This window comes from Priestia sp. YIM B13490 (genome assembly GCF_042787735.1).
Lineage (GTDB): Bacteria > Bacillota > Bacilli > Bacillales > Bacillaceae_H > Priestia > Priestia megaterium.
Genome location: NZ_JBHZOT010000001.1, coordinates 512845 through 737469, shown reverse-complemented (window position 1 = coordinate 737469; position 224625 = coordinate 512845). Strand labels below are relative to the sequence as shown.

Here is a 224625-nt window from a genome sequence, read left to right as displayed (position 1 = left end):
TACATACGCGTTATTATTATCGCGAAGCACATATGCATCGTCAACTTCCTTCATATCTTCTACATTTTGTGCTGCTTCAACTGACTTTGTCGGCTGATCAGTGTTATCCATTGGGATATTGTTATTAACTCCATCGTTTGTAGAAGTGTTGCGTAAGTCATTTTGAGTATTGTCCATTGCGTTATTGTCTTTATTTCCTCCACATGCAGCTAAGCCGGAAAGAAAAAGAACTGAAGAAGCAATGATAAGCCCTTTTTTCATTTTTTCCATCTCCTTAAATATAGTTTGCAGTCGTATTATGCTTAATTTTTGCAAAACTATTCAAAGGAGACGGAGAAGTGAAAAAATCTTTTTAAAAAATATACTTAACGCTGCTAGCAATATTATAAGATGCATTTTAATATTACAGCTGTACTTATTCTCCTAATAGCTTTCGAACGGCTATTGAAAGCGTATTGACATGCCGTTCTACGTTTGCCGCCTCAGCAACTTGTTTCTTTTCATCGACGTTGTAAACCGGCGCTGGATTTTGTGTAATTCCGTTGATCGTTGTAGCCATAAAAGCTAGCAGATCATCTGTTGGTACAGCCGGAGAGAAATTCTTTACTTCTATTTGCTGCGTAATAAAGTCGTGAAGCTTTTTTTGAATATATTTAAGGTTAGAGACTTCAACTAGCTGATCTTCAATTTTCATAAAACGCTGAGGGTCTTTTGAATACAACGCTACTAGTTCAAAGTAAATTTCTCCTCCTGCTGTCATCGATTCTTGGATATGCTCTCCAATATACATAATAAAATCATGCAACATTTCAAAGGAATCTTTTTTTGTCTGAAGTAGGGCTTGAATTTTATCTTTTACTTTATAGCTGACGCTTTCTTGATTAAGAAGTCCAACAAATACTTCATCAAGGTTTGAAAAATATTTGTACACGCCTCCCTGACTCATTCCAGCTTCCAAAACGATATCTCGCATGGCTACATCATGCACCGGTTTGCTCTTGCATACTCTTTTGGCTGCTTCTAAAATCTCTTGCTTCTTTTTTTCAGCGTATCCTTCCCTTACTTTTGGCATTTTTTCACGCTCGCTTACTTTTTTATTTATTTTCGAATGTCTCGAGTGCATCAATAATAACCTGAGCTGCTTTTTCAGCTCCTTTTTCAGCTCGGATTTGTTTTCCGATTTCTTGTGCTCTGGATCGAATTTCATTAACTTGCGTACAGGAAATGGCCGCGGATAATTTTTCAGCCGTCAATTCTTTTCTCGGAATGGCTTTTGCTCCAGCTCCTAGCTCGTGAATTTTTCTTCCCCAAGCGAATTGGTCATTTCCATAAGGAACAATAATACTTGGAACACCAGCTCGGAGGCCTTCGGCTGTTGTTCCTGCTCCTCCATGATGAACAACGGCAGACATTTTAGGAAACAGCCACTCATGAGGAATATCTTTTACAAATAAAATGTCTTCTGCTATCTCTTCTGTGTGATTCATTCCGCTTCCTCCTGTATTGATGATACCTCGTTTCCCGGCAAGTTTTAAGGCTTTAATCACTAAAGCAGTCGTTTCGCCTGCGTTTTTTTTATCACCAACACTTCCAAATCCAATATAAACTGGCGGTTCTCCAGCCTTTAAAAACCTTTCCAGCTTCTCTTCCGGCTGATAGCTATGGTCACTGTCCATAAACCAATTTCCGTAGGAATGAACGTGTTCAGGCCAATCTTTAGATACGGAAAATACAGTGGGACTTGACGAAATAATGGTTGGGTTAGCTGCTGTACGCTGCTTTGGATACGGGCATGAAAAATCGTTAGGTCCTGTTCCATGCTGCTGAACCCAATATTTTTTTAAAGGACCATTTACTACTTTCCAAAATCCCCATTCAAAAATACGATGCGTCAGCTTATTATATATTTTTCCAAATCGTGGTCGATCATAAAAAATTAAAGCTGGATAGTCTTTTGTTGGTGTCATTGGAAAAGGGCTGGCTAGAATGCTTGGTATATTCATCTCTTTAGCAGCAAAGTAACCAATTGCCGCACCTGGATGATATACAATTGCATCGGCTCCTTTGCATGCTTTGTGCAAATCTTCTTGTATATTCATCATCATACCCATCATCTTTTCATTTTTTAAGCTTGAAAAAAATTTGAGAGGATTGTCTGCATTAATCGCGTCGTCTGCTGCTCCGCTCTCTATAATTTTAGAAACATCTCCTCGAAGCATGGCATATTCGAATCCATACGATTTTATGAAGTTTTGATAAGCTTCTGAAGCCGCAATTCGTACACGGTATCCTTTCTTTTTTAGCTCTAATCCTAAAGCCATAAAAGGCTGGGTGTCTCCCCGCGTTCCCGTTGTTAACATCGTAATAAGCATCATTTCAGCCTCCTTATATTAAAACGACAATGTTGTCGTTTTAATATAATGTAACCTCCTGGAATTGATTCGTCAATGTAAAAACGACAATTGTGTCGTTTTTATTACTATCCTTTATTTTCCTAAGGTGCTTTTTGTAAGGATTGCTGCTTTTAATTATAGCAAGGGAAAATTTCCTTTTTATAGTATTGTATAAAGAAAGGCTTATTCAGCTAACGGGCAGTCATATTGAATAAGATAGGGTTTATTTATCCTTAAATAAAATATTTTCAAAACATCATAAAAGGAAGTGTGTACTATTGGGCAGTGAAAGTAAACTCATTATTTCTCCATTAAATAATGACTTAATAGAGGATATCAATATGACAAATGATTATTTTAAGCTATATGGCAGAGTTGTCCCCAGTTTACAATCAGGAAGGTGGTCTTATAAAGAAGTTCTTTTTGATGAAGCTAGAGAAACACGTTTTCCAGATGACAAACTTGATTGGAGCCAATATATAAACCGAGAGGATAAAGCTTTGTTTTTAGCTTATATGAATAATACTTGCATAGGACAGATTAGAATAATTAAGGATTGGAATCGCTTCTGTTATATTGAAAACATTGCTACTAAAAAAGACTATAGAGGCAGCGGAGTTGGAAAGTTTCTCTTAAATAAAGCAGAAGAGTGGGCAAAACAAAGAAAACTTATAGGAATGTCCTTGGAAGCACAAGATGATAATCTTGGTGCATGCAGATTTTATGTAAAACAAGGATTCATACTAGGTGGAGTTGACACACTAAAGCAGTCATATAATCCTACTATTGGAACCACTTTATACTGGTATAAGTTATTCAAGTAACGGGGGCTTTAGCGAAATAAGTAATAGAGTCGTTTTAACATAGGAATTTTAAAGAGTTAAATAGTTGAAACTGAAAAAAAGATGCTTCGCGTTTTAAACGAAGCATCTTTTTCAAGTGCAGCTATGAATGCCTACCTACTTTTTTAAGTTAAACTGATCGTGAGGCAGCTAATTTCTCAATCGGGGCTTGTTCAATGTCTGCTGCTGAAATATTCAGCAGCTTTTCTAAAACAGCCGTTATGCTCTCATTTGTCTTATTACTTTTCTTGCAGTCATTAATATGCTGATTTAATTGCTTTTTATAAGCCTCTGTATGAATGAGCCACTGACTTAAAAGCTCTTTTGTCGCCTTTCTTTCTTCTTCGCTTTTAGCTCCAAATAAGCTTTCCATATCAGGTTCTTGAATAATTAGCTTACTAAAATCTTCGCTTACTGCAAGCCAAAAATAGTTTTTTTCGTACTCGTAATATCTGTGTTCTTTTAATAAAAAGTAGCCAATTTCAAATTCAATGCGATAGAGCGGCTGGTTAACTTTCGGCGCATGAAGGCTTTTAAAGTTAATATGTTCTACATCATCTACATAAACCTCTGAACCGTATTGGGTTTTAATCATCTTAGCATCTACTGTATTCATGGTGTTTACCTCTTTAAGGATATTATGAGAGAACGGGTGCATTCTTTTTCTAGAATGCGCACGTTCTTTATCTTTTACTTAATTTTGAACAGCATTTTTCCAATCAGCCGCAAATTTTTCGATTCCTTGTTCGGTTAAAGGATGTTTAACAAGCTGCTCGATTACTGAATATGGAATCGTTGCAATATGAGCTCCGGCAAGGGCTACGCGTGTAACGTGATCCGGATGTCTTACAGAAGCCGCAATGATTTGAGAGTCAATATTTTGAATGCGGAACAACTCGGCAATTTTAGCCACAAGCTGTACGCCGTCTTCTGAAATATCATCAAGGCGACCAAGGAATGGAGATACATATGTTGCACCTGCACGAGCTGCTAAAAGCGCTTGGTTCACAGTGAAAATAAGCGTTACGTTTGTTTTTACACCTTTTTTAGCAAGGTAGCGAGTCGCTTCTAATCCAGCGATTGTCATTGGAAGCTTAATCGTAATATTTTGATCCCCGCCATTAATTTTGATTAGTTCTTCTGCTTGCGCAATCATGTCTTCTGCTGTTTCGGCATCCGGCGTCACTTCTGCTGAAACGGATTCTACTTCTGGAACAGTTTTTAAAATTTCTTCAATACGATCTTCAAACTTTACGCCTTCTTTTGCAACAAGAGAAGGGTTTGTTGTGACGCCAGATAAAACGCCCACTTTGTATGCTTTTTTAATATCGTCAAGGTTTGCAGTATCAATAAAAAATTTCATTTTTTCATTCCTCCATTAGTTTTTTTTACTATACCCACTATTTCACTTGCTATTTCTTTTCCACAGCATGACCGCCAAACTCATTTCGAAGTGCGGAAACTACCTTTCCTGTAAAGGTATCATCTTCAAGCGAGCGATAGCGCATCAGTAAAGACATTGCAATAACCGGCGTAGCTGTTTGAAGGTCTAGAGCGGTTTCTACCGTCCATTTCCCTTCACCAGAAGAGTTCATAACTCCTTTGATGTCATCTAGCTTAGCATCTTTAGAGAATGCATTTTCTGTTAATTCCATTAGCCATGAACGAATAACAGATCCATTGTTCCATACTCTCGCCACTTTTTCGTAATCATAGTCGAACTGGCTTTTTTCAAGAACTTCAAATCCTTCTCCGATTGCAGCCATCATGCCGTATTCAATGCCGTTATGAACCATTTTTAAAAAGTGGCCGCTGCCTGCTTCACCAGCGTATAGATATCCGTTTTCTACTGCTGTATCGCGGAAGATAGGTTCAACAATTTCCCACGCTTCACGATCTCCGCCAATCATATAACAAGCTCCGTTACGAGCGCCTTCCATCCCGCCAGATGTTCCAACGTCCATAAAGCGGATTTTGTTTTCTTTTAACTCGTTATAGCGTCGAATAGACTCTTTGTAATGAGAGTTTCCGGCTTCAATTACGATATCTCCTTCAGCTAAAAGAGGCTTCACTTCACTAATAACAAAATCAACAACCGTATGAGGAACCATCAGCCATACAACTCTTGGTGTTTCTAGTGACTGAACAAGCTCCTGTAAGCTTGATACTCCTGACGCACCGTACCCTTTCATTTGTTCCACTGCGTTTGAATTTACGTCAAATGCTACAACGTCATGACGCTGATCCAATAAGTTTTGTCCTAAGTTAATCCCCATTTTCCCTAAACCAACTAATCCTACTTTCATGTGAACAGCTCCTTCTATTTATCTTCTTATTTAAGCCTTTAGCAATTCTTTTGCTTGTGCCACTACGTTTTCTTCTGTAAATCCAAACAGCTTCATCACATCAGCTCCCGTTCCTGAAGCACCGAATGTGTCAACTGCTATCACTTTTCCTTTTGGTCCTACAAAGCGTTCCCAGCCAAGTGAAATTCCCATTTCTAGAGAGATTCGTTTTGAAACAGATTCAGGCAAGATGCGCTCTTGATACTCTTTTGACTGTTTGTTAAACAGCTCCCAGCTAGGCATTGCTACAACTCGAACAGATGTACCTTCACGTTCTAGCTGAGTTTTAGCACTGATCGCTAGTGCTACTTCAGAACCTGTAGCGATGAAAATCAGCTCCGGCTTATCGTTTGTTTCGGTTAATACGTAAGCTCCTTTAGCTAGGTCGTTGATATTTTGTTTTGTTTCTTCAAACACAAGCAAGTTTTGACGGCTAAGCACTAAGGCTACAGGACCTTCCGCTTGCTGAAGCGCATAAGCCCAAGCGCTAGCTGTTTCGTTTGCATCAGACGGACGGATTACGGTAAGCCCGGGAATTGCACGAAGAGAAGCTAAATGTTCAACGGGCTCATGAGTCGGTCCATCTTCTCCTACTGCTATGGAATCATGAGTAAACACATACGTGACCGGCAGCTTTTGCAGTGCAGCCAAACGAATCGCTGGACGCAAGTAATCATTAAAAACAAAGAATGTGCTGACAAACGGCTTCACACCGCCGTGAAGGGCCATTCCATTTCCGGCCGCTCCCATTGCATGTTCACGTACGCCGAAATAAATATTTCGATTTCCGAAATATCCTGGTGCGTAAGGGCCTTCTTCTTTAATGTCCGTCATCGTGGAATGCGATAAATCAGCGCTGCCTCCAAAAATAGATGGCACAGATTTAGTGAAATAATTAATAGCTTCTCCGCTTGCAACACGAGTCGAAATCGCTTTTTCTGATGAGAATGTTAAAATATCATTCACTTCAATTAACGCTTCGCCTGTGATGGCACGTTCTAATTCATCAGCGAGCATAGGGTATTCTTTTTGGTAAGAAGCAAACAGCTCGTTCCACTCTGCTTCTGCTTTCATCCCTTTTTCTTCTAGCTTTTCAAAATGGGCTTTTACTTCTTCTGGAACATAGAAGTTTTCTTCAGCTTTCCAGCCGTAGGCTTGTTTTGTTGCTTTTGCTTCTTCTTCTCCAAGCGGATTACCGTGTGCTTTATTTGTTCCCGCTACTTTTGGACTTCCGTAGCCAATAATTGTTCTCACTTCAATAAGCGTTGGCTGCTCGGTGTTCTGCTTCGCTTTTTCGATGGCTTTTGTGACTTCATCTACGTTATTTCCATCTTCTACACGCAAATACTGCCAGTTTGCAGATTCCGCTCTTTTCTGGATATTTTCACTAAACGAAAGATTTAATTCCCCGTCTAACGAAATATCGTTGGAGTCATATAAAGCGATAAGTTTACCGAGCTTCATATGGCCAGCCATGGACATTGCTTCATAAGAAATGCCTTCCATCAAGTCACCATCGCCTACTAACGTATACGTATAGTGATCAATGACTGGGAATTTTGACTGGTTAAATTTTGCCGCTAAATGAGCTTCTGCCATTGCCATTCCGACTGCATTTGCAACTCCTTGACCTAAAGGACCTGTTGTGGCTTCCACGCCGTCCGTATGGCCAAATTCAGGATGTCCCGGTGTTTTACTGTTTAGCTTGCGAAAGCTTTTTAAATCTTCTATTGATACATTGTATCCGCTTAAATGAAGCATGCTATACAGCAAGCTTGAGCCATGACCGGCTGATAAGATAAAACGATCTCGGTTAAACCAGCTTGAATTTGCCGGATTATGCTGTAAGTGATTCGCCCATAGCGCATAGGTCATCGGAGCAGCTCCCATTGGAAGCCCGGGGTGGCCTGAATTGGCTGCGTTCACCGCATCGATTGACAGGGTGCGAATCGTATTAACTGCAAGTGTGTCTATGTTGGTACTCATGTGTCATCCTTCTTTCGCTTTGTTTGTATTAAACTGGCTGTACTTCGCGTGATCGGCGCGATGTTTCTTCATCCAGCCACCATTTAAAACCGTCTTTTTCTAAAAGTGCATGTGATGCATCAGGGCCGTGTGAACCAGCTGCATATTTATAAAGCGGCACTGTATTTTCCTCAAACGCTTCAAGAAGCGGCTGAACCCATTCCCAAGCTAGCTCTACTTCTTTCCAATGAGCAAAAAATGTAGAATCTCCGGCACATGCATCTGCAATAAGGCGTTCATATGCTTCAGGTGCTCCTTCTTGCTGACCTGAAAAATTAATTTGTACAGGCTCAATATGACCATGATTAAATGGGTTTTTGCTGTTCAACTGCAGCGTAATATTTTCATGCGGGTTAATTTCAATGATCAACAGGTTTGGAGATGTTGTTTCTCCTTTGTCTAAGTACAACTCTTTTAACGAGTCTTTGAATTCAATAACAATTCGCGTCGCTTTTTCCGCCATTCTTTTCCCTGTACGAATGTAGAAAGGAACGCCTTTCCAAAGCGAATTATCGATATATAGTCTGGCTGCTAAAAACGTGTCCGTCTGAGAAGATGGTGATACGCCCGGCTCATTTACGTAGCTCTCTACTGAAGACCCGTTTATTTTTCCGGCCTCATATTGACCGCGAACAACGTCTAGATCCATATCTTCTTTCACAAGCGGACGAAGCGCTTTTAACACATTTATTTTTTCGTTTCGAATATCATCAGCGCTAATGCGAGCCGGTAGGTGCATAGCCGTCATCATCAGCATTTGCAGCATGTGATTTTGAACCATATCTCGAATGGCTCCTGAATGGTCATAATAGCTTGCTCTTTCCTCTACACCGACCGTTTCACTTGCTGTAATTTGTATATTCGCAATATGTTCGTTATTCCATAATGATTGAAGAATAGGATTAGCGAATTCCAGCGCTTCTAAATTTTGCACCATCGACTTGCCAAGATAGTGGTCAATGCGGTAAATCTCTTCTTCTTTAAACGCTTTGCTTAAGTTTTCGTTTAATTGACGAGCTGACTGTAGATCATGACCAAATGGTTTTTCAATAATTAACCGTTTCCAACTTTTTGTAGCACCTAAGCCACTGTTTTTAATATGCTCGGCGATCGTACCGAAAAATTCTGGTGCAACGGAGAGATAAAACATTCGGTTGCTTGGAATATTTAGTTCTGCTTCTCGTGCTTCTACTAGATTTAACACACTTTTATAGTCTTCAGCATTCGTTGCATCCAATTGGCTGTAGCGAAAAGCTGAAAGAAAATGCTCCATAAGAGATGAATCTTTTTCGATGCGACGTGAAAAAGTATGAATAGATTCTTTTACTTTTTTCTGAAAATCAGCATCGGACATCTCCCTTCTGCCTAATCCCACAACAGAAATTGATTTAGGGATTTTCCCGTCTACAAATAAATTATAGAGTGCAGGATAAATTTTGCGTTTCGCTAAATCACCTGTTGAACCGAATAAAACAAAAGTCATCGCTTCCATATCTCTTCCTCCTGTTAGGAAAAATATAATCTTTTAAAAGTAACTTTTCTTTCACTCGTTACTTTATGTAACATATCTTATTCCTGAAATATTTTTTCGTCAAGATATTAAACTCGTAAAAAATCATTTCAATTTTCTTTTTTGATTTAAACCTTATAGCAGCTTATCTCGTTTAGTTTATGGGAAAATAATGAAAATACTTTTCGGTTGAATTTAAAAAATAAAACTGTTTTAATGGATTTGATAGAGTTGTATGAAAGTAAAAACATACATACTATTTACATGTGTGTCAGGTGAAAAATATCAAAAGGTGGAAGTGCTATGAAAGCTCAACTAATGAAGATGTTTGAAGTTCTATCTGTTTTTCGCATAAAAAAATCGCAAAGCACTTTAAAAGAGAAAGGAAGTTTGACCTCTTTCTTTTAAGCTGCACGCACGCCTTTAATGTGTGGCTACAGCAAGAAGTGCAAGCATCATATAGAGGTTAAAAACAGCCAGTAAAACAAGAACGGTATAGACTAGTTTTTTACCTGTTTTTCCTAAAAAGTAGACGTTTACTAAACTAAAATACACGCTTGCTGCGCATAAAACGAATGCAAGAAACTCTTTACACTCATTCAATGTCATTTGAAAATCTTGATTATAGTAAATTCGGAGATCCTTACTAACGGCAAACGGCACGGTCCACCACCTGATCAAAATTCCAATAAACATAAGTATCCCTATTGTGTTTAACGTGGACTGAAGTGTTCTCGGCTGTTTCTTTTTCATATTCACACCCGCTTGTGCGGACCTTTTGAAGTTTACTCGCATGTATTTCCCCCCCATGATGTTTTTGCATACCACAAAAAAGATCATCAGCCATACGCAGGCCTCTCCCGCGGCTATTTCTTACACCGTCAAAAGATGCGTAATGATCATCACGCAAGGCTTCAATAAAGTTATATTCTTTATCTATATTCACTTTATGCTGCATTTGATGCTTTCACAGCTTCTGATCATACCAGCTTGTTATATACATACACAAAAATAAGCCTTGGCTCATAGAGCTAAGGCTTGCTTCATGTTTTGATTAAGTTATACCCCACACATTGAAGAGCTTGTTGAATATTTTTCACGACTTTTAACTGTAAGTTTTTCAAATCATGATTTTTAATTTGCTCTTTCGCAAATGTGGGCGTTACACCTGTTATAACTGCTTGAGCACCCATGAGCTGAAGTGCTGTAATCATTTTTAAGAAGAAATTCGGAAACTCTTTTTCTCTCAGAAGCAGCTTCGATAAATCAATGATAAAGTAATCTATTTCATTATGAGCTGCATCGTGAAGCACATCTGTCATAATCTGATCCGCACGCTCTTTATCAATAATACCTTGAAGAGAAAGAATCGAAACACCTTCTGTAATCGGAATGATTGGGACACTTAAAAACCCCATCTGATATCGTGTTTCATCCAGATCGATCATATGAGATAAGATACCTGCCATTGATTGTAAAAAAGCAATATCTTCTCCTGAAAATTCTTTTTCTTGCTTGTCCATTACACAGAGTGTTCCAAATACATTTCCTTTTAAATCTTTTAATGTAACACCTAAAAAACCTTTTACCTGCAATTGATCCGTTACTTCTAGCTGTCTGGTAACGGCATCCTTCATCAGATTTGCCGTATGCATAACGTCTCCGTCATTCATAATGATTAAGCGGCAGTATGTACCTCCGTATTCAACGCTGTATCCTTCAGGAATAATTTCTTCCTTCTCGTTATATGAGCTGAGGACCGTCATCGCTGTTTCTCCTTTTCTAGTTACGTACGTTGTGCGGACATTCAGCTGTTTGGTAATAACCTCAAATAATTTTTGCGAAACAGACCGCAGTGAATAAAAATGAGGAACTTTATTTTCTCCATCAACGTTCATCTAGTTACCTCCATCGCAACCATCATTCTCTCTGCCATAAGTGCATTCTTTCATAAAGATACACACAGTTTGTTTCTAACTTTTTTGTAGTAGGAGAGAGTACGGCTATATTGCCTCTTTTCTATCTTATACATGCTAGATTTGACATATGACATGATTTCACATAAGAAAAACTTCTTCCGTTCATGAAAGAAGAAGTTTTAAATTATATAAAAATCTTACACGTCCCCATCTCCCCTCTATTCCCCGTATTAGGATATATCAAACTAAACTGCTTAGTTCAATTATGGATAAAAAACAAACGTTTACAGGAAAACATAGTACACAGGGTATTAGAGCTCCTGCTGCACCTTTTTGTTCCATTCCCTTCGCAGCACTCCCATTTTGATGCTATCAACATATTCACCGTTTACGATACGTGCTTCTCTGACTCTTGCTTCTTCTTTCATACCTATTTTTGCCGCTGTTTTGATCATTCTGATATTGCCTGACCATGTGGACATACCGAGTCTATGTAAATGTGTAGATTCAAATAAAAAATCAACCCACATGCGGTAAGCTTCCGCTCCGTATCCTCCGCTCCAATAGTCTGGGTCGTAAATGACAATTCCGGTTTCCAGCCAGTTTGTATGCTTGTCCACCCAATAGCAGCTCACGGTCCCCACCGTTTTTTCATTAATAATAATCGCAAGTATTCGAGGAACTGACGGAAAAAGCTCATATTCTTTTTTCCATGAGTTTATATACTTTTCTTTCGTGAGTCTTCGTTCTGGTATGTACGGAGCATTCCACTTTTTTGCTTCTTGTTTTTTTTCTTCGTACTTCCAGTAATAAAGTTCATTAACGTCTTCCTGTGTCGCTTCTCTTAACGACACTTTTTCTCCTATTAGTTTTATCATGAGAAGCATCACTCCTTGACTTATAAAATAGCTTATTACGTTCTGTAGAAATAAAACGAATATTAATACACGTGTGTACAAGCACACCTTTGCATAACGAATAAAATATAGTAGTTATGATGAAAGGAGTGAATCCTATAAAAAAATATTATTGCTACTACAATTCAGCAGATGACAAATATTATGTAGCAAGCGATTATTCTTTTAAAAAGCGTCCGCGCAAGAAAAAAACATGCTGTGTAACCATTAATTATTATACAAATATTGCATATGAAGGCGGACAAATTGCTATAAACGGCGGGCAAAATGCATCTCAAGGTGGACAGATTGCCAAAAATGGCGGACAAAATGCTAATCAAGAAGGACAAATCGCAGGAAAGTACGGGCGAAATAAGCTAACTGAATTTAATTTCACTAATGGTAATGAAGAGTAATCCCCCCTGTTTTGCCTGTAAAACACCGAGAAGAATGTATATGCTCCCGGTGTTTTTTGTTTTTCTTCTATTTATTACTTACGGTTTCCATAACTGCAAAATAGTTATCTTCACTGTCTGAAAAGTTAAAGACTTTTCCTGAAGGCATGGATACAATTTCTCCCACTGTTACGCCTTTAGCTGTTAAATCTCCGTATAGTTCATCCACATTCTCTGTAAAAAACAGCAGCGAAGGAGTCCCGACATTTAATTCTGGCTGCATTTTTGCTATTAGCTGTTTGTTATGAAGGATAATAGTTGTTTCAGCACCCACTACCGGCGCTAGCTCAATCCACTTCATGCCTTGTTCATTATTTTGTTCAGACATAACTTGAAATCCCATTTTTTCTGTCCAAAACTTTACCGCTTGATCTTGATCGTTTACATACACCATAATTTGACCGACTTTTTTAATCATTGCTTTCACTCCTTTTTCTCATCGTTTCATCACCTTTTTACTATTTCTTCATTGCCTTTTCATTTCCTGTTTCTTATTTTCTTCCTTCCTAAATAGCGTTGTTTTATTTTGGCTATACGCTTTTTAAAGAAGTGGAATATGAATAACTAACCCATCTACTAATAAAGAAGCAAATGTATGGAAGCTCCAAATTGAGACGACAAATATATGCACAATGCAGAACGCAAAAAAAGCGCTGCTCTTGTCAAGAGCAGCACTTTTTTAAACTTGCACGCTGTTTGATTCTACTAATTTTCCATCTTCCATCCACACAACGCGATCACATAAATCCAGCATTCTTTGGTCATGCGTAACCATTACAGCTGATTTGCCCCTTAGCTTTACTTCATCTGCGAGCATTTGCACGACTGCTCTTCCTCGCTCTGAATCCAAGCTTGCCGTCGGTTCATCTGCAAAGATAATTTCAGGGTTATTCATCCACGCTCTTGCAATCGCTGCCCGCTGGCGTTCTCCGCCCGATAGACTTTCAGGATAGTGATGCTTTCGATGAGCAAGCCCTAGTTTTTCAAGCAAATCATCCGCTCTTTTTTTCGCTTCTTTATTTCGACTTCCTTCTAGTTCCGTGACAAGAAGAAGCTGATCGCGAACCGTTAAATACGGAATTAAATTAGCTGCTTGAAAGATAAAGCCAATTTTCTTCAGGCGAATGCTGTTCATTTGTGATGGAGACATTTTATTAATCTCGTCTCCGTCAATAATCACACGTCCGCTAGACGGCGAAAGCAGCGCGCCTGCAATGGATAAAAAGGTACTTTTCCCGGAACCAGAAGGACCGACAATCGCCACAAGCTCTCCTGCTTTTACACGCAGCGATAGGTCATTTAACACGACTACAGCGTTTTCTCCGTCTCCAAATGACTTGCTAATACTCTCTAAAACTAATTTTTCTTCACTCATTAAACAGCCCTCCCAATCGCTTCAACTGCATCTACTTTTGCTACGCGATACAGCGACAATAATGAACTCAGTACAGAAACAGCTACAAACAGCGCCGAACAGCCGGCGATTAGCGATAAATCCAAGTAAAATGGCATCGAATCAGGCAAAATGGCAGCTACTCCGTACGTCAGTCCAATACTAATAGCGAGACTGCATAAAGTTAACACAACCACTTGAGATAAAATCGTTCGCGCTAAATAACTTGTTTTTGCTCCTATCGCTTTTAACACCCCAAACTGATTCATTTTTTGAAGCGTCATCACGTAGAAAAAAACGGCTAATACAAAAGCGCCAATGATAAACAGAAACGCGACCATCATTAAAAGCGAGCCTTGTTCTTCTTGATAGCCAGGAATTCCTTTTAACGCTTCATCTTTACTAATCACATCAATGTCCGACTTCTTTTTTTGAAGAGCATGTGCTTTTTTATCGTTCATGTTTAACACCACTGCATTAAAGGCACCTGTGCTTTCAATTGTCTTCCACTCTGTAAAATTAATATGAATAACAGGCGCGTGACTAAACGACTGATTTTTTGTAAAACCAACAATTCTAAAGCTTTTTCCTGAAGCCGTATCTTTTATCATATCACCTAGCTTTACTCCTTCTTCTTTTAGCGAAGAGTCCGCCACGGCTTCATGTTTCGCATCGTCCGTAATCATCTTCCCTTCTATTACGTTCGGAGCTAAAAAGCCGCTTGTGCTTATGGCGAAAAACGAGGCGTCTATTTTTTTGGCTTTTCCTTCATTTATAATTGCTGTCATCATCACACCAAGCGGCTCAGCATTTTTCTTGCCGCTTAGCTGTTGAATATCTTCTGTTTTGTTTATAGATAAAACAGAGCGCGTCAGGCGTTGATCCGCTTCTTTTTGAAGCACAACGTAATTTCCTTTCATTTCTTGAACAGCTGAAGCATTGTCAGAGGAAAGCCCCTTTGCTAAGCCTGATACAAAAAGCACAAGCCATACAATTAACACCATAATCACGCCAATGAGTAAGTAGCGCAGCTTCGCATGTTTCAATTCACGTAAAGCCAAAAACATGTTTCTTTCATCTCCTTTTTTAATTCTATTTAAAGTATAAAAATAGAAAATGAATGGAAGATGAACGGCTCATTACATTTTCGGAAGATAAACGTGAAAGGTGCTGCCTTTTCCTTTTTCGCTTTCAACGTGAATGGAACCTCCGTGCATTTCGACAATTTGTTTTACAATCGCTAGGCCAAGACCGCTGCTTCCTTCCGTCCGGCTTCTTGCTTTATCTTCTTTATAAAAACGATTAAAAATATGCGGGAGGCTTTCTTTTGACATACCGATTCCCGTATCTTGAAATTCCAGGTGGCAATGCGTGTCTTCCATGCCAACGCGAAGAGAGAGCGTTCCTCCTTCTTCCGTAAACTTTACGCTGTTTGTAATCAAATTTGTCCACACTTGATGAAGCAGTTTTTGATCGCCTGAAATCATCGTTGAAGGAAGATCCATTTCAATAGCCAGCTCTTTTTCACGCCAGCTCCACTCCGTCATAAACAGCACTTGCTTGATTTGAGCTGCAACATCAAACGTACTTTTTTCGATATGCTCACTTTCTTTATCAAGTGAAGCAAGCGTAAGCAGCTGTTTGCTGAGTGACGACATGCGCCGGCTTTCTTCTTCAATAATAGACAGGTACTCATTTCTCTGTTCATCTGAAAGATTAGCAGAACGGAGCGTTTTCGAAAATCCTTGAATGGACGCCAGCGGAGACTGAATTTCATGTGACACGTTGGATACAAATTCTTGGCGCATCTCTTCAAGCTGCTCTAAACTTTTAGCCATCTCGGAAAAATGTGAAGCAAGCGCGCCGATTTCGTCTCGGCGCTTTACGTACAGCTCGACGTTGTATTTTCCTTTTGCCACTTGTTTTGTCGCTTCCGTTAGCTTGACAATTGGCTTTACTAAATAACGCGTACTAATAAGTACAAATAAAATACTTAATACAATCATCAGCAGTAAAATGACCGAGAAAAAAATGCGCATTTCCCCGAACTGCAGCTGAATATCAGGGCGAATAAACAGCGCTTGCTGCTTGTTACTTTCTCCTTTTAACGGCACGCCGATGCTATTGGCTAACACATTATCAAAAAATCCCGTCACAAACACCTGTGAAGGAAAGTTTGCAATTCCGTGATACATTTTTCCGTCCAGTACTTGTTTGACAGCACTCTTTTCTAAGCGCTGATTTCTAAATTCCCGTCCGTAAAACGTCTCATGTCCGCTCCTGTCCACCACATATATTTGATAGCCCAATTTACTAATATGCTGTAAATAAGCTTGTTGATCCACGCCCCTATTGCTTTCGTAAAAGCTCCCAATGTCTTTTGCCATACGCGTAAGCTTTTGATCGTTATAAGGTTTTAAGCTGTACTGATAATAAACGTTTGCTAAAATAAACGCTAGGAGACTGCTAAATACCATTACAGCAATGGTCGTCAGAACAATCCGCAAATAGAGCGTCTTCATTTTGCCCTCACCTCAAGCTTATAGCCGACGCCTCGAACCGTCGTAATGACAAAATCATCGGTATGTTCAAACCTTTCGCGCAGCCTTTTCACGTGTACATCGATTGTGCGGTTATCTCCGTTAAAATCCGCTCCCCATATCAGGTGAATTAATTCTTCTCTTGTGAAAATTCTTCCTGGATAGCTCGCGAGCTGAGCTAATAATTCAAATTCTTTCATTGGAAGAATTAACAGTCGTCCGCTGCAGTGCACTTCATAGCTTTTTCGGTCGATAGAGGTGCTGTTCAGCACGATCATCTTTTCATTTACCACTTCGTATCGGCGCAGCAGTGCTTTGATTCGGAAAATCAATTCTTTTGGTTCAAACGGCTTTGTAACATAGTCATCCGTTCCTGCTAAAAAGCCTTTTTCTTTGTCTTCGAGCTGATCTTTTGCTGTTAATAAAATAATGGGAAAATCATAATAGCTGCGTATTTCTTCGCAAACTTCATATCCGTCTTTATGAGGCATCATAATATCGACAACCGCTAAATGAATGTGCTGCTTAGCAAGCAGACCCGAAGCTTCCTCGCCGTCTTTTGCTTCATGCACCATATAGCCTTCAAGCTGCAAATAGTGACGAACTAATTGCCGCATATGCTCATCGTCATCCGCCAGTAAAATGTGAATCATTTTTTCTGCCACTCCTTTTATCAACCATTTAAAATGGCGGCCTTTTGGCCGCCATCACTTATTCTTTCAGTATCTATCTGTTTACTAGTGTAACCAAACGCCGTGGTCCTATTGCGTTTTTATTAGGATAAGAACTTATTGTGAACAGCAGATGAACGGCTTGTTACAAAATCCATTCGCCTCTCGCAATCATCTCTACTTTTCCGCCTACTTTAATGTAAAAAGCTTCTCCATCATAACTAGCTTTTACATACAGCCGTGAAGGTCTTCCTATTTCGTATCCTTGTTCTACACGTATGTCAATAGCTTGCTGATTAAAATAACGGTATTTAACTAAATATGCTGCTAAACAGCCGTTGGCGCTGCCGGTTGCTGCATCTTCTGGAACGCCGTAGTAGTCGGCAAAGTCTCGTACGTTTAGCTGATGATCTTGGTGATAGGTTTCCGGCGAAAAGACCATAATCGCTTTCGCTTCTGTATTTTCTATCAGTTTGAAATATTTTTCTTTGTCTACATGTATCTCTTTAGCTGCTTCTAATGATGTTAACGGGACAAGGATGACCGGCAGACCGGTGGATACTTCTTGAACGGGAAAACGCATATCGATATAAGCTTCATCAAGGTTTAACACATCCGCAACTTGCTTTTTATCTAACACTTTCCCAAACGTCGGCTGACCTTGTGTCATCCACAGCACATCTTTTTGTTCATCATATGTAACGAGCGTAGGACCTGCTTTATAATGAAGAATAAGTTCCTCTGTATCTTTTTCTTCTAGTTCTTCTCGGATAACATGAGCGGTTCCGAGCGTCGGATGTCCTGCAAACGGTACTTCTTCATTAGGCGTAAAAATCCGCACGTTATATTCTCCTTTTGCAGAAGAAGACGTGATAAACGTCGTTTCAGAAAAATTAATTTCTTTAGCCATTTGCTGCATCTCTTTATCTGAAAGTCCTCCTGCGTCTTTAAAAACAGCGAGCTGATTTCCCGTATATTTTCTCTGTGCAAATACATCAACAATGGAATACTGAATACTTTTCATTTATGTGTTCCTTTCTAAAGCAAATTTTCATGTATAAAATAGGTCATTACGTTTTTCTTTAAAGCCTCATATTGCTCCTTATTGGTATCCATAAACGCTTCTTCCCGACTGGATAAAATGTCTGCATATTGGAGAGACTCAGGAAATTGTTCTTGTGTAAAGTCATAGCGCTGTTCATCAAGCTGATTATAAAAATGCCATCCTTCTTTACACGGAGTTTTTAAAATATATCCTCCTTTAATATCTTGAACGACAAGAGCTGTCACGCCGCACTGTCCCTTAGAAGGATTGTCAGCCGTCCACTTTGTGCTTGAATGAATTGACCACGATTGGTACAGGGCTTTCTTTAAATGATTCATGTTCAAGGAGCTCCTTTTTCTTCAAATCTACCATATTCTTCTTTTTTATGAAAGTTCCCGTTAAAAAACCAACAGGGCAAATATTCTTACGTTAAAAATAATTTAAGGAAGAATAGAAAAATACTAGAAATAATGTATAATAATAGAGTCATTTTAGATGATAGATTATAACCAATGAAAGGTGTTTTAAATGGAAGAACAAGCAGTAGATGAACTCATGTCTTTTGAAGAAGAGCATAAAGTAGTTCGAACAAATACGTCCTATTATGATTTGAAGTGGGGAAAAACAGCTAATCCAGCTAAAAACAACACGTGGAACTGGGCAGCCTTTTTTCTGACAAGCGCTTGGTTTGCATACCGAAAAATGTATAAGCACTTTTTTATTTTAACGTTTATTGAGGTAATTTGGTTTTCCCTTTTGTGCTTTGTAGACATACCAGAGTGGTCCGATGCAATTGTGTTTGGCGGTGCTTCACTTATTACAGGGCTATGTGCCAACCGCTGGTATTATAAGCACGTTAAAAACGTGTTAGCTCGAGCCGGAGCTCAGCCGGAGCAGCGGAAAGAAGCTTATCTGCAAATAAAAGGCGGCACTCACATCGGAATTGCTATTGGTTTAAGCATCTTAGCGCTTGTGATTACTTTTGGAGTCGGAGCAGGATTATCACTTTTACCAACAAAAACGAATATTAAAGATGTAGTTCGCTACGGCGACGAAGCAATTACGCTTGAAACGTACAACGATCATCCAAAATGGACCTACATCAAGCAAGAAGGCCGTCATCACGTTGTACAATTTACCGGCTACGATTATACAGAAAAAGAGCACATACGCATTGTATTTAACGTTTATTTGGATAAACAAATTTACGAGTGGGACAAAATTTACATCAACGGCAAAAAGTTAAATAAAAAAGATGCGGAAGACTATGAATACTGGATTGAAGACAGTTCAGCATATTAAAAAGGTCAGCAAAAAAGAAAGGATGAGTGCTTGCTCTCCTTTCTTTTTTGTTTTATCTTAAAGCGTCAAAGGCAGCTTAACCGTCACCACTGTCCCGTTCTCATCACTTTCAATCGCAAGCTTACCGTTATGCTCGTTGATGATCGTTTTACAAATAGAAAGCCCTAACCCCATGCCTGTTCCATCTTTTGTTGAGAAAAATGGATTTCCTACTTTATTAATAATGGATAGCGGAATCCCAGAACCGGTATCTTGAATGTCAATAAGAGCCCAATCTTCCCATTCTTTGATAATAAGATTTACTTCCCCGCGTTTCTTTTTCTCCATTGCTTCAATGGCGTTTTTCAAAAGGTTCATAAACACTTGTCTCATTTGAGCAGGATCGATTGATACAAGGGGAATGGCTCCTTCTATTCTTACGTTCATTTCGACATTATATAGCGCAGCTTCACTTTTCAAGAAAGCAACGGTATCATGAATAACTTCTACAATCGATACGATTTCTTTTTTAGGCGCTGTTGGCTGCGTGACAAGCAAGAAGTTGTTAATAAGTTCATTCATGCGGTCCAGTTCATCAAGAACAATTTTTTGAAAAGGCTCTGCCTGTTCATTTTCATTAAATAAAAATTGAATAAAGCCACGCACCGACTGCATCGGGTTTCGAATCTCATGCGCTAATCCTGCTGCTAGCTGCCCTACGAGCGCCAGTTTATCAAGCTGCAGAATTTTCTCTTCAATTTTCGGCAAAACAGCCGCTTGATTTTTATAAATAATATGAGACAAAATACCAGCCAGCCGGTTTAACCCTTGAATTTCACTTTCGCTAAACTGATAAGGATCCGGATCGACCGCACATAAGGTACCAAACATTCTCCCGTCTTCTAGCACAATCGGTGTTCCTAAATAAGAACCTACCCGGGCACCATCAATGATGGCTAAATTAGACGTTCTAACATCGCGTTTTGTATTGGGAATAACAAGGGGTTCATCACACGTAACTAAGTTGCATACCGCAAGCTCTAACGGCAGCGTCAGTCCATCCTCTACAAGGCTTCCCCCTTCTTTATTAAAGGCTTTCATAACTGAAAATTGTTCGTCGAAAATCCCTACAAACAGCGTCCTGCTTCCGACTACTTCGCTAGCCATCTGCAATACATCCCAAACGGCTTTTTCATTGATGTTCCTCTCTTCCATTACCTTAGTCACCTACTATTTAAATATAGACTGTTCTATTCTCTTATTCTCATTATAAATTTTAAATGTAAAAACGTATATCAAAATTTTAAGAACTCGTTTATTTCTTCTATTTCATCATTAGGGTTAAGAATAGCCAAGACTTGATGGTCTTCCCATATGCCATTAATATTTACATTTTTTCTAGCAATTCCTTCCCTATGAAAACCTGCTTTTTCTAATACGCGCTGAGAAGGCAAATTACGTGGCATAACGCCGGCTTCAATGCGGTGAAGATGCAGCTCTTCAAACGCATAGTCAACAAGTGCTTTTACGGCTTCTGTTGCGTACCCTTTTCCATTATGATGCTGATCTAGGAAATAGCCGATAAACGCGCTTTGTAAAGATCCGCGCAGCACTTGAAAAAGACTAATGGTGCCAATCAGCTTATTATTCTCTTTTTGAAAAAGACCAAAATAGTATTCTTCATCGTTTTTTCTATTCTCTTCGTGACGCTGAATTTTTTCTACTTGGCTCTCTAACGTATAAAAAGAATGCTCTCGAATCATAGAAAACTGTTCAAAAAAGCCGCGATTGTCCTTTTGCAATCGAAGGCTGTCGTGCGCATCGCTGACAGTTAACGGGCGTAAATAAATAGTATGACTTTCGATCATGTTATGTCTCTCCCTCTTTTACTTCTCACAGAAAGTTATGTAAAAAGAATGCTTCATTAACATTTCCATTTTCTCACATAGTAAGCGTTTCTTACTGTAATGTAAAGAACAAAAAGCACGATTCTAACATCTTTTCTTTATCTCTTTCTGCCGCTATTTTTTATTTCTTCCCTATGTAAAAATCAAAAACCACCTGGAAACTCACCAGATGGTTTTTTATATTAAGTGGGGTGCACGCTCTGATTAACTGTGGATGGATATAAAGCCTTACGTTCCAAAACAGACTTCTTTATAGAAAAGAATGATGTGAAAAATATTTCTTCTGAGATTTTCCTTTTACTTGCGTTTAACAGCCGCAGCCAAAGCCATAGCCGCCATAGCCGCCGTAGCCTCCATAGCCTCCATACGGGTAACCACCATAACCGTAACCGTAGCCTCCATAGCCATATGGTGATAACAGTGAGCCTGCTACTAGCCCTCCTGCTAATCCTCCTAAAAATGGACCTCCAAAGCCATAGCCGAACGGTCTGCCAAAGCCATAGCCAAACGGGCGTCCGAAACCAAACGGTCTGCCAAAGCCAAACGGTCTGCCAATAAACCTTTCATCTGCTTGTTGAAGTTGATGATGATCTTGAGAATACATAGTAGGTAAAAAATGCATTTCTGAATTCATAAGAGAAACCTCCGTTTTTTTGTTTTTGCTTTCACCCATGAATATGCATTTACCTATCCGCTGTCTTGGGCAAATATCTTGGTTATGCTGAAAATAAGGGAAAAGAATTACGAAAAAAAGAAAATTACTAGGTTTATATGAAAATGAGCTTGATTTCTCTTTAGTACCTAATACATACAAAAAGAAGCGGACCCTGACTTAGAATGGTATAGGGAAAGTACTAACATGTTTATTTCATAGTAAAAAATAAGAAGCCGAAGAAAAAATTCTTCGGCTTCTCCTTCATTATGTACGCAGGCTAAGGAGGAAGTGGTATTAGCCTGCTTTGTTATAACATGGGGGCTCATATATGAGATCTTGGGATGATTCATCCTATGTAGAAAGCGAAAAAAAGTACCGTGTCCATCTTATTTTCTTATCTTTTTTTATTTTCATTGAAATCATTGGATATTTTTGGAGCATTTTTGCATTTCAGGCATATGTTAAAAATGTACTCAGAACTTGGAGGTGAAATATATGGGCTTCTATGGTGGCTGTGGTTATGGCGGTTACGGTTACGGCGGCGGCTGCGGGTTTGGCAGTGGCTTTGCTTTAATCATCGTATTATTCATTTTATTAATCATCATCGGCTGTGCTTGCTGGGGAGGATTTGGCGGTTGCTAATCATTAGAAATAATGATGAACAGCTTCATTTCTGCTAATTTTTTTACCAAAAGCTAGCTTTCCACTTTATTATGAAAAAGCAGTGTCCACATAATGGGCACTGTTTTTAAATGTGCTTATCAACCAGGTCATAATAAGGCTAACTATTATAAAAAAAATAGATCTTTTTAATCTGCCGTTTCTTGTCTGCTTCTTCCCATCACCTTATTTTTCTTGTTCATACTTCCTTTTCTTCTACATATTAATAGATAAAAAGATTAATTAAAAAGAGAGTCACTCTGCAACTCTCTTCCTGCTCTATGTAGGTGCTAAACATTAAACAAACGTTTTTTTCAAGACAACGCGCTGATCATTGACACTATAGCCGTTTCTTTCATAAAAAGCCTGTGCAGCTCCTCCAGTCGCCGTCAAGAGATACAAGCTGTTAATCTCGTGTTTTTGAAGTTCGTTCTCAAACCGGCTTAAGATAGCTGAACCGTACCCTTTTCCCTGCGCGCTTGCGCTGACGCAAAGCTCGGCCACGTAAAAGGTCATACTACTGTATGATTTTTTCGCGTGACCTGCAATCATTCCAATCAACTCTCCTTGGTCATAAAATAAATAGCCCATAAATTTAGGTGTGTTCAGTAAATCAGTCAGCCTTTCTCTAGCAGATTTCTCTGTCCACGGCTCATTCCAAGGTGTTTTTGTAAATACATTCATATACAAGTTAATGCACTGCTGCATATTCTCTGCAGTGAGAGGTACTACTTTTTCGATCATTTTTACGCTTCCTTTTTTGTTTAGTTTGAAGGCTTGTTAACAATTCGCTCGTACATTTCCGGCAGGTGCTTAATTTTATAATCAATCGTCTCAAGCTTGTGATGGATTTCTTCGATTTCTTTTTGTACCGCTTTTTTATGATCCATCAGCATTTGCAGGCTTTTATCAAGCACGGCATTTTCAAGCGTACAGTTTTCAATAAGCGTCCGAATGTCCTTGATTTGCATACCTGTGCTTTTTAAACAGCAGATTAAATCAATCCATTCAATATCTTGTTCTTTAAAAATACGATTCCCTGACGCTGTACGATCTAAAAATGGAAAAAGCCCTTCTTTATCATAATAGCGAATGGTATAAATTGTCACGTTCAATTTTTTTGCCACTTGTGAAATGGTATACGTCATACTGCTTCCTCCTACACCTTAAACTTCTCAGAAAAACATGATGAGTTTGTCTTGACCTCTAGTTATCTCGAGGATTTATTCTTTTATAGTCTTCTTCATTGAGCTCTTTATGCTGGAGACTTTTTGTACAAGCAGCAAGCAACATATATTTAAACCTGAAAGGATGAATACGATGAATACTGCTCACATGATGCTTACCATTGTAATTGGCGGTTTTATTGCCTTTTTGTTAGGTCTTGGCGTCACAAAAATAATTGAGCTGCTGCTAAATCTTTTTCTAGCTTAACCAGTAGTTACTTATCGTAAAACGCAGGTAACTCCGTTCCATATCCGAACGGAGTTACCTGCTTTATTTTAAGAACTGTAGCGCTTAAGGCACCATGTTGCCAACGGCTTTATAAATATCGTACCACTCTTCGCGCGTTAACTTGATTTCTGAACCTTTACTTGCATCTTTCATACGCTGAATATTTGTCGTACCAAGCACCACTTGAATATTTGCAGGATGAGTTGTGATCCACGCAACGGCAATCGCTGTATTCGTCACGCTATACTTACTTGCGATGCGATCAATCACTTCGTTTAGCTTTCCAAATTTCTCTTTGTCGCCTAAGAAAGGTCCTTCGAAAAATCCATTTTGGAATGGCGACCACGCTTGAAGCGTTATATCATTTAAACGGCAATATTCAAGCACGCTGCTGTCGCGGTTCACAGCTTGGTCGATGCCCATATTTAAAGAAATACCGGAGTCTATAATTGGCGTATGTGCAATGCTGAACTGCACTTGGTTTACGACAAGCTTTTGGTTGATATATTTTTCAAGCAGCTGAATTTGCGCTGGGTTGTGGTTCGACACACCGAAGTGACGTACCTTTCCGCTGCTTTGAAGCTCATTAAACGCTTCTGCTACTTCTTCAGGATCCATTAGCGGATCTGGGCGATGAAGTAATAAAAGATCTAAGTAATCTGTTTTTAAGCGCTCTAAGCTGCCGTTAACAGAGTCTATGATATGCTTCTTTGAAAAGTCATAGTAATTTTTCGCTGCGTTAATGCCACATTTACTTTGAATCACCATTTTCTCACGAAGACTTGAATTCATTTGTATAGCGTTTGCAAAATACTCTTCGCATTGTCCCACATAATCAGGACCGTAAATATCAGCATGGTCAAAAAAGTTAATTTCTTCTTCCATCGCTGTGCGGATTAGCTTCTCTGCTTCTTGTAAAGAAAGCTCTGTTAAACGCATATTTCCCATAATCAAATTTGATACGTGTAAGTCAGTATTAGCAATTGTATGATACTTCATATAAAGCCCCTCCTTGAAATGATACTACTACAAGATAAACCATAGAGTTAACTCTAGGTCAAGCAGAAAGAATAAAAGTTTTTATAAGCAGCGACGGTAAAACACCCTATCTTTTTTGGTAAAAAGATGAAATACTAGGTTGTGGTGTGATAAAAGTCACTGCCGCTCTGCATTTCATTTAGTAGTATATGTTACGTTCTTTTATTCCTTTTTATCGAAGCTTATTTCATAGCAATACATCAATTTACCAGGCAAAGGAGCTTATCAATCACTATGCAGAAAACGAAAGCAAAACGATTTGAAATACAGTATTCCGTTCTAAAAGATGAAGCCAAAATCAAAGGAACTTTTGTGATAGAATCTGCTAAAAACCGAGATGACGCATCAAGACTTGCTAAATTAAATGTCTCTACAAAAGAAAGAGTGTTTATTCAATATGTAAAGATTTTAAAAGTCAAACGAGTTTCTACAGATTCAGCGGAAAAGTGACATTGGTTTGCTTCTTCTTTTAGCAAGCCCCTATTTATGCTGAAAGTGTCGTCTTAGAAGATGCTTGTTTCGTTCGTGTGAGTAATAAAACTAATCCAATAATACAAGCTGTGCCTATCCATTGATAAAAACCAAAAGGCTCTTTCAGCCAAACAACGGTTGTAATAACAGCAGCTAAAGGCTCTAAACTTCCAAGCAAACTCGTTTCTTTAGGTAAAAGACTTTGCAGGCTTTCTACATAAAACCAAAAAGCAAGCATCGTGCCAAAAATAATGACAAATAAAATATATCCCCAGGTTATTGGTGATAAGCTTGACGCTTCCCAAGGAGGATGAATAAAGCTCATTACGCTTCCCCCAATTACCATTGACCAGCCAACGATGACAAGCGAACTGTACTTTTTGATCAGCGGCACGGCATACAGCGTATAAAATGCTGCTGCTACACCTGACAGCACTCCCCAAACAACGGCAGATACAGGAACAGACAGCTGAGAAATAGAGCCGTTTGTTAATAAAAAAAAGCAGCCCCCCAGTGCCAGCAAAACAGTGATGACGTCTTGTCGCGTAAATATAGACTGCTTGCGCAAAAGCAAGTAAATGATAATCATCACCGGTGATAAATACTGCAGCAGCGTAGCTACTGCTGCATTTCCATGCTTAATAGAAGCCATATACGTATACTGAACGGCGAGCATACCAAATATGGCAAAAACGACGAGCTGAAGAGCTGCCTTTTGGTTCTTCCATACTCCAAATACGTGAGAATGATTATTTTTTATACATGAAATCATTAGCAGCAAAAAACCCGCAATGAGCAGCCGTACTGAAACAAGCCAGTCTACACTGATTTCAAATTCTTGAAAAAGCTTTTGAGCAACCGTCCCTCCCATCCCCCAACATATAGCTCCAGTTGTTACAAAGAAGAACCCTTTTTTCCGGCTGAGATCGTTCATCTTCCATCCCTCACTTTTATTATAAGAATAGTGTTATAATAAGTGAAAAACGGGGCAGAAAATACGCATATTGCATTAAAAAATATAAATATATTGAGGCGACCATGTATGCCAGCAGCCCATTTTAAAATTGATGAAAACTTAAAAGAGCTAACGACCCATCGCACCGTTGAGCTGCCAGTAGCATGTTATCAAACGACGATCAGTGATCACATAAACGGCTACATCCCTCTTCACTGGCATGATGAGCTTCAATTTGTATTGGTTATAAAAGGTGATGCTTCTTTTCAAATAAATGAAAAAACAGTGACTGTAAAACAAGGCTACGGACTGTTTATTAACAGCGGATGTCTTCATATGACTGAAGATATAAACAAATCCGGCTGCGTGTACATTTGTTTAAATGTTTCTCCTCATTTTCTTGTGCCGCAAGAGCTTTTTACAAATTACGTTTATCCCTACATTCATGCAACGAATCTATCACATTTATTCATCAGTCCAAAGCAAGCCTGGGGAAACAACGTGTTAGAGTCTATACATAAGATACACACATGGATTCATAAGCAGCCGCACCACTATGAAATAGAGATTGCCTCTGAACTCAGCATACTTTGGAAAAATTTAATTCTTAACGGTTTGCAGCTGAAATACAATGAAAAAGAAATGATCAAAAATCAGCGGATGAAGCAAATGCTCAATTGGATTCATTTGCACTTTGCTGAAAAGATTACGCTTGATGATATTGCCAAAGCCGGACAATTGAGCCGTTCTGAATGCTGTCGATATTTTAAGAAAATGTTAAAAAAATCGCCTTTGACCTATGTATTAAACTATCGAATTCAACAAAGCTTAGTTATGCTGCAGCAAGCAGAAGCAAATGTGACGTACGTCGCTTATCAAGTAGGGTTTAATAGTACAAGCTATTTTATTAATCAGTTTCGAAAAGAAATGAAGATGACTCCCCTCATGTATCGAAAAAAGAAGCTGCACATGTCTTCACATCACTAAAAAACGGCAGGGCAATCACCCCGCCGTTTTTTATGAACTCTTTTTACTCGTTGATTTTGCATCAGAAATCTTTCCTAAGAAAAACCCGTCTACTTCTGCTATTTTCCCTCTCCAAAAGATCTTTCCTTTAGAAGGAGTAGATTTACTGTCTCCACAGTAAATCTTTGTATTTTTTAAATGAATAAAATGGGCTTCTGCTTCTCCGTTTGATTCGCTCGCTTCGCTTGCTAAAGAGAATTGTTCGCTTAGCGCCTGAGCCACTTCACTGCCTTCTTCAAACGTTTCGCTTAAGTAATCAAAGTATTCTTTTGCTGAAATCATGGTACCGGAAATCACAGCGCCGTTTACATTTAATGAAATATCAAGTGAAAAGCCGTGTTTATTAGAAGCTTTCACAAAGTATTCAAGCGTACTGTCTTTAGTTGAAAAAGAAGGGCCTGTACTCATGTCTTTCTTTCCTCCTTTACGTCTTAGGCTGTTGTATCGTCTTCACTAGAAAGAGATGTTGCTTCATCATCTTCTTCGTCTGTGTTTTTCTTTGCTTTTGTATTTTTTGATTTTTTAGCTGTTGACTTTTTTGGTTTCGCTTCCTTTTTTTCTTCTTCGCTTTCATCTTCGTCTTCTTCTTCTGATTTTACTTTTTTATTTTTTTTGTTTGAGCGAGAATCTTCCTCTTCTTCCTCGCTGTCTTCGTCACTTTCACTTTCTTCTTCCTCTTCTTGCTCAGCTTCTTTTTTATCCTTTTTACGAGGCTTAGATGTTTCTTCTTCGTTTTCGTCGTCCTGCTCGTTTTCTTCGTTTTCATCGTTCTCTTCTTCGTCGGAATCTGTATCTTCCGCTTCTTCATCTTGATTTTTATTGAGGCTAAGCTCAACAAGCATGTTCATTTTTTCTTCAAGCTGTGATAAGCGATCTTGAAGAGTTTGATTTTCTTCTTTTAACTCGTCGTACTCTTGAACGTTATCGTCTTCTGTTTCGCTACTAGAAGAATTTACGTTTTCTTCATCATCTTTTGATTTATCTTTATCTTTATCTTTATCTTTATCTTTATCTTTTTTAAACAAGCTTCCCGCAGATGTTTTCAGGCTGGCCACACTGCTTTTTGATTTTTCTTTTACCTTTGTTCCTAAATCAGATGCTTTGCTTTTTAATTCGTCTGTATCAATGCGGTCAAGGAGACTTTTTCGATTTTCAGGAGTCGATACATATCCAATCGTTGCACCGATGATGCCTCCTGCTACCGCTCGTTTGATTGGCCCGCTGCTTGTTGTTTTGCTTGCTTTTGAACCGTTCTTTTCTTTTGAACCGTTTTCCGTATTTTTATTTTCCTTGTTTTCTGCCTGTGTGTTATCTAATTTTGTTTCAGTTGCCATTGTAAATCCCTCCATTTTTTAAGTAGCGTACAGTTTTTAACGTTTCGTTTCTATTTTTTCTTCAAGCGTTTTTAACCGCTCATGCAGCATTTTATTTTCTTCTTCGAGCGCTTTGTTATTGGCTCCTTTTGAACTGAGATAGGGATCATTTTCCCACCAGTCCATGCCGATTTCTTTTGCTTTATCAACCGAAGCCACAATCAAGCGGATCTTTATCGTTAATAGCTCGACATCTGCAATTCCTACGGTGATGTCCCCCGCTATGACGACTCCTTTATCCAAAATCTTTTCGAGCACATCTACAATCGTACTTGACTGCATATTATGTTCGACTGCCATACTGTTCCTCCTACTGACCGCTTAAAGCAGGCTGCCTAGCGGTCCAAGATCAATATTTAAATCTTCTGCATCCAGACCGAACACCTCTTTCAACTCGTCCATTTTTTCTTCTAAGTTCATTAGTGCAATTCCTAAGTTTTCAATTTGTTCGTCCGTCAACGTTCCACCCTCCACCCGCCTCATGGCATGACGTTCAACGATTTGCCTCAATAGCTCAATAACTGTCATCACAAGCTGCGCTAAGCCTTGTTCAGCTTGATCAGGATCCAAGTGGATTCGTCCATTTGCTTGGCTGACCGGTTGCATCCATTAATTCCTCCTTTTGTTTATCAAATTGTTCAGAAGTGATTGGTTTGCGATTTCCTTCTTTTGCTTGAACCAGCGTTTCAACCGAAGAAATAAGCACCCGCAAATCCAAATACACTAAATCGACGCCGGCTATGGAAATGATTAAGTCTCCTTTAATGGCGACTCCTTTATCTAAAATGACATCTAAAATATCAATAAGAGCAATATCTTTATTCTCCATGGATTGTTTAAGAGACATAATGTTAATTCCTCACTTTACGCAAAGCTCGAGAAATGATAGGGCGGCCATGGTCCCGTCACTTCAAATTTCCAGCCTTTATTTTCAAGTTTTTGCTGAAGCTCTTCTATTTCGGTTACAAACTTAGTGATCTGCAGAGACGGGAGAAGAAACACGCTGTTCCACGCCATCTGTTCAGCTGCGCCCGTTACGTCCTTGCTCCAATTCTTTTTAACTGAGTCATAAAGCGATAACTCTTTAAGCTTGTCATGTATCTCTTCACACACTTTATTTTTGTGAAGTTCTAATTCTCTTTCAATCAGCTGATCTATTTTTTTCTTTTCAAAAAACTGTCTTCCTGGTGATAAGTGACTAATTTCTTCTTTTTTCGCTTTCACGCTTTCATTCGTTTCGCTGATTTCTTTTTTAAGCTCCGTATCATCACAGTAAATCTTCACGTTCCACTCTTCATTTCCTTGAAGCAGCGTCAGTGAATTCTCTATCTTTTCTTTGTTAATCTCAATAGCTGCCTGCAGACTTTCTTCACCTTTATAAATGGTACAAAATTTTAATGGAATGATCGTAAATTCTTCGTACACAGCGGCTACCGTCTCGTGATGATGAAATGCTTTTTCCTGCAGCCAGCTCATATCCTGCTCCATTTTTTCTTGAATCACTTCTTCTGAATAGGTGTCAGCATCCAGCTTAGAAACTACAGCCGTCACCTGATCAAACGCAATTGGGTACAGTGAATGTTCTCCGTCAAACCCTTTATAAGATGGAAACGGCTCTATGGCTGCTGCTTCTTTTGTTGGAATTAAACCGTATAAATACAGTAATTCTCCCATCTAGTCTTCCTCATTTCTTTTTTTTGTTAGCTCTTCCCATTGTTCAATTTCTCTGCGCTTCGCGATTTCGTACCTAATTAACAATTCATCTTCTTTTTCTTGAAACGCTTCTTCGGGAATTTCACCAAGCTCAAACATCATTTGAAGCTGAATGAGTTTTTGCTGAATCGTCGGAAGGTCATATAGCTGTTTATCAGCTTCTTCCTGTACTTTTTCGCCGATTTTCACTACAAGGTTAATAGGGGCGGTTACTAATTTGTGAAGCACGTTATTTCTCTTCTACTTTTAGGCGAATGTTCACAAAATTATAAGCAGGCCATGGACCGCTGTAATGAAAATCGGCTTTGTCTTTCCAGTTTTCATGCGCTTCATTCACTTTTTCATCAAACTTCGCTTCATCTTCTCGGTTAATTAAGAAAGATGCGTTTAAAAGCATCGTTTCGCCCGTTGGCTCATTTGCTTTTGCTGCTTCCGCTGCTTCTTCAAGCGGTGAAAACACATCTGTCTTGACTTCTTTTTGAAGGGAAGTAAACATCTTTTGAGCCATTCCCCCAAGTTGAATACGCTCATAATAACCGGCTGCTTCTGATTTTCCTTTTACGGAGGCTGATACTTTTTCAAGTTCAGGATTTTCATTTACTTTTTTCTCAAGCCATTCTTTTTTCCCAATTACTTTTAAACCGACTTCAATTTTTCCTTTGATCGCTGGAAACAGCTTTTCAAACTGCGGATAAAGGTTTTCCAAAAGAACTTTTACATCTTCTTTGGATTTGAATACATTCCCAAAGCTGATTGGAATAACCGTATCGTTCTTGTCCATAATCGCTGCTACTGCGTTTTGATGCATTAATAAATTTTGGCGATTAGGATGATAAATTTTCATCGGTACTTCAGCTGCTACCATAGCTGCGTCTTTGTAGCGAATCAAAAATGTTTCAGCTTTTTTTCCTTCTACTTCCACGGCGCCAAATTCTTCGTCTTTATCCGTTTGAATGGCGCTAAAAATATAAATACCTGTTTCGTTTGTTTCACTCATGTTTTCAAGCTCCTTTACTTTTCTTCCGTGTCTATATTCTTACATTCTTCTAAAATGATTTTTTCGGCTTTGCTTTTTGCATTTTCTTCATCCAAACATTTGGTAAGCGGATGATGCAAAATATCGATACATAACGTTTGAAAATCTTCGTCATTTCCATCGATAGCAATGTCTTGCTGCGTGGCGAGAGTAGCGATCATAAGCGAAGCCCGAAGGCTAAGTCCGCTGCTGTTTTCGTCTCCAGAGCGGTTTCGCACGTTTGCTACGAGCGTTACAATTGTGCGCGCTTCGTCTTCTTCTACGTCCGTTTTCTCCGTTAAAATCGCTGTCTCTCTGTCGATGTCTTTATAATCAATAAACATGGTAATTAACCTGTCAAGAAGCGCATCTTGCGTATCATATACGCCGGCATACTCAGCTGGATTGCTTGTGAAGATGACGCGAAAATCGGGATGCACGCGCACAAAAGGATCGGTCATTTTCACTCCATACAGCGGAAGCACGCCTTCTTCTAATATTGATAGAAAGATATTATTCGTTGCAGGCTTAGACCGAGTAAATTCGTCGTAAATCAGCGTATAGCCATTTTTTACAGCTTCAAGCAATCGGCCATCCTGCCAGTTTTCACTCACTTGTTCATCTTTTTTATAGACAGAACGAACATATTGGTCGATTACTTTTTTGCTCGTGTATCCCGTAAAATCCCCAATTAAATCTTTATTGTTGAGCTCGTGATTCCCGTGCATCAGCATTACAGGACGCTTTCTCTTTTTAGCAAGCGCTCGCGCTAAAGAGGTTTTGCCTCCGCCGGCAGGACCTGTAAAATGAATGGAATAGCCGGATTTTAAATAGCTCAGCGCTCTTGAAAGAACCTCTTTTGTCTCGTCATCTTGTATAAAAGCTCCACTGCCTTTTTTCCTTTTGTCTGTTAAGACGGTCATTTTTACGTTCCTCCTGCCATCTTATCGTCTATGCTTCAATGCCAATGGCGCTTCTATATCTGACGTCGAGTCGTTTGAATGAAATGACTTCTTTTTCTTTATTTAAAAAGCACTCGTACGTTCCGAGCATTTCATCTTTGGCGTATTTTTTCATGTATTCTCGTTCTTCAATGACTTCAACAATAACTCTCCAGCCTTCATCTTCAGTAGCTTCCACCGAGGTAATTTTATGAGGAGGAGCTACGTGTTCACCGAAAAAGTCGTTCACGGCTTGCATAATTTTTTTAATTTCCATTTTTAGTAGCCTCCAATAGTTAAATCTAAAAGCTGGAACCACCCTCAAAAAAGGAAGGTTCCATATCACTTCATATTAAATACTAAAACGCGGCTGTCCTTCACTTGAATTTGAACGTTCAGGAAGACCGTTTTCTTCTACGTCGTCACGAAGAAGCCCTACTGCTTCTGCATAGCGTAACCATGTATCAACACTGGCAATAACCACTCGTGCTTCAATCGTTAAAATCTCAATTCCTACAACAGAAACTCTTGCAAAAGCATCAATAACAATTCCTTTATCTAAAATACGGTCAATGACTTCTGCTAAACTTGAACTATTAGTACTTTTTTGAATAGACATATCTCATTTCTCCTTTCGCTTATGATCCCATTGTTTTTAAATCTGTAGATGATTTAATATCATTGGAACTTTTAATCTTAGTAGAGCTTTTAATATCCGTTGCTTTTTTAATCTGATTTGCGCCTTTTATTTTCCGCTTATTTTTTGACTTCTCTTTATCGTCTGAAGAAGAAACTTTTTCTTGAAAGTTTTCTCCAGCTTCTTTCACATCGCTAAGCTTATCTTTTACTGATAGTAAGACGTCTTGGAGCTTTTCTTTTGCGTCTTCCCCTTTGCCGTGTACCTTTTGGGCATTTTTTTCTTTTGTTTCCTGCAGTTTTTCTGACGCTTCATTTGCTTTTTCCTGCAGTTTCCCTTCAGTTTTTTCGACAAATTTTTCTTTCGCTTTTTCTTTAACCTTTTCTTCTACCTTTTCCTTAACAGGTTCAGGCGTATGATCGATGATCTTTTTTCCTGCTTTTAAGGCTGCTTTCTCCACATCTTTTTTATCCATGAAATTCCCCTTAAGGACGGATATCTTACTTCTTCGCGTCCATGAGTTTGTTTAGCATCTCTTCAATGCGCTGCAGCTGGTCGTTCATATTTTTATTTTCTTCTTTTAGCTCTTCGTACTGAGACGTTTCCATTTCTGCGCTTTGGCTGACTTCTTCCTGCGAATTTCCCTGTTCATTTGATGCATCTTCTTTTTTCTTTTTAGGTGCCAGCAGCTTGCTTAAATTGTCTTTTTCAAGATAGCCTGTAGCCGTCTGTCTTAATGCTCCCATCGCTTGCTGCGTTAGAATATCCTGTGCGTTTCTTCTTAACTCTTGTCCTGTCGCACGTACAATTTCTGATTGTCCTAAGCGGCTGAGTACTTTTTTACTCGTTTGAGGACTTGAAAGAAGTCCAATTCCCGCTCCTACTACGCCTCCTAAAATGGCAAGATTTAAAGAGTTTTGCGTTTTTTCTTCCTGCTGCTGATTTTCTTGTTTTTCATTTTGCACATTGCTATCAGTTGTTGACATGTTTCATCCTCTTTTCTCTTATTATTATTTATTTAATGAATTTTCTTACGATTAAAAGACTTAAAAGCTAAGCCCTGCACCTCGCTCTTCTGTTCGGCCAGGCAGCCCTTCTTCCTCTACTTTGTCGGTTAATAACCCGACGGCTTCTGCGTAGCGAAGCCACGTATCGACACTTGCAATAACGACTCGTGCTTCAATCGTTAAGATTTCAATTCCTACGAGTGATACTCGGGCAAAAGCATCGATGACAATTCCTTTGTCGAGAATTCGATCAATCACTTCTGCTAAACTAGAACTATCTGTACTTTTTTGAATACTCATTTTAGCAGCTCCTTTCGAAATTTAACTAAATGAATGATGCTACTAATCAACCTGCTTAACTTTTTAAGTAAACATACTTTTGAAATATACTTTTTAGCCCTCTTTCAAACATGAATAATTTGTTAAAAAGTAATTTCCGAAAATAAATTAGAAAATTATTCTACTACGTATAATAATTAACAGTTAATTATTGGATGGAACTTGCACGTAAATCCTTCTATTAAAGCTTTCATCAAGATTTCGATCCCAAAATAAAACAATAAATACATTATTGTTACAATAATATTACATTATAATTTAAGGCATATTATTATTTTATACGCCATGACATATTTTGATATTTTTAACTATTATGGAATATTATTGTCAATAAAGTTCACTTAAATAAAACCAGCGCATAAAAAAAAACTGCCGCACTGCGACAGATTTCTCCTACGTATCTTACGTTCTATAAAATCATTCCGGTTAAAGGAGCTTTCGGGTTTCCATCATGATCTGAGTCTTCTTTGTCTACTAAAACAAGCAAGCTGCCTTCTTTGACTGAATCATTATATTGTTCGGCCTGCTGTTTTGGAATTCCCATACTTACTAAAATACCAGACAGACCTCCTACGCTCGCACCAGCTGCCGCACCTGTTAATGTAGCTACAATCGGACCAGCCGCCACAATTGGACCTATTCCCGGTATGGCAAGAGCCCCGGCACCTGCTAATATTCCGGTCAAGCTCCCTAGCGTACCTCCGGTAAGTGCTCCAGTTGCTGCCCCTTCTGCTTTTGTATTCGTTTCTTTCTGAACTTTTTTGGTCTTTTTATGTTTGCCGATGATAGATATTTCTTCTGATGTATACCCTTCTTTTTTCAAACTCTCTACAGCTTGAATTGCTTCTTGTTCCGTTTCGTATACCCCCACAACATTCTTTGCTTTTGCTTCCATACTATCTCCTCCTCATTAATGTTGTGTGTACCCGGGAGCATGGCTTTGAAACGTTTTAGAGGATAAGAGGTCTTCTCTATTCTTAAATAAATAGCCCTAAATCACTTTTTATTTAGTGACGTTTTTATTTAAAAATGCATGAACTCGCTCTTTTTTTAACCATATTCCTCCACAAGCAATGAAGCATGCAACCGTACTAAAAGCCAACGTGTAACTCCGAAGCCAATCCACAAGGAGCCCAAACCAAATCGGTGCGAGCACGATGGCAAATTGATTGAGCGTTAACGCAATGCTTACCGTTAAACCAATAAAACGATCATCCGCTTTTTCTGCTATTAGCACGATAAACAAACTAAACCAGCCAATTGCAAAAAAACCGAGGCTAAAACAAACTGCAGTTAGTAGCCAAAAAGGCAAAGTAAATCCAATATAAGAAATAGCTATTATTAATCCTGCAGCCATCCAAACCGTCACTTGCAAAGGAGTTCTTCGATTTCCGTTATACACATAATCACTTACCCAAGCTAAAACAATTCTCCCCACCATTCCGCCTAACAGTGTGATGCTCAGCAGAATGCCAGCTGAAGCAAAATCCATCTTTATGGCTTTCGTTAAATAGCTAATAAAGTGCGCAACGATAATCATTTGAAGAGAAATCATTGAAACACCTACAAAAAACAGCGGATAAAGCGTTTTATCTTGAGAAATGCGCTTGATTTTATGACGAAGCGTAAATGTTTCCTTTTTTTCTGACGATGATGATTGCTCTCGGTAGAATACAAAAAAAAGAATGCCTCCTCCGATAGCTGCCGCTGCCTGTACGAGAACAGCCCCATACCAGCCGTATTGATGAAACAGCAGCGGTAATGCTGCTGAAGCGACAGCGCCTCCAATCGGTATCCCCGTTTGCCGAATCCCCATGGCAAGGCCTCTATGATGAGAAGGAAACCACTTCACCACAGCTTTGCTTCCTCCTGGCTGTGCTGTTCCATACCACACGCCTGCTGCGAGAAGTACGCCTGTTAGATACAAATAATGATCAGCGCTATAGGCAAAAAGCATGCTTACCCCCAGCAAAATAGATCCTCCTCCTACAAGCCACCTTTCTCCATAACAATCCATCCAGTTTCCAAAAAGCAGCATGGAAAAGATCGGACCAATTTGAATAGCTGATACGAGCAGTCCTGTTTGAAACTGCGATAAATCATATAGGCTTTGCCAAAACGCCGCCAATGGCCCCGCTCCGTAGGTAACAAACGTTGCACATGCCTGAGAAAGAGTGGCAATAAATAAAATCATCCACTTATAAGAAGCTTTTTGTCTGCTCATTTTCTCTCCTCCACCTCTACTTTCAGTGTAGAGAAGGAATGGTATCATGTAAAATAAGGAATAAAGATAAAAGTCATCAATAAAAATGATAGCTGAAGGAGGAGATTTTATGGATATAAAAGATTTGCTTGTTTTTACAACGGTAGCAGAAGAAAAAAACATTTCAAAAGCTGCCAAAAGTTTAAGCTATGTGCAGTCGAATGTGACGATGCGCATTCAGCAGCTGGAAGCTGAACTCGGCACACAGCTATTTGAACGCAGCGGTAAAGGCGTAACGTTAACTTCTAGCGGAGAGCTGTTGCATCGTTATGCTGAAGAAATTCTTCGTTTAACCAATGAAGCCACTATAACTGTTCAAAGCAGTGCGCACACGCCGATAGGGCCTTTAAAAATAGGTGCAACTGAATCCACCGCGGCTCTTCGGCTACCGCCTTTGCTTTCTACTTATTGCACTGCCTACCCGGATGTAGACTTCATTTTAGAAACACATACAACCGATGTTCTTATTCAGCTGGTTTTAACCCGAAAACTTGAAGGCGCATTTGTTGCAGGCAGCTGTGAACATCCTGATCTAAACTCTTTATTTACTCAAGATGAAGAGCTTGTACTTGTGAGCCGCCACCCTCTTCCTTCTCTTTACAGCCTAAACGATATGAATTTATTAGCCTTCAGCAGCGGATGCGCATATCGACATACGTTAGAAAGGCTGTTGACAAAAGAAGGCGTGTTTCCAAAACGGATATTAGAATTTGGTACGATTGAAGCGATTATTGGGTGTGTAAAAGCTGGTATGGGCGTAGCTGTAATGATGAAATCCATTGTATCTCATCACGACCATTCATTAACGTTAACTCCGCTGCCGCAGCCATATAGAAAGGTTCCCACTTTTTTTATTACGCGAAAAGATGCCTTTGTATCGGCGGCTTTACGTGAATTTTCTTCTCTTCTTACCAAACAGCTTTGCATAACAAAACCCTAAGAAAATAGGCGTTCTTAGGGTTTTGACTTAAGCAGCTGCAGTATTCTTTTTCACAAATTTCATGAACAATAAACGAACTAAAGGTCCCATAATAAGAAGCTGAAGCGGGTAGGCTACGATAAAGTTTTTCATCACGATAAATGCATAGCTTGAAAGAAGCGGCTCTCCTTGCAGGCCTTTCGTAAGTGACATCGTAATTAATCCGTATACAGACATGGAAAGCACCATTCCGATCACCATACATGATGACAAAATCAACACGACTTTTAACTGTTTAGACTTATCAAACGGCAGTGAAAATGCTACTTTTTTTGCTACGGGACCAACGAAAAAAGTTTCGACAGTCATTGCGACTACAAACGTGATAACCAAGTTCAAAATACCTTCTGCAAGGGTGATATGCCCGATGACGTCATTCATTAACATGTTATACACCGTCATTACAAGCACCATCCCTCCGCACATCATCATTCCAAAATACATACTCTCTTTTTTAGTTGTTGGCACATTCCTCATCCTTTTCATCTTTTTTACTTGGCTTAGTATAGCTTTTTATCTTCCTTCTTCGTAAGTGAACAATTTGTGAACATTCATCTAAAAAATGCCCTGTGACCAAAAAACAGTCACAGGGCATTTTTTTAGACTTAAGCGGCGCGTCCTCTTTTTTTGAGTAGAGCTGAGTATGACAAATTACTCTAGTCTACATCGTTAATAAATATTTAGAGATTTAACAAAAAACCCCCGCTTTATGAGCTAAAGCGGGGGTTGGTTTTATAGAGATTCCGTGTGAGATGCAGGCGGGATCGGCGTTTGGGTGCGGAATACTTTTTCCCATTTTGAGACGACGATACAGGCGATCGCGTGGCCTGGAACGTTGACTCCTGTTCTGGCCATATCCATGATGCGGTCTACTCCTGCAATAATTGCCACTCCTTCAGCCGGCAGACCTACTGCGTTGGCTGTTGCTAAAAGAACAACAAGTGAACCTGACGGGACAGCCGCAATTCCTTTACTTGTCATCACTAGTATAAGCATCATAAATAATTGCTGAGTTAATGGCATATCGATGTTAAAAGCCTGCGCTAAAAAGACGCATGAAACGGATAAATACAGCGTGGAGCCATCACAGTTTAATGACAGGCCCGATGGAATAACGAACGACACAACTCGTTTAGGACATCCGTACTTTTCCATCCGCTCCATCAGCTGCGGCAGCACCGTTTCCGTGCTTGTTGTTGAAAAGGCAATAAGAAACAAGTCCCAAATCATTTTGAATACTTCAAAGTAGTTGAATTTGAACAAAAACCCAACAAGCGGAAATAAAACAAATAAAATAATAAAAAGACCTAAAAAGACGGTTCCAATTAGCTTTAGCATTGGAAGCAGAAGTGCAATGCCGTATTGACCTACAGATGCAGCCATTAGCGCTAGTACACCAAGAGGCGCTGTGACCATAACAATTTGCGTTAATTTAAACATAATTTTAGCCGTAGATTCAAAAAATTTCATTGCAGGTTCGGATGCTTTACCGACTCCTGAAGCGGCAACACCAAATAAAATAGCAAAGAAAATCACGGCCAGCAAATCATTTTTTGCCATCACATCTACGATATTCGTTGGAATGATGTTTAAAATCATTTGTTTAAAGTCTACGACTTTGTCGGTGTACTGAGACAATTCACCGATATCTTTTTTTACAAGATGAGAAAGATCGAGGCCTACTCCGGGCTTTAGCAAATTCACTAACAGCAGACCGATTCCTAATACGATGGTAGTAATGATTTCAAACCAAATAATCGTCTTTAACCCTAGACTCCCCATTTGTTTCATACTGCCGCTTCCCGCAGCACCTATGACGATGGTTGAAAAGACAATCGGCACCACAATCATTTTAATGAGCCGGATAAACCCGTCTCCTACCGGTCTTAAAGCCATCCCAAAGTCCGGAAAAAAGTGCCCGATAACAGCTCCGATTACTAATGCAATTAAAATTTGAAACGCTAAAAACTTTTTCACATTTCTCCCTCCCTTTTGTCTTCATGAAACGGACATCTATTCCATTAATATCCAAATCTTGAGACACTTTAAGTAAGTTCGGGACATTTAGCTAGATTCCTTCTAAAATAGACAAATTGGTCTATATATTTCGCTTTATCAGTTAAAATGCATAGAAAAAAGCCAGAGTGAAGTTGTTCTTCATCCTGGCTTTTTTAATCTTATGCTTTTTTAACAAACTGAGATTTTAAGCTCATCGCTCCAAATCCGTCAATTTTGCAGTCGATGTTATGATCGCCTTCTACTAAACGAATGCTTTTTACTTTTGTTCCGATTTTGACAACCGATGAGCTTCCTTTTACTTTTAAGTCTTTGATGACGGTAACTGAATCTCCGTCTTTTAAAAGGTTCCCGTTTGCATCTTTTACAGTCAGCTGTTCTTCCGTGCTTTCTGTTTTTTCATCTTGTCCCCATTCATGCCCACACTCCGGGCAGACGAACAGGTTTCCATCTTCATATGTATACTGTGATTGACAGCTTGGGCAATTAGGTACATTCATTTTCTTTTCCTCCAGCAGCAGCTCGTAACCAATGGTACGATCACGAGATTACATTTTTTATCTGTTTTATACTGTCACAATTTCATGAGATTAACAAGCTTTTCTATTTCCTTGCTGCTGATGTTTTCTTTTCCAAATAAGTGAGCCGATAAACAGAACAAAACCCGCTCCAAAGACAAGAAGCTGATCTAAATAAAAGTCACCTGTTTTTACATACCCTATAATAAATAATCCTCCAAACATGAGCATCAGCATACATGAAAACCGAATGAGGTATGAATTGATTTCCATCTTTCATTCCTCCTTTTTTTAAGACTTTTTATTACGAAAAAAACACGAACCATATGCCGAATGTAACCGCATATAACGGTAAAATGATGGCCAGTTTTTGCTTCCACCCTTTAAAAAAAGAAGAATTACGAGGCGCAAACCAAAGCTCTAACGTGCCGTATAACAGCAGTGCTCCCGCTGCTAATATCGCAATCACAGTCTCTCCTACCTCCATACATACTCCTCGCTTTCATTCTGCGCACTTGAAGCTAAGCACAGCGTATCGTATATAGTAAATCTCATCATTATAAAAGAGCTTATATCGTGATGCGTGCGGGTTTTGAATACTTTTTTCAACCATACATTTATTACCATTATATCATAATAAAAGCAGTTTTCAGCTTATTTTTGTGATTACACTGCTTATGGAAGCTGGATTAACCTATGCGTGCTCATCCTTTTTGTCTATCCGTTTTATTGAGCTTATGTTTTTTAGCGGACTTTTGTTTTCAGTTTTGACTTTTTGGTTTTCAAGCAGCGGAAGCAACAGCGCTCATTCTCACTATAAAACTCATTCCATGAGGTTAATGTCTGGGGCCAATATCGAACACAATCCGTTTCGTTTGCGCTGGAAGGCTTATTTTCTTGCTTCTTTAAGCTTGACGGGAGTAGGCCTGATTTTTTTCATTCTGCTGCTGACCGACATTATTCCTCCAGTAAGCTAAAAAACCTGCTCTTCACAGAGAGCAGGAACTTACGAGAACAGCTTGAGAAGCAGGCATTTTCGCTTTACTTTATTCGCAACAGCTTGAGTCACATGATCTTTTAAAGGCCGAGTCAATATTCGTTTCAGCGGATGTTTTAACATTCGTTTGCTCACGGGAACTTTAAAGATAACGCTGAGAACCACTGTTGCTAAAACCGAGAGCAGTAAGACCGCAAAAGGCTTTTTTTGAAACCACCTCGAGAAGATAAGCATCATTACATAAATAAGTGCTGACCACCCTAAATGCCAGCCGTGCCTAAATGTAATCCCTTTACACCTGAGCCCAACCCATTCTACAAAGGAAGCTGTACATACCCATTTTGTAATATATTTCACCTGCTTAGCGAGTGTAGACGGATAGGTAGCTAAGAACGACAAAATCATGAGAGGCGTAATGAACATAAGGTGTAAAATACGCAGTACTTTTAATGAAAGATGCAAAGATTTAAAATCCCAAAGCAATTTATCATTACATAAAAAGTAGTAGAGAATATTAAAAAAGCTCACGTATAAAACCCCAGCGTACAGCTCGCGTATTTTGTTCCACGTTTTCTTATGGATATTTTGAAAAATCAGCCATAGAAGGACAGAAATATGCACCTTTGTTCACCTCTCTAACGTCGTTTTTAGAATCTCTGCTATTGTATTTTTGTTTTTTCCTGCTTCTTTTCAATTTTTCGAATCCATCCAATCAGCATTCGGTTAAGATACGATTTTAACGTTACGCTAGTAAAAGTGTGATACCACATCCAGCCTGTTTTCCACTCGATGAGCTTCGTTCGTTTTTCAGCCCATAATTCAATAAAAAACATTGGAATCGTAAAAAGCACAATTTTATATAAAACTTTTAACCCTTTATCGTAATACGTAGCTTGATTAATCATGACGGATATCATAGGATACAGTAAAAAGTCGAACAACACGTTAATTCTAAACTGCTTTTTCAATAAGCGAGTTGGATATCGAAGAAGGCCGTGAGTTACAATAAATTTATCAATAATACCATTCGTTAAGGCGTTAAACACATAGGCCAGCAGCCAGTCTTTAATCGGTGGTTTTCTAAATAAAAAAGGGAGAATTCCCAGGGCGATAAGTAGCATTACACGTAAAAATTTCACTTCAAACTTTTTATTTCTCATCACCTTTTCGCTCCTTTCACCAAGTGTTGTTAGCCTACCCTCATGTCAATTGGCAGCTTGAGACGGCTGTTCTCACCACGCTCAATTATTGCTTATATTAATTTATAAAGATACGCAGCAGCGTCTAATGTAAATTTTCCGTACATAACCCCTAAGTTCACGTTATCCTTACATACGTAAATGTTTGTTTTAGTTTTAAGTTCTTTGAAGAGATTTATACATGTGGTTGAGACATGAAAAAAGCCCAACTTTAATCAGTACGGGCTTCTTCCTCCACCTATTGTGTTTTTTTAAACGTTACCATCCAGCTACAAATCCATCCGTTCGTGATTCACTTCCTCCGCATAGCACGCCGCTTTCAGGATCTCTCCAAATAATCTGTCCGCGCCCAAATGCCATTGAATCCACGGCTACTTCAATTTTATGTCCCTTTCGTTCAAGCGCTTGTGCTACGTGTGAGGGAAAAGCTGGCTCCACAAGCACCGTTTTATCTTTTTTCCACTGCCATCTTGGCGCGTCTAAAGCGGCTTGAGGATGAAGCTGAAAGTCAATCGTATTCATGACAACTTGCATATGTCCCTGCGGCTGCATAAAACCTCCCATCACGCCGAACGGTCCTACGGGCTCCTTATTTTTAGTGAAAAAGCCTGGAATAATGGTATGAAACGTTTTTTTATTAGGAGCAAGGCAGTTATCGTGATTAGGGTCCATTGAAAAATTATGGCCGCGGTTTTGCAAGGCAATTCCCGTTTCTGGCACAACGATTCTAGAACCAAAGCCCATATAATTACTTTGAATAAGCGAAACCATGTTTCCTGCTTCATCAGCCGTTGCTAAATACACCGTTCCGCTTCCGACAGGTTCTCCCGCTTCAGGCTGAAGAGCATGTTCTTTTATAAGACTGCGGCGATAGCCTGCATATGTATCAGACAGCAGCTCACTAACAGACACGCTCATTTTTGCTTCTTCCGTAATGTATTTTTCTCCGTCCGCAAACGCAAGCTTTATCGCTTCTATTTGTTTATGATACGTATTCACGGCATCTTTTTCTTGAAGCTCAAAGCCTTTGACGATATTTAATGCCATTAACGCAATAAGCCCCTGACCGTTCGGAGGAATTTCCCACACATCATATCCACGGTAGTGAGCGGAAATCGGGTTCACCCACTCAGGCTCATAAGCAGCCAAATCTTCCTTGGATAAAAAGCCGCTATATTTTTTGCTGAATGCACCAATACGATCCGCAAGCTCACCTTTATAAAACGCTTCTGCATCTGTTTCGCCAATGAGCTGAAGCGTACGGGCATGATGGATGGATGACCACATTTCTCCTGCTTTTGGTGCTTGTCCATTTGGGGCAAACGTTTGAAACCATGACTCAAATTCTCCGCTTGTATGTAGTCGTTTGAACGTATCGTACGCTTGTTTCCATTGTTTCGCAAGAGTAGGCGCTAGCGGAAATCCTTCTTTGGCGTACTGAATAGCAGGCTGCAGTACTTGAGAAAGAGGCAGTTTGCCAAATCGCTTCGATAAAGCAGCCCAAGATGCCGGAGCCCCAGGAACCGTAACGGGAATCATTCCGTACTTAGGAATATCTCTGTATCCTTTTTCCTTTAGCGCATCAATGGAAATAGACCGCGGAGAAGGTCCGCTGGCGTTTAGTCCATACAGCTGATTATTTGTCCAAACAAGCGCAAATGCGTCTCCTCCGATTCCATTAGATGTGGGCTCTAATACAGTAAGGCTCGCTGCTGTGGCGATTGCTGCATCAATGGCATTGCCTCCTTTTTTTAAAATATCAAGGCCTGCCTGCGCTGCGAGCGGCTGAGATGTAGATACCATTCCTTTTTTTGCATAAACAGGAACTCGGTAAGATGGATATGGATGATAATGCGGATCATAGGTCATAAAAGCGCATCCTTTTTTAGATATTTTAATTTTCAGAATAATACAACTCCTTTATTTTACCATATTCATAACGCATCGGCTTTTTTTATCTTAGAATGACATGACTCCTTTTACCTAAAATTGGTATACTGATAGAGTAGAAGAATCGCCAAGGAGGATGATGTATGAAAAAAGTAAAAGCTGCCCTTCCACTCGCTGTTTCTTTAGCACTCGGGCTTCAAGTACTTCCTATGTCCACTTCACCTGTTCAAGCTGAAGCAGCGGCAAATGCTGCTCATCACTCAGCAAAAGTTGAAGTCAAACGAGCAAACGCATTTTTAACGAATGTCGCCAACGGCAAAACTAAAGAAGCTAAGCGCCATTTTTCCCGCAGCCTGCAGTTAAAAATGAGTGAAGACAACCTAAAAACATGGTGGTCAGCTCTAACGGCTCAGCTTGGTGCTGTAAAAAAGATTGGGACAGCTGTACAAGGTGAAATCAATACGGTTCATCGAAATATAGAAATCCCAATTGAATTTGAACACGTATCAGCTACTTTAACCATTCGATTTAGTCAAAATCGTCAAATTGATGATTGGCGAATCGTACCGGAGGAGCGCCAGTTTTCGTTTTCCACACCGCCTTATGACACCCCTAAGAACTACAGTGAAAAACAGCTTTCAATCGGCAAAGCACCTTACGAACTTCCAGCAACGCTTACTCTTCCAACACGTTCAAAACATCAAAATGTACCCGTTGTCATATTCGTTCACGGATCAGGACCTTCTGATCAAGATGAAACGTTTATGGGCTTAAAGCCGTTTCGAGATCTGGCTTCTGGACTGGCTTCTCAAGGAATCGCCGTTTTACGCTACAACAAGCGTACATACGAACATACAGCTAAAATGTCCGGTGAAAATAAAATAAACGTCGACGATGAAACAACGGATGATGCCATACTCGCAGTGGAAGCAATGGCGAAACAAAAAGGCATCGACAGCCGCAACATTTTCATACTAGGACACAGTCAAGGCGGCATGATGATGCCCAGGATTTTAAATCACACGCCGGATAAAAGCGTGCGCGGCTCTATTTTACTTGCTGCACCGAGCCGCACACTTCCAGAGTTAATGCTTGAACAATTTGCCTATCTTGTATCGCTGAATCAGCTTCCGAAAGAGCAGCTTGCTTTTTTCCAGCAGCAGTTTGCCATTTTACAAGACCCAAGCTTTTCACCAGCTCAGCCGCCAAAAGAATTTCTGCTTGGCACGCCTTATTTTTGGTATGACGTAGCTCACTGGCACCCTGCAGAAGTCGCAAAATCTCAGGACACGCCTCTGCTTCTTTTACAAGGAGCACGTGATTATCAAGTAACGACCGAAGATTTTGAAGGCTGGAAACAAAGCTTATCTCAGCGTTCCAACACTTCTTTTAAGCTTTATCCAAAGCTCAACCACTTTTTCACAGAAGGAACTGGTGAAAAAAGCACGCCCGATGAATATGCTGTTTCAGCCAACATTCCTTCTTATGTCATTGATGATATTGTCAAATGGGTTCGTGAAACACAAAAGTAAAGAAACAAGGCGCTGTTTTATCAGCGCCTTGTTCTCTTATTCATTAAACCTGCCCATTACAACCGTACTATAGTACTTGCCGTCAGACAGCATCTTGTCATTTTTTAATACTCCTTCCATTTCAAACCCGAATTTTGTATATAAATCAATCGCTTGTTTATTGGTCTCTAGCACATTCAGCGTTATTTTCTTCATGCCCGCGCTATCTGCCCACAGTATGGACTGCTGTAAAAGCTCTTTGCCAATTCCGTATCCCCACCATTCTTTTGCGATGCATACGCCAAACTCTACTTTGTGGGCAAATCGTTTCAAGTCATGACCTTCGCATCTTGAAAACCCGACAATTTTATTATGTACACTTGCTACTAAAAATAAGTTTCGTTTACTTTCTGTGTCACGTTGAATAAGTTTTTCAAAATCGCATTCGTCCATATACCCTTCTCCTGGTTCACGATCTAAGTTTTCCGTTTCTCCGTCTAGCTGAACTCTAAGGTGAGACAGTTCGTGTGCATCGCTAATGTCAGCTGAACGAATGATGTACTGAAGTCCTTTTACATAGTAAATTTGCTGGCTGATGACCATCGTATCCCCCTCAAATGTCTTTATTTCATTAAATCTATTAATTGAATTTAATTTCCTTTAATATAAATATTATACATACAGAGATGAAAGAGAGTTGAACAAATTGCTCTGGTTACTGCTTTTGATCCTATACGGCATTTACAAGTTCTATAAATCAAGAAGACCGCTAACGAAGTTTGACCATTTTTATGAGAAAGCGTTTGAGCTAGAAGAAAAAAAGCGCTATGAAGATGCCCTTGATATACGCAACCAAGGGATCGAACTCCATACCCTTACCGATTTAGAGCGAGCTGATTTACATTTAGCAAACGGGCGTATGCTTTTAAAACTAAAGCAATACGAAAAAGCAACAAAACACTACGACGCATCATTTAAACTAGCAAAATATGAAGAATTCCCTTACTCAGAAGGATTTGACGAAGTCATTGAAGCCTACTTGTATGCGGGGCGTAAAGAAGATGCGCTGATAATAACCAACGACATGTTAAAACGGCAAAGCTATGATCAAAAATTTAAAAAGCTAGAGCCTTTAAAAGAAAAGCTTCTTTCATATGAAGACTCATGGTAAAATTAAACAAATGAAAGCGTATTATTAAGAGCGTAAGAGCGACTGAGGTGACTATAGTGATTATAACCGTTATTGTAGGAGTGCTGGGTCTAATTGGTTTAATTGCAGCAGGATTTGCGACGAATTATAAGGATACGAAGTAAAAATACATAAAAAAGAACAAGAACCTATTTGGTTCTTGTTCTTTTTTTAACGAGCCAATAGCTTTTCTGTTATGCGCAAAAACATCTTTACTCCAATTTCAAGCGAGTCTTCATCTACCGTAAACTTCGGATGATGATGAGGGTATACGATGCCTTGTTCTTCATTTCGTGCTCCGATGTTAAAAAATGCTCCTTCCGTTTCCTGCAGATAAGCTGAAAAATCTTCTCCTCCCATTTTAGGAGACAGCGTCTTTACACGTTCTTCTCCATATTCTTCGATAGCTGTTTCTTCAATTAACCTTGTAATTTCTTCAGAATTAATGACGGGATGATAGCCTTTTTTATATGTGAAGGTGTACTCTGCACCGTAGGCCTCTGTTAGTCCTTTTACCATACGGTCAATTTGTGCCGGAACTTTTTCTCGCAGCGCCGCGTCAAAGCTGCGAACGGTACCGTTAAGCTCCACTTTATCAGGAAGTACATTGTGCGTAGTTCCTCCGTGAAATTGTGTAACCGATACGACTAATTTATCAATTGGATTGGTCGTTCTTGAAACAATCGTTTGAAGGTTCGTCACAATTTGCGCTCCTACCACAATGGCATCAACTGCTTCGTGAGGCGCTGCGGCGTGTCCTCCTTTTCCTTTAATCGATATATTAAACGTGTCAGGCGAAGCCATCATAGGACCTGCAAGCACGCCGATTTCTCCGACGGGAAGACCAGAATTCAAATGCGTGCCAATTACATAATCCACCCCTTCCATCGCGCCTTCTTTCACAAGTTCCTGCGCTCCCCCGGGCAGCAGCTCTTCTGCGTGTTGAAAAATCAAGCGGATTTCTCCTTTAAATTCATTTCCTAACTGAGAAAGAACAGAAGCTACTCCTAATAAAATAGCCGTGTGACCGTCATGTCCGCATGCATGCATCACGCCTTTATGAACCGAGGCAAATGCAAATGTGTTTTCTTCTTCAATCGGCAGCGCGTCCATATCCGCTCGAATCGCAACCACTTTCCCCTGCTCTTTTCCTATTAATCTAGCCACCACGCTTGTTGGTGTAGGACGAGTAATAATAAAGCTTCCAAACGAACGAAGCGTATCTTCAACAAACTGAGACGTTCGATGTTCTTGAAACGATAATTCAGGGTAGTGATGAAAATGCCTTCTCCACTCAATTACCTGCTTTTTTAAGCTTTCTATGACGCTGTAGTCACTGATTAATTTGACTGTCATACACATACTCCTCCTTTGTTTGACTATATTGATTGGCTGGAACGGAAAGGTTCAAATTTCCTCGCAGCGTATTGCTTTCATATGAAGTGTCGTAAAGGCCACGCTCTTGTAAAATAGGCACCACTTTTTCCACAAACTGATGAAACGTATCGCTCATAAACGGACGAAGCACAAATCCATCCGCTGCTTCCTGCTCATGCCATTTTTGCATTTCATTCGCTACGTGTTCGGGTGTTCCTGAAAACCGCGAACGCGGCAAAATTGTTTCAAGCGCCACTTGTCTTAACGTTAACTTTCGAGCAGCCGCCGCTTGTTTAATTTTATTTGTCGTACTTTGAAAGGCATTTGCTCCGATATCCCCTAACTCTGGAAACGGTGCGTCTAGGTCAAATTGCTGAAAGTCGTAGTCATCAAAAAAACGAGCTAAATATGTAATGGCGTGATCAATTGGAATTAGCGCAGCAAGCTCTCCATATCTTCTTTCTACATCTTCCTCGCTATCTCCTATAATTAAATCAATACTTGGAAAAATGAGAAGCTCTTCGGGATTTCTCCCGTGATTTCTTGCTCTATTTTTCATATCTTGATAGAATGCCTGCGCTTCTTCTAGTGTATATGCATTTGTATAAATCGCATCGGCATTCTCTGCTCCGAATCCTCTTCCTCTTTCTGACGAACCTGCTTGAAACACAACCGGATGTCCCTGCTTTGAACGAGCAATATTTAACGGCCCTTGAACTTGAAAATGCTTGCCTTTAAATCCAAGCGTATACATTTTCTTTGGATCAAAAAACTGACCGGTTTCTTTTTTGTAGATAAAAGCATCGTCTTCCCATGAATCCCACAGTCCTTTTACTACGTCGAGATGCTCTTTTGCAATTTCGTATCGTTCGCTGTGAAGAGGAAGATACCCTCTCCTGTGATTGCGCGCTGCCCCTTCTTGCGGAGAAGTAACTACGTTCCACCCCGCTCTCCCGCCGCTTATATGATCAAGAGACATCAGCTGACGAGCGATTGTAAAAGGCTCACTGAAACTTGTTGAAACCGTCCCGACCAGTCCGATGTGACTCGTAGAAGCAGCGAGAGCTGACAGCAGCGTAATGGGCTCAAAACAATTTAAAAAGTGAGGAATAGACTTTTCAGATATGGCTAATCCGTCCGCAATAAAGATAAAGCTGAACAGTCCTTTTTCCAATATACGCGCTTGTTTCTTATAAAACTCAATATTAATGCTTGCATCAGGCTCTGCGTCCGAATGTCTCCATCCATCCGTCGTACTTCCAAGGCCTTTAATATTTGCTCCTAGCTTTAGCTTTCTTTTTTCACTCAACGTATACTTCCTCCTTTTTATGACAAATAAAAAGAGATGCTTTGATTGTTCAAAGCATCTCCAGTCGTCTGGTCGATCAGTTTTTAATAGATGTTTAGTTGACTTATCTGCATGTTATACCTACTATCCAGGTAAGTCAAATTAGCTTTTTAAATATGTGCTTTTATTTCTTTAAAACTATAGCTACATTTCCTATTTTACGCACATTGCTTTCATAACAGCTCTCCTTTTTTCACTAGAGTTCAATATATGTTTATAAACTATGCTCGTCGAAAGCTATTCTTTCACATTTTATAAAGAACGCCGGTGAATCTACTATCACATATGGTAAATAAAAGGATATTGCTATAAAATAAGTATAAAAACAGAAAGCGTGGTACGTGTTATTGTTTAAACTTCTTTTAATTGAAGATGATGTAACGCTGTTTAACGAACTGAAAGAACGGTTGGAGCAATGGTCTTATGATGTTTACGGCATTCGTGATTTCAGTAACGTTATGCAGGAGTTTAGCGAGGTAAAACCTGATTTAGTTATTATGGATATTCAGCTGCCGAAGTATGACGGGTTTCACTGGTGCAGAATGATTCGTTCTCATTCAAAAATCCCTATCATTTTTCTATCTTCACGTGATCATCCTTCTGATATGGTAATGTCTATGCAGTTCGGAGCCGACGACTTTGTGCAAAAGCCGTTTCATTTTGATGTGCTTGTAGCAAAAATACAGGCCCTTCTCCGCCGCGTATATAATTACAGCGTTGAACAAGTAAACCTTCTTTCATGGCAAGGAGCTACGATTGATTATGAAAAAAACAAAGTATCAACCGAATCTACAGCTATCGATTTAACCAAAAATGAAATCTTTATTTTAAAATGTTTAATACAAAAAAAGAATATGATTGTAAGCCGAGATGAACTGATTAATAGTTTGTGGGAAGATAAACGGTTTATTAGTGACAATACGCTGACGGTAAACGTCAATCGCCTGCGAAAAAAATTAGATGAAATTGGACTTGGAGCTTTTATTGAAACAAAAGTCGGCCAAGGTTACGTAGCCATTGAAGAGGAACGCTATGATTAAACTCTTTATTCGCGAGCGTTTAAGCTGGATCTTTTTCTTTTTCATCATGCATTTTTTTATGCTTTTTATCGCGTATATTGATGAATCCATTCCTCTGTCTTCGATTCTCTATATCGTGTTTTTATCATCGATTATCTTTCTTATTTTCTGCGTCTTCCGCTATCACAAAGAAACGAAATTTTATCAAAAACTAAAAGATGAAGAAGACTTCTTTGATTCTTCTACTCTTTCTCATCCGCTGCGTCCGTTTGAAAAGATTGTTCAGCGAAACCTGATGCAACAATTAGAACAAGCGAAAAAAGATGGCGTGCAAACTCTGCTGCACGTGACGCAGGAAAAAGATGAACTGTTAGCTTGGATTCACGAAATTAAAACGCCGTTAACTGCGATGCATTTAATAATTGAACGCTTAGAAAATCGAGAAGTTAAAGCAAACTTGAAGTTCGAGTGGCTACGCATTCACTTTTTGCTTGATCAACAGCTGCATCAAAAGCGCATTTTCTTTATCGAAAATGATATGTATATTGAACATCTTGATTTAGAGTCCCTTATTTTCACTGAAATCAAGACGCTGCAAGCTTGGTGCATGCAAAAAAATATTGGGTTTGATGTGGACCTACAGGCAGAACGTGTACTGTGTGACGCAAAGTGGCTTTCGTTTATTATGAGACAGCTGTTAACAAACGCAGTCAAGTACAGTGAAGAATCTGATGTGATGATTAGAAGCTACGAGCACCGCGGTCAAGTATACATCGAGGTAAAAGATAACGGACGGGGCATTTCTCCTCAAGATATGCCGCGCATTTTTGAGAAAGGTTTCACCTCAACTACGCAGCATGAAGACAGCCGCGCTACAGGCATGGGCTTATATCTCGCTCAAAAAGCTGCGCACGCTCTTTCTATTCACATTGGCGTGCAGTCTGCCCTTAATGAAGGCACAACGTTTACGCTTGCCTTTCCTAAATCAAATGATTTTGTGGATATGAAAAGCATGTGACAAAAATGTCACATGCTTTCGTTATTTGTTCGGTGAATCAAAGGAAAAGCTAAAGCCCTTTTTTTATAATAAACGTATCAGATCAAAGGAGTGAGTACATATGAACATATTAGAAGCAACTAATATTCATAAAAGCTACGGAAATAAATTTAATAGACAAGAAGTATTAAAAGGCGTAGACATTACGATTATGAAAGGAGAATTTGTAGGAATTATGGGCGCTTCAGGATCAGGCAAGACGACTCTTCTGAACGTGCTTTCCTCCATTGACAAAATCAACGGAGGAACCATCAAAATCGAAGGAAATGAAATTAGCAGAATGAAAGAAAAGCAGTTAGCAAACTTCCGAAAAACACATTTAGGCTTTATTTTTCAAGACTATAACTTGCTCGATACGCTGACAGTAAAAGAAAATATCCTCTTGCCTCTTTCTGTTGCAAAAACTCCTTCAGCAGTAGCTCACAAAAAATTTGATGCGCTTGCCAAACAGCTCGGCATCTATGAGGTGAAAGACAAATATCCAAGTGAAATTTCCGGGGGACAAAAACAGCGTACTTCCGCTGCAAGAGCCTTTATTCATGAGCCAAGCATGATTTTTGCTGATGAACCCACAGGTGCTCTTGATTCAAAAGCGGCCAGCGATTTGCTAAACAAACTGACCGAGCTTAATGACAAAAGAAGCGCAAGTATTGTGATGGTAACGCATGACCCAGTGGCAGCCAGCTATTGCAGCAAAGTCATTTTTATAAAAGACGGACAAATTTATACGCAGCTGTACAAAGGCGATCAAACGCAAAAAGCCTTTTTTGACGATATTATGAAAACGCAAGGCGTGCTAGGCGGAGTTCAACATGAACATTAATCAGCTGATTTTCCGCAACTTCAAAAAGAATGTAAAAAATTATTATTTATACGTTTTTGCACTAATTTTCAGCGCGGCTTTATATTTTGCTTTTGTAACGCTGCAGTATGACCCCGCTCTTGATGCAACCAAAGGTTCGATTAAAGGAGGCGCAGCGGTTCGGGCCGCTTCTGTTTTACTTGTAGCCATTGTTTCTATCTTTCTATTATATGCAAATACGATTTTTATTAAGCGGCGCAGTAAAGAAATTGGCTTATTTCAGCTAATTGGCATGACAAAAACAAAAATTTTCCGTATTTTGACGGCTGAAAATTTTATGTTGTATTTTGCCTCACTGATTATCGGCATTTTAATCGGTTTTTCGTTTTCAAAAGCGGTCATTATGATTTTGTTTAAAATCACGGATACAAAAGGCATTGCCAAGCTTCATTTTTCCGAAGAAGCCTTGATTCAAACGCTGATTGTGTTCGGCGCTATCTATTTGCTGATTATGACGATGAATTATCTTTTTATTAAAAGACAGACCATTTTGGCTTTATTCCGAGTTACTTCATCGACAGAAGGCAAAACAAAAAAAATCAGTATACTTGAAATTATTATTGGAATTCTTGGCATTATTTTTATCGCTTCAGGCTACTATATTTCTGCTAAATTGTTTGACGGATCTTTTACAAGCATGAATGCTTTGTCTATCGCAATGGTATCCATTTTAGCTTCGGTTATCATCGGAACCTATTTGTTTTATAAAGGCTCAGTTCGCTTTTTATTAAATCTCATGCGAAAAAGCAAAAATGGCTACTTGACGATTAACGACGTATTATCTCTTTCTTCCATTATGTTTCGGATGAAATCAAACGCGTTATTACTAACGGTTATTACAACCGTATCCGCTCTTGCTATCGGTTTTTTATGCTTGAGCTACATTTCCTATTACTCTGCTGAAAAGTCGGCTGGAGACTATGTACCTAACGATTTTGCTATCAATAATTCAAAAGACGCTGCTTCATTTAAAGCCGCACTGGATCGAAAGAAAATAGCCTACACGGAAAAAAAGATCGACGTCATCCAAGTAAAAGCAAACGTAAAAAACATCTTAGAAAATGATTTGGAAAGCCCGATGGTGGATTCGTCCGCTATGATTTTTCCGATGGTTAGTGAAACATCCGTTAGTGGTGTAACCATAGCTCAAAATGAAACTTTATTTACCGGCTCTAATGATATGCTTCAACAAGCAATGGCATTTAAAGACTCCGGACAAATTGAGCTAAAAGGAAAGAAAAAAGTCGTCCCGCAAAAGTTTATAGGTTTAAACCGAAAATTTATCTTATCTACCTATTTTACAAGCGGTATGCCTGCTGCCATTGTAGACGATGCTGTATTTAATGAGCTAAAAAAGGATGCGGATCCTTCTATTCAAAAAGTATCTTCTGTCTACACTGGGATAGACATATTAAATGAAGATAACTTACCAAAAGCAAATGCGCTTTTCGGAGAGATAAAATTTAGCGATAATAGCTTAAATAACTCGCGTATAGAAATGGCAACGAATCAAAAACAAAATATGGGTCTAATCATGTTCATTGTTGCTTTTCTAGGACTGGCATTTCTAATTACATCAGGCTGCATTCTTTACTTTAAGCAAATGGACGAAAGTGAAGATGAAAAGCCAAACTATACGATTCTTAGAAAATTAGGCTTTACCGAAAAAGACTTACTAACTGGCATAATGATTAAGCAGCTTTTTAACTTCGGCATCCCGTTAACCCTAGGCTTGCTTCACAGCTATTTTGCCGTACAGTCCGGCTGGTTCTTATTTGGAACTGAACTTTGGATGCCTATGATTATCGTGATGATTGTCTATACTGCCCTGTACTCTATTTTTGGTATTTTATCTGTTCTTTACTATAAAAAAATTATTAAAGAGGCTCTTTAACGATCAAAAGGCACAAGCTAGAGCTTGTGCTTTTTATCTTTAAATGCCATTAATTGCTGGCATTTTCTTTATTTCCCTGACTGGCTGCATGTAAAAACCCTTCTAGTCGCTTTTTGACAAACGGCCACTCGTCGTCAATTATACTGAAGATAACCGAATCTCGTACGTATCCATCAGGTAAAAGCATATGTTTTCTGCTGATGCCTTCCTGGGTAGCCCCTAACCGTTTAATAGCAGCTCTGGACCTATTGTTTCGTACATCCGTTTTGAATTGAACGCGGTGAAGCTTCAGCTCTTCAAAACAGTATTTTAACAATAAATACTTACACTCCGTATTAACCCGGGTGCGCCACACGGACGGATGGTACCACGTCCAACCTATTTCTACGCTTTTGTTGGGAAGTGATATATCTAAAAATCTCGTGCTTCCTACAATTGAATGTGACTCTATATCAAACACAGCAAAAGGCAGCTCTCTTCCCTCTTGCTTTGCTTTTAAAGCACTTTCAATCAGCCGTTTCATATCACTTAGACTATGAACTTTTACGGGGAGATGCTCCCAAATTCCTTTCGGTTTTGCAGCTTCATAGAGTCCTTGCTCATGCATTTTCCCAAGCGGCACTAGCTTTACCGCTGTTCCTGCAAGCTCAACTGACTGTAACATAACCTCGCTCCTTTTCGATACATTTAAAGTAAATGTTAATACATGTATATGTACTGAAAAAGAGTCAGTTTCTGCTTATTGTAAGGTATCACTTTCAGAATACATAGCTAGTGATCAGCTAATTGTTTTTCGAGAAAATCACTTATTGTTTGCAAGGCTTGGTCTGCTGATTCTTTATTAAAGGTTTGTGAAAAAGGATTCATAAAACCATGAACGCCATAAAACTTTTTGATTTCCAAAAGCGGCTCTCTTTTTTGCTCTAATGAATTTATTAAAGAGTCTACATTAAATGTTTGCTCTTCAGCAGGAAAAATAAGAAGAGTTGGGCAAACAGGACTTCTATTTACATAATCTCTAATGCGTGATCCGTAACAGCCAATCACAAAGTTACACAAATTGCTTTCACTGCATAGCCACGACATTGTCGCTCCTACACTGAAGCCTATAACTCCTACTTCTTCATATTCTTGTTTTAGTTGAATTAACATGTTAGTAATTTGTCTTGAACCCTCATCAATACCAATGTTTTGAACAAAGTTTTGATAAGCCATTCCTTCTTCTTCATAGCTATAAGGAGCGTCTTTAGATAATAAGTTAGGACAGATAATATCTGCCTCTAACTTAGACAATTTCTCTTTCATCCACTTCATATGATCATTCACACCGTATATTTCATGAATTAATAAAATCGCTTTATTTGATTTTTCCATTACTTTTATAAAACAGTCGTTTCCCTTGTCAATTCACGATGCAATACGTCTCCCATGCGCTTCATGCCTTCAACGATTTGTTCAGCAGACATATTAGAATAATTCAAGCGCAGCGCATTGTTTCTTGTGCCGTTTGGAAAGAATGGCGTTCCAGGCACACAGGCTACGTTATTTTTTAGACATTCTGAAAAGATATGTGCTGAATCGATTCCTTGGGGCAGTTCCACCCAAATAAACAATCCGCCTTCTGGCTTACTGTAAGACAAATTCTCCGGGAAAAATTCTTCGATGCACGATAGCATTTGGGTACATCGCTCTTTGTATACGGCTTTAATTTTTTGAATGTGCTCTTCGATATCATAAAGCTCCATGTACTTAGCCGTTACGCGCTGAGCAAAGCTGTCCGTATGCAAGTCAGCCACTTGCTTAAACGCTACGTACTTATCAATGAAAGCTTCGTCTGCACATACCCAGCCGATTCGAAGACCTGGCGCAAAAATTTTAGAGAATGTGCTGATGTAAATCACTCTGTTTTCTGTATCAAAATGCTTAACCGGGGGCAGCGCTTCTCCTGCAAATCGGACTCCTCCGTACGGATTATCTTCTACAATCAGCACGTCGTATGCGTTCGCAAGTTCGATCATTCGCTGACGTCTTTCTCGCGTTAAGGTGCGCCCTGTAGGATTTTGAAAATCAGGAATCGTATAAATAAATTTAGCCTGTGGATTTTCCTGAAGCTTTTTCTCTAGCTCTTCCATAATCATTCCGTCTTCGTCCATGTCTACTTCTACAAACGTCGCATTGTAGGATTTAAATACGTTAATGGCTGCTAGGTACGTTGGGCTTTCACAGATTACCACGTCTCCGTCATTAAGAAACAGTCTTCCGGTCAGATCGATTGCCTGCTGAGATCCGGACGTAATTAAAATGTTCGAAACCGTGGACTCAATGCCGATGTCCTGCATTCGTTTAGAAATTGCTTCTCGTAAAGGGATATACCCCTCTGTTGTACTATATTGAAGCGAAGCGGCTCCGTCTTCATTTAATACGGCGCGGCACGCATCGTTCATTGCTTCAACGGGAAATAGCTCCGGTGCTGGAAGTCCTCCTGCAAACGAAATGACTTCTGGTCGTTCCGTTACTTTTAAGATTTCACGCGTTTCAGAGGATTTTACAAGACTAGCTCGTTGGGCAAATTTATCTTTCATTGATGATCATTCCTTTTCTAGATTTTAAACTTTTAATAATGAGTTAATTATTCGAATAGTCAGAAAAATTAAAACGAAAGCCTTCCCTATGAGCTCAGGCTTCTTTTAAGCCTTGGAAGATGCCTTTTTAATAGACAACTAGCATCTGCTTGCTCTCTGACTCTTCATTTCTTCTTGATGTCACATTCTCCTTTCCGTACATATTTTTCTTATTCACTATTTGTAATACAAATCAAAGGTCGTACGATAAATATGGCCTTGTATTTAATGTATGTTAAAAAGGATAACATAAAAATCAAATAAATAAACAATAAATTCTATAAATTCTTAATTTTTTATGCAAATATATTTATCTTAGTAAATTATTTTGTAAGATCCCTTCCCTTTTCATTGACCTACCGTGCAAAACCCTTTATAATCCTTATTAACTCGATAAGATTTAAAGGTTTTAGTACAGGAGTGATGAAAAGTGAAATGGCTTCATTTGCTGTTTAATGAACGATGTCCTAAATGCAAGCAAGTGTTAAATACATCAAAATCCAATGCGCTTCGCTCTACTGTTGTAAAAGTATGTCCGTCGAACCACTATCAAAAAGAATTTCATCCTGCGCTTGAAACGTTTGTGGAAAGTGATGAAGTACTATAAAAAAAGCTAAAGCTATGGGAACCCATAGCTTTAGCTTTTTTTATAGCAGCCCCCACCAAATCTTAATTGCCGTTGTTAAGATTAAACCGGCAAGGATCCACTGAAGCACTTTTGTATTCATTTTCTGCCCCGCTTTTGCACCGATTGGAGAGGCAATCAGGCTTGCCGCCACTAAAATAAGTGCAGGTATAAATGGGATTTGATGCGTTATCAGCTTGCCAACCGTCGAACCATTGGAAGAAATAAAGGTAACGGCTAGTGAAGTTGCGATGGTAATTCGAGTTGGAATTTTAAGCACCACGAGCATCACAGGAACTAAAATAAAGGCTCCTCCTGCTCCTAACACGCCTGCTACGGCTCCGATAAGCAGTGATAAAATAGAAGCTAACCCTTTATTGAATTGAAGTTCGCCTTCTTTTATCTCATCTAAATTTTTCTTTGGAATAAACATCATAATAACCGCAATAAGAGCTAAAACTCCATATACAACATTTAATCCTTGTTCATTCATATAATGTGAGCTGTAGCTTCCAAGCATGCTTCCGATTAGAATATTGCTGCCCATATATAAAATTAATGATTTGTTTAAAAATCCGCTTTTTCGATACGCCCATACGCCGCCTATTGTCGCAAAGAACACTTGAACAGCTCCTGCACCTGAGACTTGATGAGCCGTTAATGCTCCTACTCCTACTAATGGAGGAATATATAACAGCATCGGATAATTAATAACAGACCCGCCAATACCGACCATACCGGAAATAAACGACCCAATAAATCCAATAAGAAAAAGCGTGATGATAAATGTAAGATCCATCTATAGTCGCTCCGTTTCATATAAGGAAAGGGTACCTTTTACAAGAGATACCCTTTTCGTCCATTATTTCTTATCCTTTTTTAATCCAAAACTTAAAAACGTCGCCTTCTTCTGTATGAAGAAGCTCGTGACCGCCAGATTTTGCCCAGGCTGCAAGATCGTTTTTTGCCCCTTTATCCGTTGCATGAATTTCTAACACTTGACCTGCTTCAAGTTCATTCATTGCTTTTTTTGTTTTAACAATCGGCATTGGACATGCCAGCCCTTTTGCATCTAGTACTTTAGTTGATTCCATTTCTCTCTCTCCTTTGTTTAAGCTGAACTTTTTACTTAGCGAATCGCACAGCGGTTTGGTCCAATTTCCATTTCACGCTGTTTTTCTTCATCTGGACTTACTTTCCCCATATTGGTTTCACGGATTTCTTGATATGCATTTGGCTGCGGCGGTAAATTATCTGTTACTAAGTGTCTGAACTCTGCTTCGTCTTTGATGTTTAATCCATGATTTTTCGCAAACAAAGTACCTAACTTTTCAGCTACGCTGCCGTTATCATTTAGCTCATCAATAATCATAAAATGAGCTGGCAATACGATTAACTCATCTGATAATGCTTTATAGCGTTTATAAAGCGTCTCGCGAAGATCGCCTACCCAGTCTTCAGCCATACCAGCTAAATCAGGACGTCCAATTGAATCGATGAACAAAATATCACCTGAAAGTAAGTATTGATCGTCTACGATAAAAGAAGTTGATCCAATCGTATGACCCGGTGAATAAAGAGGCTGAATCGTAATCATTGTGTTACCAATCACGACATCACTGCCTTCTTCTAACGCCTTGTAGTCAAAAATCACTTCTTCTGCATCTTTTGGAGGCAGCCAGTACGCTGCATTTGTTGCTGCAGCAATAACTCTTCCTCCTGAAATGTGATCTGCATGAAGGTGCGTATCAAACACATGCTTAACAGTGACACCAAGTTCTTTGGCAAAGTTAATATACACATCCGCCATACGCGTCGCATCAGTAATAGCCGCTTCACCGTTTGATACGATCATATAAGATAAACATCCTTTACCGATACGAACAAACTGATAGATCTCTCCGCCATCTTTTAAATCTCCGACTTTAACAGGCTCTAAATATTCACTCCACGCTTTCATACCGCCTTTAAGGTACGATACGGTAAGCCCCTCTTCTGAAAGCATGTCAGCTACCATCACGGATGAACCTTCTTTGGCGCAGACAACTAATACTTCTTTATCAGAAGGGATTTTTTCTAAGATTTCTTCTACTCCGTCTAAAAGATCGAAGTATGGAACATTTAAATGCTGAAATTGATGACCTTCGATTTTCCAATCGCTAAAATCACTTTCGTTACGAACGTCCAAGATAAATAACGCTTCTTTATTGATAATTTTAGATGTAACTTCTTTTGCAGTAAGTACATGTACTGTCATATTAAAATACCTCCTATAGTATTTTTTCAGTTATAGTCATTCGTTAAAATTAAAAGGTTAATGACACATTTGCATCTTTGGCGAAATCTAAAAACGTAACAGCTCCGCCTACTTCAATACCGTCTACAAAATCTTCTTTTGTTAATCCCATTACATCCATTGTCATTTGACAGCCAATGAATTTAACACCCATTTCTTGCGCCATTTCAACAAGCTCCGGAATAGACGGGACATTTGCTTTTTGAAAACCTTCAGCGAAATGCTCTTTCCCTGCAGGCATAGTTAATTGTTTATGTCCCTCTCTATGAATAAGATTTAACCCTTCAAATGTAAAGAAAATCGATACTTCTTGATCGCTTGCTGCCGCCGCAGTGGCAATGTTAAATACTTTATATGCATCAAATAATCCACCGTTTGCTGCGATAATTGCTACTTTTGAACTCAATTTAGTTCCTCCTTTATTTGGTTATTTACTCTGTTTTACCTGTCCAGTCACGCATACCAGGAACCACATTAATTAAGTTTTTAAACCCTTGCTTTTTCATCGTTTGCCCTGCCATTTCACTTCGTCTTCCAGAGTGGCAAATAATGTAAATTTTATTCTCTTTATTTAGCTCATTCGAACGTTTTTCTACTTCACCAAGCGGAATATGAACTACGCCTGGAATATGAGCTTCATCGTATTCTTCTACTTCACGAACGTCTAAAATATGAAGATGTTCATCATTCTCTACTTTTTTCGCAAATTCTTCTAATGAAATTTCAGGAATTGGCGTTACGTTTTCTTCAGCGCCGCCTTTACGAAGAAAGTGGTGAAGAACGTCACCTGCTGCCTCGGTACCTAAATACTCATGACCTGTGCTTTTTGCCCACGCTTGTAAGTCAGCCGTAGAGCCTTTATCCGTTGCTTGAATTTCTAGTACTTGACCTGCTTCTAATTCATTCATTTTCTTCTTTGTTCTTACGATTGGCATTGGGCATGCTAACCCTTTTGCATCTAATACGAAGTTTGCTTGCATCATTTCTTTTTCCTCCTTGGTTTAAATACTAGTAGGGGTATATTTTTATCTAAAAAAATTAGACCGTTTCCCCTTTCCATTCCATCATTCCGCCTGTCATATTCGTTACATTGTAGCCTTGCTGCTCAAGAAAACGAGCTGCCATTCCGCTTCTGCCTCCAGAACGACAGACAACAATGTAGTGGTTTGTTTTGTCTAACTCATGCATACGGAATTCTAATAAAGGAAGCGGGATATTTAACGCGTTTGGAATTTTACCTATTTTTACTTCCTCTACTTCACGCACATCTAAAATGTGAATTTGTTCTTGTTTTTTTACTAATTGTTCTACTTCTTGTGCCGCTATTGTCTTCACGCTACGTCTCCTCCTTCTTGATTTATCTCCACGTATTCATGCCGCCTTTAATGTTGGTGATAGATGTAAAACCTTGCTTTTTCAAAAGCTTACTTGCTTTCATACTTCTCATTCCGCTTTGACAAATAACGACTACTTCTCTGTCTTTTGAAAGCTGGCCTGTTTGCGCAGGCAGTTCTGGTAAAGGAATGTTTCGAAATCCTTTAATGTGTTTAGTCCGAAATTCATGCGGTGTTCGCACATCGATAAACTGTTTATGTTTATTTTTTAACTCTGCTTTTAATTCCATCGTCGATATTTGCTGTATTCCTTTTACTGGTGCAAAACGCTGATACAAAAACCACAAAAGAAAGACGATAATAAGCGCATTGATAATCATATTAACCCTCGCTTCATTGAGTTATCTTTTAGATGAATAAGTTTACGTTTCCGTCTTCTGCGTCGGCTAAATACGCCGCTACGCCCGCATATTCAATATTATCTAACAGTTCTTTTTCCTGTAACCCTAGAAGATCCATCGTCATCGTACAAGCCACTAGCTTCACATCTTGTTCTTGTGCCATTTCGATAAGCTGCGGCAGCGTTAGAGCATTATGCTTTTTCATTACGTTTTTAATCATTTTAGGTCCCATACCTGCAAAATTCATTTTAGATAAGCCCATTTTATCCGCACCGCGCGGCATCATTTTGCCAAACATCTTTTCTAAAAATCCTTTTTTCACCGGCACCATTTCTTCTTTACGAAGCGCATTCAATCCCCAAAACGTATGGAATATCGTCACTTCATGGTCATAAGCAGCCGCTCCGTTGGCAATAATATAAGCTGCCATCGCTTTGTCATAATCACCGCTAAATAATACAATTGTTGTTCGTTTCTTTTGTTCAGTCATGTTGTTCCTCCTATTACCCTATGGGGTATATTTGATTTTTAAAAAAATTAGCCTTTTTGAATGTAAAAGATAAATGTACTGCCTTCTTCTTTAAAATCAATAAGCTCGTGTCCTGTTGATTTTGCCCAAGCTGTTAAATCACTTTTAGCACCTTTATCTGTCGTTTGCACTTCTAATACTTGACCTGTTGTTAAAGTATCCATTGCTTTTTTTGTTTTTACGATTGGCATTGGACAAGCTAATCCTTTTGCATCTAAGACATGATCAATTTTCATCGTTTTTTTCTCTCCTTTTTATATACATATACCTGTAAGGGTATAATATACTAAATAATGATATTCGTCAACCTTAAACAAGGTGACAATGATTAACGACTTTTCACTAACAGCTGTACAGCTTCTTTCACTAAACCTTCCGTTGGCTCTCCTTGCTCCAGGCTTTCTCTGACGCACTGTTCAAGATTGCTGCTCACAATAACTCCCATTGTGCGATCAATGGCACTTCTTACAGCAGATAATTGAGTCACGACGTCTCGGCAGTCTTTTCCTTGCTCCATCATGCTAAGCACGCCTTTTAGCTGCCCTTCAATTCGGCGCAGGCGATTTTTCACCTGTTGGTTATACTCCATAATCAAATACCCCTTTCTTTCCTTTACTTTTACACTTACATGCTGCTAACTCATAGCTGCGTACTTCAAAACCTTTTTTTCGTAAGAACCTTACGCCCAAATTTAACTCCACTCTATCTCCGGCAATCAGATGAACACTGCCCTGTGGAATTTCTGAATAAAAGCGTTTTAGATACGCATACGGAATAACTATACCAATAGAATCGCGAACTTCATGGTAATGACGAATATCTACAACCGTTCGCCCAAGTTCTTTTGCTTCAGATTCACGTATGCACTGTATTCCTTTAACGGGATAATAACGTCTGTATGCAATAAATAAAATAGCAAGCAACAACACTGCTATATAGAGCATAACAATCACCGCCTTGCTATTGAATTAATGTTGTTTACATGCTCTATATTATACCCCTATAGGTATATTGTCAAGCGAGAAAATTATATTTAATTTTGCTCATTTACATAGTTGCTTTACCTCGAACTAGTCCATTTTATACAGCTTAGGCATTATGAATGTTGGTCTTTAACTCGCTTTATATATGTACCCCCTACCCTATTGACCAAACATATTTTTCATCATCGTCGCTCGTATACAGCGCTGAAAATCAAGCTTACTGCATCATTCACGTCTACACACAAAAGATCCAGTTCCCAAGGAGAACCGGACCTTTTATGGTAAAAAGCTGATTAGCTTTGATGATAAATATTATGCCATTGATTCCACGAACTGTGTGGATGCTGCTGGTGCCACTGATTCCATGGCACATATGGATTTTGCTGATGCCATTGATTCCACGTACCGTGCGGATACTGATGATGCCACTGATTCCAAGGTGTGTATGGATGTTGTTGATGCCATTGATTCCATGTGCCGTGCGGATACTGTTTATGCCACTGCTCCCACGGTACATGAGGATGTTGCTGATGCCATTGATTCCACGTGCCTTGAGGATGCTGATGATGCCATTGTTCCCATGGAATATAATGTTGCTGTCCTTGATGCATATTTCGTCAACTCCTTTTCCTTTGCCACATCATATGTTCTTTTTAGAATTTAGAGCTTATCTATTTTAAAATATAGGCGTTTGATTAATTATGAATTAAATTACGTATTTCTTCTCTTTACTTATAGGCATGAGCTCTTGTTTTATAAGTGGAAGCACGTATTTATGTAGAAGTATAGAATGAATATTTCTTATGATTCACCTTATTGCTAATAATATTTCTTTCAGGGGTCTATGTTTTTTGGGATGCATTTGTCTTCCCATGAAAAAAACACCTTCTCATTCGAGAAGGTGTTTAAGAATTAACCTACAATATTGTAACCAGCGTCTACGTGTACGATTTCTCCCGTTACGCCGCGTGAAAGATGGCTCAATAATACAACCGTCATGTCGCCAACTTCTGCTTGCGTTACGTTACGCTTAAGAGGTGCTTTTTCTTCAACTTTGTGAAGAATTTGGTTAAAGTCAGAAATGCCTTTTGCTGCAAGCGTACGAATTGGACCTGCTGAAATAGCATTTACGCGGATATTGTCTTTTCCTAAGTCTAATGCTAAGTATTTTACTGAAGACTCAAGCGCTGCTTTCGCTACGCCCATTACGTTATAGCCTTCAACTGCGCGCTCTGCACCAAGATAGCTCATCGCTACAAGAGAACCGCCTTCTGTCATAAGAGGTTTTGCTGCTTTTGCTACCGCGATAAATGAATAAGCGCTTGTATCTTGAGCAAATGCATATCCGCTTCTTGATGTATTGATGAACTCACCGTTTAAATCCTCTGAGTGAGCAAACGCAACAGAGTGAATCACTCCGTGAACTGTGCCTGCTTCTTCTCCGATTTTCTTGAACGCTGCTTCAATGCTTTCATCGCTGTTCACGTCACATTCAGCAATTAGTGATGCTTGAATTTCATTTTTTTCTAGCAGCTTGTTCAATTTTCCTAGTGAACGTTCTTTACGGTATGTAAAAATTAAGTTTGCTCCTACTTGGTGAAGGGCTTTTGCAACACCCCAAGCAATACTTCTGTCGTTGGCAACTCCCATGATCACAATGTTCTTGTTCTTTAATTGTAATAAATCTTCCATATTATCCTCCAAAAAAAATTAGTCATCAATGATGACTAATAGGTAATTGTATAGCTTTATTATAGCACAAAGATGCGCTTAGTTCCTAAGAGTCTTATGAATTAACCGATTTTGCTCTATAAATAATCTCCTACTTATCCGAATCCTGCAGCCATGCTTGTGTTGTTTCAGCAAATTTTTTGGCTGCAGGTGAAAGATGATAACGAGTAGCTAGACCAATTGAACGGTAGCTGTCTACTTGAAACGGAATCGCACGCAGCTCTTGCGGGATCGAATCCAAAAGCATTTCAGGTAAAATGCTAATTCCTAAGTGATGCGTAACCATCGATAAAATAGCACTTTCATCCATTAATTCAAAACGAATGTCAGGCTGAATGCCACGTTCCTCAAACAGTTGCTTAATATCATGATAACCGCCGTATGTCGGCATAATAAACGGTTCTTTCTCTAGATCTTCAAAAGAAACGGTTTTCTGATGGTATAGAGCACTTTGATTCGATACGACGCACAGCAGCCGGTCTTTTTTTAAAGAAATAATATGAAATTGACTTGAATGCGTAATGTTGATAAAGCCGCAGTCTATTTCTCCGCTCAGCAGCCACTGTTCAATTTCAAGGTAGTCGCCTTCCTTGAGCTGAATTTGAATGTCAGGGTAGTTTTTCTCCATCAGCCGAATAATTTCAGGAAGCCATTTGGTTGACACGCTTTTAAAAATACCGATTTTAATCGTTCCTTTTGCAAGACCCAATAGGCTGGCTGCTTCTTGATGAACTTTTTCATTTTCTTGCAGCACTTTCCGAATAGCAAGCAGCATCGTTTCGCCTTCTGTTGTTAAGGTAATCCCCGCCCTGTTTCGATTTACAAGCGGAAAGCCAAATTCCGATTCAAGATTTGTAATGGCATGACTGACCGCTGACTGCGTGAGCGCCATCGCATCTGCCGCTTTTGTAAAGCTTTGCAATTCCGCTACTTTGTTTAAAATTTCGTATTTTACTAAGCTCATTTTACCCCGCCTCAACATGAATTTAATTCATGTTCATCATTATAAAGATTCATTTTATTAATATCAAATTCCTTTGTATACTGTGAGTACATGATAAACAATGGAGGGTTGAACGTGAGTTACCGCACACGAGCAAATATGATGATGATTGGGGTAAACGTATTTTGGGGTATGTCGTACGTGTTTATGAAAATGGGGCTGAGTTCACTCGGATCATTTACCATTATTGCGCTTAGATGTTTGATTGCTTTTTTCATTGCCGGGCTGTTTTTTCATAAGCCTTTACGGCAAATCACACGCAAAACGATTTTATCATCCGCTATTTTAGGCTTTTTACTGTTTTCCGTTTTTGCATTTGTCACGTTTGGCGTCAGCATGACGTCTGCTTCAAACGCCGGATTTCTTGTCAGTTTAACGGTCATTTTTGTTCCGTTGCTCCACTGCTTGTTAGTGAAGAAGCTTCCTTCTTGGCCGATTGGGCTTGGTGTTATCACTACCCTAACCGGTATAGGTGTTTTAACTTTAAAGCACTCCTTTCATATGAATGCTGGTGATTTACTTTGCATCGGGACCGCACTATGTTATGCCATTCATATTACGTTAACTGGCACGTTTACAAAGAATGAAAATCCAATTGCTCTCGGCATTTTACAGCTGGGCTTTGCTGGATTATTTGCACTGATTTGCAGCTTTTTATTTGAACACCCTAGCATCCCAACTACTTTATCATCATGGATTGCAATATTAGGTCTTGGCGTTTTTTGCAGCGCGATTGGATTCATTTGTCAAGCCATTGCCCAGCGCTACACAACTCCTACTCACACAGGACTTATTTTTGCAACGGAGCCTATTTTTGCTGCGCTGTTTGCCGTTCTTTTTTTGCATGAGCTGTTTACGCTTAAAGAACTGATTGGTTCTGTTATTGTGGTTGCGGGGATTTTAATTGCTCAGTTAGACAATTTGCTACTTAAAAAAAGAGTTCATTATCAAGAGACATTGCCAAAGTAAAAGCCGCTAGATTCCTTAACCTAGCGGCTCACTTTATACCTTATATGTATAAAACTTCTTATCTACGTTCATCACCGGGAAATTCTCAGGCAGCTTTTCTTTCTCTATATGTTGAAACCCATTTTTCTCATAAAATCGATGAGCAGCTCTATATTGTAACGTGGTTCCTAAATATATTCTTTCCACTTCTCTCTCTTTTGCCCACGCGATGGCTGTATGCAATAACCGGTGAGCTGTTTTCAAGGTTGCTCCTCTATAAGACTTTGCTACAAACATTTTCCGCAGCGCTACTTGACGGCTGCCAATGTCTATTAAAGCTACGCTTCCTACTACTCTTTCGTTGCAAACAGCAACCCAGAAGTTTCCGTTTCCCTGTTGATAAAAGCTTTCGATTTCAAACAAATCAGGCTGATCTTTTTCCGTTATTGGAATTTGGTATTCTTGCTGCTGAATATGAAGAATTAAATCCACTACTTGCTGTTGATACTTGCTAGCATATGGCTGAATAATGATACTTTCACTTAAAACCTCCACCACCTCTAATCAGTTTATTCCGTCTTACTTTTGACTATTTTTAATACTGCACAGCTTATGTTCATTATAAAACCAATCACAGCACCTGCAAGAATCGATATCGCACCTACAGCGATAAAATCGCCTTTAGTCGGCTGAAATAAATTCATGGAAAGCAAACCGAACATAAAAAGCATGGGAATAAGATAACTCAGCATCTTTTTCAACTTCGCACCTCATTTCCTTATCTTTATAAACCCTGTAACCATTTTATCGTATAGTAATTTCCTATTTATTACAATCATTATCTTATTTCATATTTTTATCGAAAAAATGAAATAAAGTGCCTGCCTCTCGTTCCTTACTAATTGAGAGACAGACACTTTTTTTATAAAACATGACTAGTTGCTTGTAAAAAGAACTGAGATTGTTCGTAGTTGTACGTTACTTTTGAAAAGTCAAACGGCTGGCCGTTGGCTAAGTGAAAAAGCGTTTCAATAAATAATTTAGGATCCCCTTCTTTTAACCCTAAGTACGTGGCTTCTTCTTTGTTCAGCTTGCCAACGTGAAGATACAGATCAGAAAACCCGATTTTTAAGCCAAGTCCTTCTTTAATGTAATGAAAAATAGACTGAGAAACAATTTCGTTATTCAAGTACGTAACGATGGATTTATTATAAAACGATTCTTCTAGACAAAGCGTCTGGCCGTTGATATACCGTACTCTTTTTACATAATAGACGTCACTATTTTCTTCTATGTTTAAATTTAACGCGGCTTCTTGCGTCGGCTTTCGTACATCTAACTCAATCACTTCCGACGTTAGCTGAAAATCTTCAAGTTCACTCGTAAATCCTTGATTGGAAAGCAAGCCAATATAGCCTGTTCGTTTATGGCGACGGACAAAAATGCCGCTTCCTCTTACTTGAAAAACCACGCCTTTTTTCTCCAGCAGATCTAGAGCTTTTGTTACCGTACTTTTGCTTGCCTTAAACTGCGCCATCAGCGTTTCTAATACCGGCAGCTTATCTCCTTGCTGAAGCTTATGGTCTTCAATATAGGTTTCAATTTCAATTGCAATTTGTTGGTATTTGATCATAGCTATACCTCTTTACTGAATTTGTCTCAAGAATAACACGATTATACCATAATCTAACTCCATACCATAAACTTTAATTATTCATTAATTATTATTTTATTAGGGTATTGATAAATTGTATCGATACAATTATACTAAAAGCGTATAATCAACAAAGAGATTAACAATCACGCCGGTTATTATCACCAATTTAAGCGCTTATCGAGAAGTGATTGTTGAAGATATTGAAAATAGCGGGCTGAATCAAACATTATTTACCGTAGTGAAATAAGGAGGAACTAACAATGACAAAGATGCCAAAGAATTTTTTATGGGGCGGCGCATTAGCAGCTCATCAATTTGAAGGTGGATGGAACCAAGGCGGAAAAGGACCGAGCGTAGTAGACGTTATGACTGCAGGAGCGCACGGTGTAGCGCGACAAATCACTGAAACAGTGGAAGAAGATAAATTTTATCCGAATCACGAAGCGATTGATTTTTACCACCGCTACAAAGAAGATATCGCGCTGTTTGCAGAAATGGGCTTAAAATGTTTGCGTACGTCGATTGGCTGGAGCCGTATTTTCCCTAAAGGCGATGAAGCTGAGCCAAACGAAGAAGGACTAAAATTCTACGACGATGTATTTGATGAACTGTTAAAGCATGGAATTGAACCGGTTATTACGCTGTCTCACTTTGAAATGCCCCTGCATTTAGCTCGAGAATACGGCGGATTTAGAAGTCGAAAAACGGTGGACTGCTTTGTGAAGTTCGCTGAAGTTTGTTTCGACCGCTATAAAGACAAAGTCACGTACTGGATGACGTTTAATGAAATTAACAACAAAATGGACGTACACAACCCGCTATTCTTATGGACGAACTCAGGTGTTTCTGTAAAGCCGGGTGAAAACGCAAAAGAAGTGATGTATCAAGCAGGACATCATGAACTGCTTGCAAGCGCTCTTGCCGTATCAAAAGGAAAAGAAATTAATCCGAATTTCCAAATCGGAGCGATGGTTTCACATGTGCCAATCTATCCTTATTCTTCAAATCCTGAAGATGTGATGTTAGCAGAAGAAACAATGAGACAGCGCTACTTCTTCCCTGACGTTCAAGTTCGCGGCTATTACCCAAGCTATGCGTTAAAAGAATTCGAACGAGAAGGCTATCATATTCCGTTTGAAGAAGGCGACGAAGAAATTTTACGAAACGGAAAAGTTGATTATTTAGGCTTCAGCTATTACATGTCCACAACGGTTAAAAGCGACGTTGAAGCTGATAACACGGGCGATATCGTAAACGGCGGATTGCCAAACGGCGTAGCAAATCCTTATATCAAATCAAGCGATTGGGGCTGGTCAATTGATCCAACGGGCTTGCGCTATACGTTAAACCGCTTCTACGACCGCTATCAAATTCCGCTGTTCATCGTAGAAAACGGATTTGGTGCCATTGATACGGTTGAAGAAGACGGATCCATTCATGACGCATCACGAATTGAATATTTAAAATCGCACATCGAAGCGTTAGAAAAAGCTGTGATGTACGATGGTGTTGATTTAATGGGCTATACGCCATGGGGAATTATTGATATTGTTTCCTTTACAACAGGCGAAATGAAAAAGCGATACGGCATGATTTATGTCGACCGTGACAACGAAGGAAACGGATCAATGAAGCGCTACAAAAAAGATTCCTTTAACTGGTACAAACATGTAATTGAAACAAATGGTGAAGAACTATAAGAAATTAGAAAAAGCCGGACTCCTGCGTAAAAACATAGGAATCCGGCTTTTTTAAAACGTGTAAAAATAAAGGCAAATACGTTATCTCGGTTTATCTACTAACTGTGTTTGCGCAATTTCCGTTTGCTTAATTCCCGCTCGTTGAATTTCATCAGCAAACGATTCATGTTTCAGCGTTTTGATTACCTTTTCGCTTCCATCCCGAAGAGTATACACTCTAAATTCATACATACTCTACCCTCTCCTTTAAGCTATGATTGATGCGATACATTAGATGCGCTCCTGTAAAAGCAACTCACAATAGAGGTAACTTTTTTCTCTTCTTTACTTTACCCACTTTTTAGGAAACTAGACAAAGAGATTTAATCTGACGCGATAAAAGCCTTTGCAGCAAGCAAAGGCTTTTATCGATGGAATGTTAGTATTCAAAGATGGTTCCTTTTTTAAATTTTGAATGTTTAAAAGCAAATTTCGTTAAAAGAATATACGCGACTCCTGCAACTACCACTCCTATAATCCAGCCTAAATCGACTTCGATAAACGCAGCACCTGCGCCAATGAGCATCGCAAGCATGGCGCATGGATTGTAGCCAGAAAACGGCCCTTTTTCTTGATACAATTCTTCTACGTTTACTCTTTGTTTTCGTAAAATATAGTAATCAACCAGTAAAATAGAAACAATTGGACCTAAAAAAGCAGAGTAAATCAAAATGAACAGCCCAAGACCTGCAGCTGACGAATCTTGAACAAGCACCCAAGGGAACGAGCAAAAGGCAAGGAGTCCAGTAATGGTCACTGCCACTTTATAATTTGCTTTTGTCAGCAGCGTAATCACATACGTAGGCGGAATAATGTTCGCCACCATGTTTACGGCAATAACGCCAATCACAATAAAAGCCGATACAGCGACGGTGATATACGAATTATTCACTACAACCGCGAACGCTTTAACTGGATTGGAAATACCCGTAGCAGAAGCAAGCATTGCCCCGATTGTAAGAACGAATCCATAGGCTACTAGAATTGGTGTAAAGTATAAGAACCCACGCTTTGTGTCGCTAATTCCTGGCTTCAGTTCTCTAGAGTAATCGGCTGCGCTTAGAAAAATCGCTGCATAATTCCCCATGAACATCATAATGAAAGAAAAGAACGGAAGTCCCCATGAACCTTTTGTATGTACCCACTTCTCCCCTACTACCTCACTATGAGAAGTTAAAAGAACACCAAATACGTAAACAAGGCCAAGCAATATGATGATTGAAGCAAGCATCTCTACCCATTTAACCGCGTGGAAGCTGTACAGGGAAAGCACGATTTGCAGTAGCTGAATGATAATAAAGCAAAGAACAAGATTGTCAAAAGACCCTTTACTCACAATTTTCCCGATTTCGTTTAAAGCGGTACCGCCTGTCCAGCTTTGGAAACCATACCAAATGATAGCTGGAATACCTCGTAAAAGAGACGATATGACGGATCCTTTTATTCCAAAAGACATTCGAAGCTGCATCACATACGGTATGCCCGTCTTATAGCCAATTCGATCGTTTAACACAAAAAAAGTAGAAATAATACCAATGGCAATAATCGCTGCCACAAACGTTTGAAAAAGATTTAATACCGCAGTACCTGCTACTACTAAGCTTGCGCCAAGCGTCATATTTCCTAAATTAACGCCGTCTCCAATCCACATAAACATATAAGACATCGGAGTTAGCTTTCGATCACTTTCCGCTTTTGGCTTCAGTGACGGATCAAGACCTGCATCTTGATGAGAATGCACCTCTTCTATAACGGAACTTGTTGCATTTGTAGACACTATACACTCAACTCCTTTTGTATGATGTTTCCACCCTAACTTCTAACATCTGATGTAAGTTAACTTAACATGTACATAGTGTATACGAATTCCAGCGCAAGTTCATTATTATTTTTGTGAATTTTCTGATATTATTTTGTGCGGTTTAACTAATTTTTGACCTCAACTCGCAACATACAGGAGTTGATGATAATAAAAAATCCAAGCGCTTACAATAAGCGCTTGGAGGAGTCAGCTAGTATTTATTTTTCACAGGCAATGTAGTCTTTATCTCGATCTAGCTTTGTATTGGCATCATACAGTGATTTTGACACATACGGTTTGTACTTTGTTTTGCCGCCTTTATTTGTTACATTAGCCGCACGAGCTACGCCGCCTTTGTAGTCTTTGTTTAATTCCGTACAGTTTTTGTAAGATTTAGCTGCCGCATCTACGTTTGAAACTGTGCTAAAAGATACGCTCGTTAATAAACCGAAAGATAGAACAATTGGAAAAATCTTTTTCACAAGAGATACTTCCTTCCTATATTTTTTCTAATTAATAATAGAATGTTCTATCGATCTTTTCAATCTTTTTTTTACATTTAAACTACTATTATCCAATTTTATTTACGAGTAACTTTAAGAGTCTTCACCGCTTGTTTAGCCGCTTCTGCAATTAGTTTATCATTATACTCCGCATCTTTTTCCGCACGATTGGAAAGGATCGCAAGAACAATTGGATCTCCTTTTGGCGGCCAAAGGATAGCAATATCATTTCGCGTCGCGTATGAGCCTGCGCCTGTCTTATCGGCTACTTCCCAGCTTTTCGGCACGCCCGCTCGTATTAACGCATCCCCTGTTGTGTTTCGCTTCATCCAATCTGTTAAAAGTGCACGTTTGTCTTCAGGAAGTGCCTGTCCAAGTACATATTTTTGAAGACTTGCAGCGAGTACTCTTGGTGTACTTGTATCGTGGGTTTCTCCTGGATTCACTTCATTTAAATCCGGTTCAAAGCGCTCAGGCAGCGTCACATCGTCTCCTATGTTTTCTAAAGCTTCTTTAAATCCATCCGGTCCGCCCAGCTGCTGCAGAATTAAGTTCCCTGCCGTATTGTCGCTGTAGCGAAGCGATGCATCCGCGAGTTCTCGAAGAGTCATGCCTGTATCCACGTGCTTTTCTGTAATTGGATTATAGTTTACAAGGTCATCGCGCGTATAAAAGATTCGTTCGTTGAGATCTTCAGTTGACTTCTGCTGTAAAAGTGCACCGACAGCGAGAGCTTTATGAGTAGACGCATAAGCAAAACGCTCGTCCGGGTGATACGTTACCGTTTTATTGGTGCCCGTATCTAATGCAAAAACGCCAAGATTCGCATCATATTTTTCTTCAAGCTTAGCAAACTCTCGATCACTCTTCGTTTCTTGCCTTTGACAATTTACCGTTTCAGCATGTACCTCGCTGCTTGAAAAGCTTACAGCCGCCGCGCACGACAGAGCGATTACAGGCATCATTTTTTTAAGCTTTGAAGTACGAAACATCTCTTTCCATGTCTTCATTACCCTTCAACACCTTTCAAAAAAGTATTTAGTATGTATTCTCTTAGGTAGAGATTACCAACAATTCTATTTTATCAATTGTTTATCCTTACAAACATGATAGCTTTATCACATTTGTATAATAAAAGTGTCTCACACTGAAGATGAGCAGTATAAAAATCGTAAGTATTTTAAAAAACAGGCGGTGTGACTGAGAATAAAATCACCGCTTTCTCCTCAAAGGGATTGTCCCATTTGTGCTTCAGATGCGAAGGGATTTTGACGCTGTCTCCTTTTTCTAGCACGTATACTTCCTCTTCCAAAGATACCTTAATTTTTCCTTCTAAGACATATGCCACTTCCTCCCCTTTATGCGCTAAAGGAGATTCTGATGAAGACTTCATCGGCGGTATTTCCATAATCGCCGTAGCTAGATTTCCCGTAAAGTCTGGTGATACTAGCGAATACGTTAACTCTTTTACTTTCATCGTTGTACGCTCGTTCGACCGTACGACTAAATGAGAGGTATTTATTTCTTCAAGTAAAAAACTGAAAGTAGGAACATCGAGGCATTTAGCTAAAATTTTAAGCGTGGAAATGGACGGATTAGCTAATCCTCGCTCAATTTGACTTAACATAGACGGCGTAATCTCCGCTAATTTGGCTAATTCTCGACTGCTTAGCCCCTTTGCTTTTCGAAATTTCTCTACTTTTTTTCCAATATCTATGTTTTCCATGATGATTCCTCCATAAAAAAACGTTTAATTACATTTAATTTTATTAAATTAAACTTAATAAATAGCGTTACTTATGTTAAATTATATTTAATAAATAAAATACAGTTTAATACTATCACAGTAAGGAGGAAGAAAAAAATGAACGACATCTTCACCTTTTTGATTCTCACACTATTTGTTATTATGAGTCCTGGTATTGATACTGCTCTTATTACCAAACGAACGATGTCAGGTGGACAAACGGGCGGCTATAAAATGGCATTAGGATTAGCGAGCGGCTCTTTAGTTCATACACTCGCCGCTACGTTTGGTTTATCAGCTCTTCTTCTTCAGTCAGCTCTGGCATTTGAAATCGTAAAATATGCAGGAGCCCTGCACTTAATGTACTTAGGAATCTCTGCTTTTCTTTCTAAAAAAACCGATACAGTTTCTCCTATAAAAGAGGAGAAGTCAAAAGAAACATCCGCTTTTCGTCAAGGTCTTGTCTCAAACGTCCTTAATCCAAAAGTGGCGGTGTTTTTCTTAACTTTTTTACCTCAATTTGTTCAAAGTGATCAAAACGTAACGCTTCAATTACTTCTGATGGGAATAACCTATACGATCCTTGCTATCACGTGGTTTTTCGTATTCGTCTTTTTTATTAACTATTTACGAAAATGGCTCACAACACCTAGCGTTCAGCGCTTTATGGATAAAGCAACGGGCGTCGTGTTAATTGGGTTTGGATTAAAGCTTGCTTTTGAAAAACATAAATAACAAAAGTATGTTAGTTGAAGAAAGTTCCAAACGAGTTTGATTCTTGATGGAGAATTAAACTCATTTGGATTTTTTTATTGTGATAGTGAACGTAGGTCTAATCAGGTGCTTCTAGCTATTGATTGGAGGGCAAGACGAAGACTCCTGTGGGAAAAGCGGGAATGGTGAGACCCCGCAGGAGCATACGCGACGAGGAGGCTCACCGCCCGCCCGCGGAAAGCGAAGTCTTGCACGGAAATTAATGGCGGTGTCACAAGCGGTTCAGTTCCTCTATCTCGTTTGTTCATCTTTAGCTGGAATTAATTTCGCTATGTCTCAATTTCTTTTATTATTTATACACGTCAGGTTCATAGAGATGGACTTTAAGATCAAGCTTTCCATCCGAAGAAACGAGTATTCCTTCCGCTTCGAGTGAAAGTTTTTGAACAACGTACATTTCTTCGTCTTTAAACCCAATTTCTCCTTTAGAATTAATGACTCTGTGCCAGGGGAGATTATGTTTCTTACTCATCGAATGCAGGACTCGTACAACCTGCCTTGCACCTCGCGGACTACCAGCCAGGCGGGCGATTTGTCCGTATGTCATTACTTTCCCGGATGGTATTTGTTTAATAAGTGCTACTGCTCGTTCTGTAAAACTCAAGTCGCTCCTCCTTTCGTTTCTTCTTTAGTACAACATTACCATATTAAATAAACAGTGAAGGAATCACTCGATTTTTCTTCAGCAACATTATAAGATAATAATAAGAAGTACGCTCATCATTGTTCAACATACTCCAAACAAATGCTTACTGATTATTTCCTATTCTTCAACTAACAAATCTTTGTGCGAGTGGCAGCTTATACCTCATTTATGACACTGTGATTATAAAAACGTTACAGAAACCAACACAGCAAGGTACGTAGAAGCGTTACATGATAAGATAAACAGTAGATACTAGTACAATTTCAAATTGATGCTGACGAATAAGTAATCATTTAAAAAGTGGTGAGAAAATGACAAAATGGCTTAGTGTAAAAGAATTATCTGAAGAAACGAGTATTCCTACTTCAACCATCAGAAGATATATAGATAAATTCCAATATTTCTTTATACAAAAAGAGGATCATCGACCAAAACAATATGAAGCTGCGGCTGCGACCGTTTTACTGAAAATTAAGCAGCTTTATGATGAGGGCTGTCAAGCAGAAGAAATCCATGAAGCGCTGCAAAAAGAATTCTCTTTGACTACAAGCAAGGATCAAGCTGCCGTGTCTCTAGAAGAAGCCGAAGACAAAGAGGGCACAGAGAACACAGCAGAAGCAGCTGACCAGCCCGAGGCCGACGACCAGCAGCCGACACCTCCCGAACAGCCGGTACAGCCTTCACCCCAACAAGAGCCTGATACAAAACAAATTCTTCAGGAAAAAGATAAGCAGCTCATTCAATCTTTGCGTAAAAGCTTGCGTGAACAGCAGGCCATTTCAGAATTAGTAGAAGCTTCAAAAGAAAGCAGCGTAGTAGGTAAAAAGAGATCGATTTTAAAACGATTATTCCAACGAAAAAAGGACTAAGTTTGTAAACAAATCTAGGCTAAGAAACACCTTTATTTGTGGTCATTAAATTTATGTAAAACAAAGTTTCTAAACTGTTTAACAGCCGGTGATAGATATCTTCCTTCAATCCATGCTAGTCCAATTACTCGGTGGCAGTTGGCTTTAGCTAATGGGATTTTCACTATTTTACTTTGATCGATTCCGTGTAAATCTGGAAGGATAGAAATTCCTAAGCCGGCTCCTACAAGTCCCGCTACGGTATCAGCTTCCTCTCCTTCAAACATGATGTGAGGCTTTACCCCTGTCTCTTCAAATAACTGCTCAAACGTAAGACGAAGAGAAAAACCTTCTTTTAAGTGAATAAATGATTCTTCAGCAATTTCTTCTAGTGGGATACTTTCACGATCAGCATACTGATGATTTTTCGGTACGATCACAAACAGCTCTTCATTCCAAAGATGCTGCCACTTAATGACCGATTTCTCTTCCATAGGCGCAATCAAACAAAGATCCAGTTCACCGAGCTGCAGCTGCTCAAGAAGAACGTGAGAAGGACTTTGCCTCAGCTGAAAATTCACCTTAGGATATAAGCTGCGAAACGACGCGATTAAATCTGGAATCAAATCTGTGCTGAGCGTATGTAAAAACCCAAGTGACACCTGCCCTTTTTCAGGATCTAGCAGCGCTTGAATTTCCTCTTGTCCTTTATCAAATTCTTTCATTATGTTATCTACACGCTTTAAAAAAACTTTGCCATATTGGTTTAATTGAATGGAACGTCCTTGCCGGTCAAATAGAGGCGCTCCTACTTCTTCTTCAAAACGAGCAATTGAACGACTGAGCGCAGGCTGCGTAATTAACAGTTCTTCTGCTGCTCGCGTCATATGCTGCGTACGTGCTAGCGTTTGAAAATATTTAAACTGCTGCCACTCCACTCCGTACCATCTCCTTATCAAACCGTTCTATTCATTACACAGATGTATGAAAAATATGATTATAATGAATTATACATTATAAATAGAGGGTGTTACTATAAAAAATGGAAACATACTCGAGGATGTTTTTAGTTCATCTTGACGATTGCTGTATACGGCACTTATTAAAATTTTATACTCATCATTTTCTAGCAGAAAGAAGGATTTGGTATGAAACGTAAGGAAAGTTATTAAAAAGCTAACTAAGATATCATAGTAACTACACATCAAAAAGACCTTTCTCTCACCATAAAAGAAAGGTCTTTTTTGAGAATCTAACACACATTTTTTCTTGTATGTACCTCTTAAAGTAAACTTTTTAAAGTTTAACCCGTTCTACTAACTGCAGCAACTCATCATTAGGTCCGTGAAATAAAATCATACGGCCGCCTTCAAGCGTTGGCTGAGGCTCAGATGATAAAAATTCAATTCCTTTGCTCTTATAATGTTGAATCGCCTTATTTATATCCTCTACCGTAAAGGCAAGGTGGTTAACAATCCCGCTTTTGTTATACTCGCCAATCGGATCAATATCTCGAATGAGCTCAATTTCCATACCCGGCTGTTCTTCAAGATACAAAAAAGCCATCTCTCTTTTCTCGTTAGATCCTTGAAGGCGAACTTTAAAGCCAAACATATCTCCGTAGTAGTGAATCGTCTCATCCATATTTCCAACAATAATTGCTGTATGCTCCATTTTTTTAATCATGAATATTCTCCCTTTCCCCGTATTTAGTAAGTACAAGTAAACTATACCGCAATTTAGACAATATGTATTTCCATATACCTTGAATTCTCATACTATAGTTAGGAAAATTCAAGCACTCTATCAATGAGTCGGCTATGATTTGAAAAATAACAAATAAAAAAACAAACCTCATTGGTTTGTTTTGGTTACGTATTTTATAATCAGTCTCTGTTTCAACAACGTTCGATAAGCCATGTTTTGTACCTTTGTACTGCAAACGATTTTACTCTCGTACTCAGGCGGTAATCATCTATCTACGATTACACATGTAACCGTCCGTCTCTCCGTTTGATTCCTTAGAGACAGTTCCCCTACCATTGTTTGGGTTTCTCGCTCGTGGGGTTTACCGCGTTCCACCTTTGCTGTTTCCAGCAAAGCTTCGTCACTGTGGCACTTTCAGGGATACTCGACCATATCCGAAGACTTAGGTGGTTTTTCCCGCCGTCAGCTAAGCTATAAGCCAAGCTGCCCTAGCTTATTTTTTCACTAGGCACGAACACTACGGACATCTCAGCACCGTGCGAGCATGGACTTTCCTCTACATCAAATGATGCAGCGATTACCTGAACGTTATTTCAGATCGTGTATGAGTAGTATATGCGTTTTAGCTTGCCGAATCAAATGTAACTTTTGGTATGAATTCCATGTCAATTTTTGCAGCAAATTAAATAAAATAACCTCTTTCTGTACAATCTTTTTAGTAGATGACTCACCAGCAAGCCAAGAAATATTCTCTTCATCCATTTCTACGGGGGATACTTTGTTTCTTTGTAGAATATTTTATACACTACATAAAAAGGTAACAGAGGTGATGAAAAATGAACGCTGATTTAAAATTTGATTTTCATACCCATCACGACCGATGCGGACATGCTCGCGGAACGATTCGAGATTATATAGAGGCATCTATTGATAAAGGCTTTGATATCATTGGGATTTCGGATCATTCTCCTTATTTTGGGAGCGAAGAAGACCAGCCGCATCCTCACATTGCGATGGGAAAAAGCGCATTCTCCGGATATGTAGCTGAGATTTTGAAACTAAAAGAAGACTATAAAGAAAAAATTGAAGTGCTGTTAGGCGTAGAGTCTGATTTCTTTCCCGAGCATGCGGAGATATATCGTAGCTACTATGAAAAATATCCGTTTGACTACATAATCGGCTCTGTCCATCAAGTTGATGAAGTCAGCATCTTTCATAAAACGCGCTGGGAAGGCCTTTCTCAGCAAGAAAAGCAGCGCACGAAAGAAACGTATTATCAATTGATCGAAGAATCTGCCCGGAGCAGAATGTTTCAGATTCTTGGACATATTGATGCCATGAAAGGATTCTATCCTTCTTTTTCTTCTATTCAGACAGCTGTTATTGATCAAACGCTAAAAGTGATTTCAGCACATGACATTGCCATAGAAGTGAATACATCAGGCAAAACCAAAGACTGCGGAGGCTGGTATCCTGCAGATGATATTTTGGAAAGAGCCCTGCACTACGGGGTACGCATTACATTTGGTTCCGATGCCCATGACCCGGAGCGCATTGGCGACGACTTTGAACTAGTAAAAAAGCGCCTTAAAGAAATCGGCTTTAAGGATTGGGTCTTTTTTAGACAGAAAAAAATGCAGGTAGCTTCTTTGTAAAACGGTAAACTTAAATAGACTGTAAATACAAATATGCCTGAAGACACGCAGATGAAGGAACATCGCGTGTTTTCAGGCATGTGTTTTTTACTGAGAAACTTTGACTTTTGTAGTTGAAGATAAATCTTCTCCATTTGTCTGGATCACTTGCTTATACCAGTAAAAAGAATCTTTTTTAGATCGTTCAAGCGTACCATTTCCTTCATCATCTTGATCTACGTAAATAAAGCCGTATCGTTTTGACATTTCGTTTGTTGATACACTGATTAAATCAATAGGTCCCCACGCGGTATAACCCATTAAGTCTACACCATCTTTGACCGCTTCTTTCATCTGTTCAATATGCTGTCTTAAGTAATCTACACGATACGGATCATGAATAGAACCGTCTTCTTCTACTTTGTCATGAGCTCCTAACCCATTTTCAACGATAAACAGCGGTTTGCCGTAGCGGTTATGAAAATCTTGTAACGTATAGCGCAGTCCTTTCGGATCGATTTGCCATCCCCAATCAGACGTTTGAAGATGAGGGTTTTTTACACTTCCTGCAATCATATTTCCTAGGACATTTTCTTCTTCACTTTGAGTTGTGACAGAAAGAGACATATAGTAGCTAAATGAAATAAAGTCAACGGGATATTGTTTGATAATCTCGTCATCCCCTACTTCTTTTACGATTTGAATGTTGTTTTCTTTAAAGTAACGTTCCATTACCTTTGGATATTCTCCGCGAACTTGAACATCTGTAAAAAATAAGTTCAAGTCATTTTTATGCTGAGCTAGTAAAATATCATCCGGATGATTCGTCACAGGATACGTTGTCATACGCGCAAGCATACATCCTACTTTTACATCAGGAATAATCTCGTGAGCTAACTTAGTGGCAAATGCACTCGCAACAAACTGATGATGCGCCCCTTGATACGCAATTTGCTCCGCTGACTGATTTGGAACATTTTCAACTAAAATACCGCCGCCTGTATAAGGGCTATGCGTAATCACATTGATTTCGTTAAACGTGAGCCAATATTTGACTTTGTTTTTATAGCGTGTAAATACCGTTTCCGCGTAGCGTGTATAAAAGCCAATTAGCTTGCGGCTGTACCAGCCGTTGTATTTACGGGTAAGCTCAAGCGGCGTTTCATAATGCGAAAGGGTCACTAGCGGCTCAATTCCGTACTTTAACATTTCATCAAATAGGTTATCGTAAAATTGCAACCCTGCTTCGTTTGGATTCACATCATCTCCATTTGGAAAAATTCTCGCCCAGTTGATCGAAATGCGAAGCGTTTTAAACCCCATTTCTGCGAACAGTGCGATATCTTCTTTATAGCGATGATAAAAGTCGATGGCCGTACGCTTTGGAAAACGATCGTTTACTTTGTTGTTAAGCACATCTTCAATATAATCTGCTTTTACATCCATTGAATAACCAGTTCGCTCGTCTTTTGGGACAAATCGAATCATATCTGCAGTAGACAGCCCTTTTCCATCAACGTCATAAGCTCCTTCAATTTGATTAGCAGCTGTTGCTCCTCCCCATAAAAATCCCTTTTTAAATACAGTATCATTTGTTAACATAGTCCCCACGTCCTTTTCTTATATTTTTATTAAAAATAGCATTTATTTCACTACAGAAAGTAGCTGTTCCCCTTCAAAAATTGGACCTATTTCATTGACAGACAGCACATCTAAATACTCCGTTGTGTTTGTGATGATAACCATCGTAACAGTTTCAAATCCAGCTTCTGCAATCGCATGTCGGTCAAATTCAATGAGCGGCTGCCCTGCATTTACATAATCTTTTTCTTTTACAAGTGCTTTAAAATGCTCTCCTTTTAAAGAAACGGTATCAATTCCAATATGAATTAAAATTTCGGCTCCGTCCTCTCCTTTAATGCCAATTGCGTGTTGAGAATCAGGCAGCACCATAATCGTTCCAGCGATAGGCGAGACTACGCGGTTTTCACTAGGTTTAATCGCAATTCCTTTGCCCATAATTTCTTGAGCAAATGTTGGATCTGACACTTGATGCAGCGGTACAAGTTCACCGTGCAACGGAGAGAATACGCTTTTTGTTTTACCACTTTTTTTCTCCTCTACTGCTAGAGAAACATTTTGCAGTGGTGCTTCTTCTTTGACAGGATGTTCTTCAAGTTTTATTGTATTTTTTTCTGGTTCTTCTGAAGCAATATCTTTAAACCCAAGAGTAAGGACCAAGACGGCTGGTAAAATAACGGCCCCTGCCAGCAGCGCCACAGCGACAATCAAATTGCCTGCTGCTCCGCTTGGATCTGCAAACGTAGGAATAGCAAAGATTCCGACTAATCCTCCTAATGTAAATGCTTTAAACCCATACCACCCGGCAAAGCCACCGAGCAGTGCACTAGAGGCAATAGCGTAATAAAAAGGCTTTTTCAACTTCATGTTTACTCCGTACATGGCAGGCTCTGTAATTCCGATAACAGCTGAAATAGCTGATGAAAACGCAACTTGTTTTAAATCTTTATTTTTTGTCTTCAACGCTACTCCAAAAGCCGCTCCTCCTTGAGCAAGGTTGCTGATATACATCATCGGCATCAAAACATTGTCAAACCCATATACTTTTAGGTTTTGTATCGCAATTGGGCCTATTGCATAGTGCATACCTGTCATAATAATAAGAGGCATAAGCCCTGCCAGTAAAAGCCCTGCCAGCGGACCCGCTGTTTCAAACATCCATGAGAATATACTTGCTAATCCGTCTCCCATATACGTTCCAAGCGGACCGATTAACCATAGCGTAATAGGTGCAGCGATTAGAAGTGCAAGGAGTGGTGAAAACATGACCGTAACGGTAGCCGGCATCCATGAACGAACAAATTTGTATATATATTTCAATAAAAGTACACCTAAAATAATCGGTATTACACTAGACGTGTAGTTCACGACTGGAATGGATATAAAATCGATTCCAAATAACGTGAATTCTTTTATTTTCGTAATGCCTCTCGCTGCGTCTATAAAGGTCGGATACAGCATGGCAGCTGCTAAAGCAAGGGCTAAGTATTCATTTGTTTTAAACTTGCGAGCTGCTGAAACGGCTAAGAAAAATGGCAGAAAGTAAAAGACTCCGTCCCCAATTGCATTCAGCACTGCGTACGTATCACTTTCTATGCTCAGCCATCCTAGCGTAGCAAATAAAGCGATAAAAGCTTTTAGCATACCCGCACCAATAAGAGCTGGTAAGATAGGAGTGAAAATTCCTGAAATACTATCCATTAGAAGTGAAACAACGCCTTGTTTTTGGCTGCTTTTCTCCTCGGTAGCTCTTCCACTGCCCAGCAATGGTTCAACTTCTTCAAAAACTTCAGCAACTCTGTTTCCAATAATGACTTGAAACTGATCCCCGGAAAATTGAGCGCCCATCACTCCTTTTATTTGCTTAATTTCCTCCACCTGCACCTTATTCTTGTTATGAAGATTAAAGCGAAGTCTTGTCACGCAGTGCCAAGCCTGGTTAACATTTTGTGCTCCACCGATTTTATCTACTACTTGTTTAGCCGTTTCTTTATATGAAGTCATTTATATCCCTCCTTTTTTCAATAAAAAAACCCAAACAGATCACCGCATGTTTGTAACATGCAAATGTCTGCTTGGGTAATGCCTGATCGAGTCAGTAACAATCCTCCAAAGAAGAACAATTATTCAGTTTCTACTAGATTCGTCACTCGCCAAATGTGTAGCGTTAAGTAAAGCTTTTCATCTGAAGTTAAAGACCAACCATGCTGTTTATGAAGTAAATTAGCCACTTTTTCAACAGCTTTATATGCTTTTTCATACTTTGTTTTTACAACATCCAGCAGCGTAGCATCAACTTCCGGAGAAACATGTGGGTTCTGATCCAGCTGACGTAAAACAAAAAATCGTAGATGCGTGACAAAGCGAGAATAGTTCATGGATTCTTCGTCAAGTTTGAGCTGAAAATGATATTGAACAACATCGATAATTCGATTAATCACTTCAGTCATCTTCATCGTTTCTTCCACTTTTGCTTGTACATTCTGTGCGTTTACAAAATGATAGGTGAGAAACGTTTCTTCACTTTTAGGAAGCAGCACATCAAGCCGGTCATACACTAGTCGAATCGCGTTAACCGCAGCATTATACTCTTTCGGATAAAGCTTCTTGACTTCCCAGCGGCTTGGCTGCGCGTATTCAAGGCCATTATGGCTTCGCTCAATCGCAAAATTCAAGTGATCCGCAAGAGTCAAGTGAATATTGGTGCGAAAAGGCTCACCTATTTCTTTTTCTGCTTGCTTGATTAACTCTACAGAAACCTCGAGAATTTCTGGTTTGATGCTCTCTAGAATTTGAGCCAGCGGTCTACGAATATTGGACGACTCCGCCACAAACTTTCGTCGAATGACAGCCTTATCAACTGGATCACCTTTTTTCTTTTGGAAACCGACGCCTGTTCCCATGATGACCCATTCTACATTAGAGGAGTCTTTGACCAATGCTACGTTATTATTAAATACTTTAACAAATTTCATAGATGCTTCCCCCACATCAGAACAAACGTAAAAATCCCATCTTAAAAACACATGAACACATCACGTATTTTTAACACAGGTAATGCCTGATCGAATCAGTAACAATCCAGTTTTAAGTTATTACTGAAATTATATTCTACTATGAAAGCGATGTCAATATATAAAATACTGAATTTTTAATAATTTACTAGTGAAAGAGAAATAATTCTTATAGACTATCCATCTACTTCCTTCGCTGCTACTAAATCCCTAATAAAACATCCACATTTTATTTCAACTGTGCTACATTTAACTAAAAATGCTTTCTTAATGAGGGATACAATTGTGAATTTAGATTTAACCGCTTACATAACGCTTATCTGTACATCTGGTGTTCTTAATTTATACTTGTGTTTTTACGTATTTATTAAGCGTCACCACTACAGCAATATTGCGCATTTATTTATTCTTCATACAGGTTTCACCGCTATTTATTGTATGGGTGCGGCCTTTAGCTTACTATCCGTTAACCTTGAGGAAATGAAATTTTGGACCGTTATTCAATACGTGGGCATGCCTTTTTCACCTCCTGCAGGACTGCTGTTTGTTATGCAGTATGTCGGCATAAAGGTAAGGAAAAAACATATTTTTGCGCTTTTTGTCATTCCTTTTATTAGTTTGATCATGGTCGCAACAAATGACTGGCATCACCTTCATTACCGAGTGTTTGAAATTGACCCAGTTTTGGGTGCTCCTTACATTCATCAAGAAATTGGACCATGGTACACGATTCACGGCATGTTCATCTTTTCGTCTATGTTCGTTGCTTTTTTGCTTGCCGTTTACCGCTGGAAAGAAACAGCCAAAGCTTACCGCCTGCAGTTAATTGCATTAATGGTCGGGCAATTAGTTCCTATTGTCACAGCTTTTGTCTATTTAATGGGCTTTACGCCGCAGGGAATTGATCCAGTTCCGATGGTTTTATGGGTTTCTTCTTTTTTATATTTATGGTCCATTAACTCATCGCGTATGTTTACAGTCATGCCCGTTGCGAAAGATGCGATATTTAACAGCATCAATGACGGTGTTATCGTGCTTGATGAAGCTTACAGATTAATTGAATTTAACTTAGCGTCGAAGAACATGTTTCCGCAGCTGAAAAAAGCGATGTTTGGAAAACGGTTTGCTGATATTTGGTTCACTCTATCGGGCAGTTCATTTCCTTTTACATTCGAAAATAAAAACAGCAGTCAAGAGCTGCAGCTTTTTTCTGGGGATCAATCTCAGTATACGTATCAAGTTCGCACCTCTCCTTTGCAGTATGCTAACAACAGTCACGGCTTGCTGCTTATTTTTACAGATATCACAGAGCTAAAAAGACTTCAGCTAAAGCTTGAAAATCAAGCTTATTACGATGAGCTGACGCAAATTTATAATCGCAGAGCATTTTTTCAACACAGCAAGCAAGCATTCGATGAAGCAAAAAAGTCTGCATCTTCTTTTACGCTTCTTTTACTTGATATTGATTATTTTAAAAAAGTGAACGATACGTATGGTCATTATACCGGCGATCAGGTGCTTGTACATGTCGTAAAAGCCTGCCAGTCCGTATTACCGCAAGGAGCCCTTTTTGCTCGGTACGGCGGTGAAGAATTTGTACTCGCGCTAAAGGGCTATACTATATCCGAAGGCGAAACGCTTGCCAACCAAATTCGCCGTCACGTCGAGACTCAGCCCTTACTGATTAATGAAAAAACCATTTCTGTTACGCTGAGTCTTGGAGTAGCACAAGCGAAAAAACAAGAAAATGAAACGTTAGATGAGCTGTTGAATAAAGCAGATATCGCCCTGTACGCTGCCAAACAACATGGCCGCAACCAAGTACGTATATATAAAGAGATAAAAGAAACCCTAAAAAGAACCTAAACAGCACTGTTTCGGTTCTTTTTGCTTTTGATTACTATTCTTTCATTTATCAAGTGAAAGTGGTAAAAGACTTGATTTTATCTATGTATTTGCAACTAGAGCATCCTATAAACTATATGTAGATTAAAAAAAGGAGAGATACAGATGAAGATTACACATATTCGTAACGCTACTCTAATTGTTGAATACGGAGGAAAAACGTTTTTAATTGATCCTATGTTAGCAGAAAAAGGTACGTACCCTCCTTTCCCAAATTCGATCAGACAAGATCAAAACAACCCTTTAGTGAACTTACCGATATCCGTTGAAGAAATTATTGCTGATGTAGATGCGGTTATTGTCACTCACCTCCATTTAGACCATTTTGACGATGCCGCTAAACAGGCGTTGCCAAACAATATCAAAATGTTCGTTCAAAATGAAGAAGATGCCGCAGCAGTAAAAGAAGCTGGTTTTAAAAATGTAGAAGTACTTACGCAAAACACGGTTTTTGAAGGCGTTGAATTAATCAAAACAAAAGGCGAGCACGGAAGAGGAGAAATTTTAAAGCGTACTGGTTTAGTATGCGGTGTTGTTTTTAAATATAAGAATGAAAAAACGCTTTATATAGCTGGAGATACGGTATGGTATTCCGCTGTTGGAGAAGAAATCAACACATATCAACCGGATGTCATTGTCGTAAACGGCGGAGATAATCAATTTTCAGAAGGCGGTTCTCTTGTGATGGGGAAAGAAGATATTTACGAAGTTTTTAAAGCGGCCCCTCGTGCTACGATTATTTCTGTCCATATGGAAGCTGTAAATCACTGGACGCTATCAAGAGAAGAATTAAAAGGCTTTATCAAAGAAAAAGACATGACATCTCACGTCTTTGTTCCAGATGATGGCGAGTTTTATACTTTTTAAGAGAAAAGCTGAGATAAAAGTATTCTAGTTGAATGTAAATCCGAACGAGGAATCAAGATTCTTGATGGAGAATCAACTCCGTTCGGATTTTTTCATCGGTATGGTGAACATAGGTTTCATGTATATGGGTACTTCTAGCGGTTGATTGGAGAGCAAGGCGAAGACTCCTGCGGGAAAAGCGGAACAGGTGAGACCCCGCAGGAGCGTAAGTGACAAGGAGGCTCAGCGGCCGCCGGCGGAAAGCGAAGCCTTGCACGGAAATCAACCGCGGTATTATAAGCGGTTCAGCTCATTTATTCCATTGGTTCATCTTTAGGTTAGATTCATGTAGTTATGTCCCAGCCTCTTTTAATAGTCGTTTCATTTATCAAGTAGTAGTCGTAGTAGCAACCGCTGAAGTGCTCGCAATAACCGCTAGCATAGCGGCTTGCTGGGCTTGAATAATCGTTTCAATCGTTGTATAGATACCTGTTTCGACCAGTCTAGAATCCTTTAGCTTTTCACTGATAACCAGATTAACCGCCAGCATAACATTGATGTCTTTCTGCCACTTGAAAAGTTTGTCTGTATTTAACTGTTTCACCACGTCATAAATAATTTCAATTTCAGCTTCCGGTTTTTCAAACAGTGCTAATAAGCCAAGAGCCGGGTAATGCATTGCTTTTACTTTCATACCTGCCGATTCACAGATTTCTTTTACTGCTAGGCATCTTTCAATAAGTGTATCCTCATGTAAGTTTTTATCGATTGCGAGAATATGACTTAAAAATTGAAGGTCATTCCCTCTTTTAAATCCATGCTGCCCCAATGTGGTATAGAAGTGTTCAATTTCATGCATCAAATCATCAACAGACTCGCTCGTTTCAGCTAATAAAACGGCAAGAGGTACATCACCATTTGATGTAAGGAAGAGATGCTTTTTTTTCATGCCTTGATAAATTTCTACTGACCTTCGAACCATTTCTTTATGGCTTCGACTTGACTCATTCGACAGCATAGCGGAAGCCGCGATATACGTAAATGCGCCTCTAGTAAACCCGCCATGTACCAATTGATCATATACATCCAGAAATTCATAAAACGTTTCTTTTGGATTCTCATAGCGGGTATCCAGCATGGCTGCAATCGTAAACCGCTGCGATGATTTTAATGTAGAAAACATTCCTACTTGATTTTTAATATAGTCACTTAACTCAATATAAGGCTGAAGCTGAAGCGATTTGCCTTTCACTGCATACATAGAAGCGATAGCCATAAACTGCTTCGGATCTGCCACTTTCCATTTGAGTTCATTTTTTAAGCTGATATAAAAACCTCTATACTGATCTACTTTTTGTTGAATCGTTTCCGGTAGCATATCAACACGTCCTTTATTCGTCGTTAGCTTATATACGTAACACTTCAATAAAAGTTTCAATATTTGGTAAATACGCCGTACATTTATGACAATACGAAAAAGACCCCGGAATATTCCGAGGTCTTTTTCATTCAGTTCTACCTATTAACCTCTTCCCGCTTGGAAAGAAGGATATTTTGTCATACCGCCATCAGCAAATAGTGTAATACCTGTTACGTAGCTTGCTTGTGACGATGCTAAGAATGCTGCAACTGATGCAATTTCTTCCGGATTGCCGATGTAGCCCATTGGAATCATGCTTTCTACGTCTGCACGCTGTTCCGGATCTGCGAATTTTTCAGCGTTGATTGGCGTATCGATCGCGCCTGGTCCAATGTTATTTACGCGGATACCTTTTGGCGCATATTCAAGAGCCAATGTTTCCGTCATTAGCTTCATACCGCCTTTACTTGCTGCATAGTGAACAAATAGTGGCCAAGGAATCATTTCGTGAACGCTGGACATGTTAATAACGTTTCCTTTAATGTCATTTTCAACAAAATATTTAATCGCTTCGCGGCTTCCTAAAAACGCGCCTGTTAAGTTTGTATCGATTACTTGATTCCAGTTTTCTAATGATAATTCATGTGAAGGAACCGGGTTTTCAACACCAGCATTATTAACCATAACGTCTAATGTGCCAAACTCTTTAACAGCTGTCTCTACAAGGTTCACAACGTCTTCTTCTTTTGTTACGTCGCCTCGAACAATAATTGCTTGACCGCCAGCTTGTTCAATTTCTTTTTTTACTTCTAGCGCTTCATCTTCATTGCTGCGGTAGTTTACAACCACTTTTGACTGCTCTTGACCAAAACGAACGGCCATTGCGCGCCCCAATCCTTTTGATCCGCCTGTTACAACTACTACTTTATCTTTTAAATCTGTATACATCTTGAAGTCCTCCTACTTTTCCTGCGTGATATGTCTTGTTATACTGTACTAATTACAAATACAGTTTAGGTTTTAAAAAGAGAATAAATATTTCTCTATCTCTTCTTTCTCAAACTGTCATTCATTTAAAAAGTAACAAATTCACTTTTGTCTCTTTTCGTTACTTATCGTAACTAAGAGAAATAAAGTAGTCAAACTTTTTGTTTGATCACTTTTATAATTTATTTTTATCTCTCACTTTCTTCATATTTGTTCCCAGTAGAATATAACTTCACACTTCCAACTAACCCCACTTCAAAAGTTTAAACTTTTTCCCTTGCAATTCTTAAATCAATGTATTATATTGTTGATGTATCAATTATTGATATGTCAAACAATTGTCCACAATCAAAAATATGGGAATGACAATAAATAAGTTTAACGCCTAAAAAGAAAGGAATAATGACTATGACTATAAAAGATTTTAACGAAATTGCTTTAAAACGCCGTTCAATTAAAAAATATGATCCTTCAGTAAAAATCAGCCGTGAGGAAATGGAAGAAATTCTTACAGAAGCTATGCGTGCTCCTTCTTCTGTTAATATGCAGCCGTGGCGCTTTGTTGTAATTGAAACGCCGGAAGGCAAAGAAAAATTAGCTAAACTTGCGAAATTTAACAGTGAACAAGTTCATACATCTTCAGCTGTTATTGCCGTGTTTGGTGACATGAACAACGTCGAATATGCAGACGAAATTTTCGGAAAAGCAGTAGAGCTTGGCTATATGCCTCAGGACATTAAAGAACAGCAGCTAAATTTCTTTAAGCCGATTTACGAAAACATGCCAAAAGCAGATATGAAAGACATCGTGCTAATTGATTCAGGTCTTGTATCTATGCAGCTTATGCTTGTTGCTCGCGCTCACGGATATGATACAAATCCAATCGGCGGATACGAAAAACACTTAATCGCAGAAGAATTCGGTTTAGATAAAGAACGTTATCTTCCAATTATGCTTATCTCAATCGGTAAAGCAGCGAGCGAAGGCCATGCTTCTTACCGTTTACCGGTCAATACGGTTACAACTTGGAAATAAGCAGCAGCTATTTCTGTTCATTGAATAAAGAGTTAAAAATGTGAAGTAAAAGGAGATTTTCTGATGAATAACTATCAAGAACTTACAGAAAAACAGCTTTCATTCTTTAATAGCGGTAAAACAAAAGACGTTGCGTTCCGTATCGAAACGCTAAAGAAATTAAGAGAACTTGTTGTACGTCATGAAGACGACATTTTAAAAGCAGTAAAAGCTGACCTTAACAAACCAGAATTTGAAGCAAAACGTGCAGAAGTTGGTCTTGTGCTAAGCGAAATCGACTTTGCAGTTGAAAATCTTGCAGAATGGGCAGCGCCAAAAGAAGTAGAAACACCATCTACTCATGCTGGAGCAAAAAGCTACATTTATCAAGATCCATACGGTTTAGCTCTAGTGATTGCACCTTGGAACTATCCGTTCCAACTTGCTGTATCACCAGTAGTAGGCGCGATTGCTGCAGGTAACTGCGTGGTGTTAAAGCCTTCTGAATTAACACCTCATACGTCAAGCCTTCTTGCTAAGATGTTTAATGAAAACTTCCCTGAAGAATACTTGACGGTAGTCGAAGGTGAAGTGGAAACAAGCACAGCTTTACTAAAAGAAAACTTTGATTACATCTTCTTTACAGGAAGTACAATGGTCGGAAAAATTGTGGCAGAAGCTGCTGCTAAACATTTAACACCTGTTACGCTAGAGCTAGGCGGAAAAAGTCCTACAATTGTACACGAAGATGCAAATATTGAAGAAGCAGCAAAACGCATTGCGCGCGGTAAATTTGCAAATGCTGGCCAAACTTGCGTAGCGCCAGACTACATTCTTGTTCAGCGAAATGTAAAAGACGAGCTGCTAGCTAACCTAAAACAAGTCGTAACAAACACGTACGGCGAAGATGTTTCACAAAACCTAGACTTCCCTCACGTAGTGAGCGAAAAGCATTTTGATCGCCTTAGCAGCTTCTTAACAAACGGAGATATTGTTTTTGGAGGCAAAACGGATCGTTCTCGTCTGTTTATTGAGCCAACTGTTCTTGACAACATCTCATGGGAAGACAATGTGATGCAAGATGAAATCTTTGGGCCAATTCTTCCAGTCATCGTATACGATGAAATCTCAGAAGTAATTGAAGCAATCGTAAAACGTCCAAAACCATTAGCACTTTATCTTTTCTCTGAAGATGAAGCAGTCCAAGATCACATCTTAAACAGCGTGTCATTCGGCGGCGGTTCTATCAATGATACGATTAATCATATGACGTCTCACTACCTTCCATTTGGCGGCGTTGGTGACAGCGGAATGGGTGCATATCATGGAAAAGCAAGCTTTGATACATTTTCACACGCTAAAAGCATCTTAAAACGTTCAAATAAATAATTAAAAAGAAAAGCCGAAGTCACGCGTTGACTTCGGCTTTTTTACTTCTTCATTTGTTTAGTTATCTGTTCATATTGCTCTTCCTTTTCTGTAGAAATAGCTAAATCATAAAGAATATGCAAAAAATATTTTTTATCTTGAACAAATAAATATTCTTCTTCAAAGCCTTGAGACGTGTAGACGGCAAACTCCCAAATGTCGTCGTAATAAGCTGGCCCAATGGCCTCGGCGAGATTTCCAAGCGTTTTAAGCAGCTCCATTGTAATGATAATATTACGTCTAGCATAGTGCCGGATATTAGCAAATCCATCATACAAAAAGTCTTCAAATTTTTTATCAGGAATGACCATTCGTACAACGCCGCTGTCATCAACTAAATACGAGGAAAACTGACTAACATCACAAATTTTCCGAAGAATATCGCTAATTTGGTGAATGGAGTTAATGGCCGTTTTGAAGTCATCACTTCCTAATGATTTAATCGCCATCTCGACAAACTTGGTAATAATATGAGTTGTGTCTTGAATATCGGTTTGAGATTTTCCTATATGAACATATCGATGAAAAATAGTTTGATCAATTTCATCCTGCTCTGTAAAATCTCGGTTCCAATAATAAAACAATATCGTTCCGTCGAGTACGTAGTCCCCTACTTCCCTCTCCATTTTGATCACTAAGTTATGCTCTTTGGCATAGTGAATTAATCGGCTGTAATTAACGGTCTGAATATAGCCGGATGTTTGAATATATACTGGATTTTTATCTCCTTCAGGAAAGGAAAATGGTTCGTTATGAGCAGATTGCGTTCGATGAACCTCTAGCTCTTCACGTATCGTCGTTTCAATAGCTTTTATAGATTCCGTTTTCATCGATTGAGTCATATGATTAACTTGCAGCCATTTAACGGAATGATTAATAAAGTAGACAAACGTGCCTGCACTAAAAACTGATAGCGCCGTGGTCGCAAATGGGATAGCAAAGTAGCCATCTACTTGTGAACTGTTTAAAAAGAGAAAGACAAAAAGTGTATATAAGAAACTCCCCATAAAAATCCCGAGAATTCGCTGAGTCGATTTCGAAGAAGCAAAGTTTTTTAACACGCGAGGAGAAAACTGAGCTGCAAATGATGTAAACACAACAAGCATTAAATTAAAGGTAAACGTCGTAATTGATAGAATTCCGGGCATAATCGTACTCACTAACGTATTGGTTAAATCCATGTTGATTGAAAAAAATGAAGGAACCTTCTCTCCTACTTTGCAATAATAGTCCAGAAACAGCGTCAATGCAGCTAAAAGGACAGAAAAAAGAGCATAAATTAAGGGACTAAACCATATTTGGCTATTTAGCTCATCTTTAAAAGCACGAGGAGAGAGCTGTTTCCTTGCCGCTATCCATCTAAATGTATTCATACAAAACTCTCCTTTTTATTTGTAAATCTCTAACTTTTTTCTTAGTTCCCTAATTTTTTTTGGTTATGCTTATACAATGGAAAAAAATCTATTTTTTAAAATATAGGTACACAAAGCAAAAATGAAATTGACACATACCTCATTAATTTAATCTAAAGATGCACAAATAGGATACATGAGTTGAATGAATATATAAAAGCTATGTTCACCATACAAATAAAAAATCCGAACGAGATGGATTCTCAACTAAGAATCCATCTCGTTCGGATCTTCCTTCAACTAACCTACTTTTATCCCAGCCTCTTTTTACTCTTATCGTTTTACCAGCCTCGGCTCGCTCCACCGCCTCCAGAGCTGCCGCCTCCCCCTCCGCGAGGACCGCTGCCGCCGTTGCCACCGCCACCGCCTCTTCCTCCAAACATCACAAGGAAGTTTAGCAGAAATTGTGTAATGGCTCCTTTAAAAAAGACGAAGTCGAGAATAAGAAAGCCCACAATAACAGCTGCAATCAGCAGCGTTTGAAGGGTTGAGAAATGAACACCGCTATCGGAAGGCGGAGATGCTTTTGGCACTTTTTGTTCAAAGTCTGTTCCTAAATCATACTCTTTCACGACTTGGTTATAAACAGCTTTGTATGTGCTTTCTAGCGCCGTATCGTATTTGCCATTTTTTAAGTTAGGAATAGCATAAGAATCTAAAATTTCTCCCGATTTGATATCGGTGATAGCTCCTTCTAACCCGTATCCTACTTCGATTCGAATTTTTCGTTCTTTTTTAGCGAGTAAAATAAGAACGCCATTGTTCAGCTTTTTATCACCGAGTTTGTACTTTCGAAACGCTTCATTCGCGTACTCTTCTACATCCGCATCACCTAATGAATTCACGGTAAGAATCGCTACTTGAGCTTTCGTTTCATCATCCAATTTTCTGCCCATTTGATTTATTTCAGCTTTTTCCTGATCGTTTAATAGATGAGCAAAATCTTGAGCGTAAATATCGCCTACCGGATTTGGAATATCAGGTGCAGCAAAAGCAACGCTTACCGTATTACATAAAAGAGACAATAATAAAGCAAACGAAGCAAGAAATTTCATCACTTATCGCTCCCAAAATCAACTTTCGGCGCTTCTTTTTCTTCATTTGTTACTTCAAAATATGGCTTTTTTTCAAAGCCGAACGTACCCGCTAACATGCTTTTAGGAAATCTCTTAACTGATTTATTGTATTTTGCAACTTCATCGTTATAGTCTTTACGCGCTACAGCGAGTCGATTTTCCGTTCCTTCTAAACTGTCCATTAAGCTTCTGAAGTTTTCATTTGCTTTTAAATCCGGGTATTTTTCAACCACTACGAGCAGGCGGTTTAATGCGCCGCTTAACTGTTGATTAGCATCAGCTTTGTCTTCAGGAGTTTTAGCTCCCGCTAGCTGCGCTCTTGCCTGAGTGACCGAATCAATTGCTTCCTGCTCATGCTTAGCATAGCCTTTAACCGTTTCCACTAAGTTCGGAATTAAATCAGATCTTCTTTTTAGTTGATTATCTATTTGGGAAAATTTATTATCTACATCTTCCTGTGCGCTAACGAGACTATTGTAAGAGCTCACTCCGTAAATCACAACAATTCCTAACCCTAAAATCACAACAATCGCTATCCCAATGAGCGTAGCGATCAAGCCTTTGTTCTTCAATATACTACCTCTTTTCTTCATCAAAATTATGTATCTACTTACTAGTACGAATCACGCTCTAAAAAGATTCATTTTTTACCAATTTTATTTATAGAACGTATAAGTAAGACATCTCCTAACAATCAATCCCTCTATAAGGTGAGATGCTGTTCTCTACCTAGTCTTTCTATCAATTAGCACATGTAACCTTCTCGATTTTATCTTGTTTCATAATAGAAAAAAAGGAATACCTCTTGGCTATTCCTTTTTTGGCTTAAGACCATCCTTCAATTTTGTATGCGACTCGGTGAAATTCAGGAACCGTTACAAATTGATAGTCGTTTTTTATTAAATACTTAATAAGTTTTGGCAATGAAGCAACAATTTGATCCCGCGCTCCGCTGCCGTATCGATCCCCATCGTGCATGACAATAAGATTCTTTTTTTGTAGATTTTTAATCGTATGTTTGCATATGGCCAATGGATCTTCTTCACGCCAATCCTGGCTATCTACATTCCATAGAACAGACGTCATTCCCAATTCTTTAATAGCAGCAAGAGCTGTATCATTTATCGAACTGTAAGGTGGACGAAACAGCTTGGGAGAATAACCGATGATTTTCTCTATTTGAGCATTTGTAGAAATGATTTCTTTCCACAATTCATGCTTAGAAAGAGTTGTAATATCAGGATGACTCCACGTATGATTTCCAATTACGTGCTTTTCTCTATGAATACGTCGGATCAGCTTTGGAAATCTTTCTACTTCCGAACCAACGACAAAAAAGGTCGCACGTACATTATATCTCTTTAGAATTTTTAAAATAGAAGCCGTGTAAGCTGAGGGGCCATCATCAAACGTTAATGCAACGTACTTTGGTGAATTTTGATTCATGTTTTCTCCCCTTATATAAAATAGAAGAAATAAACCCCTCAATTTGTGGGTGTAAGCTGAGGGGCTTTTACGACGAGACAATTTTTAAGAGATGATGTTATATCTTTTTCTGCATGTAATAGCGCTATAGGTAATAGATTTGTTCAAAAGAACTCGCCAAGTAGTCAAATCCACGAGGGCGCAGTGTTTCGAACTGCTGAATAATTTTTATTCTTTCCTCTGATCCTCCTGGGAGATCGTAAAGTTTCGTCACGGGCTGTCCACTATTTAAATATTCAATGATTCTAAACAGCATGACGCGAAAAGCATGTTTAAATTCCTTATATTCATCAGGAAAACGCTTCTCCAGCGCTTTATATTCAACTAATGTTTTATGCATATGCATAAACGGAAGCTCTTTCCATTCAAGAGAGAGGATAAGAACGTCTATATTAGGATGTTTTTTAACGAAACGATAGTGATTTCCCCATTGTTCTTTTACTTTTCGCTTAGACATACCGTGTTCTTGGTGATAAGCAACCGTAGAGGAATCTAAAACAAATTGTGCACCATTCTTATATAAACGATATCCAAGCTCCCAGTCTTCTGCCCCGTAGCCGACAAAAGTCTCATCAAAATAGCCGGATTTCTTTAATTGCGCTTTTCTTACGGATACATTTCCACTTAAAAATGCGATATACGGTAGCGTAAATCCTTCAAGTCGCTCTCCGAAATGTTTTAGCCCGCTGTTAAGAAAATAACGATTGGGAAATGATAAACGTTGAAAACGGTTTGTATCAATATCTTCTTTTGTTACAAGAGGACAAGGAACATTTGAATGCTGCTTCGTCTGTTCATAGTTTTCATACAATCTTCTATACTCAGGATCCCTGCCGACCAGTTCTTTTAAGTGCGCCATTTGATCTTCATTATAGTCTGGCATAATAAACGTGTAGACTCCTTCATAATGCATAGCTCCGGTAACCACAAGATTGGATTCATGCACATGATGTTTATAGTGATTTTCAATAAAAGGAGGAGGAGCCAGCATTTCTCCGTCTAAAAAGATTAAAAGATCTCCTTCAGCATGATTAATTCCTATATTACGTACTGAGGAACGCCCTTTATTTTGTTTCATACGGATATACTTAAATTTGAACGGGAGATCCGCTTCTTTTAAAATGTCGGGCGTATTATCAGAAGAAGCGTCATCCACTAAAATGACTTCATACTCAGCTTGAGGAAACGTTTGTTTTGATAAACTATAAAGCGAAAGAGAGGTTTGATGATACTTATTATACGTAGGCATAATGATACTAACTTTAATAGGATGTTTGTGATTATTTTTTATGCTCATTTTATATAATGAATTGTCTATTTTACTCCTTTTGTTTTTAGGCTCTTTTAAGGGTTTAAGATTCTTTTCTTTCTTTTTAATATAGTATTTTCCATCGGAACGGTTGTAATAGGAATCATATAATTCTATTTTAATCATCCTTTCTTTGTTTTTCCTCTATATACTATTCAATAAATGATCGGGTGCTTGTACAATATATAATTTTTTTTAGAAAAGGCGTATATAATAGATTCGGGAACTTTGGTAGATCGTTCTATTGAAGTAGAAACACATTCTCTTATCATAAATAAGTGTTCTACTTCTCAGTATAAAAAAGCTGCTTACAACTTCATACGTCATAAGCAGCTCCCTTTTATAGCTGATTTCCATATACTCCATCAATATTCGCAACAGCCGTTTGATCAAATATATCTGCATCCATATTTGTATTTTTCATTCGCGCACAAGCAGCTGAAATGTCTCCATATGTTGAGTTGATTCCAACAGATTTAACATCCGCTGTGTGTCCGTTGTGAAGAACTTCTCCAAAATTCATCGATCCGTTTCTCGCCATACCATTAATTCTCGTGTTACAGATGTTAATAACTCCTGCCATGACCATACCACCTTTTCTTAAAATGAATTCGTACATCGTATGCTGTGACAAGCCTATGTGTGAAAAGTTTTCAAGAAGTGAAAAGCAAGGTACAAATACTAGTGAAATTGTTCATTTCACCCTGCTTCACCCAAAGTTTCCACATGTTTTTATGCTTTTTCTGTTACAATAAATGCATAAGTTATTTTTCATCCATATTGTTTGAAGGAGGATACGTAATATGGACGAACCAAAAGATATTCAACCTAAAGTAGAAAAAAGTTTCGAACTGATTGGCAAGAAGTGGACAGGATTAATCATTTATGTACTTATGAGCGGTCCTAAACGCTTTAGTGAATTAAATGAAAGTATACCAGCCTTAAGCAGAAGGCTTTTGACAGAACGAATTAAAGAGCTTGAAGACCACGGAATTGTTGTCCGAAATGTCATTCCAGACCGCCCTATTCGTTCTGAATATTCGCTGACTCAAAAAGGAACGGAGTTAGGTAAAATATTAGGGCCGATTAGCCAGTGGGCAGAAAGCTGGGTCCAAGATTAATAAAACTACTCCATAGAAAGGATGAGCATCATGGCAAATGTTCTCTATATTACTGCACACCCTTTAGCTGAAGACGAATCACTTAGCATGGCTGTGGGGAAAGAATTTATCGACGTATATAAGCAAACACATCCAGAAGATGATGTGGTTCATTTAGATTTATATCAAGCAGATATTCCATACTTAGATGCAGACGTATTTAACGGCTGGAAAAAGCTTCGTTCTCACTCTTCCATCCAGGATTTATCAACGGATGAACGATTAAAAGTGGGACGATTAGCCGAACTAGGAGGACAGTTCGTACTCGCTGACAAATATATTTTTGTCACGCCAATGTGGAATTTCTCTGTTCCTGCGATTATGAAAACGTACATTGATGCGATTACCGTGTCAGGTAAAACCTTTACATATACAAAAGAAGGCGCTCAGGGATTGCTTAAAGGAAAAAAAGCGCTTCACATTCAATCCCGCGGAGACGTGTATTCAGAAGGCCCTGAAATGGCGAGAGAAATGGGCCACCGCTATTTAGAAATCATGATGGACTTCTTTGGAATCGAAGCGTTTGAAAGCATTATTATCGAAGGGCAAGTAAAATTCCCGGATCAAATTCCGCAAATTAAAGAAAACGCACTCCAAAAAGCCCATTCAATGGCCAAAACGTTTTAAATTCAATAGAAAAGAAAAAGACCTCGAAGCAGATCGAGGTCTTTTTCTTTTCTCTTCCCTCCCTTATATTTCCCTTGAAATAATGATCACCTTTCTGCTCACTTCACGCTGAAAATAGATTTAAAGGAAAGATGAAACGCTGTTATTTTTTGTTACTATTAATAACGCACGAAACAAAAATATACGATTTTTCTTTTTTATTTTTTAATTATCTACCTTCAAAAAAGATAGTTCTTCTAAATGAATAACGTTTAAAATCATGTTTTAAAACAGAAATAAACCTTTATTTTTAAAGGGTTTAGCCACAAAATCCAAAAGCGTAATACTCTTAAAACCGTTTGTGAATATGATAAAATCCAATAAAAAACCTTTGACTAAATTTGTTACGTAAGTTACTATTAATAACGTAGTAGATGTTTTCGAACATATTATCTTTAATTCATGAAACAACATTTATATATTGAAGACAGAAAGGTGAACAGAATTATGGCAAAAGTATTATATATTACAGCAAACCCTAACGATGCTACGCAATCATTCAGTATGGCTGCGGGAGATGCATTTATTAATGAGTATAAAGAAGTAAACCCAACGGATGAGATTGTTCACGTTAATTTATACCAAGAACATATCCCTCACATCGACGGCGATGTATTCAGCGGATGGGGCAAACTTGGAAGCGGCGCAGAATTTGACGCGCTTACTCCTGAAGAACAGCGCAAAGTTGCTCGTTTAAACGAGTTAAGTGACCAATTTGCTCAAGCGGACAAATATGTATTTGTTACACCAATGTGGAACTTCTCATTCCCACCAGTGATGAAAGCATACTTAGATGCTGTAGCAGTAGCTGGAAAATCATTTAAATATACAGCAGAAGGTTCTGTAGGTCTATTAACAGATAAAAAAGCGTATCATATTCAAGCAAACGGCGGTATCTACTCTCGCGGCCCTGCTGGTGAATTAGAAATGGGTCACCGTTATATGCGCATTATGATGAATTTCTTCGGCGTTCCTTCTATCGGAAGCCTATTTGTAGAAGGACAGGCTGCAATGCCAGATAAAGCACAAGAAATTAAAGAAGACGGCATTGCTCGCGCTAAAGAAGCTGCACGTACGTTCTAATAACAAATATAAGCACAAAAAAAGGAACATCTCCCCGTGTTCCTTTTTTTATGCTTGCAATTATATCTTTGCTTCCTCGCGCAGCAGCGAATAAACATATGTATCAAACGGGATTCCGTTTTGGAACAGGTATTCTCTTAGCGTCCCTTCCTTTTTAAATCCTAATTTGCTCAACAAGGCGACAGATCCACTATTTTGCGTAAATACAATCGCTCCTATACGATTGTATTGAAGTTCGTTGAAGCCATAAGAAATCGCTTCATGAACAGCTTCTGTTGCGTATCCTTTGTTCCAATACTCCGGAAAAAGAGCATAGCTTACGTTTGCTTTCTTATGCCCAGGAGACCACTCTTGAAACCCTATTGTTCCAATCAGCTTCTCTTTTCCTTTTAGCTGAATCCCCCATTTAATTAATTGTTTTTCTTCGTAGCCTTTGGAAAAATTCTTAATGATCTCCTTCACTTGGTTGATCGATTCTAAAGGTTTTTGCCCATAATAGCGCAGCACCTCTTCATCAGAAAAGCATTCTAAAATCTCACTGGCATCATCTTCTACAATTTTTCTTAATATCAGACGTTTTGTCTCTAATTCCGGAAACATTTTCTTCCCTCTTTTCTGCGCAGCTTATCTATCTACGGTAAACCATACTATTCTCCTCTCAACTAGCAATATCCTGCTAAAACCCTACCCGGGAGGACTCATTTCCTATCCAAATAGTCGATTTACAGCGGAGATAGTGGTATTTTATATAGTGGGCATAAGTTGCTTTTTATCAACACAGAGGCGGTGAACGCATAAATGAACCAAGATAAAGAATTGCTGTCCACGATACACGCTCTTCAAAAAGAACTGCAGCAAGAAAAAGAAAACCGTGCGTATATGCAAAAAGATATGGACGAACTAAGAAGCGCTTTATTACAATCAGAACAAGTAAAACAAAACTTAATTGATCAGCTAGAAAAGAAAGTCGATTTGATTTTAACGTTGATTCAAAAAGGAGACGCATAAAGGAATGGATTTTTTTAAAAACAGCAAAATACTATACACTATTGTGGCACTTGTTATTGCCCTCATCGCTGTATTTACCAACAATTCGCCCATTTCCCTCATTCAGCAGCATGAAAATTCAAGCAGTACATCGAGTAGCACATCGGACACTACATCAAGCAACCAATGCTCTGCAGAGACTCAAAGCGACAGATTATTTACCGGCAAAGAACTTGTCTTACAAGAAGGAAATGATAAATATGGATATTGCCATATTGTCGCGCATATGCAAAAACCAGGCGTTAACAATTATCAAGGTAAAAGCCAATTCAGCAAGTATTTAAATGAAAAACAAGCGATGTCTGTTGCTGAAGAAGTCATCAACGAAGGCGAAGACGGCACCAACAATAAATCTGGCAACTACGTTAAAGAAAAGTATATTAATTCTTTAAACCAAGAAGTTAGAGTTGTGTATACTGACTACAGAGGCAAAGACTACGACTACAGCGTAACGACCATGTATCCAATTGGTCATTAATAATAATGCAGTTAATAAAAGCAGGCGCATGCCTGCTTTTTTTATTTTACCTCTATTTATAATTTACACCTTTAAAAAAGTCTCTGTAAATTTACAGTAGCACTTTTACCTCTTGGACATATTCTGAATATAAAAAAGAAACAGCCCCTTGCTTCTTTTTTAGAAAGAGGTTAAAAAATGAGTAACAAGTATAAAGTTAGAAAAAACGTATTGCATCTTACCGACACGGAAAAAAGAGATTTTGTTCGTACCGTGCTAATACTAAAGGAAAAAGGAATATACGACCGCTATATAGCCTGGCATGGCGCAGCAGGTAAATTTCATACGCCTCCGGGCAGCGATCGAAATGCAGCACATATGAGTTCTGCTTTTTTGCCATGGCATCGTGAATACCTTTTACGATTCGAACGTGACCTTCAGTCAATCAATCCAGAAGTAACCCTTCCTTATTGGGAATGGGAAACGGACGCACAGATGCAGGATCCCTCACAATCACAAATTTGGAGTGCAGATTTTATGGGAGGAAACGGAAATCCTAAAAAAGATTTTATCGTCGACACCGGTCCGTTTGCAGCTGGGCGCTGGACGACAATCGATGAACAAGGAAATCCTTCTGGAGGGCTAAAACGTAATTTTGGAGCAACGAAAGAGGCACCTACACTCCCTACTCGAGATGATGTTCTCAATGCTTTAAAAATAACTCAGTATGATACGCCGCCTTGGGATATGACCAGCCAAAACAGCTTTCGTAATCAGCTTGAAGGATTTATTAACGGGCCGCAGCTTCACAATCGCGTACACCGTTGGGTTGGCGGACAGATGGGCGTTGTGCCTACTGCTCCGAATGATCCTGTCTTCTTTTTACACCACGCAAATGTGGATCGTATTTGGGCTGTATGGCAAATTGTTCATCGTAATCAAAACTATCAGCCGATGAAAAACGGGCCATTTGGTCAAAACTTTAGAGATCCGATGTACCCTTGGAACACAACCCCTGAAGACGTTATGAACCATCGAAAGCTTGGGTACGTATACGATATAGAATTAAGAAAATCAAAACGTTCCTCATAACCCGTTCTAGAAACAGCAGTATACAATCAAAAACAGGTAAATCCCTTCCCTTCTGCCATAACTTATAAGGCCACAAGCATCGTAAAACTCACTGTTTCATTTCCATTCACCATAAAATATAGTTAATCAACCATAATTGGGCTGTGAATAAGCTTCATATAAGGCCCTTGGAACATATGAATAAGTTATCAAAGCTTTATAAAAGTTTTATAAATGAAGGGAAGATATCAAAATGCATAATAACGTAAACGCACCTTTTAGTTCTAATGAAAATATGCCATTCTCACCTGCTATGGCTCACCACGCCTATACAGCTCCTGCTTATGAGCACATGATTCCACACTGCGGGTATTCAATGCCGGACTATGGATATATGGTTCCTGAATGTGGATATGGCGTTCCTCACCACGGATGTAATGGTTTTGCCATTATCATCGTACTGTTTATTTTACTCATTATTATTGGTGCATGTGGTTGCGGTTTCTGGCACAATGAGTGTTAACCTAAAAAACTCCAGTATAAATACTGGAGTTTTTTCATGTCTTAATAGGCGGTAGGCACCTTCAGAATTCTATAGCGTTTCATCCAAATCCAGGGGTCTCAGCTTTTCTTCGATTTCTTTGCGCTTCGGCTCTAAAAATGGCGGCAGAGCTAATCTTTGGCCCATCGTTTCAAGCGGTTCATCGGTCGCAAATCCAGGTGTGTCCGTTGATAATTCAAATAAAATGCCGTTTGGTTCTCTGAAATAAAGTGCTTTGAAATAGTATCGTTCTACTTTACCGGAATTCGGCAGGCTGTTTTCATTTAATCGAGCTGCCCACTTATTGTATTCTTCTTCATTTGGAACACGGAATGCAACGTGATGAACGCCACCGCGCCCTAAGCGAACTTTCGGCAAATCGGGTCTCGTTTCAATATGAACTTCGGCTCCGCTTCCGCCTTCACCTGTTGCATAAACCAAAATATCTCTATGATCTGCTGCAAGAGATGGATAAGAACCCGCGTAGCGAAATCCCATAATATTTATCAGTACGTCAACAGTTGGTTCTGACGTACCCACGGTTAGCGTGACCGGTCCTAAGCCGATAATCGCATGTTCTAATGGAATGTCTTCGCGCTTCCACGGCACGCCTGCTCTTACCCCTTTTTCACCGTTGTCCGCAACAAGAAGCAAACGTGTACCTTCATAATCTTTAAATGCTAACGTATCACGATTAGCTCGTTTAGCTATTTCTTCATATTCCACTCCATACTGCTCAAAGCGCTCTTTCCAAAAGTGTAAAGAATCCGTACTTTTAACGCGAAGCGAAACAGTCGAAATGTCAGATGCACCTTGATGCGTTCTTGCAAGCCCCGGAATATCAAAAAACGTTACTTCCGTTCCTGGCGTCCCTTCTCCATCTGCATAAAACAAGTGGTAAGACTGAGTGTTATCTTGATTCACCGTTTTTTTTACTAATCGCATACCTAAAACTTTGGTGAAAAACTGATAGTTTTTCTCAGCTTTCCCCGTCAAAATAGATACATGATGCAACCCTAACAATTCCATCTGCTCCGCCTCTTTTCATAATATATAAATTTTTAACTTCTACTAAAATTATCTTTAATTTAATTATCTTTAATTAAAGATAATTTTAAAGGATATACAGCCTGTTTGTCAATAACAAGAAAATGTTGTGAACATAAAAAAGAAACTAAACACATAGTTAGTTTCTCTTTATCTTCCCTTTAACAAACTGCTGATCTTTTCCAACAGCGGTTACTTTTTAAGCATGCGCTGCACATTTTGCTTCATCAGCTCCGCAATTTTTGTTTCATTTTCACGAGACGTCTGCTCTAATTTTTCTATGACTAACTGCTGTCTTTCGACTGAATGATTTTGACTTAGCTTTTGTTTGCCTTCCATTTTGCTGATGTCGATTTTAAACCCAATGATTCCTTTGCTTAAACCATTCATATAAGCAGGATCAACGTCATTTAGTGTATATGTACTGCTCGGGCTTTCATATTTCTCCACCATCTTCCTCAGCAGTCCAAGCAGTTCTGTTGGTTCTTCAATCATTTTCATGGTGCCGTACACGTGAACAGCTTCATAATTCCATGTTGGTACAGCTTGATTCGTTTCATACCAAGACGGTGAAATATAACAGTGAGGCCCTTGAAACACAACTAAAATTTCTTGATTTTCAGTATCTTTCCACTGCAGATTCGGACGAGCAAAATGTCCGTATAAAGCTTTTTCTTTCCGGTTTAACATCAGGGGCAAATGGGTAGCATAAGGCTTTTCATTATGATACGAAAACAAAGTGGCAAATCCATTGTCTTCAATAAATTCATACATTATTTGTTCCTCATTCACTTTAAAATACTTTGGAATATACATCGGCGCTTCTCCTTTATCTCTTATTTAGTAAAAGATATAATACTATACGTGTTTGCAACAGCGTCAGTTATGAACTTTTTATGGAGGTCAGCAAACATTTAACCATCTATGAATGGATTTTTCAAGAAGCTTATGCTACACTGCTGCGATGTAAACCGCTGCTTTTTTATATGTATTTATTTAGCACATAATGCAATTAGATACATGTTTGTTAAATAAAGCTTCAGAAACTCAAAAAAGAAGAGCTTGTTTAAAACAGCTCCTTTCTCACGTTTATCTATACAATTGAGGATTTTTTTCTCGTTTGATAGGTCCGCCTTTGGCTATATGCCACTCAATGACGCAGTCCGTCAAACGATCGTATACGTCGTCTTCTAAATACGGATCTTCTGCCGAAGTGAGCAAGGTGTGAACATCGGCTTTTATTTCGGCTAACATAGCTGTGCTGAATACGTCCGGATCATTCAATACGTCTAGTATATATAGCACCAGCATCTCAAATCCGCCGTCCCAATTGGCATTCCCGTTGCCTTGAGCTTCACAGCGAAGCTTTTCAATAGCTCGAATGACTTCTCCTTCTACGATATCCGACTGCCCATTTCTCGAGACATAGTTTAACCATAGTTCTTTTGCTTCGTCAAAATACTTCATTCTGCACTCCTTCTTTCAGAATTTTATTCCTTTTTATGTTTTTGATTCATTGCCGTTCCAAAAGCAACACCTAAGGACGTTCCGATCGCAATACCGAAGCCAATGTTATCCATTAGCATCCCAAGAGAAGCCCCCATCGCAACGCCCAGACCTAGTCCCGGTCCTAGATAATCTGTCTTTTTCTTTTCTTCAGACAAAAAAACCTCTCCTTTTTCTACTATTTTATTGATACCTTTTATACGTAAAAACTGCGCTGAAAGTTTCATAAAAATGGAAAAAAGCAGTCGCTGTAACTGCTTTTTATTTTTAGATGATGAGCTGATAAATGGCCTCTCCGAGCAGCAAAACTGACGTAAGTATGCAGATCACCCCAAATACGTACGTCGTTTTACATGCAGAAAAATACAAACAACTCAACAGGGAAAGGTATCCAAAACTTAAGAAAAGGGCATTTTAAAAGTAACGAAATTTTGCTTACTTAAAAAGGATGGATTACATTGACACCAAACCAACAGGAATACCTTAAAAAAATACATAGCATACAAGAAAATCTAGCCAAAACGTGGGCTGAATACTGGCAGCAATACTCCACTCCAGGCTCTTGGCAGTTTTGGGTTACCTTGGGGGCTTTCATTTTACCTTTAGTCATTCTCTATTTTTTAATTGATCGAAAAAAAGCCTTTCACTTAGGGTTTTATGGATTTAACGTGCACGTTTGGTTTCACTATAGTGACACCGCTGGAGTTTATAACGGGCTGTGGACGTATCCTTACCAAATCAACACAATCATACCCGTAAGCTTTAGCCTAGATGCTTCGCTTATTCCTGTCTCTTTTATGCTTCTTTATCAATGGACAATTAACCATCATAAAAATTACTATGTATATGCAACTGTTCTTTGTTTGTTTTTTGCTTTTATTTTCAAACCGCTATTAACAGGGATTGGCTTTTTTCAGCTGCATGAATGGGCTACTTACGGTTATTTATTTGTATTTTATCTGGGTGTAATACTGCTATCAAAATGGATTACCAATCTGTTTCTTTATTTTGAAAAACAGCATTAAATTTGATAAGTGTCATCAATAAAAAACGTAAGCATCTTCAAAAGACCTTACGTTTTTTTGATTGTTTTCTTACTAGTTGTCTGCCTTCTCAAAAAATAGAGGGCTTTTCTCATTGTTAATTTAGAACATGCTGCATCTAGCAATAATAAAACTTCTGTTAGCAGCAAAAATCTCACTTTTTCTAAGCCCTGCTTAAATTAGCGTTGTATAAGTCCATTAAACTGCTTAAATCATCCAGCAACGGGCAGTGACCTACGCCTTTCATAATTTTTAACGTCGCATTTTCCCCTATGCCTTTCGCGATGTCAGATGCATCTCTTGTGGAAACCATCTTATCTTCATCGCCTTGAATAACCATAGTAGGAATCGTAATTTTTTCCACCTCTCCTGTCCCTTCCACAACACCATTAAAATCGTTTGAAATATTAAATCTCATGAGTGCGTAATTGATATCAATTAAATTTCGCTGCTTGATCGTTCCTTCTAAATATGTTTCAAATTGATCAGCAGACGGCTTATTTTTTGTATATAAAAATTGACGCAGCATCATTTTTAAAAACCATGTGTTTTTTGTTTCTTTTGCGTTTTCTACCATTCTAAATGCTTCTTTTACTTCTTCTTTGGTTTGTATAAAGTTGTTAGGAATAGGCAGTTCTAGGAACGTTCTTCTTGGAATGGGGTAGCCTTTAATGTTGACGGAGCTTAAGAGAATTAAATTTTTGGCATCATTCGGATGATCAATCACATATTGCATAGCAACTGCTCCTCCTAATGACCACCCGCTTATTGTAAAAGCAGACAACTTTAAAGCATCCGCAAACAGTTTGACATCATCTGATAAGTCTTTGATTGTGTGGATAGGTGTATGATAAGTGGAGTCTCCAAATCCTCTTAAATCGATCGCATAAGCTGTGATATGTTCTGGAAGTTCATTCATTAACACATCCCAGTTAAGGGAAGAGTTCATGTTTCCGTGAATTAACAAAAGCACCTCTTTTCCGCCTTTTTTCATTCGGTAATTTACTGTTTCTCCATTCGGTAATTCTACTTTTGCTTGTTCTAAAACAGATACGGTCATCGCTATTTTCCTCTTTTCTTATATAATTAGAACGATCGGTAGCATTTATTTTTTAATACCCTATTTATCAAGATTTAAGCAGTTAGAAAGAAGTTGTGCAAAAGCCAACATAATGCTATGTTATTCTACTTGCTAAAAAAGACAGCCAAATATGCGATTCGGCTGCCTTTTTATAATGAAGAAATATACGAATGAGCAACAAGGCCATTACTTTTTCGGTGCGTCTAATGCTTGATAGGCAAGCTGATATTTCCCGCCTTCAGCCACTTCTGCATGGTACAGAGCTTTAAGAGCAAAGTTTTTTTCAAGGCTGTGCTCTTTCATCAGTCCATTCAGCTTACCTTGCAGTTCCTGATTGTCTTTAATGAGCTGTTTCATCTGTGATTTTAAATATTTCATGGTGTTTTCCGCTCCTTTCACTTGATGAATATCTATCAAGTATATCACTTAAGGATAGGATAATGGTAAAACGACTTACAATTAAGCGATTAAATCTGTACAGCTCTGTTCTTTAAGCGTCCTACAAGCGGAACGACGATGATACCAGCGATAACAACTTGCATCACATTCCCCGGTATAGAGCCAAGCGGAAGGATCCAGTTATGATAAAGAATCACTTCGGCAAAATAGTAGCCTACGATTTTTACAATCAGCGCAGCAGCAACTGCCAGTGTGTTCACAAGTGCTCTTTTACCAGGTGCTTTTTCTGAGATAAGACCTGCTAAAAAGCCCATTGCCCCTACGATAATAAACGTAAACGGCGCCCATGCTGTCCAGCCGGAGATGAGGTCGAATAACCCCATTCCAAAAGCCCCGGCGATGGCTCCTGTCTTTTTGCCGTAAATAAAGGCTGCTATAAAAAGAGGAACGTTGCCTAAATGGATGAGGCCTCCGTTACCCATGATTGGAAGCTTGATGTTGATAAACATTGTCGCTACAAACGTCAGTGCGATAAAAAGTGCATGCATAGATAAAGCTTTGATTTTGGTTGATTCTCTTGGTGAGTATGTTGAATTCATCTGTTGACCTCTTTCTTTTTTTACTACTATCATACTCCTAATTACATACTTAATAAATACGTAAAACTATTTATTTAGTAAGATATATCATTCTAGCAGCACAAAGGGATTCGCCAACTTCAAAAATTGTCCTATCCGTTCTTAAAAAAATAAAGCTGCTTCTGCTTCCTTTAGCAGACTGCGGCGCCTACTTTTTGTTATGGTAAAGAGTCTGTTCGGGCATAATATGAGCAAATCGTTCTTTTTCAAGAGTTGACGAAGGCTGATAAATATGAGAAGTTATATGTTTGTAGAAATGAATGGAATAACCTAGAATTCCAGCGGAACCTGTTACTATAATTGTACTGATATTGACCAAGTTCGTTCAGATTGTGGCAGTCATGATTTTTACATACAGCAAGCAAGTTATAGGAGGAGCAAGAATGGATAATAACGATATTTTAATTAGATTACGATATGCCTTGGATTTAAAAAATACAGAAATGGTAGAGATCTTTAATCTTGGCGGAGTAGACGTAACAAAAGAAGACGTATTAAAGATCCTTACGAGAACGCCGGACGAAGAAGACGAGGATGCAGTTCATGAGGACGAACACATCACGTGCAGTAACAATATGTTAGATTCGTTTTTAAACGGTTTTATTACCTTTAAAAGAGGAGAACAAGACCCTAAACCAGGGCAAGCACCTCCAGCGCCGGTTCAAAGCAATCAAAATATGTATAACGTCTTATTAAAGAAAGTAAAAATTGCTTTGTCCCTAACCAGTGAAGAGATGTTAGAAGTATTCGACGACGGTGGCATACGTGTATCTAAAGCAGAATTAGGTGCTTTATTACGAAAAAAAGGCCACAAAAATTACAAACCGTGCAAAGAGAATTTTGCACGAAAATTCCTAAGAGGCTTAACCGTACAATATAGAGGATAAAATGATACACACTTTTTCAAATCAGAGTATCCATTATGAAATACGATATAAAAATCGAAGTTCTTTTGCGATTAAAGTAGACGGATACGGAACGGTCGAAGTCCTTGCTCCTAAAGGAACGTCTACTGAACAAGTACGGATGTTATTAGAGAACAACTGGGCATTGATTCAGCAAAAAATAAACGAAATGAAAGATAGAACGCATGGACCAAAGAAAAAAGTCTATGAACACGGAGAACGCTTTTTGTATGTAGGAAAAAACTATCCGATACAGATTCATCACGATTCGACCATTACAAAGGATTCTGTAGTGTTTGAAGCGAACACGCTTCAGATTTATGTCAATCAGCACGACGATGAAGCGATAAAACAAGCGCTCAAACGCTTTTACTATCAACAATGTAAAGCGCTAGTAACCAAGAGTATCTCCTCCTATCAAAAACATTTTAAAACAAAGCCGCGCTCCATTTCGATTTCGGATAGCAAAAAAGCGTGGGGCACGTGTGATTCCAAGCGTCAGCTAACCTTTAACTGGCGGCTGGCAATGGCACCGCAGCACGTCATTGATTACGTAGTCGTTCATGAAATGTGCCACATGGTTCACATGAATCACGACCGGTCGTTTTGGCGTCTTGTCGGGAAAATTATGCCCGATTATCGTGAACAAGAGAACTGGCTGGCAATGTCAAGCTGGGAAATGACGGTGTAGTACCACTAAATAAGAAAAGAGCAGGAGCCCCAGAGGCATACTGCTCTTTTTTTATCTTTAACTATAGCGATATTTTCGTAAATCTTTTAAAATAGAAATTTCTTTTAACAATTCTTCTCCGACATTTGTTTCTAAAACCATTTTTCTTTCTAGTTCTTTGTCAACCAATCGCTTTACGGATAAGACGTCCGTTCCTTCTAATAAAATCTCTTCTTTTGAATTAAAGTGTTTATGAGCGACTAGCTGCATGCCGTAAGAATTATATAATAACGTGTAGCCAGCGATACCTGTTGTGGATTGATACGCTTTTGAAAAACCGCCGTCAATAACAATCATCTTTCCATTTGCTTTGACCGGGTTTTCTCCTTCAATTTCTTTGACTGGCGTATGACCATTAATAATATGACCATGATCAGGATTTAATTTAAATTCTTCCAGGATGTTTCGGCAGACTTCCTCATTTTCCCGTAAATAGTAGTATGGATTCTTCTTCTCTTTATGCGTTGTTTTATCACTTATAAAATATCTTTCAAACGTCGTCATTGCGCGTTTCCCAAAGAGTGATGAATATTCTCCTGTCCATAGGTACCAGACCATATCTGTTGCCAAATCATCCGTTTCTTCAGGATGGGCAAAAGCCTCTTGCAAATAATGTTCAAACACATCAAGCAAGTTGCGGCCTGCATACGTTTTATCTTCAATCGTCATTTTTTCCATGTTTCCTTGTTCATCTAAAGGAATGCAGCCGTGTATTAATAAGTTTCCGTTGTATTTCAAATAAAGGCTGCCTTTTTTCATCAGAAACTTCATATGTCTCGCCAGCTTTTCCGAATGCTGCACAGAAAGCAGCAGTCTTTCCATTACCTGCTCTTCTTCTTCTAATAGCTGATCAGGCTGCGCCGGATTAATCGTTGCAAAGCAGCTGTTTTCTAGCTGATACGTGTTTCCGTATATCGTAATTTCATTTTTATCATAATCAATTTTTTCAAGCAACAGCCTTTCTGACATATTAAAGAAAGGACGTCTTTTTATAATCGGACTTTCAAGCTTGAATTGAATCATCGCAATGGCCTGATGAATTTTCGTAATTTGTAGTCGCTCGTGATCGGATAGTTTATCACTTGAGCTTACTTTTGGTCTAAAAGCGGGATTATCATCATAATATTTCTCCGCCAGGTTAAGCAGCGGTCTCAGGTTAATGCCATATACGTCTTCAATAATATCTAGATTGTCGTATCTCGCGCAGATACGAATAATATTGGCAAGACACACTTTCGAACCCGCAAAAGCCCCTAGCCATAGCACATCGTGATTTCCCCACTGAATATCAACGGAGTGATAGTTAATCAGCGTATCCATAATTTTATCCGGTTCAGGTCCACGGTCATAAATATCCCCTACTACGTGCAGGTGGTCCACAACCAATCTTTGCGTCGTATAAGCAAGCCCTATAATAAGCTTATCGGCTTGTCCTAGAGAAATAATCTGCTGAACAATCTTTGTATAGTACTGTTCTTTATTTGTAAATTCATCCGTTTTATATAGCAGCTCTTCAATAATGTACACAAATTGATTTGGCAATGCTTTACGCAGTTTAGAACGCGTGTATTTAGAAGAAGCGTACGAAATGAGATTAAGCATACGATCAATGATTTCTGTATACCATTGATAGAGTTCCTTTTTGTTTCGAAACTGCGCTTTAATTAACGGTAATTTTTCTTCAGGATAATACACTAATGTCGCAAATTCATTGATTTCTTTGTCAGATAATACATTTTTAAAAAGGTCTTTAATTTTCTCTTTTACATTTCCCGAACCGTTTCGCAGCACGTGCTGAAAGGCTTGATATTCGCCGTGTAAATCACTGACAAAATGTTCGGTCCCCTTTGGCAGATGAAGAATAGCTTCAAGGTTAATAATTTCGGTTACCACTTTTTCTTCCGTATCATACTTTTGTGCAAGTAAATCTAGATATTTTGTGTTCAAAACTATGTATCCCCTTTCAACGTTCACCATTTAATATAATCACCGTTATAATCCTGTAAGATAAATTGTGATTATAATGTTACGTACCTCTTATTTAACTCTTTTCTCTCCATGCCTCACCTCTTTATTTTAACCTATTTTACGTATAGGTAAAATGGTATAAAGTCTATTTGTCTATAAAGATTAACCGATCTTGCCCCCTTAAAGATGACAGCTAGCTGGTAACTAAAAAAACCTGCTGATCTCAGTCAGCAGGTTCGATACATATGAAAGAAGCGCACATAATTAAGAAAGTTTACTCCGACCTCTATACCATAGCAGATTTTTTCTTCCCCGGCTGTGAGAAAACGCACAGCGCCAGACCCTTTGTGGTGGTACGATAAAGATGACCTTTCTGAGACAGGAAAAGTCATCCTTTGTATTATATAAGAGTCATCATTCTGTTGAATCTCTGTTCTTTTACGTTCAGAGATTTTTTCTGTTGAATTTGTTGGATGACGAGAAAAATCATCACATTAATATCTGCTGATACCTTATCCACCCTAATCCTGACCGTTTCACTATTTCAGCATATCCGGTTTTAAAAATGTTCTCTGAACAACAAGAGTTATATTCAATAAGTACATAATGTAAAATACGAATACTCTATTTATGAAAATAGATTTTATAATAAAGAAAAACGCAGCGCAGGCAATAGGCCATGCTGCGTTTTTCTCTCTATATCTCAAACGATCTCAAACGAAAAAGATGGTTGTTGTAGAGTGTTCGTACAAATGCAGTAATTTATTCAGCTTAGTGAATATTATTCTTTCTGAAATTACCGCCTTTAACTTCCGCTACGTCATATACCGTAACAAAAGCCGTCGGGTCAATTTCGTTGATAATTTCTTTCATTTTGCTTTCTTCCAAGCGGTTGATTACGCATGTGATTTCCTTAAATTTTTCATGAGAATAACCGCCGTAAGCTTCTTTGTATGTAGCGCTTCGACCTAAACGATCACGTATTGTCTCTACCATTAACGCAGGCTGAGAAGTGATAATCTGGAAGGTTTTCGATCCGCTTAACCCTACTTCTACGATGTGAATAACTTTGGATGCAATAAAGTATGCAATTGCAGAAAGAATCGCGCCTTGCAGACCAAATACTAATGAAACGAAAATAAATACAAATGCATTTAAGAATAAAATAAGATCACTTGTTCCAAACGGCAGTTTTCGAGAAAGCAGCACGGCCAGCATATCGATGCCATCTAAGGCCCCGCCGTTACGAAGTGCAATTCCCATTCCAAACCCAAGGATAATACCGCCAACAACGGTTACGAGTAGTGTATCTCCTTCAATAATTGCTGGAGTGTGATGCATGAGGCTAGTACCGACAGCTAATGAGACAATTCCGAGGATGGAAAATATGGCAAAGCTTTTCCCAATTTGTTGATATCCTAACCATACAAAAGGAATGTTGATAACGGTGATGAGAACCCCAAGTGGCAAGCCAAATAGGTTTGAAGCGACGATGCTAATCCCTGTTACCCCTCCATCTGAAACATGGTTTGGAATTAAGACAGTTTCTAAGCCGTAAGCTGCAATAATTCCTCCGATAATAACCATTAATGCTCGGAAAGCAATTTTTAGCCGCTTAGGCCTGTGATGTTTTTTAGTTGTGTTCATATAATTCCTCACTTTTAGATGTTTTTTACTATTTAAGTTTACCACAAACGTTCTCTTTATTTGAACTAAGGAGGCTTACGTATCGTTTTTTAGCTCACATAGTGCAAACATAGAGAAAAGAGAAATTCTAGCTGTACAGACTCTATCCTTGCAATAAGTCCCTATTTCTGTTAAGTTTAAGAAGAATTATTTTTGTTCGGTAAAGATTGATAAGTTACATAACTTTCGTCTATAGATTTGAGCAAGGATAGTAACACAATGTGTGCGTGTCACACTAGGAGGCAACAATTATGGAACAAGGTAAAGTAAAATGGTTTAACGCAGAAAAAGGTTTTGGATTCATCGAACGCGAAAACGGAGACGATGTATTTGTACATTTCTCAGCAATCCAAAGCGAAGGCTTCAAATCTTTAGACGAAGGTCAAGCAGTTACATTTGACGTAGAACAAGGTCAACGCGGCCCTCAAGCTTCTAACGTTCAAAAAGCGTAATCCATCATAAATATAAAAAGACAGACTCCTTGGAGTCTGTCTTTTTCATTTCCTTGAAAATGTCATAATAAAACCCTATCCACTGAGGAATAGGGCTTATTAATACAAAAATAGTAATCGGTAATACAAATGGTAAATTCAGTATAGCATAGTATAGACAAAATCCAAACTATAAATCAATATTTATTCATGTTTCATTAATTCTTCTTCAAAGAAAAACGTACTTGGATATTTATCCACTGTATAAGAGTATCTTTTCATGTTTTTTACATAATGGCTTTTTAAGATGATCACTCTTTCATTAGATGCTTTTATATTTACAATTTCTCCATTGGAAAATAAGCTTATACTCATATCCCTCATCCTCTCTCCTATCAAAAATAATCAAATTTTTAACTTTATTTATCGGGAAATATAATGTACATCTCTTAAGGCTAATCCAGCGAAGGTTAGTTACTTTTGATACCTTCAGGCGTATGTGTACTCCTAAGGCATACAGTTCTATAACCATAAGGGGGGTTTTTCTCTTTTTTTGCGACACGGCATTTTACATATAGGTAAACCTTCATTAATAGCATTCTGTCACAAATGTCTCTACTTATTTTTTAAGTAATCTTTTTAAATTATTAAAATCCAAAGCAAAAAGACCCCTATGTGGAGTCTTTTTTAGTTTTAATTATGCTACTTTATGAACGTTAGCAGCTTGTGCTCCACGTTGGCCTTGTTCGATGTCAAACGTTACTTTTTGACCTTCTTCTAATGATTTAAAGCCTTCACCTTGAATAGAGCTGAAATGTACGAATACATCGTCTCCGCCTTCAATTTCGATAAAGCCGAAGCCTTTGTCTGCATTAAACCATTTCACTGTACCTTGTTCCATAATTGTTGCCTCCTGGTGTGGAATACTCCACGCTTGTATTACTACCCTTGTCCAACCATACTATCTTAAGATAAAAAATTCTATGGAAGACATTTCTCTTCTCTCAATCTTATACCGAACAAAAATAATTAACTTAATCGTAACATACAGAATCAAAGATAGCAAATACAGGGAATGGGATAAATGATTGAATCATAAAAAGAGCCTTCTCTATGTGATACAAGGAGAAGGCTCTTTTTAAGTGTTCATATTTTGCGCAGCAGTTAATGTAGCGCCTGCTGTTTATTTACTTTATTTTTCTGTTTGCTCTGTATTCCACCATAATGAATCTTTTGGATTTTCAACCGCTTCATTGTATTCAGATTTAGAAGCAACCGTTGGGTATGAACCTTTGAGTGATTTTCCTGCCGTGTTCGCAAACAAGAATAAAATCACGAAAAATCCGATGATGCTCACAATCGTTAAATAGAACGCTGGAGCCAAGTGATTGCCCGTTGCGTGAACTAACCATGTCGCAACCAATGGCGTCGTTCCTCCAAAGATAGACACTGAAACATTAAACGTGATCGCTAATGTACGGTAGCGAATATCTGTGTAGAACATTGTTGGCAGCGTTCCTGGCATTGTTCCTTCATACGTAGCAAGTAAAACACCTAGAATAAGAATACCGATTGAAACAAATACTAAACCATTTAAGTTGATTAAATAGAACGAAAAGGCTGACAGTAAGCTCAATCCGCCTAAACCGATTAAGAAAACTTTCTTGTTTCCGATTTTGTCGCTCAGTTTTCCAAACATAAGAGCAAGCGGCACCATTAAAATCATAACTGCCGTAATTAATACCGTACCAACTGTGTTTGATAAACCAATAATTTCATTCAAATAAGAAGGCATGTACGATAATAGCATATAGTTTGTGATGTTAAAGAAAGCCACGGCTACGAAACAAACAAACACATCTTTTTTGTGATTTTTTAAAATAGAGAGGAAGCTTTCTTCTTCAACTTCGTCTTCATTGGAAAGTTCATTTTCAAAAATAGGTGTTTCCCCTAAACTTCTTCGTAAATAAAAACCAATAAGTCCTAAAGGCAATCCTAATAAGAAGGGAATTCTCCAGCCCCATGAGGCCATTTGTTTATCCGACAGAATAAAAAATAGTAAGCTAGCTAGCAGTGAAGCAAGAATATAACCAACAAGTGTACCGATTTCTAGTCCACTTCCAAGCACATTTCGCTTATTATCTGGAGACGATTCTGCAATATACACCATCGCACCAGCATATTCACCACCAGTTGAAAAACCTTGAATGATTCGTGCAATTAATAAAAGGATGGGTGCCCATATACCGATTTGATCATATGTAGGTAACAACCCAATGAGTAATGTGGAAAAGGCCATTAAAATAATGGTAGTGGTTAAAACGACTTTCCTTCCTAACTTGTCCCCAATTCTACCGAATATAACACCGCCTAATGGACGCATTAAAAAGGCAATCGCAAATGTGGCAAATGTGAACACTAATTTGAGCTGATCATTTTCAACTGCACTAAAAAAGTTTTGACTAATAATTACGGCTAAATATGAATACAAGCCAAAGTCAAACCATTCCATCGCGTTTCCTACTCCTGTAGCAAAGACGCTTTTTTTAGCTTTGTCAATATCTACGACGTTAATTTTTTTCTTATTAAACTTCATTTCATTACGTCACCTCCGCGGTATACGATTATACAAGACTGAGTAGCAAAGTCAAATTTGACTTACTGTATTTCACACTTAAATGTGTTGTAACTCTCTTTATTTTTAAGTAAAAAACAAAAACTATTCATGTGATGTTAAATATTAAAAAAGGTTATGGCTAAAGGGATTGAAGCCAAAAAATACTGAGGAAGGAACGCTAACAAATAAATGAATTAAAACCAAAATAAACTTTTTTTATTTCAACGTACAATTTATTGCTATTTAAAAAACGATTTTCACCTAAAATAGGGATCGTTTTCGATGGAATTACAGTCGCTGAAATAGTAACTTGTCGTTAAAGATAGCGCATTCACAATGTTATTGGTAGCAATTTCCACTCAGGTTATCTGACAATTATTGTTACAACCCATTAGATATAAGCTTTATTTTTGTAATAGATACCCTGTTTCAATTACAAAAATTATGTAGCCTTAAAATAAATATAAAGCTCGTTCTAACAAGTGCAGCAATGGATGATTCGGTCCATAGAATAAAACTTTAAGAGTTGGCTGGGATCGAGGGATAAAAATTCAACTCCTTTCTCCGTATAATCGTTCGTGGCTTCAAGTAAGTTTTCTACTGTAAAAGCAAGCTGGTTTACAGTGTTACTTTTGGCATATTCTTCAACTTGCGTAATATGCCAGCTCCACTCCCTCACCACGCTGTTTTTCCGGATAGAAAGATACTCTCTTTCTTCTCTTAGATACCCCATAAGACGAACTTTAAACCTAAATACACCCGTATAGTTTTGAATATAAAGATTCACAATTATTACATTTTTTTACATTAGGTAAACGTTTTATCTGCGTTAACATAAAAAAATAGACCTTCGCTTAGAAGAAGATCTATTTTTTTACTCGCTTTATTTTTTAGTAAGGCTGCCATTTCGCTCTAAAACAGGGACTTCAATATCTACTGTGTTTGGATATTTAACTCCAAGCCCTGTATTTAAAGCCACAACCGTTTCGTTTTCTTTGATCCATCCTTCTTCTCGCAAACGGCGTGCAGCTAGAAATGTAGCCGCGCCTTCAGGACAAATAAACGAACCTTCAAGCTGCGCAACCTTTTTTTGTTCTTCCACAATCTTATCTTCATCCACCCCAATCGCACATCCATTTGTATTGTATACGGCTTCTAAAACTAAGAAGTCTCCAATTGCTTTTGGTACGTTAATACCAAAGGCAATGGTTGAAGAATCCGGCCAAAATTCAGATTCTTGTTTTCTTTCATTCCATGCTTTTACAATAGGCGCACAGTTTTCAGCTTGTACCGCAACTAAACGAGGAAGATCACCTTTAATCCAGCCAAGCTCTTTTAATTCATTTAACGCTTTATAGATGCCGATTAAACCAACCCCTCCTCCTGTTGGATATAAAATCACATCAGGAAGATTCCAAGAAAACTGTTCAGCAATTTCCAGGCCCATTGTTTTTTTACCTTCAATTCGGTACGGCTCTTTAAGCGTAGAAGCGTCATAAAGACCCCAGGCTTTAATAGCTTCACCGACAATTTTACCCGCATCGCTGATGAGTCCATCTACCAAGTAAAGGTCAGCGCCAGCGACAGCGCACTCATTTCGTGTAATAACAGGCGCATCTTTTGGCATCACAACAGTTGCTTTTATGTCAGCGCGTGACGAATAAAGCGACCAAGCGGCTCCGGCGTTCCCATTTGTAGGCATCGCTAACTGTTCAACGCCCAGTTCTTTTGCTTTTGACACCCCTACAGCGGCGCCTCTAGCTTTAAATGATCCCGTTGGAATAATGCCTTCATCTTTCATATATAAGTTTGGAATGTCCATTTCTTTACCTAGCTTAGGCATTTTTATAAGCGGAGTCATCCCTTCNATTTGTAGGCATCGCTAACTGTTCAACGCCCAGTTCTTTTGCTTTTGACACCCCTACAGCGGCGCCTCTAGCTTTAAATGATCCCGTTGGAATAATGCGTTCATCTTTCATATATAAGTTTGGAATGTCCATTTCTTTACCTAGCTTAGGCATTTTTATAAGCGGAGTCATCCCTTCTCCTAAGGAAACGACGTTTTCTGGATCTTCTACTGGAAGCAATTCATGATATCTCCATAGATTCGGTTCTCTGCTTTTGACATCTCCTGGACTTAGATTGTCTTTCAGTCTCTCTAAATCATACGCTACTAATAAAGGTGAGCCACATTCACATAATTGATGTTTTTCTTTTGGACTATATTCTTTTTTACATTTAGGACAATATAAGTGAGAAACATAACTAAACGGCATCATACACACTCCTTTAAATTCTGTAAACATACTACCCTATATATATTATAATTTATATTATTTTTATCAGAATTGTAAGGTATGATTTATCCATCATTTTATTGAATATTAATAAAAGCCTAAAAACCCCTGTTATAGTAGGGTTTTTAGGCTTCTTTCCACTTTGTTTATATTACTTTTTTAGATTTCCCCATCATTACCTCATCTGCGGATATGAACTTTTGATAGTTCTCTCCCTGTTCCTAAACAGATTTATTCATACTTTCTTTCTTAAAGATTCCTATTAACAGCGTAACAAGTCCTATTAAAAAGAAAAACGGAAACAATAACATCATTAATGCAACTCCCGCAAAACCTTCTTCCTGGCTAATCGCAAACAAAATCGAAACGACCCATGAGAAGAATGGAGCTATGATCAATATGGTTGTTGTTCCCCACACTATATATTTTCTTTTTGCTGATTTTCCTTGACTTAGTCCGCTTGCAAACATCAGACCTACTACTAAAACCGTTAACGCAACTCCAATTGCCATTTCATCACCGCCTTTAGCAGCTATTTTATTTCTGACTTTACAGCGTTTTCTTTTTTGCCTCTTGGACGGAGATGAATGCACTTGTAATAACGAGTAAGATCAAACCTTCTCCGATAATCATCAAACCTTTTATTTGAATGTCTAAAGCATCAAATCCGCTTATTTTGGCAAAAGAGTAAAGAAGTAAAAATAAACCGAACAACACAGTAACAAAGGAAATAACAAGGGCAACTATTCTTTTGTTAAACGCAATACTTATAAAAAGGAAGACCGTAAATACGATACTAATGGCCATACAATTAGTTAGAATAAAAGACATAAACACCCCCTTAAATACCTTTTTATTTCATTAACCTTACTCAAACCTAAATCCAATCCCACCATCTACAATAATATTTTGACCCGTAACAAAAGAAGCGTCATCCGAAAGAAGCCACTTTACTGCTTTTGCCGCTTCAAGCGGATCACCAATTCTGCCTAGCGCGTTTAGCTTTTGATAGGATTCATTGAGCTTTGCTTTTTCACCTGAAGATAGATTTGAAAATCTTTCTTCTAACATAGGCGTACGAAATGCACCCGGGCAAAAAGAGTTAATTCTTATATTTTGATGGCCATATTCCTGAGCAACTGATTTCGTTAAAGCGATCACACCGCTTTTTCCAGCCGCATATACGCCAGTCCCCGCTGAACATAAAATCGCGTCCATTGACGATGTATTCACAATGATACCGCTGTTTTGTTTGGTCATTACCTGCAGCTGATACTTCATACAAAGCCATACACTTTTTAACGTAACGTTAATTAAATGATCAAAGTCCTCTTCTTTGAATTCATGTGTAGCACTAGAGGAAGCCTCAGTGTTAGCCGCATTGTTAAAGCCCACGTCAATTTTTCCAAATATAGAGTATGTTTGGCTAACAAGGTTTTTAACATCTTGACTATTCGTTACATCGGTTTTGATAAAAAGAGAGCGAGGAGACCACTTTCTTAATCTAGAAAGAGCTTCTTCTCCTTTTTCACTATTTCTAGAAGCGATCACAACATGCATGCCCTCTTTTGCGAGTAATTCCGCTGTTGCTAAACCAATCCCCGACGTTCCACCCGTAATAATACCTACCTTTTCTTCAAACATATCTTTCTCCCCTTTTGCGTTTAATAAGATCTCAACCAATTAAATTTAGCAACATTAGTCATAAGAGTTATTCAGCTTTGGAGAGATTAATACCTGCTTCGGAACTCTAAAAAGAGAGTGAGACCACAACTAAAGCAATTCAACCGCTAGAAGCACCCACCCACATAAACGAAACCTACGTTCATCACAACAACAAAAAATCCGAACGAGTTTGATTCTCCATCAAGAATCTCCATTCATCGTTCAGATTTTTCTTTAACTAAAATACTGTTGTTGCAGTCTCTTTTGATTAGCTACTAATCTGATGTTGAGAAACTGATAAAGTAGATTTTCGATTCCATAAATAAAAGGCATATCCGCTTAAAAATAAAAGCAGCGCGTAATTAACAAGGAAAGAATCGTTAGCGTCGACAGGGCTTGTAAACTGGAGAAAATTATTTAAGCCGTGGAATGCAATCGTAATTCCAATCGATTGACCGTTAACGATCAGCAAAGCCAGCACCAACCCAATAACAAATGCAAATAAAATTTGAAAAATTGTATTTGCTACCGATTGACCGCTTAGTATATTCAAACTGTGCGTAAAGGCAAATAGAAACGATGATAGAAGAACCGCCACTTTATAGCTTTTTGCTAACAGCAGATTAAGGATAAATCCTCTAAATACCATCTCTTCTACAAATGCTATGACTAGAGTTTGGGTAAGCAAAATAAGAACAAGATCAGCAATGGAACTTCCGTGTACACCTTTGTTTCCAATGAGGATAATAAGCAAATACAAAAGAAGCGGAGAAAGAAACAGGATTCTCGTTCTAAACGACATGTTTTGTTGAAAGGAGAAAAAATGCGGCCACTTTTTTGTTTTTGTTAGATAAAATACTATTCCAATCGCCAAAGGGACGATTCCTAAAAACTGAAGATAATGTGCAGCAGGATGCGTCATGCTCACGTATGCACCGTTTACCACAAACCAAAAGATAACTAAGATTTCTAGGCCAATAACTTTCCACAAAAGCTTTGACTTGATCATCACTACGCCACCTTTCTGCTTTAGGCTTCATTGATAACCTATACTATTCGTTTTAAGGATTTTATATGTTTTCACTCTTTTACCCTTGTTCGTAAAAGTCCTTTTTGATATCTCGCAAAAGTTTTAAGATACCTTTATAAAAACAAGCAATTAGCATTCCAGCCATGTTGGTTACCATCGTGATTGTAAGATTGCCGATAATCAGGCTAAGAAAAGTACCAAGAAACATGATGCCTATTCCGATATAAAAACCTGGGTGAAGCAGTTCATCGTCGTCTTCTTTTTCTTCTTCCCGAATATTTATTCTGCTTTGTAATGCAACATCACTTTTAATAAATTCATCAATGGTTGTTCCATAGATGTCCCCTAACTTTAAAAGATGCTGAATTTCGGGATAGCTCTGATTATTTTCCCACTTATGTATGTTTTGTACAGATACCCCCACTTGCTTAGCAACCTCTTCTTGAGACATTTTTTGTTCTTCTCTTAGTTTTTGTAACTGATTTCCTAACCTCAACCCATTCACCTCTATGACTATAGCAGCGTGTAAATAAAATTTGCTTGCACTACATTTTCTCGTTTCCTACAATTCTAACATATTGTGGTAAAAATGAAAGAAACAGTTAATAAGGCGTATACCAAAACCTGAAATGCCGGTAATAAAAAATAGTGAGAATTCTCATGTGTAAAAAATGAAAGAATGCACTTTTATCTCCATCCTTTTATTGTTTATACTAAATAGTGGATTGTACGAACGTAGAAATAAAAAAGGAGGCAAAATAACGATGGAAATGCTGCTTATTTATATATTTGTTATGGCTCTTATTGGACTCATTATTTGGAGAAAGATGAAAAAGAAAAATAAGCCCATTAAAAAGAATGGACTTGGTATATTAGCACCTATTTTTTTCATATTGATTGCATTTTCCCTTAGTCTAAGTCAGCTGATGCACATACCGGGCCAGCCCTTTCACTTACCACCCTACTGGGAAATGCTGATTGCTGGTGTATTAGGTGTTATATTTGGACTTATTATGCTTAGCCAAACGGACTATGAAGTAAGAGAAGACGGCTTCATTTACTCAAAGCCAAATAAAAATTTTAAATATGTGATTATTGCTATTATCTTCATAAGAATGGCTTTGAGCCAGTACTTTAAAGGGTTAGATTCGATAGACTTCGCGGTCTTAACGATGACGCTAGCCTTTATATATATTGTTATTTGGAGAGTTGGCAGCTATCTAAAATTTCGTAAATTAAACGGTGATAATTACAGCGTAAATGCTGGGTAATCATCAATATGAATGGTCCTTCTTTCTGCTTGGAAAGAAGGATTTTTTGTCATAGGGAGTAAAAGTACCGCCTGTTGTGTAAGACAATAAATATGTTGTATAATGCAATATGTGTTTTTTATAACGGTAGTCTATATATAAAAATAAAACAGATTAAATTAAAAATGTACCTGGTCATCCACTGTTTGATTTACAGGTAGATTATGAAAGGAATCATACTATGACATTTATCAATTCTGTAACAGGCCCAGTCAACGCGTCAGAACTAGGGCTAACGTTAATCCATGAGCATATGCGCGTTCGTTCTGAATCTGTTCACGCACAGTTTCCTCATTTATATAATGAAAAACAAGAAATCGCAAAAGCAGTCGAACAAGTAAATCGCGCAAAGAAGCTCGGAGTCAAAACCATCTGTGATCCTACGGTGATGGAACAAGGGCGAGATATTCGTTTTATTGAAAAAATTGCCCGTGAAACGGACACTCAAATCATCGCAGCTACGGGAATTTATACGTATAACTACATCCCTACCCATTTTCAAACTCGTAGCATTGACTATATGGCAGATCTGTTTGTTCGAGATATCGAAGTCGGCATTCAAAACACGTCGATTAAAGCAGGCTTTTTAAAATGCGCTACAGATGCACCTGGCGTAACGGCCGATGTAGAAAAAGTAATGCGTGCCGTCGCACGCGCTCATAAAAAAACGGGCGTGCCTATTATGACCCATTCACACCCTGCAAGCGGCACAGGCTTAAAGCAGCTTGATATCTTACTGGATGAAGGCGCTAATCCGAATCAAATTCTGATTGGACATACGGGAGATACGGATAACCTTGAATATATTTCAAACATTTTAAATCAAGGGGCTTTTATCGGAATGGACCGCTACGGTTTGACAAGAGAATGTTCAACTGAAAATAGAAATAACACGGTCATTGAGTTAGCCAAACAAGGATACTCAAACCGCATGTTTCTATCACAAGACTACTGCTGTACAATGGACTGGTTTCCAGAAGGCGTAATTGAAGAACGTTTTCCAAAATGGTCAATGAGCTTTGTGTTAGAAGAAGTCGTGCCGGAATTAAAAAGAAAAGGCGTAACCGAACAGCAGATTCAGCACATGCTTTTTGATAACGCCCGCTGTTGGTTTGAAGGAAAGTAATTGAGATAGTCTTTTTCATTACTACTAAAACCCCCACTGTCTAAGCCTACAGCGGGGGTTTTTACGCGTATTATTTTATATGCTTACATTAACCAGTTTTTCTTAATAGCTTTTGTTTTTCTTGACTCTTTTTCACCATAAAGTGTACACCACACAGGCATAATCCAACGGCTATTCCTACTGTCAAATTTGTAAATACCGTTAACAAAAAAGTCGTGAGTAAAACCAGCGAATGAAATGATCTTTCTTTTATCACTTTTGCAAACTGTTCTTTTTTACTTATATTCCACGCTACGACCATCAAAACTGGAGCGAGACTGGCAAGCGCCACGTATGAAGCGTACGGAGCGAGCACTAGCAGCACAATCAACACAAAGATAGCGTGCGTGATTCCTGCAATTGGAGAGGAAGCGCCGTTTTTAATATTGGTAACCGTTCTTGCAATTTCTCCTGCTGCGGGAATACCTGAAAACATCGGCGTTACCATGTTTACGATTCCCTGGCCAATCAGTTCTTTTTTGCTGCTGTGCTTTGATTTTGTCATTTCATCTGCAACGCGAGCTGTCAGTAAAGATTGTAACCCTACAAGTATAGCAATGACAAATGCAGAAGGTAAAAGAGTGACCACCCTCTCCACTGTTATATCTGGAAACGCTGGCGCCGGGAAATGACGAGGTATCTCTCCGTAAATGGAACCAATGGTTTCAAACTGATTTGCAAAGAAAAAAGATGCCAAGCCCGTTGATACAATAATTCCAAGTAAATAAGACATTCCCAGAGACTTAGGTGAAAAGTAAAGAACAATTAAAATCGTAGCTAAGCACAATCCTGCTGTAGCGATACTATAGATGCTGATGAAGTGTAAATTACCAAAGATCTCTTTTATATTCAAATGAAAAAACTGAAATTTGTCAATCGCGTGCAACCCAAGGAAGTTTGGTATCTGCCCGCTAAAGATAATCAGCGCGATTCCCGACTGAAATCCTATAATAATAGAGGGCGGAAAATACTTGATTAAAGCTCCTACTTTACATAGCGCAAAGATAATGAGGAGAATTCCGGACATAAAGCCGGCAATTAATAAGTTTTCATAGCCATATTGCAACACAATCCCTAATAAAACAGGAACAAATGCACCGGTAGGTCCCGCGATTTGAAACCTACATCCACCTAAAATAGCAATTAGCAAGCCCGCTACAATCGTTGTATAAAGTCCTGTAACAGGCGATATTCCAGAAGCTATCGCAAATCCTAACCCTAAAGGTATAGCTATAATGCCAACAACAATACCCGATAGTATATCTTTCTTCAAATGCTGCAAGGAATAATTTCGAAAAACCTCTAGATTCATAAGTGTACATCAGCCTCCATTTTAAGTAGTGAGGTTACCCATTCGTATTTTCGTCATACAACCTTATTGATCTTTCAACCATTCAAAATAAGGTGGGCTACTCGATTACTTTTATTTTAAAGGAGACAACTTACAAAAAAATAAAGAGGAAATTAGAAGTTTCTTAGTGAGTTATTAAAATTTTCTTAAAAATTCGCGTTATTTATTCTTTTAGTTATTTTTTAGATGAAATTAGGTAAAACCTATATTTCTATATATCAGCCAAGACAGTTAGACCCTATAGTAGCTATAGAGTCGATGTGGCTAGACTGTACTTAGTTGGGGAGAATTTTTAAGGTCGAATAGACGACAGGGCTACCTCCATTGGTTTAACTATATTCGAATCCATAGGGCGCTTGGTTGCATAAGTCGTATTGATCACAAACTTGAACACTTTAAAAAAGTTGTCTCGTTTAGTGTTGACATATCATAGTTACTATAAAACACGTTATCGGAATCCTAAAAAGATATATAATACCAGTTCTTGTGGATCTTTTCTATTTCATCAAACTTCAGACCAAAATCGCCTGATGAAGGTTTACGGTTGTGTGGGTCATACACAAAACCTGAGAAATGGCCGAAGAGCCCAAGATTTGTAAAGAAAAGTACGGAGGTTGCCTCTCCTTTGGTTTCTACTGCGACCTCATCTCGACCTCTAGATACGCTCGCATACTCTTTCGGTAAATCAACTAGAGATGAGAGGTCGGGTTCATTGGGTAAAAAATTGAACGATGGGTAGTTGGCTTCATCCGGTTTCAGGATACCTTTTTGTATTTTAGCTGCCACTTCTTCTCTCTTCTGCTGATGGAGTTTAAAGTTTATGTCTAAATTAAGCTGCTCAAACGGAATGAAGAACCACAGCACAACGGTTATCACTTGAATGACTAAAGGCAGCCACTTTCTACTGCTAAACAGATAAATTCCTGTCCACAGCGTTAGTAGTAAAAAGAAAGGAATGACAAAGAATAACCATATATACGGACTTACGTATTTCCCTATCCGATCATCTAAATCCCATTGAAACAGTGACAATAAAAAAACAAGTAAACTACTACATAACGATAAAATTAAGGTTAAATGACGTTTCACATATTTCCCTCTCTCTGAAATAATTCTTTTTTAACCTTCATTCTTTATAATTCGTTATTTACTATAGTTCTATGAATCCGCTTTAAGAATTCTCTTATTATTCTAGAAAGACCATTATTAGCGTTATAAAAGTAGCCAAAAGAATAAGTTTTGTAATGCGGAGGAGCAAAGTTAACGACTACATATTGATCACTTCTAGATAAGCCGGCATCTGTTTTAAATGCGTAGTCAAATCCTATATTTATTGCCGTATTATTTTCCAATGTATTACGAATTGTATCTACATTATTGGTAGTAAACAAGATATCAAATGGTAATGAACTAAAACCTTTCATAAATTCCTGAATATATTTATCGTTATATAAAACAATTGGCTGGTTGAGCAACATCTCTTCAGTAATGAGTGTTTGTTTGGCTAATGGCGACTTCTTATTTACTGCAGCTACCATATGGCCATCTAATAACTTTTTAAATACCAAGTTCCGATACTTTGTTTCTTCTTTTTCTGTATAAGTAATAAAACCTACATCTACCTCCCCCTCTAGAACTTTATCTATAATATACTCGGTGCTATTTTCATAGACAGAAGCCTTTATGTTCGGATATTCTCTTTTAATTTCTGTTATTAAGTGAACGAGAATCTCCATTGGTCCTGGGTAGGTTGCAATCTTTATTTCACCATTCATTGTATTTGTATACGCTTCTGCTTCATCCATAAATTCTTGAATTTTCAATAAAGCAGAATTGGCCTTTTCAATTAACCTATGACCTTCTTCAGTTGGAATAGATCCTCTTCTAGAACGATGAAAAATCATTATATTTAGTTCTTTCTCTAAATTTTTTATAGATTGGCTTAGTGCAGGTAACGTAATATGCAGATTATTAGCTGCTTCTTTTAGTGAACCCGTTTTATCTATTTCCACCATATGTTTTAACTGTTCAATATTCATAATGCCCTCTTTTTCTTTTAGTTAAGTATTACTTAACAATCGTTAATATTAACTAAATTTACCATAAGCATATCTGATTGTATACTTATAGGTATAGTAAAAGAAATGACACAAGGAGATGTAGTATATGAAGGCGCTAAGATGGCATAATCAAAAAGATATTCGTCTTGAAGAAATAAATGAACCGGTTGTACAGGCTGGTCAGGTAAAAATGAAAGTTAAATGGTGTGGAATTTGCGGTAGTGATTTGCATGAATACTTAGGCGGTCCCATCTTTATTCCAGTTGATAGACCGCACCCTCTCACTAATGAGGTTGCTCCAGTGACGCTTGGACATGAATTCTCAGGTGAAGTAGTAGAGATTGGAGAAGGTGTAACTCGTTATAAAGTGGGTGATCGTGTGGTAGTTGAGCCAATCTTTGCTACACATGGACACCAAGGTGCTTATAACCTAGATGAACAAATGGGATTCTTAGGTTTAGCCGGAGGCGGTGGAGGTCTTAGTGAATATGTTGCTGTAGACGAAGAACTTTTATTCAAACTTCCAGATGATTTATCTTATGAACAAGGTGCTCTAGTAGAACCAGCGGCAGTAGCTCTTTATGCAGTACGTTCAAGTAAAGTGAAAGCAGGAGACAAAGTTGCTGTATTTGGATGTGGTCCCATTGGACTTCTTGTCATTGAAGCGTTGAAAGCAGCAGGTGCAACCGATATTTATGCAGTTGAATTATCTCCAGAAAGACAAGCGAAAGCAGAAGAATTAGGAGCAATCATCATCAATCCTGCTGAAGTTGAAGATACGGTAGCTGAAATTGGTAGATTAACTGACGGTGGCGTAGATGTATCTTTTGAAGTAACAGGCGTACCTATTGTATTACGTCAAGCAATCCAATCTACAGGAATTGGTGGAGAAACTATTATCGTTAGCATATGGGAAAAAGGAGCAGAAATTCTACCAAATGATATTGTAATTAAAGAACGAACTGTTAAAGGAATCATTGGCTATCGTAACGTGTTCCCAGCGGTATTATCTCTTATGCAAAAAGGATACTTCTCAGCCGAAAAGTTAGTAACGAAAAAGATAGCTCTAGACGATGTAATTGAAGAAGGATTCGAAAGCCTGATTAAGGAAAAAAACCAAGTTAAAATTTTGGTTGAATCAGAACAGCGATAATAAGAATTTCTCTAGGCCACTGATAGTAATTAGTGGCTTTTCAGCTCTTTAATAGGATTCAGCCGAGATTTGTGCAGAGTTCCATCAACATAATTTGACAGTGTAGAAGAATTAACGAGTGAACTCCAGGACTATCCCCGTTGATTTAATTACATTCGAATCCATGGGATGCTTAGTTACATGAATTTCATAGATTACAGGCTTTAACACCTAAAAAAGTTGTTTCATCTAATACTAACATATCAATAGGTTAGTTCATGAGGACTAGACAGATATAAAATACGCCACCTTTTCCAACAAAATAAAGAACTAGGGGCCATTCCGTAAATAACTTAGCTATGAAACTTTTTATTTTCTTTGTTCTTTTGATATTCTACAAAAAATGAGACTGGGACTGTACCAATGCATATACCAATTGAAATAAACAGCGCCTGGTTCAGCTGAAAACTCGTATTTTCTACTGCTTTACTATAAATCATAAAACATACAAAACTTAAAAATCCTATGGCGAAAGGAATGAGCGCATGTTTGTACCATTTCATTGTATTAATCTCTCCTCTTTTATAACAGGATAAAGTTAGAAAAACCCCCAGCTTCCAAGGTTATGATCATTTCCAAATTATCACATCTTCTTTTCCTTCCTTTTCCTTCTTATATTCTTCTTAAACAAGTTTAGCCAAATAGTCAACAGTGCCTCTCCAGAACTTACGAGTCCTCTTGAAATCATACGAAAATAAAAAAAGCAGGATTTCTCCTGCTTTTGTGCATATGTAATTTCTCTTCACTATGTCAATTCAGCGCTTTTAGCGAGCATAAAAGCAGAGATACTAAACAAAACAATAAATAAAGAAGCGGCATGTAACAGGAAAAAAAGAAATTTTTGACCGCCTTTAATGAAGAGCGAATAAATCATTCCAAAGATTGTTACTAAGATTAAAAGTGCTGCTGCTATTTTAATTACTATAGCAAAGAAAGCTCCCGCAAATACAATTGACGGAATAAAAGATGCTACAATAATGATATACAAAATCAGTGTAGCAATAAAAGCGTTTTTTGATACGTTTGAAGCCTGTTTAAACAAATTCCCCATATAATCCCCTTTCTCATTTTAAAACTGCATCTTTTACTATAATACATGTGCATAAAGGACACAATTAACTTTTGTAAAAGTGCTTATCACTTAAGCTTGATCACCAATCATATCCGTTATATTTTTGAGATCTTGTTTACTTAGTTTATCAAATGTTCTAGCTGTTTTTTTGTTTGAATTATTTGTTGATAAATAGCCTTAAAGAACGTTTCGTAGTCTTTACTTCAAAATCAATTCATACTAAAATTCTCTCTTCCGGTAGATAGACAGCGCAATAAAGTAAGAAGCAATATACATTACCATCCCAAAAAGAGTATATAAGATAGGAACATACAAAGAAGAAGCAACCGGTAAGCTTGATGCCGCTAATATCTCGACGAAATAGCCAACAGCTCCCTGTAAAGCAATCGCAACGAAAAGGCCTCCCATGCCCCCTCCAAGTACTATTCCGTCAGATTTCTCTGCTCCGAATAGGTAAAGAAGCGGATAAGCAATTGCACCAGCAAAAAGTACGATAAATGTACCAAACGAAACGATATTTATTATATCCTCTACTGCACTCTGGGAAATAAGCGAATACATTGAAAAAACACCATAGGATAAGATGGTTCCGCTGACGACAATTAAAAAATAAAAAACATAGTGACTCTGCACCACATTTTTTCGACTAATCGGAAGAGTAAGCACGTATTTGTCATAGCCGGTCTTACTTTCTAATTTGATCACTTCAAGCGCTGGCATTGCCATTAATAAAATAATTAACATCGCTATAATACGGTAAAATGAAGGATCCGCAAAATAAAAGATGACCGCAGAAATAACTATCGCAAGCCCTGTGTACGTCAAAAAGCTTCGGTGAATGAGGTAGTAGTTCGTTAACAATAGACCTCTCATTTACGTTTCACTCCTCGTTAAAAGCACACTTAGTTCTTCCATAGACATCGGTTCAGTTATAGTTTCATTTGGCAGCTGATGCTTATCTGATACTAATACGCGGATAGACGTATCATACGTTCTTTTTGCCACTATTACATCTTCTGGAAGTAAGTTCAGCTGTTCTTCATTCATAACGGCAATTGCATACTCCTGAAAAACTTTCTCTTTTTCTTCATTTAATAAAACCTCACCGTTTTTAATCACAACAAGGTGGCTCGCTATTTTTTCGACATCGCTCATAATGTGAGACGAAAGCAATATTCCGCTGTTTCCATCGCTGACAAATGCTTTTAATTCATCTAGTATTTGCTCTCTAGACGAAGGATCCAATCCTCCTGTCGCTTCATCTAACAGCAATAATTTAGCACGATGAGACAGCGCTACCGCTAGAGATAATTTCATCGACATGCCGCGTGAAAACGTATGTATTTTTTTATCTTCCGGCAGTGAAAAAGAATGAATCAACCGGTAAAAATCAGCTTCTTCCCAAGAATTAAATAGTTTCTTAAAAACGTTGTTTAACTGTTTTATCGTCAAAGAAACCGGCAGATTAATCGCATCAAACACGACGCCAATATCTTCTTTAATCGCGGCATCTGTATTCAAATTGTCTTCACCAAATATTTCTACAGTTCCGCTATCTCTCGAAATTAATCCTAATACTGCTTTAAACGTCGTAGATTTCCCTGCTCCGTTATCACCAATAAATCCCACAATCGATCCAGGAGGTACATGAAATGAAACATCTTTTAAAACCTCATTTTGGCCCAACGATTTTGCCATGTTTCTAACTTCTAAAAGATTTGTCATTTGCTCACTTCACTTTCTCTATTAGTAGTTAGGTGTAATCATAGAAAGTAACTGATTTAGCCATTTTGACGGCATACAAAATCACCTTTTATTTACAAAAATGACTATTTAATACCAATTATAGCTAGTAAACTATAAAAAGTCGATGATAACATAAAGGTTTGCTGCCCCTTCGTTTGTTTTTGATGACCGTAATATGTATGACAACATCTGCCTGTACTATTATATTCACTTATTGAAAGCACAAATAAAAAAAAGGATCTGCTATATAAGATCCTTTTTTCTTCACTATAATTGATGACCCTGCTTTTTTTCTTTTTCACTTAATACGCAGTCGGTTATAAAACCAAGAATAAGTCCAAGGGCTACCGGTATTAAACCGCCTTTTGCTTCCATTTGAAAATTTTCCGGTTCATTTACATAAATCCACTGAACTGACAGTAACGAAATATGAAATGTGTTTCCGATAAAAAACAAAAGTGCTATCGTGCCAAATGTTACGCCGAATGAAATGATGTATTTCTTCACTGTACCCCCTCCTTTCATTAAAAGGCTAATCCCAACGGAGCAACCTCTTAGTTTCTTTATTCCACTTCAAACACTGCCTTTTCTTGAAAAAACTTCTTTAATACAAGAGACTGAAAAATCATAAACAAACTTCCCGTCATCCAGTATAAAACGAGACCGGACGGTGAAAATATTCCAAATGAAAGCACCATGAGGGGCGAAAGAATTCGAGATAACACCACGTGCGATTGATTCATTCCTTCTACATCACTTTGCATAACTTTTGACTGTAAGTACGTAGCAACTGCCGCCGCGATTGGAAGAATAAAATACGGATCTGCATGTCCTAAGTCAAGCCACAAAAAAGATGATGCGCTAATTTCATCTATTCGTCTAATCGCGTAGTACACGATTGAAAAGACAGGAAGCTGAACAAGTAAAGGAAGGCATCCCATAAGAGGATTGGCTCCATTTTCTTTAAGCAGTTTCATCATTTCACGCTGATATTGCTGCTGACTCTCAGGATCTTTATCTTTGTACTTCTCTTTTAGCTCTTGAAGCTGAGGCTGTATGCGTTTATTGCTCAGCTGATTTTTATATTGAAGAATGTTTAAAGGCGCCAGCAGCATACGTACGCCAACCGTCACAAGCATAATTGAAAAACCAATACTTTGATGAAGCCACGTATTTCCTATAAACAAAATGAGCAGTGAAAAAGGATAAATAAAATAGTGATCAAAAAAGTGAGTGTGCGAACTTTGAATCACGTTTGATGAATCACAGCCGGCAAGTAGAAAAATGGAAACAAAAATAAAGAAAAGCTTGTTTTTATGTTTTAACATTTGTATTCCTCCAGTATTTTTTTAGTTAAACGAAAAAAAATACTGGCGAATGAGGACCTTCATCATCTTGTTGACCTATTGCTTCTTGTCTGTGAACAGAATATATAAATTTAAATTTGTAATACACGCAGCATATGAGATCCTGAGCGCGTAAAAGATTCACGTTTTGTATAAGATACATGTCCTTTTGCTGCAGACAAACATGCTTATGTATTGTTTGAAATGTAGCTAATTTAATAGCAGCATGCACAAAGAATGCCGTCATAATCGCAAATGATAAATACAGAAAAGCATCCGGTATAAACAATTCCATTTATTCACATCCTTATGGATTATTATATCACATTTTCCTTATTTTGGGTTATTTTTGCGAAGCAGATTTAATCTAAGATAGCCCACAAAATCGATTTCCTTATAGAAGTCAAAAAACAGGTTTCTTTTTGTACATGTCATCATACGTTTGACGAAACGGCGCATAGAAAATATACCGGGAAACATATAATTCTAAAAATTTCTAATTTTATTAGCAAAAAGGATATTATTCCTTTTTATGGTATAATCAAAAAAATATCATTTATAGGGAGTGAATCTATTGGAAACTAATACAAAACCTCAAGTAAACACCAACTCTATTGTTTCTTTAACTCTAGGTATCCTATCCATTCTTATTCCAATCATCGGGTTTATTACAGGTATTATCGGCATTATCCTCTACAAAAAAGCATCAAATCAAATAGCTGCTTCCAATCAAGGCGGTAAAGGACTCGCGATTGCCGGGCTGATTTGCAGTATAGTAGGCGTAATTTCTCAGCTGTTCTTTGTATTGGGGATTATTACGTTTATGTTTGCGGGAACGACGGTGGGCTATGAATAAAACAGGTAAATTAAAAAATGTAAGAAAATCGTGATTTAGACAGGATTATTGGAATTTCTATATAAAAGAATAAAAGCTTGATTTTCCACTATCCGAAGATCAAGCTCTTGAAAGCTAAACATTTATTATGATTTATTGTTACTACACCTATAGCTTTTAATGTAAATTGCAAAGGAGAATAAAAAATTAAACCCATCGTTGAATCCAAAATAAAAGAAATAGTAATTGTTTTACTTACATTATTACTAGTAACCTCTGTGTTGATTAACTGTTCTAGCTATTTTAATAGTACAGAGATAAAAACTTTGACCTCAAGATGTTATGATAACGGCGGAGAAGCCATGGTAGAAATACATAATCCAATTACCAATGACTATTCTTTTGAATGTAAATAACTGAGTTATAAAACAGCTGGTCACTTAACAAGCTTACTTAAAAGAGGGCTAACGATTTAGCCCTCTTCTATACGTTAAAATATAACTATGGTCTTAACCTTATAGGAAAGGTGCTAACCCTGTCCGTTTTAACTGGAGTTACGTATAAGATTATTGAAAAGATATACGAGAAACAGAGCAGCTACACCGAAGGACGAAAGGTAATTTTGAGCGGGCTTACTAGTCTGAATATTTATTCCTGTAGCCTGCTCAATAGAGAAGTATTTATAAAAAGAGAAACGTTTAAGTCCGTACATGTATTAGTAACTTTATATGTACTTGTAGACTACTTCTCCAACCAACTTTTAAGGGTGTTACTAAAAGCAGTTCATTCATTTGTCTATAGCATCTATCAGAAAAGACTTGGATAATTGACTTAGTTTACTATTTAGAATATAACTTAACTTTCAGCTGTTTCCCCCATTAACTTTTGTTCCTTTATACAACGAAGTACACGGAAACTATTTAATAGTAAGAAAGCGTTTGTATAGGAACAAATTGTTACATTAGAAGAGCATAATACACCATATGGAAATTGAGTGAGTCTTTAGTTACCTATATGTGGTATATTATTACTCGTTGAAAAAACATATAAAAATATTCGGGGGAAGTAAAATTTGAATAACTTATTAGCAAAGAAAGACTTAACAGCCGAGCAACTAGCAATGGTTCAATCAGAAATGAATAAAAAAAGTAAATCAAAAGGAATTGCTTATGCTTTATGGTTCTTTCTAGGTGGCCTGGGCGGACACCGTTACTATTCAGGAAACATTGGAATGGCAATTGCAATGACTTTAACGCTTGGTGGATTCGGAATCTGGGCTTTCATTGATGTGTTTATGATTGGCGGAGCAATTGAAAAGAAAAACGAAGAGATTGAATTTGAAGCTATTCAATTAGTGAAAACACTAAATAACTAATTAGAGGCGCACTAGCTCTCTTTTTTTAATAGATCAATGTATTTAAATTGAGTTCATGTAAATATAATACTAGAATAAACATCAAAAAGAACAAACGGCAGCTGCTGTTTGTTCTTTTTATATGCTATTAAGAAAATTTATCATTAAAAATCCTCTGCAACGGCTACTCCATTTGCGTACGAGTAAGTAAACTGCAAGAGTTTTTGTCCATATCGATTCATAATTTCATCGTTGTACTTCTTATATACGTGCTACGAGAAAAGGTAGCCGGTAAAGAGAATAAACCCCGTAACGAGGATTAATACACCGCTAATTACCACTGTTAGAATACTTCTCAGAGCCGATATCCAATTGTTTATGCCGAAGAAACCTGCGATGCCGATGAAAAATAGAATAATTGCTAAACATAAATTTATATTCAATAATAATGAATGATAAAATGCGATGAAAAAGAACGCAACACACAGTAGTGTCAAGATAAATGACCAAAAATTGATAACTCGTGCCACTTCAACTAACCTCCCCTACTTTTGAAACTTTCACGTTTAACCACATTCTTAAATCATTTATTTCGAACCTGGCTTTAAACACTGCAAGAAAAAATCGCAAACTGCAGTTTGAATAAACTGCTTCTTTAAACTGCACAATAAATACTCTAATTCAAATTCCTGATAAAAGATCTTAGCAACAACCGATTTTAATTCTTCTACAGTTGGTTGTTCTGACACATATAGTTTATCTAACGCAAGGTTAAATGGAGAAAACAGCTGATCATCTTGATACCAGACGGAAATATCTTCACCTTTTATTCGGCAGCTAAACACACCTAGTATTTTTAAAAATGCCTGAACTTGATTTTCTTCAAACTCATGATCAATCGCAAACATAAAAAAAGGATGTTCCTCAGCGTTAATCATATGTTTCATTAAACTCATTTGATATTTTAATAGCTTTACTTCTTTTACTACGTCCAACTTCTTCACATCTTTCTTAAAAAAATCATCATACTATAATGCTACACTCTGTGAATTTTACCATAATATAGTAGTTACAATAAACCATTCATAGTACTTTTATCTATTTGTAATTAATTGGATAACAAGGTATATTGTTATAAATAGGAAATTACTTCATAAACTGAAAGCGAGGATACATATGGGCCTATTAATGATTGCTGCTATTATCACGTTATCCGTCATTTTGGATTACTTCATCTTTGACCATGATGATAAGCATTGGGGCTGGCTAAAAAAAGCTTCTAAACCAGTTAGAAGAAGTGTTATCGGCTGCTACTTGCTTATGTCATTTGTTATTTACGTCGGTTTAAGCCTTCCATATATCAAGCCTTTTTTATAAATATCAGTCTGCTTAAACTGGTTAGCCTGTAATTCTTACCCAAAAGTTACAGGCTAACCAACTCACTTAACCACCACTACAAATTGTTTATCTTCAAATGTAAACATTTCTCCTAATTCATAGATGTACTTCTTTTTATCTAATTTATAATGCTTTCCAAAATAAAGCGTTTTTAAGTTAATACACGTATCTAGACTTGAATCTTTTTCTTCCGCTTCATCACCGTCCAAGCAAGAATATAATTCAATGTGACAGCCCTCTATCAGGTGTTCTTCAATATAAGTAAACAACTCTCTTATTGATTTAGAATGTGCATCACAAGATACTTCGTAGATATATGGCAAGGTGAATGCGTGCTCTATGTCACTGTACCCGTCGGTTAAGTGATTGATACTAATACCGTACGCATCTTCTTCTTTCTCGTAGATTGTAATTAGCTTATCTTTCTTTTGATTTTGATTAAAAGGAGAAACTTCGGATAAAGGCACCGGCGTTTCTTTTGTGCCAAAGCTTCCTGTAGGCAATTCATAAGGAGAACCTATATAATGATGTATCGTCATATTGGTCACTTCGCTTTCTCTTTGCCTATGTAAAATACTATTATTCTATCACTCTTATTAAGATTACATACAAATACAAGAAAAATATGTATAATAAAACCAGGAGGTGACAACATGAAGAAACTACTGCCTTTTCTATTTTTAGCCGTTCTTTATTTGTATGACTCTTCATACAATCATACTGCTTTTTTACATAAACCGGTTGTTTCTACGTTTTTATACGTGGGTGCTATTTTAATCTGTGCGCTATTACTTGTAAATGTAAAAAAAGATAGAGCTGTTTAAGCAAGGAGATTACTATGAACTATAAAATTTTATTCTTTGACGTGGACGGAACTCTTACTCATCACGAAAACGGGATTATTTCCACCAAAACTCGAGAGATTATAAAAAGTTTAAAGCACAAAGGATTAAAAATCGTAGCCGCTACCGGAAGGCCTTTATCTCTGTGTGAAGAAGTTAAAGAATTAGGTATAGATACCCTCATTACAGCAAACGGAGCGTTTACTGTACATAATGAAGAAGTCATTCATAAGCTGTCCATGGATAAGCACGTCGCGCGCGAAGTCTTTGAATACGCGGCATCAGAAAAGCACGGACTTTCATTTTACACAAAAGAGCTCAGCATGAACGGTGTCAAAGATGATAACATCTTAAAAGCCCTGAAGGAAACATTATCGCTCAGTGAATATCCTCAAATTAATGAGCGTATTTATGACGAAGATATTTATTTAATGTGTCTGTATGGTGATGATAAAACCGTTGAGCAGTATACGCAGCGATTTCCTCAGTTACTATTTAAAAGATGGCACCCTTTTACCGTAAGTGTTCTTCAAGAAGAAATTACAAAATCGGTAGCTATCCTGAAGGTCTTAGACTATTTTAACATCGATCAATCCGAGGCTATCGCATTCGGAGACGGAGAAAATGACATCGATATGATAGAATTAGCCGGCCTTGGAATTGCGATGGGCAACGGATCTGATAAGTTAAAAAACGCCGCTGATTTTGTCACGAAGAAATCGGGTGAAGACGGGATTGAGTTTGCCCTTAAAAAATTCAAAGTCCTATAGAAAAGTGGCACGCCTAGACAACTTATCTAAGCGTGCTTTTTTCTTTCCATAAATGTTTCAGGATGTAGCTCCTCCGATTGAATGACAATGGCCGTCATACCGGTTTCACTTCCCGACGTATGCCACTCTCCTTTTTCCCACAGTGCTGCTTCTCCACGTTTAATGGGTATTCGTTTTTGATTCTCTCCTGTTACCCACCCTTCACCTTCGACTACGATAAATAGCTGAGAGATAGGAGCTTGATGATACCCTACCGTTCCTTCTCCGTCTATATACATAAAACCAATGATAGCTGCTTCATTTGTTTGACTCATTTTTACGTAAGTGGCTAAATGCGACTGATATTTTTCTACTTTTTTGCCATGTTCTTTACTGAATTTGTAGATTTTCAATATACATACCCTCTTTGTTTATTACGTTTTCTTATTTATTTTTATTGCGTTTAAGATACTCGGGCGGAGAAACAGACTCAACAAGTAAAGCACCGTCTAGCTGGTCACGCGGTACAAATAAAGTTGGCATGGTACCACTTTCTAAAAAGATAGTTTTAGTGAATATCCACTTGGTTCCTGAAGTTTTTTCAAGCTGTGAAAAATCTGTAAATAAAGCTGGTGACTGCACTTGATGCATATAGTCCTCTAGACTTTTTTTAGGCGGCTTCTCTATTTTATATGGCTGTCCCGTGTCCGTATGTATTTCACCTTCATACATAAATAACCCTAAGTAATAAGACTGTTCTTTTATTTCATTAGAAACGATTGCTCCTAGTGGTTCAAAGCCTGTAAACGTTTTATATTGTTTGAAAATATGAAGGTTATGTGCCCAGATAATAATCTTTTCATTAGGGTACAGTTCTTGACAAATCCATTCTAAATTTTCCTTCATTCGTTTTTCTCTTAGTTTTTTATACGTCCGGTGATTATGGTGAATATAATTGATAAAATACAAACGGTTTTGCAGGCATCGAATAATTATTTTAACTTTACATACAAGCTCTTGATTTTCAAGATGCAAAACGTATTCTTCAAGTAGATAAGCTTCTAAATCTCCTATTACTACGCTTGCTTTTTCTTTAAACTCTGCAAACTCACGTAGCATTTCTGCTGGAACTTTTTTTCTTCTCGCTTTATATTGCCCTAGCTGGTAATACCATTTATACACGCCTGCTTCAATGTATTCTATCTTTTCTATCATGTCTTCAGACACTACGGAACTCAGCTGCTGAACGAATTTTAGGAAAAGGTCAGGATTAGAAGAGGGATTAATATCTATTCCTATTAAACTTAAATCTGATTTTTTCATTAGCTGAAACAAAGACAGATTTTCTTTTGTTGCCCATAAAGAATAAATCGCGTTTTTTAAAAAGTCTTCATCTGTAAACTCCTTCTTTAACTCATTAGCGCTGAAGCATTCGGCTAAGCCGCTTTCAAATGTCAGTACGGTAAAATTCATTTCTTTATGTAGAAATTCTATTATTTTTGACTTCATCATATTATGTTCTCTTATGTTGTGACCGTTTTCTCCTAACCACACAATTCTCTTATCTTTTACTATATGACGGAGAAATTCAAACTCTTGAGGCGTACATTCAGCCGGTCAGCCGGTTCGCTTAAATGGATTGAGTTTTTAGATAGCCACTCCACAGAGTTTAAATACCTCTCTTTTCCTTTTGAAAAAATCCCCATATTCTATCCTCCTTCACCACGTTACCTATTACTTCCATTTTACTAAAATACAGCTAACACTTCACTATTTATGTCCAATAGCTGATCAGCAACAAAAAGACCTTATATATCTATAAGGTCCTGGCTTTCTAGAATCCTAGATTAAGCCCTTCTGAGCTTTCTCCAAATGCTCTTTAACTATTTTTTTAAACGCATGAGGATCATCTACGCGAATAGCGACCTGCTGGTATTTCTTTTTGATTCCCATAAAAAGCGTTGCTTCAATTGGAGACTTTAATGTTAGTAAAAGATCAGGATGAACGGTTTCAAAATCGCGTGCGATAAATTCAATCGTGGTGTTAGGGATTTTTTGCTCAAGAATGTTAGCGTCTTCTACTATCTCAGCAATGTCTCTAAATGGTAGCTCCATACGCTTAGCTAAACCAAATGAAATGTATAGATGATCATCATCGACTCGTAAAGGGTTAAGCCTTAATGCTTGAATGTCTCCTAAAAAGAAAACAATGCTATAAATATTAAGGATCAGTAAAACGACTGAAAGAATGATAGACGTATTGTGCAGCAGCCAGTGAAGCCCTAATGTTTCAATGACAATCGCATGAATAATCATAATTTGAAACGTAATAAAACTTGAGCGTTTATACAGAGTAAACGTATTCCCTTCAGTACTCGGCTGCTTCTTCCACGTTCCAAACGCATAGTAAAACATCAGCATTTCTGAACAAAGGATGTGTATAAAAGTTTGTTTGGGGAACTTTTCGTTTACAGCCCGCGAAAAAGAAAATAAAAGCGGCAAAGAGCTTGATTTGATCCTTCTCAAAATAGGCGGTACGTTTTTAACTAGCATAAACAGCAGTGAAAGTTCAAATAAAATGAGTACTCCTTCTATTCCAACACCGAGCCACATAACCGACTGAAAAGAAGCCAAGTATTCACTCGGAATGATAAAACGCGCCGCAATAAGGCCTGTGGCCATTAATACAATAAAATATTTCACGCTAAACCTACGCTGCCAGGCTAAAAACAAGAGCGGAGCGACAAGGCTTAAATCTAAAATAGAACCTACTACCACTCCGGTTAGATTAGCAGACAAAGACTGAAGTCCAAAAGAAGAATGATACAGCACGTAATTTGAGCTTATTACTAACAGCAGTAAGAAAAGAGCGACAAAAGAAACTGTTTTTTTATGAAGAACCAAACAACCCACCTCACTTTTAGTTGGCGAAACACAAAAATTCCTGTTACTTCCATTTTACCAATGGAGTTGATTTAAGTCACTTCATAACATGACTTTGTGTTATAAAATCCATTTAAAGATATCCACTCTTCTATAGCGGTTCTTATATACAAATAATTAACAATGTAAAAAGAGTTTGACATTTTCGGAACTGATGATACAATGATAATGTAAAATACTTTTTACATTTTTAACAAGGAGGAGTAAGAATGGATTGGGTTAAAATTGTGTATTCATTCATCCTGTTAGTTTGCGGAATTTTGATTTTTGTTTCATCATCTTCTCCAAAAGGTGATGAAAGGAAGAAGTTTATCAGCAAGAAGGCTCAATCATACGCATTTGTGGTAGTTATAGGTATGCTGATTTTAGAAGTTATAGAGTCCATTTATCGGACTTTTCAAGGGAAAAGTTCTTATGATGGCATTGGCATTTCGCCGCTAATATTTCTGACGATGATTTCAGTTATATATTTAATAACGTTTCTCGCGTACAGAAAAAAATACGGTGATTAAATGAACGATCACAAGTAAGAAATAAAGAAATTGAGCTCATATTTTCTGGTGAAACGATAAATATAACCTCACTTTATAATTAGCTTTTAATACAGCCTCTAGATGACATCCGACAGTAAATGAGCTTGTTATAAGTGCTTTTAAAAGTAATAATTAGACCTCCTACTGAGGTTTTTTTTATGCACTCTTAAAATAAAACATCTCCCGTAGCTAAAGTCAGGAGATGATATCATAAACGTTGAGTTCATTAGTGTTTTCTTACTTTCTATTCTGTTTCTCAAGTAAATCAATGATTCTATCATTTTGCTTAACGATTGTTTTTAGCTTTGCTTCTAATGAACACAACGTGATAAAGACGGCTATAAATCCTATAACGCCATAAAACATAACGGCTTCTCCCCTTTTTAAAACAATTAAGCATATACGCCCTACATCTCAAAAAAGCTATGTCTTTTCACTTTACAAACTCTAAGCGAAAACTTTTGATACCATTCTTTTTTTCCTTTGTGCTGGGCTGCGCGGTGGGCTGAGTTTTCTTTCCACATTTTGATTGATTTTAAGGAATCCCAATATGAAATGGTAATGCCTAAGTCTTTGTCCCTGGCACTTTCTATTCCTAGAAAGCCTTTTTGTTTAGATGCAAGCTCTACCATTTTGTCTGCCATGATTCCATAACCCTTCTCACCTTCTGTTCTTTCAGAAGCAAAAATAACGGCATAATAAGGCGGTTCGGGGGTTTTAGCAATTCTAGACATATTGATTTCCTCCTTTAAATAAAGTCAAATTAATAACAAAAAGAGTCTGATGTGAAGACTCTTTTACTCTTGATACGTAGAAGCTACTACTTTATATTTTTTCACTTTTGCTAGTTCTTTATCAGGGATTTGTGATGAAGTAGCGTCAAAAGGAATGGATTTTCCAGGAGTCAGCTGCGCTTCTTCGGATTGAAATATAGTTCCTATAAACTCATTTTGTTTTCCATATAAGGCTCCACCAACCAGAATGTATTCAGTAGGTTCTTTGGTATTGTTTGTAGCTGTTCCTTTGATATGTAGGATGTGATTCTCTTTTTCCTGACTCATTGCGTCGCCTTTAATTTTCAAGCTCTGTACATTACTTGCAGGCTTTATCGGATTAATCTTGACCTTTACATTATATGTATCTGGTTCTTTATTAATAATTCCTTCTGCTGAAATGTACCCTTCCTCGCCCGGCTTTAGTACATAGGGAGCAAGATGAACGTCGGGGTCACTTGGAATAATATGCGGATCAAGGACTTTTCCAGTTTTGTTTACATATTTTATAGTGGTATCATTCACATTAAGCGTTTTGTCACTTTCATTTTTTATAACCGCAGAATAGCTCAGTACGTTATCATGAGTGATGGAATCTACAAGTGTATAACTTTTTTCTTCTACTATTTTTATTTTTTCATCCTTTGTTTTCTCTTTCTTATGCTGGGAAGTGTCCGTCTCCTTGTTGCATCCAGCCAGAATGAACAAGAATGCTAGGAGTATTCCTAGCAGCAGTCTTACTTTCATGATGATTCCTCCATTTAATACTATTTTTTTCACAAATTCCATTATAATACTTTTTTGGATTTATCTAAAGGGGATTTCACACCTAATTAGAATTTGCTAAAACTATAATTAGATAAATATTCCATTTATATGATATAGTTTTTATATGTAAGTAATAAACAAATAGAAATGGAGTTTCAACATGAGGAACATAAGCAAGATAACAACGGGAACCATTACAATCGCTTTAGCGCTGGGGTTAATGGGGTGCAGTCACGCACGTTCAAACAATGAAAGCATAGATGGAAGCGAAGCAAAAAAAGAGCTGGGCATAGAGCTGAAATTTCTGCAAAACGAGTGTGAACGGTTAATCAATAAAGATGGAAAATCAGACGATAAAACGTTTCAAAGCTACAAAAATGATTTTAACCTGCTGTCTGCGTCTATTAATAGTACGTCAAAAGTAGAAACACAAAGTGATAGGGAATTAACAGAAAGCATAGCGCAATTAAAAAGAGATGTAGATGCGTTAACAGAAAAAGAATACGTAAAATCCTATAAAAGATTTAATTCAAGCAAGACTATCTATGAAGTTACGCTCATGAACAATGTGCATGACGTTATAGATGCAACAAAAATTTCAGAAAAAAGCAATAACGTGTCAGATTCATTTAATGATAAACACTTCCATTCTTCTGAAGCACAAATAAAAAAATATGTGGGGCCTGCGATTGATCATATTAACACCGTATCTAAATATAAAATAGAGCTCATGCAAGACGAAATCCAAAAGCATCGCGATAGTTTCACCAAGCTGCAGCTCGAACAATTAAAAAAAGCCACTCATAATTTTGATTTGTCTTTAGACAACCAAATTAAATCTATTCAAGCTTATAAACCTATAGGTGAAGATTATAGTGTAAGTAGAGAATTCAGCTATAAAGCATCTGAAAAGTATACCAATGCCTGTGTGTACATTACCGACTTTGAATCTAATTTAGGAATCGCCAAGGCCGGTGATTTTTAGAAAAGCTCTCTAAAAGTACTTTTAGAGAGCTTTTTTTGCTGTATTCATTACAAGCTCAAGTTTTTACTCCTTACGTTTTGTACATATTCGTTTTTTCTAAGTCAAGCGAAGCATCACATATAACCTGGGGATATCGGTGTTATATTTCACAAACAATAACCAAAATAAGGGTTTTAAAAGAGCTTTATAGCTCATTTATCGCGTAAAGAAACCTTATTATTTGATGCATCAACTAATAAAGAGTAAAGTTTTTCTATAATAAAGGTTAAAAGCGAAAGGATGAGTAACATGTTTAAAGACGGTTATGTAAAAGTGAATAATGTAAATCTTCATTACGTGACAAAAGGTGAAGGCGAGCTTATGCTGTTTTTACACGGATTCCCTTACTTTTGGTATACGTGGCACCATCAGTTGGAAGAGTTTTCGAAAGATTACCGCGTGGTAGCTGTAGATATGCGAGGCTATAACTTATCAGATAAGCCGGAAGATATTTCTTCTTACAGCATGCCCCTTCTCATGGAAGATGTAAAACAGTTGATTGAAGCGTTTGGTGAAAAAGAATGTGTGTTAGTGGCACACGATTGGGGCGGCGCTGTTGCATGGGCATTTGCTTATACATATCCGCAGTATGTCAAAAAGTTAGTAATGTTCGATGCACCGCACCCTTACACATTTATAAGAGAGCTTGCTGAAAATCCTGCTCAACGGGAAGCAAGCAGCTATATGAGCTTTTTCCAACAGCCAAATTCTCAAGATGAGCTACTCGCAAATAATAGCGAAAAGCTAAGAAACATGCTGACAGAGCCAGGAATTAAAAAAGGCTATTTAACAAAAGAAGAAGAAGCTAAATATGTAGAGGCGTGGAACCAGCCGAATGCAATGAAATCCATGCTTAACTACTACCGTGCGTCTTCTCTTTATCCATTTGAAGAGCGCGTTCATAAACCTGTAGCCCTGCCGCATAAAGTATTTCAGTCTCCGACTTTAATTGTATGGGGAAATGCGGACGAAGCGTTTGAAAACAGTAATTTAGATGGCATTGAAGAGTACGTTCCAAATGTAACGATCCACCGCTTAGACGGTGTAGGACATGCCCCTCAGCATGAGCAGCCCCAAAAGGTGAATGAATTTATAAGAGACTTCTTACGCAAATAGAACCGAAAAAGACTGCAAAGTACGGTATACAACCGCTTTGCAGTCTTTTTTATAGATTATAAAGCATATTACCAACTATTCATTTCTATTATTGGATTATTTTTCAACGTTTTAATGGAGGTATACGTGATATAAATTTTACTGTACAGATGCAGTCCCCCCCAAAGGAACATGTACATTTCTTTCTTACTTACCCTTTTTGGAACTGTCTTTTTTGAGGGTTCTTTTTATGGTTTTACTCTTTTCCCATCGGAAGAACAATCTTAAACAACGCTCCTCCCGTCTCTTTATTATCGGCTGTGATGCTTCCCCCGTGGTTTTTCACAATGGAATGAGCAATATAAAGACCTAGACCCAAGTTTCCGTGACCGCTTGTTCTCGATGCATCTTCCAGATTTTCACCGGATGCTAACTGGTCTAGAGCGCCGTCCCATATTAACTCTCCTTCTCTCATCACAACAATTTGATCACATACTCGCTGTAATTCATCCAGCAAATGACTAGAAATCAAAATCGTTTTGTTATAGTCCCGTTTTAAGGTAAAAAGCAGCTCGCCCAGTTCACGTACGCCCATTGGATCTAAGCCGTTGGCCGGCTCATCTAGTATCAACAAGTCCGGGTCGCCTAAGAGCGCTTGGGCAATTCCGAGCCTTTGCTTCATTCCAAGAGAATACGTTCGAACTTTATCGTTTTCTCTGCCGGTTAATCCCACAATATCAAGTACTTCTTTCACTAGGTGACGACATCTTACTTTTTTCGAAACGCTTTTTACATCTAAAATAATATTTTTCATATTAAATCCCTCCTATACTACGTGTAGAGGGGATTTATAAAGTTTATAAAAATTATTGTACAGGCTTTTTAGCTACGATATAGGATACAAGCGCGAATAAAAGCAAAAACACGGATAAAAACAAATAGCCCGCACCTTCAAAACCTCTTACCTCTACATAGCCAATATAAATAAGAACGACAGCAGCAATAACGGTTAGCATTGAAGGAAGCGTTCTAACGACTTTGTTCCATTTCATCTTTCTGAACAGCCAAGTTACAAGGAGTAAAAGCACAACTGGCAGCAGTGCAATCAGCAAAGGACCGCCTATCATCATAATCTATCAACCTCTCTAAATCCTTATCATTCACCTATAATAAAAATAATAAGCTTACGGCTCGGAAATACCATTTGCAATTGCTAATAAAAAAATCAAAGCAGAAAGCAAAACAAAAAAGATACTGTTTGCGATAATGCTAAACCACACAACGCTTGGCCTCTTTGTTCGAACTCCCAAAACTAATGCCACAATAAAGCCAACGTCTATCGCAAAAAACAGCCACAGCAGAATGGTCAAATCACCGGTTTCACTTGGGAAAATTGAATTTTGGGGAAGCAGCTGATTTGCAAAAAATACAATAAACGCAGCCGCCAGCAAAATAACTGTCAGTAAAATTGGCTTATTTTCCTTTGGAATACTAATTTCAAATACCTCCTAACTAAAGAAAATAATACCATACATTATTAAATAGAAATATACAGATTCTATAGTCTCAATATCAAAAAAAAAAAAGGACATAGATTTTTATTAACAGGTTCTTTTTTGAGGTGCAAAATTTAATTTCATAATGCATTTTTAGCATGAAGTCACACATGAATTTACGTTTTTTATTTGCTTGGTATTACTTCTATATTTGCTATTCCCCCTCAAATTCAAGCAGGAATTCGCATAAAACTTCTCCACTATGGAATAATTATTTGAATTTAACCATGAATTATTTAGTGAGTTTTAAGGATATTATTTATTTTAAGTAGGTTCTGATATCTTTCGTTGTTGATTTTGGAAGCTTTGTTGAAAAATTTGTAAATTCAGCCTTCTAAAGTAAGAACATTTCTTTGTAATGAGAAATGCTTTTTATTTTGTTTAAAATTAAAAGGATATTTCAATAACAACAATAATATAATAAAAAACGATAATATTTTATTGTAAAACGATAAATCGTGTGTTAAATTCATATTATTATTAAATAAGTGAGGTGTTTTTTATGAATGTTAAACGAGATTCTACCACTTTCTTAAAGGTAATAATTTTTCTGATTGGAATTGCAGTGCTTGCCGCATGCATATTGTTGTTGCCTGACGCAGCCAGAAGAGATGCTGTAGAGCGTCCTGGTGATTATTCGTTATATCCACTGTTGGTATGTACATATGGAATATGTATTACATTTTCTTTGGCGTGTTATCAAGCTGTTAAACTTTTAACCTATATCGAGAAGAATAACGCTTTCTCTGAGTTATCTCTTCAATCTTTAAAGGTAATAAAAAAATGCACTTTTACTGTCATTTTGTTTATTTTGTTAGCAATAGTTTATTTAAGGGTGCATGCTCAATTCACAGGTGATGATGCAGCAGGTCCAATATCTCTAGGTCTAATGAGTATCTTGGCAACAAGTATCATCGCAGCCATTGTGGACGTGTTTCAAAAACCTATAAAGAATCTCCTGGATTCACACAAAAAAAACAATTAATATTTCGAAATATAGAAGAGGTGTTTTTTATGAAGATAGCAACCACATTATTTTTAAAGATAGCAGTTATTCTCATTGGAATTTTGGTTCTTACTTTGTGCATATTTCTAGTTCCTGAACTGGCAGATGCGGTAGCGGAGTTCTTAGGTATTCATTCCATAAAATATATCATTTTCATCCTTTTATATGGAGGAACATTACCTTTTTACTTGGCCCTTTATCAAGCTGTTAAACTGTTGAGTTATATTGACAAGAACATTGCTTTCTCCGAATTGTCTGTTCGAATTTTAATGAGCATCAAATACTGCGCCATTTCCATCTGTAGTTTGCATGTCTTAGGTTTGCCCGTCTATTATCTCGTGGCAGATAAAGATGATGCCCCAGGTCTCATATTTGTTGGAATGGTCATTCCTTTTGCTTCGTTGGTTATCGCAGTTTTTGCTGCTGTTCTCCAAAGGCTTTTGCAAGAAGCGATTAACATAAAATCAGAAAATGATTTAACGGTCTGAGGTGGAGGATATGGCAATTATTATTAATATTGATGTGATGTTAGCAAAACGAAAAATGAGCGTAACGGAGCTTTCAGAGAGGGTTGGAATTACTATGGCGAATCTCTCCATCCTGAAAAATGGGAAAGCAAAAGCGGTTCGTTTTTCAACATTAGAAGCGATATGTAAGACTTTGGATTGTCAGCCAGGTGATATTTTGGAGTACAAAAGTGACGAAGACAATCAATAATAAAAGACATCAAATTTCTTCAACCATGATGATGAGGTAGTGAAATTAAAATGAAGGGGCAGCTTAATTGCTGTCCCTTCTCTGCTTTTATTGATTTATTTAATTAGAGCACTCGATTGAGAATTATATTAATATTGGTAACAAAAAGTGTGATGCAATTTGAAATATTTGCACTTCAAAAGGGAACACATTAGATTTTTCTACGTCCTCTTATTCATTTGGTACATAATCTAAAATGTCCCTTGGTTTAAAATCTAACACATAACTCATTCCAGATATTCTTCTGCTAGGGTTCGATTTAAATAACGAGCCATCCCGGTTTTCATTTTCCGAAATCCTGCTTTTCTATAAAACTCTTCATTACCTGCTGTAGAAACAAGATGAACGCAGGAAATATCGTCAAGCTGAGCAAGTAAGTTTTTTATAACTTTCTGTCCAATGCCTTTGTTTTGATACTGCTCGTCAACCACAACATCATAAATGGCAGCATTAAACACACCGTCTGAAAGAGCTCTCCCAAACCCTGCTATATTATCTTCATCATAAGCGATAGCTACTACGTTGCTTGATTGAAATACTTTTTTAATTTTTTCTTCATTATGGTTCGTCCATCCTACCGAGTGATAAATTTCTTTCATTCTCGACCACTCAACATTTTCTATAGAATTTGAAAGGGAAATCTTCATGGAACCTCCTCCTTTTATTTTTATATAAACTATTTCTTTTTTCAAAAACAAAAGTCCTTGGCAGATTATTACGAGTATGTGTATACGATAAAAAGTATCATACATGTTAGTAATGATTTATAAACGTCAACTGCTATATTCAAACGCAAAAAAGGTACAAATCGTCTACGATTTGTACCTACAATACCTACGTTCATTTACTTAATAATCATAACCGGACAGTGTACTCGTTTAGCTACTTTATGACTGACGCTGCCTAGCACCATTTCTTGAAGAGAATTTAAGCCGCGGCTTCCTATTACAACAAGATTAAAGTTGTTTTTATTGGCGTAGTCTACAATGGTTGGCCCAGGATCGCCGCGTTCTATTTTAAGCTGATACGCTATCTGCTTCTTTTCAAAGCAGCTCTTTATTTCTTCGAGCGCTTGCTGTCTTTTTTGTTTCAGCTCTCCATGTAAAATCTCGGTTTTCGCTTTTGATAAGTCAATAACCGAAATAATTTCTACTTGTGATTGCGGTATGAAAGAAGCAACTTGTATCGCATGCTCCGCGGCTCTTTTTGAATGTTCCGACCCATCTACAGCTAACAAGATTTTTTGATACATTCATTGTCCCCCTATCAATGAGCTGATGCTCTTGCGCTCGGCTTATTGTAAGTCGCTAACCTTTGAAGCAACTCTTCACTTACATCATTTAAACCTGTCAGCTTCACCTCAGCAGACGTTTGTTCTTTTAGCTTCAGTACGATTTTGTCGATAGCCGCTACGGCTGAGTCATCCCAAATATGCGCTTCTGAAAAATCAATTAAAATTTGATCTTGTTTTTCTGTAAACGCAAATGAGTTTACAAAGTCTTCTACAGAGGCAAAGAACAGCTGACCTTTTACTTTGTAAACCGTTCGGTGCTCCGATTCTTTTGCTGACACGTCTAGCTTTGAAATTTTAGCCGCAAAGAAAACTGCGCTTAAAATAACACCCGCAATAACTCCTTTTGATAAATCATGGGTTGCTACAACGGTAATCACGGTCACAAGCATCACGACTGTATCTGTTAAAGGGACTTTGGTTAGTGTACGAAGTGAAGACCAGTCAAATGTTCCGATTGATACCATAATCATGACCCCGGCTAGTGCAGCCATTGGAATTTTGACAACCCAGTCGCCGCGCACCAAAATGAGAAACATTAGAAATAGACCCGCTACAAACGTTGATAAACGACCGCGTCCTCCTGATTTTACATTAATAACGGTTTGACCAATCATCGCACAGCCGGCCATACCGCCAAAGAAACCAACGACGATATTCGCAATTCCTTGCCCTCTGCTTTCTTGATTTTTATTACTAGACGTATCTGTCATATCATCCACAATCGATGCTGTTAGCAGCGATTCTGTTAATCCAACAATAGACAGCCCTAGCGCTGTTGGAAAGATGATGGACAATGTTTCCATATTCCAAGGAACGTTAGGAATAGAAAAGATCGGCAGCGATTTTGTAATCTCTCCCAAGTCTCCTACTGTACGCAAATTGAATCCTCCGAAAATAGCTGCAATTGTCATAACGACAATCGCTACTAATGGAGAAGGCACCGCTTTTGTAAATCGGGGTAATACGTAAATAATGACAAGTGTTAGCGCAACAAACACATACGTCATTGTTGAAATTCCTACAAAGTGCGGAACTTGTGCCATAAAAATTAAAATAGCTAATGCGTTCACAAACCCAACCATCACGGAGCGAGGAATAAATTTCATAAAGCGAGCAATTTTAAAAATGCCAAACAGGAGTTGAATCACACCCGTTAAAATAGTCGTTGCCCATAAATACTCCATTCCATGTTCTTTTACTAGCGTCACCATCAGCAGAGCCATCGCACCGGTAGCTGCTGAAATCATGGCAGGACGCCCTCCTACAAAGGCCATCACAACTGCGATACAAAAAGATGCGTGTAAACCTACCATCGGATCTACTCCTGCAATAATGGAAAAAGCAATGGCTTCTGGAATGAGGGCAAGCGCTACGACAATACCTGAAAGGATATCTCCTTTTACGTTGCCAAACCACTCCATTTTTAATTTATTGAACATGATAACCAAAAACACCTTTCTTTCTATACTAAAAAGCATTTATAACAACTTTTCTAGCTTTCGAATAGCGGAAATGATAAAATAAAGAACCAAAATAGAACGTTTATGGTACTTAGGATATATAAAAATGCGTAAAGGCGGTTTGTTTATTTCTATTATGTTCCGCTTTACTGAAAAGTTGCATTCATATACAGTTCCACTACGTTTTTAACTAGAACATGATTAAGAAGAAATCAGCGCCTCTATTTTTTCCTCATTTAATCCAAACGCTTCTTTCACTTTATTCTCTAAGTCCTCTGTAATTCTTCTCTTCCCAACTTCCACTAACGCAATGAGTGAAAAGCTGCAGTTTACCATTTTAGCAAAATTTTGCTGATTTAAATTGTAGCTTATTCGAATCAGTTTAATGGTCTCTTTATCCATATTACACCTCGCTTTTCTTTTATAAGTGGCTTCCAACTCTCATAGAAGCCGAGACGTTGTTAACAACTAAAACTCTAGCAGACCTAATTCAAAATGTCTATCATTTTTTGTACCAAAAACGATCTTTTTCGGAACTACGCTCCTTTCTATACTGAAAAGAAATGTTATGGGTGGAAGGAATTTGGTACAATAGGTAAATATAAATAAACAATCCGTGCAGGAGATGGTGTAGTGATTATTGGTTATACCCGTCCATACAGCGAAGATGAAAATGTGGACAAACAGTTACAGGCATTGCAGCCTTTTAATTGCGATAAAATTTATCAAGAAAAAACAAACTCCATAAAGAAAAGAGTAGAATTTGATGAGATGGTAGCCTCGCTTCAGCCGGGCGATACAGTCGTTGTGTATAAATTTTACTGTATTGCAGACTCTACTCGGCACCTCATTGAATTAATTGAATATCTTTTTGACAATGGCGTTCACTTTGTATCCATTTTGGATGACGTTGATACGTCCACGCCACAAGGAAAAACCTTTTTCAGTACCATTAAACGTATTGGAGAATTTCAGCATGACGTCATCAGCGAGCGCACAAAAGCCGGTCTTCAAGAAGCAAAATCAAAAGGAAAAAGCGGCGGCCGTCCAAAAAAGCCTGACTATAACGTCCATCGAGCGCTTGACATGTACTGGAGTAAAAACTATACAATTGCTCAAATTACAGAAGCTACAGGTATAAGCAAGACGACTTTATACCGTTACTTAGATAACTGAAGCAGTAAAAACACATGCAAAAAAGACGGTCTTTTATCGGATAAAAGGCCGTCTTTTTTAGTGACTGTATCACTGAAGGTATTTAGGGTTTGGTTTAGAACCGTGATCAATTTCTTCAAATATATCTGAAGAAGGGTTAGACGACACTTTGTTATGTAAAGTTTGGGCAGGGACGCTGGTTTGAGAAAAGGATGGCATATATAATTCCATTAACTGTTTAAAATCACCTACAGTCAATGGTTTTGCATCTTCTTGAAGTTCGTACCCTAGCTGTCCATTTGGTTCAATTGTTGCGGTTTTAACATCTTTTATAGTTGATATGCCTGCATTTCGTAATCTCATTTCTAATTGATCGGCGGTTAAACGTAATTTTTTAAGCTGCTTAGTATCTAATTGACCATTATTTATAACGATTTTAGACTTACCTGTCAGAAATTTTTCAAACCCATTAAATTTTAATTGTAAATACTCTAAAACTAAAATAGCAAGAACAAAGATAGCTGCCCCGCCAATCGCTTTTAACATACTTTTTTCAACAATGGGTTGCACGATGATGGTACCTAGAGAAAGCATAACGACCGTTTGAGCGAGCGTCATTTGAGCAATCGATTTTCTCCCCGCTATTCTTAGTAATAATATTCCCGATAAAATTAAGATTGCAGATTGCCAGATAAAATTCATAATATCATCCTTTTTACTACAGTTTGCTTTTAGAGTAGGCAACTGAAAGCAAATTATTCATGTATTAAAAATTTCGTTTCCACTTCTCATATCTTAATAAGTTTAAAAAACAAAAAGATACCGTTGAGGTATCTTTTTGTTTTGATATTTTTTCTCTGAGTGACATTTACACCGATTGATCAATACAGCGGATTAACCTTGCTTCAATATCTTCTGCCAGTCGTTGAAGCTCTTCATTATGAAGCATATTAATCATCGCCGTAGGCCTAGGCATGCCAATCTTCGTTTCACTTCCATCTTGATATACAACCATTTTACAAGGCAGAAAGTATCCTACTAAGAGATTTTGCGATAGAACTCGCTGAGCTTCTTTCGGATTGCACACTTCTAATACTGTAAACGGTGTATGAAAGTCCTGCCCTTTTTCCTGTAGCTTTGCAGTTAAATCGAAATTCCACAACACACCGAACCCTTCGCTTTTTAAGTTTTCTTCTAGAGAACTAATCGCTTCTTCTAAGCTTTTCGGTGTTTTCACCGTGTAATCAAACATCAAATCTCCTCCTGTTAAATTAAAATGATTTCCTTTTTCACAGGAAACTGGGAGTTGATACTATTCTGCCCCATCCAGTAGCTTTAAACCTGATATCAACGGCAGCAGCCCCAAGTAAAATCTACATCGCATGTTTTACACCTTTTTTAACAAGTACCCAGTTAGCTGGATAGCTTGTACAAAAGCCAATGATCATGGCGATTTGCATCATAAACCAAAAGACCGCGCTGTCTGGTTTAGGTGCCTGTGCAAAAAAGACATAATGTGATAGAGCCATCCAGCCGAACATCCCGATTTCAAAGGCAATAAGAGACCACGTATCCGCTTTTACCGCATTTTTCAACTCCTCTTTTGAGCTAGTATCTTTCATACTCATGCCGTAGTATTGAAAAGCAATTCCCGCTATATAAGCAAGAATAAATTCTGCTACGTAATCCGCAAAAAGTACGCTTCCAGCAATCGTCCATCCTGTTAAAAATACAATCGGTGCACCAATTAAATCTCCAATCGAGCACCCGCTGCTGCAGTGCGTAGTCGATACAAAAACACTTTGCCAAAAAGGCTTTTCACTATGATGGTGCTCATGATGATCTTCATGGTTACCGTGCATATGTTCAGAGGAATGATGAGCGTGATTCTGTTTTTTTCGATCTTTACGCCCTAATTTAAAGTAAAACCATATCCCGGCGACAGGAAAATAGAGACCCGTAATAGGCCACACAATATTCATCACAAACATCATCTGCGGATGCCTGATCACGTCGATTGTAATAACTAAAAATTGAATAATTCCAATTGCAATAGCTATATAAGAAAGTATTTCTAGCCAGCTCATGTACTACACTCCTTTAAGATTTATCTATCAACTACATACCCTCCACCCCTATATTTAAACATAAAAGACCACCTGCTCATTTTTATTATGTTTAATAAACCAAACGATAGTCTAATGTAATAGAGAGAAGAAAAAATAAGGAGGAATTTTACAATGTCTAACGAAAATTATCAAACTGTTATTCAAACGCTGCATGACTGTATGAGTGCCTGCAACCATTGTTTTGATGCTTGTCTAAAAGAAGAAAATGTGGGTATGATGGTGGACTGTATCCGTTTTGATCGAGAATGTGCAGATATTTGCGGATATTTAGAACAAGCTCTAGAAAGAGGAACTCCTTTCGTTGCTGAACTGGCTGGGGTTTGCGCCGAAATTTGCGAAAAATGTGGAAATGAGTGTAAGAAACACGATCATGACCACTGTCAAAAATGTGCGGAAGCTTGCTTGAAATGCGCGGATGAGTGTAGAAAATTAGCTGCATAATCTTTGGAACATAAGAAAGCTAGAACCCTTGAAGCGCATTTCAGGCATTAAGGGTTCTTTTTAATGTATTGGAAAAGAGAAGACATCACGCCACCTCAGGACAGAATCTATAGACTCCCTAAAAAATGAATAAACTTTTTAAGACTTTGAGAGCGCTGCTTCCCTTTCTTTACTACAAAATCAATATGAACGTCTTCTGAAAGCTCTTGATATTCAATGCTTTTCATATCACCACGAGAATTTACTACGCTAGCCGGGACTACACTCATGCCTATTCCATCACGAACGCCTTGTAAAATAGCTTCTAATGAATCAAATTCCATAATATTGGCTTTATGTATATGATGTTCTTTTGAAAACTCTAATAGTCTGTTTCTATAGATGCAGTTTACATCACTATTAATGAGTAACGTTAGTTGACCTGTTTCTGCTCTCTCTGCGGATAGAGGTGAAATAAGCACCATTTTTTCTGCATAGTGATAAACCGTTTCAAACTGAGCATCATTATAGATACCGCTAAGAAAAAGTCCGTCAATTTCTCCGTACGAGAGCATTTCTTGTAAGACTTGTTTTCTATCTGTTTTTATTTTAACTTCAATATTTTGTTGTTCTTTCAGAAAAGATGAGAATAAAGAAGGAATTTTAATAGCGGAAATCGTCTGCGAGGCACCAATAATCAAGGATCTTTTAAACTTATTCGGATTAACTTCTGCTTTAGCTTCCTCCATTAAACGTAAAATACGCTGTGCGTAGTCAAACAAAGCTTCCCCTTCGTTTGTTAACGTAACTCCTCGATTCGTACGTATCAATAATTTGGTGTCTAATTCTTCCTCTAGATTTTTAATCCGCTGGCTGATATGCGGCTGCACATATCCTAATACCTCCGCAGCTTTTGATAGTGACTTTGCTTCTGCGACACATTTGAACATTCGTAAGTCTTGGCTTTCCAATTTTAATTCCTCCGTTGCTATCATTTTAAATGATACCTCTCTTAGTATTACCTATTATATCCTTTTTTCCATCGAAGATATAATAAAAGATGTTAAGAGAAAGGAAGGTTTATAGAAGTGAACAATTTTAAAAATAAAGTATTTATTATTACGGGCGGCGGCACTGGTATAGGCAAAGCAACGGCTTTAAAGTTAGCTGACATGGGCGCGAAACTTGTTATAAACTACAGCAACTCAGAAACAGAAGCGAAAAAAGGTGTAGAGGAGATTGCTGAAAAAGGAGGCATAGCGTTTGCTTTTAAAGCGAATGTAGCCAACGAGCAAGAAGTAAATGCAATGATTCATCAAACCATTACACAATTCGGACGGTTAGATGGATTAGTGAATAACGCTAGTATTACAGCTCAAATCCCTATGAATGACTTAGAGTCTGTCACGGATGACATATGGAACTCTTTATATGATGTAAACGTAAAAGGCATGTTTCACTGTGTAAAAGCAGCCGTTCCACATATGAAAAAGCAAAAGTCAGGGGCGATTGTTAATGTAGGAAGCGTTGCGGGTACAACTGGAATCGGCTCCTCTATTCCCTATGCAGCAACAAAAGCAGCGATTCATACGATGACTAAGTCGTTAGCGATTGCACTGGCACCACATATTCGAGTAAACTGCATCTCTCCTGGTGCAGTCGACACAAGATGGTGGTCTGGCAACGAAGATAAAATGTATCAGCTTGCAGGAAATCTACCTCTTCAGCGCATTTCTTCTCCTGAAGATATCGCAGATGCTATTCTGTTTCAGTTAAAGCAAGAGTCCGTGACGGGCCAAGTATTTACGATTGATAACGGGCAAACTCTTTAAGCATACGTGAATATTCCTAAAAAATAACCCCACTACTAGCAAGCAATAGTAGCGGGGTTCTAACAAGGCTACTGATTCAACCTCTATTTCCCCAGTGAAAACCCTTCAAACAGCCGGCCTCCATGTGGTGCTAACAATTTATCCACTAGTTGAATTACTTTATCTTTATTCCCTGTTTTATAAAAGGTATCAAATGCCTCTACAAACTCTTTACTAAAGCCTTCATTATAGAGATTCAAAGACCGGACAATCCATTTAGAATCCCCGATCCAATGACCGTTTGTTCTTAAAACAAATTCATGCGTTATGTAAGCGAGCGTATTGGCGATAAAAAGTGATTCACCTTTATTTGAAGAACCGATTAAATCATCTAAGGCATCACTTATAAAATACCTTTTTAGTTTAATCGTCTCTTCCGGCCATTTTTCTGGGCCTTTTTCTAGTAATTGTGCAGCTTCTTTTTTTATAGCCTGCATCACTCCTTTATCCGCTAAAATAATTCCCTCGGAAATCATTCTTAGGAGTGAAGGTCTGGCCCTCTTACAATCGCTTTTAAAAAAGGCTTGGTATGAAGTCAGATTATGAGCAAAAACTTCAATTGCCCATCCAAATTCAATGAGGGACTCTCTAAAAGAAGAAGTAAAATTATCATCAAAAATAACAAGATCAAGGTCAGACTTGTGGGTAGCTTCTCCTCTCACCACGCTCCCGGCGAGTAATGCGCCTTGACAGTTAGGGTAATGTTTAAAAATGAATTGTGTAGCTGCTTGCAGCGGTTCTAACCTTTTTAGCTCTTTCATCGTATTCCTCCAGAAAACAATATATATGGTTTTTCTGGTTAGAACGTGGAAATTCCTTTAAATTAAAAGCTAAGCGTTTGTTTTAATGCCTCAATAGAAGTTCGAACCCCTGCTTCAACTGACATTGTTAAATCTTCCATTTCTAAAGAAACTTCTTCATCGTAGCCCATCATCTTAACAACAGAGAAAAACTCTTTCCACCACTGTAAATCTTGACCACAGCCTACGGCCACGTAATTCCAGGCTCTATTTGCTACATCCGTCACTTCTTTTGTTTCCATCACTCCGTTCACTCCTGATAGATGTCTCTCAAGGCGCACGTCTTTTCCATGAACATGGTGAATGGCTGCTCCTAATTCTCTAGCTGACAAAATAGGATCTGCGCCCATCCAGATTAAGTGGCTTGGATCTAAATTTAATCCTACGATAGGTCCTACCGCATTACGAAGTTTAAATAACGTTTCAGGGTTATAGACTAGTTGAGAGCTGAAGTTTTCAAGAGCGATTTTTTCAATATCGCAGGCTTCAGCTTTCTTAACGAGCTCTTTCCAGTAGGGGATGGCTACTTCATTCCACTGGTAATCTAAAATCTCTTTTAACACTGGAGGCCAGCTTACTGTATACGTAATCCAGTTTGGAATCTTGTCTTCAGGACTTCCGGCTGGTAATCCGCTCATCATGATCACTTTCTTTACACCTAATAACTTTGCCAGTTCAAACGTTTTATCCGTTACTTCCCGATGTTCTCTTCCCAGTTCACCTGGATCTAAAGGATTTCCAGAACAGTTTAACGCACAAAGCTTGATGTTACGCTTTTCTAATGCATGTAAAAATTCACTTCTCTTATCATCACTTTCTACTAATTCATTTAGTTTTAAATGAGGTGCCGGAGACCAACCCCCTGTGGTCATTTCGATTGTATTGATTCCCATCTCTGTGATTACATCTAACATTTCTTCAAAAGGCAAATGTCCTAAACTGTCTGTTACATAAGATAATTTCATTGTCTTCTCCTCCTAAAAATTTCGTCCGCAGCTTTTAATCTCAATAAGCTAAAAACACTGATTGTAAACGTTTTTATTTAATTTTAATAAAGTATAGCTATTATTATATAATTCCGAATCTTAATCGTCTTTGCTTTAAGAAGACTACTTTTTATCTTTTCAGGACATTTTTGAACCCTTATTAGTTTTATTCCATAAAAATAACTCTCCTCTGCTTGGGACACATGTAAGCAAAGAAGAGTTGGCTAATCTTTATATGCAGTTGTTTTTAATTTTGTATATAGATTACGAAAACGTCCTGGTGAACTGCGCATTGAAGCTGTAAAAACCCGCGTAAAGTAGTGAACATCTGGAAATCCTGTTTCTTGAGCAATATCTCTAATCGATAAATCAGTTGTTTTGAGCAGTATCACAGCTCTTTTAATTCTTTCATTTTGTACATATTCCGAGTAGCTGACACCTAATTCAGTTTTAAAGAGACGAGACAGATGCCGGCTAGATAGGTGTAAATGAGTCGCTGTATCCGTAAGTTTAATAGAATTGGCTAGATTATCTTTAATGTATAATTTTGCAAGATTAAGGGTTAAAGAAGATGTCTTTTGAACAGCTTTCTGATAATGGTAATTTAAAGGAAAAACAAAAGTATTTATGAGCGAAAGAATAAGAGAATGAGCTAAATTTGTTAGTATTTCTTCAAAAAAGACATCTTCTCCTTTTGCGGCATGGTTCAAAAGAAACTTCCAAATGAACGGAGCCGTTCCATCTTCTTTTACATCTATTACTACTTTAGAACATCGTTTAGCTTCTTCTATTAGCTTGATGCACTTTTCAGTTGATTCTGATTCAACCAGTTCAAAGCCTACATACAAGAGAAAAAGACTCTTATCGCTTTTTATGTGGTGTAATACGCCGGGCTTTGAAAGAAATAGTGTATTTTCTTTTACCGGATAGGGACGCCCGTCGTCTATATAAATTCCTTTCCCTTCAAGCACGTAACACACCTCAAAGAAAGAGTGCTTATGAGGGACATTATCATAGTGCTTGGGCATAACTCCCCAATAGTGAACGTGAAAAGACGCTCCGTTTCCTTGTGTACGATGGACACGTTCATTTAAAGAAATTTTCCCCGCGATAAGATTAGCTGTCATATGCTTCACCCCCTTCTTATCTGAAGGAATCTGTAATTTATAAGAAATTTCAGAATTTAAATTCCGTTAAAATGTGAACATGATTGATGACGATGATTAGCCGTTTTATGCCTGACAGCTTAACTAGTTACAGAAGATGGTTTTATTTCTTTAATTGTTTTGACGATAAACACCGGAACAGGCAGCAGGCTGAGTTTTCCTAATGAAGTAATGATGCGAATATACTTCATTTCACCTTCCACATCAATTTCATCTCCGATACTCCAGCATTCCATTGATTTTTGGCTAAGAACAGGAAGAATTTTCAGTGCATCGCCATCAAAGGAGATGTTATCTTTCACCTCTAAAAAAGAAAGATGATCCATTCTTTTATAGTGATGCTTTGGATATGTTCTTTTTTTGAATACTGTTCCCTTAATCCTCACTAAAGTCACCTTCTCTTTTTTATCAGAGTATTCCTTCCGCTTTGCTGTAAACAAGAGAAGACAAAGATGATGGTCTTTCTTGTTTACTTCTTAGCAAAAAACATCATAGCATGTAAACAGCACTAGTTAATTTTCTTAGCTGAGCCTTCAAGCTGGATAAAATTTTTCACTGTAGCTTTACTTCCGCAAGACTCGCGTACGATTAGTTCATCTTTTAATACAAACTTTTTTTGTTCTAAGGCTTTTCCGCTCATTAATCCAAGCAGTAATTCCATCGCTTTTTTTCCAATTTCATATTTAGGCTGCTCAATTGTTGTAATATGCGGTTCAATGATATCCGACATTTTTGAGTTATCAAATCCTACTACAGCTATATCTTCAGGCACTTTTAACCCGCTGTCTTTTGCGGCTTTTATCGCTCCGATCGCCATTTCATCGTTAAAAACAAATACGGAAGTTGGCCGTTGTTCTAACGATAATAAGCGAATCATTTGATGATAACCGGACTCTAGGCTAAAATCTCCTTCTTGAATAAAAGCGGAATCCACAGATAAATCGTGGCTAATCATCGCTTGGCGGTATCCTTTTAATCGATCACGGCTTAAGATAACATTCATAGGACCAGTGATATGCGCAATTTTGGTATGCCCAAGGCTTATTAAATGCTCCGTTATTTTTCGCGCCCCGCTAATATTATCAATAGATACGGTAGAAATATCTAAGCCATCAATGTACTCACACGCAAGAACCGTAGGGAACTGTCTGGAGACTTGTTCAATTCTGTCTTTATCCATGCGGGCTGTTAGAAGGATCATGCCGTCCGCTTGCTTTTGGAATAATAAATCAACAAACTCTCCTTCTCGCTCAATGTCATTTTCTGTATCTCCTAAAATTACTCGGTAACCGCTGTTAATCGCCGTATGCTGAATTCCTTTAAGAACTTCAGAAAAAAACGGATGGGTAATATCAGGAACAACTACTAAAATGGTTTTTGTTTCTTTTTTTCTAAACTGTCTTGCGATGATATGGGGCTGATAATTTAATTCTTCAATGGCTTTTAAAACTTTTTCCTGCGTTTCTTTGCTTACTAGGTGGGGCTGACTAAGAACTCGCGAGACAGTAGCTGGAGCTACATTAGCTAGTTTGGCCACATCACTCATTTTAACTGACATACGTTCACTCACCTTTATCTGTAGTAATTAACATTTTATAATAAAAAGTTCTATCCGTTTTGCATCTATCTTTATTATACATTACTAGCATAATAAAGCCTCTCTTTATCATCATGATGGAGTCCGAATAGAACAATTAAGACTATTTTAAACTAGCTATGCCCACAAGTTCTGATCTTCTTTCAAGCATAAACCATGAAAAGTGATGCAAAACATATCTCGTTATGCTTCGCATCACTTCAGTCAATCACGTTAAATGTTTAGGCCTTCTTTAATATTTAATCCTTCTCTAATTGACTTTAACGTTACTTCGTTTGACCATTCCGGTCGATCAGGGTAAGCAAATACAGAGTTTGTTACGATGCCGTCAAATTTAATTTCTCTTAATTTGCGATACAGTGCGTCAAAATCAATTTCTCCTTCACCAGGATTTAAATGCTGGTGAATCGTTACTTTCGCATCAGGTGGATTTACAATATAGCGCAGTCCAAACGCTGCTTTATGGTTAAGAGTATCGGCAATCAGAACGTGTGCAAGCAAATCACCTGCTTCATCAATATGCTTTGCTACATCGCCAATGCCATCGTCATAAAAGAAAGCATGAGGGACAGAATAAACTAATTTAATCCAGTCTTTGTCCAGCGCACGAATCATTGCAATAGCTTCTGTGTTTAACTCAATAAAATCATTTGGATGCGATTGAAGGTTAAGCTTAATTCCTTCTTTTTCAAAAATCGGCATCAGCTCTTCCATCGATTTAACAAAAGCCGCTTCGCTTTCAACAGGGCGGCTCTTGTCGCCGCTGAACTCACTGTTCATTAAATCTACTTCCAGCTCAGAAGTAATTTCGATTGTACGCTTCCAGTTCCTTACTGCCGCTTCACGTTCCTGCTCATTTGGTGAAGACCACTGCTGTACCGGAAGCACAGACGAAATCTTTACCCCCGCATCGGCACAGTATCTTTTTAAGTCTTTTATACGCTGTCTATCAACTTTTGGATATTCATAAAACCAAATAAAATCTTTGCGCGGAGATAACTCTACGTATTCATAGCCTAATCTTGCAACTGTATCAATCGTATCTTTTAAACTTGTATTGTCACGGTAATGTGACGGATCATATGCTAAACGCAATGTAAGGCTCCCCTTTCTTTTATGCACACCAGACGTGTCCATCCCCTAAGTTTTAATTAAGCTGTTTTGTAAGCAAACCGTTTTTACAATTACAGTTTGCCTGCTGCAGTTAACGTTTTATGGTAGAAATCAGGACGTTCACCTAACGAAATAGGAACAATGTTTCCTGATTTTTTTGCTTCTAAGCAAGCATCTGAAGTAACGGCCGCAACGTAACCGTCCCAAGCAGTGGGTCCATTCACTTCGCCTTTAAGCGTTGAGTTAATCCAGTCTTGCAGCTCTGTATCATAAGAGTCAATGAATCGATCTTTCCAATCTACTAAAATTTCAGTTGATTTTTTTGCTTCACTGCGCAACACGACGCTTGAAGGCTCAGGTAAATTAGCGATTCCTGTTTCTCCTACTACTTGACATTGAATATCATAGCCGTACTGGCAGTTTACAAAAACCTCAGCATCAATTCGAACGCCTTGCTTTGTTTCAAGCAGCACCATAATTGGATCTTGCAGATGTTCAAGTGCCTTGCTCGTTTTTCGCGGTGCCACGATTTGAACAGATACATAATCGTCATTTAATAACCAGCGCAAAACGTCAATTTCATGGATGAATGTATCAACGATTGACATATCGCCCGTGTATGTATCAGGTACCGTAGGATTTCTGTGTGCGCAGTGAACCATTAATGCTTCACCAATTTGCCCGCTTTCAATCACTTTCTTTAAAGCGCGATACCCTGTATCGTAGCGGCGCATATAACCAACTTGCACCAACGGCTTGCCGTGTGTAATTTCAGCGTCAACGATTCTTTTACAGCCTTCTGCCGTTGTAGCAAGCGGCTTTTCGCAAAATACAGGTTTTCCAGCTTGAATCGCTGCCAGCACAAACTCCTCGTGCGTCGGCCCCCAAGAAGTCACAACAACTGCATCTACTTCTTCTGATTTAATTAACTCATGTCCATCATTGTAAATAACGGCATCCAAGTTTTGATTTTTTACAACAGCTTTTGCTTGTTCTTGATTTACATCCGTAACCGCAACAATTTTTCCGCCTGATAACGTATTTGTAATTCTTCTAATATGATCTTGTCCGATTGCTCCTGTTCCAATAACACCAATTTTCAACACCATAATCTATGGCCTCCTTTAATATGTGAGCTTTAAAAATAGAAATAAATGCTTGGTTCCACGTTTTATTTTGCTTTAAAAACTTTATATGACGCTTCTTTCTTATCCCATGCCGCTGCAAAAGCAGTAGCGGTTAACCCTAAGGCTGCTGCAAAAAAGAAGCCTGCTTTAAGTCCCGTCCAAGAATTTAATATTCCTGCAGCAAAAGGACCTCCGAATATTCCTAACGCATACAGCGCTTGGTAGCCTCCCATCGCCGTAGCTCTCTTTTCTGCAGCTATTCTTTCAATAGACATTCCTAGCATAAGAGGAAACACTAATCCTAATGAAAACCCGTTCACGCTTTGAATGATACAAAGCAAAAGTTTATTTTCCGTCATAGGAATCATACAGGTAAAGAATGCAGCCAGAAAAAAGGCGGCCTTCAAGATGCTCCATTTTCCGAAGCGCCAAACAAATAGCTTTTCCATAATAAGAGGAGCAGCCGCATGAGGGATCATAAAGGAAAAGACAATCAAACTCAGCTCGCTCTCTTTAAATCCTGCGCTTAATGCGTACGCAGGAGTAAAACCAAACATGGTCGTGAAAATAATACTGTGTGCTAGAATAGATAGAAGCGAAATTTTTAATAGCGACGGCTCTTTTATTACGCTCATTAATTCTTTAAGCTTTATAGGTGATCTCTTTACGTTCTCTTTGGGCTCGTAAATGAAAAGAGAAAGAATAGCGCCTATTACACTCAAGATTGTTCCTATCCAAAACGGAGCATGCCATCCCCACTCATTTACAATGTAACCGCTTAAACTCATACCCAAAAGCTGAGCCAAAACCACTATAAACGAAATGATATTCATAGCACGAGTAGTTTTTTCACGTTCAAAGTAGCTTGAATATAAAATCGTAAAGGCAACCCACGTTGCTGCTGCCAATCCAGCCAAGCAGCGTGATATAAACACGCCTATTAAGCTATCGGTCAACGAAAATAGCAGGCAGCTTGACATGCTGGCTATCATGCCGAAGATAACAAACGGTTTTCTCACTTTCACAAAGTCTGAAAAGATCCCGAGCGGAAGGCGACATAATAGCTGCATGAGTCCATAGCTGCTTAACACTACACCAATAAAGGCATACTTGCCTCCCAGCCCTTCCATATAAGGAGACAAAATAGGTACGTAAATAAACTGCGAGAACCAAAAGATAAATGAAACGGCTGCAAAAAGATACTTATCTTTGACGGTACTTATAGCACTCAACTAATCACTTCCATTTTGTTGCGACGAAAAAACCGACTTTTATTTTTTTATACGATTGTACTACAGGGTACTAGCAAATGTCGCTAGTATCCCATCGTACGATAAGTAAATTCTTAGTAGCGTGCCGTAACCATTTTCTTTCTTGTATAAAACTCTACGCCGTCCGTACCGTTGGCATGAAGATCGCCATAGAAAGAGTCTTTCCAGCCTGAGAATGGGAAGAACGCCATAGGTGCCGGCACCCCTACGTTCACTCCTAGCATGCCTGAATCAATATTTTCACGGAACTCACGTACGCTTGCGCCGCTGTCTGTATAGATACAAGCTCCGTTTGCGAATCGAGAATTATTAGCAATGTCAATTGCTTCTCCTAATGTTTTTACACGCACGATAGAAAGCACCGGTGCAAAGATTTCGTCTTGCCAGATTTTCATTTCTTGTGTAACGTTATCAAAAATAGTGGGTCCAACAAAATAGCCGTTCTCTTTTACCGCGTGATCTTCACGGCCGTCACGAACTAAGCGAGCTCCTTCTTCTACGCCAGCTTCAATATAGCTAAGCGTACGTTCTTTATGGTTTTCACGAATAACCGGCCCTAAGAAAACATCTTTTTCTAATCCGTTTCCAATGACAATATTGTTTGATTCTTGAACAAGTCGTGAGATTAATTCATCTGCCACGTCTTCTTGCACCGTCACGACAGATGCTGCCATGCAGCGTTCACCTGCTGAACCGAAAGCAGCTCCGATAATTTGTTTTGTTGCTACGTTTAAATCTGCATCGTTTAATACGATTGAGTGGTTTTTAGCACCCGCTAATGCTTGAACACGCTTTAAGTTTTCTGTACCTTTTTTATACACATATTCAGCTACTGGCTGTGAACCTACAAACGAAATTGCTTTCACTAATTTATGTTCAAGAAGGCCGTTTACCACATCATGCGCGCCGTTTACAATGTTTAATACGCCTTTTGGCAATCCAGCTTCTTCAAATAATTCTACTAATCTTGCTGCTAAAAGCGGCGTGCGCTCAGACGGCTTTAATACAAATGTATTACCGCAAGCAATTGCAAGAGGGAACATCCAGCAAGGAACCATCATCGGGAAGTTGAACGGCGTGATCCCGCCAATAACACCGATTGGATAGCGATACATGCCAGACTCAATGCCCGTTGCAATATCAGGAAGCTGTTTTCCCATCATTAACGTAGGAGCACCCGCTGCGAATTCTACACATTCAATTCCGCGCTGTACTTCTCCGCGCGCTTCATTAAAGCTTTTTCCGTTTTCAAGCGTCACAAGCTTCGCTAACTCGTCCCAGTTATCTACTAATAGCTGCTGATATTTAAATAGAATACGTGCACGTTTTGGCACCGCAGTTTTTGCCCATCCTTTGAAGGCTTCATTTGCAGCCTGTACCGCTTGATCTACATCTGCTTTTGTGGAAAGAGGTACCTCTGCAATGACTTCACCCGTTGCAGGGTTATAAACTGGTTCTGTCAGACTTGTAGATGAATCCACCCATTCGCCGCCAATATAGTTTTTTACTGTTTTTACTGTTGTTTGTGTCATGTTCATTCTCCTCTCAATTTTTGATTACGCTTGTTGCAGAACTTCTTCGGCTGTATCCATAAACTGCTTAATTTCTTCTACAGTTGGCATTGCATCTGAAGAACTGTGTTTTGAAATAACGATGGAAGCAGAAGCACCGCCAAATCTCATCGCTTCAGGAATTGTAAACCCTCGCATTAACCCGTAGATAAAAGCAGATGCGTAAGAGTCGCCAGCTCCAAATGTTTTAAGCACTTTCGTTTTAAAGATGCCGCCTCGATGAGACTGGCCGTCTTTTGTATAAGCAATCGACCCTTCTCCTCCATGCTTGATTACGACAATCTTAGCATGATGGGAAAACCATCGTTCAGCTGTAACTTGATCATTTGATTCTTCATAATTTAAAAGCTTTTCCATCATATCGAATTCTTCTCGCGTACCGATAATCACGTCTGATTTTTCTGCCGCTAAATTATAGTAGACGGCAGTCTCAGCTTCTGATTCCCACGTATACGGCCGGTAGTCGACATCAAAGAATACGACTACGCTATGTTTTCTCGCATATTCAAGAGCAAGAAACACGGCTTCTCTTGAAGGACTTTTAGCAAGAGCTGTTCCAGAGATAAGCAGCGCTTTTGATTGCTTAATATACTCTTCAGAAACTTCTGTTGGATGGAGCTTTAAGTCTGCCACGTTATCACGGTACATCAGGATGCTGCACTCTTCAGGACTTTTAATTTCAGTAAAGGCCAGTCCCGTTACGGCTCCTGTTTGATCAACTACAATGCCTTCCGTGTTAATGTTATTTTGATTTAAATATCTGGTGCTGAAGCGGCCCATTTGATCATTTGACACTTTTCCAATAAAGCCTGTCTTCATTCCAAGCCTTGAAAGACCAATAGCGATGTTAGCAGGAGATCCTCCTACGTATTTTGTAAACGTCATCGTTTCTTCCATCGGGCGATTAAATTCATTTGCATTCAAGTCGATGCAAAGCCTTCCTACTGCAAGAAGGTCAAATCGCTTTTGTGAATCAAATGTTAAATAACTCATAGTCACGTCGTCTCCTTACTTTAATGCTAATTTTTCTTCCATAATCCATTCATGGTCTTTGCTATTATTAAATTTCCATGTTCGCACAGGGCCAGCCATGACGTTTAAATAATAAACTTCATAACCTGGAGGAGCAGATACCGGATGATACCCTTTAGGAACCAAGACTGCATCTCCATCTTTAAGGACCATTGTTTCATCTAGAGATTGATCGTCCGTATATACTCGTTGAATCGCAAATCCATGTCCCGGGTTGACTTTATGGTAATACGTTTCCTCTAAATACGATTCATGCGGCAAGTTGTCTTGATCGTGCTTATGAGGAGGATAGCTTGACCAGTTTCCTTCCGGCGTAAACACTTCCACTACCAGCAGACTATCGGCCGGCTTTTGTTCAGGAAGAATATTATGGACTTGTCTCGCGATATTTCCTGCTCCGCGATGCTCTACGCCTACATCTTGCGGCGTAATTAAACGAGCAGGGTATGTACCTTTTCCAGGCGCTGCGCAAACCGCAATTTCTAAGTCGGTTACAGCTTCTACTTCATAGTGATCATCATTCGATACATATACGGAGTACGGAGGGATTTTTTCAAAGATATTCATTCGCTGTCCGATGTTTTCCCATTTCTCTTCTTTTGTAGAAATGTTGGACTTACCGGTTAAAATCACAATACAAATCTCTTGATTTTCCGTATTTTTTTTAAGCTTTTGGCCTTTTTTTAATGAGTAAACGTCAAAGCCAATGTACTCCCATCCTGCAGATTGTGGGGTGATGCTTAGTACGTTTCCATCACTGTCAGCTGTTTGTGTTGGTACGATTAAATCAGCCATTCCTTTCCACACCTTTCTATTTCTTATTTTTTAACGTGTTTATGCTAGGGACACTCTTTAATCAAGCAAACTGGATATTCTAGCTTTTTAAAAGATTAATATTTTCTTGCCTTTTGTAACTGGCTTTCTTTGCCTTCAAACGCCGTTTGAACGTTTGAGCTTTCAGATACGGCTGCTACTCCTACATGCCACCAAGAATCGTAGCCGTCCGTCATTGTTTTTGGAAGAACTTTAATGTCAATCAGTGTACTAACACTTTGTTTTTTTGAATCTTCAATGGCATATTCAAGTTCTTCCATCGTATACACTTCGTATGTTTTGGCTCCGTACGCAGCTCCAGATTGAGCAAAGTTGATGCGCATAATATCTCCATCAAGCTGCCCCGTCCGCGGGTTACGAACGCGGAACTCTGTGCCGAAGCTTTCAATTCCATTATCCATCTGCAAGTTGTTGATGCAGCCAAAGCCGGAATTATCAAAAAGAACAATATTTATTTTAATTCCTTCTTGAATGCTCGTTACCAGCTCACTATGAAGCATTAAGTAGCTTCCGTCTCCTACCATTGCATACACTTCTTTATCCGGCTCAGCCATCTTAGCGCCTAAGGCAGAAGCAATTTCATAGCCCATACATGAATATCCGTATTCAAGGTGATACGTATTACGTTCATTTGAGATCCACATACGCTGAAGGTCACCCGGGAGGCTTCCCGCTGCACATGTAATAATAGAATCAGGTGCAATTAGTTCGTTTACTTTGCCAAGCACAGTCGTTTGGACAAGTTCGGTGCTTAGGCTATCTTTATACTCCGACAGGCTGTGATCAAAATGCCCTTTAATTTCCGGAATAAATTCTTTGCCTGTGTATGCAATATTTTTTAAACGAGTCAGCTCTTGATTCCACTTTAATTTGGCTTCTTCAATTTCAGTTTCATAGCCTGATTTATAACCTTCTAATGCAGACGAAAGAGCTTCAAGACCCACTTTGGCATCCGCGACAATTTTAGTAGCCTCCAATTTTGATGCGTGAAATTCAGAAATGTTAATGGTTAATACATCCGTCTCAGCGTAAAACAGCTTTGAAGAAGTTGTGAAATCTGTAAAACGTGTCCCCACGCCAATAATTAAATCCGCAGATTGCGCTATTTTATTAGCAGCGCTGTTACCTGTTACGCCAACTCCTCCTAGATTTAAAGGATGATTGCTTTCAAGTCCGCTTTTTCCAGCTTGCGTTTCGCTAAATGGAATATGAAACTTTTCAGCAAATGCAGCAAATGCATTCGCAGCCTCTGAATAACGAACGCCGCCGCCTAAAATAAGAAGAGGCTTTTTCTTTGATTTAATCAGCTCCACTGCATTTCTGATACTTTCTTGCGAAGGCTCGCGGCGTTCGATCAGGTGGGTACGCTCACGGAAGAAACTTTCTGGAAAATCCCACGCTTCCCCTTGTACATCCTGCGGCAGCGCAATTGTAACGGCTCCTGTATCTGCCGGATCTGTTAATACACGCATCGCATTGATCATAGCCGACATCAGCTGTTCTGGACGGCTTACTCGATCCCAGTACTTGCTGACGGACCGGAAAGCATCATTTGTAGAAAGAGATAAATCATGCGTCTGTTCAATTTGTTGAAGAACCGGGTCCGGCTGGCGAGTGGCAAACACATCGCTTGGCAAAAGCAGCACCGGAATATTGTTTGCAGTAGCTGTCGCAGCCGATGTAACCATATTCGCTGAACCTGGACCAACGGAAGAAGAGCAGGCCATGATTTGCTTTCGATGTTTTTGTTTGGCAAAGGCTACTGCAGCATGAGCCATTCCCTGCTCGTTTCTGCCTTGATATACTTCAAGGTCGCCTGGGTTTTCCTGCAGCGCTTGCCCGATCCCCACTACATTTCCATGTCCAAAAATGGTGAATACTCCTTTGATAAAACGCTCTTTTTTTCCATCAAACTCTACATATTGCTGATTTAGAAATTTCACTAAAGCTTGACTCGTTGTTAATCTTATCGTTTTCATATACCTTCCTACCTTATCTTCTGAAATTGATCACCATCAGATTGATTTTTCTACCCTTTTTTCACATTTTTAAATGAAATCGATTTCATTTAATGTAATAAATGAGGTTCTACCCTTTTACTTCCTAGCTCTTTCCTTTGTTTCAGCTACTATTTAGCGATGAGACAAACACTTTCATCCCCTGTACTTTTTAACGCTTGAAGATGGAGAAAAGCTCGAAAATTCATCATAAATTCCACTTTCAAATGAAATCGATTTCATTTGATGTTAAAAAAATATTTTCCAAACTCCATCCTTAACTTCCCCATCATTTTTCTATGCTTTGTCTTACCTGGAAAACCAATCTTATTGTACATGTAGCTCTGTTCAATGAAATCGATTTCATCTAGTTTTAGAAGCGCTTTCTTATCTATGAACCTAGTTTATAATATTCAGTTTACTTTGTAAATACTTTTTTAAAAATTTTGTTAGTTTATCTTTTTATTCACTGTAATCGCTTTCTAAAGAAGCTCAATGTGAAGAAAAAAGAAAAGGCATACTTCTTTAGTATGCCTACGGGCTCTAAGTCTAAGCATATGTATAATCACTCAAAAACACTTATTCTTCTGCAAGGACAAACGTAATCTCATTTTCTTTTGCATAGTGCTGATAGCTGACGTCCACTTTATCTGTAATTAAATAATCCACTTCATGCAGCTGACAATACGTAATCATTGCATACTTATCAAATTTTGTATGATCTGCTAATAAAAACACTTTTGTGCTTCTTTTTATGACCGTTTCTTTGATTTCACTTTCAACGGGCGATGAATTGGTAACGCCATTTGATATGGAAATACCCGTAGAAGCCATAAATACTTTATCAAAGTTGTAATTCTTTACAGGATTGGCATGGTTAAAGCTTGAAAATGATTGAGTTTCACGCTCAAGATAGCCGCCCGTAGAAATTACTTTTAACGCATCAAAAGGCAAGGCTTTTACTATAACATCTAAACTATTTGTAACAATCGTTATTGATTTGTTCTTTAGAAATTCAATCATTTCTAACGTGGTAGTTCCTGAATCAATAAAGATGACGTCTCCGTCTTCTACGTACTGAGCTGCCGTTTTGGCAATTAAACGCTTTTGAAACTGATTTCTTGTTTGTCTTTCATTAAATGATTCAAGCTTCACATGATTAACGGCTACTCCGCCGTATACTTTTTTAATATGCCCTTCATCCACTAACTTTTGAACGTCGCGTCGAATCGTGTTTTTGGAGACTTCAAACACCGAAACCAAATCATCTAATGAGACAGATTCATGTTCAAAAACATACTCTTGAATTTGTTGAATCCGCTTCGTTTTTAACATTTCTACCTCTCCCGTTTATCTTTCTTTTCGCTTTTTTATTACTTACTATTATAACCTTTACAAAAGGCATTTTCTAGAAGAGTAACTGCTAAAACAAAGAGAGATTGAGACATAACTCCATTATTTCCAGCTAAAGACAAACAAGTTAGATACATAACATAAGCTAGAAGCAACTCAATCGATTAAAATCCTACCAAAGAAAAAATCCGAACGAGCTGGATTTTCTATCAAGAATCTCCATTCATCGTTCGGATCTTGCTTCAACTGTAATTCTTTTGTCTCAGCCTCTTTTTTATTAAGCTTTATGACTTGTATGAAACTCTCTCATTTTCTCTTTTACAGTCGCCATCACCGCTTCTTTTCCCGGTGTAAGAATGGTTCGCGGATCATACACGTCACTGTCGCTTTCCAACGTGTGACGGATCGCGCGCGTCCAGGCCTGAAGGCACTCGGTGTTCACATTAATCTTTGCATGTCCAAGAGCTATTGCTTTTTGAATTTGGTAGTTTGGTATACCAGAACCTCCGTGTAACACCAGCGGCACATCTGTTAAGTCAGCTATTTCTTTCATTTCGTCAAAGCCCAGCTGAGGTTCGCCTTGGTACTGTCCGTGAACGGAACCTAAAGCAGCTGCCAACGCATCGACTCCCGTTTCTTTTACAAGACGCAGACATTCAGCGGGATCAGCGTACACGATGTTGCCAACAAGCCCGTCTTCCATTCCTCCGACTGTTCCGACTTCAGCTTCAACTGAGACATATTGAGCACCAGCATAGTCTACTACTTGCTTAGTCATGGCAATATTTTCATCAATTGAGTAATGAGAACCGTCAAACATGACCGAGCTAAACCCAGCGTCGATAGCTTTTTTACATCTTTCTACACTCATACCGTGATCTAAGTGAAGCGCGACAGGAACAGTAATATTCATTTCTTCTAACAAACCTTCAATCATGCCTACAATGGTTTTAAATCCGCCTAAATAGTCCACAAGCCTGTCTGAAACGGCTGCAATGACAGGCGCTTTTTCCTCTTCGGCAGCTTGTAAAATAGCCTGTGCCCACTGCAGGCTGTTAATATTATACTGACCAACCGCATAGTTTCCTTTTTTAGCGGCATGAAGCATATCTTTCATTGATACTAGTTTTGAAGATACTAACGTCACTGACTGACACTCCTTATCATGAATATGATTTTGTTGTTTGAAAGCTGTAGTATTCCGAGATAGCCTTAACGGTTGTCTCTTTAGCCGTCTTAATTGCTTCTTCCGCGTTTAATTGATAATATTCAGGTCGGAATAGCTCTACAGATACCGCGTCATTATAGCCTTTTTCTTTTAATGTTGAGAAAATAGCATCTAAATCAATTGCTCCTAGACCTGGCCATACTCGGTCTTCATCTGTTAAGAAGCCAATAGGAAAATCTTCCGTGTCATCAATATGAACGATAAATATTTTAGAAATATCCGCTTGTTTTAAGTCTTCCAACTTTGATCCCATCGCATGGAAGTGGAAGCAGTCAAGTACTAATCCTACGTTATCTCGGTTCACCGTTTGCACAATGTCATACGCTTGATCAAACGTATTAACCGTACACTGAGGGTGTCCTACAAACTCAACGGCGATTTTAACTCCGTAAGGTTCAGCCAATTCCGATAATTCATTCAGCACTTGTACGCAGCTATTTTTAATCTCTGCTTTTACGATTTTTTGTTCCGTTACTAAAGGAACGGCTACGATATAGGGAGCACCTATCTTTTGAGCGGTTTCTAGCATACTCTTAAACTCTTCTATCACTTCCTGGTACTCTTTTTCACTGCGGTTATTAAAGAAAACTAAAGCGTTCAGCGCTAGCGGTTTAATATGATTTGTATTAAAAAACTGCGCTAAATCATCCATTGAGTTACTTTCTAAATACTCAGGGAGTTTATCCATCGTGCGAATTTCGATATAATCATATCCGTGCTTGCTGCAATATTCAAGGTCCTTTACAAGATTTGAATTTTCTAATGTTGTTGCTTCGTTAAAACATAGTTTCATAATGATTCTCTCCATTCTTTACTTAAATAATTTTATTGTCATTCATGACGTCAGCGTCTTCATTATCATAGCTGCGGAACCTTTGCTCCAGTTCTTCAAGCGTAAGCCCTTTTGTTTCCGGTAAAAACTTTTTAACAAATAAAATCGCTCCGATCCCGAATACAACAAAGACAAAAAACGTAGTGGATAAGCCAATGCTTGCCAGTAAAACAGGAAACGTTAAACCTACAAGGAAGTTAATTCCCCACAGACAAAATACGGTAACACCCATCCCTAAGCCTCTTAATCGTAAAGGGAAAATTTCTGAAAGCATTAGCCACGTTACCGGAGATATAGCTCCTTGCTGAAATGCGAGGAACGTAATTGTTAGTGCTAATACGATATATGGGAGTGCCGCGGACCCTTCAAATACAAGAGAAAATATACCAATCAGCAGCAGGGCAGTAGTCGTTCCTACCAATCCTGTTATAAGCATTGGTCTGCGTCCAACTTTACCTAGCAGCCAAATGCCTACAAACGTGGCTAAAACGGAGATGACCCCATTTCCGATATTTCCAATAAGGGCAGCTTCTGTTTGAAAACCTGCGTCTTTTAAAATTTCAGTGCCGTAATACATGATGGAGTTTACACCGGTAATTTGCTGTACGACAGCAATTCCAATACCAAGGAAAACGACTCTTCGAACCCACGGAGTTGTTAAGTCTTTAAACGTTGCTTTTTCCATTTTTGCTTCTTGCTCGTAAGCGCTCTCAATCTCCTGCAGCTCTGATTTGGCTCTTTTACTTTCCCGTATCTTTTGAAGAACCGTTAGCGCTTCGTTATTTTTCCCTTTTGACACAAGCCAGCGCGGACTTTCTGGTACTCTAAGCATACCAAAGAATAAAAAGACAGCTGGAATGGCAGCGATTGGCAGCATATATCGCCAAACGTGAGGATTTTCTCCTAGCATATTTCCGATAATCGCGTTAAACGTAAAGGCAAGAAGTTGACCAGTAACAATCATAAGTTCATTTTGAGTTACCATTTTCCCCCGGCTTTCAGCTGGTGACATTTCTGCTAAGTATGTCGGTACGGTAACAGATGCGCCCCCTACAGCAAGTCCTAATAGGAAACGGCAAAGAATCATAACGGCTGCGTTTGGCGAAATTGTACATCCAATTGTGGAAACAAAAAATAGAATGGCGAGATACAGAATCGTTTTACGCCGCCCGTTATAATCTGCTAGTCTGCCGCCTACTACCGCACCAAATGCAGCACCAAATAACAGAGCACTCGTCACAAGACCTTGAGTAAAAGAGTTGAGATTCAATTGATCAGATTCAGACATATAAGGCAATGCCCCGTTGATAACTCCCGTGTCATATCCAAAAAGCAGTCCACCAAACGTAGAAACTAAAATGATCGTACGTAAAAATGAATATTGATTTCCCTGTTTACCCATGCTAATTCCCCCGTCTTATTTTAAGAATGAATAACTAACTTTTCGTTAATGTACTTTCGGGCCATTAAAGCATATTCCAATGGATGCGCAATAGAAGGGTCTTGTTCCGCCTCCACTACAATCCATCCTTTGTAATTGTAATCAACTAACGCTTTATACACGTTTGTAAAATCTACACATCCATCACCAGGAACGGTAAACATACCGGCTAGAAACGACTGCAAAAATGACTTTCCTTCTTTTTTGCACTGCTCCAGCACGTTTCTTCTTGCATCCTTAAAATGAACGTGTTTAATACGATCTATATGTTTATGTAATAGCTCCATATAGTCTCCGTCAGAAACGTAAATATGTCCCGTATCATATAAAAGATGAACATGATTTGCGTCGGTTCCTTCCATTAATCGATCAATTTCAGCTAATGTCTGTACACCTGTCCCCATATGGTGATGATAGACAAGGCGTAAACCGTATTCTGCTGCGATTTTTCCCAGCTCATTTAATCCTGCACATAATGCTTCCCATTCTTGATCACTGAAATAAGGTTTTTCAGCAAAAACATTTCTTTCAATCCCTTGAACACTGTAGGTTTGCTCAGATACGACCGCCACATCAGCATGCACTTCCTGCAGATACTGACAATGTTTGTGAAATAAATTTGACGTCTCCTCTATCCCATCACGAATGATAAAACTGCTAAACCATTGACCTGCAATTCTTAAATTTCGAAGCTCAAGCTCTTTGTTTAATATGCTTGGTTCAGGAAAAAAACCTCCCACTTCCGTTCCTTGAAAGCCGGCTACGACGATATCGCTTAACAGATGCTGCAATGTGTTTTCTGCACCAATTTCAGGAATATCGTCATTTCTCCAGCCGATTGGAGCAATTCCCCACAGAATATTTTCTTCTCCCATTTTGATTCCTCTTTTCCCCTTATTGTGTAATGCTGCCTCACTAGCAATAGATAGTGATAAAACTTACCAATCCTATAACTCTACAAATGAAATCGATTTCATTTGTAAATAAAAAAACTCGTTTGTTATGTGTTGGTTAAATATTGGTTAAGTTTGAATTAATATTAATATTAAAAACGCTTTCAGTCAATAATAAAATTTCAGAATTTTTTATACACTGCATCTGCCTAAAAGCTTATTCCTTCTAAAAATGCTAGTTATAAAAGAGATCATATCCGCTTATATAACCAAACAAAAAAGCTTTATCTACTGTTATTTCAGCAACAGATAAAGCTTTTATGAGTAAAGTTATATTTCTTATTTTGATAGTATGATTATTTAGTATGAATTTATGGAATAGATTTATAAAAAAATAGCCTCCACCTTTTTATAATCAGTTTCCTTTTACTTTTATAATAGCTTCTCCGTAGCTTGTCATTGACGTTTTAAATTCAGTTATGAACTTCTCTACTTTTGAAATAGATTTTTTCATTTCATCGTCCCCTTTGCCTCTTATATAGCTCTATTATCAACAATTGTCTGCTGTTTGACAAAGTCAGTGGAAACGGAAACATTCCGCATGAAAACGTAGACATATCTGTTAAAAGAGGAGAATCTTCTCATTTGCTTAGTATTTCATCATTTTCCTTTCTTTTTTAGGGTCTCTTCTTACGTGTTTTGGTCATCCACTAAAAGAATTTATGAGAACTTTCTTTTATAATCGGCTTTACACTTCGTTTACATTCCCTCGTACTAACAGCAGGATCACTATGTGCATTAACATTAGCCTTACCTTTTGTTCCCTTTCCATTTTTTATCCAAATTACCTCTTGCCTTAAAGTTAACTTTAACGTTTAAGCTAGTTTTACAGTTTTTAAAATACAAAAAAGGGGAAATACAATGCTGATTAAAAGAATAACGGTGCAGCTTTCTGAAGGACTTCAAGCTAGACATACAGCTTTATTTGCACGTGAAGCTTGTTCGTTTCAAAGTGACATTTTTATTTCGAAAGATGGAAAGTGTGTAAGTGGAAAAAGCATCATGAAGGTCATGGCTTTAGCTGTTAAAAAAGGAGATGAAATAACGTTACTGACAAATGGAGCGGATGAACACGCCGCCGCTCGCACCCTTGAAGAATTTCTTTTGACTAAATAGAGATAAAAAGCTGCTATGCTATCTCTTACTCTCCTTTTTTCATAAAATCATAGAAAGTAAAATTTTTTTAAAAAAACTCTTGCTTTAAAGTCGACTTTAACGTTTAAGCTAGTGTTGTAGCTTTTAAATACATCAAATGACGAAAGGATTGTGTTTTTACTTATGTGTAATCAACATACAACAACATCACGTGTTTTAAGTGCGCCGCATGCAAAGGCAAAATTCGAGAACACGACAATCGAACGCAGAGAACTGCGAGCAGACGACGTTTTAATTGATATTAAGTTTAGCGGTATCTGTCACTCTGATATTCATAGTGCATTTAATGAGTGGGGCGGCGGAATATTCCCAATGGTTCCTGGTCACGAAATCGCGGGAGTAGTTGAAGCGGTTGGAGAAAGCGTAACAAAATACAAGGTTGGCGATCGCGTTGGCGTGGGATGTTTCGTTGACTCTTGCGGAGAGTGCGAGTACTGTGTGAACGGTGACGAGCAATACTGTACAAAAGGCGTTGTTCAAACGTATAATTCGTTGGATTATGACGGAAATCCTACATACGGCGGCTACAGCCAAAAAATCGTCGTAAAAGAAGGATTCGTTGTTCGTATTCCTGATAAGTTAAGTATGGATGCAGCAAGTCCCCTTCTATGTGCAGGTATTACAACATTTTCTCCGTTAAAGCACTGGAATGCTGGCCCTGGCAAAAAAGTGGCGATCGTGGGAATGGGCGGTCTTGGACATGTAGCGATTCAATTTGCACATGCAATGGGTGCTGAAGTGACGGTATTGAGCCGTTCTAACAATAAAAAAGAAGAAGCTCTAAGCTTTGGCGCAGATCACTATTTTGCAACAAGTGATGAGACAACATTCACTGAGTTAGCGGGTCGCTTTGACCTTATCTTAAACACAGTATCGGCTAACCTGAATGTGGATCAATATTTATCATTACTTCGCGTAGATGGAACGCTTGTTAACGTTGGCGCACCGGCTAACCCAGATCAGTACAGCGTATTCTCACTTATCACGGGACGTCGCAGCATTGCTGGTTCACTTGTAGGCGGCATTCGTGAAACACAAGAAATGCTTGATTTTGCGGCTGAACACGGCGTTGCTCCTATGATTGAAGTTATCGATGCTAAGCAAGTAGATGAAGCGTATGAGCGCGTTCTTCGCAGCGATGTTCGCTATCGATTTGTTATTGACATTTCTACACTGTAAATTTAGAAAAAAGCGGGCAGCTAATTGGATGAGCTGCCCGCTTTTTATTTCTTTATAAAATACGAAAAACAACCGGTAAATTAGGCTTTAGATGAAAGCTCTTCCTGATACTTTTGTTCTAATTTATCATAGTAATCAATTTTCGTTTCCACTTTTCTAAAAGCTGCGTCCAGCTCTCTTTGTTTTTCCATCATTTTCTCTCTATGCTTTTCAAATATCTGCTTGCGCAAACCGATTGTATCATCGCCTTCTTGTGTTAATTCAACAATTTTACGTAATTCTAAAAGGGCAATATCCGTTTTTCGTAAGCAAATAATAAATTCTAACCACTCGATATCGGACTCGCTAAAAATACGATTTCCGTTCTCATCTCTTTTTATAAAAGGTAAAAGCCCTTGCTGTTCGTAGTATCGAAGCGTATGCGTAGGCAGCCCTACCTTTGCAGCGGCCTCTTTAATATGATATTCCATTCCACTATACCCTCCATCGCCATTCTTAGTGCGGCGTTTGCTTTATGTATCTAAGCTTCCCTTTTTACGGGTGCTTTCAACTCTTTTTCTAGGTTTCTACTATACAATATATATAAGAGATTCCGCTATTTTCTTTACTATGAGGTAACTGTATAAATAGTATCATAAACATTAAAGTAAACGTTAAGGCAACTTATAAAGAGCTGCCGTGAAGTCAGCAGCTCTTTTCATTTTTATATAAAATACGATTAATCTGCGGCCATCACTTTACTTAGTTCATTTAATAAATAATCAAGGGTTTGACTGATTCGAACTGTATTACGACTTGTAAGACCTTCTGTAAGTCCTAACATAACCATGTGCTCTCTTGCTGTTTCGATTTCTGTCATTAAGACTTGCATGACAACTCCTTTATACCACTTCACAGCTCATCACCCCTTTTTACTATACATATATCTCATATGCGGTAATCTTAAACCTATCATACAGGTTTTTGGGGGTGAATAGCGAGTTTTATAGCTTCAACAGTTGTATTTTTTATGAAGTAAATATACTAATATACTTATTGAAATAGAAAGTATCACTCCACTTTCTGTTAGAAGTTTAAAAAAGGCCTCCTAATGGAGGCCTTTTCTTATTTCTTATAAAACAGTCTAATACAAAGCCTTAGCCTCTAAAATATTCTCTATAATACGAACCTTTCTCACACTCTATCTCATAGCGCAGCCTAGTTTGCTTTCTGTAAAGCTCTTCGGACAGCTCATTAAATTCACCTTCTGTGATAGATCCATGAATTAAATTGTTGAATAAATTATTAAGATGTTCAGTTAATTCTTGAAGTTTTTTTTCTTTCAATGAACGTCACCCTTTAAAATAATTTTCATCTTCTAAAATTATATCAAATAAAACGTTTTCATACGATATATTTTTTACTGAATTATCGTATTAAAGTGATGAAAGTATTTTTTAACGACCGAAAAAACAGACAAAGAGCTCAGATAAATCATTAATCACATGATTTTAGTAAAAAATAAGTAGATAAAGACCGCGGACAAAAAAGCAAATGGTATCAACCGTTTTGACAAAAGCATAGGATGAAAAGAAAAATTAAACGAGAAAAGGAGAATGAGTATGCACTATACACCTTATTATCATCAGTGGCAGACTCCAGTGTATTACGGCTGGCAGCCATATAGTTATTATGTGCCGAATCACTATCACACCAGCGAACAGTTTCAGCAAAGAAACGGTAAATTAAAGGACTACGGACCAAGGCCGTTTGTTATTAACATTAATGAAGCATCAAAGCAAAACAATACGTACCGCACTGCTTTATGGACGGGAACACATTTACAAGTGACGCTAATGAGTCTTAAGCCCGGTGAAGATATCGGCTTAGAAATCCACCCTAACGTTGATCAATTCCTGCGCATTGAACAAGGGCAAGGCGTTGTTCAAATGGGCAAAAGTAAAAACAATCTAACCTTTAAACGAAAAGTCTACGATGACGATGCGATATTTATCCCTGCCGGAACGTGGCATGATGTCACCAATACGGGTACCACTCCGCTAAAGCTTTACTCCATATACGCTCCCCCAAACCACCCATTTGGTACGGTTCATGTGACAAAAGCAAACGCCCTGGCTGAAGAACATTAAAGATGAGCAGAGCGTTATGCAGGATTGGAACGCTTGTTCAGGATCAATACTAAGTGAATAGACGGATGTTGACTAAAGAAGCCCGCTAGAAAATCGGTGTATGACCTTTTCTAGCGGGCTTTTTTTAAACTTGCTATACATACAGGATTTTATAGCCAAGGAAAGAATTATAGAATAAACTAATCTTTTTAAACCGCTTAAAATAACTGAAAGGCAAACAGGCGATGAAAATTTTTTATAAAATTCCCAAATCAAACGTACATCCTTCTCTTAAACTAGCAAGAAAAATTCTATATATATCTGTAGAAGCAGTCATTATGACCATGCTTGTGATTAAATCTTTTACTGTGGCCTATGAAAACGATACAAATTTAATTCTCAGGCAGCTAAATGAACTAAAAGCTTCCATTGGCGGATTTGGCATAAACGAATCACTATTTTGGTTTATGATAAAGTGCAGTATTTGTACCATCGCTACATTTGATATGTGCTTATACTTTCGAAAAAAGCTAAAAAGAAACAAAAGAGTTTTATGATTTATACGCTAAAGCTTTTACATTGGACCGCTGTTAATTTCCGTGCAAGGCTTCGCTTTCCGCGGGCGGTCGATGAGCCTCCTCGTCGCTTGCGCTCCTGCGGGGTCTCACCTGTTCCGCTTTTCCCGCAGGAGTCTTCGCCTTGCCCTCCAATCAACAGCTAGAAGCATTTAAACACATGAAACCTACATTCAGCATACCAATAAAAAGCCGAACAAGTTGGATTCACAATCAAGAATCAAACTCGTTCGGACCTTCCTTCACCTAAAACACTTTTGTTCCGTCCTCATGTTTAATAGAAAAATAATAAAAGTAGAGGCATATTACACCTCTACTTTCTGTTTAGAAATCTACATCGATATCTTCTTGAATGGTTCCGGTCACTTTTTCACTTTTAATTAATTGACCTTCTTTAAATGTTTCTTCTTCCTCATTTTCAACGGGTTTCAGCTGCTTATAGGAAGGAGCTGACGCAGAGCCCAGCTCTTTTTTAAGCAAATGAATTTCGCCTAACAGCTCGGCTCTCAATGAATGAATTAACGATTGAAAATCTTCTTCCCGGCTGTCTTTCTGCCCGTTTTGTTCCACAAGCTTCGCTACATAATCCTGAAGTTCCTTTGCCTGCGAGGCCTCATACTCCTCACGATTTGCAGCAAGACGTGAATTCATTTCTTTTTTTAGTAAGTCAATTTCGCCCAACAGCTCTTTTCGAAGTGAATAAACTAACGTCTCCACTTCATTTTCTTTGCTCATTTTTTGCAAGTCTTGCTGGATGAGTCTTACTACATAGTCCTGCAGCTCGTTTGCCTGCTGTTTTTCTTTCAGAAATGAAGACACTTCTGACGGAATGTCAGCAGTGTCGATTGTGAAATTTGCACCTTCATCTCTATTACTTACGGTCTTTTCCCTTGCTCCCATCATATCTGCTGATAGATTGCCAGCTGTCAGAAACGCATTTGATAGTAAGTAAAACGGTGCAGCCATTTGGGAGCTTAGCTGACCGTACCAATCATCTAGTGCTTCCTTAAGGCGAGTGTTTTGATGACTCATATATGCTCCCCCTTTTTAAACGTGAACTGCGTTTGTTTCATGTCTGCTTAAAATTTCAAGACCGTATAAATTTAATTTGCGCGTCTCCGGCAAGAAAAGATGATTTTCTTCTCTGATTTCTTCCCCGTACATGTTATCAATCTGCTCTGCAATAAACTGTTGAAGGATAGGAGCCAGTCCTCCAATATAAATATATTTATAGACTTTATCTTTTGGCGATGGAAATAGATTTTCAATTTTCGTTAATAAAATTTGCGTGTATTCTCTAAGCGAAGCGTGAATAGGCTCCGTGAGATCTACTTTTTTCCCGCTATTGCCGTCTCTTTGCTCCATTTTTGCTTTATGGATATTAGCAATAATAAACTCTTCTAATGAACGAACATCATCAAAATACTCAAGCAGTTTTTCATTTCTTAGCTTTTCAATATGCTTCAAATATGAAATATCCGTAAGACACTTCAGCGAATTTCTGCTTTTAGGAGCTTGAAGTCCTGCAGGAAGAAGCGCAAGGTCAACCGTGCCTCCGCCCAAATCTACAATTAGCGTTTCAAAATGTTTGAATGCATTTGCTTCTTCTCTATCTTGTAATTCAAAATCTTTTTTGATCGCCCAGCGAGCAACTTCACTTTCAATACGGCATTTGCTCGTTTCAATGTTCACAGTGAGCGTTTTTTCTAATCCAGGAGTCAATACCGTAACCGTGTGCTCTCCTTGAAAACGTTCGGCCATCTTCTGCTGCATTTCACTGAATTTATTTGTTTTCTTAAGCAGCCAAATCGGAAGCATAGTCGAGAAATAATTAATCGTCACATGATTATCCTCTTTGTCTTTTCCTTTAAGTATGTTGTAATAAGCAACTGAAGCTAAAAACATCACATAAGGAATATCGGATTCAGTTTTATTATGTAACTTATTAATATGGATATTGCCTAGCACGTGTTTCTCTGCTGCGTCTCCTACTAAATAATACTTTTCTACTCCTTCGATTGTTGTAGAAATCAGTAAATTTTGAAGAAGTAATTCCGGTTCATTTACACTTGAAGGAAAATGACCCTCTGCCTGATCTTTTGTGATTTCTACTACGTTTGTAGGAATTTCATAGTAATAACCATCCACTAGCGTTTGAAAAATTGAGTTACCAAAATCAACGTTTTGACGTTTGATATCCATCCTTGTTTCTCCCCTTTATCTTTTCGTGACAACACTAATAAGTATATATTTTCCTCATTTGTTTGTCTAAGTATTTAAATAATTTATGTTATTCGAAATTGACAATTAATTAATTTTAGACGGCTAATGTAATTGAAAAGCACTTGGAATGCTTCTTTTTACCAGTACCCCTTTTTACAAGGAATGTAACATGTGACGCTGTGACTTTCCCTTATTTTTTTTGCAATATAAGCCCTTCAATCACCAGCTAGAAGCAGCCACATACATGAAACCTATGTTCACCCTAACAACAACAAAACCCGAACCATCACTCAGATTAATAGTTCGGATTTAACGTTAACTAAAATATTTTTGTCTCAGCCTCTGGGCTTTTTTATTTATTAATAACGCCATTTGTCTTTTTTTCTTTGCGGATTTTCTGGCAGTTTACTAAAGCCTATTTCTTCAAGACCTTTTTCTAACGTCGCTCTTGTTTTGATTGTTCCAAAATCCACGCCTAAATCCACAACGGTTTGCGCGATTTCCGGACGTATTCCGGTAATCATCGTTTTAGTGCCGATAAGCTGTAAGGCTTTTACAATTTGAAAAATATTGTCCGCTACCATCGTATCGACGATAAGAACACCTGAAATATCAAATATTAAATAACTCAGCTGCAGCTGAGCGCTTTTTTCTAAAGCCGTTTCCATAATAAGCTGCGAACGATGCGTATCAATTTGTCCAACGATTGGCATCACAGCGATTCCTTCAGAAAGAGGAACGATGGGAACTGATAATTCTTCTAGCGCTGCATAAGCGCGTTTTATGGTCTCCGTATTATGTTCTTCATAGATTTCGACAAATATATGATTAAGCTGATCAAGCATCGGATCAATTTTTTTACTTACATCAAGCATCGTAATAGGAGCAAACTGCTTCTGCTGCAGCTCTTCTGTAAAAACACCCCATATCACTGTTCGAAACAGCGCAAGTGATTTTAACGTTTGACTCAAAGAAAGTCCGTTTTCCACAGCCACTTTTCCTATATCTGTACCCCACTGAACGATTTTCTTTAAAACGACCGAGCGCTCCTCGAATAACGACTCGCCTAAATACTCAATGAGTTCTGCTCTCCATTTTAAAACTTCGCTTTCTTCGTGGTAAACCAGCTTCCGCTTATATTCAGAGTCCATCAGATCAGAAAATTGTATCGCTAATTCCTGCTTATTATCGATAATTTTCTTCCCTATATATAACAACTCATCCCTCATTTTTTTCTTTATCTCCTTTAGTTAGCAGAATTAACGATTACATTTTATAACAATAGTTATATCACATACAATATAAAAATATAACCGAAATAAAAAAATTGTTAGGCCCTCCCTATTTACTTTCACCCCTATTCTTCTAATCAGTATACCTGCCATAATGGGATTGAAATTTCAGGGTTTGGGTAAAAAACTACTATGAATTTATTTCTATACTTATAAGGGGGCTTTTTCAATGAGCAAACATAAAGGAACCGTTAAATCTTTCAACGAATCAAAAGGATCTGGATTTATTACACCCGAAGACGGATCAAAAGAAGTGTTCGTTCACTCCAATGCGATCGACCGTGAGGAATATAAAAACCTGGCAGAAGGACAAAAAGTAGAGTTTGAAATCCAAGAAGGAGCTAAAGGACCCAGCGCTATAAAAGTACACCCAGTTGACTGATAGAGTGACATTTACATACAGGTTATGGGTAGACTGTCGAATCAAATACTTTTCGAACTCAAAAACACCTCTTCGCCTTTTGTTCGAAAGAGGTGTTTTTTTGTATAATGCAACTAATTCTACATTCAAAATTAGTTACTATTAGCTATTTTAAAAAAACAGTTCTAAAGTTGGCGGACAAGTATCCAAACATTTCCTCTACGAGTGAATACAGTATAGAGTACTGCAAAGAAAGGGTGATTATTATAAAAAAGTATTATTTCAATTACAATGATAAAGATGACAAATATTATGTAGAAAAATCTTATCCTTACAAGAAGAAATCTCGCGAAGCTTCCCTTAACAATAAGAAAGAGCAGCTTCAAGAAGATGCCCCTGAGGAAGCACGCGGCTGGGCTTATGGACGTGAAGAAGATAGCTCTGAAGAATCACAAGTTTGGATGTATGAACGCGAAGAAGATTTCTATGAGGAATCACATGATGGGGCTTCTAGATATAAAGAAGATAAAGGCAAAAAAGGAAGCACGCGGGAGTCAGCATTTAGAGCGCTTAATTTAACGATGCCTCAAAATGTTCCTGCAAATACGTTTGTGAAAGCAGTTTTTCCAACTGAACAATTTGATTTAGCAAATGAATATAATCCGATTACTTCTACCTTCCGCCCCAAAAAAGATGGCGTATATTCCATCATTGCTACAATTGGATTCTCTCCTAACGACCAGATGCTAGATTATAGAACTCGTATAGAAATACGTGTAAATGGGACAACCGCTATCGCTATCGATAACGATTTCTTTGGCGGGGACACACCGTTTGTTAATGCGGTATCCGTGTCTACTATTTACAATTTAGAAGCTGGAGATCGCGTTGAAGTTTTTGTTCAAAGCAGCATAGCTGGTACAATCGTCACATCAGAAAATGGCTCGCATTTTGAAGCAGCGAGATTTCCTTCTCCAACAAATAACTAACACTAGCTTTTAGACAAAAGCATCAATCCCCTCTTTTTAGATGGCTTCATCTTTCTAAAGGAAGGGATTGATATGAACATTAGTGATCTAAAGGTCCATAGAAACTTTTTAAGCGTTTGTATGTACATAATTATTTAGTAGATGTATAGCATTAATCCAGTGTATCAAATCATGTACTTCTATGTAGTCTGCTGCCTCACTCACGCTTGCTTCGCTAACTTTTCCGTTACGCTGCCAAGCTCTTCAACTAACCCACTTAAAAATTCCGCCGTCTGGCCAATGATCTGCAGCGATTGCAGCTGACGCACGGAAGCAGAAGAAATGCCCCTGCTGCTTGCAGCCGATTGGTTGGCAAAAGCGGTCATGTCGCTGACGGCATGGAGCACCTGCGTAGATCCGGCTGCTATTTGCTGAGCAGAAGCAGCCGTTTGCTCAATTTGCTCGTGAACGTAGGCAGATGCGTCGGCGATTCGATTAAAAACATTTTCCGCTTCGTTGGCTAGTAAAATACCGTTTTTCACATCGGCTGTTCCTGATTGAATGAATGCTACGGCTTGAGACGTTTCTTGCTGAATATGCTGAATGAGCCTTGCTACTTGTTCAGCTGACTGATTGGATTGTTCGGCAAGTTTGCGAACTTCCGCTGCTACGACCGCAAACCCTTTACCATGTTCGCCTGCGCGCGCTGCTTCAATTGCAGCATTTAGCGCCAGTAGATTTGTTTGTGCAGCAATGCCTGAAATCACACTCATAATATCGTTGATTTCCGCAGAACGTTCTTTTAACTGATGAATAACGCTAGCTGCATGCTGAACAGAAGAATCGATTGTATGAATTTGTTGAATTGCTTCTTGAATTTTTTCTTTTCCCTGCACGGCTTCATTTGCTGTTTGATCAGAAGCTTCGCTGACTGCCGCTGAAGCCTCAGCTATTTTGGTTACGCCTTGTGTCATCTCTTCTAGAAACTCACTGCTTTTTTGAGCCATTATTACCTGCTGCTCAGCTCCTGCGGCTAGCTCTTGCATTGAAGCAGACGTATGGTGACTAGCCGTTTTTGATTCTTCTAAATTCCCCTTTAAGTTGTCAACCGTTTGTCTTACCTGCCCATTCGTTTCATGCAGTTTTTTCATCATGTCATAAATGATATGCTGCTTTTGTTCATTTTCCTGCTGAAGCTGTTCTGTGTATTTTTTCTTTGAAGTAATTTGCCAAGCGGTTGCCCCTGATGTAAAAAGCAGATAAGCCGCGTGAAGGCAAAGCATCGAAAAGGAATAAGAAGACGTTCCGAAAATAATCGGCGTAAAAAATGGCACGAAAAATCCAGCTAGATGCTCGATGACAAAAATACCCGTCATTAACAATAACAGCTTTACATTTTCATAGTAGGAAAGAATAGCTATCACCATAAAAATTGAAAAGTGATACTCGACCATTCCTCCTCCCCCTACAACCGTGCTGATACTTGAAAACGTCAGCGTTAGCGTCACAAACGCAGGTACTAGCTCATGCTTTTTAACGTACAGCACAAGCAGCACACCAAGAAAAAGAATAGGAAGCATCAAAAAGATCATGGACACTTCGCCTGGCGTTGAATTATGTTCCATGGACATGCCGGACATACCCATCGGCCAAATACGATGAATGATATGTATGAGCAGAGAAAGTGTCACTGCTCCGCTTGATAAAACAACCATTAATTTATGTTTATTCATGTTTATCCCTTTCTAGATTAGACAATACTTCCTTTATCTATAGAATCGGCTGCAGATTGGTTTTTTTTATAGAAATTCACGTTATTTTTTCCCTGTCGTTTTCCTTCATACAGCGCTTGATCCGCCTGTTTTAACAGCTCTTGAAACGATTCTCCGTTTTCTGGATAATAAGCGGCTCCAATGGTCGATGTAGCTGTAAAGATGCAGGATTCAATACTCCATTCTTTTTGAAGCTCTCCGTGAATTCGTTCAATGATTTGCTGTATTTCCTCGCACCTTTCAATCTGCCGAAGCAAGATAACAAATTCATCGCCTCCAAGGCGATATACTTCGTCACATGCGCGAATGCAAGACGTTAAACGATGTGCGTACTGAATTAAAAATGCATCGCCAATATCATGGCCAAATTGATCGTTCACTTCTTTAAAATTATCGCAGTCTAAAAACAGCAGGCCAAACCTTTCTTTTTGCTCAATCGCAGCCTGTACTTGTTTTTGCAGCATCATTCGATTCGGCACCCCCGTTAAACTGTCATGAAATGCCTTAAACTTCAGCTGATTTTCCAGCTTTTTTTGCGCAGTAATATCGGTTTGAATCAACACGTAGCTTGAGATGCGATGATGAATATCGGTCAGCGGAACAATCGTCTTATGGCTCCACACGATGACGCCTTCTTTTGTTATGCTTTTGACTTGCCCTCTCCAAACCTTTCCTTGTCCAATACTTTCAAGAATCCGAGGGTCATAGCTTACATCAAACAGTTCATATGATTGTCCAATTAGCTCTTCTTTTTCATAGCCGAATATCGTACAGAACATATCGTTTACATACATAATCGTTCCATACGGATCCAGGACGCTTACGATAGCAGACTCATCAAGGGCATACTTCATGTTTGCTAAATCTTTCACCGTGTTTTCCAACTTTATTTCAGCTGTCTTTTCCTGTGTAATGTCCTGAGCAATCAAGTAAATACCAATCCATTCATTTTCCACTATGATGGGCACGTTTGTAACATATAAATAAATCTTTCCTTTTTCTTTGTGCCACGCTTGGATTTCTTTGCTGTAGCTTTGGTCGTATATGATGTGATGAAAAGGCAAAGCACGGGCGTCAATCTTCAGTTTTTCTAGAAGCTGCCTGTAAGAACTGTTGATGATCTCCTGCGCATCGTAGCCGAACATTTGCTCACAGGCAGGATTTGCTTGAACAATTTTACCGCTTAAATCCATCATGCATATAGCGTTTTCATGGTTCATAAAAAGCGATTTATACTGCTCCATGCTTTGGGCTAATTCTTTTTTTAACTTCTGGATATTTTTACTCATCACTAATAGGTGCGTACTATTGTCGGCATCATCAAAAATTGGAGTAAGCGTTGTTTCAAACGCTTCAGCTTCATCTAAGAAGGTATTTATGTCATGGTAGGTAACTGGCTTTTTTGTTTCCATTGCTTTCATATAGTAAGGGTAAAGGGAGCGATACGTTCGCTCAGGGAGTACGCTTTCTAGCCGCATGCCCGCTTCTCCTTGGCACCGTATAAGCTTAGCAGCCGCTTTATTCATTTTTTTATAATAAAGATGTTGGTTCTTTACTTCCGCTAAAAAAACCAGCTCATTCATTTGATCAAAATAAAATTCAAACATATGATCTTTCAACATGGTAGGATGGATCTCCTTCGTTTTTTCACAGATGAACGCCCCCTGTACTTTACACTTCTGTATGAAATATACACTAGATCTTTTCACACGCAAACACAACTTTAAATGTACAAACAGTAGTTCTTTTGTATCATTACCTACCCTCCTTTACAAGAAGGGTAAACATGGTGAACAAAAATAAAAGAGATTGAGGCATACCTACATCCATCCAATCTAAAAACGAACAAATGGGATAAAGCAGCTAGTATGAATCACTTGTTCCAACGCTGTTAATTTTTTTGCTGGCGGCCGATGAGCCTTGCCCTCTATTCAGCACTTAGAAGTCCCTGCATATATGAAACCTACCTTCATCAAAACAATAAAAAATCCGAACGCGTTTGATTCTCTATCAAGAATCAAACGCGTTCGGATCTTCCTTCAACTAAACTGCTTTTATTCTAGCCTCTTTTTTAAACTACTTAATTCCGTAATATTCTTCAAGCGTAATGCCTTTACTCTTAATCGCCTGCGCCACTGGTTTGCCTACATATCGCAAATGCCACGGTTCATATTTGTAGCCGGTCACCGCATCTTTTCCTTTTGGATAACGAATAATAAATCCGTATTCTGCTGCGTGGGCATCGAGCCAAGTTGCTTCTTTAGTTCCGCCAAAGCAGTCTTGAGCAGCACATGTGCCGTCTCCTTTTGTTACATCAATTCCAAGACCCGTTTCGTGTTCACTCGTGCCTGGCAATGCGCTATAAGTTGCCGCTTTATCATAACCGTCTCTTTGAACATACGAACTAAAAAGCGCGCTTTGCGTTGCATGTGAACGGTAAGCTGATACGCCAAGAAGCGTAACGCCTTGTTTTTTCGCACCTGCAAATAACTGTGCAATAGCAGCGGCTGCTTCACTGCGCATTTTTTTCTTTTCCGTTTGTTCTTTGAATGTAAATGGAATCGTTGTATATACTAAATCTTTCGGAACGTAGTTTTCCGGAAGCTTGTTTTGTTTATTCACAACAACTTGTATGCTTTCAGGGTTCGAAACCACTTTCATACCAGCTAATGCTCGTACGTATTGACCGCTTACATAGCCAACCTTACCTTGATACGTAATTTTCAGCCAGCCGTTTGCTGCTTTAGCCGTTACGTCTAGCTGTGTGCCGGCTTTAAGTGTTGCGATAACCGCACCAGAAGTTGAAGCAGTTGTTCGAACATTTAAATTCGCCGTTGCCACATAGACAGAAGCCTCCGGAGCTGGAGCCGGTTCAGAAGAACCCGTTGATTCCTTTACGTACTGCGTGCTCACGTAACCCGTTTTGCCTTGATAGCTTACTTTTAGCCAGCCGTTCGCTGCTTGTGCTGTCGACGTTAGCTGCGTGCCTTGTTTGACCGTTACAACAATCGCGCTTGACGTTGAGGGAGCGCTTCGAATATTTAAATTTGCTGTTGTTACATAGGTTTTGGTCGTTGAACTCGCTGACTTTTTAACATACTCACTGCTTACGTAACCCGTTTTGCCTTGATAGCTTACTTTCAGCCAGCCGCTTGCTGCTTGTCCAACTACCGTTAGCTGCGTGCCTTGTTTGACCGTTGCAATAATCGCGTTGGACGTCGATGGGCCGCTTCGAATATTTAAATTCGCCGTTGTTGTATATGTTTCCGCCGCTGCGCTTGCTACAGTTGGCTCACCCGTAAAATGTGAAGAATGAAGACCTAGAGTTCCTGCCCCTACAAGTGTAAAAGCAAGACCTGTTACCGCTAATTTTTTGTAAAATCTTTGTTTGTTCACTTCTGTCATTTTTTATACCTCATTTGCAAAATATAATAGAAATATATGCTGCTAGTTTAATAGGTTAAGTGAAAACAGGATCCGATGTTTAAGTTCAACCTTAACTAAACAACATTAAGTAAATTTATTCGACGTCTAGAGGCTTATCATTACTTCGTTCCAGCTAGCACGTACTTTTAGAATACCGGATAATCGTATCAAAAGTATATCAAAATATTTCAAACTTGTTTCCAAACTGATACATTTTCAACAAAAATAGAATAATAGAGCAGAAACAGCAAAAAAACCCTTACGTTTACGCCCAACTGCTTAGGGTAAAAAACAACTAAAAACAAAGATTGAGATGGTGATAAAATGGACACGGCAACGGATTTTTCCTCAACTGCGTTTCGAGAACCTCACACATTAAAACAGCATATTTTTGATACGCTTCATTTCTACTATCCCGCTTGTATTGACAAGAAAAACGGCGGGTATATCCATGAATACTACGACGACGGTACCGTCAACAACACGCATTCAAAGCACTTGGTAAGTACGGCGCGCTTTATTTATATCTTCAGTGTAGGGGCTCTTTTAGACGGACCGGATTGGTGCAAAGAAGCAGCTCAGCACGGCATTCGTTTTCTACAAAACAGCCATTATGATAGAGAGCACGGCGGGTATTTTTTTGAAATAGCCGATGACGGAGAAGTAAAAGATCATTCTAAACAAGCATATGGGCACGCTTTTGCTCTTTTAGCTTCTTCCATCGCGTATCAAGCCGGCATTCCAGAAGCAAAAGAAACAATTGAACAGGTATATGACGTGACGGAAAAATATTTTTGGGAAGATGCGCACGGCTTTTACCGAGACGAATGGGACGCATCGTGGTCGGCTTCTTCTTTATATCGCGGCCAAAATGCAAATATGCATATGTGTGAAGCGATGCTTTCTGCCTTTGAAGCAACAAGAGATAAAAAATACTTAGACCGAGCGTACATGCTTGCAAAAGGCGTTACTCAGCAGCTTGCTGAACGATCTGGTGGCATGGTTTGGGAGCACTATGATACAGACTGGCAGCCAGATTGGGACTACAATAAAAACAATACAAAAGATGAATTTCGTCCGTACGGCTTTATACCAGGACATCAGTTTGAATGGAGCAAGCTGCTTTTATGGCTTGATCGGCACCGTTCGGAAAACTGGATGACAGAACGTGCAAAAGATTTGTTTGATAAGGGCTGGAACCTAGGCTGGGATGCTAAGTACGGAGGTCTTTACTTTGCGCTGTCGCCTCAAGAAGAGGTCATTGACCGGGATAAAAACTACTGGGTGATGGCTGAAGCCATTTCTGCGGCTTCACTGCTCGGGGTGAAAACCGGAGACAGCGGATATTGGAAAGCATACGATGCCCTGTTCTCCTACTGTCAGAAACACTTTATCGATCACACATATGGAGGCTGGTATCAGCTGTTAAATCAGCAAAACGAACGCTACAGCTCGAAAAAAAGCCCGGCTCCTAAAGCCGATTATCACCCTGTGGCAGCTTGCTATCAAACGCTGATAGCACTGAATTCTCTTTGAGAGAATGATCATGAAGAAACCGTTTTCTTCCAAATGCGTTTATTTCTTTTATTTAAGGGAATTTACTTACTAACAATCATTGTTTACACATTTTAGAAAAAGCTCGACTATATATATGCAAGGAGTGAGGACGATGTATTTTTACGCGTTAGCACAAGGAACAGATTCTGGAGATCCAGTAACACTGCACCATGAGAAGCAATTTTCGAAAAAAGAATTTTTAGAAATGTTTAATGAAGCATTAGATGAGTTGGATACGCATCCATCTCCAAGCGCTGTCGGTGAATACCTTTGCCGTGCGTACGGATTTCAAGAAATTGAAATTGAGACGGGTGTTGTATGCTACTGCGCTCCTTTTAGAAAGCTAGACGACTCAGATATTATAGAAGACCGTACGTACATGGACGCCACGACCGGAACACTAAAATACAACTAATCAAAAAGAAAGGTTGGATGCGTGTGAAGACCGTACAGAACATTTATCGAACGAGTGAAGCTGTACCAGAATCGGGCGCTTACGTTTGTGCAGAAGGTGAAATTAAACTCTTTCAAAAAGATGATCTTTTTACACCTTGCCCGCACACACGTGAATCAACGACGTGGAAGCCTGTAGATGACGCCTTTTCAACCGGAGAATTGGTTCCGCAAACCGGTCGCTATACCGACGAAAACGGCAATCAAGTAAAGCTAAAAGAAAACGATTTATTTCCAAGATGCCTTCGTTCAGGTGAGCCTACGACGTGGAGGCGAGGATAACAGACAACAAAGCAGCCGCTTATTAAGCGGCTGCTTTTATTAAAGCTTATTTAAAAAATGAATTCTTTTTTCTTCCTTTTAACAGATCGCCCGTCCACCCTTTCATTCGTAAATAGAGATAAATGGCCACGGTCGAAAGGACAATTAAAATGAGTGCATAGATATAGCCAAACTTCAAATCAAGCTCCGGCATCCCTTTAAAGTTCATTCCCCAAAGAGCTCCAAAAGCCGTTAAAGGCGTACTGATTGCCGTCAGCAGCGTTAAAGCTTTCATAATCTCATTTCCTCGATGAGTAGACACAACTTCTTCTAATTTAATTAACGCATCAAATTCTTTTTGATATTGTTCAATCAGCGTTAAGCCAATTTCAATTTTTTTACACATCCGCTGATATTCGACCGTTTGGTTAATTTTTTTATGAAACGCTTCTTCTATTCCCATGGTGACTTCTCGAACAGAACTGATTAAATTTGTCCATATAAGCAGGTCATACCGCGCTTTGTGAATTTCATCTAACACGTCGATGTTATTATTATGGCGCACTTCCCACAGAAGCTCTCTGAAATGACTTTCAAACTGATCAAACCCATTTAAATGTTTTTTCATAATTTCGCCTAAAAGAATAAAAAAACTTTCCGCCGTGTTAGCAGACTGCTTCATGCGTTCAATCATTCGTTCATGATTGGTGTTCTCGAGGATTTTCAAATCGATTCCTGCCGTTATAATAAACTCCTCGGTAATATAAAAATGAAACGAATCGTAATTTTTTTGATCAAACGACTCCTTATGATAAATCAGTGAACCATAAATGAGCTCACTTTCTCCTATTACATCTACTTGAATATGATTAGAATTTTTCTTTTGAAGCTGCTGACAAAACCATTCATCTCTTGGATACTGATATTCTTTGATTATATCAGCTATTCCGTCTGCTTCTTCTAAATCAAACTGATACCATTTCCACTGATCGTTCGTCACAGTATTCATACTTTCCCTCTTTCCCCTTTTATTAGAATTTTTCCCTATATACAATCATTTAAAACCTAACATACAAAATAAACATACATTTCATATACATCTTTATAAAAAAGGTGCTATAATAAATACGTTGCGCACCTGCGCGATGCTTTATCAGTTTGAGAGGAGAATAACAGTGAAGAAAGATATCGCTTTACGTTCTTATCTGCTAGAAAGTGCACCTAATATGACGGAAGAATGGTATGAATCTTTGGACAAAAAATCGTCTGAAGGCGTATATACCTCTAATGACCCTGACGTCATTCAACGCTTAAAAGCGCAAAACTATGAATTTCATTTATATATTAGCAACGTCTTTATAGAAGATGAAAAAAGCTTTTTTGAATCTTTTAACACGTGGCTAAATAAAGTTGCCAAAGACCAACAGCATCTCAGAACCTCCATTCAAAGTATTATTAAAGAATTTATGAACGTCCGCAAACAATACTGTGAGTATATTAGCCGGTTTGCAGAACTTCATGATGACATTACTCAGCAGCACCTCGATGTATGGAATGAAAAAGTAATAAGGGTATTTGATATTATTATTTTGAAATTCATTACAGAAGCGCAGGAATATGCCTCAAACCGCCTCCGCTCTCAGCAGGAAATGATTCATGAATTAAGTTCACCTGTTATTGTGATTAAAAAAGACGTTGCTCTTTTACCGTTAGTCGGCGATATTGATACAGCAAGAGCCAAAATGATCCTAGAAAGCACGTTAAAACAGTGTGCAGAAAAACAAATCGCTCATTTGTATATTGATTTGTCAGGAGTTGTGATGATCGATACAATGGTCGCGCACGAGCTGTTTCAGCTGATAAATGCGCTTGATTTAATCGGCGTTAAATCGATTTTATCGGGCATTCGTCCTGAATTAGCCACTACTGCGATGCAGCTTGGTTTAAATTTTGAGCATATACGAATTAAATCGAACCTTGCTCAGGCATTGGAAGATGATTCAAAAATTGTAATTGCTTCTAGCACTCATTAATATAGGGATACAAACAAAAAACAGCCCCGAAAGGCTGTTTTTTATTTTCTATGATGAATGTTTTCAGAACCTGATTCATCTTTCGTTTTCGTTTTATTTTTCTCTTCTTTTTGTTCAAGTCTTATATCTTCCAACGGCATAGGATCGACCGTTTCTTCTTCTTTGAAACGTTCAAATAACGTTTCGTCTTGATCTGTTACACGCTGTTCCGTTTCATCTCTTTTTTTTGGTGTATTTGAAATAGATCTTTTCTGGCGTTCTCCCATTTTTTCTCCTCCTCTACTATAGGTGAAGCAATTATGTGTTCATAAAATCTCCGCCGTTGACATGAAGCGTTTGACCTGTCATATAAGATGAATCATTTGAAGCTAGCAGCACATAGCAGCCTACGTGCTCCACAGGATGCCCAGGTCTGCCCATCGGCGTATCTGTACCGAATTCTCCTACTTTATCACCTGAGAAAGTAGACGGGATAAGCGGTGTCCAGATCGGACCCGGCGCTACAGCGTTAACGCGAATGCCATCTTTGACAAGCGCTTGCGCCATACTGCGCGTAAAGCCGTTGATTGCACCTTTTGTCGCCGTATAATCAATCAGCTGAGGATTTCCGCGGTAAGGATTAATTGACGTTGTATTAATAATCGCACTGCCTTTTCCTAAATAATCAAGCGCTTTTTTCGTAAAATAAAAGTATGAATAAAAGTTCGTTTTGAACGTTCGTTCAAGCTGTTCACTTGTAATTTCTTTAATGCTTTCTTTTGGATGCTGCTCTCCTGCATTGTTCACAAGGATATCAAGCTTTCCAAGCTCACTTACTGTTTTTTCTACCGCTTCGTTACAGAACGATTCGTCTCCTACGTCTCCTGCAATCAGCAAGCATCTTACACCTTCTTCTTCAATGCGGGCTTTTGTTTCCTCGGCGTCGCTATGTTCGTTTAAGTAAACGATGGCTACGTCCGCTCCTTCTTTCGCATAAGCAATGGATACAGCTCGTCCAATTCCGCTGTCTCCCCCGGTAACTAGCGCTACCTTTCCTTTTAATTTTCCTGTACCAATGTAATTGTCATCCTCATAAATAGGGAGAGGATTCATCTCACTTTCGATACCCGGCTGGCGGTCTTGCGTTTGTTGGGGCTGGCCTTGTGTTTGTTGATCTTGTAAATTCATTTTAATCTCCTCCTATTTTTGATGGAACTTTTTAGTATAGTCTAGGTTTAGCCTTCTGTTTTGAAGTTCAAACATCTTTTTTTAAAAATTTATGATGTTTCTATTCTCTTTTACTATCTTAGAAAATTCATAGAAAACAAGTTTAAAGTTGGAAACAAAGGCTACAGAATGAGTAGAAGATGTATTTCAGAAATATCTTTTATCAGGAGGTTTGGTTCGTGTATGAAACACATTCAAGTAGCAGAAAACCAAGAGGAGGCAGCCTGCGTCATCCGTTCTTTTTTAAAGAAAGGATTTACAAGCAAAGATATTTATTTGCTGGCCTACGATAAAGAATGGGCTCAGAATTTAACGGAGGCAACACATACAAAAAAGTACAGAATGGCAGAGCAAGGTATGTTTGAAACGGCGGTAAATAAACTTCTTTCAAGAGAAGATGAGCTTCTTTCAAAGATGGCTTCGCTCGGCTTATCCAATCAAGAAGCAAACCGCTATAAAGAAGAAATGAAACAAGGACATATCGTGGTTATTGGCGCACAGAGTCAATCAATTCCCTACTAAAATAGCGAAAACGTTTTTTATCAGCTTATAAGGGTATTTAGTAAAATAAACCATTGTCTATCAAGAAAGGAAGTTATAACGATGTTAAATTATTTGGGAATTCAGATAGGCTCTCTTTATTTTCCTACTAGTATTTTGCTTATCACGTTTCTTGTATTAATCGGCTTTTTTATTTATTTCCTCTCTAGAAGAAGAAAAAACCGTCATGAATCACGTGAGCAATCACGAGGAAAATAAAAGAGAATGCCAATTTAAAAGCCCTTCATGCAAAAGGGCTCTCTGTACTATAAAACAGGCAGACACTTTTCATAGCGAGGGTTTACATAAAAAGGAGGACGAGGTTCTAAAAGCGGCAGATCCATTATTAATACCGCTTCAATTTTGACGTATAAAGGCTATGAACAGTTAATTGACTATACGGCAACTAAAGGAGCCATTGTTGGCTTTACTCGTGCGCTTTCCAATAGCGTGATTAAAGACGGCATTCGCGTAAACGCCGTAGCGCCGGGACGCATTTGGACACCGCTCATTCCAGCAAGCTTTTCAGCTGATCATGTAACGCAAGTGGACAATCCGATGGAGCGCCAAGGGCAGCCGTTTGAACTTGCTCCAACCTACGTGTACCTCGCAAGCGACGACTCACGGTTTGTCACGGGGCAGACGCTGCATGTAAACGGCGGAGAGTGGGTTTCTTCTTAAAAATCTCAATATAAAAAGCGTGAAGCCAAGCTCCACGCTTTTTCATTATTTACGGGATTCTTTTTGCAAAGGCGATTTTTCAATAGAACGCGTAAAGCGGTAAACATCAAGTTCTTGTCCTACCTCTGAAGGCAAATACCCAAACGTTGTGAAGCTGTCCACAGATTCCGGCTCAAGTGATAGAGACAATAAATTGTTTTGCGGCTGAGATGTTAAAAAGACGTAGCTTCCTTTTGGGAACGTCACCGTTTTTTTCTTCACGATTGTTTGCACGTCTACATTTGGTTTGTTTTCGTAGGCTTCATTTTCAATGCGGCTGCTAACACTATACGCTTCTACTGAAAGAACCGTTTCTTTCGTTAACTTGAAGCCCTTTACTCCTTGTCCCTGCAATTTCGCTGCTAACTCTTCATGTCCTGGCTTTAAAATATAAGCAGTCGGACGTTCGCGGACAAGCGTCGGCGTAGCTTTCTTTGCACTGTAGTACGTCACAGGAATGTCTTTAACAGACGCGCTTTCCACATCAACCATTTCTAACGTCGAGTTTGGTATTTTTTTATTTTCACTGTTCACAACAATTGGATCACGGTCATTTGCATTTTTTCCTTTTTTGACAAGCGCCGCTTTTTCTTTTGCAATCAGCGCTTTAATTTGTTTCGCATAAGCGGCTGTTTGCGTAATCAGCTTTTCTTGCGTAGCAATTTGGGCACTCACTCGCCGCGGAAAATCTTCTCGTCCAATACCGATCCCTCTGCTTTCGACTAAAAATGAAAACGATGGATACAAGCCTAGTGAATTTCGTCCGATCCGCGGTTCAACTGAGCCTTCTTCCACTTCAAGCTGCCCTTGTTTGTTCACTTGAGACGTATAGTATACTTCTCCTGAATATCCTTGCTTTTCAATGGCTGTAAGCGTGCTGTTCACAAACAGCTCATCAGACACGTCTCGAATGTTCTGCGGAATATTTAAGTTTCGACCGGACTGCAGTAAAATATCGTGATACTTCCACACGCCTTCTTTACCGATATTTTTAAGCCCGCTGCTGTAAGGCGTATATTCATGAGCGTCGATGACAACTTCTGGTGAAAAACGGTTAAATTCAGCTCGTACGCTCTGCACTTCCGGGCTTTCAAGCTTTATGTAGTCGCGGTTTCCATCTAAATTATTTGCTAGCTGACGCTTGAATGCATAAGATCCGTCTGGATTAATGCGCGGCACAATGACGATGTTCACTTTATTTAGCACATCTTTTCCAAAGTCTTCTGTCAAACGCGTCGCAACGGCGAGTACGGATTCACCGCTTGCCGGTTCATTACCATGAATCTGACTTTGAAGCCAAATCGTTGGTTTTTTGGATATTTTTCCATCCGCAAATTTCTTTTCCTTTGAAAAATACAGAGCCGGAATGTCTCGTCCTTGCTGTGATTTACCGATAATCTTCAGCTTTACGTACGGACTTTTATGAGCAAGCTTTTGAACATAGCTCATCATTTCTTCTTGAGTCGTAAAGGCTTCTTGTCCTTTCAGAAATGCCGGCGTGGCTTCATTCACCTTTATTTCCGGATAAAGCGCTTTAATTTTTTCCGGCTGGCTATAGTCTTTTCCGTAATAAGGCATCTCAGCTTGTACCGCAAGCGGCGACAGCAATAATCCAATCGACAAAAGAGCTGGCACGGCCGTTCGTTTTACTGTTTTTTTCATTCATTTACTCCTCCCCATCCCCTTGGTTAGACATTTTAAATTTTTAAAATATTTAAAATGTTACATAAATAATTATACCGTTTAAGGAAATAACTTCAAGATAAGGGAGCTGAACCTTTTTGACTATTTTAATGTAGGAGACGAGTGCGGTTTTATAACAAAGAGATTAGGACATAGCAAAACCAACTCAATATGAAGACGACCAATCAAGGTAAATGATCTAAACCGCTTTTCCCGCAGGATCCTTCCCCTTCAATCAACTGCTAGAAGGAATGAAACAAATGAAATCTCCGTTCGCCATAACAAAAAAATGTACCTCTAATCAAACATGTTGATCAATGGTTCATTTTTCATTTCAGCTAACATACGTTTGTTCCAGCCTCTTTTTTATGTATGAACTGCTATAAAAATCAGGATTCCCTTGAGCTTGGATTGAGCTAGTCTAGCTGTTTCATAGTCCATGCAGCTATCTCTCCTATGTTCATTTCTTTACGGATTCTAGCGTTTCTAAATCATATCGGCCAATTTCTTTGTTATTTCTCGTAATGACGAGTGTTCCATGCCTCGCCACCTTTTGGAGTTTTTTTAATTCCTGATCGGACGGAGCCATAGGCATTTCTTTGTTTTTAACAGTCGCGCCCAAATCGTAGTGCACATCGACTTTTCCTTTTTTCATATAGTTAAACTCTTCAATTCCCATACCTGTACCGAACTGCTCATGCCCTTCATCAAATACATTAACACCTACTGTATTGATAGATGCTTTCTTTAAATCTTCATTCGGTATAATTTTAGCTTCTATTTCGTCTTTATCATTTTGATAGAATTTACGCTTGCCTTGCTGCTTCATTTTAAACTCGTAATACAGCGCTTTTGGTTTTACGTCCACCATTTTCCCTTTGCTATCTTGTATACCAACTTTTCCAATTAAATCAGCAGCATCCGTTATCTTGACTTTCACTTTTTGAATGCTATAGCCGCTCTCTTCTTTACTAGCAAAGTTTGAGCACGCTACCAATGACATTGCCAAAAAAGCACTCAATGTGCCCACCATAAATTTCTTCACTTCACCACTCCTCAAGGATTAATATACCATAAAAGGAATTTAATTGGATGTTTATCAGTCGATTTTGTAAATAAGTACAGAGGCAGCAACCAACCTATTGACTTAAGTTTCCTCACCAGCTCTATAAAAACATAAAAAGCTCTCTCCATGAGGAAAGAGCTACTCTATCACAAAGTCCGCTTCTGCTTTTACCACTCCGTTTACAATAACAGAAAGCGTATGCGTACCGCTGTAATGTTTTCTTGTACTTAAATCTTTAAACGCATGCTTTTTTGTGACTGTCAGCGTTTGGCCTGCTTTTGCTTGAACATTTTTTAGCATAAACACTTTTTGCCTGCGGTTTCCTTTTGCTTTTACGTAATGAATTCCATACTCTATGCGAAGGGGCATGTTTTTTTTCACCGATAATGGGAAAGAAAAGTCAATGCTATCACCGATTGTAATAGTATGCGGATGTACGCTAAGTTCTGTGACAGTCACGCCCGGATCATCTCCATAGCCAAAAAGAGACAGAGCTTCAGGATCTCCTTTTTTCAACAGTGAGCGGCACGCATGTTTAACGATCCAATCGGTTTTAACGTCTTTTCCGTACCAGCTTTTCACCACATCAAGCATCCAGTCTTTTTCTATGTAAGAAATATCATTTAAATGATTGGCTACGCTTTTTCGGACATAGAGCGATTCATCGCATTTTAACTGCTCTAAAATCGGCAGCGTTTGTTTCGGATCTTGCTTTAACGCAGGTACTGATTGTCCCCACGGAAGTCTAGGCCGGCTTCCTTCGCTTGCTAATCTGCGAATATGATGATTTTCATCTCCTGCCCATTCAATCATTTGCTGGAGCATTCGATTTTTATCTTGAATTAAAAACGGACGCACCGCAAATTCTGATGTGGAAAACGGCGTAAAAAACGCGAGTGCTTTTATTGAAGCTTTCCAAGCGTTCAATCCGTACAGTTCAACGTAATCTGGAAAAATCGTGCCTTGAAGTCCTCCTACCGTTGGAGCCACTTTATAAAGGATATGAAGTGCTTCTTCATAATCCCCCGGCAGCACTTCATGCATGGAAAGCGTAATTCTTCTCATGCGCTCTTTCAGCCCTAAGTCTTCCCAGTCCTGTTGAAAAACCAGCTCATGAAATACTTGTTTATCAAATGAACTCATTTCACGTGAAAAAGCGTCGCTCAAGTGCGTAATCAACTCTTCATTAAATACGCTTTTACGTAACTCTTCAGCCATACTTATCCCTCTTTTCCAGGCAGTATTTTATTTTCTTTTGAATAAAGCGCCCGCTCGTACATGCCTTTTTTAAAAATTTGCATAAACAGCTGCTTATTTTTAACTTCTTTAAATCCGTACTGACTGTACAAACCGTGAGCATCTTTTGTTGCCAATAAAATTTTTCGTACGTGTTGAATCGGCTGATAGCCAATCATTTCTTGTACCAGCGCTTTTCCAAGCCCGTTGCCCCGTGCGTGCGGAAGAATAAACACATCCGCCAAATAAGCAAACGTGGCAAAATCAGAAATAATTCGTCCGAATCCTACTTGTTTATCGCACTCATCATACACGCCAAAACAAACGGAGTGTTCAATGGACGTTTGAACAAGGTGAAGCGGAATTCCTTTTGCCCAGTATGACTCATAATGAAGGTACGAGTAGATGACATCTATATCAAGCTTTTCTTTATTCGTATGTATCGTAAACTGATGATTTTCTTTCATGCTGCATCCTCCTTGCTTCTCTATCATAGCACAAATGTTCGCAATAGAAAAAAGCCTTTTCGGTAAAAGGCTTTTTTGCCTAGTATGATATTTTTTTAGAAACAGAAGCATTTTTTCTATAGCGTCTTGCGACTATGTAAATAAGCGGACTGCCAATAATCGTCGGCAAAAACCAATAAGAAAGTGCCGGAAGCTTGTTTAACAGCGGAATACTGTCTCCAACATTTACAAGCAGTGCGGTAACCGCTCCGATATAAGACCCTAGCATACCGCGAATATGATGCTGAAGCCAGTTCTTCCATTTTCGCTTGCGTGCTGCATAGCCATAAATCGCTAATCCGTATGAAAACACGGCAATATAAAATAAATAAGCAATTTCGTTCCATTTCCAAATCGCTAACATGATAGCTGTGGCAGCTAGTGCTGCATAAGAAGCGTGATACACTTCTCCCCATTTGGTATGCCGTCCTTTTTTCTTAGCCGCTAGCATAGACACCATTCCTGAAAGCAAGCAAATCATGCCTAGTCCAATATGGATACTTAATATAACTTCAAATAAATCCAACGCGTTCTCTCCTTTTACGTACTTCTCTCTTATATCTTCGGCTAGCGCCCTTATTTTTTAACAAAATACCCCTATTTTCTTTCCAACTCTTTACTTACATGATGCATATGCTCCACGTTAAAAAGCGCATACTAGCTGTAGAAAAGGAGGCGGATAGGCAGTGGAAAATGCTCGAATTAGCGGATGGCAGCTGTTTGTGTTAATTACGCTCTTTGAGATTGGCAGCGCCTTTTTGGTCGGCTTAGCGATGGACGCTAAGCAAGATGCTTGGATTGCCATTTTAGTTGGTATGATCAGCAACTACGCACTCATTTATATATATTATCGCTTGCACCGCTATTATCCGCATTTAGCGCTGACGGAGTATATTGAAAAAATCATTGGAAAAGTGCCGGGACGCATGCTTGCTTTTCTTTATGTCTTATATTTTGCTAACGGAGCCGCGCGGGTGCTGCGTGATTTCGGAGCAATGCTTCTCACCTTCGTCTATCCCGATACGCCGCTTTTTATGGTGAACGCTTTGCTAATGCTTGGGATTATCTATACCCTTCGTCAAGGAATTGAAGTGATGGCACGTTCAGCAGAACTGCTCTTTATTTTCATCTATGTTCTCGCCGTTGCTGGCTTTATTCTTATCTTTGTTTCCGGCCTTATTGATTTTACAAGTCTGCGTCCGATTCTTGAAAAAGGCATTGCTCCGGTGCTGCGCGTTGCGTACAGCCAAACGATCTATTTTCCTTTTGGTGAAGTGATTGTATTTGCAATGATCTTTCCATACACAAAGAATGTGAAAAAGACCGCTTTGATTGTATTCAGCGCCATTACGTTAAACGGTATTAACCTTATGATTACAATAATTGTGAATATAGGTGTGCTGGGCGTTACCTTAACATCGAGGTCTGCTTTTCCGCTTTTAGGCACGGTTCAAAGCATTCAATTCGCAGGTTTTTTAGAACGGCTTGATGTGTTTTTTATGCTGGCTTTAATCACTGGCGGCTTCTTTAAAATCGGTCTGTTTTTCTATGCCACTTTGCTGGGGCTTTCCCACGTGTTTAAGCTTAAAAACCCGTCACCGCTTGTATTTCCAATCAGCTTAGTCGCTTTGTTTTATTCATTGTCTATTGCTCAAAACTATTTCGAACACGTATATGAAGGGTTAAAAATCATTCCGCTCACTTTACATCTTCCGTTTCAAATTGTCATTCCTGCTCTTTTACTCGTGATCGCATTTTTAAGAAATCGAAAAAAAGTACAGTCCGTCCCTGTGAAAAATACCGCAGAAAATTCGTAGTATGTCCATTTCTCTATTGGATTTAATCTCCTAAAATTATACAATATAATCAAGAAGCCAAAAGGAGAACCAATATGATTGGATTAATTCTTTCTATTTTAATATTTAACATTCTTGCTTTTAAAACAAACAAGCGCTTCACAGCAAATCAAATTGTTCACATTTGGATGTTCACCATTGCTGCTCAGCATATCTTTGACGTCTTCATTAATTTCAAATTTCACGGCTACTGGTATTTTACACAAGAGACAGACTGGCAAGGTATTTTTGCCTATACTGTTCTCATTCCGCCTGTGAACATGCTTTTTCTTACCTACTATCCTTTTGCCGGAAAGCTCACAAAAAAAGCCGCCTATATTTTACTTTGGTCGGTTGCTGTTTTACTTTATGAAGTAGTGGCCCTTCTCCCTGCTCCTTGGGGTTATTTTCACTACGGATGGTGGACATGGTGGTATTCGCTCCTGCTAAATCCGCTGTTGTTTTGGATGGTGGTGCAGTATTACCGGTGGGTGTGTAAAATTGAAAAAAGAGCGATCACTTAAAAATAGAATAGCCTTTGGATCAGCACATCATCAGTTTCAGGACCTGCAATAAAATGAGTGTCTGCTTCTCCGCTGGCTATTCTTTTTTATTTAAAAACGTCTTTAGACAAGGAAACTTGCTTTTCTTTTTCTTTTCCAACTAACGACACAAGGAATCCTGCTATTCCGGCTATACATAGAACCACTAATAGACCAGTAGTGCCTACTAACAAGCTCACCGCAGCTGACGCTAACATTCCTCCAATATAGCGAAAAGTAGAATAAATGCCCGATGCAGTGCCTGATTGCTCTTTTTTGACGGATTGAATATTCATAGCCTGCATAGATGAAACACCGATCCCTGCTCCCACTCCTCCTACTAATAAAGATACAATGGTATAAGAAATGGAGGCATTTGCTAAGTGGAAATAAAGCATCGCCGCAAGCAGTGAAATAAGAAATGATAGCCGTATCGGATGTTCTTTCCCTACCTTTTCTGCTAACAATCCTCCCAGCCAAGAAGAAATAGACATGGCTAATGAAAAAAAGAAAAGAAGCAAACCAATTAACCGAATATCATACTGCTTCTCTAGCAAAAGCGGAACAAACAAAATGGTACTATACATCATAAAATTACTGCATAGAATGGAAAGATTTGAAGAAAAAAAAGGACGAACCTTAAAAAGCTTAAAATCAATCAGCGGCTCTTGGACTTTGCGTTCTTGCACAATGAAAAGAACGATAGACGCTATGCATATAAAAATAGTCCAAGCATTAAACAAATCACGGTGCGTCAGCATTAGCGTAAAGCTCGTCATGCTTACTCCAAGTAAAAAAGCGCCCCCTATATCCAGCATTTTTGCTTTTTGTTTTACGTTAGACGGCACGTATATAAATGAGCAAATCAACGATAGAACAGCAAAAGGAACGTTAAACCAAAAAATCGACGTCCACCCAAGATACTTAATTAAAAAGGCACCTAATACAGGACCTACAGCTGCTCCCAGCCCCATTGATAAGCCAAATAACCCAAGTGTTCTTCCAAGCTTTTCTTTTGGCAAACTGTGTCTCATAATGGCTGTTGCGTTAGGCGTAGCTAGTGCGCCTCCTAATGCTTGCAGCGTTCGAAAAACGGTGAGCGAAAGTAAGTTATATGAAAACACACAGGCGGCAGATCCCACTAAAAAAATAATCATTCCAGCTACGAACATCGTTTTATTTCCATATAAATCGCCAAGTTTCCCCGCGATGGGCTGAGCAACTGCCATCACAATTAAGTAGATAGTTACCACTACTGATACATGTACGATGGAAAGATGAAGCGCTTTGGCAATAGACGGTAAGCCTACTGCAATCATAGTGGAATTAACGGGAATTAAAAAAGTTCCCGTTAAAATAGAAAAGATAATCAAAGACGGCTTACTGCTGTTCAATCGTCACCACTCCGTTAGTTCCGTCTACGGTAACAACATCTCCGTCTTTTAGTAGATCCACGGCTACTTTTGTGCCAAGAACCGCTGGAAGTTTATATTCACGAGCCACTGTTCCTGCATGAGATAAAATCCCTCCTGCATTGGTTACAATTGCGCCTGCAAGCGAAAATAACGTGGTCCAAGCCGGTGCTGTTGTTTCACACACAAGAACCTCTCCTTGTTTAAGTTTAGAAAATTGACTTGGATCTGAAATGATTTTTACTACTCCCGTATAAACGCCTCTTGAAGCGGCACTTCCTTTAAAGATTTTTTGCGTTTCATCTACTTCTGGAGGCCCCATTTTCCCGAATATACGCTCTAATAAAGGATCTTCTCCTGTTTGAGGAGGCGTGCCATAAGCAGGCGGCGTTTTTTTATGACGATTTTCTTCAAACTCCTGCTTTCTATTGACGATCAGTTCATGAGATGCCACGGGCGTTTTTAATACTTCCAGCAATTCATCGTAATAGAAATAAAAGATATCTTGAGGCTGATGAATCACTTGGTGATCAGCTAAAAGAGTTCCTACATTCAGCAAAAACAGTCTTGCTGTAGCAGGCAGCATCGCATCGATATAAAAATGATGATCTTCATCCAACCCCCACGCGTCTAGGGCCCATCCATAAAACAGCTTAAACTGCTCTTTTTCTTGGCACTCTGGCATTTTTGCGAGTACATCATGATAGCTTTCTTCTCTTTTTTTTACGACATCTTCATAATTTTTCTTGAAGTCGTAATCTTTACGCACATAGCCAGCAATAATCGATAGCGCATGTAAAGGATTCTCTACCCACGTCTCATCAATAAACTCGTGCGAATTTGCAGAACGATAGCCATACTCATCCAAAAAGTTTTGCAGATTCTTTAAAAATTCTCTGCCTTCAGCTGTGCCTAATAGATTTGCTTCTATGTCTTCTGACTTCTGGTCCGTAAAAGCTTGTTTTAACGGGCCAGAACGCTTTACCTTGTCAGTTAGTTCCCAAAGTGCTTGATCCGTTTCAAGTGACTTGTTCATTACGCCTTCTAGCAGATCATATACGTAAGCGGTATTCTCATCTCCCGTCAAGGCTCCATATAGCTCTTCTAAAATCATTCCTAAATCACTTCTTGGCATGACAATTTCAAAGTGAAGCTGCCAAGCTTTTTTATAAAAATCATGCAGTTCTTTTACTTTTTCTTCTGCTTCTTTTAAAGATAAGGGACGTTCTGCATTTCTTTTAACTTCCGTATAAAAAGGTAAAAACACCTCATTAACGTACTCGTATAATCTAGGTTTAAGTCGAGGTAACAGCGGCTTCACTGCTTCTTGGTGCTCCTTTAAGCGATCGTTTACGTCACCGGGAAACGGGATATTTTGCTGATACATTTTTCCATCAGCTAATTTCACTACAAATTGATAGATAGGCAGTTTTAACGTTTCAAAACCTTGCTTTGTCCCATAAGTCATTGCCGGAAGCTGAAAGGAAGCGTATAAAGGACTTAGCGCATGTGCGATATGTAGGTTGTCTTGCACCCAAAATCCTGTTTGTTTTTCTTCCTCACTTAAAAATAGGTCGTTTTGAAATGCAGATAATACCTTCATTTGATTTCCCCTTTCCTTTTCATTATGTAGTAACAGGTCTCACTTGAAGCAAATAAATATGTTCATTTTTTATGGCAAATTCAATGTCTACAGCGTACTGACAATACTGCTCTACTTGATTCGTTAAACAAAGCAGCTGTAGTGCTGTTTCATCTGATATGGAAAATTCATTTTTTTCTTTATCCGTTGTCACAGCTTTTGTTATTCCTGTAAAACCTGACACTAGCTTATACTCTTTTAATCCTAGTTCTTTCACTATACTTTTTGTCTGTTTATGAATAATAAATAAATCTGGCGTAACACCACCTGATACGATTCCCTCTCCTAAGCCGTACGCCACGTTAATGACTACTTCATCTTCACTTTCTGTAATAGGATTTACGCTAAAAATCACTCCGGATACATCGGCTTCAACCATTCCTTGTACAAGGACACCCATCTGGGGATTAGAAAGCGAAATTTCTTTATCTTCGGCGTACGCTTGAACAACGGATGAAAAATAAGAAGCCCAGCATTTTTTTATACTTGTCAAAAGTTCTTCTCTGTTTCTTACGTTTAATATCGTTTCATACTGTCCGGCAAAAGACGCATTCTCCAAATCTTCAAGTGCGGAAGAAGATCTTACGGCTACGGCTTTTACACCAGCACCTTGAATATTGGCATACGAAGAAACAATTTCTTTTTGCAAAGCTAAAGGAAACGTGCCGCTTTGAATCTTCTTTTCTATGACGCTGCTATCTTTTGCTTTTATTTCTATTTGGTTAAACGTTAAAAAGGAATGTAATGCGTGAGATGTTAAAACAAATCCTGTAGGGATATGAGAAACGTGCTGAATCATTTTTGAGAGATTGTAAGCTTTTGAACCTACTGCTTGAAGTTCTGCATAACATGCTTTTTCTAAAGAGACGATGTACAATCACTTAACCTCCTTTCATTTATGTTAAAAGACAACCAAATAAAATAGGAAAATCTATTTAAAACCATAATGTGATTTTATGGAACTAAGTCCAGTTTACCAAAAATTAACATAACTTTAAATATCTTTACAAAAAAATCACAAACCATATTCACTAGAATATGATTTGTGATTTTTTTTATAACTAACACATTTGAAATTCGTAGCGTTTTAACAAATTAAACGGTATCTCTCTCCTTCTTCTCCCTCACAAACTCCACCACAGGCCCCACAATAATACAAATTCCCGCGATAATCAGCCAGCCAAACGCAAAATACGTCCAGCCTTTAAAAAAGGAAAGCGTGTATTGATAGCCCGTTAAAAACATCACGCCTGGAAACAAGAGGACAAACAAAAATGTAAGTCCCAGCGCCCAGCGCGCACATAGCTTTGCGTCTTTATTTAACTGTTGTTGTGGATCCATACGCCACTTCCTCCCTTAATGGTTCATCTCCATGTTCATCAAAGCTTTTGAATTTGTCTTTTAGTTCATCAAAGTCAAATTCTTTTTTAGCAAGCAAGCCGTGTCCAATTGATATGATTCCGCTGATAATAAAAACGGTAGAATTTCCAATAAGCATTGGATACAGTCCGCCAAGGGCTTCTACATTAATGTGACCGTTAATCAAGTAAGCAGATGTGTTCCATGCGACAACGCCGCCAATCATCCCTAAAAGCGCTCCGTAAAATGCACCTGTATTCGTCGCTTTTTTCCACATCAGTCCAAGCGTAACGGGAATAACGGCTCCGCTGACGAAAATGCCCATAGCCATATACACAAACCCAAGGCTAATTCCTAAGTAAAACAGTAAAATGGAAAACACACCCATCGCAAACCCAAAGCCAAGCGTCACTTTTCGCGACGTGCTTAAGATTTTTTTACTGCTTGCTTTTGGATTAATAGAACGCAGGTAAATGTCCGTTACGATAATATTTGTGATCGCTGTTAATTCAGCCGCTCCTGTCGACATTACCGCCATAAACAGCATCGTTAAAAACAAAATAGAACCTAGATTTCCAAGCACGTGTGACGCCATAACGGGCGCGATAGAATCCGGTGAATCTACGGCAATTCCAAGCCCAGCCGCACTTACACCTAGGAAAGTGGCAACGGCAAAGGGAATCGAAAACCAGGCAATTCCGCCGTAAATATACGCTTTTGAAGCAGCGCTGTTTTTACTTGCGATGGCACGCTGCCAGTATGCTTGATCCACAAAGACCGTACCGAAGTTCCCGATAATATTAATCATCCCAAACAAAAGACCCGGCACCGATGCCATCGTAAGCATATGCTGTGACGAAGGCAGATTTTTCAGCCCTTCGTACACGCTTGTTATGCCGAACTTATAATAAACGGCAGCAGCAAAAATAAATAAAATAATGAAAATAAAAACGGTGTTAAAATAATCAGCAACAAATGAGGCTTTTAAACCGCCAATCATGGTGTAGATGGTAAACGTAAGAGGAATTAAAAAAGCAGCAATAAAAATATTCATCCCGGTAAGAGAGTTTAAAGCAATGGCTCCTCCTAAAATAACCATGGCGGTCACAATAATATTTGTCATAAGAGCAAAGCCAAGCATTAAACGATGATTTTTCACGTCGAAACGCTGTGCAATAAATTCTAAAAACGTATGAGCATTCGGTGCTTTTTTCTTCAGGTTAATCGCGACAATGGCAAACAGCAAAATTTGAATGCTTGCTCCCGCTGCGTACCAATACGGTCCGCTAATGCCGTACTGATAGCCTGTGGAAGAAGACATCATTAACGTAGCGGCCCACGTCCATGCAGCAATAATGGATGCACTCGCCAGCCCAACGCTTACATTTCTTCCGGCTGTACTAAACTGCTCAGCCGTCATTTCCTTTCCTTGGCGGCGCTGCATCATGATTGTAACGGCCGTAAAGCCTCCTCCAAAAATCAGTAAAATCAAATACCCGACGCTTGATGAAAGCATCTTCTCCCTCCTCCTCCTATTAATGTTAGATTTACTAACATTAATATGTAAATAAAAGTAACATTTGTTAATAAAATACCACGCCATAAAATTATTAACAATACTGTATTTTCTGATTATTAAAGAGTATAATTAGATATTTTCTCTTTTTATATACAAAAAGCCGGCACATTCGCACCGGCTTAAGCGTAAATTTTCGTTTTCAACATGTTTTATTTCCTCACATGAACGAAATATAAAAAAACGATAGCCCTTGAGACTATCGTTTTTTTTATTATTGAGATACCATTACTTTTTGGCGAACGTGCTCTAAGTGATCACGAACCGCTTCTGCTGCTTCTTCTGGCTCACCATTTTTAATCGCTTCAAAAATACGCTCATGGTCGGCATCCGTTTGCTTGCGATTTTCTTTTTGGCTTTTATTTAACGAATAAGCAAGCGCTTTTCGATACAAATGGCCTAAATCTTCTACAGCATGAAGAAGGAATGAGTTATGAGCTGCTTTCACGATATCATGGTGAAAGCGATAGTCCGCTTCATGTCCAATTTCTTCACTGTTGTGAACCGTCTTTTTAAATGCTTCTAACGATTCTTTAATTTCAATCAGTTCTTCATCCGTACGGCGCAGCGCGGCTAAGCTTGCTGCCTGCGACTCGATGATAATACGCATTTCAATTAATTCAAGAACCTGATCTGCTTCAACCATTTCAAACGTCATTGGATCAAGCATACCCACTAAGTTTACACGTTTTACGTAGCTTCCTCCGCCTTGTCGTGATTCAATTAATCCGCTGGCAGAAAGAACGCTTAGCGCTTCACGAATTGGTGCGCGGCTCACTCCAAACATTTTGGATAACTCATGTTCCGACGGCAAACGAGACTCTGGCGGGAACGTTTTCTCTTTAATCATCTTTTTTAATTGATCAAGCACTTGACTAGATACTTTTTTACGCTCAATAGGTACAAACATACTTCTATTCCTCCTCCAAGTAATTATCTCTCTCTTTTTTTTAGTTTTCATCGGACCCAGATTAACTATGTGTATTCCGATTTATGTAAACGCTTCAATCTTTGTATTACAAGTATACATTATTTCAATTCAAATGTGTTGATAAAATTTTACTATTATTGTTATTATACCATGAAAACAAGTTATAAATGAATAACGATTCATGGTTTTTTGACATAATACCACTATCTTACATATAATCCGTATACAATCATAATCGCCGCGTCCGCTAACGCATGACTAATAATTGCCGCTTCGGCACCATATCGCTCCCTTATACACGCCCACGTTATACCTGCTAAAAAAACGCCTGCAGCCGAGATCCAATTAAAAGGAAACGCAAAAACGGGCAGAATAATAAACAGGTGATAAAGCGTATAAAAGCTTGATGTAACAATGGTTGAAGCGGGTAAGGACAGATGCTTCTTCACTTTATTCTGTATATAGACGCGCCAATACATTTCTTCTAAATAAGGGTTAATAAAAATCAAAATGACGGCTAAAATGATCACTTTCCATCCGCTAAATCCCCATATTTGCAAAACCGCTTGCATATCTTCTGCATGAAAGATTTTACCAGAAAAAAACAGGCTGCTTCCAATTATCACAGCGGCACATAGAACTCCGCTCAGAGTTCCCACATACAGAGATTTTTTTGTAAGCGCTACCTTCAAGTTAATTTTATTATTCGCATATAAAATCATAAACATCCAGCCGTAAAAGCAAACAAATGTTACCAACACATTTTGGATAAGCCACAAACCGAAAAAAACAAAGATTGTTGGCATAAACAGCAAAAACAAAAATTTTATCACGTTTATGGCGCACCTTCTTTAAGAGACGCTTTTCTTTTACCTAGTAAACCTTTCGTATTCAAAAGGTTTACTATCTTTTATCTTATAAAAGTCCGGGGGTATTTTCAATTATTTTTTAATTCCTGCTCCAGCTCACGAAGACTTTCAGCAAGCTTTTTCTTTTCTTCTTCAAAGTGGGCATCGTTTTTAAAAGCAGGAGCTGAAGGTTCTAGCTCTTCATTTTCTCTTAGCCAATCCGGCGTCAATTCCTTGCGAACAACGCGCTTTTTAGTAGCGTAGGAAAGCGGCTTTTCAGTCTGCTGACTCGCTAGCGTGCGCTGTGATGTTACATAATGCTTATGAAAAAGATGCTGTTTAATGTAGGCAAATGCTCGAATGGTATCTCCGCTGTAGTTAGGCACGTAGTGATCAAATGCTTCATGCAGTCCAGCTAGCGCCTCTTCTATAGGTATTTCGCTTTTGGCGACTTCGTACATATGCTTCAAGTCACTCGCTGAAGGATACACTCCTCGGTTTCTTCTAGCAATAAAAGCGGCTTCTAACGTTTGTACGTAAGCGTCATGCGCGGCTTCTTCTCTTTTTATTTGATTTGTATTTTCTGCTGTAGTCTCTGTTAATGACGCCGTCACAGTGAGTGAATCCGCTGCTTCAATTTGACTCTCTCCTTCTGTCAAATTGACATCTTCGAGCTCTTCAAATTCATCGCTTGGCATAAGCTCTTCTAGTTTCTTATAATCAATCCGGTACCAGACCGTGTTGTTAAATTTAGAGCGGTTGTACTTTCCTTTTACAATCAGGCCTTCTTTTTCAAGCTTTGAAATGATGCGTTGAATCGTTGAAAGCGACCAAAATGGAAACTGCTGCAGCCACTGCTGATTGGTGTTGTATACCCACGTATATCCGTCCTGCACGTTTACGCTTTTTTCAAGCCAGTAGTGAAGCTGCTGAAGAAACAGGGCTCCGTTCACTCCTACTTTGACTGCCAGCGCCGGTAGTACAATTAACGGCTGATCTTTTAATAATAATTTACTCATTATATCATCTCCTTTGTTATGTAAAATAGCTACTATATATATACAAAGAAAATGAAAAAACGGGGATGCCCGTTTTAAAATTATGTTAAAATATAGAAAAAATGAGGTGAGCATATGATACGTCCAGGCAGAATTGGCGATGAAGCAGGCATTGCAAATGTACACGTAGAAAGCTGGAAATCAACTTATAAAGGACTTGTTCCGGATTCTTTTTTAGATTCTTTGAGCGCTGAAAAGCGAAAGCCCGTCTGGAAAAAGCAGCTGGAATCAAATTCTATTTTTGTTGCAGAAGAAAACGGTCAAATCGTAGGCTTTGCTTCTTATGGCAAAGAAAGAACCAGCAAGCATCCTTTCTATAAAGGAGAACTGTATGCCATGTATTTACTCGCAGAGCATCAGCGAAAAGGAATCGGAAAAGCGCTTATGCATAAAATAGCGCAAGAGTTGGCAAACCAACATATACATACGATGCTCACATGGGCTTTTGAACAAAACGGCGCCTGTCAGTTTTACGAAGCGCTTGGCGGAAAAAAAATCGATCGTGCTGAGGTTGTTATTGAGGGGACCTCCCTATCTGAAGTGGCTTTTGGATGGGACACGCTTAAAAATTTGTAAGACAACTCTCTGGACAGATTTTTTTCTTCACGGTAAACTGTTTAGTTGGTATAAAAGAAAGGATGACTTACCGTGACGAATTCTACTTATCGAAACATTATTTTGCTGGTTCTTTGTGTCACAGCGGGTATCGTCGATGTGATTGGCTACTTAAGCCTTGGCCATATCTTTACTGCAAACATGACCGGAAACATCGTGCTGCTCGGGTTAGCAATCGGAAACTCGCTTGAAACAACTGTTTTTCACTCTCTGACAGCTTTAGGAGGCTTTATTATAGGAGTTGTAGGCGCTGCAATCCTTGTTGGAAACAAAGAAAAAACGTTTTGGCCTAAAGCCGTAACGATCGCGCTTGGAATAGAAGGATTAATTTTACTTGTTTTTGCACTTTTATCTTCGTTTTCTCCTTCTTTACACTTAACTTACTTATTTATTTTCTTATTAAGCTCAGCGATGGGTCTTCAAACAACGGCGGCTCGAAAGCTTGGCGTAGCCGGCATTTCCACAACTGTATTGACAGGGACGCTTGCTAACTTTTTTGAAGACGTAACGGCACGTTTTCGCAGTTCTCGCTACCGCAAAACGTTTAACACCGATGCTATTCTTCGCGCGCTGTCTCTTGTGCTTTACTGCTTTGGCGCTGTTATCGCCGCGCTTGCAGAGCCTGCTTATAAATTTGAAATTATTTGGCTGCCCATTGTGATTTTGTTAGCCATTATCATTTTTGTCAGCACGAAGTTTCACTCTGATTCAGAAAAATAATAATAAACCGAGGCTGGGATAAAAGTATTTTAGTCAAAGGAAAATCCGAACGAGTTTGATTCTTGATTGAGAATCAAATTTGTTCGGATTTTTATTAGTATAGTGAACGTTCATATATATAGCAGCTTCTAGCTGTTGATTGGAGGGCAAGACGAAGACTCCTGCGGGAAAAGCGGGCTAAGTGAGACCCCGCAGGAGTGAAAGCGACGAGGAGGCTCACCAGCCGCCCGCGGAAAGCGAAGTCTTGCACGGAAATCAACAGTGCTGTAACAAGCGAACACAATAGCTCATCTATCCAATTTGTTCGCCTTGAGATTATATTGATTTAGTTATGTCTCAACCTTTTTCATTTTCCCGCTAGTGCCGCTAAAACGCCAAAAATGATTGCTGCTGCAGGCCCTACAATGAATAGTCCAATTAAAATCGATCGTATGGCTTCCCATAATGACCGCAAAGGACCTTGCTTAGACTCTGCTTTTTCCACTCTTTCCTCTAGGTGTTCGACTCTTTGCTGAAGCTTCGCTAGTTCCTGCGTAACATCTATTTGTTCGCTCATCGCTCAAGCTCCTTTTTACTCTACATTACCATATACTTCCTTACTAAAACGACTATTTATTTGTGATTACTTCAATGCCGATTTCGCGGTAAGCATTTAACACGGTTTCGTTCACATGTTCTTCTGTAATGAGCCAATCTAGTGAGTTGGCTGAACTGAACGTGTACGTTGACGATGTATTGAGTTTTTTAGCTGTTACAATAGCCGCTACTTCACTCGCACTTTTAATCATTTGGCTTTTAATGTGCATTTCTTCAAGCAAAGGAATGCTCATGCCGATTTTAGGATCGATTGCGTATACGCCTAAAAAACAGAGATCCGCTCGAATTTGTTTTAATGTATCAACCACGCTTTGTCCTACCGTGACCATCGATTCTTTTCGAAATGTCCCTCCAAGAGAAACAACTTCTACAAAGTCATGTTCCGCTAGTGCAACGGTAATTAACGGACTGTTTGTAATAACCGTGACGTTTAAATTCTTTGGAAAAGCTTTGACAAGCTGAATATTTGTTGTACTTCCGTCCATCAAGAGCACCTGCCCGTCTTTAATTAACGGAAGCGCCGCAACGGCAAGTGAATGCTTGACATCCATCAATTCACGTTTTCGCTCTTTGTAATCAACCGCAGACGTGGAACGCGGAAGCGCTCCTCCGTGTACGCGCTGCAGCAGTCCAAGCGCGTCCATTTCCCGCAGATCTCTGCGGATTGTATCTTCTGAAACATTCAGCGTTTGGCTAAGCGTGGTAGCCACAATTCGCCCTTCTTTTTCAAGCAAATTCATAATTTGTTTGCGTCTTTCTTGTTTTAACATTGCTTGTTCACCTGTTTTCTTTCTGCTTTTTACTTTATTATACTTGTTTCTTTTGTAAAAACAATGTAAAAACGCTTGATTATCAGTGTTTTTTCGTTTATTGTAGGATAAACAAGATAAAACACGCAAAAACAAGTAACAATAGTCAAAGGGAGAGATAGTTTATGAAGATGATTTTTACAGATTTGGATGGAACGCTTTTAAATAGCAGCAGTGAAATTAGCACAATTAATGCAGAAGCCATTAAAAAAGCGCAAAAACACGGAGTTGACGTCGTGGTTGCTACGGGGCGCGCTTATTTCGACGTGCAGGAAATTTTAAAAAAAGCTGAGCTTTCAAACCTTTGGGTGATTGCCGCAAACGGAGCGACTATTCATGACCCAAACGGACAGCTCAGACATTCTGTTCCGATTGATGCACATCACGTCAAAGAAGCGCTTCAGTGGCTGGATGCAAACGAATTTTACTATGAAGTGTTTGCTGAACATGCGATTTATACGCCAAACTCAGGCCGTGAGCTGCTGGCTATTGAAATTGACCGAGTAAAAAGCGCCAATAAAAACGCGGATGAAGAAAGACTTCATCACGCAGCGGCTAAGCAATACAGCCAAACGGGATTTGCCTTTGTTGCATCGTATGAAGATATTTTAAATACAAACGCTGAGCTTTATAACGTACTGGCTTTTTCATTTGATGATGAAAAACGACAAAAAGGCTGGGATCACTTTAGCAAGCAGCACGACATGACGCTTGTATCTTCGGCTGATCATAACTTCGAACTTGAACACAAAGACGCGTCAAAAGGAAACGCATTAACATACGTTGTAAAAGAGCTCGGCGGCTCTCTTCATGATACCATTGCTATTGGAGACAGCTTTAACGACGTATCCATGCTGCAAACGGCTGGAAAAGGAATCGCTATGGCAAATGCGCACGCGGAAATTAAAGCGTTAGCTGATGACGTTACATTAACAAACGATGAAAACGGAGTAGCTTCCGTTATTGAAAAAGTGTTAGAAGCACAGCTGGAAGCACATTAAAAAAACGCTTGGCATTTGCCAAGCGTTTTTAAATGGTCATGCGATAAATACCGACAAACCAGCTAAACAGCGCAACTAAAAACAACAGCCATGCGCTGGTTTTCTTTCTTTTTTGCCACTCGATTGCTCCTAAAACTAGCATCGTTAAACCTAAAAGTATATTTAAAAACGAAAGGAACTGGTAACTGTGAGTAAGCATGATATAAAGAGCCAGTCCAACAGTAATAATTGAAAAAATAAGTTGTAATGCTTTTAACAAAAAATCTCTCCTTACTTGTAATTCACGTCTTCATTCACACACGTCACTAAAGGCTTTTTTTCAAGACCTAAAAGCAGGTTCTGGACGGCTAAATCTGCCATGCGATTGCGCGTTTCGTACGTAGCACTTCCAATATGCGGCGTCACCAGTACGTTTGAAAGCTGCAGGAGCTTATGATCTGCCGGAAGCGGCTCTGGGTCTGTTACGTCCAGTGCGGCATACGCAATTTCTTCATTTTTCAGCGCTTCGTACAGTGCTTCCGTGTCCACTAATCCTCCGCGTGCTGCGTTCACAAAATACGTGCTGTTTTTCATAGCTTTAAATTCCGCTTCTCCGAACATGCCTTTGCTTTCATTTGAAAGCGGCACTAAGCATACGATACAGTCAGCTGTGTGAAGCAGCTCTTCAAATGAAAGGTATACGGCATCAAGCTCTTTTTCGGCTTCATGCTTGCGGCTTCGGTTGTGGTAAACGATGTTCATGCCCGATGCCTTTGCTCGTCTGGCAACGGCGCTTCCGATATCGCCCATTCCAACAATACCAAGCGTTTTTCCAAATAAATCAACGCCAAACAGCGTTTCCCAGTTTCCTTGTTTCACTTTTTCATAGCCTTCATGAATGCGGCGAGCTGCTGACAGCAAGAGACCAAACGTTAAGTCTGCCGTTGCTTCTACTAGAACGCCTGGCGTATTACTAAACGGCACCCCTTTTTTGGTGCATGCTTCGACATCTACACTGTCATACCCGACGCCTGATTGAGAAATAACGCGCAGATTCGGCGCTGCTTCTAACAGCTCTTCGTCCACTGTGATGTGGCCGATATTAAAAAAGCCGTCGGCGTCACGAAGCCAGTCGCGCAGCGTTTCTTGTGGAATCTTTCCTTCTCCTTCCCACATTTGAATATCGCAGTGCTCCGCTAGCTTCTCGTAAGCATTTGGCCACGTTTTTCCAGACATAACAACTTTGTATTTCCCCATGTGTATCTCTCCTTTTCCTTGTTCACTCATATGTATGAATAGTAACTAGCTATCCTATCATAAGCCTACTATAAAGATGAAACTTTTTCCATTCAGTAATCGTATTTATAGTAAGGGGGAATACGAATGTTTGAAGATGAAATGATATTTGAAGATGATCCGTCCGGAGATGACATTGTTTTTGAAGGTGATGTGCCCGATGACGTAAGCGGAGGCGCTTTTTTTCCAGACGACGCGTTATTTAACGGAATGCCTACGTTTGTGATGCTATTTTTTGTTATTGTTATTGGTATTTTTCTATTTTCTATTTTTAAAGGGATCGGCACTTGGAGTAAAAATGAGCAGTCTCCCCGTCTATCCGTAAAAGCAAAAATTACGGGCAAACGCACAAACGTCCACCGCCATGGCGGTCATGCTCACGAACATCATCACTCTCACACGTCTACAACTTACTACGTAACCTTCCAATTTGAAAGCACCGACCGCTCTGAATTTACGGTTTCAGGCCGCGAATACGGCATGCTAGCAGAAGGCGATGAAGGAATGCTGACGTTTCAAGGAACTCGTTTTTTGGATTTTCAAAGACATCCAAGTGAAGAACATACAGATGCCTAGGTTATGACCTCTTGCTTTTAGAGGTCTTTTTTACTGTAATGGAGCATTCATATAGCTAATGACTTATTTGTGCCCTTTTTACACTGTAGAAGAACGTTAATCCATATAAAAACATACCGTGTAACACATTCATTTAAACAGGCAGGTGATTTTATGTATTCTCCTTATTCAGGAAGCGGCCTCTACTACGGACATTACGGAGAAGCTCCTCATTCGCATCCTATTCAAACAATACTGGCGCAATACTGGCATGAAACCCACTATCCAGGTCCACACAAAAAATATGTACACGTGTATTATCTTAACCCGGCTTCTCTTCATTATTATCCAACCTACCAAAGGTTTTTGTAAAAAACTGGTGATTCCCAAACTTTTGTATTGTAAAATTAATTCATACACTTATTTATTAGAAAGGAGGCTAAAAAACAATGCGTAATTCTACAGCAAAAAATAGTGTGATAGTCACCACTTTGCTTTCTGCCCTATTTTTCTGCTTCATTTTAGTTCTTGGTTCGCTTTCTCCTCTAGCAAATTCAGGTCCCAACGTTAATACGTTCGGCTCAACAGGGCTGTGGTTATCTCTTGGCATGATTCTGTTTTTATATTTGTTGCCGTTAGCTTTTTATATGTTGGGAATCAATTTCTTAAAATTTATCATGGCCTCTTTTTGCAGCATTGGCCTTTTAATCGCTGCTAGTACTCTATTACTGATACCGGCTCTGTTTTTATTCGGATTAGAAGATTTCTCAAGAAACTTAGCTTCAATTATAGGAATAATGATTTCTTGTTTGGGTTTGCTGATTACGAATATTGTGTGGTTTGTTGCTGCGTTTAAAAGACCGTCGGCCACCGTGCAGGAAAGCGTTTAAAATGATGAAGAGGTTGAGGCATCTAAGTCCATTTTGCCTAAAGACGAACAAATTGGAGAGATGAGCTGAACTGCTTGGTACACCGCTGCTGATTTCCGTGCAAGACTTCGCTTTCCGCGGGCGGCCGGTGAGCCTCCTCGTAGCTTCCGCTCCTGCGGGGTCTCACCTGTTCCGCTTTCCCCGCAGGAGTCTTCGTCTTGCTCTCCAATCATCAGCTAGAAGCAGCCGCATACATATCCACGTTCATCTCACCAATAAAAAAACCGGAACGAATTTCATTCTCCATCAAGAATTTTAATTCATCGTTCTGATCTTGCTTCAACTAACATACTTTTGTCCCAACCTCTTTTTATAGCTCGGTAGGCAAGTAGTGCAAATACATATCCAGGCAATCTTCATACTGAGACAACACGTTCATCGTTTTTTTATGAGGTTTTGTATAAATAAGTGAATAGTCCACTTCCCCCCGTGCAGAATTCACTGGAAAAGCCACTTTTTCTTTTTTTAGCGAAAAGTCCGCCTGCACTCCTTCTTTATTTCCTCTTGCGTCTAATCGAATCCATCTCTCTTCACTTTTAATGTAAACTGCATTTAGGGCATGAATACAGTAGCCTGTGTCTATCGTATCTCCAAGTATCAGCCTTTGATAACAAAAGCCTGCAGGAATCCCTTCTGCACGCAGCAAAGCAGCTAATAGATTACACTTGCTGTAACAAATTCCTTCCTTTTCTTTTAAAGCCTCTGAAGCGGTTTTCGTGATGATTTTGCTTTGAATATCCCAGGAATGAGATACTTCATCTCTCACAAACTCATATGCTTTTTTTATGTACGCTAGGGAAGAATGAGGCAAGCCGCTTTTGAGTTCACGTACCTTTTGTTGAATCAAAGGATGTGTAAAGTTCACTTCTGGAAGTTCTTGCGTGTAGTCTTCTTTTTCCAACGATTCACAAATTAATTTCATTTACTTTTTCCTCCTCTTATATTCATCATATGTTTTTTTATACATAATATTGTATTTTATTACATATTTTTATATAATGAAAGACCACTTAAACGGAAAACGATAGTAGATACAAGATTGAAAGAGGTTTTGTTTTTGGTGACGTTATTTTTAACAAATGTGCTGCTCGGTCTTTCGATTGCCCTTCCCGTTGGTACGGTGACAATTGAAATGACAAAACAAGGTTTAAAAAACGGGTTTCTTCACGGATGGGTTGTCGGACTCGGAGGGATGACGGTTGATTTATTATTAATTGTGCTTCTTTACTCTGGACTGGCTTCTGTTTTATCGGCTCCTTTTATACAGCTTATCATGTGGCTTATAGGAGCGCTTTTTTTACTTTATATTGGCTATGACAGCATTAAACATGCCGACCATGATATAACAGCTCCTGGAGAACACGTAAAAAAGTCGTTTGCCTCTTCTTATGTGAACGGGATCTTTGTTGCGATTTCTCCTAGCAATCTCATTTTTTGGCTCAGCGTGTTTGGAACGGTGCTGACCAATTCGCTTCAATCCTCTCATTCTTTTCATTTCCTGCTGATTGCTGCCGGAATATTAACAGGGATTTTAATTCATGACCTAGGCTTAATGACGATTGTCTCTGGAACTAGAAAAGTACTGAATCAGTTTTATATTAAATGGGTTTCTATTGCCGCAGGATGTATCTTAATTGGTTTTTCATGCTATTTCCTCTACCGATTTGTTGAGAATCTGGACATGTATTTTTAATGTTTCTACATATTTTATGACGTGCTATATCCCCTCTTTATCTAGTATAGAGAGGGAATTTTTATCATCTATCAGGGACTATCAGACAAAAAGTTCACAATTTCGTCACATTTCTATTGATTTTTTTCTCTTTTTATACGAAAATATAAAAAAGGGAGGAAATATCATGAAAATCAAAAAAGCACTTCGCATCTTTATTGGATCAAACGTTCTTGTATTATTAACATTTGGCCTTCTTCCAGCACTATTAGTTAACCCGGATATTGACCTAATTCAATCATTTATTAATTATATAGGCAAGGATTAATTCCGCTTAAAATAGTCTAAATTTTCAATCTATTATTTTTATAAAAAAAGACAGCTCAGGCTGTCTTTTTTAGTAGGTTTACACGTTTATTTAGTTGAAAACAGCTTTTGAACATCTACTTTTTGGTCTTTAACAATCGTATATGTCGCCTGTTTTTTATCTTCAAAACTAAACGCTTTTATGTAGTCATCATCATAAATCGTTAAACCGTACGCATCTTTTCCGTTTTCGACGATTTTTACCCAGTAAGCTTGGTCAAACTTTGGGTCGAGCTCCTTGCTTTTTTTTACTTCTATTTTTGCCAAAGAATGTACGATTTGCTTTATCTCTTTTTTATCATCTACTACACGTTTTCCTTCGTCCGTATCTATTTCAATACGCGTAACGTTTGCTTCGTCTACTTTTATGACGTCTTTTAACTGATAGGCTTTCCCGGTATATGTAAAATAAAATACGACGATAAATAAAAGTGCAGCTATAATAATTGTTCTTTTTTTCAAAAGGAACCTCCTTTTCTACATCACCCTGCATTCACGTGATACACCTTTTTATTCCTCCTGTTCCGCAGCCCTTTAGTACAATGCTGCTTCCTACAAGTAAACTATACGTTACTCCCGGAACAGGAAGTACTAACGTTACCATCAACAGTAACATGCCCGTACTTGTAAGAGCTACTCCGGCAGCTCGATTTTTCATTCCTTTCACCACCGTTGCTCTGTAAATCTCTTTTTTATAAAGTGATAGAAGTAATATTGATCTACTGTTTACTTATGTGCTTTTAACTTATAGTACAGAAATGTCAAAACTTCTACTAGTAACATCACTACTTCACATTACCTTCTCTGTTTAACTAACTCATCATGATTTATGAAATAAAAACAGCTCATCTACTGTTGCTCCCAGCTCCTCAGCCAGCTGAAAAGCTAGCGTTAAGCTTGGATCATACTTATTGTTTTCAATTGCATTAATCGTTTGTCTCGATACGTCGCATACTTTTGCCAGTTCATCCTGAGACATTCGCTTGCTTTTACGCAGTTCTTTAATTCGATTTTCCACCATTCATCACTCATCTCTAAAATGTAAAAAACTTTTTACATCCATATCTTATATTATTTTTCTTGTTACTGTCAAATATGTTTGACAAATCAATGTCTCTTACCTACCTAAAAAAGAGATTGATCCAATCTAAAGACGAAAAAATGAGAGAAATGATTGAGTATAAATCGCTTGTTACACCGCTGTTGATTTCCGTGCAAGGTCTCGCTTTCCGCGGGCGGCCGCTGAGCCTCCTCGTCACTTTCGCTCCTGCGGGGTCTCACCTGTGCCGCTTTTCCCGCAGGAGTCTTCGCCTTGCCCTCCAATCAACCGCTAGAAGCAACGAAATAGATTAAACACCTGTGCACCCTCTCAATAAAAAAAGCCGTACTTATTCATGTAAATACCACCTTTACTTTTACAT

General features: G+C 38.6%; 261 protein-coding genes, 1 other RNA gene and 3 pseudogenes (1 of these 265 only partly in view). 73 read left to right on the top strand and 192 right to left on the bottom strand.

Going from position 1 to position 224625, the window contains the following annotated elements; all coding sequences use genetic code 11:
- From ACFX4R_RS04135 to ACFX4R_RS04125, 3 genes are all read right to left on the bottom strand, one after another.
- On the bottom strand, window positions 1-261 hold the 5' end (the start) of the coding sequence (locus tag ACFX4R_RS04135; protein WP_097822801.1) for a hypothetical protein. The gene continues 333 nt to the left of window position 1, outside the view; the window shows 261 of its 594 coding nt (coding positions 1-261); the start codon lies at window positions 259-261; the stop codon falls past the left edge of the window.
- 154 nt (window positions 262-415) lie between these two features.
- Window positions 416-1072, bottom strand: a complete 657-nt coding sequence (locus tag ACFX4R_RS04130) for a TetR/AcrR family transcriptional regulator (RefSeq protein WP_237074381.1) — start codon at window positions 1070-1072, stop codon at window positions 416-418.
- A gap of 22 nt (window positions 1073-1094) precedes the next feature.
- Window positions 1095-2372, bottom strand: coding sequence for a glycosyltransferase (locus tag ACFX4R_RS04125; RefSeq protein ID WP_097823067.1), 1278 nt, complete (start codon window positions 2370-2372; stop codon window positions 1095-1097).
- A gap of 299 nt (window positions 2373-2671) precedes the next feature.
- Between ACFX4R_RS04125 and ACFX4R_RS04120 the strand changes: the two genes are divergently transcribed.
- Window positions 2672-3217 carry a GNAT family N-acetyltransferase gene (locus ACFX4R_RS04120; RefSeq protein WP_060745312.1) on the top strand — a complete coding sequence of 182 codons (546 nt, stop codon included), beginning with the start codon at window positions 2672-2674 and terminating at the stop codon, window positions 3215-3217.
- A gap of 148 nt (window positions 3218-3365) precedes the next feature.
- Here ACFX4R_RS04120 and ACFX4R_RS04115 read toward each other — a convergent pair whose 3' ends face one another.
- From ACFX4R_RS04115 to ACFX4R_RS04080, 8 genes are all read right to left on the bottom strand, one after another.
- Window positions 3366-3851: a hypothetical protein gene (locus ACFX4R_RS04115; protein ID WP_043981373.1), complete on the bottom strand. Its 486-nt coding sequence runs from the start codon at window positions 3849-3851 to the stop codon at window positions 3366-3368.
- Between the two features lie 78 nt (window positions 3852-3929).
- The gene (fsa, locus tag ACFX4R_RS04110; RefSeq protein ID WP_014459236.1) at window positions 3930-4598 is read right to left on the bottom strand and encodes a fructose-6-phosphate aldolase; all 669 of its coding nucleotides are present in this window, start codon (window positions 4596-4598) and stop codon (window positions 3930-3932) included.
- A 49-nt stretch (window positions 4599-4647) separates the two neighbouring features.
- Complete coding sequence (gnd, locus tag ACFX4R_RS04105) at window positions 4648-5541, bottom strand: phosphogluconate dehydrogenase (NAD(+)-dependent, decarboxylating) (protein WP_162214590.1); 894 nt, start codon at window positions 5539-5541, stop codon at window positions 4648-4650.
- A gap of 30 nt (window positions 5542-5571) precedes the next feature.
- Window positions 5572-7566, bottom strand: a complete 1995-nt coding sequence (gene tkt / locus ACFX4R_RS04100; RefSeq protein WP_377568928.1) for a transketolase — start codon at window positions 7564-7566, stop codon at window positions 5572-5574.
- A 28-nt stretch (window positions 7567-7594) separates the two neighbouring features.
- Window positions 7595-9097, bottom strand: a complete 1503-nt coding sequence (zwf, locus tag ACFX4R_RS04095; RefSeq protein ID WP_323618189.1) for a glucose-6-phosphate dehydrogenase — start codon at window positions 9095-9097, stop codon at window positions 7595-7597.
- A gap of 441 nt (window positions 9098-9538) precedes the next feature.
- The gene (locus ACFX4R_RS04090) at window positions 9539-9910 is read right to left on the bottom strand and encodes a hypothetical protein (protein ID WP_043981369.1); all 372 of its coding nucleotides are present in this window, start codon (window positions 9908-9910) and stop codon (window positions 9539-9541) included.
- 248 nt (window positions 9911-10158) lie between these two features.
- Complete coding sequence (locus tag ACFX4R_RS04085) at window positions 10159-11013, bottom strand: GAF domain-containing protein (protein WP_043981368.1); 855 nt, start codon at window positions 11011-11013, stop codon at window positions 10159-10161.
- 332 nt (window positions 11014-11345) lie between these two features.
- On the bottom strand, window positions 11346-11912 hold the full coding sequence (locus ACFX4R_RS04080; protein WP_043981367.1) for a GNAT family N-acetyltransferase: 567 nt from the start codon (window positions 11910-11912) through the stop codon (window positions 11346-11348).
- A gap of 128 nt (window positions 11913-12040) precedes the next feature.
- Between ACFX4R_RS04080 and ACFX4R_RS04075 the strand changes: the two genes are divergently transcribed.
- A complete protein-coding gene (locus ACFX4R_RS04075; protein WP_241771377.1) occupies window positions 12041-12346 on the top strand; it encodes a hypothetical protein in 306 nt (101 codons plus the stop codon).
- Window positions 12347-12413: 67 nt separating this feature from the next.
- Here ACFX4R_RS04075 and ACFX4R_RS04070 read toward each other — a convergent pair whose 3' ends face one another.
- From ACFX4R_RS04070 to ACFX4R_RS04040, 7 genes are all read right to left on the bottom strand, one after another.
- Window positions 12414-12803 (bottom strand): VOC family protein, encoded by a 390-nt coding sequence (locus ACFX4R_RS04070; RefSeq protein WP_377568923.1) that lies wholly within the window; start codon window positions 12801-12803, stop codon window positions 12414-12416.
- Window positions 12804-13064: 261 nt separating this feature from the next.
- Window positions 13065-13760: an ABC transporter ATP-binding protein gene (locus ACFX4R_RS04065; RefSeq protein WP_323618186.1), complete on the bottom strand. Its 696-nt coding sequence runs from the start codon at window positions 13758-13760 to the stop codon at window positions 13065-13067.
- Window positions 13760-14845: an ABC transporter permease gene (locus ACFX4R_RS04060; protein ID WP_323618185.1), complete on the bottom strand. Its 1086-nt coding sequence runs from the start codon at window positions 14843-14845 to the stop codon at window positions 13760-13762. The genes ACFX4R_RS04065 and ACFX4R_RS04060 overlap by 1 nt, the downstream gene beginning before the upstream one ends.
- A gap of 72 nt (window positions 14846-14917) precedes the next feature.
- The gene (locus ACFX4R_RS04055; protein WP_377568918.1) at window positions 14918-16300 is read right to left on the bottom strand and encodes a sensor histidine kinase; all 1383 of its coding nucleotides are present in this window, start codon (window positions 16298-16300) and stop codon (window positions 14918-14920) included.
- Window positions 16297-16971, bottom strand: coding sequence for a response regulator transcription factor (locus ACFX4R_RS04050; RefSeq protein WP_097822811.1), 675 nt, complete (start codon window positions 16969-16971; stop codon window positions 16297-16299). Before ACFX4R_RS04050 ends, ACFX4R_RS04055 begins: the two co-directional genes overlap by 4 nt.
- A gap of 163 nt (window positions 16972-17134) precedes the next feature.
- The gene (locus ACFX4R_RS04045; protein ID WP_377568914.1) at window positions 17135-18013 is read right to left on the bottom strand and encodes a PhzF family phenazine biosynthesis protein; all 879 of its coding nucleotides are present in this window, start codon (window positions 18011-18013) and stop codon (window positions 17135-17137) included.
- Window positions 18014-18027: 14 nt separating this feature from the next.
- Entirely contained in the window at window positions 18028-18372 is a 345-nt protein-coding gene (locus tag ACFX4R_RS04040; RefSeq protein WP_043981360.1) for a YunG family protein, read from the bottom strand.
- Between the two features lie 190 nt (window positions 18373-18562).
- On the opposite strand from ACFX4R_RS04040, the gene ACFX4R_RS04035 reads away from it, so the two are divergent.
- Entirely contained in the window at window positions 18563-19336 is a 774-nt protein-coding gene (locus ACFX4R_RS04035; RefSeq protein WP_162214601.1) for a DUF2628 domain-containing protein, read from the top strand.
- 57 nt (window positions 19337-19393) lie between these two features.
- Here ACFX4R_RS04035 and ACFX4R_RS04030 read toward each other — a convergent pair whose 3' ends face one another.
- The 3 genes from ACFX4R_RS04030 to ACFX4R_RS04020 form a co-directional block, all read right to left on the bottom strand.
- On the bottom strand, window positions 19394-20530 hold the full coding sequence (locus ACFX4R_RS04030; RefSeq protein WP_043981358.1) for a GAF domain-containing sensor histidine kinase: 1137 nt from the start codon (window positions 20528-20530) through the stop codon (window positions 19394-19396).
- A gap of 80 nt (window positions 20531-20610) precedes the next feature.
- The gene (locus ACFX4R_RS04025; RefSeq protein WP_043981357.1) at window positions 20611-21183 is read right to left on the bottom strand and encodes a GNAT family N-acetyltransferase; all 573 of its coding nucleotides are present in this window, start codon (window positions 21181-21183) and stop codon (window positions 20611-20613) included.
- Window positions 21184-21529: 346 nt separating this feature from the next.
- Complete coding sequence (locus ACFX4R_RS04020; protein WP_377568909.1) at window positions 21530-21856, bottom strand: hypothetical protein; 327 nt, start codon at window positions 21854-21856, stop codon at window positions 21530-21532.
- Window positions 21857-22372: 516 nt separating this feature from the next.
- Between ACFX4R_RS04020 and ACFX4R_RS04015 the strand changes: the two genes are divergently transcribed.
- A complete protein-coding gene (locus ACFX4R_RS04015; RefSeq protein WP_013057978.1) occupies window positions 22373-22519 on the top strand; it encodes a YjcZ family sporulation protein in 147 nt (48 codons plus the stop codon).
- Window positions 22520-22834: 315 nt separating this feature from the next.
- Here ACFX4R_RS04015 and ACFX4R_RS04010 read toward each other — a convergent pair whose 3' ends face one another.
- The 3 genes from ACFX4R_RS04010 to ACFX4R_RS04000 form a co-directional block, all read right to left on the bottom strand.
- Window positions 22835-23281, bottom strand: coding sequence for a GNAT family N-acetyltransferase (locus ACFX4R_RS04010; RefSeq protein ID WP_043981356.1), 447 nt, complete (start codon window positions 23279-23281; stop codon window positions 22835-22837).
- 20 nt (window positions 23282-23301) lie between these two features.
- Entirely contained in the window at window positions 23302-23685 is a 384-nt protein-coding gene (locus ACFX4R_RS04005; RefSeq protein WP_025751010.1) for a MerR family transcriptional regulator, read from the bottom strand.
- Window positions 23686-24055: 370 nt separating this feature from the next.
- Entirely contained in the window at window positions 24056-24991 is a 936-nt protein-coding gene (locus ACFX4R_RS04000) for an aldo/keto reductase (RefSeq protein WP_377568906.1), read from the bottom strand.
- 273 nt (window positions 24992-25264) lie between these two features.
- Here ACFX4R_RS04000 and ACFX4R_RS03995 point away from each other — a divergent pair, with 273 nt between their 5' ends.
- A complete protein-coding gene (locus tag ACFX4R_RS03995; protein ID WP_028409323.1) occupies window positions 25265-25480 on the top strand; it encodes a hypothetical protein in 216 nt (71 codons plus the stop codon).
- A 34-nt stretch (window positions 25481-25514) separates the two neighbouring features.
- Here the strand turns inward: ACFX4R_RS03995 and ACFX4R_RS03990 are convergent, their stop codons facing one another.
- Window positions 25515-26435 carry an EamA family transporter gene (locus ACFX4R_RS03990; RefSeq protein ID WP_043981355.1) on the bottom strand — a complete coding sequence of 307 codons (921 nt, stop codon included), beginning with the start codon at window positions 26433-26435 and terminating at the stop codon, window positions 25515-25517.
- A 108-nt stretch (window positions 26436-26543) separates the two neighbouring features.
- Between ACFX4R_RS03990 and ACFX4R_RS03985 the strand changes: the two genes are divergently transcribed.
- Entirely contained in the window at window positions 26544-27443 is a 900-nt protein-coding gene (locus tag ACFX4R_RS03985; protein WP_043981354.1) for an AraC family transcriptional regulator, read from the top strand.
- A 30-nt stretch (window positions 27444-27473) separates the two neighbouring features.
- Here the strand turns inward: ACFX4R_RS03985 and gvpU are convergent, their stop codons facing one another.
- The 16 genes from gvpU to ACFX4R_RS03905 all read right to left on the bottom strand — a co-directional run bounded on the left by gvpU (window position 27474) and on the right by ACFX4R_RS03905 (window position 36731).
- Complete coding sequence (gene gvpU, locus ACFX4R_RS03980) at window positions 27474-27890, bottom strand: gas vesicle accessory protein GvpU (RefSeq protein ID WP_014459206.1); 417 nt, start codon at window positions 27888-27890, stop codon at window positions 27474-27476.
- A gap of 23 nt (window positions 27891-27913) precedes the next feature.
- Window positions 27914-28816 (bottom strand): GvpT/GvpP family gas vesicle accessory protein, encoded by a 903-nt coding sequence (gvpT, locus tag ACFX4R_RS03975; RefSeq protein WP_377568903.1) that lies wholly within the window; start codon window positions 28814-28816, stop codon window positions 27914-27916.
- Between the two features lie 36 nt (window positions 28817-28852).
- On the bottom strand, window positions 28853-29155 hold the full coding sequence (locus tag ACFX4R_RS03970) for a gas vesicle protein (RefSeq protein WP_013057989.1): 303 nt from the start codon (window positions 29153-29155) through the stop codon (window positions 28853-28855).
- 21 nt (window positions 29156-29176) lie between these two features.
- The gene (locus tag ACFX4R_RS03965) at window positions 29177-29461 is read right to left on the bottom strand and encodes a gas vesicle protein K (protein WP_013057990.1); all 285 of its coding nucleotides are present in this window, start codon (window positions 29459-29461) and stop codon (window positions 29177-29179) included.
- On the bottom strand, window positions 29415-29702 hold the full coding sequence (locus ACFX4R_RS03960; protein ID WP_013057991.1) for a gas vesicle protein: 288 nt from the start codon (window positions 29700-29702) through the stop codon (window positions 29415-29417). The genes ACFX4R_RS03965 and ACFX4R_RS03960 overlap by 47 nt, the downstream gene beginning before the upstream one ends.
- A 17-nt stretch (window positions 29703-29719) precedes the next feature.
- On the bottom strand, window positions 29720-30529 hold the full coding sequence (locus ACFX4R_RS03955; RefSeq protein ID WP_377568900.1) for a GvpL/GvpF family gas vesicle protein: 810 nt from the start codon (window positions 30527-30529) through the stop codon (window positions 29720-29722).
- The gene (locus ACFX4R_RS03950; protein WP_377568897.1) at window positions 30530-30796 is read right to left on the bottom strand and encodes a gas vesicle protein GvpG; all 267 of its coding nucleotides are present in this window, start codon (window positions 30794-30796) and stop codon (window positions 30530-30532) included.
- Window position 30797: 1 nt separating this feature from the next.
- Window positions 30798-31565, bottom strand: a complete 768-nt coding sequence (locus ACFX4R_RS03945) for a GvpL/GvpF family gas vesicle protein (protein WP_280559992.1) — start codon at window positions 31563-31565, stop codon at window positions 30798-30800.
- Window positions 31566-31579: 14 nt separating this feature from the next.
- Window positions 31580-32506: a gas vesicle protein GvpN gene (gene gvpN / locus ACFX4R_RS03940; protein WP_025751003.1), complete on the bottom strand. Its 927-nt coding sequence runs from the start codon at window positions 32504-32506 to the stop codon at window positions 31580-31582.
- 28 nt (window positions 32507-32534) lie between these two features.
- A complete protein-coding gene (gvpO, locus tag ACFX4R_RS03935; RefSeq protein WP_013057996.1) occupies window positions 32535-32801 on the bottom strand; it encodes a gas vesicle protein GvpO in 267 nt (88 codons plus the stop codon).
- A 75-nt stretch (window positions 32802-32876) separates the two neighbouring features.
- Entirely contained in the window at window positions 32877-33143 is a 267-nt protein-coding gene (gene gvpA / locus ACFX4R_RS03930; RefSeq protein WP_013057997.1) for a gas vesicle structural protein GvpA, read from the bottom strand.
- A 19-nt stretch (window positions 33144-33162) separates the two neighbouring features.
- Window positions 33163-33636: a gas vesicle protein GvpQ gene (gvpQ, locus tag ACFX4R_RS03925; RefSeq protein ID WP_025751002.1), complete on the bottom strand. Its 474-nt coding sequence runs from the start codon at window positions 33634-33636 to the stop codon at window positions 33163-33165.
- Between the two features lie 25 nt (window positions 33637-33661).
- Entirely contained in the window at window positions 33662-34147 is a 486-nt protein-coding gene (gene gvpT, locus ACFX4R_RS03920; RefSeq protein ID WP_043981351.1) for a GvpT/GvpP family gas vesicle accessory protein, read from the bottom strand.
- Between the two features lie 60 nt (window positions 34148-34207).
- Entirely contained in the window at window positions 34208-34468 is a 261-nt protein-coding gene (gene gvpA, locus ACFX4R_RS03915; protein ID WP_013058000.1) for a gas vesicle structural protein GvpA, read from the bottom strand.
- Window positions 34469-34916: 448 nt separating this feature from the next.
- On the bottom strand, window positions 34917-35402 hold the full coding sequence (locus ACFX4R_RS03910) for a general stress protein (protein ID WP_043981350.1): 486 nt from the start codon (window positions 35400-35402) through the stop codon (window positions 34917-34919).
- A 108-nt stretch (window positions 35403-35510) separates the two neighbouring features.
- On the bottom strand, window positions 35511-36731 hold the full coding sequence (locus tag ACFX4R_RS03905; protein ID WP_377568893.1) for an MFS transporter: 1221 nt from the start codon (window positions 36729-36731) through the stop codon (window positions 35511-35513).
- Window positions 36732-36840: 109 nt separating this feature from the next.
- Here ACFX4R_RS03905 and ACFX4R_RS03900 point away from each other — a divergent pair, with 109 nt between their 5' ends.
- Window positions 36841-37710: a LysR family transcriptional regulator gene (locus ACFX4R_RS03900; RefSeq protein WP_377568890.1), complete on the top strand. Its 870-nt coding sequence runs from the start codon at window positions 36841-36843 to the stop codon at window positions 37708-37710.
- 27 nt (window positions 37711-37737) lie between these two features.
- Here the strand turns inward: ACFX4R_RS03900 and ACFX4R_RS03895 are convergent, their stop codons facing one another.
- The 5 genes from ACFX4R_RS03895 to ACFX4R_RS03875 form a co-directional block, all read right to left on the bottom strand.
- Complete coding sequence (locus ACFX4R_RS03895) at window positions 37738-38217, bottom strand: DUF2798 domain-containing protein (protein WP_377568887.1); 480 nt, start codon at window positions 38215-38217, stop codon at window positions 37738-37740.
- A gap of 264 nt (window positions 38218-38481) precedes the next feature.
- The gene (gene gltP, locus ACFX4R_RS03890; protein ID WP_064471877.1) at window positions 38482-39726 is read right to left on the bottom strand and encodes a glutamate-aspartate/proton symporter GltP; all 1245 of its coding nucleotides are present in this window, start codon (window positions 39724-39726) and stop codon (window positions 38482-38484) included.
- A gap of 200 nt (window positions 39727-39926) precedes the next feature.
- Entirely contained in the window at window positions 39927-40265 is a 339-nt protein-coding gene (locus ACFX4R_RS03885; RefSeq protein WP_016764918.1) for a zinc ribbon domain-containing protein YjdM, read from the bottom strand.
- A gap of 90 nt (window positions 40266-40355) precedes the next feature.
- A complete protein-coding gene (locus ACFX4R_RS03880) occupies window positions 40356-40556 on the bottom strand; it encodes a hypothetical protein (RefSeq protein ID WP_377568883.1) in 201 nt (66 codons plus the stop codon).
- Between the two features lie 31 nt (window positions 40557-40587).
- Entirely contained in the window at window positions 40588-40770 is a 183-nt protein-coding gene (locus ACFX4R_RS03875; RefSeq protein WP_377568880.1) for a hypothetical protein, read from the bottom strand.
- 175 nt (window positions 40771-40945) lie between these two features.
- Here ACFX4R_RS03875 and ACFX4R_RS03870 point away from each other — a divergent pair, with 175 nt between their 5' ends.
- Window positions 40946-41260 (top strand): hypothetical protein, encoded by a 315-nt coding sequence (locus tag ACFX4R_RS03870; RefSeq protein ID WP_377568877.1) that lies wholly within the window; start codon window positions 40946-40948, stop codon window positions 41258-41260.
- A 29-nt stretch (window positions 41261-41289) separates the two neighbouring features.
- On the opposite strand, the gene ACFX4R_RS03865 is transcribed toward ACFX4R_RS03870, so the two are convergent.
- The 3 genes from ACFX4R_RS03865 to ACFX4R_RS03855 all read right to left on the bottom strand — a co-directional run bounded on the left by ACFX4R_RS03865 (window position 41290) and on the right by ACFX4R_RS03855 (window position 44348).
- Window positions 41290-41901 (bottom strand): CBO0543 family protein, encoded by a 612-nt coding sequence (locus tag ACFX4R_RS03865; RefSeq protein WP_043981344.1) that lies wholly within the window; start codon window positions 41899-41901, stop codon window positions 41290-41292.
- A 38-nt stretch (window positions 41902-41939) separates the two neighbouring features.
- On the bottom strand, window positions 41940-42440 hold the full coding sequence (locus ACFX4R_RS03860; protein WP_323618169.1) for a CBO0543 family protein: 501 nt from the start codon (window positions 42438-42440) through the stop codon (window positions 41940-41942).
- Window positions 42441-42737: 297 nt separating this feature from the next.
- A complete protein-coding gene (locus ACFX4R_RS03855) occupies window positions 42738-44348 on the bottom strand; it encodes a gamma-glutamyltransferase family protein (protein WP_377568872.1) in 1611 nt (536 codons plus the stop codon).
- A gap of 164 nt (window positions 44349-44512) precedes the next feature.
- Here ACFX4R_RS03855 and ACFX4R_RS03850 point away from each other — a divergent pair, with 164 nt between their 5' ends.
- Complete coding sequence (locus ACFX4R_RS03850; RefSeq protein ID WP_377568869.1) at window positions 44513-45901, top strand: alpha/beta fold hydrolase; 1389 nt, start codon at window positions 44513-44515, stop codon at window positions 45899-45901.
- 36 nt (window positions 45902-45937) lie between these two features.
- Here the strand turns inward: ACFX4R_RS03850 and ACFX4R_RS03845 are convergent, their stop codons facing one another.
- The gene (locus ACFX4R_RS03845) at window positions 45938-46483 is read right to left on the bottom strand and encodes a GNAT family N-acetyltransferase (RefSeq protein WP_377568866.1); all 546 of its coding nucleotides are present in this window, start codon (window positions 46481-46483) and stop codon (window positions 45938-45940) included.
- A gap of 94 nt (window positions 46484-46577) precedes the next feature.
- Between ACFX4R_RS03845 and ACFX4R_RS03840 the strand changes: the two genes are divergently transcribed.
- Complete coding sequence (locus tag ACFX4R_RS03840; RefSeq protein WP_237074359.1) at window positions 46578-47051, top strand: hypothetical protein; 474 nt, start codon at window positions 46578-46580, stop codon at window positions 47049-47051.
- A gap of 189 nt (window positions 47052-47240) precedes the next feature.
- Here the strand turns inward: ACFX4R_RS03840 and ACFX4R_RS03835 are convergent, their stop codons facing one another.
- Together ACFX4R_RS03835 and ACFX4R_RS03830 are read right to left on the bottom strand one after the other, a co-directional pair.
- A complete protein-coding gene (locus ACFX4R_RS03835) occupies window positions 47241-48425 on the bottom strand; it encodes a M20 family metallopeptidase (RefSeq protein ID WP_377568862.1) in 1185 nt (394 codons plus the stop codon).
- On the bottom strand, window positions 48403-49755 hold the full coding sequence (locus ACFX4R_RS03830) for an LLM class flavin-dependent oxidoreductase (RefSeq protein WP_377568859.1): 1353 nt from the start codon (window positions 49753-49755) through the stop codon (window positions 48403-48405). Before ACFX4R_RS03830 ends, ACFX4R_RS03835 begins: the two co-directional genes overlap by 23 nt.
- 386 nt (window positions 49756-50141) lie before the next feature.
- On the opposite strand from ACFX4R_RS03830, the gene ACFX4R_RS03825 reads away from it, so the two are divergent.
- The 4 genes from ACFX4R_RS03825 (at window position 50142) to ACFX4R_RS03810 (ending at window position 54626) form a co-directional block, all read left to right on the top strand.
- Window positions 50142-50834, top strand: coding sequence for a response regulator transcription factor (locus ACFX4R_RS03825; protein WP_043981636.1), 693 nt, complete (start codon window positions 50142-50144; stop codon window positions 50832-50834).
- Window positions 50827-51831, top strand: coding sequence for a sensor histidine kinase (locus ACFX4R_RS03820; RefSeq protein ID WP_043981337.1), 1005 nt, complete (start codon window positions 50827-50829; stop codon window positions 51829-51831). The genes ACFX4R_RS03825 and ACFX4R_RS03820 overlap by 8 nt, the downstream gene beginning before the upstream one ends.
- A gap of 100 nt (window positions 51832-51931) precedes the next feature.
- Window positions 51932-52693 (top strand): ABC transporter ATP-binding protein, encoded by a 762-nt coding sequence (locus tag ACFX4R_RS03815; RefSeq protein WP_162214614.1) that lies wholly within the window; start codon window positions 51932-51934, stop codon window positions 52691-52693.
- Window positions 52683-54626 carry an FtsX-like permease family protein gene (locus ACFX4R_RS03810; RefSeq protein ID WP_043981335.1) on the top strand — a complete coding sequence of 648 codons (1944 nt, stop codon included), beginning with the start codon at window positions 52683-52685 and terminating at the stop codon, window positions 54624-54626. Before ACFX4R_RS03815 ends, ACFX4R_RS03810 begins: the two co-directional genes overlap by 11 nt.
- A gap of 49 nt (window positions 54627-54675) precedes the next feature.
- Here ACFX4R_RS03810 and ACFX4R_RS03805 read toward each other — a convergent pair whose 3' ends face one another.
- The 3 genes from ACFX4R_RS03805 to ACFX4R_RS03795 all read right to left on the bottom strand — a co-directional run bounded on the left by ACFX4R_RS03805 (window position 54676) and on the right by ACFX4R_RS03795 (window position 57208).
- Entirely contained in the window at window positions 54676-55290 is a 615-nt protein-coding gene (locus ACFX4R_RS03805) for a GNAT family N-acetyltransferase (RefSeq protein WP_377568854.1), read from the bottom strand.
- Window positions 55291-55397: 107 nt separating this feature from the next.
- Window positions 55398-55940 carry a dienelactone hydrolase family protein gene (locus ACFX4R_RS03800; protein WP_372482306.1) on the bottom strand — a complete coding sequence of 181 codons (543 nt, stop codon included), beginning with the start codon at window positions 55938-55940 and terminating at the stop codon, window positions 55398-55400.
- Window positions 55941-56005: 65 nt separating this feature from the next.
- Window positions 56006-57208: an aminotransferase-like domain-containing protein gene (locus ACFX4R_RS03795; RefSeq protein WP_043981332.1), complete on the bottom strand. Its 1203-nt coding sequence runs from the start codon at window positions 57206-57208 to the stop codon at window positions 56006-56008.
- A 469-nt stretch (window positions 57209-57677) separates the two neighbouring features.
- Here ACFX4R_RS03795 and ACFX4R_RS03790 point away from each other — a divergent pair, with 469 nt between their 5' ends.
- Entirely contained in the window at window positions 57678-57854 is a 177-nt protein-coding gene (locus ACFX4R_RS03790) for a hypothetical protein (RefSeq protein WP_165592324.1), read from the top strand.
- 40 nt (window positions 57855-57894) lie between these two features.
- Here the strand turns inward: ACFX4R_RS03790 and ACFX4R_RS03785 are convergent, their stop codons facing one another.
- From ACFX4R_RS03785 to ACFX4R_RS03720, 14 genes are all read right to left on the bottom strand, one after another.
- A complete protein-coding gene (locus tag ACFX4R_RS03785; RefSeq protein ID WP_377568850.1) occupies window positions 57895-58671 on the bottom strand; it encodes a sulfite exporter TauE/SafE family protein in 777 nt (258 codons plus the stop codon).
- A 70-nt stretch (window positions 58672-58741) separates the two neighbouring features.
- The gene (locus ACFX4R_RS03780) at window positions 58742-58966 is read right to left on the bottom strand and encodes a sulfurtransferase TusA family protein (RefSeq protein ID WP_013058035.1); all 225 of its coding nucleotides are present in this window, start codon (window positions 58964-58966) and stop codon (window positions 58742-58744) included.
- A gap of 35 nt (window positions 58967-59001) precedes the next feature.
- Window positions 59002-60129 (bottom strand): MBL fold metallo-hydrolase, encoded by a 1128-nt coding sequence (locus tag ACFX4R_RS03775; RefSeq protein WP_377568847.1) that lies wholly within the window; start codon window positions 60127-60129, stop codon window positions 59002-59004.
- 49 nt (window positions 60130-60178) lie between these two features.
- Window positions 60179-60574 carry a DsrE/DsrF/DrsH-like family protein gene (locus ACFX4R_RS03770; protein WP_043981329.1) on the bottom strand — a complete coding sequence of 132 codons (396 nt, stop codon included), beginning with the start codon at window positions 60572-60574 and terminating at the stop codon, window positions 60179-60181.
- A 25-nt stretch (window positions 60575-60599) separates the two neighbouring features.
- Window positions 60600-61151, bottom strand: coding sequence for a sulfurtransferase TusA family protein (locus ACFX4R_RS03765; protein WP_043981328.1), 552 nt, complete (start codon window positions 61149-61151; stop codon window positions 60600-60602).
- Window positions 61152-61206: 55 nt separating this feature from the next.
- Entirely contained in the window at window positions 61207-61503 is a 297-nt protein-coding gene (locus ACFX4R_RS03760) for a rhodanese-like domain-containing protein (RefSeq protein WP_043981327.1), read from the bottom strand.
- Window positions 61504-61525: 22 nt separating this feature from the next.
- A complete protein-coding gene (locus ACFX4R_RS03755; RefSeq protein WP_043981326.1) occupies window positions 61526-61882 on the bottom strand; it encodes a rhodanese-like domain-containing protein in 357 nt (118 codons plus the stop codon).
- 28 nt (window positions 61883-61910) lie between these two features.
- A complete protein-coding gene (locus tag ACFX4R_RS03750) occupies window positions 61911-62393 on the bottom strand; it encodes a DsrE/DsrF/DrsH-like family protein (protein WP_013058040.1) in 483 nt (160 codons plus the stop codon).
- A gap of 47 nt (window positions 62394-62440) precedes the next feature.
- On the bottom strand, window positions 62441-62668 hold the full coding sequence (locus ACFX4R_RS03745; protein ID WP_028409366.1) for a sulfurtransferase TusA family protein: 228 nt from the start codon (window positions 62666-62668) through the stop codon (window positions 62441-62443).
- Window positions 62669-62760: 92 nt separating this feature from the next.
- Complete coding sequence (locus tag ACFX4R_RS03740; protein WP_098248003.1) at window positions 62761-63021, bottom strand: metal-sensitive transcriptional regulator; 261 nt, start codon at window positions 63019-63021, stop codon at window positions 62761-62763.
- On the bottom strand, window positions 63011-63376 hold the full coding sequence (locus ACFX4R_RS03735; protein ID WP_057234884.1) for a hypothetical protein: 366 nt from the start codon (window positions 63374-63376) through the stop codon (window positions 63011-63013). The genes ACFX4R_RS03740 and ACFX4R_RS03735 overlap by 11 nt, the downstream gene beginning before the upstream one ends.
- Before the next feature lie 332 nt (window positions 63377-63708).
- Window positions 63709-64026, bottom strand: a complete 318-nt coding sequence (locus ACFX4R_RS03730; RefSeq protein WP_025750968.1) for a hypothetical protein — start codon at window positions 64024-64026, stop codon at window positions 63709-63711.
- A 301-nt stretch (window positions 64027-64327) separates the two neighbouring features.
- Window positions 64328-65107 carry an enoyl-ACP reductase FabI gene (fabI, locus tag ACFX4R_RS03725; protein ID WP_014459159.1) on the bottom strand — a complete coding sequence of 260 codons (780 nt, stop codon included), beginning with the start codon at window positions 65105-65107 and terminating at the stop codon, window positions 64328-64330.
- A gap of 130 nt (window positions 65108-65237) precedes the next feature.
- Window positions 65238-66110, bottom strand: a complete 873-nt coding sequence (locus ACFX4R_RS03720; protein WP_043981322.1) for a LysR family transcriptional regulator — start codon at window positions 66108-66110, stop codon at window positions 65238-65240.
- A gap of 114 nt (window positions 66111-66224) precedes the next feature.
- Here ACFX4R_RS03720 and ACFX4R_RS03715 point away from each other — a divergent pair, with 114 nt between their 5' ends.
- Window positions 66225-67118: a DMT family transporter gene (locus ACFX4R_RS03715; RefSeq protein ID WP_043981321.1), complete on the top strand. Its 894-nt coding sequence runs from the start codon at window positions 66225-66227 to the stop codon at window positions 67116-67118.
- A gap of 33 nt (window positions 67119-67151) precedes the next feature.
- Here ACFX4R_RS03715 and ACFX4R_RS03710 read toward each other — a convergent pair whose 3' ends face one another.
- From ACFX4R_RS03710 to ACFX4R_RS03700, 3 genes are all read right to left on the bottom strand, one after another.
- Window positions 67152-67652, bottom strand: coding sequence for a GNAT family N-acetyltransferase (locus ACFX4R_RS03710; protein ID WP_377568841.1), 501 nt, complete (start codon window positions 67650-67652; stop codon window positions 67152-67154).
- 14 nt (window positions 67653-67666) lie between these two features.
- The gene (locus ACFX4R_RS03705) at window positions 67667-67849 is read right to left on the bottom strand and encodes a hypothetical protein (protein ID WP_377569069.1); all 183 of its coding nucleotides are present in this window, start codon (window positions 67847-67849) and stop codon (window positions 67667-67669) included.
- Between the two features lie 170 nt (window positions 67850-68019).
- Window positions 68020-68730, bottom strand: coding sequence for a GntR family transcriptional regulator (locus tag ACFX4R_RS03700; RefSeq protein ID WP_043981319.1), 711 nt, complete (start codon window positions 68728-68730; stop codon window positions 68020-68022).
- Window positions 68731-69014: 284 nt separating this feature from the next.
- Here ACFX4R_RS03700 and bglA point away from each other — a divergent pair, with 284 nt between their 5' ends.
- Window positions 69015-70454: a 6-phospho-beta-glucosidase BglA gene (bglA, locus tag ACFX4R_RS03695; protein ID WP_043981318.1), complete on the top strand. Its 1440-nt coding sequence runs from the start codon at window positions 69015-69017 to the stop codon at window positions 70452-70454.
- 81 nt (window positions 70455-70535) lie between these two features.
- Here the strand turns inward: bglA and ACFX4R_RS03690 are convergent, their stop codons facing one another.
- The 5 genes from ACFX4R_RS03690 to ACFX4R_RS03670 all read right to left on the bottom strand — a co-directional run bounded on the left by ACFX4R_RS03690 (window position 70536) and on the right by ACFX4R_RS03670 (window position 74523).
- Window positions 70536-70685, bottom strand: coding sequence for a hypothetical protein (locus ACFX4R_RS03690; RefSeq protein WP_013058052.1), 150 nt, complete (start codon window positions 70683-70685; stop codon window positions 70536-70538).
- A gap of 187 nt (window positions 70686-70872) precedes the next feature.
- Complete coding sequence (locus ACFX4R_RS03685; protein ID WP_377568838.1) at window positions 70873-72270, bottom strand: NCS1 family transporter; 1398 nt, start codon at window positions 72268-72270, stop codon at window positions 70873-70875.
- Window positions 72271-72512: 242 nt separating this feature from the next.
- Window positions 72513-72776: an excalibur calcium-binding domain-containing protein gene (locus tag ACFX4R_RS03680; RefSeq protein ID WP_013058054.1), complete on the bottom strand. Its 264-nt coding sequence runs from the start codon at window positions 72774-72776 to the stop codon at window positions 72513-72515.
- Window positions 72777-72874: 98 nt separating this feature from the next.
- The gene (gene bla / locus ACFX4R_RS03675) at window positions 72875-73807 is read right to left on the bottom strand and encodes a class A beta-lactamase (RefSeq protein WP_377568835.1); all 933 of its coding nucleotides are present in this window, start codon (window positions 73805-73807) and stop codon (window positions 72875-72877) included.
- Between the two features lie 170 nt (window positions 73808-73977).
- On the bottom strand, window positions 73978-74523 hold the full coding sequence (locus ACFX4R_RS03670) for a cupin domain-containing protein (RefSeq protein ID WP_162214627.1): 546 nt from the start codon (window positions 74521-74523) through the stop codon (window positions 73978-73980).
- Window positions 74524-74661: 138 nt separating this feature from the next.
- On the opposite strand from ACFX4R_RS03670, the gene ACFX4R_RS03665 reads away from it, so the two are divergent.
- Complete coding sequence (locus ACFX4R_RS03665) at window positions 74662-75279, top strand: LysE family translocator (protein WP_377568831.1); 618 nt, start codon at window positions 74662-74664, stop codon at window positions 75277-75279.
- Window positions 75280-75607: 328 nt separating this feature from the next.
- Here the strand turns inward: ACFX4R_RS03665 and ACFX4R_RS03660 are convergent, their stop codons facing one another.
- Entirely contained in the window at window positions 75608-75922 is a 315-nt protein-coding gene (locus ACFX4R_RS03660) for an MGMT family protein (protein WP_043981312.1), read from the bottom strand.
- A 353-nt stretch (window positions 75923-76275) separates the two neighbouring features.
- Here ACFX4R_RS03660 and ACFX4R_RS03655 point away from each other — a divergent pair, with 353 nt between their 5' ends.
- Window positions 76276-76833, top strand: coding sequence for a MerR family transcriptional regulator (locus ACFX4R_RS03655; RefSeq protein ID WP_377568828.1), 558 nt, complete (start codon window positions 76276-76278; stop codon window positions 76831-76833).
- 32 nt (window positions 76834-76865) lie between these two features.
- On the opposite strand, the gene ACFX4R_RS03650 is transcribed toward ACFX4R_RS03655, so the two are convergent.
- From ACFX4R_RS03650 to rnpB, 3 genes are all read right to left on the bottom strand, one after another.
- On the bottom strand, window positions 76866-77750 hold the full coding sequence (locus tag ACFX4R_RS03650; protein WP_043981310.1) for a LysR family transcriptional regulator: 885 nt from the start codon (window positions 77748-77750) through the stop codon (window positions 76866-76868).
- A gap of 358 nt (window positions 77751-78108) precedes the next feature.
- Window positions 78109-78498, bottom strand: a complete 390-nt coding sequence (locus tag ACFX4R_RS03645; RefSeq protein ID WP_043981309.1) for a VOC family protein — start codon at window positions 78496-78498, stop codon at window positions 78109-78111.
- A 221-nt stretch (window positions 78499-78719) separates the two neighbouring features.
- Window positions 78720-79108: RNase P RNA component class B (rnpB, locus tag ACFX4R_RS03640), an RNA gene on the bottom strand.
- A 247-nt stretch (window positions 79109-79355) separates the two neighbouring features.
- Here rnpB and ACFX4R_RS03635 point away from each other — a divergent pair.
- Window positions 79356-80174 carry a histidinol-phosphatase gene (locus ACFX4R_RS03635; protein ID WP_097822851.1) on the top strand — a complete coding sequence of 273 codons (819 nt, stop codon included), beginning with the start codon at window positions 79356-79358 and terminating at the stop codon, window positions 80172-80174.
- An 87-nt stretch (window positions 80175-80261) separates the two neighbouring features.
- On the opposite strand, the gene ACFX4R_RS03630 is transcribed toward ACFX4R_RS03635, so the two are convergent.
- The 3 genes from ACFX4R_RS03630 to ACFX4R_RS03620 form a co-directional block, all read right to left on the bottom strand.
- The gene (locus ACFX4R_RS03630) at window positions 80262-81755 is read right to left on the bottom strand and encodes a glycoside hydrolase family 1 protein (RefSeq protein ID WP_377568823.1); all 1494 of its coding nucleotides are present in this window, start codon (window positions 81753-81755) and stop codon (window positions 80262-80264) included.
- A 42-nt stretch (window positions 81756-81797) separates the two neighbouring features.
- Window positions 81798-83738, bottom strand: coding sequence for a beta-glucoside-specific PTS transporter subunit IIABC (locus ACFX4R_RS03625; protein WP_162214633.1), 1941 nt, complete (start codon window positions 83736-83738; stop codon window positions 81798-81800).
- Window positions 83739-83857: 119 nt separating this feature from the next.
- Window positions 83858-84709 carry a PRD domain-containing protein gene (locus ACFX4R_RS03620; RefSeq protein WP_025750947.1) on the bottom strand — a complete coding sequence of 284 codons (852 nt, stop codon included), beginning with the start codon at window positions 84707-84709 and terminating at the stop codon, window positions 83858-83860.
- A gap of 324 nt (window positions 84710-85033) precedes the next feature.
- On the opposite strand from ACFX4R_RS03620, the gene ACFX4R_RS03615 reads away from it, so the two are divergent.
- Together ACFX4R_RS03615 and ACFX4R_RS03610 are read left to right on the top strand one after the other, a co-directional pair.
- Window positions 85034-86614, top strand: a complete 1581-nt coding sequence (locus ACFX4R_RS03615; protein WP_043981304.1) for a histidine kinase N-terminal 7TM domain-containing diguanylate cyclase — start codon at window positions 85034-85036, stop codon at window positions 86612-86614.
- 144 nt (window positions 86615-86758) lie between these two features.
- Complete coding sequence (locus ACFX4R_RS03610; RefSeq protein WP_043981303.1) at window positions 86759-87520, top strand: MBL fold metallo-hydrolase; 762 nt, start codon at window positions 86759-86761, stop codon at window positions 87518-87520.
- A gap of 367 nt (window positions 87521-87887) precedes the next feature.
- Here ACFX4R_RS03610 and ACFX4R_RS03605 read toward each other — a convergent pair whose 3' ends face one another.
- Window positions 87888-88877, bottom strand: coding sequence for a DUF4003 family protein (locus tag ACFX4R_RS03605; RefSeq protein WP_377568819.1), 990 nt, complete (start codon window positions 88875-88877; stop codon window positions 87888-87890).
- 144 nt (window positions 88878-89021) lie between these two features.
- The gene (gdh, locus tag ACFX4R_RS03600; RefSeq protein WP_025750943.1) at window positions 89022-89807 is read right to left on the bottom strand and encodes a glucose 1-dehydrogenase; all 786 of its coding nucleotides are present in this window, start codon (window positions 89805-89807) and stop codon (window positions 89022-89024) included.
- Window positions 89808-90254: 447 nt separating this feature from the next.
- Here gdh and ACFX4R_RS03595 point away from each other — a divergent pair, with 447 nt between their 5' ends.
- Together ACFX4R_RS03595 and ACFX4R_RS03590 are read left to right on the top strand one after the other, a co-directional pair.
- The gene (locus ACFX4R_RS03595) at window positions 90255-90881 is read left to right on the top strand and encodes a nitroreductase family protein (protein ID WP_080781659.1); all 627 of its coding nucleotides are present in this window, start codon (window positions 90255-90257) and stop codon (window positions 90879-90881) included.
- Between the two features lie 63 nt (window positions 90882-90944).
- Window positions 90945-92249 carry an aldehyde dehydrogenase gene (locus ACFX4R_RS03590; RefSeq protein WP_043981301.1) on the top strand — a complete coding sequence of 435 codons (1305 nt, stop codon included), beginning with the start codon at window positions 90945-90947 and terminating at the stop codon, window positions 92247-92249.
- A gap of 41 nt (window positions 92250-92290) precedes the next feature.
- Here ACFX4R_RS03590 and ACFX4R_RS03585 read toward each other — a convergent pair whose 3' ends face one another.
- The 6 genes from ACFX4R_RS03585 to ACFX4R_RS03560 all read right to left on the bottom strand — a co-directional run bounded on the left by ACFX4R_RS03585 (window position 92291) and on the right by ACFX4R_RS03560 (window position 98153).
- Window positions 92291-93661 (bottom strand): DUF2254 domain-containing protein, encoded by a 1371-nt coding sequence (locus ACFX4R_RS03585; protein WP_043981300.1) that lies wholly within the window; start codon window positions 93659-93661, stop codon window positions 92291-92293.
- Window positions 93662-93981: 320 nt separating this feature from the next.
- Entirely contained in the window at window positions 93982-94755 is a 774-nt protein-coding gene (locus tag ACFX4R_RS03580; RefSeq protein ID WP_043981299.1) for a TPM domain-containing protein, read from the bottom strand.
- On the bottom strand, window positions 94755-95348 hold the full coding sequence (locus ACFX4R_RS03575) for a LemA family protein (RefSeq protein ID WP_025750938.1): 594 nt from the start codon (window positions 95346-95348) through the stop codon (window positions 94755-94757). Before ACFX4R_RS03575 ends, ACFX4R_RS03580 begins: the two co-directional genes overlap by 1 nt.
- 253 nt (window positions 95349-95601) lie before the next feature.
- Window positions 95602-96222 (bottom strand): polysaccharide deacetylase family protein, encoded by a 621-nt coding sequence (locus ACFX4R_RS03570; RefSeq protein ID WP_043981298.1) that lies wholly within the window; start codon window positions 96220-96222, stop codon window positions 95602-95604.
- A gap of 124 nt (window positions 96223-96346) precedes the next feature.
- On the bottom strand, window positions 96347-97696 hold the full coding sequence (locus ACFX4R_RS03565; RefSeq protein ID WP_043981297.1) for a glycosyltransferase family 2 protein: 1350 nt from the start codon (window positions 97694-97696) through the stop codon (window positions 96347-96349).
- A gap of 214 nt (window positions 97697-97910) precedes the next feature.
- A complete protein-coding gene (locus ACFX4R_RS03560) occupies window positions 97911-98153 on the bottom strand; it encodes a spore germination protein (RefSeq protein ID WP_013084095.1) in 243 nt (80 codons plus the stop codon).
- A 220-nt stretch (window positions 98154-98373) separates the two neighbouring features.
- On the opposite strand from ACFX4R_RS03560, the gene ACFX4R_RS03555 reads away from it, so the two are divergent.
- The 3 genes from ACFX4R_RS03555 to ACFX4R_RS03545 all read left to right on the top strand — a co-directional run bounded on the left by ACFX4R_RS03555 (window position 98374) and on the right by ACFX4R_RS03545 (window position 100479).
- Window positions 98374-98691 carry a winged helix-turn-helix transcriptional regulator gene (locus ACFX4R_RS03555; protein ID WP_013058076.1) on the top strand — a complete coding sequence of 106 codons (318 nt, stop codon included), beginning with the start codon at window positions 98374-98376 and terminating at the stop codon, window positions 98689-98691.
- Between the two features lie 30 nt (window positions 98692-98721).
- Entirely contained in the window at window positions 98722-99357 is a 636-nt protein-coding gene (locus ACFX4R_RS03550; protein ID WP_043981296.1) for an FMN-dependent NADH-azoreductase, read from the top strand.
- 486 nt (window positions 99358-99843) lie between these two features.
- Entirely contained in the window at window positions 99844-100479 is a 636-nt protein-coding gene (locus tag ACFX4R_RS03545; RefSeq protein WP_013058078.1) for an FMN-dependent NADH-azoreductase, read from the top strand.
- Window positions 100480-100539: 60 nt separating this feature from the next.
- Here the strand turns inward: ACFX4R_RS03545 and ACFX4R_RS03540 are convergent, their stop codons facing one another.
- Entirely contained in the window at window positions 100540-101079 is a 540-nt protein-coding gene (locus ACFX4R_RS03540) for a GNAT family N-acetyltransferase (protein WP_043981295.1), read from the bottom strand.
- Between the two features lie 198 nt (window positions 101080-101277).
- Here ACFX4R_RS03540 and ACFX4R_RS03535 point away from each other — a divergent pair, with 198 nt between their 5' ends.
- From ACFX4R_RS03535 to ACFX4R_RS03520, 4 genes are all read left to right on the top strand, one after another.
- The gene (locus ACFX4R_RS03535) at window positions 101278-101487 is read left to right on the top strand and encodes a hypothetical protein (protein ID WP_014459119.1); all 210 of its coding nucleotides are present in this window, start codon (window positions 101278-101280) and stop codon (window positions 101485-101487) included.
- A 4-nt stretch (window positions 101488-101491) separates the two neighbouring features.
- The gene (locus tag ACFX4R_RS03530) at window positions 101492-102004 is read left to right on the top strand and encodes a hypothetical protein (RefSeq protein ID WP_162214639.1); all 513 of its coding nucleotides are present in this window, start codon (window positions 101492-101494) and stop codon (window positions 102002-102004) included.
- A gap of 177 nt (window positions 102005-102181) precedes the next feature.
- Window positions 102182-103075 (top strand): tyrosinase family protein, encoded by an 894-nt coding sequence (locus tag ACFX4R_RS03525; RefSeq protein WP_165574891.1) that lies wholly within the window; start codon window positions 102182-102184, stop codon window positions 103073-103075.
- Window positions 103076-103307: 232 nt separating this feature from the next.
- A complete protein-coding gene (locus ACFX4R_RS03520; protein ID WP_043981292.1) occupies window positions 103308-103577 on the top strand; it encodes a YjcZ family sporulation protein in 270 nt (89 codons plus the stop codon).
- 69 nt (window positions 103578-103646) lie between these two features.
- Here the strand turns inward: ACFX4R_RS03520 and ACFX4R_RS03515 are convergent, their stop codons facing one another.
- From ACFX4R_RS03515 to ACFX4R_RS03500, 4 genes are all read right to left on the bottom strand, one after another.
- Complete coding sequence (locus tag ACFX4R_RS03515) at window positions 103647-104624, bottom strand: ring-cleaving dioxygenase (RefSeq protein ID WP_162214641.1); 978 nt, start codon at window positions 104622-104624, stop codon at window positions 103647-103649.
- 210 nt (window positions 104625-104834) lie between these two features.
- Window positions 104835-105458, bottom strand: a complete 624-nt coding sequence (locus ACFX4R_RS03510; protein ID WP_043981290.1) for an FMN-binding negative transcriptional regulator — start codon at window positions 105456-105458, stop codon at window positions 104835-104837.
- Window positions 105459-105731: 273 nt separating this feature from the next.
- Window positions 105732-106109, bottom strand: coding sequence for a hypothetical protein (locus ACFX4R_RS03505; RefSeq protein ID WP_098332737.1), 378 nt, complete (start codon window positions 106107-106109; stop codon window positions 105732-105734).
- Between the two features lie 23 nt (window positions 106110-106132).
- Complete coding sequence (locus tag ACFX4R_RS03500; RefSeq protein ID WP_198530646.1) at window positions 106133-106306, bottom strand: glycine zipper domain-containing protein; 174 nt, start codon at window positions 106304-106306, stop codon at window positions 106133-106135.
- 300 nt (window positions 106307-106606) lie between these two features.
- Here ACFX4R_RS03500 and ACFX4R_RS03495 point away from each other — a divergent pair, with 300 nt between their 5' ends.
- Window positions 106607-107173: a CBO0543 family protein gene (locus tag ACFX4R_RS03495; protein ID WP_013084105.1), complete on the top strand. Its 567-nt coding sequence runs from the start codon at window positions 106607-106609 to the stop codon at window positions 107171-107173.
- A 181-nt stretch (window positions 107174-107354) separates the two neighbouring features.
- Here ACFX4R_RS03495 and phaZ read toward each other — a convergent pair whose 3' ends face one another.
- The 3 genes from phaZ to ACFX4R_RS03480 all read right to left on the bottom strand — a co-directional run bounded on the left by phaZ (window position 107355) and on the right by ACFX4R_RS03480 (window position 109270).
- Window positions 107355-108251: an intracellular short-chain-length polyhydroxyalkanoate depolymerase gene (gene phaZ / locus ACFX4R_RS03490; protein ID WP_043981288.1), complete on the bottom strand. Its 897-nt coding sequence runs from the start codon at window positions 108249-108251 to the stop codon at window positions 107355-107357.
- Window positions 108252-108458: 207 nt separating this feature from the next.
- Window positions 108459-108650, bottom strand: coding sequence for a hypothetical protein (locus ACFX4R_RS03485; protein WP_013058089.1), 192 nt, complete (start codon window positions 108648-108650; stop codon window positions 108459-108461).
- Window positions 108651-108739: 89 nt separating this feature from the next.
- The gene (locus ACFX4R_RS03480; RefSeq protein ID WP_097822870.1) at window positions 108740-109270 is read right to left on the bottom strand and encodes an ECF transporter S component; all 531 of its coding nucleotides are present in this window, start codon (window positions 109268-109270) and stop codon (window positions 108740-108742) included.
- Window positions 109271-109692: 422 nt separating this feature from the next.
- Between ACFX4R_RS03480 and ACFX4R_RS03475 the strand changes: the two genes are divergently transcribed.
- On the top strand, window positions 109693-110196 hold the full coding sequence (locus ACFX4R_RS03475; protein WP_043981287.1) for a YehS family protein: 504 nt from the start codon (window positions 109693-109695) through the stop codon (window positions 110194-110196).
- Between the two features lies 1 nt (window position 110197).
- Window positions 110198-110905: a M48 family metallopeptidase gene (locus ACFX4R_RS03470; RefSeq protein WP_043981286.1), complete on the top strand. Its 708-nt coding sequence runs from the start codon at window positions 110198-110200 to the stop codon at window positions 110903-110905.
- Window positions 110906-110962: 57 nt separating this feature from the next.
- Here the strand turns inward: ACFX4R_RS03470 and fbp are convergent, their stop codons facing one another.
- Entirely contained in the window at window positions 110963-112891 is a 1929-nt protein-coding gene (fbp, locus tag ACFX4R_RS03465; protein ID WP_043981285.1) for a fructose-1,6-bisphosphatase, read from the bottom strand.
- 792 nt (window positions 112892-113683) lie between these two features.
- The gene (locus ACFX4R_RS03460; protein ID WP_165574889.1) at window positions 113684-114559 is read right to left on the bottom strand and encodes a YitT family protein; all 876 of its coding nucleotides are present in this window, start codon (window positions 114557-114559) and stop codon (window positions 113684-113686) included.
- A 290-nt stretch (window positions 114560-114849) separates the two neighbouring features.
- Between ACFX4R_RS03460 and ACFX4R_RS03455 the strand changes: the two genes are divergently transcribed.
- A complete protein-coding gene (locus ACFX4R_RS03455; RefSeq protein WP_013058096.1) occupies window positions 114850-115050 on the top strand; it encodes a cold-shock protein in 201 nt (66 codons plus the stop codon).
- A 183-nt stretch (window positions 115051-115233) separates the two neighbouring features.
- Here the strand turns inward: ACFX4R_RS03455 and ACFX4R_RS03450 are convergent, their stop codons facing one another.
- The 10 genes and pseudogenes from ACFX4R_RS03450 to ACFX4R_RS03405 form a co-directional block, all read right to left on the bottom strand.
- Entirely contained in the window at window positions 115234-115404 is a 171-nt protein-coding gene (locus ACFX4R_RS03450; protein ID WP_013058097.1) for a hypothetical protein, read from the bottom strand.
- 322 nt (window positions 115405-115726) lie between these two features.
- Window positions 115727-115930: a cold-shock protein gene (locus ACFX4R_RS03445; protein ID WP_013056405.1), complete on the bottom strand. Its 204-nt coding sequence runs from the start codon at window positions 115928-115930 to the stop codon at window positions 115727-115729.
- Window positions 115931-116221: 291 nt separating this feature from the next.
- A complete protein-coding gene (locus ACFX4R_RS03440) occupies window positions 116222-117625 on the bottom strand; it encodes an MFS transporter (protein WP_043981284.1) in 1404 nt (467 codons plus the stop codon).
- Between the two features lie 904 nt (window positions 117626-118529).
- Window positions 118530-119513: pseudogene (locus tag ACFX4R_RS03435) on the bottom strand (threonine synthase); the annotation flags it as partial.
- On the bottom strand, window positions 119482-119922 hold the full coding sequence (locus ACFX4R_RS03430) for a pyridoxal-phosphate dependent enzyme (protein ID WP_377568810.1): 441 nt from the start codon (window positions 119920-119922) through the stop codon (window positions 119482-119484). The gene ACFX4R_RS03430 and the pseudogene ACFX4R_RS03435, both read right to left, overlap by 32 nt.
- A 242-nt stretch (window positions 119923-120164) precedes the next feature.
- On the bottom strand, window positions 120165-120455 hold the full coding sequence (locus tag ACFX4R_RS03425; protein WP_162214645.1) for a hypothetical protein: 291 nt from the start codon (window positions 120453-120455) through the stop codon (window positions 120165-120167).
- 37 nt (window positions 120456-120492) lie between these two features.
- Window positions 120493-120774 carry a hypothetical protein gene (locus tag ACFX4R_RS03420; RefSeq protein ID WP_098332732.1) on the bottom strand — a complete coding sequence of 94 codons (282 nt, stop codon included), beginning with the start codon at window positions 120772-120774 and terminating at the stop codon, window positions 120493-120495.
- A gap of 36 nt (window positions 120775-120810) precedes the next feature.
- A complete protein-coding gene (locus tag ACFX4R_RS03415) occupies window positions 120811-121587 on the bottom strand; it encodes an SDR family NAD(P)-dependent oxidoreductase (protein ID WP_098332731.1) in 777 nt (258 codons plus the stop codon).
- Window positions 121588-121876: 289 nt separating this feature from the next.
- Window positions 121877-122617 carry a CPBP family intramembrane glutamic endopeptidase gene (locus ACFX4R_RS03410; protein ID WP_237074336.1) on the bottom strand — a complete coding sequence of 247 codons (741 nt, stop codon included), beginning with the start codon at window positions 122615-122617 and terminating at the stop codon, window positions 121877-121879.
- A 79-nt stretch (window positions 122618-122696) separates the two neighbouring features.
- Window positions 122697-123143, bottom strand: a complete 447-nt coding sequence (locus tag ACFX4R_RS03405; protein ID WP_277813729.1) for a helix-turn-helix domain-containing protein — start codon at window positions 123141-123143, stop codon at window positions 122697-122699.
- A 259-nt stretch (window positions 123144-123402) separates the two neighbouring features.
- On the opposite strand from ACFX4R_RS03405, the gene ACFX4R_RS03400 reads away from it, so the two are divergent.
- Window positions 123403-123909, top strand: a complete 507-nt coding sequence (locus ACFX4R_RS03400) for a CcdC protein domain-containing protein (protein WP_043981270.1) — start codon at window positions 123403-123405, stop codon at window positions 123907-123909.
- A 220-nt stretch (window positions 123910-124129) separates the two neighbouring features.
- Complete coding sequence (locus ACFX4R_RS03395) at window positions 124130-125074, top strand: phosphotriesterase family protein (protein ID WP_237074335.1); 945 nt, start codon at window positions 124130-124132, stop codon at window positions 125072-125074.
- An 88-nt stretch (window positions 125075-125162) separates the two neighbouring features.
- Here ACFX4R_RS03395 and ACFX4R_RS03390 read toward each other — a convergent pair whose 3' ends face one another.
- From ACFX4R_RS03390 to ACFX4R_RS03380, 3 genes are all read right to left on the bottom strand, one after another.
- The gene (locus tag ACFX4R_RS03390; protein WP_237074334.1) at window positions 125163-126425 is read right to left on the bottom strand and encodes a SulP family inorganic anion transporter; all 1263 of its coding nucleotides are present in this window, start codon (window positions 126423-126425) and stop codon (window positions 125163-125165) included.
- Between the two features lie 498 nt (window positions 126426-126923).
- Window positions 126924-127553 (bottom strand): hypothetical protein, encoded by a 630-nt coding sequence (locus ACFX4R_RS03385; protein WP_377568803.1) that lies wholly within the window; start codon window positions 127551-127553, stop codon window positions 126924-126926.
- A gap of 44 nt (window positions 127554-127597) precedes the next feature.
- A complete protein-coding gene (locus tag ACFX4R_RS03380; protein ID WP_028409434.1) occupies window positions 127598-128503 on the bottom strand; it encodes a LysR family transcriptional regulator in 906 nt (301 codons plus the stop codon).
- A 127-nt stretch (window positions 128504-128630) separates the two neighbouring features.
- Between ACFX4R_RS03380 and ACFX4R_RS03375 the strand changes: the two genes are divergently transcribed.
- Window positions 128631-129677, top strand: coding sequence for a 2,3-butanediol dehydrogenase (locus tag ACFX4R_RS03375; RefSeq protein ID WP_028409435.1), 1047 nt, complete (start codon window positions 128631-128633; stop codon window positions 129675-129677).
- A 332-nt stretch (window positions 129678-130009) separates the two neighbouring features.
- Here ACFX4R_RS03375 and ACFX4R_RS03370 read toward each other — a convergent pair whose 3' ends face one another.
- From ACFX4R_RS03370 to ACFX4R_RS03340, 7 genes are all read right to left on the bottom strand, one after another.
- On the bottom strand, window positions 130010-130219 hold the full coding sequence (locus ACFX4R_RS03370) for a hypothetical protein (protein WP_165574880.1): 210 nt from the start codon (window positions 130217-130219) through the stop codon (window positions 130010-130012).
- Window positions 130220-130461: 242 nt separating this feature from the next.
- Window positions 130462-130767, bottom strand: a complete 306-nt coding sequence (locus ACFX4R_RS03365) for a hypothetical protein (protein ID WP_043981263.1) — start codon at window positions 130765-130767, stop codon at window positions 130462-130464.
- Window positions 130768-131007: 240 nt separating this feature from the next.
- Window positions 131008-131661 carry an ABC-2 transporter permease gene (locus tag ACFX4R_RS03360; RefSeq protein WP_043981261.1) on the bottom strand — a complete coding sequence of 218 codons (654 nt, stop codon included), beginning with the start codon at window positions 131659-131661 and terminating at the stop codon, window positions 131008-131010.
- Window positions 131662-132513 (bottom strand): ABC transporter ATP-binding protein, encoded by an 852-nt coding sequence (locus ACFX4R_RS03355; RefSeq protein WP_377568799.1) that lies wholly within the window; start codon window positions 132511-132513, stop codon window positions 131662-131664.
- A 288-nt stretch (window positions 132514-132801) separates the two neighbouring features.
- Window positions 132802-133041: a hypothetical protein gene (locus ACFX4R_RS03350; RefSeq protein ID WP_043981257.1), complete on the bottom strand. Its 240-nt coding sequence runs from the start codon at window positions 133039-133041 to the stop codon at window positions 132802-132804.
- Between the two features lie 56 nt (window positions 133042-133097).
- Complete coding sequence (gene yidC / locus ACFX4R_RS03345) at window positions 133098-133862, bottom strand: membrane protein insertase YidC (protein ID WP_043981255.1); 765 nt, start codon at window positions 133860-133862, stop codon at window positions 133098-133100.
- Between the two features lie 25 nt (window positions 133863-133887).
- Window positions 133888-134175: a hypothetical protein gene (locus ACFX4R_RS03340; protein ID WP_377568796.1), complete on the bottom strand. Its 288-nt coding sequence runs from the start codon at window positions 134173-134175 to the stop codon at window positions 133888-133890.
- 279 nt (window positions 134176-134454) lie between these two features.
- On the opposite strand from ACFX4R_RS03340, the gene ACFX4R_RS03335 reads away from it, so the two are divergent.
- A complete protein-coding gene (locus tag ACFX4R_RS03335) occupies window positions 134455-134736 on the top strand; it encodes a DUF4190 domain-containing protein (protein ID WP_377568793.1) in 282 nt (93 codons plus the stop codon).
- Between the two features lie 1051 nt (window positions 134737-135787).
- Window positions 135788-136090 (top strand): TM2 domain-containing protein, encoded by a 303-nt coding sequence (locus ACFX4R_RS03330; protein ID WP_176526488.1) that lies wholly within the window; start codon window positions 135788-135790, stop codon window positions 136088-136090.
- A 566-nt stretch (window positions 136091-136656) separates the two neighbouring features.
- Here the strand turns inward: ACFX4R_RS03330 and ACFX4R_RS03325 are convergent.
- Window positions 136657-137064: a DUF1878 family protein gene (locus tag ACFX4R_RS03325; protein ID WP_043981250.1), complete on the bottom strand. Its 408-nt coding sequence runs from the start codon at window positions 137062-137064 to the stop codon at window positions 136657-136659.
- A 181-nt stretch (window positions 137065-137245) separates the two neighbouring features.
- Between ACFX4R_RS03325 and ACFX4R_RS03320 the strand changes: the two genes are divergently transcribed.
- Window positions 137246-137446 carry a hypothetical protein gene (locus tag ACFX4R_RS03320; RefSeq protein WP_043981248.1) on the top strand — a complete coding sequence of 67 codons (201 nt, stop codon included), beginning with the start codon at window positions 137246-137248 and terminating at the stop codon, window positions 137444-137446.
- A 62-nt stretch (window positions 137447-137508) separates the two neighbouring features.
- Here the strand turns inward: ACFX4R_RS03320 and ACFX4R_RS03315 are convergent, their stop codons facing one another.
- Entirely contained in the window at window positions 137509-138006 is a 498-nt protein-coding gene (locus ACFX4R_RS03315; protein WP_043981633.1) for a hypothetical protein, read from the bottom strand.
- 114 nt (window positions 138007-138120) lie between these two features.
- Here ACFX4R_RS03315 and ACFX4R_RS03310 point away from each other — a divergent pair, with 114 nt between their 5' ends.
- Together ACFX4R_RS03310 and ACFX4R_RS03305 are read left to right on the top strand one after the other, a co-directional pair.
- Entirely contained in the window at window positions 138121-138291 is a 171-nt protein-coding gene (locus ACFX4R_RS03310) for a hypothetical protein (protein ID WP_165574875.1), read from the top strand.
- 14 nt (window positions 138292-138305) lie between these two features.
- Window positions 138306-139079, top strand: coding sequence for a Cof-type HAD-IIB family hydrolase (locus ACFX4R_RS03305; RefSeq protein ID WP_323618110.1), 774 nt, complete (start codon window positions 138306-138308; stop codon window positions 139077-139079).
- 26 nt (window positions 139080-139105) lie between these two features.
- Here the strand turns inward: ACFX4R_RS03305 and ACFX4R_RS03300 are convergent, their stop codons facing one another.
- The 3 genes from ACFX4R_RS03300 to ACFX4R_RS03290 form a co-directional block, all read right to left on the bottom strand.
- The gene (locus ACFX4R_RS03300) at window positions 139106-139471 is read right to left on the bottom strand and encodes a cupin domain-containing protein (RefSeq protein WP_043981244.1); all 366 of its coding nucleotides are present in this window, start codon (window positions 139469-139471) and stop codon (window positions 139106-139108) included.
- A gap of 31 nt (window positions 139472-139502) precedes the next feature.
- Window positions 139503-140570 (bottom strand): erythromycin esterase family protein, encoded by a 1068-nt coding sequence (locus ACFX4R_RS03295; RefSeq protein WP_377568790.1) that lies wholly within the window; start codon window positions 140568-140570, stop codon window positions 139503-139505.
- Between the two features lie 330 nt (window positions 140571-140900).
- Complete coding sequence (locus tag ACFX4R_RS03290; protein WP_237074329.1) at window positions 140901-141971, bottom strand: beta-carotene 15,15'-monooxygenase; 1071 nt, start codon at window positions 141969-141971, stop codon at window positions 140901-140903.
- Between the two features lie 239 nt (window positions 141972-142210).
- Here ACFX4R_RS03290 and ACFX4R_RS03285 point away from each other — a divergent pair, with 239 nt between their 5' ends.
- A complete protein-coding gene (locus ACFX4R_RS03285) occupies window positions 142211-142513 on the top strand; it encodes a hypothetical protein (protein ID WP_043981238.1) in 303 nt (100 codons plus the stop codon).
- A 428-nt stretch (window positions 142514-142941) separates the two neighbouring features.
- Here the strand turns inward: ACFX4R_RS03285 and ACFX4R_RS03280 are convergent, their stop codons facing one another.
- Window positions 142942-143268 (bottom strand): antibiotic biosynthesis monooxygenase family protein, encoded by a 327-nt coding sequence (locus ACFX4R_RS03280; RefSeq protein WP_377568787.1) that lies wholly within the window; start codon window positions 143266-143268, stop codon window positions 142942-142944.
- A gap of 63 nt (window positions 143269-143331) precedes the next feature.
- Window positions 143332-144054 (bottom strand): FxLYD domain-containing protein, encoded by a 723-nt coding sequence (locus ACFX4R_RS03275; protein ID WP_043981236.1) that lies wholly within the window; start codon window positions 144052-144054, stop codon window positions 143332-143334.
- Window positions 144055-144235: 181 nt separating this feature from the next.
- On the opposite strand from ACFX4R_RS03275, the gene ACFX4R_RS03270 reads away from it, so the two are divergent.
- Together ACFX4R_RS03270 and ACFX4R_RS03265 are read left to right on the top strand one after the other, a co-directional pair.
- Complete coding sequence (locus ACFX4R_RS03270; protein WP_377568783.1) at window positions 144236-145060, top strand: hypothetical protein; 825 nt, start codon at window positions 144236-144238, stop codon at window positions 145058-145060.
- 288 nt (window positions 145061-145348) lie between these two features.
- The gene (locus ACFX4R_RS03265) at window positions 145349-146215 is read left to right on the top strand and encodes an alpha/beta fold hydrolase (RefSeq protein ID WP_377568780.1); all 867 of its coding nucleotides are present in this window, start codon (window positions 145349-145351) and stop codon (window positions 146213-146215) included.
- Window positions 146216-146450: 235 nt separating this feature from the next.
- Here ACFX4R_RS03265 and ACFX4R_RS03260 read toward each other — a convergent pair whose 3' ends face one another.
- The 3 genes from ACFX4R_RS03260 to ACFX4R_RS03250 are packed head-to-tail and all read right to left on the bottom strand — an operon-like array spanning window position 146451 to window position 147645.
- Window positions 146451-147008: an ATP-binding cassette domain-containing protein gene (locus ACFX4R_RS03260; protein ID WP_377568777.1), complete on the bottom strand. Its 558-nt coding sequence runs from the start codon at window positions 147006-147008 to the stop codon at window positions 146451-146453.
- Window positions 147009-147060: 52 nt separating this feature from the next.
- The gene (locus ACFX4R_RS03255; RefSeq protein ID WP_043981233.1) at window positions 147061-147324 is read right to left on the bottom strand and encodes a YesK family protein; all 264 of its coding nucleotides are present in this window, start codon (window positions 147322-147324) and stop codon (window positions 147061-147063) included.
- 54 nt (window positions 147325-147378) lie between these two features.
- Complete coding sequence (locus ACFX4R_RS03250) at window positions 147379-147645, bottom strand: hypothetical protein (RefSeq protein ID WP_377568773.1); 267 nt, start codon at window positions 147643-147645, stop codon at window positions 147379-147381.
- 607 nt (window positions 147646-148252) lie between these two features.
- On the opposite strand from ACFX4R_RS03250, the gene ACFX4R_RS03245 reads away from it, so the two are divergent.
- The 3 genes from ACFX4R_RS03245 to ACFX4R_RS03235 are packed head-to-tail and all read left to right on the top strand — an operon-like array spanning window position 148253 to window position 149473.
- Window positions 148253-148735: a DUF2975 domain-containing protein gene (locus tag ACFX4R_RS03245; protein WP_043981229.1), complete on the top strand. Its 483-nt coding sequence runs from the start codon at window positions 148253-148255 to the stop codon at window positions 148733-148735.
- A 29-nt stretch (window positions 148736-148764) separates the two neighbouring features.
- Window positions 148765-149244 carry a DUF2975 domain-containing protein gene (locus tag ACFX4R_RS03240; protein WP_043981227.1) on the top strand — a complete coding sequence of 160 codons (480 nt, stop codon included), beginning with the start codon at window positions 148765-148767 and terminating at the stop codon, window positions 149242-149244.
- 10 nt (window positions 149245-149254) lie between these two features.
- Window positions 149255-149473, top strand: coding sequence for a helix-turn-helix domain-containing protein (locus tag ACFX4R_RS03235; protein WP_013058154.1), 219 nt, complete (start codon window positions 149255-149257; stop codon window positions 149471-149473).
- A 266-nt stretch (window positions 149474-149739) separates the two neighbouring features.
- Here ACFX4R_RS03235 and ACFX4R_RS03230 read toward each other — a convergent pair whose 3' ends face one another.
- From ACFX4R_RS03230 to ACFX4R_RS03215, 4 genes are all read right to left on the bottom strand, one after another.
- Window positions 149740-150159, bottom strand: coding sequence for a GNAT family N-acetyltransferase (locus ACFX4R_RS03230; RefSeq protein ID WP_043981225.1), 420 nt, complete (start codon window positions 150157-150159; stop codon window positions 149740-149742).
- A 197-nt stretch (window positions 150160-150356) separates the two neighbouring features.
- The gene (locus ACFX4R_RS03225; protein ID WP_057244203.1) at window positions 150357-150764 is read right to left on the bottom strand and encodes a universal stress protein; all 408 of its coding nucleotides are present in this window, start codon (window positions 150762-150764) and stop codon (window positions 150357-150359) included.
- Window positions 150765-150778: 14 nt separating this feature from the next.
- Complete coding sequence (locus ACFX4R_RS03220) at window positions 150779-152245, bottom strand: SulP family inorganic anion transporter (protein ID WP_377568770.1); 1467 nt, start codon at window positions 152243-152245, stop codon at window positions 150779-150781.
- Between the two features lie 222 nt (window positions 152246-152467).
- Complete coding sequence (locus ACFX4R_RS03215; protein WP_377568767.1) at window positions 152468-152668, bottom strand: XRE family transcriptional regulator; 201 nt, start codon at window positions 152666-152668, stop codon at window positions 152468-152470.
- Window positions 152669-152899: 231 nt separating this feature from the next.
- Here ACFX4R_RS03215 and ACFX4R_RS03210 point away from each other — a divergent pair, with 231 nt between their 5' ends.
- Window positions 152900-153442: a recombinase family protein gene (locus ACFX4R_RS03210; RefSeq protein WP_097822914.1), complete on the top strand. Its 543-nt coding sequence runs from the start codon at window positions 152900-152902 to the stop codon at window positions 153440-153442.
- Window positions 153443-153511: 69 nt separating this feature from the next.
- Here ACFX4R_RS03210 and ACFX4R_RS03205 read toward each other — a convergent pair whose 3' ends face one another.
- The 3 genes from ACFX4R_RS03205 to ACFX4R_RS03195 all read right to left on the bottom strand — a co-directional run bounded on the left by ACFX4R_RS03205 (window position 153512) and on the right by ACFX4R_RS03195 (window position 155508).
- The gene (locus ACFX4R_RS03205) at window positions 153512-154123 is read right to left on the bottom strand and encodes a DUF421 domain-containing protein (RefSeq protein ID WP_280560027.1); all 612 of its coding nucleotides are present in this window, start codon (window positions 154121-154123) and stop codon (window positions 153512-153514) included.
- Window positions 154124-154289: 166 nt separating this feature from the next.
- A complete protein-coding gene (locus ACFX4R_RS03200) occupies window positions 154290-154673 on the bottom strand; it encodes a DUF302 domain-containing protein (RefSeq protein WP_043981212.1) in 384 nt (127 codons plus the stop codon).
- Window positions 154674-154794: 121 nt separating this feature from the next.
- Window positions 154795-155508 carry a DUF4396 domain-containing protein gene (locus tag ACFX4R_RS03195; RefSeq protein WP_043981210.1) on the bottom strand — a complete coding sequence of 238 codons (714 nt, stop codon included), beginning with the start codon at window positions 155506-155508 and terminating at the stop codon, window positions 154795-154797.
- A 153-nt stretch (window positions 155509-155661) separates the two neighbouring features.
- Between ACFX4R_RS03195 and ACFX4R_RS03190 the strand changes: the two genes are divergently transcribed.
- Window positions 155662-155991, top strand: a complete 330-nt coding sequence (locus ACFX4R_RS03190) for a four-helix bundle copper-binding protein (RefSeq protein WP_028409479.1) — start codon at window positions 155662-155664, stop codon at window positions 155989-155991.
- Window positions 155992-156098: 107 nt separating this feature from the next.
- Here ACFX4R_RS03190 and ACFX4R_RS03185 read toward each other — a convergent pair whose 3' ends face one another.
- On the bottom strand, window positions 156099-156941 hold the full coding sequence (locus ACFX4R_RS03185; protein ID WP_162214666.1) for a LysR substrate-binding domain-containing protein: 843 nt from the start codon (window positions 156939-156941) through the stop codon (window positions 156099-156101).
- 117 nt (window positions 156942-157058) lie between these two features.
- Between ACFX4R_RS03185 and ACFX4R_RS03180 the strand changes: the two genes are divergently transcribed.
- Window positions 157059-157802, top strand: a complete 744-nt coding sequence (locus ACFX4R_RS03180; protein WP_043981206.1) for an SDR family NAD(P)-dependent oxidoreductase — start codon at window positions 157059-157061, stop codon at window positions 157800-157802.
- Between the two features lie 83 nt (window positions 157803-157885).
- Here ACFX4R_RS03180 and ACFX4R_RS03175 read toward each other — a convergent pair whose 3' ends face one another.
- The 17 genes from ACFX4R_RS03175 to iolE all read right to left on the bottom strand — a co-directional run bounded on the left by ACFX4R_RS03175 (window position 157886) and on the right by iolE (window position 177064).
- Window positions 157886-158602: a nucleotidyltransferase domain-containing protein gene (locus ACFX4R_RS03175; protein WP_377568762.1), complete on the bottom strand. Its 717-nt coding sequence runs from the start codon at window positions 158600-158602 to the stop codon at window positions 157886-157888.
- 62 nt (window positions 158603-158664) lie between these two features.
- The gene (locus ACFX4R_RS03170; protein WP_060745180.1) at window positions 158665-159606 is read right to left on the bottom strand and encodes a sugar phosphate isomerase/epimerase family protein; all 942 of its coding nucleotides are present in this window, start codon (window positions 159604-159606) and stop codon (window positions 158665-158667) included.
- 245 nt (window positions 159607-159851) lie between these two features.
- Window positions 159852-160754 carry an AraC family transcriptional regulator gene (locus ACFX4R_RS03165; RefSeq protein ID WP_043981200.1) on the bottom strand — a complete coding sequence of 301 codons (903 nt, stop codon included), beginning with the start codon at window positions 160752-160754 and terminating at the stop codon, window positions 159852-159854.
- Between the two features lie 119 nt (window positions 160755-160873).
- A complete protein-coding gene (locus tag ACFX4R_RS03160) occupies window positions 160874-161179 on the bottom strand; it encodes a hypothetical protein (RefSeq protein ID WP_043981198.1) in 306 nt (101 codons plus the stop codon).
- A gap of 122 nt (window positions 161180-161301) precedes the next feature.
- The gene (locus ACFX4R_RS03155) at window positions 161302-162351 is read right to left on the bottom strand and encodes a LacI family DNA-binding transcriptional regulator (protein WP_043981196.1); all 1050 of its coding nucleotides are present in this window, start codon (window positions 162349-162351) and stop codon (window positions 161302-161304) included.
- 252 nt (window positions 162352-162603) lie between these two features.
- The gene (locus ACFX4R_RS03150) at window positions 162604-163485 is read right to left on the bottom strand and encodes a sugar phosphate isomerase/epimerase family protein (RefSeq protein ID WP_043981194.1); all 882 of its coding nucleotides are present in this window, start codon (window positions 163483-163485) and stop codon (window positions 162604-162606) included.
- Between the two features lie 89 nt (window positions 163486-163574).
- Window positions 163575-164612 carry a bifunctional inositol 2-dehydrogenase/D-chiro-inositol 1-dehydrogenase gene (gene iolG / locus ACFX4R_RS03145; protein ID WP_043981192.1) on the bottom strand — a complete coding sequence of 346 codons (1038 nt, stop codon included), beginning with the start codon at window positions 164610-164612 and terminating at the stop codon, window positions 163575-163577.
- A gap of 62 nt (window positions 164613-164674) precedes the next feature.
- A complete protein-coding gene (locus tag ACFX4R_RS03140) occupies window positions 164675-165862 on the bottom strand; it encodes an MFS transporter (RefSeq protein ID WP_230183277.1) in 1188 nt (395 codons plus the stop codon).
- A 113-nt stretch (window positions 165863-165975) separates the two neighbouring features.
- A complete protein-coding gene (locus ACFX4R_RS03135; protein ID WP_043981187.1) occupies window positions 165976-167433 on the bottom strand; it encodes a CoA-acylating methylmalonate-semialdehyde dehydrogenase in 1458 nt (485 codons plus the stop codon).
- 24 nt (window positions 167434-167457) lie between these two features.
- The gene (gene iolC / locus ACFX4R_RS03130; protein ID WP_377568756.1) at window positions 167458-168465 is read right to left on the bottom strand and encodes a 5-dehydro-2-deoxygluconokinase; all 1008 of its coding nucleotides are present in this window, start codon (window positions 168463-168465) and stop codon (window positions 167458-167460) included.
- Window positions 168466-168480: 15 nt separating this feature from the next.
- Window positions 168481-169299 carry a 5-deoxy-glucuronate isomerase gene (gene iolB, locus ACFX4R_RS03125; protein ID WP_165574867.1) on the bottom strand — a complete coding sequence of 273 codons (819 nt, stop codon included), beginning with the start codon at window positions 169297-169299 and terminating at the stop codon, window positions 168481-168483.
- A 95-nt stretch (window positions 169300-169394) separates the two neighbouring features.
- The gene (gene iolD, locus ACFX4R_RS03120; protein ID WP_162214673.1) at window positions 169395-171317 is read right to left on the bottom strand and encodes a 3D-(3,5/4)-trihydroxycyclohexane-1,2-dione acylhydrolase (decyclizing); all 1923 of its coding nucleotides are present in this window, start codon (window positions 171315-171317) and stop codon (window positions 169395-169397) included.
- A 597-nt stretch (window positions 171318-171914) separates the two neighbouring features.
- Window positions 171915-172670 carry a DeoR/GlpR family DNA-binding transcription regulator gene (locus ACFX4R_RS03115; RefSeq protein ID WP_230183273.1) on the bottom strand — a complete coding sequence of 252 codons (756 nt, stop codon included), beginning with the start codon at window positions 172668-172670 and terminating at the stop codon, window positions 171915-171917.
- Window positions 172671-172965: 295 nt separating this feature from the next.
- Window positions 172966-173805, bottom strand: coding sequence for a class II fructose-1,6-bisphosphate aldolase (gene fba / locus ACFX4R_RS03110; RefSeq protein WP_377569067.1), 840 nt, complete (start codon window positions 173803-173805; stop codon window positions 172966-172968).
- Window positions 173806-173851: 46 nt separating this feature from the next.
- Window positions 173852-174709: a 2-keto-myo-inositol isomerase gene (gene iolI / locus ACFX4R_RS03105; protein WP_377568753.1), complete on the bottom strand. Its 858-nt coding sequence runs from the start codon at window positions 174707-174709 to the stop codon at window positions 173852-173854.
- Window positions 174710-174731: 22 nt separating this feature from the next.
- On the bottom strand, window positions 174732-176150 hold the full coding sequence (locus tag ACFX4R_RS03100) for a sugar porter family MFS transporter (RefSeq protein WP_043981176.1): 1419 nt from the start codon (window positions 176148-176150) through the stop codon (window positions 174732-174734).
- A 20-nt stretch (window positions 176151-176170) separates the two neighbouring features.
- The gene (gene iolE, locus ACFX4R_RS03095; RefSeq protein ID WP_377568750.1) at window positions 176171-177064 is read right to left on the bottom strand and encodes a myo-inosose-2 dehydratase; all 894 of its coding nucleotides are present in this window, start codon (window positions 177062-177064) and stop codon (window positions 176171-176173) included.
- Window positions 177065-178003: 939 nt separating this feature from the next.
- Between iolE and ACFX4R_RS03090 the strand changes: the two genes are divergently transcribed.
- Complete coding sequence (locus ACFX4R_RS03090) at window positions 178004-178258, top strand: HPr family phosphocarrier protein (protein WP_043981172.1); 255 nt, start codon at window positions 178004-178006, stop codon at window positions 178256-178258.
- A gap of 162 nt (window positions 178259-178420) precedes the next feature.
- Complete coding sequence (locus ACFX4R_RS03085; protein WP_043981170.1) at window positions 178421-179476, top strand: NAD(P)-dependent alcohol dehydrogenase; 1056 nt, start codon at window positions 178421-178423, stop codon at window positions 179474-179476.
- 80 nt (window positions 179477-179556) lie between these two features.
- On the opposite strand, the gene ACFX4R_RS03080 is transcribed toward ACFX4R_RS03085, so the two are convergent.
- The 3 genes from ACFX4R_RS03080 to ACFX4R_RS03070 form a co-directional block, all read right to left on the bottom strand.
- Window positions 179557-179946: a MerR family transcriptional regulator gene (locus tag ACFX4R_RS03080; protein WP_025750854.1), complete on the bottom strand. Its 390-nt coding sequence runs from the start codon at window positions 179944-179946 to the stop codon at window positions 179557-179559.
- A 248-nt stretch (window positions 179947-180194) separates the two neighbouring features.
- A complete protein-coding gene (locus tag ACFX4R_RS03075; RefSeq protein ID WP_223260221.1) occupies window positions 180195-180371 on the bottom strand; it encodes an aspartyl-phosphate phosphatase Spo0E family protein in 177 nt (58 codons plus the stop codon).
- Window positions 180372-180612: 241 nt separating this feature from the next.
- Complete coding sequence (locus tag ACFX4R_RS03070) at window positions 180613-180801, bottom strand: hypothetical protein (protein WP_013058178.1); 189 nt, start codon at window positions 180799-180801, stop codon at window positions 180613-180615.
- A 276-nt stretch (window positions 180802-181077) separates the two neighbouring features.
- On the opposite strand from ACFX4R_RS03070, the gene ACFX4R_RS03065 reads away from it, so the two are divergent.
- A complete protein-coding gene (locus ACFX4R_RS03065) occupies window positions 181078-181605 on the top strand; it encodes a cupin domain-containing protein (RefSeq protein ID WP_016764982.1) in 528 nt (175 codons plus the stop codon).
- 537 nt (window positions 181606-182142) lie between these two features.
- On the opposite strand, the gene ACFX4R_RS03060 is transcribed toward ACFX4R_RS03065, so the two are convergent.
- The 4 genes from ACFX4R_RS03060 to ACFX4R_RS03045 all read right to left on the bottom strand — a co-directional run bounded on the left by ACFX4R_RS03060 (window position 182143) and on the right by ACFX4R_RS03045 (window position 185611).
- Window positions 182143-182298 (bottom strand): hypothetical protein, encoded by a 156-nt coding sequence (locus ACFX4R_RS03060; RefSeq protein WP_162488940.1) that lies wholly within the window; start codon window positions 182296-182298, stop codon window positions 182143-182145.
- Window positions 182299-182483: 185 nt separating this feature from the next.
- Window positions 182484-183191: a hypothetical protein gene (locus ACFX4R_RS03055; protein WP_043981164.1), complete on the bottom strand. Its 708-nt coding sequence runs from the start codon at window positions 183189-183191 to the stop codon at window positions 182484-182486.
- 15 nt (window positions 183192-183206) lie between these two features.
- The gene (locus tag ACFX4R_RS03050) at window positions 183207-184361 is read right to left on the bottom strand and encodes a ParM/StbA family protein (protein ID WP_162214677.1); all 1155 of its coding nucleotides are present in this window, start codon (window positions 184359-184361) and stop codon (window positions 183207-183209) included.
- A gap of 380 nt (window positions 184362-184741) precedes the next feature.
- Window positions 184742-185611, bottom strand: a complete 870-nt coding sequence (locus ACFX4R_RS03045) for an STAS domain-containing protein (protein WP_013058183.1) — start codon at window positions 185609-185611, stop codon at window positions 184742-184744.
- A gap of 232 nt (window positions 185612-185843) precedes the next feature.
- Here ACFX4R_RS03045 and ACFX4R_RS03040 point away from each other — a divergent pair, with 232 nt between their 5' ends.
- Entirely contained in the window at window positions 185844-186056 is a 213-nt protein-coding gene (locus ACFX4R_RS03040) for a cold-shock protein (protein ID WP_016764987.1), read from the top strand.
- A 527-nt stretch (window positions 186057-186583) separates the two neighbouring features.
- Window positions 186584-187024 (top strand): annotated as a pseudogene (locus ACFX4R_RS03035) (hypothetical protein); the annotation flags it as partial.
- Window positions 187025-187224: 200 nt separating this feature from the next.
- On the opposite strand, the gene ACFX4R_RS03030 reads toward ACFX4R_RS03035, so the two are convergent.
- From ACFX4R_RS03030 to ACFX4R_RS03020, 3 genes are all read right to left on the bottom strand, one after another.
- Window positions 187225-188736: a methyl-accepting chemotaxis protein gene (locus ACFX4R_RS03030; protein ID WP_377568746.1), complete on the bottom strand. Its 1512-nt coding sequence runs from the start codon at window positions 188734-188736 to the stop codon at window positions 187225-187227.
- Between the two features lie 17 nt (window positions 188737-188753).
- Window positions 188754-190397 (bottom strand): sensor domain-containing diguanylate cyclase, encoded by a 1644-nt coding sequence (locus ACFX4R_RS03025; protein WP_052500333.1) that lies wholly within the window; start codon window positions 190395-190397, stop codon window positions 188754-188756.
- 454 nt (window positions 190398-190851) lie between these two features.
- Entirely contained in the window at window positions 190852-192180 is a 1329-nt protein-coding gene (locus tag ACFX4R_RS03020) for an SH3 domain-containing protein (protein ID WP_165574858.1), read from the bottom strand.
- A 345-nt stretch (window positions 192181-192525) separates the two neighbouring features.
- Between ACFX4R_RS03020 and ACFX4R_RS03015 the strand changes: the two genes are divergently transcribed.
- The 3 genes from ACFX4R_RS03015 (at window position 192526) to ACFX4R_RS03005 (ending at window position 194493) form a co-directional block, all read left to right on the top strand.
- On the top strand, window positions 192526-193737 hold the full coding sequence (locus ACFX4R_RS03015; protein WP_377568742.1) for an AGE family epimerase/isomerase: 1212 nt from the start codon (window positions 192526-192528) through the stop codon (window positions 193735-193737).
- Window positions 193738-193870: 133 nt separating this feature from the next.
- Window positions 193871-194173, top strand: a complete 303-nt coding sequence (locus ACFX4R_RS03010; protein ID WP_028409496.1) for a hypothetical protein — start codon at window positions 193871-193873, stop codon at window positions 194171-194173.
- 17 nt (window positions 194174-194190) lie between these two features.
- On the top strand, window positions 194191-194493 hold the full coding sequence (locus tag ACFX4R_RS03005) for a hypothetical protein (RefSeq protein WP_155660409.1): 303 nt from the start codon (window positions 194191-194193) through the stop codon (window positions 194491-194493).
- A 46-nt stretch (window positions 194494-194539) separates the two neighbouring features.
- Here ACFX4R_RS03005 and ACFX4R_RS03000 read toward each other — a convergent pair whose 3' ends face one another.
- The gene (locus tag ACFX4R_RS03000; protein ID WP_025750842.1) at window positions 194540-195481 is read right to left on the bottom strand and encodes a magnesium transporter CorA family protein; all 942 of its coding nucleotides are present in this window, start codon (window positions 195479-195481) and stop codon (window positions 194540-194542) included.
- Window positions 195482-195647: 166 nt separating this feature from the next.
- Here ACFX4R_RS03000 and ACFX4R_RS02995 point away from each other — a divergent pair, with 166 nt between their 5' ends.
- Window positions 195648-196505 (top strand): STAS domain-containing protein, encoded by an 858-nt coding sequence (locus ACFX4R_RS02995; RefSeq protein WP_043981155.1) that lies wholly within the window; start codon window positions 195648-195650, stop codon window positions 196503-196505.
- A gap of 41 nt (window positions 196506-196546) precedes the next feature.
- On the opposite strand, the gene ACFX4R_RS02990 is transcribed toward ACFX4R_RS02995, so the two are convergent.
- Both ACFX4R_RS02990 and ACFX4R_RS02985 read right to left on the bottom strand, forming a co-directional pair.
- Window positions 196547-196771, bottom strand: a complete 225-nt coding sequence (locus ACFX4R_RS02990) for a hypothetical protein (protein ID WP_028409498.1) — start codon at window positions 196769-196771, stop codon at window positions 196547-196549.
- Window positions 196772-196802: 31 nt separating this feature from the next.
- Window positions 196803-197672 carry an SDR family oxidoreductase gene (locus ACFX4R_RS02985; RefSeq protein WP_013058194.1) on the bottom strand — a complete coding sequence of 290 codons (870 nt, stop codon included), beginning with the start codon at window positions 197670-197672 and terminating at the stop codon, window positions 196803-196805.
- A gap of 222 nt (window positions 197673-197894) precedes the next feature.
- Here ACFX4R_RS02985 and ACFX4R_RS02980 point away from each other — a divergent pair, with 222 nt between their 5' ends.
- Window positions 197895-198233, top strand: coding sequence for a YflT domain-containing protein (locus tag ACFX4R_RS02980; RefSeq protein WP_043981149.1), 339 nt, complete (start codon window positions 197895-197897; stop codon window positions 198231-198233).
- A gap of 345 nt (window positions 198234-198578) precedes the next feature.
- Window positions 198579-198932, top strand: a pseudogene (locus ACFX4R_RS02975) (SDR family oxidoreductase); the annotation flags it as partial.
- A gap of 45 nt (window positions 198933-198977) precedes the next feature.
- On the opposite strand, the gene ACFX4R_RS02970 reads toward ACFX4R_RS02975, so the two are convergent.
- The 5 genes from ACFX4R_RS02970 to ACFX4R_RS02950 all read right to left on the bottom strand — a co-directional run bounded on the left by ACFX4R_RS02970 (window position 198978) and on the right by ACFX4R_RS02950 (window position 203988).
- A complete protein-coding gene (locus ACFX4R_RS02970) occupies window positions 198978-200633 on the bottom strand; it encodes a M14 family metallopeptidase (RefSeq protein WP_377568739.1) in 1656 nt (551 codons plus the stop codon).
- Between the two features lie 481 nt (window positions 200634-201114).
- Window positions 201115-201699, bottom strand: a complete 585-nt coding sequence (locus tag ACFX4R_RS02965; RefSeq protein ID WP_162214687.1) for a hypothetical protein — start codon at window positions 201697-201699, stop codon at window positions 201115-201117.
- A gap of 159 nt (window positions 201700-201858) precedes the next feature.
- Window positions 201859-202938, bottom strand: a complete 1080-nt coding sequence (locus ACFX4R_RS02960) for a DNA alkylation repair protein (protein WP_377568736.1) — start codon at window positions 202936-202938, stop codon at window positions 201859-201861.
- A gap of 2 nt (window positions 202939-202940) precedes the next feature.
- Window positions 202941-203423: a GNAT family N-acetyltransferase gene (locus ACFX4R_RS02955; RefSeq protein ID WP_043981141.1), complete on the bottom strand. Its 483-nt coding sequence runs from the start codon at window positions 203421-203423 to the stop codon at window positions 202941-202943.
- A gap of 79 nt (window positions 203424-203502) precedes the next feature.
- On the bottom strand, window positions 203503-203988 hold the full coding sequence (locus tag ACFX4R_RS02950; protein ID WP_043981139.1) for a hypothetical protein: 486 nt from the start codon (window positions 203986-203988) through the stop codon (window positions 203503-203505).
- 160 nt (window positions 203989-204148) lie between these two features.
- On the opposite strand from ACFX4R_RS02950, the gene ACFX4R_RS02945 reads away from it, so the two are divergent.
- Together ACFX4R_RS02945 and ACFX4R_RS02940 are read left to right on the top strand one after the other, a co-directional pair.
- Window positions 204149-205279: a GerAB/ArcD/ProY family transporter gene (locus tag ACFX4R_RS02945; protein WP_377568733.1), complete on the top strand. Its 1131-nt coding sequence runs from the start codon at window positions 204149-204151 to the stop codon at window positions 205277-205279.
- Between the two features lie 74 nt (window positions 205280-205353).
- Entirely contained in the window at window positions 205354-205821 is a 468-nt protein-coding gene (locus ACFX4R_RS02940) for a hypothetical protein (RefSeq protein ID WP_221840965.1), read from the top strand.
- A gap of 86 nt (window positions 205822-205907) precedes the next feature.
- Here ACFX4R_RS02940 and ACFX4R_RS02935 read toward each other — a convergent pair whose 3' ends face one another.
- The 8 genes from ACFX4R_RS02935 to ACFX4R_RS02900 form a co-directional block, all read right to left on the bottom strand.
- Window positions 205908-207233, bottom strand: a complete 1326-nt coding sequence (locus tag ACFX4R_RS02935; protein WP_235593547.1) for an MFS transporter — start codon at window positions 207231-207233, stop codon at window positions 205908-205910.
- Window positions 207220-208854 (bottom strand): PEP-utilizing enzyme, encoded by a 1635-nt coding sequence (locus ACFX4R_RS02930; protein ID WP_377568730.1) that lies wholly within the window; start codon window positions 208852-208854, stop codon window positions 207220-207222. The genes ACFX4R_RS02935 and ACFX4R_RS02930 overlap by 14 nt, the downstream gene beginning before the upstream one ends.
- 22 nt (window positions 208855-208876) lie before the next feature.
- Window positions 208877-209770 (bottom strand): PEP/pyruvate-binding domain-containing protein, encoded by an 894-nt coding sequence (locus ACFX4R_RS02925; RefSeq protein ID WP_162214690.1) that lies wholly within the window; start codon window positions 209768-209770, stop codon window positions 208877-208879.
- Between the two features lie 218 nt (window positions 209771-209988).
- On the bottom strand, window positions 209989-210234 hold the full coding sequence (locus ACFX4R_RS02920; RefSeq protein ID WP_043981129.1) for a hypothetical protein: 246 nt from the start codon (window positions 210232-210234) through the stop codon (window positions 209989-209991).
- Window positions 210209-211768, bottom strand: a complete 1560-nt coding sequence (locus ACFX4R_RS02915; RefSeq protein WP_043981127.1) for a sodium:solute symporter family protein — start codon at window positions 211766-211768, stop codon at window positions 210209-210211. The genes ACFX4R_RS02920 and ACFX4R_RS02915 overlap by 26 nt, the downstream gene beginning before the upstream one ends.
- A gap of 274 nt (window positions 211769-212042) precedes the next feature.
- Window positions 212043-212738: a FadR/GntR family transcriptional regulator gene (locus ACFX4R_RS02910; protein ID WP_013058211.1), complete on the bottom strand. Its 696-nt coding sequence runs from the start codon at window positions 212736-212738 to the stop codon at window positions 212043-212045.
- 224 nt (window positions 212739-212962) lie between these two features.
- Window positions 212963-213592: a CPBP family intramembrane glutamic endopeptidase gene (locus tag ACFX4R_RS02905; RefSeq protein ID WP_165574850.1), complete on the bottom strand. Its 630-nt coding sequence runs from the start codon at window positions 213590-213592 to the stop codon at window positions 212963-212965.
- 104 nt (window positions 213593-213696) lie between these two features.
- Window positions 213697-214626 (bottom strand): hypothetical protein, encoded by a 930-nt coding sequence (locus ACFX4R_RS02900; protein WP_377568725.1) that lies wholly within the window; start codon window positions 214624-214626, stop codon window positions 213697-213699.
- 114 nt (window positions 214627-214740) lie between these two features.
- Between ACFX4R_RS02900 and ACFX4R_RS02895 the strand changes: the two genes are divergently transcribed.
- Together ACFX4R_RS02895 and ACFX4R_RS02890 are read left to right on the top strand one after the other, a co-directional pair.
- Window positions 214741-215241, top strand: a complete 501-nt coding sequence (locus tag ACFX4R_RS02895) for a GNAT family N-acetyltransferase (protein WP_377568722.1) — start codon at window positions 214741-214743, stop codon at window positions 215239-215241.
- Between the two features lie 72 nt (window positions 215242-215313).
- Window positions 215314-216000: a YoaK family protein gene (locus ACFX4R_RS02890; RefSeq protein WP_043981119.1), complete on the top strand. Its 687-nt coding sequence runs from the start codon at window positions 215314-215316 to the stop codon at window positions 215998-216000.
- Window positions 216001-216346: 346 nt separating this feature from the next.
- Here ACFX4R_RS02890 and ACFX4R_RS02885 read toward each other — a convergent pair whose 3' ends face one another.
- Both ACFX4R_RS02885 and ACFX4R_RS02880 read right to left on the bottom strand, forming a co-directional pair.
- A complete protein-coding gene (locus tag ACFX4R_RS02885; RefSeq protein WP_162215279.1) occupies window positions 216347-216556 on the bottom strand; it encodes a hypothetical protein in 210 nt (69 codons plus the stop codon).
- Window positions 216557-216608: 52 nt separating this feature from the next.
- Window positions 216609-217367, bottom strand: coding sequence for a DeoR/GlpR family DNA-binding transcription regulator (locus ACFX4R_RS02880; RefSeq protein WP_014458988.1), 759 nt, complete (start codon window positions 217365-217367; stop codon window positions 216609-216611).
- 164 nt (window positions 217368-217531) lie between these two features.
- Between ACFX4R_RS02880 and ACFX4R_RS02875 the strand changes: the two genes are divergently transcribed.
- A complete protein-coding gene (locus ACFX4R_RS02875) occupies window positions 217532-218407 on the top strand; it encodes a Cof-type HAD-IIB family hydrolase (RefSeq protein ID WP_377568718.1) in 876 nt (291 codons plus the stop codon).
- A 28-nt stretch (window positions 218408-218435) separates the two neighbouring features.
- Here ACFX4R_RS02875 and ACFX4R_RS02870 read toward each other — a convergent pair whose 3' ends face one another.
- Both ACFX4R_RS02870 and ACFX4R_RS02865 read right to left on the bottom strand, forming a co-directional pair.
- Window positions 218436-218666 (bottom strand): YczI family protein, encoded by a 231-nt coding sequence (locus ACFX4R_RS02870; RefSeq protein ID WP_043981110.1) that lies wholly within the window; start codon window positions 218664-218666, stop codon window positions 218436-218438.
- 11 nt (window positions 218667-218677) lie between these two features.
- On the bottom strand, window positions 218678-219643 hold the full coding sequence (locus ACFX4R_RS02865) for a 2-hydroxyacid dehydrogenase (protein ID WP_377568715.1): 966 nt from the start codon (window positions 219641-219643) through the stop codon (window positions 218678-218680).
- A 126-nt stretch (window positions 219644-219769) separates the two neighbouring features.
- Between ACFX4R_RS02865 and ACFX4R_RS02860 the strand changes: the two genes are divergently transcribed.
- The 3 genes from ACFX4R_RS02860 to ACFX4R_RS02850 all read left to right on the top strand — a co-directional run bounded on the left by ACFX4R_RS02860 (window position 219770) and on the right by ACFX4R_RS02850 (window position 221127).
- Window positions 219770-220258 (top strand): DUF2500 domain-containing protein, encoded by a 489-nt coding sequence (locus ACFX4R_RS02860; RefSeq protein WP_016765014.1) that lies wholly within the window; start codon window positions 219770-219772, stop codon window positions 220256-220258.
- 153 nt (window positions 220259-220411) lie between these two features.
- Window positions 220412-220609, top strand: coding sequence for a hypothetical protein (locus ACFX4R_RS02855; protein ID WP_043981104.1), 198 nt, complete (start codon window positions 220412-220414; stop codon window positions 220607-220609).
- A gap of 77 nt (window positions 220610-220686) precedes the next feature.
- The gene (locus tag ACFX4R_RS02850) at window positions 220687-221127 is read left to right on the top strand and encodes a DUF5391 family protein (RefSeq protein WP_377568712.1); all 441 of its coding nucleotides are present in this window, start codon (window positions 220687-220689) and stop codon (window positions 221125-221127) included.
- Here the strand turns inward: ACFX4R_RS02850 and ACFX4R_RS02845 are convergent.
- Complete coding sequence (locus ACFX4R_RS02845) at window positions 221124-221339, bottom strand: hypothetical protein (RefSeq protein ID WP_340448161.1); 216 nt, start codon at window positions 221337-221339, stop codon at window positions 221124-221126. The two genes, ACFX4R_RS02850 and ACFX4R_RS02845, sit on opposite strands and share 4 nt — an antisense overlap.
- Before the next feature lie 137 nt (window positions 221340-221476).
- A complete protein-coding gene (locus ACFX4R_RS02840; RefSeq protein WP_340448163.1) occupies window positions 221477-222088 on the bottom strand; it encodes a transglutaminase-like domain-containing protein in 612 nt (203 codons plus the stop codon).
- A 138-nt stretch (window positions 222089-222226) separates the two neighbouring features.
- Between ACFX4R_RS02840 and ACFX4R_RS02835 the strand changes: the two genes are divergently transcribed.
- Together ACFX4R_RS02835 and ACFX4R_RS02830 are read left to right on the top strand one after the other, a co-directional pair.
- Window positions 222227-222859: a LysE family translocator gene (locus ACFX4R_RS02835; protein WP_377569065.1), complete on the top strand. Its 633-nt coding sequence runs from the start codon at window positions 222227-222229 to the stop codon at window positions 222857-222859.
- Window positions 222860-223025: 166 nt separating this feature from the next.
- Window positions 223026-223166, top strand: a complete 141-nt coding sequence (locus tag ACFX4R_RS02830; RefSeq protein ID WP_013058226.1) for a hypothetical protein — start codon at window positions 223026-223028, stop codon at window positions 223164-223166.
- Between the two features lie 86 nt (window positions 223167-223252).
- On the opposite strand, the gene ACFX4R_RS02825 is transcribed toward ACFX4R_RS02830, so the two are convergent.
- From ACFX4R_RS02825 to ACFX4R_RS02815, 3 genes are all read right to left on the bottom strand, one after another.
- The gene (locus ACFX4R_RS02825) at window positions 223253-223666 is read right to left on the bottom strand and encodes a DUF5301 domain-containing protein (RefSeq protein ID WP_098524857.1); all 414 of its coding nucleotides are present in this window, start codon (window positions 223664-223666) and stop codon (window positions 223253-223255) included.
- Window positions 223667-223697: 31 nt separating this feature from the next.
- Entirely contained in the window at window positions 223698-223862 is a 165-nt protein-coding gene (locus ACFX4R_RS02820; protein ID WP_165574848.1) for a hypothetical protein, read from the bottom strand.
- Between the two features lie 162 nt (window positions 223863-224024).
- Complete coding sequence (locus ACFX4R_RS02815; protein WP_377568706.1) at window positions 224025-224225, bottom strand: helix-turn-helix transcriptional regulator; 201 nt, start codon at window positions 224223-224225, stop codon at window positions 224025-224027.
- Between the last annotated feature and the right edge of the window lie 400 nt (window positions 224226-224625).

What these genes read in the sequence shown, in the direction of transcription:
- gdh (WP_025750943.1), bottom strand. Translation starts at nt 89,807, where the DNA reads ATGTATACAGATTTAAAAGATAAAGTAGTAGTTGTAACAGGCGGATCA.
- iolD (WP_162214673.1), bottom strand. Translation starts at nt 171,317, where the DNA reads ATGAAAACGATAAGATTAACAACGAGTCAAGCTTTAGTGAAATTTCTA.
- ACFX4R_RS03400 (WP_043981270.1), top strand. Translation starts at nt 123,403, where the DNA reads ATGGAAATGCTGCTTATTTATATATTTGTTATGGCTCTTATTGGACTC.
- ACFX4R_RS03275 (WP_043981236.1), bottom strand. Translation starts at nt 144,054, where the DNA reads ATGAAAGTAAGACTGCTGCTAGGAATACTCCTAGCATTCTTGTTCATT.
- yidC (WP_043981255.1), bottom strand. Translation starts at nt 133,862, where the DNA reads ATGTTAAAACATAAAAACAAGCTTTTCTTTATTTTTGTTTCCATTTTT.
- ACFX4R_RS03670 (WP_162214627.1), bottom strand. Translation starts at nt 74,523, where the DNA reads ATGGAAAACATAGATATTGGAAAAAAAGTAGAGAAATTTCGAAAAGCA.
- ACFX4R_RS03415 (WP_098332731.1), bottom strand. Translation starts at nt 121,587, where the DNA reads ATGTTTGAAGAAAAGGTAGGTATTATTACGGGTGGAACGTCGGGGATT.
- gvpT (WP_377568903.1), bottom strand. Translation starts at nt 28,816, where the DNA reads ATGGCAACTGAAACAAAATTAGATAACACACAGGCAGAAAACAAGGAA.
- ACFX4R_RS02960 (WP_377568736.1), bottom strand. Translation starts at nt 202,938, where the DNA reads ATGGCTGAAGAGTTACGTAAAAGCGTATTTAATGAAGAGTTGATTACG.
- ACFX4R_RS03315 (WP_043981633.1), bottom strand. Translation starts at nt 138,006, where the DNA reads ATGACGATACATCATTATATAGGTTCTCCTTATGAATTGCCTACAGGA.
- ACFX4R_RS03745 (WP_028409366.1), bottom strand. Translation starts at nt 62,668, where the DNA reads ATGAAAATTGATCATGTCTTAGATGCAAAAGGATTAGCTTGTCCAATG.
- ACFX4R_RS03320 (WP_043981248.1), top strand. Translation starts at nt 137,246, where the DNA reads ATGGGCCTATTAATGATTGCTGCTATTATCACGTTATCCGTCATTTTG.
- ACFX4R_RS03440 (WP_043981284.1), bottom strand. Translation starts at nt 117,625, where the DNA reads ATGAAGTTTAATAAGAAAAAAATTAACGTCGTAGATATTGACAAAGCT.
- ACFX4R_RS03025 (WP_052500333.1), bottom strand. Translation starts at nt 190,397, where the DNA reads ATGTTGAAAGATCATATGTTTGAATTTTATTTTGATCAAATGAATGAG.
- ACFX4R_RS02855 (WP_043981104.1), top strand. Translation starts at nt 220,412, where the DNA reads ATGTATTCTCCTTATTCAGGAAGCGGCCTCTACTACGGACATTACGGA.
- ACFX4R_RS03570 (WP_043981298.1), bottom strand. Translation starts at nt 96,222, where the DNA reads ATGAATCAAAATTCACCAAAGTACGTTGCATTAACGTTTGATGATGGC.
- ACFX4R_RS03625 (WP_162214633.1), bottom strand. Translation starts at nt 83,738, where the DNA reads ATGACTTCATATAAAGAAACGGCTAAACAAGTAGTAGATAAAATCGGT.
- ACFX4R_RS03530 (WP_162214639.1), top strand. Translation starts at nt 101,492, where the DNA reads ATGGATTTTTTTAAAAACAGCAAAATACTATACACTATTGTGGCACTT.
- ACFX4R_RS03355 (WP_377568799.1), bottom strand. Translation starts at nt 132,513, where the DNA reads ATGACAAATCTTTTAGAAGTTAGAAACATGGCAAAATCGTTGGGCCAA.
- ACFX4R_RS03420 (WP_098332732.1), bottom strand. Translation starts at nt 120,774, where the DNA reads ATGTCTTTTATTCTAACTAATTGTATGGCCATTAGTATCGTATTTACG.
- ACFX4R_RS03875 (WP_377568880.1), bottom strand. Translation starts at nt 40,770, where the DNA reads ATGGAGGTAGGAGAGACTGTGATTGCGATATTAGCAGCGGGAGCACTG.
- ACFX4R_RS03370 (WP_165574880.1), bottom strand. Translation starts at nt 130,219, where the DNA reads ATGAAATGGTACAAACATGCGCTCATTCCTTTCGCCATAGGATTTTTA.
- ACFX4R_RS03820 (WP_043981337.1), top strand. Translation starts at nt 50,827, where the DNA reads ATGATTAAACTCTTTATTCGCGAGCGTTTAAGCTGGATCTTTTTCTTT.
- ACFX4R_RS04130 (WP_237074381.1), bottom strand. Translation starts at nt 1,072, where the DNA reads ATGCCAAAAGTAAGGGAAGGATACGCTGAAAAAAAGAAGCAAGAGATT.
- ACFX4R_RS04000 (WP_377568906.1), bottom strand. Translation starts at nt 24,991, where the DNA reads ATGAAGTATCATACAATTGCTAATACTGACTTACACGTATCAAATTTG.
- ACFX4R_RS03285 (WP_043981238.1), top strand. Translation starts at nt 142,211, where the DNA reads ATGGATTGGGTTAAAATTGTGTATTCATTCATCCTGTTAGTTTGCGGA.
- ACFX4R_RS03030 (WP_377568746.1), bottom strand. Translation starts at nt 188,736, where the DNA reads ATGAATAAACATAAATTAATGGTTGTTTTATCAAGCGGAGCAGTGACA.
- ACFX4R_RS02985 (WP_013058194.1), bottom strand. Translation starts at nt 197,672, where the DNA reads ATGAATTTACAAGATCAACAAACACAAGGCCAGCCCCAACAAACGCAA.
- ACFX4R_RS03655 (WP_377568828.1), top strand. Translation starts at nt 76,276, where the DNA reads ATGACAAAATGGCTTAGTGTAAAAGAATTATCTGAAGAAACGAGTATT.
- ACFX4R_RS02980 (WP_043981149.1), top strand. Translation starts at nt 197,895, where the DNA reads ATGAAACACATTCAAGTAGCAGAAAACCAAGAGGAGGCAGCCTGCGTC.
- iolC (WP_377568756.1), bottom strand. Translation starts at nt 168,465, where the DNA reads ATGAGTTATTTAACATTTGATTCACAAAAGCGATTTGACCTTCTTGCA.
- ACFX4R_RS03960 (WP_013057991.1), bottom strand. Translation starts at nt 29,702, where the DNA reads ATGTCTCTTAAACAATCCATGGAGAATAAAGATATTGCTCTTATTGAT.
- ACFX4R_RS02865 (WP_377568715.1), bottom strand. Translation starts at nt 219,643, where the DNA reads ATGGGGAAATACAAAGTTGTTATGTCTGGAAAAACGTGGCCAAATGCT.
- ACFX4R_RS03240 (WP_043981227.1), top strand. Translation starts at nt 148,765, where the DNA reads ATGAAGATAGCAACCACATTATTTTTAAAGATAGCAGTTATTCTCATT.
- ACFX4R_RS03585 (WP_043981300.1), bottom strand. Translation starts at nt 93,661, where the DNA reads ATGAATACATTTAGATGGATAGCGGCAAGGAAACAGCTCTCTCCTCGT.
- ACFX4R_RS04065 (WP_323618186.1), bottom strand. Translation starts at nt 13,760, where the DNA reads ATGAGTGAAGAAAAATTAGTTTTAGAGAGTATTAGCAAGTCATTTGGA.
- ACFX4R_RS03455 (WP_013058096.1), top strand. Translation starts at nt 114,850, where the DNA reads ATGGAACAAGGTAAAGTAAAATGGTTTAACGCAGAAAAAGGTTTTGGA.
- ACFX4R_RS03055 (WP_043981164.1), bottom strand. Translation starts at nt 183,191, where the DNA reads ATGAGTCATCAAAACACTCGCCTTAAGGAAGCACTAGATGATTGGTAC.
- ACFX4R_RS03985 (WP_043981354.1), top strand. Translation starts at nt 26,544, where the DNA reads ATGCCAGCAGCCCATTTTAAAATTGATGAAAACTTAAAAGAGCTAACG.
- ACFX4R_RS03520 (WP_043981292.1), top strand. Translation starts at nt 103,308, where the DNA reads ATGCATAATAACGTAAACGCACCTTTTAGTTCTAATGAAAATATGCCA.
- ACFX4R_RS03850 (WP_377568869.1), top strand. Translation starts at nt 44,513, where the DNA reads ATGAAAAAAGTAAAAGCTGCCCTTCCACTCGCTGTTTCTTTAGCACTC.
- ACFX4R_RS03135 (WP_043981187.1), bottom strand. Translation starts at nt 167,433, where the DNA reads ATGACACAAACAACAGTAAAAACAGTAAAAAACTATATTGGCGGCGAA.
- ACFX4R_RS03580 (WP_043981299.1), bottom strand. Translation starts at nt 94,755, where the DNA reads ATGAAATTTCTTGCTTCGTTTGCTTTATTATTGTCTCTTTTATGTAAT.
- ACFX4R_RS03735 (WP_057234884.1), bottom strand. Translation starts at nt 63,376, where the DNA reads ATGCTCTATATAGCAGTGTTGTTGCTTGCTATTTTATTTATTGCATAC.
- ACFX4R_RS02815 (WP_377568706.1), bottom strand. Translation starts at nt 224,225, where the DNA reads ATGGTGGAAAATCGAATTAAAGAACTGCGTAAAAGCAAGCGAATGTCT.
- ACFX4R_RS03005 (WP_155660409.1), top strand. Translation starts at nt 194,191, where the DNA reads ATGCGTGTGAAGACCGTACAGAACATTTATCGAACGAGTGAAGCTGTA.
- ACFX4R_RS03555 (WP_013058076.1), top strand. Translation starts at nt 98,374, where the DNA reads ATGGACGAACCAAAAGATATTCAACCTAAAGTAGAAAAAAGTTTCGAA.
- ACFX4R_RS03230 (WP_043981225.1), bottom strand. Translation starts at nt 150,159, where the DNA reads ATGAAGATTTCCCTTTCAAATTCTATAGAAAATGTTGAGTGGTCGAGA.
- ACFX4R_RS03215 (WP_377568767.1), bottom strand. Translation starts at nt 152,668, where the DNA reads ATGGATAAAGAGACCATTAAACTGATTCGAATAAGCTACAATTTAAAT.
- ACFX4R_RS04025 (WP_043981357.1), bottom strand. Translation starts at nt 21,183, where the DNA reads ATGATCGAAAGTCATACTATTTATTTACGCCCGTTAACTGTCAGCGAT.
- ACFX4R_RS03595 (WP_080781659.1), top strand. Translation starts at nt 90,255, where the DNA reads ATGACTATAAAAGATTTTAACGAAATTGCTTTAAAACGCCGTTCAATT.
- ACFX4R_RS03380 (WP_028409434.1), bottom strand. Translation starts at nt 128,503, where the DNA reads ATGAATATTGAACAGTTAAAACATATGGTGGAAATAGATAAAACGGGT.
- ACFX4R_RS03540 (WP_043981295.1), bottom strand. Translation starts at nt 101,079, where the DNA reads ATGTTTCCGGAATTAGAGACAAAACGTCTGATATTAAGAAAAATTGTA.
- ACFX4R_RS04030 (WP_043981358.1), bottom strand. Translation starts at nt 20,530, where the DNA reads ATGGAAGAGAGGAACATCAATGAAAAAGCCGTTTGGGATGTATTGCAG.
- ACFX4R_RS03085 (WP_043981170.1), top strand. Translation starts at nt 178,421, where the DNA reads ATGTGTAATCAACATACAACAACATCACGTGTTTTAAGTGCGCCGCAT.
- ACFX4R_RS03450 (WP_013058097.1), bottom strand. Translation starts at nt 115,404, where the DNA reads ATGAGTATAAGCTTATTTTCCAATGGAGAAATTGTAAATATAAAAGCA.
- ACFX4R_RS04005 (WP_025751010.1), bottom strand. Translation starts at nt 23,685, where the DNA reads ATGACGTATACCATTTCACAAGTGGCAAAAAAATTGAACGTGACAATT.
- ACFX4R_RS03720 (WP_043981322.1), bottom strand. Translation starts at nt 66,110, where the DNA reads ATGAGCTTAGTAAAATACGAAATTTTAAACAAAGTAGCGGAATTGCAA.
- ACFX4R_RS03510 (WP_043981290.1), bottom strand. Translation starts at nt 105,458, where the DNA reads ATGTATATTCCAAAGTATTTTAAAGTGAATGAGGAACAAATAATGTAT.
- ACFX4R_RS03235 (WP_013058154.1), top strand. Translation starts at nt 149,255, where the DNA reads ATGGCAATTATTATTAATATTGATGTGATGTTAGCAAAACGAAAAATG.
- ACFX4R_RS04045 (WP_377568914.1), bottom strand. Translation starts at nt 18,013, where the DNA reads ATGAAAAGTATTCAGTATTCCATTGTTGATGTATTTGCACAGAGAAAA.
- ACFX4R_RS03225 (WP_057244203.1), bottom strand. Translation starts at nt 150,764, where the DNA reads ATGTATCAAAAAATCTTGTTAGCTGTAGATGGGTCGGAACATTCAAAA.
- ACFX4R_RS02850 (WP_377568712.1), top strand. Translation starts at nt 220,687, where the DNA reads ATGCGTAATTCTACAGCAAAAAATAGTGTGATAGTCACCACTTTGCTT.
- ACFX4R_RS03730 (WP_025750968.1), bottom strand. Translation starts at nt 64,026, where the DNA reads ATGCATCAAGGACAGCAACATTATATTCCATGGGAACAATGGCATCAT.
- ACFX4R_RS03525 (WP_165574891.1), top strand. Translation starts at nt 102,182, where the DNA reads ATGAGTAACAAGTATAAAGTTAGAAAAAACGTATTGCATCTTACCGAC.
- ACFX4R_RS02940 (WP_221840965.1), top strand. Translation starts at nt 205,354, where the DNA reads ATGATTGGATTAATTCTTTCTATTTTAATATTTAACATTCTTGCTTTT.
- ACFX4R_RS03550 (WP_043981296.1), top strand. Translation starts at nt 98,722, where the DNA reads ATGGCAAATGTTCTCTATATTACTGCACACCCTTTAGCTGAAGACGAA.
- ACFX4R_RS03905 (WP_377568893.1), bottom strand. Translation starts at nt 36,731, where the DNA reads ATGAGCAGACAAAAAGCTTCTTATAAGTGGATGATTTTATTTATTGCC.
- ACFX4R_RS03750 (WP_013058040.1), bottom strand. Translation starts at nt 62,393, where the DNA reads ATGACTGAACAAAAGAAACGAACAACAATTGTATTATTTAGCGGTGAT.
- gvpN (WP_025751003.1), bottom strand. Translation starts at nt 32,506, where the DNA reads ATGACCGTCTTAACAGACAAAAGGAAAAAAGGCAGTGGAGCTTTTATA.
- ACFX4R_RS03040 (WP_016764987.1), top strand. Translation starts at nt 185,844, where the DNA reads ATGAGCAAACATAAAGGAACCGTTAAATCTTTCAACGAATCAAAAGGA.
- ACFX4R_RS03485 (WP_013058089.1), bottom strand. Translation starts at nt 108,650, where the DNA reads ATGAAATATTTAAAATCACAGATGAAACAGCTCATTAAAGACAATCAG.
- bglA (WP_043981318.1), top strand. Translation starts at nt 69,015, where the DNA reads ATGACAAAGATGCCAAAGAATTTTTTATGGGGCGGCGCATTAGCAGCT.
- gvpT (WP_043981351.1), bottom strand. Translation starts at nt 34,147, where the DNA reads ATGTCAACAACTGATAGCAATGTGCAAAATGAAAAACAAGAAAATCAG.
- ACFX4R_RS03910 (WP_043981350.1), bottom strand. Translation starts at nt 35,402, where the DNA reads ATGGAAGCAAAAGCAAAGAATGTTGTGGGGGTATACGAAACGGAACAA.
- ACFX4R_RS02920 (WP_043981129.1), bottom strand. Translation starts at nt 210,234, where the DNA reads ATGGATCCACAACAACAGTTAAATAAAGACGCAAAGCTATGTGCGCGC.
- fba (WP_377569067.1), bottom strand. Translation starts at nt 173,805, where the DNA reads ATGAAAGATATGCTTCATGCCGCTAAAAAAGGAAACTATGCGGTTGGT.
- iolG (WP_043981192.1), bottom strand. Translation starts at nt 164,612, where the DNA reads ATGGTGTTGAAAATTGGTGTTATTGGAACAGGAGCAATCGGACAAGAT.
- ACFX4R_RS03690 (WP_013058052.1), bottom strand. Translation starts at nt 70,685, where the DNA reads ATGTATGAATTTAGAGTGTATACTCTTCGGGATGGAAGCGAAAAGGTA.
- ACFX4R_RS03565 (WP_043981297.1), bottom strand. Translation starts at nt 97,696, where the DNA reads ATGATTAAAATAGAATTATATGATTCCTATTACAACCGTTCCGATGGA.
- ACFX4R_RS03475 (WP_043981287.1), top strand. Translation starts at nt 109,693, where the DNA reads ATGGATAATAACGATATTTTAATTAGATTACGATATGCCTTGGATTTA.
- fabI (WP_014459159.1), bottom strand. Translation starts at nt 65,107, where the DNA reads ATGGAAGATTTATTACAATTAAAGAACAAGAACATTGTGATCATGGGA.
- ACFX4R_RS03945 (WP_280559992.1), bottom strand. Translation starts at nt 31,565, where the DNA reads ATGAGTGAAACAAACGAAACAGGTATTTATATTTTTAGCGCCATTCAA.
- ACFX4R_RS03955 (WP_377568900.1), bottom strand. Translation starts at nt 30,529, where the DNA reads ATGGGAGAATTACTGTATTTATACGGTTTAATTCCAACAAAAGAAGCA.
- ACFX4R_RS03610 (WP_043981303.1), top strand. Translation starts at nt 86,759, where the DNA reads ATGAAGATTACACATATTCGTAACGCTACTCTAATTGTTGAATACGGA.
- zwf (WP_323618189.1), bottom strand. Translation starts at nt 9,097, where the DNA reads ATGGAAGCGATGACTTTTGTTTTATTCGGTTCAACAGGTGATTTAGCG.
- ACFX4R_RS02830 (WP_013058226.1), top strand. Translation starts at nt 223,026, where the DNA reads ATGAAAATCAAAAAAGCACTTCGCATCTTTATTGGATCAAACGTTCTT.
- ACFX4R_RS03100 (WP_043981176.1), bottom strand. Translation starts at nt 176,150, where the DNA reads ATGGGTAAACAGGGAAATCAATATTCATTTTTACGTACGATCATTTTA.
- ACFX4R_RS03390 (WP_237074334.1), bottom strand. Translation starts at nt 126,425, where the DNA reads ATGAATCTAGAGGTTTTTCGAAATTATTCCTTGCAGCATTTGAAGAAA.
- ACFX4R_RS03860 (WP_323618169.1), bottom strand. Translation starts at nt 42,440, where the DNA reads ATGAGAAATAAAAAGTTTGAAGTGAAATTTTTACGTGTAATGCTACTT.
- ACFX4R_RS03190 (WP_028409479.1), top strand. Translation starts at nt 155,662, where the DNA reads ATGTCTAACGAAAATTATCAAACTGTTATTCAAACGCTGCATGACTGT.
- ACFX4R_RS02955 (WP_043981141.1), bottom strand. Translation starts at nt 203,423, where the DNA reads ATGAAAGAAAATCATCAGTTTACGATACATACGAATAAAGAAAAGCTT.
- ACFX4R_RS03200 (WP_043981212.1), bottom strand. Translation starts at nt 154,673, where the DNA reads ATGTTTGATTACACGGTGAAAACACCGAAAAGCTTAGAAGAAGCGATT.
- ACFX4R_RS03775 (WP_377568847.1), bottom strand. Translation starts at nt 60,129, where the DNA reads ATGACAGTACATGTACTTACTGCAAAAGAAGTTACATCTAAAATTATC.
- ACFX4R_RS02970 (WP_377568739.1), bottom strand. Translation starts at nt 200,633, where the DNA reads ATGAAAAAAACAGTAAAACGAACGGCCGTGCCAGCTCTTTTGTCGATT.
- ACFX4R_RS03755 (WP_043981326.1), bottom strand. Translation starts at nt 61,882, where the DNA reads ATGATTATCAATGCGCTTATTATCGTCTTTCTTTTGTGGTTTTTGTAT.
- ACFX4R_RS03000 (WP_025750842.1), bottom strand. Translation starts at nt 195,481, where the DNA reads ATGAATACTGTGACGAACGATCAGTGGAAATGGTATCAGTTTGATTTA.
- ACFX4R_RS04125 (WP_097823067.1), bottom strand. Translation starts at nt 2,372, where the DNA reads ATGCTTATTACGATGTTAACAACGGGAACGCGGGGAGACACCCAGCCT.
- ACFX4R_RS03425 (WP_162214645.1), bottom strand. Translation starts at nt 120,455, where the DNA reads ATGGCAATTGGAGTTGCGTTAACGGTTTTAGTAGTAGGTCTGATGTTT.
- gvpA (WP_013057997.1), bottom strand. Translation starts at nt 33,143, where the DNA reads ATGTCTATTCAAAAAAGTACTAATAGTTCAAGTTTAGCAGAAGTCATT.
- ACFX4R_RS03605 (WP_377568819.1), bottom strand. Translation starts at nt 88,877, where the DNA reads ATGCTACCGGAAACGATTCAACAAAAAGTAGATCAGTATAGAGGTTTT.
- ACFX4R_RS04070 (WP_377568923.1), bottom strand. Translation starts at nt 12,803, where the DNA reads ATGATTAAAAAAGTCGGTCAAATTATGGTGTATGTAAACGATCAAGAT.
- ACFX4R_RS03885 (WP_016764918.1), bottom strand. Translation starts at nt 40,265, where the DNA reads ATGAATGTACCTAATTGCCCAAGCTGTCAATCACAGTATACATATGAA.
- ACFX4R_RS03305 (WP_323618110.1), top strand. Translation starts at nt 138,306, where the DNA reads ATGAACTATAAAATTTTATTCTTTGACGTGGACGGAACTCTTACTCAT.
- ACFX4R_RS03630 (WP_377568823.1), bottom strand. Translation starts at nt 81,755, where the DNA reads ATGTTAACAAATGATACTGTATTTAAAAAGGGATTTTTATGGGGAGGA.
- ACFX4R_RS02895 (WP_377568722.1), top strand. Translation starts at nt 214,741, where the DNA reads ATGATACGTCCAGGCAGAATTGGCGATGAAGCAGGCATTGCAAATGTA.
- ACFX4R_RS03620 (WP_025750947.1), bottom strand. Translation starts at nt 84,709, where the DNA reads ATGAAATTTGTTAAAGTATTTAATAATAACGTAGCATTGGTCAAAGAC.
- bla (WP_377568835.1), bottom strand. Translation starts at nt 73,807, where the DNA reads ATGAAGACATGGAAAGAGATGTTTCGTACTTCAAAGCTTAAAAAAATG.
- ACFX4R_RS02880 (WP_014458988.1), bottom strand. Translation starts at nt 217,367, where the DNA reads ATGTTAAAACAAGAAAGACGCAAACAAATTATGAATTTGCTTGAAAAA.
- ACFX4R_RS03265 (WP_377568780.1), top strand. Translation starts at nt 145,349, where the DNA reads ATGTTTAAAGACGGTTATGTAAAAGTGAATAATGTAAATCTTCATTAC.
- ACFX4R_RS04010 (WP_043981356.1), bottom strand. Translation starts at nt 23,281, where the DNA reads ATGATCGAAAAAGTAGTACCTCTCACTGCAGAGAATATGCAGCAGTGC.
- ACFX4R_RS03020 (WP_165574858.1), bottom strand. Translation starts at nt 192,180, where the DNA reads ATGACAGAAGTGAACAAACAAAGATTTTACAAAAAATTAGCGGTAACA.
- ACFX4R_RS03155 (WP_043981196.1), bottom strand. Translation starts at nt 162,351, where the DNA reads ATGTCAGTTAAAATGAGTGATGTGGCCAAACTAGCTAATGTAGCTCCA.
- ACFX4R_RS03845 (WP_377568866.1), bottom strand. Translation starts at nt 46,483, where the DNA reads ATGGTCATCAGCCAGCAAATTTACTATGTAAAAGGACTTCAGTACATC.
- ACFX4R_RS04090 (WP_043981369.1), bottom strand. Translation starts at nt 9,910, where the DNA reads ATGCGAGTAAACTTCAAAAGGTCCGCACAAGCGGGTGTGAATATGAAA.
- gnd (WP_162214590.1), bottom strand. Translation starts at nt 5,541, where the DNA reads ATGAAAGTAGGATTAGTTGGTTTAGGGAAAATGGGGATTAACTTAGGA.
- ACFX4R_RS03220 (WP_377568770.1), bottom strand. Translation starts at nt 152,245, where the DNA reads ATGTTCAATAAATTAAAAATGGAGTGGTTTGGCAACGTAAAAGGAGAT.
- ACFX4R_RS03880 (WP_377568883.1), bottom strand. Translation starts at nt 40,556, where the DNA reads ATGGAAATCAATTCATACCTCATTCGGTTTTCATGTATGCTGATGCTC.
- ACFX4R_RS04040 (WP_043981360.1), bottom strand. Translation starts at nt 18,372, where the DNA reads ATGAATCATTTAAAGAAAGCCCTGTACCAATCGTGGTCAATTCATTCA.
- ACFX4R_RS02875 (WP_377568718.1), top strand. Translation starts at nt 217,532, where the DNA reads ATGAAGATGATTTTTACAGATTTGGATGGAACGCTTTTAAATAGCAGC.
- ACFX4R_RS03835 (WP_377568862.1), bottom strand. Translation starts at nt 48,425, where the DNA reads ATGACAGTCAAATTAATCAGTGACTACAGCGTCATAGAAAGCTTAAAA.
- ACFX4R_RS02845 (WP_340448161.1), bottom strand. Translation starts at nt 221,339, where the DNA reads ATGATTGGAGAGCAAGACGAAGACTCCTGCGGGGAAAGCGGAACAGGT.
- iolB (WP_165574867.1), bottom strand. Translation starts at nt 169,299, where the DNA reads ATGGCTGATTTAATCGTACCAACACAAACAGCTGACAGTGATGGAAAC.
- ACFX4R_RS03065 (WP_016764982.1), top strand. Translation starts at nt 181,078, where the DNA reads ATGCACTATACACCTTATTATCATCAGTGGCAGACTCCAGTGTATTAC.
- fsa (WP_014459236.1), bottom strand. Translation starts at nt 4,598, where the DNA reads ATGAAATTTTTTATTGATACTGCAAACCTTGACGATATTAAAAAAGCA.
- ACFX4R_RS04020 (WP_377568909.1), bottom strand. Translation starts at nt 21,856, where the DNA reads ATGAATTCAGAAATGCATTTTTTACCTACTATGTATTCTCAAGATCAT.
- ACFX4R_RS03295 (WP_377568790.1), bottom strand. Translation starts at nt 140,570, where the DNA reads ATGATGAAGTCAAAAATAATAGAATTTCTACATAAAGAAATGAATTTT.
- tkt (WP_377568928.1), bottom strand. Translation starts at nt 7,566, where the DNA reads ATGAGTACCAACATAGACACACTTGCAGTTAATACGATTCGCACCCTG.
- ACFX4R_RS03460 (WP_165574889.1), bottom strand. Translation starts at nt 114,559, where the DNA reads ATGAACACAACTAAAAAACATCACAGGCCTAAGCGGCTAAAAATTGCT.
- ACFX4R_RS03245 (WP_043981229.1), top strand. Translation starts at nt 148,253, where the DNA reads ATGAATGTTAAACGAGATTCTACCACTTTCTTAAAGGTAATAATTTTT.
- ACFX4R_RS03795 (WP_043981332.1), bottom strand. Translation starts at nt 57,208, where the DNA reads ATGAAAGATAAATTTGCCCAACGAGCTAGTCTTGTAAAATCCTCTGAA.
- ACFX4R_RS03360 (WP_043981261.1), bottom strand. Translation starts at nt 131,661, where the DNA reads ATGAGAGGTCTATTGTTAACGAACTACTACCTCATTCACCGAAGCTTT.
- ACFX4R_RS03340 (WP_377568796.1), bottom strand. Translation starts at nt 134,175, where the DNA reads ATGGAATTGTTTATACCGGATGCTTTTCTGTATTTATCATTTGCGATT.
- ACFX4R_RS04060 (WP_323618185.1), bottom strand. Translation starts at nt 14,845, where the DNA reads ATGTTTTTGGCTTTACGTGAATTGAAACATGCGAAGCTGCGCTACTTA.
- ACFX4R_RS03635 (WP_097822851.1), top strand. Translation starts at nt 79,356, where the DNA reads ATGAACGCTGATTTAAAATTTGATTTTCATACCCATCACGACCGATGC.
- ACFX4R_RS03785 (WP_377568850.1), bottom strand. Translation starts at nt 58,671, where the DNA reads ATGGATCTTACATTTATCATCACGCTTTTTCTTATTGGATTTATTGGG.
- ACFX4R_RS04055 (WP_377568918.1), bottom strand. Translation starts at nt 16,300, where the DNA reads ATGAAGACGCTCTATTTGCGGATTGTTCTGACGACCATTGCTGTAATG.
- ACFX4R_RS03780 (WP_013058035.1), bottom strand. Translation starts at nt 58,966, where the DNA reads ATGGAATCAACTAAAGTACTAGATGCAAAAGGGCTGGCATGTCCAATG.
- ACFX4R_RS04085 (WP_043981368.1), bottom strand. Translation starts at nt 11,013, where the DNA reads ATGAACGTTGATGGAGAAAATAAAGTTCCTCATTTTTATTCACTGCGG.
- ACFX4R_RS02820 (WP_165574848.1), bottom strand. Translation starts at nt 223,862, where the DNA reads ATGAAAAATCGAGCTGCCGGAGTAGCTCTTACAAGTACGGGCATGTTA.
- ACFX4R_RS03280 (WP_377568787.1), bottom strand. Translation starts at nt 143,268, where the DNA reads ATGTCTAGAATTGCTAAAACCCCCGAACCGCCTTATTATGCCGTTATT.
- ACFX4R_RS03205 (WP_280560027.1), bottom strand. Translation starts at nt 154,123, where the DNA reads ATGAATTTTATCTGGCAATCTGCAATCTTAATTTTATCGGGAATATTA.
- ACFX4R_RS03050 (WP_162214677.1), bottom strand. Translation starts at nt 184,361, where the DNA reads ATGGATATCAAACGTCAAAACGTTGATTTTGGTAACTCAATTTTTCAA.
- ACFX4R_RS03470 (WP_043981286.1), top strand. Translation starts at nt 110,198, where the DNA reads ATGATACACACTTTTTCAAATCAGAGTATCCATTATGAAATACGATAT.
- ACFX4R_RS02915 (WP_043981127.1), bottom strand. Translation starts at nt 211,768, where the DNA reads ATGCTTTCATCAAGCGTCGGGTATTTGATTTTACTGATTTTTGGAGGA.
- gvpA (WP_013058000.1), bottom strand. Translation starts at nt 34,468, where the DNA reads ATGAGTATTCAAAAAAGTACAGATAGTTCTAGTTTAGCAGAAGTGATT.
- ACFX4R_RS04015 (WP_013057978.1), top strand. Translation starts at nt 22,373, where the DNA reads ATGGGCTTCTATGGTGGCTGTGGTTATGGCGGTTACGGTTACGGCGGC.
- ACFX4R_RS03080 (WP_025750854.1), bottom strand. Translation starts at nt 179,946, where the DNA reads ATGGAATATCATATTAAAGAGGCCGCTGCAAAGGTAGGGCTGCCTACG.
- ACFX4R_RS03175 (WP_377568762.1), bottom strand. Translation starts at nt 158,602, where the DNA reads ATGAAAGAGCTAAAAAGGTTAGAACCGCTGCAAGCAGCTACACAATTC.
- ACFX4R_RS03590 (WP_043981301.1), top strand. Translation starts at nt 90,945, where the DNA reads ATGAATAACTATCAAGAACTTACAGAAAAACAGCTTTCATTCTTTAAT.
- ACFX4R_RS03990 (WP_043981355.1), bottom strand. Translation starts at nt 26,435, where the DNA reads ATGAACGATCTCAGCCGGAAAAAAGGGTTCTTCTTTGTAACAACTGGA.
- ACFX4R_RS03115 (WP_230183273.1), bottom strand. Translation starts at nt 172,670, where the DNA reads ATGTTAAAAACGAAGCGGATTCAACAAATTCAAGAGTATGTTTTTGAA.
- ACFX4R_RS03515 (WP_162214641.1), bottom strand. Translation starts at nt 104,624, where the DNA reads ATGGAATTGTTAGGGTTGCATCATGTATCTATTTTGACGGGGAAAGCT.
- ACFX4R_RS03480 (WP_097822870.1), bottom strand. Translation starts at nt 109,270, where the DNA reads ATGAATTCAACATACTCACCAAGAGAATCAACCAAAATCAAAGCTTTA.
- ACFX4R_RS03365 (WP_043981263.1), bottom strand. Translation starts at nt 130,767, where the DNA reads ATGGGGAATTTGTTTAAACAGGCTTCAAACGTATCAAAAAACGCTTTT.
- ACFX4R_RS03970 (WP_013057989.1), bottom strand. Translation starts at nt 29,155, where the DNA reads ATGGCAGTCGAACATAATATGCAGTCAAGTACGATTGTAGATGTGCTC.
- ACFX4R_RS03535 (WP_014459119.1), top strand. Translation starts at nt 101,278, where the DNA reads ATGAACCAAGATAAAGAATTGCTGTCCACGATACACGCTCTTCAAAAA.
- phaZ (WP_043981288.1), bottom strand. Translation starts at nt 108,251, where the DNA reads ATGACCGTATCTGTTTTAGAACAAGCAAAAGTAGAATTACCGAATGGA.
- ACFX4R_RS03410 (WP_237074336.1), bottom strand. Translation starts at nt 122,617, where the DNA reads ATGATCAAGTCAAAGCTTTTGTGGAAAGTTATTGGCCTAGAAATCTTA.
- ACFX4R_RS02885 (WP_162215279.1), bottom strand. Translation starts at nt 216,556, where the DNA reads ATGAGCGAACAAATAGATGTTACGCAGGAACTAGCGAAGCTTCAGCAA.
- ACFX4R_RS02860 (WP_016765014.1), top strand. Translation starts at nt 219,770, where the DNA reads ATGTTTGAAGATGAAATGATATTTGAAGATGATCCGTCCGGAGATGAC.
- ACFX4R_RS03805 (WP_377568854.1), bottom strand. Translation starts at nt 55,290, where the DNA reads ATGTTACAGTCAGTTGAGCTTGCAGGAACAGCGGTAAAGCTAGTGCCG.
- gvpQ (WP_025751002.1), bottom strand. Translation starts at nt 33,636, where the DNA reads ATGGATAAAAAAGATGTGGAGAAAGCAGCCTTAAAAGCAGGAAAAAAG.
- ACFX4R_RS03740 (WP_098248003.1), bottom strand. Translation starts at nt 63,021, where the DNA reads ATGGAGTATAACCAACAGGTGAAAAATCGCCTGCGCCGAATTGAAGGG.
- ACFX4R_RS04115 (WP_043981373.1), bottom strand. Translation starts at nt 3,851, where the DNA reads ATGAATACAGTAGATGCTAAGATGATTAAAACCCAATACGGTTCAGAG.
- ACFX4R_RS04080 (WP_043981367.1), bottom strand. Translation starts at nt 11,912, where the DNA reads ATGATAAAACTAATAGGAGAAAAAGTGTCGTTAAGAGAAGCGACACAG.
- ACFX4R_RS02990 (WP_028409498.1), bottom strand. Translation starts at nt 196,771, where the DNA reads ATGGGAGAACGCCAGAAAAGATCTATTTCAAATACACCAAAAAAAAGA.
- ACFX4R_RS03260 (WP_377568777.1), bottom strand. Translation starts at nt 147,008, where the DNA reads ATGAAAAATATTATTTTAGATGTAAAAAGCGTTTCGAAAAAAGTAAGA.
- ACFX4R_RS03705 (WP_377569069.1), bottom strand. Translation starts at nt 67,849, where the DNA reads ATGCTGAGTTATCTTATTCCCATGCTTTTTATGTTCGGTTTGCTTTCC.
- ACFX4R_RS04050 (WP_097822811.1), bottom strand. Translation starts at nt 16,971, where the DNA reads ATGATTCACATTTTACTGGCGGATGACGATGAGCATATGCGGCAATTA.
- ACFX4R_RS03810 (WP_043981335.1), top strand. Translation starts at nt 52,683, where the DNA reads ATGAACATTAATCAGCTGATTTTCCGCAACTTCAAAAAGAATGTAAAA.
- ACFX4R_RS02900 (WP_377568725.1), bottom strand. Translation starts at nt 214,626, where the DNA reads ATGAGTAAATTATTATTAAAAGATCAGCCGTTAATTGTACTACCGGCG.
- ACFX4R_RS04035 (WP_162214601.1), top strand. Translation starts at nt 18,563, where the DNA reads ATGGAAGAACAAGCAGTAGATGAACTCATGTCTTTTGAAGAAGAGCAT.
- gvpU (WP_014459206.1), bottom strand. Translation starts at nt 27,890, where the DNA reads ATGAGTACAGGCCCTTCTTTTTCAACTAAAGACAGTACGCTTGAATAC.
- ACFX4R_RS03165 (WP_043981200.1), bottom strand. Translation starts at nt 160,754, where the DNA reads ATGACAGCTAATCTTATCGCGGGGAAAATTTCTTTAAATGAACGTGTC.
- ACFX4R_RS02930 (WP_377568730.1), bottom strand. Translation starts at nt 208,854, where the DNA reads ATGAAGGTATTATCTGCATTTCAAAACGACCTATTTTTAAGTGAGGAA.
- ACFX4R_RS03045 (WP_013058183.1), bottom strand. Translation starts at nt 185,611, where the DNA reads ATGAGGGATGAGTTGTTATATATAGGGAAGAAAATTATCGATAATAAG.
- ACFX4R_RS03965 (WP_013057990.1), bottom strand. Translation starts at nt 29,461, where the DNA reads ATGCAACCGGTCAGCCAAGCAAATGGACGAATCCACTTGGATCCTGAT.
- ACFX4R_RS03765 (WP_043981328.1), bottom strand. Translation starts at nt 61,151, where the DNA reads ATGATGCAAGCAAACTTCGTATTAGATGCAAAAGGGTTAGCATGCCCA.
- ACFX4R_RS02840 (WP_340448163.1), bottom strand. Translation starts at nt 222,088, where the DNA reads ATGAAATTAATTTGTGAATCGTTGGAAAAAGAAGACTACACGCAAGAA.
- ACFX4R_RS03395 (WP_237074335.1), top strand. Translation starts at nt 124,130, where the DNA reads ATGACATTTATCAATTCTGTAACAGGCCCAGTCAACGCGTCAGAACTA.
- ACFX4R_RS03855 (WP_377568872.1), bottom strand. Translation starts at nt 44,348, where the DNA reads ATGACCTATGATCCGCATTATCATCCATATCCATCTTACCGAGTTCCT.
- ACFX4R_RS03545 (WP_013058078.1), top strand. Translation starts at nt 99,844, where the DNA reads ATGGCAAAAGTATTATATATTACAGCAAACCCTAACGATGCTACGCAA.
- ACFX4R_RS03800 (WP_372482306.1), bottom strand. Translation starts at nt 55,940, where the DNA reads ATGAAGTGGATGAAAGAGAAATTGTCTAAGTTAGAGGCAGATATTATC.
- ACFX4R_RS03445 (WP_013056405.1), bottom strand. Translation starts at nt 115,930, where the DNA reads ATGGAACAAGGTACAGTGAAATGGTTTAATGCAGACAAAGGCTTCGGC.
- ACFX4R_RS03195 (WP_043981210.1), bottom strand. Translation starts at nt 155,508, where the DNA reads ATGAGCTGGCTAGAAATACTTTCTTATATAGCTATTGCAATTGGAATT.
- ACFX4R_RS03010 (WP_028409496.1), top strand. Translation starts at nt 193,871, where the DNA reads ATGTATTTTTACGCGTTAGCACAAGGAACAGATTCTGGAGATCCAGTA.
- iolE (WP_377568750.1), bottom strand. Translation starts at nt 177,064, where the DNA reads ATGGGAGAAGAAAATATTCTGTGGGGAATTGCTCCAATCGGCTGGAGA.
- ACFX4R_RS03255 (WP_043981233.1), bottom strand. Translation starts at nt 147,324, where the DNA reads ATGATGATAGGCGGTCCTTTGCTGATTGCACTGCTGCCAGTTGTGCTT.
- ACFX4R_RS03505 (WP_098332737.1), bottom strand. Translation starts at nt 106,109, where the DNA reads ATGAAGTATTTTGACGAAGCAAAAGAACTATGGTTAAACTATGTCTCG.
- ACFX4R_RS03170 (WP_060745180.1), bottom strand. Translation starts at nt 159,606, where the DNA reads ATGAAATTATCTTATGTAACAGACAGTTTAGGACATTTGCCTTTTGAA.
- ACFX4R_RS03815 (WP_162214614.1), top strand. Translation starts at nt 51,932, where the DNA reads ATGAACATATTAGAAGCAACTAATATTCATAAAAGCTACGGAAATAAA.
- ACFX4R_RS03700 (WP_043981319.1), bottom strand. Translation starts at nt 68,730, where the DNA reads ATGATCAAATACCAACAAATTGCAATTGAAATTGAAACCTATATTGAA.
- ACFX4R_RS03270 (WP_377568783.1), top strand. Translation starts at nt 144,236, where the DNA reads ATGAGGAACATAAGCAAGATAACAACGGGAACCATTACAATCGCTTTA.
- ACFX4R_RS03560 (WP_013084095.1), bottom strand. Translation starts at nt 98,153, where the DNA reads ATGGCAGGAGTTATTAACATCTGTAACACGAGAATTAATGGTATGGCG.
- ACFX4R_RS03375 (WP_028409435.1), top strand. Translation starts at nt 128,631, where the DNA reads ATGAAGGCGCTAAGATGGCATAATCAAAAAGATATTCGTCTTGAAGAA.
- ACFX4R_RS03015 (WP_377568742.1), top strand. Translation starts at nt 192,526, where the DNA reads ATGGACACGGCAACGGATTTTTCCTCAACTGCGTTTCGAGAACCTCAC.
- ACFX4R_RS03645 (WP_043981309.1), bottom strand. Translation starts at nt 78,498, where the DNA reads ATGATTAAAAAAATGGAGCATACAGCAATTATTGTTGGAAATATGGAT.
- ACFX4R_RS03665 (WP_377568831.1), top strand. Translation starts at nt 74,662, where the DNA reads ATGAACGACATCTTCACCTTTTTGATTCTCACACTATTTGTTATTATG.
- ACFX4R_RS02910 (WP_013058211.1), bottom strand. Translation starts at nt 212,738, where the DNA reads ATGTTTGTACCTATTGAGCGTAAAAAAGTATCTAGTCAAGTGCTTGAT.
- gvpO (WP_013057996.1), bottom strand. Translation starts at nt 32,801, where the DNA reads ATGGAAATTAAAAAAATTATGCAAGCCGTGAACGACTTTTTCGGTGAA.
- ACFX4R_RS03900 (WP_377568890.1), top strand. Translation starts at nt 36,841, where the DNA reads ATGGATATAAAAGATTTGCTTGTTTTTACAACGGTAGCAGAAGAAAAA.
- iolI (WP_377568753.1), bottom strand. Translation starts at nt 174,709, where the DNA reads ATGAAACTATGTTTTAACGAAGCAACAACATTAGAAAATTCAAATCTT.
- ACFX4R_RS03310 (WP_165574875.1), top strand. Translation starts at nt 138,121, where the DNA reads ATGAAGAAACTACTGCCTTTTCTATTTTTAGCCGTTCTTTATTTGTAT.
- ACFX4R_RS03090 (WP_043981172.1), top strand. Translation starts at nt 178,004, where the DNA reads ATGCTGATTAAAAGAATAACGGTGCAGCTTTCTGAAGGACTTCAAGCT.
- ACFX4R_RS03995 (WP_028409323.1), top strand. Translation starts at nt 25,265, where the DNA reads ATGCAGAAAACGAAAGCAAAACGATTTGAAATACAGTATTCCGTTCTA.